184 protein-coding genes, 6 tRNA genes and 3 pseudogenes (2 of these 193 only partly in view) are annotated in these 230,686 nt (G+C 41.3%); 97 read left to right on the top strand and 96 right to left on the bottom strand.

The window, feature by feature from the left end; genetic code table 11:
* A protein-coding gene (locus IEE83_RS12990) for a mannonate dehydratase (RefSeq protein WP_194120989.1) crosses the window boundary here: on the top strand, window positions 1-804 show its 3' portion. It extends 309 nt beyond the left edge of the window; only the last 804 of its 1,113 coding nucleotides appear in the window; the start codon falls outside the window, past its left edge; its stop codon occupies window positions 802-804.
* Window positions 805-852: 48 nt separating this feature from the next.
* Here the strand turns inward: IEE83_RS12990 and IEE83_RS12985 are convergent, their stop codons facing one another.
* A complete protein-coding gene (locus IEE83_RS12985; protein WP_194120988.1) occupies window positions 853-1,242 on the bottom strand; it encodes a DUF1398 domain-containing protein in 390 nt (129 codons plus the stop codon).
* Window positions 1,243-1,553: 311 nt separating this feature from the next.
* Here IEE83_RS12985 and IEE83_RS12980 point away from each other — a divergent pair, with 311 nt between their 5' ends.
* Complete coding sequence (locus IEE83_RS12980; protein ID WP_194120987.1) at window positions 1,554-2,360, top strand: SDR family oxidoreductase; 807 nt, start codon at window positions 1,554-1,556, stop codon at window positions 2,358-2,360.
* A gap of 81 nt (window positions 2,361-2,441) precedes the next feature.
* Window positions 2,442-3,245, top strand: coding sequence for a helix-turn-helix domain-containing protein (locus IEE83_RS12975; RefSeq protein ID WP_194120986.1), 804 nt, complete (start codon window positions 2,442-2,444; stop codon window positions 3,243-3,245).
* 9 nt (window positions 3,246-3,254) lie between these two features.
* Here IEE83_RS12975 and IEE83_RS12970 read toward each other — a convergent pair whose 3' ends face one another.
* From IEE83_RS12970 to IEE83_RS12825, 30 genes are all read right to left on the bottom strand, one after another.
* On the bottom strand, window positions 3,255-4,766 hold the full coding sequence (locus IEE83_RS12970; RefSeq protein WP_194120985.1) for a sulfatase family protein: 1,512 nt from the start codon (window positions 4,764-4,766) through the stop codon (window positions 3,255-3,257).
* A gap of 49 nt (window positions 4,767-4,815) precedes the next feature.
* A complete protein-coding gene (locus IEE83_RS12965) occupies window positions 4,816-6,219 on the bottom strand; it encodes a sulfatase (RefSeq protein ID WP_194120984.1) in 1,404 nt (467 codons plus the stop codon).
* A complete protein-coding gene (locus IEE83_RS12960; protein ID WP_194120983.1) occupies window positions 6,219-7,715 on the bottom strand; it encodes a sulfatase in 1,497 nt (498 codons plus the stop codon). Before IEE83_RS12960 ends, IEE83_RS12965 begins: the two co-directional genes overlap by 1 nt.
* A 6-nt stretch (window positions 7,716-7,721) precedes the next feature.
* Entirely contained in the window at window positions 7,722-8,732 is a 1,011-nt protein-coding gene (locus IEE83_RS12955; RefSeq protein WP_228101794.1) for a hypothetical protein, read from the bottom strand.
* A gap of 41 nt (window positions 8,733-8,773) precedes the next feature.
* The gene (locus tag IEE83_RS12950) at window positions 8,774-10,243 is read right to left on the bottom strand and encodes a sulfatase family protein (RefSeq protein WP_194120982.1); all 1,470 of its coding nucleotides are present in this window, start codon (window positions 10,241-10,243) and stop codon (window positions 8,774-8,776) included.
* A gap of 116 nt (window positions 10,244-10,359) precedes the next feature.
* Window positions 10,360-12,123, bottom strand: coding sequence for an arylsulfatase (locus IEE83_RS12945; protein WP_194120981.1), 1,764 nt, complete (start codon window positions 12,121-12,123; stop codon window positions 10,360-10,362).
* 24 nt (window positions 12,124-12,147) lie between these two features.
* A complete protein-coding gene (locus tag IEE83_RS12940) occupies window positions 12,148-13,527 on the bottom strand; it encodes a sulfatase family protein (protein WP_194120980.1) in 1,380 nt (459 codons plus the stop codon).
* A 102-nt stretch (window positions 13,528-13,629) separates the two neighbouring features.
* Window positions 13,630-15,300, bottom strand: coding sequence for an arylsulfatase (locus IEE83_RS12935; protein ID WP_194120979.1), 1,671 nt, complete (start codon window positions 15,298-15,300; stop codon window positions 13,630-13,632).
* Between the two features lie 129 nt (window positions 15,301-15,429).
* Window positions 15,430-16,365, bottom strand: coding sequence for a type 2 periplasmic-binding domain-containing protein (locus IEE83_RS12930; RefSeq protein ID WP_194120978.1), 936 nt, complete (start codon window positions 16,363-16,365; stop codon window positions 15,430-15,432).
* 449 nt (window positions 16,366-16,814) lie between these two features.
* A complete protein-coding gene (locus IEE83_RS12925; protein ID WP_194120977.1) occupies window positions 16,815-18,629 on the bottom strand; it encodes an arylsulfatase in 1,815 nt (604 codons plus the stop codon).
* Window positions 18,630-18,670: 41 nt separating this feature from the next.
* Window positions 18,671-19,897, bottom strand: coding sequence for a mandelate racemase/muconate lactonizing enzyme family protein (locus IEE83_RS12920; RefSeq protein WP_194120976.1), 1,227 nt, complete (start codon window positions 19,895-19,897; stop codon window positions 18,671-18,673).
* Window positions 19,898-20,000: 103 nt separating this feature from the next.
* The gene (locus tag IEE83_RS12915) at window positions 20,001-20,723 is read right to left on the bottom strand and encodes a thioredoxin domain-containing protein (RefSeq protein WP_194120975.1); all 723 of its coding nucleotides are present in this window, start codon (window positions 20,721-20,723) and stop codon (window positions 20,001-20,003) included.
* Between the two features lie 458 nt (window positions 20,724-21,181).
* Window positions 21,182-22,999: a sulfatase-like hydrolase/transferase gene (locus tag IEE83_RS12910; protein ID WP_194120974.1), complete on the bottom strand. Its 1,818-nt coding sequence runs from the start codon at window positions 22,997-22,999 to the stop codon at window positions 21,182-21,184.
* A gap of 300 nt (window positions 23,000-23,299) precedes the next feature.
* Complete coding sequence (locus tag IEE83_RS12905) at window positions 23,300-24,922, bottom strand: arylsulfatase (protein ID WP_194120973.1); 1,623 nt, start codon at window positions 24,920-24,922, stop codon at window positions 23,300-23,302.
* Between the two features lie 38 nt (window positions 24,923-24,960).
* Entirely contained in the window at window positions 24,961-25,428 is a 468-nt protein-coding gene (locus IEE83_RS12900) for a DUF6841 family protein (RefSeq protein WP_194120972.1), read from the bottom strand.
* Between the two features lie 35 nt (window positions 25,429-25,463).
* Complete coding sequence (locus tag IEE83_RS12895) at window positions 25,464-27,770, bottom strand: arylsulfatase (protein ID WP_194120971.1); 2,307 nt, start codon at window positions 27,768-27,770, stop codon at window positions 25,464-25,466.
* A gap of 45 nt (window positions 27,771-27,815) precedes the next feature.
* The gene (locus tag IEE83_RS12890; protein WP_194120970.1) at window positions 27,816-29,420 is read right to left on the bottom strand and encodes an arylsulfatase; all 1,605 of its coding nucleotides are present in this window, start codon (window positions 29,418-29,420) and stop codon (window positions 27,816-27,818) included.
* A gap of 77 nt (window positions 29,421-29,497) precedes the next feature.
* On the bottom strand, window positions 29,498-31,063 hold the full coding sequence (locus tag IEE83_RS12885) for a RagB/SusD family nutrient uptake outer membrane protein (RefSeq protein WP_194120969.1): 1,566 nt from the start codon (window positions 31,061-31,063) through the stop codon (window positions 29,498-29,500).
* Window positions 31,064-31,090: 27 nt separating this feature from the next.
* Window positions 31,091-34,150, bottom strand: a complete 3,060-nt coding sequence (locus IEE83_RS12880; RefSeq protein WP_194120968.1) for a SusC/RagA family TonB-linked outer membrane protein — start codon at window positions 34,148-34,150, stop codon at window positions 31,091-31,093.
* Between the two features lie 630 nt (window positions 34,151-34,780).
* Window positions 34,781-36,424, bottom strand: a complete 1,644-nt coding sequence (locus IEE83_RS12875) for an arylsulfatase (protein ID WP_194120967.1) — start codon at window positions 36,422-36,424, stop codon at window positions 34,781-34,783.
* Between the two features lie 106 nt (window positions 36,425-36,530).
* Window positions 36,531-37,598, bottom strand: coding sequence for a sterol desaturase family protein (locus tag IEE83_RS12870; RefSeq protein ID WP_194120966.1), 1,068 nt, complete (start codon window positions 37,596-37,598; stop codon window positions 36,531-36,533).
* 703 nt (window positions 37,599-38,301) lie between these two features.
* Window positions 38,302-41,391, bottom strand: a complete 3,090-nt coding sequence (locus tag IEE83_RS12865) for an efflux RND transporter permease subunit (protein ID WP_194120965.1) — start codon at window positions 41,389-41,391, stop codon at window positions 38,302-38,304.
* A 17-nt stretch (window positions 41,392-41,408) separates the two neighbouring features.
* A complete protein-coding gene (locus tag IEE83_RS12860) occupies window positions 41,409-42,452 on the bottom strand; it encodes an efflux RND transporter periplasmic adaptor subunit (RefSeq protein WP_194120964.1) in 1,044 nt (347 codons plus the stop codon).
* Window positions 42,453-42,461: 9 nt separating this feature from the next.
* The gene (locus IEE83_RS12855) at window positions 42,462-43,826 is read right to left on the bottom strand and encodes a TolC family protein (protein ID WP_194120963.1); all 1,365 of its coding nucleotides are present in this window, start codon (window positions 43,824-43,826) and stop codon (window positions 42,462-42,464) included.
* Between the two features lie 233 nt (window positions 43,827-44,059).
* The gene (locus IEE83_RS12850) at window positions 44,060-44,698 is read right to left on the bottom strand and encodes a TetR/AcrR family transcriptional regulator (RefSeq protein WP_194120962.1); all 639 of its coding nucleotides are present in this window, start codon (window positions 44,696-44,698) and stop codon (window positions 44,060-44,062) included.
* Window positions 44,699-45,000: 302 nt separating this feature from the next.
* Window positions 45,001-45,984: an ISAon1 family transposase gene (locus IEE83_RS12845; RefSeq protein ID WP_438821032.1), complete on the bottom strand. Its 984-nt coding sequence runs from the start codon at window positions 45,982-45,984 to the stop codon at window positions 45,001-45,003.
* Entirely contained in the window at window positions 45,980-46,351 is a 372-nt protein-coding gene (locus tag IEE83_RS12840; RefSeq protein WP_194118881.1) for an ISAon1 family transposase N-terminal region protein, read from the bottom strand. The genes IEE83_RS12845 and IEE83_RS12840 overlap by 5 nt, the downstream gene beginning before the upstream one ends.
* Before the next feature lie 92 nt (window positions 46,352-46,443).
* Window positions 46,444-46,516: transfer RNA gene (locus tag IEE83_RS12835), tRNA-Thr, on the bottom strand.
* Between the two features lie 317 nt (window positions 46,517-46,833).
* Window positions 46,834-46,906: transfer RNA gene (locus IEE83_RS12830), tRNA-Thr, on the bottom strand.
* Between the two features lie 112 nt (window positions 46,907-47,018).
* Window positions 47,019-48,923 carry a DUF349 domain-containing protein gene (locus IEE83_RS12825; RefSeq protein ID WP_194120961.1) on the bottom strand — a complete coding sequence of 635 codons (1,905 nt, stop codon included), beginning with the start codon at window positions 48,921-48,923 and terminating at the stop codon, window positions 47,019-47,021.
* A gap of 106 nt (window positions 48,924-49,029) precedes the next feature.
* On the opposite strand from IEE83_RS12825, the gene pdxH reads away from it, so the two are divergent.
* Window positions 49,030-49,668, top strand: coding sequence for a pyridoxamine 5'-phosphate oxidase (gene pdxH / locus IEE83_RS12820; protein WP_194120960.1), 639 nt, complete (start codon window positions 49,030-49,032; stop codon window positions 49,666-49,668).
* A 169-nt stretch (window positions 49,669-49,837) separates the two neighbouring features.
* On the opposite strand, the gene IEE83_RS12815 is transcribed toward pdxH, so the two are convergent.
* The 6 genes from IEE83_RS12815 to IEE83_RS12790 all read right to left on the bottom strand — a co-directional run bounded on the left by IEE83_RS12815 (window position 49,838) and on the right by IEE83_RS12790 (window position 55,546).
* On the bottom strand, window positions 49,838-51,121 hold the full coding sequence (locus IEE83_RS12815) for a citrate synthase (protein ID WP_194120959.1): 1,284 nt from the start codon (window positions 51,119-51,121) through the stop codon (window positions 49,838-49,840).
* 328 nt (window positions 51,122-51,449) lie between these two features.
* Window positions 51,450-51,905: a hypothetical protein gene (locus IEE83_RS12810; RefSeq protein ID WP_194120958.1), complete on the bottom strand. Its 456-nt coding sequence runs from the start codon at window positions 51,903-51,905 to the stop codon at window positions 51,450-51,452.
* A gap of 36 nt (window positions 51,906-51,941) precedes the next feature.
* Window positions 51,942-52,886 carry a tRNA (adenosine(37)-N6)-dimethylallyltransferase MiaA gene (gene miaA, locus IEE83_RS12805; protein WP_194120957.1) on the bottom strand — a complete coding sequence of 315 codons (945 nt, stop codon included), beginning with the start codon at window positions 52,884-52,886 and terminating at the stop codon, window positions 51,942-51,944.
* A 35-nt stretch (window positions 52,887-52,921) separates the two neighbouring features.
* Entirely contained in the window at window positions 52,922-53,746 is an 825-nt protein-coding gene (locus tag IEE83_RS12800; RefSeq protein ID WP_194120956.1) for a hypothetical protein, read from the bottom strand.
* Window positions 53,747-53,893: 147 nt separating this feature from the next.
* Window positions 53,894-54,463, bottom strand: coding sequence for a hypothetical protein (locus IEE83_RS12795; protein ID WP_228101792.1), 570 nt, complete (start codon window positions 54,461-54,463; stop codon window positions 53,894-53,896).
* Window positions 54,464-54,682: 219 nt separating this feature from the next.
* Window positions 54,683-55,546, bottom strand: coding sequence for a methylated-DNA--[protein]-cysteine S-methyltransferase (locus IEE83_RS12790; RefSeq protein WP_194120955.1), 864 nt, complete (start codon window positions 55,544-55,546; stop codon window positions 54,683-54,685).
* A gap of 160 nt (window positions 55,547-55,706) precedes the next feature.
* Between IEE83_RS12790 and IEE83_RS12785 the strand changes: the two genes are divergently transcribed.
* Together IEE83_RS12785 and IEE83_RS12780 are read left to right on the top strand one after the other, a co-directional pair.
* Entirely contained in the window at window positions 55,707-56,351 is a 645-nt protein-coding gene (locus IEE83_RS12785; RefSeq protein WP_194120954.1) for a cysteine hydrolase family protein, read from the top strand.
* Window positions 56,352-56,359: 8 nt separating this feature from the next.
* Window positions 56,360-56,671 (top strand): hypothetical protein, encoded by a 312-nt coding sequence (locus IEE83_RS12780; RefSeq protein ID WP_228101791.1) that lies wholly within the window; start codon window positions 56,360-56,362, stop codon window positions 56,669-56,671.
* A gap of 257 nt (window positions 56,672-56,928) precedes the next feature.
* On the opposite strand, the gene IEE83_RS12775 is transcribed toward IEE83_RS12780, so the two are convergent.
* Complete coding sequence (locus IEE83_RS12775; protein ID WP_194120953.1) at window positions 56,929-57,945, bottom strand: Gfo/Idh/MocA family protein; 1,017 nt, start codon at window positions 57,943-57,945, stop codon at window positions 56,929-56,931.
* Between the two features lie 96 nt (window positions 57,946-58,041).
* Here IEE83_RS12775 and IEE83_RS12770 point away from each other — a divergent pair, with 96 nt between their 5' ends.
* The 4 genes from IEE83_RS12770 to IEE83_RS12755 all read left to right on the top strand — a co-directional run bounded on the left by IEE83_RS12770 (window position 58,042) and on the right by IEE83_RS12755 (window position 61,110).
* Window positions 58,042-58,263: a VF530 family protein gene (locus IEE83_RS12770; RefSeq protein WP_194120952.1), complete on the top strand. Its 222-nt coding sequence runs from the start codon at window positions 58,042-58,044 to the stop codon at window positions 58,261-58,263.
* Window positions 58,264-58,358: 95 nt separating this feature from the next.
* On the top strand, window positions 58,359-59,249 hold the full coding sequence (locus IEE83_RS12765; protein ID WP_194120951.1) for a DnaJ C-terminal domain-containing protein: 891 nt from the start codon (window positions 58,359-58,361) through the stop codon (window positions 59,247-59,249).
* Between the two features lie 12 nt (window positions 59,250-59,261).
* Complete coding sequence (locus tag IEE83_RS12760) at window positions 59,262-59,561, top strand: chaperone modulator CbpM (protein WP_194120950.1); 300 nt, start codon at window positions 59,262-59,264, stop codon at window positions 59,559-59,561.
* A gap of 313 nt (window positions 59,562-59,874) precedes the next feature.
* The gene (locus tag IEE83_RS12755; protein ID WP_194120949.1) at window positions 59,875-61,110 is read left to right on the top strand and encodes a DEAD/DEAH box helicase; all 1,236 of its coding nucleotides are present in this window, start codon (window positions 59,875-59,877) and stop codon (window positions 61,108-61,110) included.
* Between the two features lie 74 nt (window positions 61,111-61,184).
* Here the strand turns inward: IEE83_RS12755 and IEE83_RS12750 are convergent, their stop codons facing one another.
* Both IEE83_RS12750 and IEE83_RS12745 read right to left on the bottom strand, forming a co-directional pair.
* A complete protein-coding gene (locus IEE83_RS12750) occupies window positions 61,185-61,652 on the bottom strand; it encodes a CHRD domain-containing protein (RefSeq protein ID WP_194120948.1) in 468 nt (155 codons plus the stop codon).
* 81 nt (window positions 61,653-61,733) lie between these two features.
* Window positions 61,734-62,468 carry an SH3 domain-containing protein gene (locus IEE83_RS12745; RefSeq protein ID WP_194120947.1) on the bottom strand — a complete coding sequence of 245 codons (735 nt, stop codon included), beginning with the start codon at window positions 62,466-62,468 and terminating at the stop codon, window positions 61,734-61,736.
* Between the two features lie 74 nt (window positions 62,469-62,542).
* On the opposite strand from IEE83_RS12745, the gene IEE83_RS12740 reads away from it, so the two are divergent.
* From IEE83_RS12740 to IEE83_RS12705, 8 genes and pseudogenes are all read left to right on the top strand, one after another.
* Window positions 62,543-62,615: transfer RNA gene (locus IEE83_RS12740), tRNA-Lys, on the top strand.
* Window positions 62,616-62,680: 65 nt separating this feature from the next.
* A tRNA-Leu gene (locus IEE83_RS12735) sits at window positions 62,681-62,764 on the top strand.
* A gap of 50 nt (window positions 62,765-62,814) precedes the next feature.
* A tRNA-Lys gene (locus tag IEE83_RS12730) sits at window positions 62,815-62,887 on the top strand.
* 349 nt (window positions 62,888-63,236) lie between these two features.
* The gene (locus IEE83_RS12725) at window positions 63,237-64,280 is read left to right on the top strand and encodes an SDR family oxidoreductase (RefSeq protein ID WP_194120946.1); all 1,044 of its coding nucleotides are present in this window, start codon (window positions 63,237-63,239) and stop codon (window positions 64,278-64,280) included.
* Window positions 64,281-64,400: 120 nt separating this feature from the next.
* Window positions 64,401-65,424, top strand: a pseudogene (locus IEE83_RS12720) (aldo/keto reductase).
* A gap of 18 nt (window positions 65,425-65,442) precedes the next feature.
* Window positions 65,443-66,099, top strand: coding sequence for an NAD-dependent epimerase/dehydratase family protein (locus IEE83_RS12715; protein WP_194120945.1), 657 nt, complete (start codon window positions 65,443-65,445; stop codon window positions 66,097-66,099).
* Between the two features lie 8 nt (window positions 66,100-66,107).
* Window positions 66,108-66,914 carry a helix-turn-helix domain-containing protein gene (locus IEE83_RS12710; RefSeq protein WP_194120944.1) on the top strand — a complete coding sequence of 269 codons (807 nt, stop codon included), beginning with the start codon at window positions 66,108-66,110 and terminating at the stop codon, window positions 66,912-66,914.
* Window positions 66,915-67,585: 671 nt separating this feature from the next.
* Complete coding sequence (locus IEE83_RS12705) at window positions 67,586-68,911, top strand: Gfo/Idh/MocA family protein (protein ID WP_194120943.1); 1,326 nt, start codon at window positions 67,586-67,588, stop codon at window positions 68,909-68,911.
* Window positions 68,912-69,497: 586 nt separating this feature from the next.
* Here IEE83_RS12705 and IEE83_RS12695 read toward each other — a convergent pair.
* From IEE83_RS12695 to IEE83_RS12675, 5 genes are all read right to left on the bottom strand, one after another.
* The gene (locus IEE83_RS12695) at window positions 69,498-69,824 is read right to left on the bottom strand and encodes a hypothetical protein (RefSeq protein WP_228101790.1); all 327 of its coding nucleotides are present in this window, start codon (window positions 69,822-69,824) and stop codon (window positions 69,498-69,500) included.
* Window positions 69,825-70,031: 207 nt separating this feature from the next.
* On the bottom strand, window positions 70,032-71,420 hold the full coding sequence (locus tag IEE83_RS12690) for a sulfatase-like hydrolase/transferase (protein WP_194120940.1): 1,389 nt from the start codon (window positions 71,418-71,420) through the stop codon (window positions 70,032-70,034).
* Window positions 71,421-71,463: 43 nt separating this feature from the next.
* The gene (locus tag IEE83_RS12685) at window positions 71,464-72,747 is read right to left on the bottom strand and encodes a protease-associated domain-containing protein (RefSeq protein WP_228101789.1); all 1,284 of its coding nucleotides are present in this window, start codon (window positions 72,745-72,747) and stop codon (window positions 71,464-71,466) included.
* A gap of 262 nt (window positions 72,748-73,009) precedes the next feature.
* Window positions 73,010-73,957, bottom strand: coding sequence for a ketopantoate reductase family protein (locus IEE83_RS12680; protein WP_228101788.1), 948 nt, complete (start codon window positions 73,955-73,957; stop codon window positions 73,010-73,012).
* A gap of 26 nt (window positions 73,958-73,983) precedes the next feature.
* Entirely contained in the window at window positions 73,984-74,850 is an 867-nt protein-coding gene (locus tag IEE83_RS12675) for an AraC family transcriptional regulator (protein WP_194120938.1), read from the bottom strand.
* Between the two features lie 407 nt (window positions 74,851-75,257).
* On the opposite strand from IEE83_RS12675, the gene IEE83_RS12670 reads away from it, so the two are divergent.
* Entirely contained in the window at window positions 75,258-76,274 is a 1,017-nt protein-coding gene (locus IEE83_RS12670; protein ID WP_194120937.1) for a zinc-binding alcohol dehydrogenase family protein, read from the top strand.
* A 46-nt stretch (window positions 76,275-76,320) separates the two neighbouring features.
* Window positions 76,321-78,828, top strand: a complete 2,508-nt coding sequence (locus IEE83_RS12665; protein WP_194120936.1) for a glycoside hydrolase family 95 protein — start codon at window positions 76,321-76,323, stop codon at window positions 78,826-78,828.
* A gap of 163 nt (window positions 78,829-78,991) precedes the next feature.
* On the opposite strand, the gene IEE83_RS12660 is transcribed toward IEE83_RS12665, so the two are convergent.
* Window positions 78,992-79,597 carry a hypothetical protein gene (locus IEE83_RS12660; RefSeq protein ID WP_194120935.1) on the bottom strand — a complete coding sequence of 202 codons (606 nt, stop codon included), beginning with the start codon at window positions 79,595-79,597 and terminating at the stop codon, window positions 78,992-78,994.
* Window positions 79,598-79,899: 302 nt separating this feature from the next.
* Between IEE83_RS12660 and IEE83_RS12655 the strand changes: the two genes are divergently transcribed.
* Window positions 79,900-80,340 carry a hypothetical protein gene (locus IEE83_RS12655; RefSeq protein WP_194120934.1) on the top strand — a complete coding sequence of 147 codons (441 nt, stop codon included), beginning with the start codon at window positions 79,900-79,902 and terminating at the stop codon, window positions 80,338-80,340.
* A gap of 83 nt (window positions 80,341-80,423) precedes the next feature.
* Here IEE83_RS12655 and IEE83_RS12650 read toward each other — a convergent pair whose 3' ends face one another.
* Window positions 80,424-80,879, bottom strand: a complete 456-nt coding sequence (locus IEE83_RS12650; protein ID WP_194120933.1) for a hypothetical protein — start codon at window positions 80,877-80,879, stop codon at window positions 80,424-80,426.
* A gap of 225 nt (window positions 80,880-81,104) precedes the next feature.
* Between IEE83_RS12650 and IEE83_RS12645 the strand changes: the two genes are divergently transcribed.
* The 25 genes from IEE83_RS12645 to IEE83_RS12525 all read left to right on the top strand — a co-directional run bounded on the left by IEE83_RS12645 (window position 81,105) and on the right by IEE83_RS12525 (window position 103,970).
* Window positions 81,105-81,395 carry a hypothetical protein gene (locus tag IEE83_RS12645; protein WP_194120932.1) on the top strand — a complete coding sequence of 97 codons (291 nt, stop codon included), beginning with the start codon at window positions 81,105-81,107 and terminating at the stop codon, window positions 81,393-81,395.
* 35 nt (window positions 81,396-81,430) lie between these two features.
* Complete coding sequence (locus tag IEE83_RS12640; protein ID WP_194120931.1) at window positions 81,431-82,129, top strand: ferredoxin reductase domain-containing protein; 699 nt, start codon at window positions 81,431-81,433, stop codon at window positions 82,127-82,129.
* Window positions 82,130-82,139: 10 nt separating this feature from the next.
* Entirely contained in the window at window positions 82,140-83,018 is an 879-nt protein-coding gene (locus IEE83_RS12635) for an AraC family transcriptional regulator (protein WP_194120930.1), read from the top strand.
* A 761-nt stretch (window positions 83,019-83,779) separates the two neighbouring features.
* Window positions 83,780-84,430 (top strand): response regulator transcription factor, encoded by a 651-nt coding sequence (locus tag IEE83_RS12630; protein ID WP_194120929.1) that lies wholly within the window; start codon window positions 83,780-83,782, stop codon window positions 84,428-84,430.
* Window positions 84,431-84,532: 102 nt separating this feature from the next.
* Window positions 84,533-84,763 carry a response regulator transcription factor gene (locus tag IEE83_RS12625; RefSeq protein WP_194120928.1) on the top strand — a complete coding sequence of 77 codons (231 nt, stop codon included), beginning with the start codon at window positions 84,533-84,535 and terminating at the stop codon, window positions 84,761-84,763.
* Window positions 84,764-84,779: 16 nt separating this feature from the next.
* Complete coding sequence (locus IEE83_RS12620) at window positions 84,780-85,943, top strand: hypothetical protein (protein ID WP_194120927.1); 1,164 nt, start codon at window positions 84,780-84,782, stop codon at window positions 85,941-85,943.
* Between the two features lie 90 nt (window positions 85,944-86,033).
* Window positions 86,034-86,981, top strand: coding sequence for a hypothetical protein (locus tag IEE83_RS12615; RefSeq protein WP_194120926.1), 948 nt, complete (start codon window positions 86,034-86,036; stop codon window positions 86,979-86,981).
* 95 nt (window positions 86,982-87,076) lie between these two features.
* On the top strand, window positions 87,077-89,563 hold the full coding sequence (locus IEE83_RS12610; protein ID WP_194120925.1) for an ATP-dependent Clp protease ATP-binding subunit: 2,487 nt from the start codon (window positions 87,077-87,079) through the stop codon (window positions 89,561-89,563).
* A 10-nt stretch (window positions 89,564-89,573) separates the two neighbouring features.
* Window positions 89,574-90,554: an OmpA family protein gene (locus IEE83_RS12605; RefSeq protein ID WP_194120924.1), complete on the top strand. Its 981-nt coding sequence runs from the start codon at window positions 89,574-89,576 to the stop codon at window positions 90,552-90,554.
* Between the two features lie 41 nt (window positions 90,555-90,595).
* Window positions 90,596-91,441: a M10 family metallopeptidase domain-containing protein gene (locus IEE83_RS12600; RefSeq protein ID WP_194120923.1), complete on the top strand. Its 846-nt coding sequence runs from the start codon at window positions 90,596-90,598 to the stop codon at window positions 91,439-91,441.
* A 136-nt stretch (window positions 91,442-91,577) separates the two neighbouring features.
* Complete coding sequence (locus IEE83_RS12595) at window positions 91,578-91,949, top strand: hypothetical protein (RefSeq protein ID WP_194120922.1); 372 nt, start codon at window positions 91,578-91,580, stop codon at window positions 91,947-91,949.
* The gene (locus tag IEE83_RS12590) at window positions 91,916-92,401 is read left to right on the top strand and encodes a M10 family metallopeptidase domain-containing protein (RefSeq protein ID WP_194120921.1); all 486 of its coding nucleotides are present in this window, start codon (window positions 91,916-91,918) and stop codon (window positions 92,399-92,401) included. Before IEE83_RS12595 ends, IEE83_RS12590 begins: the two co-directional genes overlap by 34 nt.
* Window positions 92,398-93,006, top strand: a complete 609-nt coding sequence (locus tag IEE83_RS12585; protein WP_194120920.1) for a hypothetical protein — start codon at window positions 92,398-92,400, stop codon at window positions 93,004-93,006. Before IEE83_RS12590 ends, IEE83_RS12585 begins: the two co-directional genes overlap by 4 nt.
* Before the next feature lie 70 nt (window positions 93,007-93,076).
* Window positions 93,077-94,219 carry a hypothetical protein gene (locus IEE83_RS12580; protein ID WP_194120919.1) on the top strand — a complete coding sequence of 381 codons (1,143 nt, stop codon included), beginning with the start codon at window positions 93,077-93,079 and terminating at the stop codon, window positions 94,217-94,219.
* Between the two features lie 82 nt (window positions 94,220-94,301).
* Window positions 94,302-95,420 carry a hypothetical protein gene (locus IEE83_RS12575; protein ID WP_194120917.1) on the top strand — a complete coding sequence of 373 codons (1,119 nt, stop codon included), beginning with the start codon at window positions 94,302-94,304 and terminating at the stop codon, window positions 95,418-95,420.
* 18 nt (window positions 95,421-95,438) lie between these two features.
* Window positions 95,439-96,725 (top strand): OmpA family protein, encoded by a 1,287-nt coding sequence (locus IEE83_RS32930; protein ID WP_310588496.1) that lies wholly within the window; start codon window positions 95,439-95,441, stop codon window positions 96,723-96,725.
* Window positions 96,649-97,764, top strand: a complete 1,116-nt coding sequence (locus IEE83_RS12565) for a hypothetical protein (RefSeq protein WP_194120916.1) — start codon at window positions 96,649-96,651, stop codon at window positions 97,762-97,764. Before IEE83_RS32930 ends, IEE83_RS12565 begins: the two co-directional genes overlap by 77 nt.
* A 58-nt stretch (window positions 97,765-97,822) precedes the next feature.
* Entirely contained in the window at window positions 97,823-98,125 is a 303-nt protein-coding gene (locus IEE83_RS12560; protein WP_194120915.1) for a PAAR domain-containing protein, read from the top strand.
* A 37-nt stretch (window positions 98,126-98,162) separates the two neighbouring features.
* Window positions 98,163-98,612: a hypothetical protein gene (locus tag IEE83_RS12555; protein ID WP_194120914.1), complete on the top strand. Its 450-nt coding sequence runs from the start codon at window positions 98,163-98,165 to the stop codon at window positions 98,610-98,612.
* A gap of 65 nt (window positions 98,613-98,677) precedes the next feature.
* Window positions 98,678-100,048: a DUF5458 family protein gene (locus IEE83_RS12550; RefSeq protein WP_194120913.1), complete on the top strand. Its 1,371-nt coding sequence runs from the start codon at window positions 98,678-98,680 to the stop codon at window positions 100,046-100,048.
* 32 nt (window positions 100,049-100,080) lie between these two features.
* Window positions 100,081-100,488 carry a type VI secretion system tube protein TssD gene (gene tssD, locus IEE83_RS12545; protein ID WP_194120912.1) on the top strand — a complete coding sequence of 136 codons (408 nt, stop codon included), beginning with the start codon at window positions 100,081-100,083 and terminating at the stop codon, window positions 100,486-100,488.
* 3 nt (window positions 100,489-100,491) lie between these two features.
* On the top strand, window positions 100,492-100,992 hold the full coding sequence (gene tssD / locus IEE83_RS12540; RefSeq protein ID WP_194120911.1) for a type VI secretion system tube protein TssD: 501 nt from the start codon (window positions 100,492-100,494) through the stop codon (window positions 100,990-100,992).
* Window positions 100,993-102,834: a type VI secretion system Vgr family protein gene (locus IEE83_RS12535; RefSeq protein ID WP_194120910.1), complete on the top strand. Its 1,842-nt coding sequence runs from the start codon at window positions 100,993-100,995 to the stop codon at window positions 102,832-102,834.
* A 48-nt stretch (window positions 102,835-102,882) separates the two neighbouring features.
* Window positions 102,883-103,299, top strand: a complete 417-nt coding sequence (gene tssD / locus IEE83_RS12530; protein ID WP_194120909.1) for a type VI secretion system tube protein TssD — start codon at window positions 102,883-102,885, stop codon at window positions 103,297-103,299.
* 143 nt (window positions 103,300-103,442) lie between these two features.
* Window positions 103,443-103,970, top strand: a complete 528-nt coding sequence (locus IEE83_RS12525; protein WP_194120908.1) for a T6SS effector amidase Tae4 family protein — start codon at window positions 103,443-103,445, stop codon at window positions 103,968-103,970.
* A 2-nt stretch (window positions 103,971-103,972) separates the two neighbouring features.
* Here the strand turns inward: IEE83_RS12525 and IEE83_RS12520 are convergent, their stop codons facing one another.
* Window positions 103,973-104,740: a TssN family type VI secretion system protein gene (locus IEE83_RS12520; RefSeq protein WP_194120907.1), complete on the bottom strand. Its 768-nt coding sequence runs from the start codon at window positions 104,738-104,740 to the stop codon at window positions 103,973-103,975.
* A 79-nt stretch (window positions 104,741-104,819) separates the two neighbouring features.
* Here IEE83_RS12520 and IEE83_RS12515 point away from each other — a divergent pair, with 79 nt between their 5' ends.
* From IEE83_RS12515 to IEE83_RS12495, 5 genes are all read left to right on the top strand, one after another.
* Window positions 104,820-105,248: a GPW/gp25 family protein gene (locus IEE83_RS12515; protein ID WP_194120906.1), complete on the top strand. Its 429-nt coding sequence runs from the start codon at window positions 104,820-104,822 to the stop codon at window positions 105,246-105,248.
* A gap of 2 nt (window positions 105,249-105,250) precedes the next feature.
* On the top strand, window positions 105,251-107,038 hold the full coding sequence (locus IEE83_RS12510) for a type VI secretion system baseplate subunit TssF (protein WP_194120905.1): 1,788 nt from the start codon (window positions 105,251-105,253) through the stop codon (window positions 107,036-107,038).
* 2 nt (window positions 107,039-107,040) lie between these two features.
* Window positions 107,041-107,967, top strand: coding sequence for a hypothetical protein (locus tag IEE83_RS12505; RefSeq protein ID WP_194120904.1), 927 nt, complete (start codon window positions 107,041-107,043; stop codon window positions 107,965-107,967).
* Between the two features lie 890 nt (window positions 107,968-108,857).
* Window positions 108,858-108,930: transfer RNA gene (locus IEE83_RS12500), tRNA-Lys, on the top strand.
* Window positions 108,931-109,309: 379 nt separating this feature from the next.
* Window positions 109,310-112,117: a T9SS type A sorting domain-containing protein gene (locus tag IEE83_RS12495; protein WP_194120903.1), complete on the top strand. Its 2,808-nt coding sequence runs from the start codon at window positions 109,310-109,312 to the stop codon at window positions 112,115-112,117.
* 224 nt (window positions 112,118-112,341) lie between these two features.
* Here the strand turns inward: IEE83_RS12495 and IEE83_RS12490 are convergent, their stop codons facing one another.
* The 8 genes from IEE83_RS12490 to IEE83_RS12455 all read right to left on the bottom strand — a co-directional run bounded on the left by IEE83_RS12490 (window position 112,342) and on the right by IEE83_RS12455 (window position 124,803).
* Window positions 112,342-113,031, bottom strand: a complete 690-nt coding sequence (locus IEE83_RS12490) for a DUF3823 domain-containing protein (RefSeq protein ID WP_194120902.1) — start codon at window positions 113,029-113,031, stop codon at window positions 112,342-112,344.
* Between the two features lie 29 nt (window positions 113,032-113,060).
* Window positions 113,061-114,953 carry a RagB/SusD family nutrient uptake outer membrane protein gene (locus tag IEE83_RS12485; protein ID WP_194120901.1) on the bottom strand — a complete coding sequence of 631 codons (1,893 nt, stop codon included), beginning with the start codon at window positions 114,951-114,953 and terminating at the stop codon, window positions 113,061-113,063.
* Between the two features lie 11 nt (window positions 114,954-114,964).
* Complete coding sequence (locus IEE83_RS12480) at window positions 114,965-118,108, bottom strand: SusC/RagA family TonB-linked outer membrane protein (RefSeq protein ID WP_228101787.1); 3,144 nt, start codon at window positions 118,106-118,108, stop codon at window positions 114,965-114,967.
* A gap of 626 nt (window positions 118,109-118,734) precedes the next feature.
* Complete coding sequence (locus IEE83_RS12475) at window positions 118,735-120,828, bottom strand: alpha-L-fucosidase (protein WP_228101786.1); 2,094 nt, start codon at window positions 120,826-120,828, stop codon at window positions 118,735-118,737.
* A gap of 142 nt (window positions 120,829-120,970) precedes the next feature.
* A complete protein-coding gene (locus tag IEE83_RS12470; RefSeq protein WP_194120899.1) occupies window positions 120,971-122,011 on the bottom strand; it encodes an aldo/keto reductase in 1,041 nt (346 codons plus the stop codon).
* A gap of 29 nt (window positions 122,012-122,040) precedes the next feature.
* A complete protein-coding gene (locus IEE83_RS12465; RefSeq protein WP_194120898.1) occupies window positions 122,041-123,057 on the bottom strand; it encodes a zinc-binding alcohol dehydrogenase family protein in 1,017 nt (338 codons plus the stop codon).
* Window positions 123,058-123,174: 117 nt separating this feature from the next.
* Window positions 123,175-124,428 carry an L-fucose:H+ symporter permease gene (gene fucP, locus IEE83_RS12460; protein ID WP_194120897.1) on the bottom strand — a complete coding sequence of 418 codons (1,254 nt, stop codon included), beginning with the start codon at window positions 124,426-124,428 and terminating at the stop codon, window positions 123,175-123,177.
* A gap of 33 nt (window positions 124,429-124,461) precedes the next feature.
* Complete coding sequence (locus IEE83_RS12455) at window positions 124,462-124,803, bottom strand: L-rhamnose mutarotase (protein ID WP_194120896.1); 342 nt, start codon at window positions 124,801-124,803, stop codon at window positions 124,462-124,464.
* A gap of 183 nt (window positions 124,804-124,986) precedes the next feature.
* On the opposite strand from IEE83_RS12455, the gene IEE83_RS12450 reads away from it, so the two are divergent.
* A complete protein-coding gene (locus tag IEE83_RS12450) occupies window positions 124,987-125,862 on the top strand; it encodes a helix-turn-helix domain-containing protein (protein ID WP_194120895.1) in 876 nt (291 codons plus the stop codon).
* A 182-nt stretch (window positions 125,863-126,044) separates the two neighbouring features.
* On the opposite strand, the gene IEE83_RS12445 is transcribed toward IEE83_RS12450, so the two are convergent.
* From IEE83_RS12445 to IEE83_RS12435, 3 genes are all read right to left on the bottom strand, one after another.
* Entirely contained in the window at window positions 126,045-127,358 is a 1,314-nt protein-coding gene (locus tag IEE83_RS12445) for a neutral/alkaline non-lysosomal ceramidase N-terminal domain-containing protein (RefSeq protein ID WP_194120894.1), read from the bottom strand.
* A 174-nt stretch (window positions 127,359-127,532) separates the two neighbouring features.
* Window positions 127,533-128,210, bottom strand: a complete 678-nt coding sequence (locus tag IEE83_RS12440) for a GNAT family N-acetyltransferase (RefSeq protein WP_194120893.1) — start codon at window positions 128,208-128,210, stop codon at window positions 127,533-127,535.
* A gap of 22 nt (window positions 128,211-128,232) precedes the next feature.
* Window positions 128,233-128,646, bottom strand: coding sequence for a winged helix-turn-helix transcriptional regulator (locus IEE83_RS12435; protein WP_194120892.1), 414 nt, complete (start codon window positions 128,644-128,646; stop codon window positions 128,233-128,235).
* 108 nt (window positions 128,647-128,754) lie between these two features.
* Between IEE83_RS12435 and IEE83_RS12430 the strand changes: the two genes are divergently transcribed.
* The 11 genes and pseudogenes from IEE83_RS12430 (at window position 128,755) to IEE83_RS12380 (ending at window position 136,134) form a co-directional block, all read left to right on the top strand.
* On the top strand, window positions 128,755-129,384 hold the full coding sequence (locus tag IEE83_RS12430; protein ID WP_194120891.1) for an NAD(P)H-dependent oxidoreductase: 630 nt from the start codon (window positions 128,755-128,757) through the stop codon (window positions 129,382-129,384).
* 10 nt (window positions 129,385-129,394) lie between these two features.
* Window positions 129,395-129,691: a putative quinol monooxygenase gene (locus IEE83_RS12425; RefSeq protein WP_194120890.1), complete on the top strand. Its 297-nt coding sequence runs from the start codon at window positions 129,395-129,397 to the stop codon at window positions 129,689-129,691.
* Window positions 129,692-129,758: 67 nt separating this feature from the next.
* On the top strand, window positions 129,759-129,974 hold the full coding sequence (locus IEE83_RS12420) for a hypothetical protein (RefSeq protein WP_228101785.1): 216 nt from the start codon (window positions 129,759-129,761) through the stop codon (window positions 129,972-129,974).
* A gap of 10 nt (window positions 129,975-129,984) precedes the next feature.
* A complete protein-coding gene (locus IEE83_RS12415; protein WP_194120888.1) occupies window positions 129,985-130,725 on the top strand; it encodes an SDR family oxidoreductase in 741 nt (246 codons plus the stop codon).
* A 12-nt stretch (window positions 130,726-130,737) separates the two neighbouring features.
* The gene (locus IEE83_RS12410; protein WP_194120887.1) at window positions 130,738-131,481 is read left to right on the top strand and encodes an SDR family oxidoreductase; all 744 of its coding nucleotides are present in this window, start codon (window positions 130,738-130,740) and stop codon (window positions 131,479-131,481) included.
* Window positions 131,482-131,939: 458 nt separating this feature from the next.
* A complete protein-coding gene (locus tag IEE83_RS12405; RefSeq protein ID WP_194120886.1) occupies window positions 131,940-132,671 on the top strand; it encodes a hypothetical protein in 732 nt (243 codons plus the stop codon).
* 57 nt (window positions 132,672-132,728) lie between these two features.
* A pseudogene (locus IEE83_RS12400) lies at window positions 132,729-133,103 on the top strand (DMT family protein).
* On the top strand, window positions 133,100-133,402 hold the full coding sequence (locus tag IEE83_RS12395) for a hypothetical protein (protein ID WP_194120885.1): 303 nt from the start codon (window positions 133,100-133,102) through the stop codon (window positions 133,400-133,402). The pseudogene IEE83_RS12400 and the gene IEE83_RS12395 overlap by 4 nt, the downstream one beginning before the upstream one ends.
* Entirely contained in the window at window positions 133,399-134,094 is a 696-nt protein-coding gene (locus tag IEE83_RS12390) for a hypothetical protein (protein ID WP_194120884.1), read from the top strand. Before IEE83_RS12395 ends, IEE83_RS12390 begins: the two co-directional genes overlap by 4 nt.
* Before the next feature lie 31 nt (window positions 134,095-134,125).
* A complete protein-coding gene (locus IEE83_RS12385) occupies window positions 134,126-134,809 on the top strand; it encodes a response regulator transcription factor (RefSeq protein ID WP_194120883.1) in 684 nt (227 codons plus the stop codon).
* A complete protein-coding gene (locus tag IEE83_RS12380) occupies window positions 134,806-136,134 on the top strand; it encodes a sensor histidine kinase (protein ID WP_194120882.1) in 1,329 nt (442 codons plus the stop codon). The genes IEE83_RS12385 and IEE83_RS12380 overlap by 4 nt, the downstream gene beginning before the upstream one ends.
* A gap of 204 nt (window positions 136,135-136,338) precedes the next feature.
* On the opposite strand, the gene IEE83_RS12375 is transcribed toward IEE83_RS12380, so the two are convergent.
* From IEE83_RS12375 to IEE83_RS12320, 12 genes are all read right to left on the bottom strand, one after another.
* Entirely contained in the window at window positions 136,339-138,468 is a 2,130-nt protein-coding gene (locus IEE83_RS12375; RefSeq protein ID WP_194120881.1) for an alpha-glucuronidase family glycosyl hydrolase, read from the bottom strand.
* Window positions 138,469-138,482: 14 nt separating this feature from the next.
* Window positions 138,483-141,149 carry a sialate O-acetylesterase gene (locus tag IEE83_RS12370; RefSeq protein ID WP_194120880.1) on the bottom strand — a complete coding sequence of 889 codons (2,667 nt, stop codon included), beginning with the start codon at window positions 141,147-141,149 and terminating at the stop codon, window positions 138,483-138,485.
* A 132-nt stretch (window positions 141,150-141,281) separates the two neighbouring features.
* The gene (locus tag IEE83_RS12365; protein WP_194120879.1) at window positions 141,282-142,373 is read right to left on the bottom strand and encodes an endo-1,4-beta-xylanase; all 1,092 of its coding nucleotides are present in this window, start codon (window positions 142,371-142,373) and stop codon (window positions 141,282-141,284) included.
* A 114-nt stretch (window positions 142,374-142,487) separates the two neighbouring features.
* Window positions 142,488-144,413, bottom strand: coding sequence for an alpha/beta hydrolase-fold protein (locus IEE83_RS12360; protein ID WP_194120878.1), 1,926 nt, complete (start codon window positions 144,411-144,413; stop codon window positions 142,488-142,490).
* 50 nt (window positions 144,414-144,463) lie between these two features.
* Window positions 144,464-145,378: a ThuA domain-containing protein gene (locus IEE83_RS12355; protein ID WP_194120877.1), complete on the bottom strand. Its 915-nt coding sequence runs from the start codon at window positions 145,376-145,378 to the stop codon at window positions 144,464-144,466.
* An 11-nt stretch (window positions 145,379-145,389) separates the two neighbouring features.
* On the bottom strand, window positions 145,390-146,964 hold the full coding sequence (locus IEE83_RS12350) for a glycoside hydrolase family 43 protein (RefSeq protein WP_194120876.1): 1,575 nt from the start codon (window positions 146,962-146,964) through the stop codon (window positions 145,390-145,392).
* A gap of 27 nt (window positions 146,965-146,991) precedes the next feature.
* The gene (locus tag IEE83_RS12345) at window positions 146,992-147,513 is read right to left on the bottom strand and encodes a VOC family protein (protein ID WP_194120875.1); all 522 of its coding nucleotides are present in this window, start codon (window positions 147,511-147,513) and stop codon (window positions 146,992-146,994) included.
* Between the two features lie 73 nt (window positions 147,514-147,586).
* The gene (locus IEE83_RS12340; RefSeq protein ID WP_194120874.1) at window positions 147,587-149,278 is read right to left on the bottom strand and encodes a glycoside hydrolase family 43 protein; all 1,692 of its coding nucleotides are present in this window, start codon (window positions 149,276-149,278) and stop codon (window positions 147,587-147,589) included.
* A gap of 64 nt (window positions 149,279-149,342) precedes the next feature.
* Window positions 149,343-150,431: a Gfo/Idh/MocA family protein gene (locus tag IEE83_RS12335; protein WP_194120873.1), complete on the bottom strand. Its 1,089-nt coding sequence runs from the start codon at window positions 150,429-150,431 to the stop codon at window positions 149,343-149,345.
* A 39-nt stretch (window positions 150,432-150,470) separates the two neighbouring features.
* Window positions 150,471-151,445, bottom strand: coding sequence for a glycoside hydrolase family 43 protein (locus IEE83_RS12330; RefSeq protein ID WP_228101784.1), 975 nt, complete (start codon window positions 151,443-151,445; stop codon window positions 150,471-150,473).
* Between the two features lie 227 nt (window positions 151,446-151,672).
* Entirely contained in the window at window positions 151,673-153,487 is a 1,815-nt protein-coding gene (locus tag IEE83_RS12325; protein WP_194120871.1) for a RagB/SusD family nutrient uptake outer membrane protein, read from the bottom strand.
* A gap of 6 nt (window positions 153,488-153,493) precedes the next feature.
* Window positions 153,494-156,736 (bottom strand): SusC/RagA family TonB-linked outer membrane protein, encoded by a 3,243-nt coding sequence (locus IEE83_RS12320; RefSeq protein WP_194120870.1) that lies wholly within the window; start codon window positions 156,734-156,736, stop codon window positions 153,494-153,496.
* 597 nt (window positions 156,737-157,333) lie between these two features.
* On the opposite strand from IEE83_RS12320, the gene IEE83_RS12315 reads away from it, so the two are divergent.
* Window positions 157,334-161,446: a hybrid sensor histidine kinase/response regulator transcription factor gene (locus IEE83_RS12315; RefSeq protein ID WP_194120869.1), complete on the top strand. Its 4,113-nt coding sequence runs from the start codon at window positions 157,334-157,336 to the stop codon at window positions 161,444-161,446.
* A 167-nt stretch (window positions 161,447-161,613) separates the two neighbouring features.
* On the opposite strand, the gene IEE83_RS12310 is transcribed toward IEE83_RS12315, so the two are convergent.
* Window positions 161,614-163,206, bottom strand: a complete 1,593-nt coding sequence (locus IEE83_RS12310; RefSeq protein ID WP_194120868.1) for a carbon-nitrogen hydrolase family protein — start codon at window positions 163,204-163,206, stop codon at window positions 161,614-161,616.
* A gap of 341 nt (window positions 163,207-163,547) precedes the next feature.
* Window positions 163,548-163,748 carry a hypothetical protein gene (locus tag IEE83_RS12305; protein ID WP_194120867.1) on the bottom strand — a complete coding sequence of 67 codons (201 nt, stop codon included), beginning with the start codon at window positions 163,746-163,748 and terminating at the stop codon, window positions 163,548-163,550.
* A gap of 357 nt (window positions 163,749-164,105) precedes the next feature.
* On the opposite strand from IEE83_RS12305, the gene IEE83_RS12300 reads away from it, so the two are divergent.
* From IEE83_RS12300 to IEE83_RS12285, 4 genes are all read left to right on the top strand, one after another.
* The gene (locus IEE83_RS12300; protein WP_194120866.1) at window positions 164,106-168,323 is read left to right on the top strand and encodes a hybrid sensor histidine kinase/response regulator transcription factor; all 4,218 of its coding nucleotides are present in this window, start codon (window positions 164,106-164,108) and stop codon (window positions 168,321-168,323) included.
* A gap of 292 nt (window positions 168,324-168,615) precedes the next feature.
* Window positions 168,616-171,738, top strand: coding sequence for a SusC/RagA family TonB-linked outer membrane protein (locus IEE83_RS12295; protein ID WP_228101783.1), 3,123 nt, complete (start codon window positions 168,616-168,618; stop codon window positions 171,736-171,738).
* Between the two features lie 15 nt (window positions 171,739-171,753).
* Window positions 171,754-173,433: a RagB/SusD family nutrient uptake outer membrane protein gene (locus IEE83_RS12290; protein ID WP_194120865.1), complete on the top strand. Its 1,680-nt coding sequence runs from the start codon at window positions 171,754-171,756 to the stop codon at window positions 173,431-173,433.
* A 55-nt stretch (window positions 173,434-173,488) separates the two neighbouring features.
* Window positions 173,489-175,054, top strand: coding sequence for a glycoside hydrolase family 30 protein (locus tag IEE83_RS12285; RefSeq protein ID WP_194120864.1), 1,566 nt, complete (start codon window positions 173,489-173,491; stop codon window positions 175,052-175,054).
* 224 nt (window positions 175,055-175,278) lie between these two features.
* Here the strand turns inward: IEE83_RS12285 and IEE83_RS12280 are convergent, their stop codons facing one another.
* On the bottom strand, window positions 175,279-176,517 hold the full coding sequence (locus IEE83_RS12280; RefSeq protein WP_228101782.1) for an amine oxidase: 1,239 nt from the start codon (window positions 176,515-176,517) through the stop codon (window positions 175,279-175,281).
* A gap of 404 nt (window positions 176,518-176,921) precedes the next feature.
* Between IEE83_RS12280 and IEE83_RS12275 the strand changes: the two genes are divergently transcribed.
* From IEE83_RS12275 to IEE83_RS12255, 5 genes and pseudogenes are all read left to right on the top strand, one after another.
* Window positions 176,922-177,347 carry a hypothetical protein gene (locus tag IEE83_RS12275; RefSeq protein ID WP_194120863.1) on the top strand — a complete coding sequence of 142 codons (426 nt, stop codon included), beginning with the start codon at window positions 176,922-176,924 and terminating at the stop codon, window positions 177,345-177,347.
* Window positions 177,348-177,386: 39 nt separating this feature from the next.
* A complete protein-coding gene (locus tag IEE83_RS12270) occupies window positions 177,387-178,763 on the top strand; it encodes an exonuclease domain-containing protein (protein WP_194120862.1) in 1,377 nt (458 codons plus the stop codon).
* 463 nt (window positions 178,764-179,226) lie between these two features.
* Entirely contained in the window at window positions 179,227-180,435 is a 1,209-nt protein-coding gene (locus IEE83_RS12265; RefSeq protein ID WP_194120861.1) for a PQQ-dependent sugar dehydrogenase, read from the top strand.
* Between the two features lies 1 nt (window position 180,436).
* The gene (locus IEE83_RS12260) at window positions 180,437-181,414 is read left to right on the top strand and encodes a gluconolaconase (RefSeq protein ID WP_194120860.1); all 978 of its coding nucleotides are present in this window, start codon (window positions 180,437-180,439) and stop codon (window positions 181,412-181,414) included.
* 598 nt (window positions 181,415-182,012) lie between these two features.
* Window positions 182,013-182,381: pseudogene (locus tag IEE83_RS12255) on the top strand (SDR family oxidoreductase).
* Window positions 182,382-182,669: 288 nt separating this feature from the next.
* Here IEE83_RS12255 and IEE83_RS12250 read toward each other — a convergent pair.
* The 4 genes from IEE83_RS12250 to IEE83_RS12235 form a co-directional block, all read right to left on the bottom strand.
* Window positions 182,670-184,124 (bottom strand): RagB/SusD family nutrient uptake outer membrane protein, encoded by a 1,455-nt coding sequence (locus tag IEE83_RS12250; RefSeq protein ID WP_194120859.1) that lies wholly within the window; start codon window positions 184,122-184,124, stop codon window positions 182,670-182,672.
* Between the two features lie 29 nt (window positions 184,125-184,153).
* On the bottom strand, window positions 184,154-187,420 hold the full coding sequence (locus IEE83_RS12245) for a SusC/RagA family TonB-linked outer membrane protein (RefSeq protein WP_194120858.1): 3,267 nt from the start codon (window positions 187,418-187,420) through the stop codon (window positions 184,154-184,156).
* Between the two features lie 590 nt (window positions 187,421-188,010).
* On the bottom strand, window positions 188,011-188,730 hold the full coding sequence (locus tag IEE83_RS12240) for a LytR/AlgR family response regulator transcription factor (protein ID WP_194120857.1): 720 nt from the start codon (window positions 188,728-188,730) through the stop codon (window positions 188,011-188,013).
* Complete coding sequence (locus IEE83_RS12235) at window positions 188,727-189,740, bottom strand: sensor histidine kinase (RefSeq protein WP_228101781.1); 1,014 nt, start codon at window positions 189,738-189,740, stop codon at window positions 188,727-188,729. Before IEE83_RS12235 ends, IEE83_RS12240 begins: the two co-directional genes overlap by 4 nt.
* A 182-nt stretch (window positions 189,741-189,922) precedes the next feature.
* Here IEE83_RS12235 and IEE83_RS12230 point away from each other — a divergent pair, with 182 nt between their 5' ends.
* Window positions 189,923-190,441 carry a DoxX family protein gene (locus IEE83_RS12230; protein WP_194120855.1) on the top strand — a complete coding sequence of 173 codons (519 nt, stop codon included), beginning with the start codon at window positions 189,923-189,925 and terminating at the stop codon, window positions 190,439-190,441.
* Window positions 190,442-190,672: 231 nt separating this feature from the next.
* Here the strand turns inward: IEE83_RS12230 and IEE83_RS12225 are convergent, their stop codons facing one another.
* Window positions 190,673-191,029 (bottom strand): winged helix-turn-helix transcriptional regulator, encoded by a 357-nt coding sequence (locus tag IEE83_RS12225; protein WP_194120854.1) that lies wholly within the window; start codon window positions 191,027-191,029, stop codon window positions 190,673-190,675.
* 104 nt (window positions 191,030-191,133) lie between these two features.
* Here IEE83_RS12225 and IEE83_RS12220 point away from each other — a divergent pair, with 104 nt between their 5' ends.
* The 4 genes from IEE83_RS12220 to IEE83_RS12205 all read left to right on the top strand — a co-directional run bounded on the left by IEE83_RS12220 (window position 191,134) and on the right by IEE83_RS12205 (window position 194,301).
* Window positions 191,134-191,889 carry an SDR family NAD(P)-dependent oxidoreductase gene (locus IEE83_RS12220; protein ID WP_194120853.1) on the top strand — a complete coding sequence of 252 codons (756 nt, stop codon included), beginning with the start codon at window positions 191,134-191,136 and terminating at the stop codon, window positions 191,887-191,889.
* 27 nt (window positions 191,890-191,916) lie between these two features.
* The gene (locus IEE83_RS12215; protein ID WP_194120852.1) at window positions 191,917-192,687 is read left to right on the top strand and encodes an SDR family oxidoreductase; all 771 of its coding nucleotides are present in this window, start codon (window positions 191,917-191,919) and stop codon (window positions 192,685-192,687) included.
* Between the two features lie 124 nt (window positions 192,688-192,811).
* Window positions 192,812-193,807: an SDR family NAD(P)-dependent oxidoreductase gene (locus tag IEE83_RS12210; RefSeq protein WP_194120851.1), complete on the top strand. Its 996-nt coding sequence runs from the start codon at window positions 192,812-192,814 to the stop codon at window positions 193,805-193,807.
* A gap of 314 nt (window positions 193,808-194,121) precedes the next feature.
* Window positions 194,122-194,301 carry a DUF3606 domain-containing protein gene (locus IEE83_RS12205; RefSeq protein WP_194120850.1) on the top strand — a complete coding sequence of 60 codons (180 nt, stop codon included), beginning with the start codon at window positions 194,122-194,124 and terminating at the stop codon, window positions 194,299-194,301.
* A gap of 267 nt (window positions 194,302-194,568) precedes the next feature.
* Here the strand turns inward: IEE83_RS12205 and IEE83_RS12200 are convergent, their stop codons facing one another.
* Together IEE83_RS12200 and IEE83_RS12195 are read right to left on the bottom strand one after the other, a co-directional pair.
* Window positions 194,569-194,802: a hypothetical protein gene (locus tag IEE83_RS12200; RefSeq protein ID WP_194120849.1), complete on the bottom strand. Its 234-nt coding sequence runs from the start codon at window positions 194,800-194,802 to the stop codon at window positions 194,569-194,571.
* A 292-nt stretch (window positions 194,803-195,094) separates the two neighbouring features.
* A complete protein-coding gene (locus IEE83_RS12195) occupies window positions 195,095-195,847 on the bottom strand; it encodes an SDR family NAD(P)-dependent oxidoreductase (protein WP_194120848.1) in 753 nt (250 codons plus the stop codon).
* A gap of 127 nt (window positions 195,848-195,974) precedes the next feature.
* Here IEE83_RS12195 and IEE83_RS12190 point away from each other — a divergent pair, with 127 nt between their 5' ends.
* Together IEE83_RS12190 and IEE83_RS12185 are read left to right on the top strand one after the other, a co-directional pair.
* Window positions 195,975-196,331 (top strand): winged helix-turn-helix transcriptional regulator, encoded by a 357-nt coding sequence (locus IEE83_RS12190; protein ID WP_194120847.1) that lies wholly within the window; start codon window positions 195,975-195,977, stop codon window positions 196,329-196,331.
* 150 nt (window positions 196,332-196,481) lie between these two features.
* The gene (locus IEE83_RS12185) at window positions 196,482-196,949 is read left to right on the top strand and encodes a DinB family protein (protein WP_194120846.1); all 468 of its coding nucleotides are present in this window, start codon (window positions 196,482-196,484) and stop codon (window positions 196,947-196,949) included.
* Between the two features lie 60 nt (window positions 196,950-197,009).
* Here IEE83_RS12185 and IEE83_RS12180 read toward each other — a convergent pair whose 3' ends face one another.
* Both IEE83_RS12180 and IEE83_RS12175 read right to left on the bottom strand, forming a co-directional pair.
* Window positions 197,010-197,549 carry a VOC family protein gene (locus IEE83_RS12180; protein ID WP_194120845.1) on the bottom strand — a complete coding sequence of 180 codons (540 nt, stop codon included), beginning with the start codon at window positions 197,547-197,549 and terminating at the stop codon, window positions 197,010-197,012.
* Window positions 197,550-197,596: 47 nt separating this feature from the next.
* Window positions 197,597-198,478 (bottom strand): oxidoreductase, encoded by an 882-nt coding sequence (locus IEE83_RS12175; RefSeq protein ID WP_194120844.1) that lies wholly within the window; start codon window positions 198,476-198,478, stop codon window positions 197,597-197,599.
* A gap of 607 nt (window positions 198,479-199,085) precedes the next feature.
* Here IEE83_RS12175 and IEE83_RS12170 point away from each other — a divergent pair.
* The 12 genes from IEE83_RS12170 to IEE83_RS12115 all read left to right on the top strand — a co-directional run bounded on the left by IEE83_RS12170 (window position 199,086) and on the right by IEE83_RS12115 (window position 211,295).
* On the top strand, window positions 199,086-200,003 hold the full coding sequence (locus IEE83_RS12170) for an AraC family transcriptional regulator (RefSeq protein ID WP_194120843.1): 918 nt from the start codon (window positions 199,086-199,088) through the stop codon (window positions 200,001-200,003).
* A 179-nt stretch (window positions 200,004-200,182) separates the two neighbouring features.
* The gene (locus IEE83_RS12165; RefSeq protein WP_194120842.1) at window positions 200,183-201,133 is read left to right on the top strand and encodes a helix-turn-helix domain-containing protein; all 951 of its coding nucleotides are present in this window, start codon (window positions 200,183-200,185) and stop codon (window positions 201,131-201,133) included.
* A gap of 80 nt (window positions 201,134-201,213) precedes the next feature.
* Window positions 201,214-201,966, top strand: a complete 753-nt coding sequence (locus IEE83_RS12160; RefSeq protein ID WP_194120841.1) for an SDR family NAD(P)-dependent oxidoreductase — start codon at window positions 201,214-201,216, stop codon at window positions 201,964-201,966.
* A 417-nt stretch (window positions 201,967-202,383) separates the two neighbouring features.
* Window positions 202,384-203,247 carry an SDR family oxidoreductase gene (locus IEE83_RS12155; RefSeq protein WP_194120840.1) on the top strand — a complete coding sequence of 288 codons (864 nt, stop codon included), beginning with the start codon at window positions 202,384-202,386 and terminating at the stop codon, window positions 203,245-203,247.
* 1 nt (window position 203,248) lies between these two features.
* Window positions 203,249-203,845 (top strand): gluconate 2-dehydrogenase subunit 3 family protein, encoded by a 597-nt coding sequence (locus IEE83_RS12150; RefSeq protein ID WP_194120839.1) that lies wholly within the window; start codon window positions 203,249-203,251, stop codon window positions 203,843-203,845.
* On the top strand, window positions 203,842-205,443 hold the full coding sequence (locus IEE83_RS12145) for a GMC family oxidoreductase (protein WP_194120838.1): 1,602 nt from the start codon (window positions 203,842-203,844) through the stop codon (window positions 205,441-205,443). The genes IEE83_RS12150 and IEE83_RS12145 overlap by 4 nt, the downstream gene beginning before the upstream one ends.
* 55 nt (window positions 205,444-205,498) lie before the next feature.
* Window positions 205,499-206,836 (top strand): family 1 glycosylhydrolase, encoded by a 1,338-nt coding sequence (locus IEE83_RS12140; protein WP_194120837.1) that lies wholly within the window; start codon window positions 205,499-205,501, stop codon window positions 206,834-206,836.
* A gap of 13 nt (window positions 206,837-206,849) precedes the next feature.
* The gene (locus IEE83_RS12135; RefSeq protein WP_194120836.1) at window positions 206,850-207,605 is read left to right on the top strand and encodes an alpha/beta fold hydrolase; all 756 of its coding nucleotides are present in this window, start codon (window positions 206,850-206,852) and stop codon (window positions 207,603-207,605) included.
* Window positions 207,606-207,620: 15 nt separating this feature from the next.
* The gene (locus IEE83_RS12130; protein WP_194120835.1) at window positions 207,621-207,935 is read left to right on the top strand and encodes a DoxX family protein; all 315 of its coding nucleotides are present in this window, start codon (window positions 207,621-207,623) and stop codon (window positions 207,933-207,935) included.
* A gap of 132 nt (window positions 207,936-208,067) precedes the next feature.
* Window positions 208,068-208,922, top strand: a complete 855-nt coding sequence (locus IEE83_RS12125; protein WP_194120834.1) for a hypothetical protein — start codon at window positions 208,068-208,070, stop codon at window positions 208,920-208,922.
* 186 nt (window positions 208,923-209,108) lie between these two features.
* Complete coding sequence (locus IEE83_RS12120) at window positions 209,109-209,732, top strand: hypothetical protein (RefSeq protein ID WP_194120833.1); 624 nt, start codon at window positions 209,109-209,111, stop codon at window positions 209,730-209,732.
* 141 nt (window positions 209,733-209,873) lie between these two features.
* Entirely contained in the window at window positions 209,874-211,295 is a 1,422-nt protein-coding gene (locus IEE83_RS12115; protein WP_194120832.1) for a TlpA family protein disulfide reductase, read from the top strand.
* A gap of 4 nt (window positions 211,296-211,299) precedes the next feature.
* On the opposite strand, the gene IEE83_RS12110 is transcribed toward IEE83_RS12115, so the two are convergent.
* Window positions 211,300-211,827 (bottom strand): hypothetical protein, encoded by a 528-nt coding sequence (locus IEE83_RS12110; RefSeq protein ID WP_194120831.1) that lies wholly within the window; start codon window positions 211,825-211,827, stop codon window positions 211,300-211,302.
* A 235-nt stretch (window positions 211,828-212,062) separates the two neighbouring features.
* Between IEE83_RS12110 and IEE83_RS12105 the strand changes: the two genes are divergently transcribed.
* Both IEE83_RS12105 and IEE83_RS12100 read left to right on the top strand, forming a co-directional pair.
* Complete coding sequence (locus IEE83_RS12105) at window positions 212,063-212,593, top strand: DUF2975 domain-containing protein (protein WP_194120830.1); 531 nt, start codon at window positions 212,063-212,065, stop codon at window positions 212,591-212,593.
* Window positions 212,594-212,596: 3 nt separating this feature from the next.
* On the top strand, window positions 212,597-212,830 hold the full coding sequence (locus tag IEE83_RS12100) for a helix-turn-helix domain-containing protein (protein ID WP_194120829.1): 234 nt from the start codon (window positions 212,597-212,599) through the stop codon (window positions 212,828-212,830).
* Window positions 212,831-212,993: 163 nt separating this feature from the next.
* Here IEE83_RS12100 and IEE83_RS12095 read toward each other — a convergent pair whose 3' ends face one another.
* From IEE83_RS12095 to IEE83_RS12060, 8 genes are all read right to left on the bottom strand, one after another.
* A complete protein-coding gene (locus tag IEE83_RS12095) occupies window positions 212,994-214,427 on the bottom strand; it encodes a TolC family protein (protein WP_194123387.1) in 1,434 nt (477 codons plus the stop codon).
* Complete coding sequence (locus tag IEE83_RS12090; protein ID WP_194120828.1) at window positions 214,417-217,623, bottom strand: efflux RND transporter permease subunit; 3,207 nt, start codon at window positions 217,621-217,623, stop codon at window positions 214,417-214,419. The genes IEE83_RS12095 and IEE83_RS12090 overlap by 11 nt, the downstream gene beginning before the upstream one ends.
* Window positions 217,624-217,649: 26 nt before the next feature.
* Window positions 217,650-218,732, bottom strand: a complete 1,083-nt coding sequence (locus IEE83_RS12085) for an efflux RND transporter periplasmic adaptor subunit (protein WP_194120827.1) — start codon at window positions 218,730-218,732, stop codon at window positions 217,650-217,652.
* 156 nt (window positions 218,733-218,888) lie between these two features.
* Window positions 218,889-219,314: a hypothetical protein gene (locus IEE83_RS12080; protein ID WP_194120826.1), complete on the bottom strand. Its 426-nt coding sequence runs from the start codon at window positions 219,312-219,314 to the stop codon at window positions 218,889-218,891.
* Between the two features lie 634 nt (window positions 219,315-219,948).
* Window positions 219,949-220,863: a helix-turn-helix domain-containing protein gene (locus IEE83_RS12075; protein ID WP_194120825.1), complete on the bottom strand. Its 915-nt coding sequence runs from the start codon at window positions 220,861-220,863 to the stop codon at window positions 219,949-219,951.
* Window positions 220,864-220,881: 18 nt separating this feature from the next.
* Window positions 220,882-221,775, bottom strand: a complete 894-nt coding sequence (locus IEE83_RS12070; RefSeq protein WP_194120824.1) for an NmrA family NAD(P)-binding protein — start codon at window positions 221,773-221,775, stop codon at window positions 220,882-220,884.
* Between the two features lie 308 nt (window positions 221,776-222,083).
* Window positions 222,084-222,368 (bottom strand): hypothetical protein, encoded by a 285-nt coding sequence (locus tag IEE83_RS12065; RefSeq protein ID WP_194120823.1) that lies wholly within the window; start codon window positions 222,366-222,368, stop codon window positions 222,084-222,086.
* A 156-nt stretch (window positions 222,369-222,524) separates the two neighbouring features.
* Complete coding sequence (locus tag IEE83_RS12060; RefSeq protein ID WP_194120822.1) at window positions 222,525-222,881, bottom strand: bleomycin resistance protein; 357 nt, start codon at window positions 222,879-222,881, stop codon at window positions 222,525-222,527.
* Window positions 222,882-223,032: 151 nt separating this feature from the next.
* On the opposite strand from IEE83_RS12060, the gene tpx reads away from it, so the two are divergent.
* Window positions 223,033-223,623, top strand: coding sequence for a thiol peroxidase (gene tpx, locus IEE83_RS12055; RefSeq protein ID WP_194120821.1), 591 nt, complete (start codon window positions 223,033-223,035; stop codon window positions 223,621-223,623).
* A gap of 96 nt (window positions 223,624-223,719) precedes the next feature.
* On the opposite strand, the gene IEE83_RS12050 is transcribed toward tpx, so the two are convergent.
* Together IEE83_RS12050 and IEE83_RS12045 are read right to left on the bottom strand one after the other, a co-directional pair.
* Window positions 223,720-224,541 carry an alpha/beta fold hydrolase gene (locus IEE83_RS12050; protein WP_194120820.1) on the bottom strand — a complete coding sequence of 274 codons (822 nt, stop codon included), beginning with the start codon at window positions 224,539-224,541 and terminating at the stop codon, window positions 223,720-223,722.
* Window positions 224,542-224,742: 201 nt separating this feature from the next.
* Complete coding sequence (locus IEE83_RS12045) at window positions 224,743-225,150, bottom strand: DoxX family protein (RefSeq protein ID WP_194120819.1); 408 nt, start codon at window positions 225,148-225,150, stop codon at window positions 224,743-224,745.
* A 121-nt stretch (window positions 225,151-225,271) separates the two neighbouring features.
* On the opposite strand from IEE83_RS12045, the gene IEE83_RS12040 reads away from it, so the two are divergent.
* Complete coding sequence (locus IEE83_RS12040) at window positions 225,272-225,610, top strand: winged helix-turn-helix transcriptional regulator (protein ID WP_194123386.1); 339 nt, start codon at window positions 225,272-225,274, stop codon at window positions 225,608-225,610.
* Between the two features lie 70 nt (window positions 225,611-225,680).
* Here IEE83_RS12040 and IEE83_RS12035 read toward each other — a convergent pair whose 3' ends face one another.
* Window positions 225,681-226,709 carry an alpha/beta fold hydrolase gene (locus IEE83_RS12035; RefSeq protein WP_194120818.1) on the bottom strand — a complete coding sequence of 343 codons (1,029 nt, stop codon included), beginning with the start codon at window positions 226,707-226,709 and terminating at the stop codon, window positions 225,681-225,683.
* A 380-nt stretch (window positions 226,710-227,089) separates the two neighbouring features.
* On the bottom strand, window positions 227,090-227,920 hold the full coding sequence (locus IEE83_RS12030) for a DUF6268 family outer membrane beta-barrel protein (RefSeq protein ID WP_194123385.1): 831 nt from the start codon (window positions 227,918-227,920) through the stop codon (window positions 227,090-227,092).
* Between the two features lie 457 nt (window positions 227,921-228,377).
* Between IEE83_RS12030 and IEE83_RS12025 the strand changes: the two genes are divergently transcribed.
* A protein-coding gene (locus IEE83_RS12025) for a TonB-dependent receptor (protein WP_194120817.1) crosses the window boundary here: on the top strand, window positions 228,378-230,686 show its 5' portion. The gene runs 166 nt beyond the window's last position; the window shows 2,309 of its 2,475 coding nt (coding positions 1-2,309); the start codon lies at window positions 228,378-228,380; its stop codon lies off the right edge, out of view.

Raw genomic sequence — 230,686 nt, 5'->3', positions numbered from 1 at the left:
CTTCGGGTTATCGAAGGCCCGCCGGCACTTTCTGAAAAAACAAAACTGGCACTGGATGGACGTGATGAAGAAATTGAAAACTTTATCACTTTAATGAAGAATTTATCAAAAGCTGGTATTGATACGATCTGTTATAACTGGATGCCGGTTATAAGCTGGGCACGTACTTCGCTGGACAGACCGAGCCGCGGCGGGGCTTTGGTGAGTGCTTTTGATATCGACAAAATTCAGGATGAATCCGTAACCCAGTATGGAAAATTCTCCAAAGAAACGATGTGGAAAAACCTCGAATATTTTCTGAAAGCGGTGGTACCAGAAGCGGAAAAAGTGGGAATGAAACTTGCACTCCATCCTGACGATCCACCTGTTGATGAAATCAGAGGAATTTCCAGAATTATGACTTCGGCGGACGCCTTCAAACGGCTTATAGAAATTGTCCCAAGTCCAAGTAATGGCATTACACTTTGTCAGGGTACTTTTGCTACGATGGGTGAAGATATCCCTTCTGTAATTAATTATTTTGGCAAAAAAGAAAAAATTCATTTTGTACATTTCCGCGATGTCCGAGGTGACAGAAATCACTTTGAAGAAACATTTCACGACGACGGAAAAACCGATATGTACAATGCGATGAAAACTTATTATGAAATAGGATTTCGTGGCCCGATGCGTCCTGATCATGTTCCGACAATGTCGGGAGATAGCAATGAACATCCGGGTTATAGTAATATCGGAGCGCTTTTTGCCATTGGTTATATGAGAGGATTAATTGAATCGATTGCCAAAGAATCCGGCAAAGCATAAATAATGCTTCATCTCCAAAAAGGAAACGAAGCATTATTTTTATTTCCTTTATGACGGAATTACTTCCACAACCATTTCATTTCCGCTTTTATCAAAATATGTACAAGTCATATTTTGATTATCCACAACCCATTTTTCAACACCGGCTTCGGCGGATTGCTTGCAAAAAGTGAGGTAATCTGTTTCTCCGTTCTGATGAATTTTAAGTGCATGTTTTAGTTTCTCAATATCTCCGGATTTTGCAATTTCAAGAGTATCATATTTCGAATCGGAGCTTACTTCAAAGTCATTCGCTCCCAAATACTTTGTTTGTCCATTGGATACATATTGTTCATAAGCCAACACACCCAGCTGCTTTATCTCATTGATGTATCCCGGAAAATCTTTCCCGCTTTTTACTTTTAAGTGCGCTTCTTTAATCTGATTTAGAGTAAACATAATTTTATTGATTGATGTATAGCGTGTTTAAATAATTTTCAGCCTTGTTAGACCGGCATACTAATATTAAGAAAAAACGGACAAAACAGACTTTATAATAAGTTTTAAACAAATCTCTTGTAAACACATAAAGAGCAAAACATTACATTGCTCTTAAATCTACGTCACGACTCTACCAAGTCTAGGAATTGATGGGCCTTATTGTTAACTATATCTTAGTGAACTTTAAAACAATCAAACTTGAACCTTAGAACAATCTGTGACTTTTCAGGCCACCGTAATTTTGTCAACATAAATATAACAAAAAAATTATGAAGACGATATTCATTACGGGCACATCCAGCGGCCTTGGAAGTGCGGCTGTCCGGTTGTTTCACAGCAAAGGTTGGAAAGTGATCGCGACGATGCGTAACATTGAAAAAGGAACCATTTTTAGTGATCTGGAACATGTAGAAGTTCTGGCGCTGGACATTACCGATCCTGAGCAAATAAAAAGCACTGTTGCCAAAGCACTGTCTCTGGGCGATATCGATGTGGTACTAAACAATGCCGCCTATGGTGCAATCGGTCCATTAGAAAGTGTATCAGAAGAACAATTAGTGAAACAGATTGAAACCAATTTGTTGGGCGCGATCCGGGTTACTCAGGCATTTATACCCACTTTCCGGATCAGAAAACAGGGATTATTTATTAATATCACCTCCGTGGCAGGTCTGGTAACATTTCCGTTCGACAGTCTGTATCACGCAGTAAAATGGGGAATTCACGGATGGAGTGAAGGCATGAGTTACGAACTTGCACGTTTTGGAATTGGTATGAAAACGGTTGCTCCGGGATTTATCAGAACTGCCTTTGCTTCCAATGCCGAGATCACATCAACAGAGCCTTATCAGGAATTGGTTGATAAATACATGAGCGTTGTTGCAGGTATGATGGATCCGACAACCAGCGGTTCAACGGCCGAAGAAGTAGCCCAAATTGTATATGAAGCAGCAACGGATGAGAAGGATCAGGTACATTACATTGCCGGAGCCGATTGCCAGGCTATGTACGACCGTCGCCTGGAAGTAGGGCCCGAGGAATTTCGCCGGGAAATGTCTGTAACTTTTCTAGGTTAGATATTACCAAATTAAACATTCAAAAAATGACGGCAGAACTCGTGTAATTTGTACATTAGTTGTGCCGTCATACTAATTCCAATGTCGAAAACCACAAATCCAAACGTACCGCAGATTATATACTCAGCAACGTCGAAGCGTACTATTGAAGGAGAAATCTTCATTAAACAACATGTGTTCGATTATATCATTTCTGGTACTTCCGAAACTTATTTTGATGGAAAATCTCGCACATATCAGGCAGGAGATTTTCGATTAGCGGTAAAAAACAGACTCAGTAAATTTGTTAAAATTCCACCAGTTGGCGGCGAGTACCGGTCGGTATCAATTTGTATCGATCAGGATACGTTGCTTGAATTGAAAGATCAATATCGACCTGATGAAATAATTCACAAGCCATACGACAACGTTTTGCTTATCAAGCCTAACAGACTGTTTAATAATTATATAGATTCTCTTCTGCCTTATTTAGAAAACAGTCGGGACATCAGCGGTAATCTTATAAAACTAAAAGTTAAAGAAGCAGTTTTAATCTTTTTAGAAGCTAATCCGCTATTGAAAAATATACTGTTTGATTTCAGCGAACCAGGAAAAATTGATTTGGAAGCTTACATGCGGGCACATTATAACTTCAATGGAAGCCTCAGTCAATTCGCCTATCTTACCGGTCGCAGTCTGTCCACTTTCAAACGTGATTTTTCCAGGATTTTCAATACTACGCCTAATAAATGGCTATTAAACAAACGTCTGGAAGATGCACGTTATCTGATTCAGGAAAAGAAATGGAAAGCAACGGATGTTTATATTGAAGTTGGTTTTAAAGATTATTCGCATTTTTCGGTTGCATACAAACATTTATTCGGGCAGAGTCCTTCAATGAGATAAATCTGACAATTACTTCGCCGCTCTTTTTAAATAAGAATAGCGCTTTCTAAACTTGTCCAGATCAGTAGAAGTCGATTTGGGATCGATCAGATTTCTTGTTTCATGCGGGTCCTTTTTGGTGTTGTAAAACTCTTCGTAGTTATGCTCAATATATTTCATGTACTTGAATTTCTTCGATACAACACCTTCAACTTTTGGCAAACCCGGACTACCCATAAATGTATGTTCATAGAAAAAATCCTCTCTTTCAGTGGAGCCGCTTTTAAAAGATGCCATCAAATCTTTTCCCTGAATCGTTGTCGGAGTAGCCACTCCTGCGAATGACAGGATCGTCGGGGCAATGTCAATATTCAGCGCAATATTTTCAGCTTTCTTACCAATCAGTTTTCTTGGAATCGGTTCTCCGGAAATAATCATAGGGACCCGGATTGATTCTTCAAAGCCAAACCATTTTCCTTCCAGACCATGTTCTCCCAAAGAAAACCCGTTGTCTCCCATAAAAATAATAATGGTGTTACGGTCAATTTGGAGTTGTTTTAATTGCGCAACCATGTTACCCACAGCCTCATCAACACCGGTAATCAGACGGTAATAATCCTTAACTGTTTCCTGTCTTTTATCCTCCGTTGAGAAAAAAGTTTTCCAGCGCTGTCTGCCGATATTTTTATCAGACCTGAAAAACTCGGGAAAACTGTTCCAGAATTTCGGGTCCGTTGTAACCGGTTTCGGGATGTTTGTATTTTGGTATAAACTTGCAAAACGTTCCTGATATGGAAAAGTCGCAGGATCACTTTCAGATTCGTGCGGTGCTTTGAAACTTACAGAAAGACAAAATGGCTCTGGTTGTCCGGCAAATTGATATAGAAATTGTTTGATATCTTTTCCTACACTATCAGTATTGTGAATTGTTTGTCCGCTTTTATTAACAAGCAAATAAGGTGGCTGCTCAGCTCTTCCGCATGCCCAGTAATCAAATAGAGAATCCGGTTGCCTGTTACTGTCTATCCCGAATTTTCCAATAAACCCGATTTTATATCCCGCTTTTTTTAACAAGGCAGGATATGTTTTATCAAGCGCTTTTTTTGAAAAACAGGTAGAGAAATCGTTAATCTTATGGCGGGACATATACTGGCCGCTTAAAAGACTGGCCCGGCTCACACAACAAATGGATGTTGTGACATAAGCATTTTTAAATAAAATTCCCCTGTTGGCAAGTGCATCCAGATTGGGGGTCTGGATAATTTTATTCCCCATCACGCCAAGGGCATCCCAACGATGATCGTCAGTCAGCACAAAAATAATATTAGGTCTTGAAGGTTTACTTTTTTCCCTGTTATTCTTGTTTTGCTTTTTTTGAGCCCTGCTTGTCAACTCTTCCCAAAGGTGCCTGTTGGCAAGCTGAAATATAATATTGGGGCCTGGCAATGCCCTGATTTCTCCACGCTGGGCAAAACCGGAAAAAGACATTAAAACCAGCAAAACAATGAACACTCCTGTACTGACGAACTTCCTGATTCTCATATTAAACTTACCATAATTACAAATTTCAAACTAAAAATTTGAAAAACAATTATGGTTGTGCAGAAAAAGCTTTTTTCAGTAACATAGCAAGTTCATTTACCGTTTTAGCCTGCGCAACGGACTTGGCAAGATTGTAAAATTCATCCGGATCTTTCTGGTGATCATAGAGCTCAACACCCGCTTTTCCCTCGTCCCATTCCGTGTAGCGATAGCGTTCTGTTCTCACACTTCTTCCCATTATTTTACCACGTAAAACCTGTGTATAGGCAGGCTTGTCCCATTTTGCTGTCGGCGTTTTAAGCAATGGCATTAAACTTTTTCCCTGCAATTTCTGCTTTGGATCCAGTCCGCATAAATCCGCTAATGTTGGATAAATATCAAGCAATTCAACAGTGCGACCGGAAACTTTTCCCTTATTACCACCAGGCACAGAAATGATCAAAGGAACACGTGCAGAATTCTCAAACAAACTTTGTTTCATCCATTGTCCGTGCTGACCCACATTATATCCATGATCTGACCAGAAAACGATAATGGTGTTGTCTGACAATTTTAACCGGTCAAGTGCATCAAGCAGTTTTCCTACCTGCGCGTCCATGAACGAAATCGTGGCATAGTAAGCGCGCTGCGCTTCTCTGCGTTCGGCTTCTTTAAGTCCCCAGTGTGAAGGTTTTGTAAATAAAGCTGCCTCCGGAATATCGTCAAGATCATTGGCAATTTCCTTTGGAAGCGGAACTTTGTCAAGATCATACATATTGAAATATTTCTTAGGCGCTACATAAGGAGAATGCGGTCTGAAAAATCCGACAGCCAGAAAGAATGGCTCGTTTTTCTTTTCTTCCAAAATTTTGATCGCTTCATTTGCAGACAACCCATCCGTTTGCTCCTCATCAGTTCCTTCTGTGGCCAGATATGCAAGCGCACTTCCAAGCGGACGGTTTGGTGTCAGATTTTTGACGTTTCCTTCTTCTGCTTTATCTCTTCCCTTCGGATTTACTTTGTGATCCCAGGAAATCGGATCGTCCAGTCCGTCTGTACCGATTTGGCCAGGAACTCCGTAATGATAAATTTTACCAACTCTTGCGCTGTAATAATCGTTGTTTTTAAAAAGTTGTGGCAGAGTCACAATGTCCGGAAGATTTTTCCGGAAATGAGTCTGCAATTCATAAATTCCCGTTACATCAGGGCGCTGACCCGTTAACAAAGATGAGCGGCTCGGACTGCAAAGCGGGAATTGCGTGTAAGCTTTATCAAATAAAACCCCTCTTTTTGCAAGCCTGTCAATGTTTGGTGATTTCACAAAATTATTTCCATAACAACCCAGATCATTATTCAGATCATCAGCGGCTATAAACAAAACATTATATTTTTTTCTGGCCGGTTCTTTTTGCTGTGCATGAAGCACTTGACCCGAAAAAACTAACAGTGTTAAAAAATATGTTATTGATTTCATCAGTTGAGATTTATGTGTTTAGATTCAGCAGGTTTATTTTCAGATGTTTCAGGAGCGTATTCAGGATTTATTTTTGTAGGGATTTTGGCATTGACTTTCTTTTTCCAGGCTTCAAGTTTTGCTTTCAACAATTTGGTTTGCGTCGGATTTTTCTTCGCCAGATCAACGGATTCGCCAATGTCTTCCCTGATATTATAAAGCTCAATCCGGCCATCCTCGTAAAATTCATGAAGCTTAAAATCCCCGGAACGGATTACGCTGGTTGGTCTTGTGCGGAAAGCATCTTTGTTTCTCTTGTCTCCTTTGTACGCTTCCAGATACCCGGGGAAATGCCAGAAAATATCTCTCGATGGAATCGTTTTTCCCAACAAAAGCGGTGTAAAACTATGTCCGTCAAATTCGGAATTTATTGGCTTGTTAACCTCTGCAACTTCAAGCAATGTGGGATAAAAATCAATTCCTATAACCGGAACATCTGTTTTAGCACCCGCATCAGTTTTTCCCGGCCACTTCACAATTAACGGAACGCGAATTCCGCCTTCATATAACATTCCCTTCGATCCGCGTAAAGGGTGCTGGGCGGTGACCTCTCCCATTCCACCATTATCCGAATAAAAAATAACCAGTGTATTCTTGTCAAGATTAAGCGTTTCCAACGATTTCAATACTTTTCCGATGCCCTGATCCGTACTTTCAATCATAGCGGCATAAACCGGATTGTTGTGAAATTCATCACCCTTTTTGTTTTTATATTTTTGAATAATTTCCTCTTTCGCCTGAATCGGTGTATGGACCGAGAAGTATGATAAATAAAGAAAAAATGGCTTTTCCTTATTCTTGTCCAGAAATTTCACAGCTTCATCCGTTAATCTGTCCGTAAGATATTCTCCTTTTTCACCGGAAGTAATTCCTTCCAGCGGAGAAATTTGTTCGGCTTTTTTGGCTGCGTAAGGATAGAAATATGATGGCGTCCCTTCGGTTCCGCCAATAACGTAATCAAAACCCTGGGCATGCGCATCAGCCCCTTCTTCCTTTTCCCCCAACTGCCATTTTCCGATCAGTCCCGTGTTGTAGCCGGCGGTTTTCAGTTCTTCTGCAATGGTGGTAAAAGATGGATTTAGTACCGTTTCATTTTTAATTGGAATTAATTTCCGTTCTGATGAGTCTCCTCGGTCGGAATTAGCGACCGTAAAAATTCCGTGTCTCGGCGGAAATTTTCCTGTCATTAAAGATGAGCGGCTGGGCGCACAGTTTGGACCGGCGGAATAAGCCTGTGTAAAACTTAGTCCCTCCTTGGCCAGCTTATCAATATTGGGTGTTTCATAATATTTGCTGCCGGCAGAACTCAGATCCGTCCACCCCCAGTCGTCCACTAAAATGAACAGGATGTTTGGTCTTTCATTTTGCTTTCGGGAAGAAACTACCTGTCCGAAAACCTGATTAACCCATACAACTGCAACGAGCAGCAGGATGCATTTGAAATATTTTCGTTTCATACCTGACTATTTAATTTTCAGCTCTCCCATGGCAATACCACTTTCCGCAGCAACAGTGTACAGCAGATATATTTTACCGTTTTCTTCATAAACCGCCGGATCACGAAGTTCTCGAAAACGTTGTTTTGCGGCTCCTTCCGTAGAAACCGTCAGTGGCAAATCGGCTCCTTCGTAATTCTTTTCAGGAAGCGCCACAACGACCGGTTCGGTCGGTTTCCAATTATTCCAATCATTAGTAAGTTCAATTTTTGAAAAATAAATTCTTTCAGGACTGTCACCAATTCTGGAATAGAAAACCCATAAGGTGTTGCCTTTCAGCGTAACAGCTGCATGACGTAAAGTGGAAGCCGGAGACTGAATTTTGTCAAACGGATTCGGACCTTTTTCAAAAGCGGCAATACCATCTTTTGATTTCCACAAAATACCCAGTCGGGAAAATGCATAGAATTCATTTTTCCATTTAAAAACTTTAAAATACGATTCACCCAGCTGAGTAGTTTCAGGCTTAAAATTGATACCGTCGCCAGAAGTTGCCCGGAGTGTTAATTGTTTGTAACTAGCTTTATCTTTTTTATCACCACTGACAAACAGAGGACAGTGGAAATACATGACTATCTGTTTATTAACTTCATCCAGATGTATATCCGGCGAAGCAATGTGGCGGCCGGCTTTTAATTCGTCATCCTCACCTTTGCAGGCACAATCATTCATTTTTAAGGTGCCCGGCTCGTAAACTTTCCACGGACCTTTCACATCATTGGCGTAGGCAAAGCGAATATAGGTTCCGTTATGATCTGCAAAATAGAGATAGTATTTTCCCAATTTTCCGGGCAGCCAATCCGGTACTATGATCAAAGACGGACCATTAATATTCTGACCGTCTTTACCGGGAAGCAACTCGGGCGAAATGATTGGATTCTTGTCAAAACGCTGAAATGTAAAATGTTGGGCCTGAACGAAGTGCGAGGTAGTTGCTGCCAGTCCTAAGACCAGACATATCTTTTGATAAAATTTCATTTTAAATTCTTGTTTTATAATCAAAAACCTTGAAGATTTATTTACGGTATCAGCTCTTTCTGAGGACGTTTGTATTTTCCGTGTTCATCCAACGGTTTCGGATCTGCATATTCCGGATCAACATATCCAACCGCTTTTTCCTGTTTTTCAAGTTCTTTTCCAAGCTGGGCTTTCAGCTTGTTGCCTGCGGCGGTATTGTACAAGTTGTTTGTTTCGTTAGGGTCCTTTGTCAAATCGTATAATTCCGACCAGCCCGTTTCACCGGGATACTGCACCAGTTTCCCGGTCTCCGTTCTCACCGCTTTAATCGTAGGAACATTATATGGGGTTTCGTAAAAATATTCATACAGAAACGATGTCCGCCAGTCTTTCGCCTTGTCTTCAATCAAAGGCACCCAGCTTTTTCCCTGGAATGTGGCAGGCGTTTTGACGCCGGCTAAATCGAGAATCGAAGGAGCATCATCCAGATTTAATACAATTTTATCAATCAGTTTACCTTTCGGGAATCTTGCCGGATATTTTACCAGCAACGGAATTCGAATGGATTCATCATAAGCTGCACGTTTGTCTCCCAATCCGTGCTCACCAAAGAAAAACCCGTTATCACTTGAAAAAATCACTACGGTATTTTGATCCAGATGCAGGGAATCCAGAGTAGCCAACAAACGACCGACATTGTCATCAATACCTGTCAGCGCCCTGAAATAATTCCTGATTTTCTCGTCATTATTTTCTGTCCACGAACCATCTTTTTTCTGTTGCGCCGCCGGAGCTTTTTTCCCGGAATCAATCTGATCCTGAAAAGGAGAATTCAGACTTTCTGAAACTGGTTTTGTCAAAATTGCATCTGAAAACAAATCCTTATGCCTTACGGGTGGCTGAAAAGGTCCGTGTCCGGATTTAAATGCCAGCGTTACAAGAAAAATTTTATCTTTATTTTCTCTGATATAATTTAGCGCATTCGTTGTAGAAACGTCGTCGATCCAGCCTTTGGTAGGCAGTGTTACGCCATTGATTTCGACAGGGCAATCAAAATATTTCCCCTGCCCTACAAAGCTTGCCGAATAGTCAAAACCGGGTCTTTTCCCGGTTTCATTTCCCATATGCCATTTTCCAAAAAATGCGGTCTGGTAACCTGCTTTACGTATTTCTGTGGCGTAGGTTACCGTTGTGTCTTTCAGTCCTGTATGATTATTTGCAATGCCATTCAGGTGATTATACCGGCCATTTAACATGGTTGAACGGCTCGGTGAGCATAAAGAATTGATCACAAATGCATTTCTGAAACGCACACCTTCCGCCGCAATCCGATCCAGATTTGGTGTTTTAAACCAAGGAAACCGTGCCTTTTCACCCTGCTCCTTTTGCACAATACTAAGTGCGTCAAACCGCTGATCATCTGTATAAATGAAGATAATATTAGGGCGACTAACATTTTTCCCGGTTTGTGCTTTTGCTCCGTAAACACCCAAAAGCATCAGCTTCGAAAGAAATATATATTTTAATTTCATGATGATAAAAGTTAAGGAATACCAGTATTTACTTTACCTATCGACCTTATAGAGTTAATTTGAATAATGATTGGGAATTACTAATTCATGTTAGAATCTAAGTTTTTGTAATAGGGCTATTTCTGTTTTAAAACTTCGAGATAATACGGGCTGTTTATCGCAGCAACTGTTTCAAACCACGATTCAATATCATAATCCCCTTTTTTCAAAAAAATATTGGTGAAAGAAACAGTTTTACTTTCGTCATTAACAAATTTGCTTCGCTGAATCTGTCCTAACCTGATTAATGAGCGCGTTCCTTTGGGAATTGGTTTTATGTTTATCGCTTTGAAGTCATAAAAACCATCCTCCAAAACCCTTACAGTCCAGATGCCAAGCGCATTGTCGCCAGTCCAGTTTCTTACACCGGTTCCACCTAAATCCTGACGCGTCAGGATACCTGGATTTTCATGAATAGTTCCTACTTCAATTCTTCTTGGACTCAAATGCGGACTGGCTGAAATATCTTTAAAAGTGCTGTCAAGTATATTTTTCAACTTTAACGCAAGATCTATATCGCTTTTTACCAGATTATTTTCTTCAAACGGATCCATTTTAAGATTGAAAAGTCCGAAGGTGTTAATATCATCCTGAGTAGCTTCGGATGCTACCAATTTGTAATTGCCCTGATATATTGCTGCATTCCGGTAAGGTTCAGGCCAGCCACGATTCCAGGTATTGTAAAAAGTCCGTTGCGGCGCCTCCTGTTTTCCCAATATTTGTTTAAAAACTGATTTTCCATCTCCTTTAATTGTTTTTGGAAAGGGAATATTGACTGCCTCTAAAAGTGTCGGAAGTAAATCAACATGTGCTGTCAAACCATTCAGATCCTTATTTTCAGGAATAAAACCTTTACCGGAAATAAGAAATGGCACATGCGTGCCTCCTTCATATACTGAACCTTTCAAACCACGAAAACCTGTATTAAAGCGTAATTGCTGATTTCCATTATCTGTCAGAAAAATCACAATCGTATTTTCTTCCAGATTTTGTTTTTTTATTTCTGCAAGGATCCGGCCTACGTTATCGTCAATGTTAGTCGCCATTCCATACACTTTCCGTGCATTTTCCTTATCTTTTTCCAACATTTTCGACCAGGATTTTTTTGGATCTTTATCCAGATCAGAATCAAATTTCAGGTCTTTGTAGAGGTCTTCATATTTCTTTGGAAGCTGCAAAGGATCATGCGGCGCATTATAGGAAACGTACAGGAAAAACGGCGCCGACTTATTTTCTTTCACGAAATCAAGAGCCGCATCTGTGAAAATATCAGTACAATAACCTTTTGGGAAAACATGTTTATTGTTCTCGGAAAGTACGGTATTGAAATAACTGCTGTCAGGTCTGGTGAAATTTTCAATTAAATCGCCCGGCTGGCCAATCCCTCCGCCACCGTGTACCAAACTGTACTGAAAACCTTGTTCAGAAGGACGAAAAGGATAATTATCTCCCAAATGCCATTTCCCGACAATACCGGTTTTGTAGCCGTTCTGACCAAGAATTTCTGCAATTGTAATTTCCTCTGTCGCCATGATCGCGCCGTTATTGTAGGTATCATGAACACCTGTGCGCTGCGCATATCGTCCGGTGAGCAGGCTCGCGCGTGTGGGTGCGCAGACGGGAGAATTGTGAAAATTAGTTAACCTGACCGATCTTGCGGCCAGGTTATCTATGTTAGGCGTTTTTACATAAGGATTTCCGGTAAATCCAAAATCGCCATAACCCTGATCATCGGTCATGATCAGGATTATATTGGGCTTTTTGGAAATTGTTTTTTGTGCATGCAGATTGACCGAGCCTGCAAAGAAAATGACGGAAAATATCCTGAAAATTCTTTTCATGAATCTTGAATTCACAACGTTATATTACTTACTGCCTTTCGCCGCTGCTCTTTCTGCACGTTTTTTAATATGACTATTATCAGCAGGCATCTGCTGCACCAAAGCAGGCGGTGTCTGACCTAGTTTTTTCTTAAATAGGTCTAGCGAGACAAGCAATTCTTTTGCTTTTGCCAGATTTGACTTCAGAAGATTATTCTTTTCACCAATATCCGTTTTGAGATTGAACAAAAGTGTATCTGTTGCAGGAACAACCGTTATTCCATTAACTTTTGTATCCGGCTGCGGCAAACGGATCTTCCAATCGCCATTTCTGTAAGCCTCGATTTTGCCATAAGAATAATAAGCAAATTCTTTTCCTTTCCGTTTTCCAGTTCCAAACAATACCGGACTGATATCTTCCCCGTCAAGTGGTTTTTTGGTCTCCGTTTTCTGACTTCCAGTCAGGCTGATGATGGTCGGATACAAATCAAGCTGCAAAGCAAGATCATCATAAACAGTTCCGGGTTTAATTTTTCCAGGCCATGATGCCACCGTCGGCACGCGTTGTCCGCCTTCAAAAGTTGTGCCCTTTCCTTGTCTCAATGGACCGGCAGAACCGCCTTCCACATCAAAAATCAGCCAGGGTCCATTATCACTTGTGAAAACAACGAGCGTATTTTCTTCCAGACGGTTTTTCTTTAAAGCCTTCACAACTTCTCCTACACTCCAGTCAATTTCCTCGATCACATCACCATACAAACCTCGTTTGGACTTCCCTTCAAACGCAGGTGAAGCGTACAACGGAACGTGCGGCATATTGTGCGTTATGTATAGGAAAAACGGTTTGTCTTTATTCTTATCAATAAATTTTACCGCTTTGCTGGTATAAGTTTTTGTGATATAATTCTGGTTGACTTTAATACTATCTACATCATTACCTTTCAGGTAAACAACGCCCATCATATCATTACTATATGGAATTCCATAGTATTCGTCAAAACCATTTTGTAACGGCAAAAACGATTTATGGTGTCCAAGATGCCATTTTCCGAAAATCGCTGTTTTATAACCATTTCCTTTCAAAGCTTCCGCTATCGTAACTTCTTCGGCTGGGATTCCGGTAAAACTTTCAGGAAAAAATACGTGATCGATGCCTAATCGCTTTGGGTAACGCCCTGTAATCAAGGCAGCTCTTGAAGGACTGCAAACCGGGGAGGTAGAATAAAATGAAGTAAATTTGATTCCCTTTGTTGCCAGATTATCAATGTTTGGTGTTCTGATATCTGTTGCTCCAAATGTTCCAATATCACCATAACCTAAATCATCAGCCATAATGACGACGATATTTGGCTTTGTTGTTTTTTGCTGTGCAAAAGTAACTGCCGGCCCGGAAAGTAAAATTACGCTTAATAAAATCTTCTTCATTTTGATAAATTCTCTAATGACTGAAAAACAAATCGTGATAGCCCTACTTCAAACAACCAAAGTAAAACTATCACGCTATGATTTATACGTTAATTATAATTACTACTCAACATTTGCCCGTCTTGCAGCCGGATTTGCAGCAGCGCCGGCGGCAGCAGGCGTTGGAAAACCTATCTGGTTTGCAGGTTTGATCTTGTCATAATCCACAACCCCGGTTTTATCCGCCCACTTGAAATAATCCGCAGACAATTCATTCACAACTTCAATATTGGCAGCAGATACATCATTGTTTTCGCCGCGGTCTTTTTCCAGATCGTAAAGCTCCCATTTGTAAGCCGGGTAAGTTGAAACAATTTTCCATTTTCCTTTTCTTACCGCACGATTACCGGCACGTTCCCAGAATATCGGCTCACCTCTTTCAACCGATTCTGTTTTGCCTGTCAATACCGGTACCAGACTTTTTCCTGCGAGCGGATTTGCTGTTGCGCCGTTTAGTTTTGCAGGATATGCGGCACTTGCAAATTCGTAAAATGTTGGTGCAAGATCAATAAGATGACCTGTTCCTTTTACGATATTTCCGCCTTTGATTTGCTTTGGGAACCAAGCGATAAAAGGAGCGCTGATTCCGCCTTCGTGCATATTATCCTTATACTTGGTATGCGGCGTATTGGAAACATATGCCCAGCTTTGTTCCTGGTATTCATAAGAGCCGGCAGTCCCGATCGGGCCGGTGTTACGCTGTGGTTTTCTGCGTCCTGTTGGAGAATAACCGCCTTGCGCTCCATTGTCCGAAATAAAAACGATGAGTGTATTATCATCTTTTTTCAATTCTTTCAATTTATCTCTCAGACGTCCAATATTCTGGTCAACCCGGTCAACCATGGCTGCGTAAACTTCCATTTTCTTTTCCCAAAGCTGCTTTTCGCTGTAAGTCAGATTGCCCCAAAGCGGAACTTCCGGGTCGCGTTTTGCAATCGCTTGTTTCGGATCTGAAATGCCAATCGCTTTTTGTTTTTTGATGCGTTCAACACGAAGTGAATCCCACCCTATGCTGTAACGGCCCTTGTATTTTGCAATATCTTCCGGCAATGCCTGCAAAGGCCAGTGCGGCGCATTGAAAGCCAGATACAGGAAAAATGGTTTTTCCGTTTTGCTTTGATCATCCAGAAATTCAAGGGCATTGTTGGTGATTTCGTTGGTAAGATATAAACCCGATTTCAACGTAATTCTTTTGTTATCCTTGATCAAGTCAACGGGTGGCGCCTGACCATATTCTCCAATATCAAAATAATTGCTGGCTCCTTTTATAAAACCATAAAAATGATCAAAACCGCGTTGATTTGGCCAGGCAGTACTGTCACTTCCAACGTGCCATTTTCCGCTCATTAAAGTACTGTAACCAGAATTTCTAAGTACCTCGGCGAAAGTTAAAGATTCTTTATTTAAATATCCCTGATAAGCAGGTAAACCCAAATTGATGTCAAAATAACCGATTCCGGCTTTGTGCGGATATTGACCTGTGATCAGAGAAGCGCGCGTAGGTGCACAAATGGAATTGTTGTAAAACTCGCGGAAACGGATTCCCTCTTTGGCAAGATTATCCAGGTTGGGCGTCTGGATTTCGGAACCATAGGAACCTATATCAGAATAACCCATATCATCAACCATAATCAGGACGATGTTGGGCCGGGTATCTGCTTTTTTATTTTTTTGGGCAAACGTAGTGAAAGTACTGCCCGTTAAAAGCAGACCAAAGATAAAATTAAATTTCATGATGCAGGGTTAGTTAAAAATCCCGGAAAGGAACCGGAATAAGAACCGGGAGGAAGTTTTGAGATTAAAAATTTCAGGTGCCAGGAACATAATGCCCGGCACCGAAAACGTAAATTAATTCACCTAAAATTATTTCACTGCTGAAAATCTTTCAAGCTTTTCCTTTTCACCCTGCAAACGTTTTGCTTCAGGTTTAAGATAGCCGAACTGATGAAGATCGCCTTCAGCATGTGATGCTACCCAAAGAAGAAATTTCTTTGCTTCCGGATTGCTGTTATTTTTTGCTATGGAAAAATGAACATATTCAACTGGTACATTTTTCACCTTGTCGGAAGTTTCCAGTTTTTCCAAAACCTGATCAAGATTTTCATTTTGTTTTTCTTCTTTTGACACCCGGCCATTTCCGTCCAGATCAACCGGAATAATGGTTAAACCTTCTGTCGGTTTACGTGTAGTCAGATCGTATGCAAGACCAGGAACGGTATAAGTGATACCGGTATCATCTTTTAATAAAGCCTTGATCAAATGCTCATCAGCACCTGCAATGCTTTTTCCCTTGATCTGCTGCTGCTCGTATCCAAAATATTTGGCAAAAGTAGAAGGTGCGCCAGCTTTTTGAAGACGCGTGTAAACTGTGAAAGGAACTGTGATTGTCGGATCTTTTTCCGCGTAAATGTCGTGGAAGAAAATTTGTTTGTATGTTTTTTCGATCAAACCTTTATCACCATATTCTTTTGCAAAAGCAGAGGTTGAATTGGCAACCGGCAGAAGCGCATAACGGCCGATAGAAATATATTCTCTCGTTTCTTTTACTGCTTTATCCTGATCGTAAGCCTCGATAAGCAAATCATATTTTTCAGGATCAGTGATTGTTCTGGCATCAATTGTGATCTGCGCTTTTGGATTTTCAGCAGTGTATTGTTTAATCCATTTGTCGACCAAAGGATAAGCAAAGCGAACTCCTGTGATAACTACTTTATTTTGAGATGCTTCCTGAGCGAATAAGGTTGGACTGGCAGATACGGCCAGGCCGGCAGCAAATAGGAATGATTTGATCGTTTTCATGATGTTATAAGAAAAATAGAATTAGTTTTTGCATATCACAATCAGCTTTAAAAAGTTGATTGCAACGGATTGAAAGATTTATATAGCGAGTGTCAAGCCTGACAACAACAGCTTATATTCAGAGCATGCAAAATATTTCCCACCATAGGTGCAGCAAAAAGCTGCGAAGAATATGAATTCATCGGTATCATAGTTATACTTTTTGTGTCGTATCCTTTTTACTGGTGGTAATAAAAAGAATAGTACCCTACTATATTGATAGACAAAGTAAGTTTAATAAAAATAGATTACCAAAACATTTTTAATATTTCAGGTTTTATCTATGAAAGACAATATATTATGTTTGAATAATTATTTTATAGTAGTAAAATCGGGACATAGACAAAATCTGATTTATGAAAAAAACAGTTGAATATCTTTCAATTGGTTTGATAATATCATTACCCTGACTACTTTATAAGTATCAATTCAATCGCGCGAATATCTGCAAAACGATTTCCTTTCAATTGTTTTGCTTGAAGTTTGATTTGACCTTTTCCTTTTTCCAGCTCCCAACTTCCTACAAATTTCGTTTTAAACACCTTTTCATAAGATTCACCATTTCTCTTCACACGGTCGGGGCTTGGTAAAAGCGGCGGATCGAAAGGTTCTGTAATGGTGCCGGAGATCGATTTTGAATTGAATATAATATCAAAAGTACTTCCTGCATTGGCTTCCGGAATGGTATATAGAATATTCAGTTTATACTTTCCCGAAGTATGCACATCTACATCCCATAGTGCATAAGAATCTGTGTCGTTCCAGTTCGCTATCCAGGAAGAATTCGGTGCAGATGCGCTGTATGATAATGTTCCTGTTTTTGATCTAAATAATTTCGCGTCCTGAGATGGTAATGTTGTTTTGGGAAATTGTTGGTAACCGACAGGAATCCAGCGGACCGTATCAATTCTCGCCATCGACTCTTTGTACCAGGAATTCAACCGGCTGGAAAGGTCTTTGTAGATATCCGGAAATTCAGCCGCAATATTTTTGCTTTGGGTTGAATCTTTTGCTAAATCATACAAATTACCTTCTGAGACAAGATAGGGCCATTTCCTAACACTGTTAAATTTATTAATAGAAGAAAAAAGATATCTTTCAGGCAACGTGTTTTTCTCGCCTTTTAACAATGACTTCAAACTAACACCATCCAGTGGTTTTGTACCGGAGGTTGATATTCCTGCAAAATCTGTAAGCGTTGGAAGAATATCGATGTAAGCGGCGTTGTCAATTACAATTTTTCCTGCTGGGATAACGCCTGGCCAGCGGATAAAAAACGGTGCACGCACGCCGCCTTCATCAGCTACACCTTTCCTGCCTTTCATATTTCCATTCCAACGCCAGGAATTAGGACCATTATCGGTCATGTAGATTACAATCGTATTTTCTGTCAGTTTAAGGTCATCCAGTTTTTTCAAAATCCGGCCCACATTGTCATCAATATTTTCACACATCGCCAAAGCAGAAATGGTTACTTCCGGATCTTCCTGACTGATATTCTGGCTGAATTGTTTCAAACCTCTGGCTTTAACACGGTCGTAATATTTGTCAGGAACCTGAAAAGGCGAATGCGGCGCATTATAAGGCACATAACATACAAAAGGCTTGTCTTTATTTTTCTCAATAAAACCGATCGCTTTATCGGTCAGATCATCCGTAATGAAACCTTTACTGCGCACCGGTTCACCATTATGATCAAGCATGGTATCAAAATAATTCGCATAATGCCCGCTCAAAAAACCATAAAATTCATCAAAGCCCCGACCGTTTGGATGATATGGATACTGACTTCCGTTATGCCATTTTCCAAAGCAGCCCGTCGCATAACCAGACTTTTTAAAAAGATCAGCCAGCGTAACTTCATCAAGATTCAGGAATTCTTTGGAATTAGAAACGCCATATACACCTGCATTGTAATGATAGCGACCAGTTAAAAGTCCTGCCCGGGTGGGTGCGCAAAGCGGTGCAACATAAAATCTGGAGAAACGGGCGCCATCTCTGGCGAGTTTATCAATATTTGGGGTTTGCACATTTGTATTTCCATTGATACTCAAATCTCCCCAGCCCTGATCATCTGTAAGAATAAAGACAATATTTGGTTTTGTTTGAGCAAATCCGGTAACCGAAGTAATGAAAAATAATAGAACAAAACTGAAAACCCGTTCATAAAAACGGGTCGCAACTTTTGAAGATTTTACGACAACCAAAGATTTCATATTACTCATAAACAATGCATTACGACCAGTTCATTAATTTCTCATTAAAGCTAAACCGCATGTTTTTTCAGCAATTCATAATTAAGCTTGTGACCTAAACCCGGCGTATCCGGCACGCCGATATATCCATCTTCAAAATGCTCTGACGGCGACAACAGATCTGCCCGCCATGGAACTTCTCCATAAGCATATTCGAGAATAGAAAAATTTGGTATTGCAGCACAAACCTGAACGCTGGCGGCGGTAGATACCGGACCGCTCGGATTGTGCGGGGAAACTTTGATATCACCGGCTGTCTCCGCATGCGCGGCAATAAAGCGCAATTCCTGAATTCCACCACAATGTTTCACATCGGGCATAATGATATCAAGCGCTCTTTGTGAAATAATTTTGTTATAACCTTCCCGGCCAATAATGGATTCGCCACCGGCAGAGCCTTGTTTTATTGCCTCGGTTATAGCTTTGGTTTCATCAGTATATTTTTCAGGATCAATGGCTTCTTCATACCAGTATAAATCCGAACTTTCCAGACGTTTTGCCGTCGAAATTGCGAGCTCCTTATTTAAATGACTATGCACATCAATCAGTAAATCAACATCTTTTCCAATAGTTTTCCGAACCGCTTCAATGCAGGAAACAGCATAATCAATATCATCTTCAATTTGTTTTGGATTGGAAGTGGCTAATGGTTTCATGTCATCAAACGGAGCAAGTTTCACAGCTTTAAAACCACTTTTAAGCGCATCCTCAGCATTTTTCTGAAATGCCGGAATCAGCCTTCTGCCATTCGCGTCGCGCTCGTTTGTTGCTCTGTTTATATTGGCATAAACTTTCAGCTTATCCCGAAGTTTTCCTCCCAGTAAGTCATAAACCGGAATTCCCAATGCTTTTCCATTGAGATCCCACAAAGCATGTTCGATGGCACTGAAAGCGGTAACGGCAGTTTTTCCTTTTGCATTGGACTTTTGTAACCCGCGCTGCCTGAATTGTTCCACCTGAAATGGTGATTCACCTCTTACCAGCTCGAACAGGATTTTGATTTCTTCCAGCAGTTTTGCATCACCGTCTTTCAAGGTAAATCCATGTGAAGCTTCACCAAGACCGCTAATTCCTTTATTCGTTTTCAATTCAATAAAATACCAGTTTCCACGTGTGTTAACCTTAACGACATGGACTTGTATATCTGTAATTGTGAGTTTTATTTCTGCTCCGCTAAATTCAGGAATAAGTGCTAATGGAATTAATCCGGTAGTTCTTAAAAAATTTCTTCTTTCCATTTTGAGGTTACACAGAGGTTGACAGAGTTAAAAAGAGGAACACAGAGTTTTTATTTCTCTGTGTTCCTCTTAATTTAAACTCCTTTACTCTGCGTTTAAAAAATTACAGCGTTTGACCAGCTAAGGCTTTTTCGATTTCTTTTTTAGGGGTTACTCCTGTTTTCTTCCAGATAACTTCGTTGTTTTTGTATAAAACCAAAGTCGGAAGTGAAACTACACCAAGCTCTTTAACCAGATCCTTGTTTTCGTAAGCCTCAATTTTTATTACTTTAAGGCTGCTTGCCTGTTCATTTTTAATTGAATCCACTATGGGTGCAAGTTTCTTGCAAGATCCGCAGTAACGTGATCCGAAATCAACCAATACCAGTTTATCGCTTTTTAGTGAAGCTGTGTATTCTTCACGATTTAATCCTTTGCCAACTGTTGAGATAACAGGTTTTCCTAAACCTATCCATTTGCTTAAACCGCCCGGGATTTCTGTTACATCTTTAAACCCGATGCCTCTTAAATCTTTGGCCAAAACACTGCTTCGACCATTTCCGATTGAATAAATAAATACTGGTTTATCCTTATTCAATTTCGCACTTTCCTTATCAAAATCGGCTTTGTTCGCAATATTAAAGCTAACGGCGCCTTCCAAATGATTTTGTTGATATTCTTCCGGCAAACGTGCATCAAGAATCTGGGCATCCTTTCCGGCGGCTTTCAGTTTCGCCTCAAACTGCTCGAAAGTCAGAAGATCTTTTCTTGGTTGGGTTTGGGCGAAGGCAACGGTTTGTAGTAAAAGCGCAAGAAGTGCAAGCGATAATAGTCTAAGTTTTTTCATTTTTAATGATCGTTAAAGTTGCTTTATGATGTTAAGATGATCCAACGCGACGCAATAGAGAAAGCGGTAAATGAAACATGCGAAAACTAAATTTCCGGAACCGAAAACTTAACCTAAGCCTGTTAAAAAATTGAGAATACCACCACCATAATTGCAGAAATTTTTAAAAAATAATCCGCTACACATACTCTTTTGCGTAACTTGTTATAAATACATCTGAGCCGGTGGTTAGCTGAATTCAGATATAGTCTATTAAATATATAGACAAAGGAAGGAAAATATTATAATAAAGCAAACAGAGCAGTGAAATTATGTTTTATGACATAAATCAATTTTAATCTAAAACATTAATAATGAACACATTAAACAGAAAAAATTTATAGAATCGGGCTGACTTATCTTTATTAATCCAACCCGATTCTATAAATTTTATTTAGTATTATGATATTAAGATGTTGTTATTTCTTGCCAAACCTGGTAACAAAATCCTTAGCCGCTCTGGAATCGTAGTCCATCATACCGGGGACTTCCTTAACCAGTGTTTTTGCACTTTCTAGCGCCGGTGCTGCGTCGGGACCGATGTTACTTAAAGCATTGAGCGCCTGAACGCGAGCTTGTATATTTTTTACCGTTAACGCTTCGGTTAAGGTTTTAATCGACAAATCTTTTTCTCCGATGTAATACAAAGCTTCCGCCGCAGCAATCCTTACAGCAGCTTCGGAATCTTTTGTTGACTTGATCAATGCATCCTTTCCAGTTTTTGCTTTTAAAATAATAAGTCCCGTAGCTGCCCAGTATCGCACCGAAGGATCCGGATCAGATAATCTTTTGATCAGGTCATTGGTGTAAACCGGTTTGCGGGAAGAAGCCCAATCGGCCGTTTCCAGAATATGTTTAAGATTATATTTTCCGCTTTTAGCATAATCCCGTAAAGGCGTCGTGGCAGCGATTTCGGACAAAATGGCCTCGGGAATAAAACCTACATCTTCCGTTTTTATCAGCCAGTCCTCATTTGCTTTTCTTAATCGGGCCAAATCTTTTGCATATTTCGGATCGTCAACCAGGTTTTTTATGTTATGCGGGTCTGCTTCTATATCAAATAATTCCTCAGCCGGTTTTTCCTGCCAGAATTTGGACTGGACAGCATTCAGCTTTCCGGCTTTGTATTCATCTTCCCAGGATTTCACAGAAGGTGCGCGCCATAAATATTCGAGATACTGTCCGTAAATCTTGTGCGGCAAGTAATTGCGGATGTATCTGAATTTTTTGTCACGCACCGCCCTTGAAAGATCGATTCGCTCATCCATACGTCCACGAAAACCGTAGGCATACTGATGTTCTGCTTTCTGCTGCGTTCCCAAAAATGCTTCTCCCTGCATGTAATCAGGAATTTTTATTCCAACCAGACTCAAAATCGTTGGAGCAAAATCAAGGAAAGTAACCAGACGATCCGTTTTTGTACCAGGCACAACAGAAGCCAGTTTTTCATATTTTTTGGGCAAATGAATAATCAAAGGCACGTGCAAACCAGATTCATACATAAACCTTTTACTTCTTGCAAGAACTCCGCCATTATCACCATAATAAAAAACGATGGTGTTTTCTGCCAATCCGGCTTCTTTCAATTCACTTAAAAGTTTGCCAAACTGACCATCCATCGTTTCAATTTTGTCATAATACTGCGCCCAGTCATGTTTCATTTCCGGCGTATGCGGATGATATGGCGGAAGCGGCACTTTTTCAGGATCATGTTTAAGTTTTGGAAGCGGCTCGAATAATGAACTTTCATGCGTAGTATTCAAATTGAAAACGGCAAAAAATGGCTGGCCTTCTTTACGGTTTTTATATGTTGCCTTGTCACTGGATTCGTCCCAGGCTTCGAGCTGATCGGTTGTATTGTAATCCTTTTTGGAATTATTGGTCGTGTAATAACCTGCCTCCCGCAAATATCTTGGAAAGAATTTTACATAAGATGGGACCGGATAAGTACTACGCATATGCTCGGTTCCAAGCGACGGCGGATACATACCTGTGATCAATGTATTGCGTGAAGGCGCGCAAACGGGTGCTGTTGAAAAAGCATTTTTATAAAGAATACTTTCTTTTGCAAAAGCATCCAGATTCGGCGTCGTGGAAAACTGGTCACCATAAGCACCGATCATCGGAATATTATCTTCGCTGACAATCCAGAGAATATTCGGCTTATCTTGCTGGGTTTGTGCTTTGGTTGAAAAAACACAAAATATGAGACTGACCGATAAAATTATTTTTTTCATGTTGAGGCTTTTTTGACAGTAAGCATCTGTTGGTGAATATATTGTAAATTTTGCTTTGGCTAAATCCGGAAAGTCTGTTGATATTAAACCCAGGGTTTCAACCCTGGGTTTGTATTTTTGAATTTAGGTTAATTAAGATGGGTTTGGTTGGAAAAGACGTTTGTGAAAAACAGATTTGATTATCCATTCTTGACCTATGCGTTTCCGTCCTCCTCACTTTCTCCGAAATACAGCATGTATACTCATCATTTATTATATCGAGATAAACGCATCATTTTCAAATGCCGATCCAAATAGTAGTTATTTCAAAAAAGCTGCTTCCTTTTTTGCTTTATCATAATCATAAAACCATTTAAAATTCTGGTCATATGGCTCAGCATGGACGCGCTTAAACCAAACGTTATATTTTGCGGTCAAATCTTTTACCACATCAGGATATTTGGCAGCAAGATCAACAAGTTCTGTTCTGTCTTTTTCAATATCATACAATTGCCATTGTTCCGGACGTTCTGCTACCAGTTTCCATTTCCCGTCACGAATGGCGCGGTTGCCCTCATGTTCCCAGAAAATCGGGTTTTTCCGGTTGATTGATTTACCCGATAATAACGGTTTTAAACTTGTACCTTCCAATGGCTGAATGGTATTTCCGTGGTAAGTCACCGGATATTTTGCGTCACCCAAATCTACGAGTGTCGCCATAATATCGGTGATATGAGCAGGTTGTTTTTCAAACTTTCCATTGCGACTTGCAGGAATTCCGGCAGGCCAGGAAATGATTCCGGGAGAAGAAATCCCGCCTTCATGCGTATGATGCTTGTATGCCCAGAAAGGTGTACAAGCTGCTTCCGCCCAACCTTGTCCAATGAATACCGCTGATTCAGCCGAACCTGGTTTTTCACCTTCAAATTTCCCTTCAATACCGGGCTCAGCATTTCCACCATTGTCGGAAACGAACATAATAACCGTATCATCAAAAACACCTCTTTTTTTCAAACCGGCTACAAGATCGCCCACACTTTTATCAAGACGATAAATTACAGCGGCATAAATCGCCATCATATGGTCGTATTTTTCTTTATCAGCCTGGCTCAAAGTTTCCCATTTTGGAATATTCGGATTTGCTGGCGGCAATTTCCATGAAGGATCGATCAGGCCCAATTTGATCTGTTTTTCATATCTTTCCTGGCGCAGCTTTTCATAACCTTTCAGATATTTACCTTTGAATTTATCAATATCCTCCTGTGGTGCCTGTAATGGAAAATGCGGTGCGTTATGGGCCAGATATAACAAAAATGGCTTTTTAGCAGCAATTCCTTCATCGATAAAACGAAGTCCAAAATCTGTCCATAAGTCTGTTGTGTACCATTCTTTCGGAAGTTTTTCTGAATTATTGGCAAGCTCTTCTCCGTCAAGGAAAAGTTTCGCGCCTTTTCCTGCTCCATAGTAAAATCCACCTGCCGGAGCATTTAAAGATCTGTCGAAACCACGTTTCCAGGGCACAGTTCCGTGAGGTTGTCCAACGTGCCATTTGCCGGTCATCGCTGTAAAATATCCGGCATCTTTCATCACCTCAGCAATCGTTACGCTGTTATTATTAATCTGGGCGCGATATGCAGGATGGTCAACTCCTTTGTCTTCCATCATATGCCCAATACCAGCTTGGTGACTGTAAATTCCTGTAAGCAGCGCTGCACGCGTCGGGCAGCAGCGGGCGCCGTTGTAAAAACTGGTCAAGCGTAAACCATTTTGAGCCAGATTGTCCAGATTTGGCGTTGGAATTTCACCGCCATAACAACCCAAATCTGAATAGCCCATATCATCGGCAAGAATGACGATAATATTCGGCTTTTTCTGGGCAAAACTTCTATTTTGAAAGCAAAGAAAAAGGATCAGCGCAAAAACTGATTTGATGTTTTTTTGCATGTCTATGGGTTTATGATTTGAAAAAAATACTAGAAAAGTTATTCAGCAAAGCTCGAACGAAGTTTTACTCCCCAGCGACCTTCTTCTTTTGTCAAAACATACAGTGATTCGTAGGAGGCAATTTTACTTCCGTCTTTTTTGAATCTTGTAAATTTTGTGTCCACATGAACCTTGGTGTCTGAAGCCTGAATGATATTCCGGTGATCCCATTTGCTGTAATCCCAGCCAGCCTTGATCAATGGACCAAAAACAGCGGCGGAATCACGCAAACCTGCTTTTTCAAGGACATTCATTTTACCACTTGCCAACCGGTAATGTGGAAACTGATAGGTTCCCTCCCAGCCTTTCAAATCTTTCGCGCTGAAAGTTTTTATATAATCATCCAGTACTTTATTTATTTCTGCTTTTTCCTTTTCCGGCAATGTATGCGTACCATCTTTTTGAGCAAATGCATTCATCGTCATGAAAGCAAGAAAAACGAAAATGTAATATGTCTTTTTGATCATTTTAAGAATGTTTAAGTCGATAAACCATGGAGATATTATTTCAGATTTGCTGCCTGACCAGGATTATATTCAATCACCACTTTGTTAATTTTACCTGTAAAGGCAAACGGAACTTTATAAGTATCCGCAACTGGTGTCAGGTCATCAATTCCTACGTTGATCCCTTCATGCAGATAAACGGCTCCCGTGGTTTTCTCGATTTTCGACTCTCCTATTTTGTTGTTATTGGCAAATAGACTTACAACTCCGGAGCCAGCCTGATCATATTTGACATCGGCGCGAAGCTGAACTTTCCCTGTCGGCAATGTGGCTTTTTCGGAAGTAATCACATATTTTGTTCCGTCTCCAACGGCGTACACAAGATTCAGTTTCTGGTTTTGCACAAAGAAACTTAAACCGCCTTCAAAGCCCCCGCGAGATAGCAAAACACCTTCGGTTTCTACTCCCGGCAATTCCACGTCGGCAATAATACTGAATGATTTTTTGATGGCAAATGGTCCGCCAACGTCCACAATGGTAGATTGTCCCGGATATAAAATCACGCGGTCGGCATCCTTGTAAGCTGTCGGTAATACGAATGGCTCGGTACCGTCTTTGAGCGGGAAAACATTATATTTTGTAGCTTCTGAATCAAACAAAGCACGAAGTTCTTTTAGTTTGGCCGGATTTTGAGCGGCTACATCGTTGATTTCGTTAAAATCTTCTTTTACGTTATACAGCTCCCAGATATCTTCACTGAATTCTGTTCCTTTTTTATGTAGAGAACCTGCTTTCCAGCCGTCCTTATAAATGGAACGTGAACCGCGGATTTCGTAATACTGAACCAAGTGACGGTCTTTTGCCGATGCGTCATTCAAGCTGTAAGCCAGACTTGTGCCTTCAAAGGGTTCCTGTTTATAGCCGTTAATTGTTTCGGGAACTTTGGCATTGATCAGTTCCAGAGTTGTTGGCAAAATATCACTGACATGACCATATTGATTCCGAATTCCTCCCTTCTCCTTGATTCCTTTTGGGTAAAAAACGATAAGCGGATTGTGCGTTCCTCCTTCTGAATTTGCATCTGATTTCCAGTGACGGAAAGGTACATTGGTAGCAGCTGCCCAGCCAAGCGGATAATTCACTTTCGAAAATTCCGAGCCGATCAGGTCGATGTTTTCAATATTCTTTTTCAGGCGTTCGTCTTCTGTGATGCCGGTTCCATAATTGTTAACGGTCCCCACAAAAGTCCCTTCCTTACTCGCACCATTATCGCCGACAGAAACAAAAACCAATGTATTTTCAAGCTGACCGGATTCTTTTAAATGGTTTATTACACGGCCGATTTCATGATCCGTATATTCAAGAAATCCTGCATAATTTTCCATGAAACGGGCGTAAAGTTTTTTCTCTCCGGCAGATAAGGTATTCCAATCCTTAACGCCCGGGTTTCTTGGGGGAATTTTTGCGTTTTTCGGAACAACACCCAACCGGATCTGATTTGCTAAAACTTTTTCACGGTAAGCGTCCCAGCCATCATCAAATTTACCTTTGTATTTATCAGACCATTCTTTGGCAACCTGGTGTGGTGCATGACCAGCGCCGGTTGCTATATACAAAAAGAACGGTTTTTCAGAACCTCCGGAACCTTGTCCGGAAACATAACTAATCGCCTTATCAGCAATCAATTCGTTAAAATGTTTTCCATCCTGCTGATCTTTTATCCGATGAATTCCTTCCCACATTTCAGGATGCCACTGATCAATACTGCCACGTGACGGAAAACCGTAAAACTGTTCAAAACCTCTTCCGGTTGGCCAGCGGTTAAACGGACCGGCAGGAGTCAGATCAACGAGCGGTGTGATATGCCATTTACCCAAAGCAAAAGTGTTGTAGCCATTTTCTTTCAGGATTTCGGCAACCGTTGCTTTTTCAAAAGGCATTTGAGAATCATAACCCGGCGTTCCGATAGCAGTTTCAGGGAAAAGCCCCATGTGTACCGAATGAGAATTCCGGCCAGTAAGCAAAGAGGCACGGGTTGGCGCACAAATAGCAGTTGTATGGAAATTAGTATAACGTAAACCATTGTTAGCCAGACTATCCAGGTTTGGCATATTGATCAAACCACCGAAAGTACTGATAGCGCCATAACCAACATCGTCCAGCAAAATCCAGACAACATTTGGAGCGCCCTTAGCCGCTTTTTTACGTTCCGGCCAGGACTCTGTTGTTTCTTTTACGGTTTTGCCAATTTTTCCTTTGTATGGTTGCGCAGGTGTATACTGCGCATTAACCAGTTGGCCGGCCCCCATCCAGGCCATGGCCGCAAGTGCCAGCGTTTTAACGGGGAAGGATAAATTTTTCATACAAGATATTATTTAAAGTTTCCGGTAAGCGTTTATTTCAATAAATCATTTGATCGTATTCCAATCGACAACGCCGACTTTCTCAGCCCATTGAAGAAATTCTTTTTCCAGTTCCTTCACTTTTCCCGGTTGTTGTGCGGCAACATTATTTGTTTCAGACCTGTCTGATTTCAAATTGTAAAGTTCCCAGGGCTGGTTAATTTCAGCCACCAGTTTCCAGTCACCTTTTCGGATCGCGCGACTTCCTTCATGCTCCCAGAAAAGCGCCTGATGTTCCGGTGCGGATTGATTTTTAAAAACATTCAAAAGACTTTTTCCTTCCAGGGGCGTCAGGCTTTTGGAGCCGAAATCGTTGGGATATGGAACTCCGGCCAGATCCAGACAAGTCGGCATGACATCAATAACGTGACCGACATGATCACTCACCGTTCCTGCTTTTATCAGGCCGGGATACCATGCAATAAACGGCGTGGCGATTCCTCCTTCATGTGTACTCTTTTTGAATAATTTGAAGGGCGTATTACTGACATTTCCCCAAGGCGGATAATAACTATCAATAGAATTAACTGTACCCTGAGCGCCATTTTTCTGTGTGACATAATTCCAGTCTTTCACCGTATCACCACTTCCGCCGTTATCAGAAACGAAAAGAATTATTGTGTTTTTATCCTTTTTTAGTTCTTTAAGTTTTGTGAGAATATTTCCGATTTCATGATCCATCCGGTCAATCATGGCGGCGTAAATCGCCATGCGCATATCCCAAAAATCCTGTTCGGGAGAAGTTAATTTTTCCCAATCCGGAACCTGGTCATACTTTTCTGAAAGCTGCCAGTCGTTTTTAATAATTCCAAGTTGCTTTTCTTTTCGATAGCGTTCAGTTCTTAATTTTTCCCAACCTTTGAGATATTTTCCTTTATATTTTGCGATATCTTCCGGCAATGCCTGGATTGGCCAGTGCGGTGCGTTATAGGTCAGATACAAGAAAAAAGGATTGGGATCCGATTTAATTTCATCCAGTGATTTGATAGCAAAATCGGTTATCGCCTGGGTCAGATATCTGGAAGTATCCTGTCTTTCAATAGGTTTCCCGTTTAAAAGAAAAGTCACTTTTCTTCCATCGTTGTAAATTGGCTCAGAGTTGAAATAACTGCTTCCGTTATTTTGCATCGTAAAAGATTTATCAAAACCACGGTTGTGCGCCAAAGCAGATGGCACAAGTCCCACATGCCATTTTCCGGATACAATCGTATTATAACCCACCGTTTTCAAAAGCTGGGCAATGGTAACGCTATGTTCGCTTAAAAAACCCTGATAAGCCGGCGATCCTTTATCCTGCACCATATCGCCAACACCAGCCTGATGCGGATAAAGTCCCGTGAGCAGCGCAGCGCGCGAAGGGCAGCACCTTCCGCTGTTATAAAATTGTGTTATTTTCAAACCTTCCTTTGCCAGCTTATCCAGATTAGGTGTATTGATTTCCGAGCCAAAACTACCCAGGTCCGAAAACCCCATATCGTCGGCAAGAATGACGACGATATTCGGCTTTTCATTTTTTTGCTGTGCATGTAGATTTGTTGATACAGCAAGCGCGAAAAAACAGTATTGAAAAATCCTTCTGACGATATTAAATCTAACGGGTGGTTGCAACATCTGATTATTATTATTTTAAGAAAACAAATGCCCAGATCCTGTGAGGGAAAAGGGCATTTATATTCATTACTGATTTTTTATTGCCAAAGCGTATTTTGCTTTAACAGCGGATTATTGTCAAGTTCTGTTTGTGGAATCGGGTATAGATAATGTTTTGGCGCCACATTATTTTTCCCAACTTTCTGCAAACTTTTGATTAAAATTCCATTTCCGCTGGCATCTTTTTCACGGATCAGATCAAACCATCTCTGGTATTCGTAAACGAGTTCCAGTCTGCGTTCAAAGTATACGGAATCACGGAACTGATCTTTTGTTAAACCTTGGGTTAAATTAGCCAAGCCGGCCCTTGTTCTTACACGGTTGATTGATTTGTACGCTTTGGTAGTCGGGCCGTTCACTTCATTTTCTGCTTCCGCGTGGATCAAAAGCAGTTCAGCATACCGAATAATTGGCACGTTTGCTTCTGAGTTCGTGGTTACCGCCTGATTGTTAGGATCCCACCATTTATTCCAGAACGGTGTAGAGTCATTTGGTACTGCTGTATTTACGATCGGCAATGCATATTTTCTTCCGTTGGTCGGACTGGTGAAACTTCTTACGAAAGTGACGTTTCTTCTTTTATCCGTTGGTTTGAAAAGTTTGTAGATACTGAAAAACTTGTCGTTTCCTTCCGTATAAAAACGTACCATGTGCGCGTAATTTCCCGTAAGTCCAGGAATCGCCGAGTAAATTGCACGTGAGGTTTCACTGTTACCCTGGCTGTATGAATTCGCTTTCATCTGGGCAGAGAAAATATGCTCTACGCCATTTTTATAAGCCGGAAGGAAAACGCGGGAATAGTCACTAACCAGGTCATAACCGTAAGTTCCTGTTCCACCATCAGCCGAAGAAAGTGCTTCTTCCGCTTTGGAAATCGCTTTTGCATAATTTTCAGTCAGCTTTAAAGGAAGTGAAGCTTTGATCAAATAAACTTTTGCTAAAAGAGATTTTGCTGCACCAGCCGTAGCTCTTCCCACATCCGGAGAACTGTATGAAGCTGGCAAAACTGCTGCTGCTTCGGTCAGATCTTTTTCAATTTGCGCATAAACATCGGCCGAAGGACTTTTTGCAATCGCATAATCCGCAGCCGAAACATAGTTTGTGTACTCTGTTACCAACGGCACATCACCATACAAACGCACCAGGTTGAAATAAAACAGCGCTCTTAAAAATTTAGCTTCTGCTAAAATTCTGTCTTTGTTTGCCGGGATACTGAAAGTAATATCCGGAATCTTATTCAATACCACATTCGCTTTACGGATGGCCGCATAATGCTGCTGCCAAAGTTCGTAAACACGCAGGTTGCTGGATGAATGTGCTAATACTGCAAGTGAACGTACGTCTGGATTTGTTGCTCCCGGTCCCGGATCCTCGTCATCACCAGCCATGTTCATACCAGTGTTGAAAAGCGTATTGTAAGGCGTCTGGATTTTTCCTGAATTCAGGAAGAAATATACTGCGTTAATCGCTGTAATCGCATCCGATTCTGTTTTGTAATACTGATCCTCTGAAATAATGGATTCAGGTTTTTCGGTCAGAAAGTCGTTGCAGGAAGCAATAAATAAAGAGCTCACTGCCAGCAAAATATATTGATACTTTTTCATTTGAAATGCTCAGTTATAATTTTGATATCAGAATGTCAGCGACAAACCAACCTGATAAGATTTATTGTTTGGATACACACTGTCGTCCACACCTTTGTTGATCAGGCTTTGTCCGTTAGAACTTACCTCCGGATCAAAACCTGTGTACTTGGTCCAGGTAATCGCGTTTTGCGCAGATACATAAATTCTTAACGCCTGAATTTTGATTTTCGAAAGCACAGCTTTTGGAATTGAGTATCCGAAAGAAATGTTTTTCAAACGGTAATAAGTGGCGTCTTCGATAAAGCGGTCAGAGATATAAATGGCAGGATCCTGGTATGCTTCCTTTACGTCGGTGTTTGTGTTGGTTGATGTGTAACGATCCAAAAGTACTCTTGAAGCGTTGGTATAACCCGTTCCCAATTCAAGGTTTGCACGGTTTACGTTATACAATTTTCCACCCACAGAAGTCTGAAAGAAAACAGCCAAATCAAAACCTCTGTAACTAAAAGTGTTGGTCAAACCTGCTGTAAATTTGATCTGGTTATCGATCACCGCTCTGTCGCCAGCCTGCGTGATCAGCCCGTCACCGTCAAGGTCTTTATATTGCTGTCCTCCTGCCCCTTTGTTTGATTGTGGTGTCAATGGCGTCTGTCCTTCCTTGATTACACCATCTGTTTTGTAAACAATGAATGATCCCAGCGGATGACCCACTTTTGCAATCGAAGGCGCTGAACTCGATGGAATATACTGCGTAACACCATCACCCAGATCAAGAATTTTGTTTGTGTTTCTCGCAAAAATAAATGTCGTATTCCATTTGAAGTCACCAGTTAAATTCTGGGAATTTATCGCCAGTTCTATACCCTGATTGGAAACTGCACCCACATTCTGGTAGATTGTTGAGCCTTGGTTACCATAAAAATCAGATAATCCGGAAGTTCCTGGTACTGTTCTTGTTAGAAGAAGATCGGTTGTTTTTTTATAATAATAATCAGCCGTAATGTTCAAACGATCTTTATACAATCCGATATCCAAACCTGCATCCACCTGGAAGGTTTTTTCCCAGCCAAGATTTTTGTTAAACACAGTACTTGGCGCATAACCGGAAACCGTAGATCCTGAAAAGTTGTAAGGATAATAAGTAAGCTGGGCAAGCGATTGATATGGAGGAATGCTCTGGTTACCAGTTGATCCTGCGCTTAATCTTAATTTAAGCAAACTTACATTTCTTACATTTTTGAAGAATTTTTCATTGGCAATATTCCATCCCAAGGCAGCAGACGGGAAATATCCCCATTTGTTACCCGCTCCAAATTTGGAAGAACCATCCGCACGAAGTGTAAATGTAACCAGATAACGGTCATCAAAAACATAATTGATACGTCCCAAATACGAAGCAAGCGAGAATTCTGAGGCAGAAGACCCAGGCGTTCTGTTGGTAATACCCGTTCCTAAATTGTTGTAAGAAAAAGCATCCGAAGAGAACCCAGCGGCTTCTGCAATAGCACCTTTTGTTTGTGACTGCTGCGCAGTAAAACCGATGACAGCATTGATCCTGTTTTTTTCATTAATCTCTTTGTCATAACTCAACGTATTTTCGTTCAGCCAGTTGGTTGTAAAAACAGAACCTACCAGGGCATCACCATTTAAAGCTGTTCCTTCATAAGTCGAGATCGGCAAGTATCTGTTTTGTTTGTTGTCAACGATATCAGCACCAAATAAAACCTTCGCTTTCAAACCTTCGATGATTGTATACTCGGCAGAAAGATTCCCAAGAAAACGGTTGGTAATGGTCTGGTTAAGTTGATTGTAAAGTGAGTTGATCGGGTTGGCATATACCGTTTCAAAAGGACTGTATTTTACAAAAGTGCCGTTGTCCTGATAAATTGGCAAAGCGGAAGGTGTCAAAACAAGAGCAGAAACCACGCCTGCTGGCGCCACGTTTGCTTTTGTATGGCTGCCTGTAACACTTGAAGTTATTCTCAACTTATCACTGTAATCATGATCGATGTTGAAACGTGCGGATAACCTTTCGAAATCAGTATTTCTTAAAACACCATCCTGTTTCAGATAGTTGGCAGAAATTCCAAGTCTGGTTTTATCACCTCCCGACAAAATCGACAAACTGTGACTTTGCTGTGTCGCTTTTCTAAAAGCAGCTGCCTGCCAGTCTGTACCAGCACCGGTTGTATCCAATTTATAACCTGTCACACTTGGCAAAACCGGAGTTTTTCCAGAGTTAATAGCTGCGTCTTTACGAAGCTGCCACCACTCGCCAGCATTCATTAAAGGAAGCGTTCTTATCACTTCCTGTTTTCCAAAATAGGTTTCGTACGTGATAGAAGATTTCTTTTTCGAACCTCCTTTTGTAGTAATAATAACAACTCCATTGGCTCCTCTTGAACCGTAAATTGCAGTGGCCGAAGCATCTTTCAAAACGTCAATCGATTCAATATCAGCAGTATTCAAAAAAGAAAGCGGGTTAATTTTTGATCCTACTGTTACACCGGCGTCATTTACACCATAATCGTTATTGATCGGGAAACCGTCAATAACGTATAAAGGGTCACTACCGGCAGTTATGGAATTGCTACCGCGGATCTGCACACTCACACCACCGCCAGGCTGACCGGAAGTTTGTGTAACCGTTGCACCAGCGATAGAACCTTGTAAAAGTCTTTCCACTGAAACAACGGGCTGTGATTTTATTTCCTGCGGAACCGATGAAATTGAACCGGTGATGTCTTTTCTTTTCTGCTCACCATATCCAATTACAACTACTTCATTAAGAAGATTGGCCGTTTTCAAAATTACTTCAACAGGCTCAGTCGTAAGTTCATACAGTTCAATTTCCTGGGTTTGAAAACCTGTAACGCTGATCTGTAAAGTAAAAGGAAATGTTTTGGCGGCCGGAATACTGAATTTTCCATCAATATCTGAAATCGCGTTTTTTGATGTTCCTTTTTCAACAATTGTTGCGCCGGGAAGGCCTTGTCCGGTATCGTCTTTCACGACGCCTGTTATCACATCCTGCGCTTTTAGAGCAGTTGTGCTGAAAATTAAAACACCTAATAACCATATCAGGTAGAAGTTTTTCTTAATCATTGCTGTGGTAAATAATAGTAAAATAACAAGTAGAGACTGACCTGGCATATGTATAATCCTGCAATAACAGCTGAACCAACAACTGACTTGCAAGTATATACGCATATACAATTTCTTATAACGGAAATTTTTGAAGGTGGATCGTTAGGGGATTTTTGAAGGTCGAATGTTTACAAACAATCCCGGAAAATCAGGATCATAATGAATTATGCACTTCAAAAATAATCAGCTGTCAACAGCATGGCTGACCACAGCATGGCTGACAACAACAGTGCATGGAAGATTGTGAAATGGTTGAAACCACCCGGCATGCAGATCTGTACTGCGGACATAGTAAAGAATTTGTTTTCATAAGTAAACAATTTTTTGTTTTAAACTAACTGGTGGTAATTAGTGTAAAACTATAAGTCTAGTAATTATATAGACAAAGTAAATTTATATTTTTGGCTTTACCAAATGAATGGTTTAATATTCTTCGGAAGTTTAACAAAATTTTTATGTTACCCGGAAATATTATATTATTCATTTGGTAAATAATAAAGCTACTGGCATTAAGGCCTTGGCTTTATAAAAAGATCAGCCAGTCTGAGAAACTTTTTCTTTAATTGGCTGATCTTTTTATTATTTAAATCAAGGATTAAAGCTTGGTTCAAACCCCTTTCCTTTTCCGATCACGTTCCAGTCTTCTACCTTCACGCTTTTCGCCCAGGTGTTGTAAAGACCTTTTAATTCGGCTGCTATATCCGAATGATCCTTTATTACATTATTGGTTTCTCCTCTATCTGCTTCTATATCATACAATTCCCATTGATCGCTTCGTACAGAAACCAGTTTCCATTTTCCTTTTCTTACTGCCTTGTTACCAGCTCTTTCCCAAAATATAGGTTTGGAGCGAACCCAGTCTTTGCCATAAATTGCCGGCAAAATACTTTCTCCCGCTAGCGGATGAATTGTATTTCCTTTATAGGTTTGCGGATATTTGGCGCCTGCAATTTCGTATAATGTCGGAGCAATATCGATCAAATGAGCGGTTCCGTCGATTAAACCTCCTGCTGCAATTTTTGAAGGGAAACGGGCAATAAACGGACTGCTTATTCCACCTTCATATTGAAAACCTTTAAATGATTTTAGTGGCGTATTGGATGCATATGCCCAGGTCCGTGTATAAGAATCATATGAACCGGCAGTACCGACCGGCCCCCAGTTTCTCACAGCTCTGCCACTAAATCCGTGGCCCACATCTTCTCCCGCAGCTCCATTATCAGAAATGAAAAATATAATAGTGTTTTCAAGCTGACCAGATTCTTTCAAATGATCAATCACTTTTCCAATATTCTGATCAAGGTTATCTACCTGAGCAGCATATACTTCCATTTTCCTAGCCCACAATTTCTGCTCATCATAAGTCAGACTATTCCACGCAGGCAGGTCACTATTTTTAACACTGATCTTCTGCCCTTTACCTAAAATATTTAATTCCTGCTGGCGCTTGAACCGAAGGATTCTAAGAGAATCCCAACCAATATCGTACTTACCTTCATACTTTTTAATATCCTTCGGCCATGCCTGTAAAGGCCAGTGCGGCGAGGTAAAAGCAAGGTATAAGAAAAAGGGTTTTTGTTCCTGGCGCTGGTCTTTCAAAAAACCGATTGCATTTTTTGCAATTTCATCGGTGTAGTAAAAATTATCCTCGTCTTCCGGATCAACTATTTTATCGTCTTTTACAAAAAAACTGCGTTGTTTTTTTGGCAAATTCTTTATCACATAGTAATCACTTGCTCCGCCAATATTTCCATAAAAGTGATCAAAACCACGTTTTCGTGGCCATTGACTGGTACTGTCATCTCCCACATGCCATTTGCCGGATAATAAAGTGCTGTAACCGGCATCTTTCAAAACCTCGGCCAAAGAAACAGTTTCTTTACTCAAAAATCCCTGATAGGCCGGAGTTCCTAAATTGATATTGAAATAACCCATTCCGGCGGTATGCTGATACTGGCCCGTGAGCAGCGAGGCTCTTGTAGGCGCGCAAATGGAATTATTATAAAACTGCCTGAATCGGATCCCTTCCGCCGCAAGTCTATCAAGGTTAGGTGTCTGAATTTCAGAACCATAGCTACCAATATCAGAAAACCCAAGATCGTCTGCCATGATCAGCACGATGTTGGGTTTTGTAGTGGTTGCCTGTGCTTTGGGCTTTTTCTTCTGCGAAAATGCCGGGGACGTAATTACAAAAAGAAGAAATAAAATCCTGGTCAATCGGGTGGTCATCATGTAATGGTTAATATAGAAAATTACTTTTAAACTGGTTTTCACTGAAAAACCTGAGTTCGCCCCGGATCAGACCAGGGCGAACTCAGGAATATTAAATAATTGGTTATCAACTCGCTACTCTGGTTTCGAGCGAAAGCGGTTCAACAATTGTTTCATGTTCAAGGTCTCCAACCATTGGTCCGTTGGCAGATAATTCACTGCCTTCTTTTTTGGATTTCAAAATCGGCCAGATAAGCTGGGCGTACCATTCTTCTTCTTTATAATGTTTGATACCAAAAGAAGTTGGATATTTTCTGGTAATAATTCCGGTTCCAAAAATGATATCCCAAAGGAAAAACATGTTGCCAAAATTGCCTTTGTAATAACCTACTCCATCATCGGTAGTATCTGCGTGGTGTGCCTGATGCGTTGCAGGCGTGGAAATAAATCGCTCCAAAACCCAGCCTACCGGATGAAGCCATTTGATTGTATAAAAAGGCTTGTCCCATGGAATACTCGAATGAGCACCTGTGGTAATCAACGACTTGATAACTTTTACAAACAATGCCGCGTATCCAAGTCCGACGTACGTTAATGCAACAGTAAGATAAGTTTGTGAAAAGAAAATGGTGTAAATAATGTTTTGTCTGCCGGCCATTGCCATACCCATGTAAGGCGCGCTGTGATGTGTACGGTGAAAACGCCATAACCATGGAAGCTGGTGGTGCAGTCGGTGGTACCAATACTGTGTCAAATCATCTGCAACGGCGATTATCGCAAATGCCCACCAGAAAGGAACCCAGGAAAAGCTTCCTTTTGCATCAGGTAAAATTCTTGGAAGCAGTTCAAGACTATAATAAGCTACAACCGGAGCGATTACAATTTTTGGCAAAACATAGCATGCAATGTCCAGAAATCGTTCGTTTTTGGTCCATTTATTTTCGTAAAGTCCGGCGACAAATTCAATAACACCGATAACCAAAATAATCACTGGCAATCCCCAGGAACTAAGATTTTTGAAAATTCCTTCAATGAAATGAGGGACTTTGAACGGGAGTTCATTACTTCCCTGCCATGGTTTGTAACCAGTGAAATAAAAAGCGCCAAACATTAATACGATTGGTGCAAGGTATAAGCCTATGCTAATGAGACCGTCACGCGTCAGCTTTTGCGCATCCTCTTTTGCGAGTTTCATATGATAAAAAATATTTTAGTGAATAGTAAAAGCTACCGAATGAGATTATACGCAAACCAGATTCCGCCGGCAATGAGTGCAAAGGGAACAACGGTAAGAAAAATTCCTATCGCGATTTTTTTAATGAGAAGTACGACGTCAGCAACAGTCATGGGATTACCTGATTATGATGAATTCCAAAAATACCCCGGGACAGTATGCTATAAATTCGAAAATTGACAACCACCGAAAATTTACTCCTTTACAGCATTACTGACTGGGATATTTCTGGACGTTAATATAAATGCGGGAAGAAAGCGATCAGCTACAACAACATTGTTCCGGGAAGAACGGCTGAATATATACCACCCTGTTTGTCACCGAAGACAAGTTAAAATCATGCAAAAAAATCGCTTTCATAAACGAATATTTTTTTTGTTTCACTTAGGGCACAGGGTGGTTCAAGCCATAAGTCTATAAAATATATAGACAAAGTAAATTTAATGATTTTGAAATTGCAAGTATTTGGAGAATCTTTTTCAAAAAAAATTCAGACGAATATTTTGTTTCAATTTGATGTATGAAAATTTTATAAAAAAGTAGTTGAAAATCATGCCGATTTAAGAATGGAAATAACTTTATAGCCAAAAGTCCCATCACCGCAGTGTCAATGCAGTGATGGGACTTTTTATCTTTTGCCAAACAATTTTCGGCTATTCGTTTCTTAATGCATAACCAATTCCGGGAGCATTATTTCTTCTTCTTTTTCCAAGAGAACTGCCGGTGGCAAAAGTTTGTACATCACCGGTGTGACCAAACGGGAAAGCAAAGTGGAACTGATCAGCCCTCCGATAAGTACCAGTGCAAGCGGAGAATACAAAGCGCTATATTCGATTACCAGCGGCAGCAAGCCGCCGATCGCCGTTAAAGAAGTTAGTAAAATAGGTACAAAACGCACTTCCCCTGCTTCAATAATAGCCTCTTCAATTCCTTTTCCCTGTGCTCTTAACTGATTGGTAAAATCTACCACGAGCAGGGAGTTTTTTACTTCAATTCCTACCAAGGCAATAAATCCGATTGTCGCCGTGAAAGACAATGTCTCACCTGTCAAAAACAGCATGACCAAACCTCCCATAATACCTAGCGGGATTACTGACAAAACGATCAGGATACTCTTGAAGGTTTTGAATTCCAAAATAAGAACACCTAAAAATCCAAAGATTGTAATAATGATGATCATTCCCAGACCGCCAAAACTTTCATCCTGACTTTCCTTTTCTCCCGAAACCGTAAAGGTCTGCCCCTTTTCAAACTTGAATTTATTGAGCTGCGAAGTAATGTTTTCATTCAGCTGCTGCACATTATATCCCGGCTTCACAAAAGAGGAGACGGTAACATATCTGTCTTTATCATAATGACGAATCTGGTTAGGAGAGCTTTCCAGACCTATTGTTGCCACGTTTTTAAGCGGAATATTAGCACCAGTTGAAGAAGTAATATACAATTTGTCAAACATGCTGTAATCCTGGATTGCAGCATTTCTTGCAATGGAAACATTGACATTATAGTTGTCGGCTTTTCCGGCATCTTCTCTGTAAGTTGCCACATTCAAGCCTGCCGCGCCAAGTCTTACCGTGCGGTCAATGTCTGATGATAATACTCCAAGTGTCCCTGCTTTTTCTTTATTTACCCGGACTTTCAAATCAGTTGGCTGCACCAGCAACGGATTATTTACATAAATGGTACCATCTACTTTCGACAATAATTCAGCAACCCTGAAAGCCGTTTTCCTTAAATCGTCAAGATTGTCGCCATAAATCCGGTAAGCCAATGGCGCTTCCAAAGGCGGTCCCTGCTCAAAGTCTTTCACTTTAATTTCAGCCCCCGGATACCGTTCCAGTTTTTTTCTAAGCCTTTCAATAACTTCTACTTTTTCCGACGTTTCAAGTCCCTCAACCTGCACAAAAATTTCAGCAAAGTTTTCACTTTCATTACGCGGGATTACGTTGTAATAGATCCGCGGATTTCCTTTTCCAACATTGGTCGCAAAAGAAGTGATCAGGGGTTCTTGTTTTAAAACGGATTCAACATAACGTGTTACCTGATTTGTCTTTTTCAAGTTGGTGCCCTGGGGCGTTTCAATATCTACCAAAAACATCGGTTTTTCAGATTTTGGAAATAAACTGTTTCCTATTAAAGGCACCAGAGCGATGGAACCGGCAAAGAGCAAACCTGCAAAAATCAATGTCAGAACAGGCATTTTCAAGGCACGGTCCAATAAACTTCCATAGGTTTTATGGATACCTTTTTTCATTGCTCTTAAAAGGAAATTACCCTCTGCGCTGGTGTGTGGTTTCAAGATAATACTTGACAAAAACGGAACAACTGTAAGCGAAACCAGCATAGAGGCGAAAACCGTTGTGATGACCGACAAAGGCAGACTGCGAATAAAATCTCCGGCTCCCTCGGGAAGAAATGTAAGCGGTAAAAAAGCAAAAATCAACAGGATTGTACAGCCAACCACTGCCATACTGATTTGTGTGGAAGCTTTAATAGAGGCATCAATCCGGCTGTAACCCATCCGCAAATAACGCTCAATATTTTCGACGACTACAATGCTGTCATCTACCAGAATTCCCAGCGCTACAATCATACCGACAATACTTAACTGGTTGATATTATATCCCAGCAAGTTCATAATTGTCAATCCGATAGACAATGACAAAGGAATTGAAATCATAACAACCAGCGATGCACGCGTCCCCAAAGGCAGCAATGTAAGCAACACCAAGAGAATTGCAATACCAAAATCGCGGGCAAAATGAGACAAGCGGATATCAACACTGTTAGCCTGATCAAAAACCTTGTTCAGATCAATGTTCGATGGCAATTCTTTTTTAAATTCTGCTACGGCTGGTTCAACCTGATCCTTAACAGCAATTATATTTTCACCTTCTTTTTGGCTAAAACTCAAAAAGGTGCATCTAAAACCATTCAATCTGGTAATATGTGTTTCATCTTCATAGCCCATTTTAATATCGGCCACGTCTTTAAGATATACAATTTTACCACCAACAGAAGAAACTACCGTATTGGCCACTTCATCAAGCGTACGATAATTTCCACTTGTTTTTATATTGAGTTTCTTGGAAGCCATAGTAATGCTTCCGCCCGGAATATTTATATTTTCACTTTGTAAAGCTGCGATGACCTGATTTTGTGTAAGATTTTGTCTTGCAATCTTTTGAAGATTCAAACTCACCTTGACCTGACGTTCCGGAACTCCTGAAAACTCTACTTTTTTCAAAGTTTTAATTTTCTCCATCCGCTCCTTGAAAGCTTTGGAATAAACTTTCAACTGCGCGTAAGAAGCGTTTTCGCTGATTAGCGCATACTGATAAATGCTGACATCCGACGGCACCATTTTATTGATCCTGATATCATTAATGTCAGCAGGAAGCGAGCTTTTCAGACTATTAACTTCCCTTACCAATTCCTGATATTTAGTATCCGGATCGGTGCTGTATTTATAGATAACCTGCATCACCGCAAGCCCATCCCTGATATCGGTGATGACATGTTTGATGTCATCCATTTCATTGATTTTCTTTTCCATCGGATCTACCACGAGCTGCTCCATATCCTTCGGACTGGTGCCGGGATAAATCACCACAACAGTAAACTGAGGCGAATGCGTGTCTGGGTCTTCACTGCGGGGCATCGTAAAAAGCGAATATACACCCAACGCTAAAACTGCGATGAAAACGACCAGCGTAAACTGGTAATTCTTAACGGCAAATTCTGGTAATTTCATGATTTCCTGTTTAAAATTTATTGGACTATTTTAATTACCGATCCATTTGCCAGATAAGCCGATCCTTCCCGGATGATCTTTTCACCGGCGACTATTCCTGATAGAATAAAAGCCTTACTTCCTTCCAGATATGCAACTTTCACCGCTTTTTTCATCGCTACATTTCCATTCGCAACAAAAACAAAAGCACTGTCATTTTCTCCCTCGATAAGCGCATCAAACGGTATAGAAATCATGTCTGTTTTTTCTTTTGGATAAATACTGACTTTCGCAAAAAGTCCGTTTACCAATTTCGCATTTTGCTTGTCAACCCGGATTTCAGCCTGAAATAAACCCGAAGCTACATCACTTCCCTGAGCCAGTGTTTTCACACTTCCTGTGAAAGTCTGCGGGAAAGCGTCAAAAGAAATTTCAGCTTTTTCATTTCCTTTCAGCCGTGTCCAGTCTTTATCCGTCAGTCCGCATTTTATAACCCAATCATCGTTATGAACACCGCTTATGAATAAAACCGGCGCACCTCCCTCGATTTGCTCACCGGCATTGACCAGTTTTTTAATAACCACACCATCTGTCGGCGCCACAATACGTGCATGAGAAAGATTGAAACGGGAAATCTCCATTTGCTTTTCCGTAATAGCCAGATTGGTCTGACTGTTCTGAAGTTGCTCTTTGGTGTTCACACTATCCCTGTAAAGATTTTGTGTACGTTGGGCATCGCGCTTTGCTTTCAGATAATTTTCTTCCGCTAGGCTCATTTGCGCGGAAATTTCTGTCGTGTTTAAGGTTGCCAACAGCTGGCCTTTGCGCACGTGATCTCCTTCTTTAACAAGAATTTGCCGGATAATTCCTCCCACTTTAAAAGATAATCTCGCTTCATTTTCCGAAGACAATAACCCGGAAGTTTCGACAGCCTGAACCTGATTCAGGGACGCTGAATTTATAATTTTGACAGGAATGGTACTATCCGTTTTCTCAACCTTTTTCTTTTCTTTACATGCAGAAACCAAAAGTGTAGCCGCTAATAATAGAATGGCTGGATTTATTTTAAAGATCTTTTTCATGTTCGTTTTTTAATTAGAAAGTGGATAGCTCGCCCTTGCACGTTCCAGTTCAACAGCACGGGTTTGTACGTTCAAATAAGAAATACTTTGTTGTAACTGATCACTGATCAACCGGTTCTGGGCGTCAAGCAATTCCAGATATAGTAGCTGGCCTTCGCGATACAATTTCCGCTGATCCTGGTAATATTGCTCGGAGAGAACAGTCTGGCTTTTAGATGCTTCGTAAATTTGTTTTGCCGAACTCAGTTTATTCATTGCCGTTTCGGCCTGTAATTGCAGTTGCTGTTCAACCTGATTTATTTGTTCAACCGTTGTTTTAATTTGATATTCAGCCTGTTGGGATTTGTAGAAAGTTCGGTTTGCAGCAAATACCTGCCAGGATAAAGTCACACCAAACAGATAATAACGGGTTGAATTATTAAATTTCAAGAAATCACCCTGAGAACCCAGATCCATGAATGTAGAAAGTTTGGGAAGTCGCGCAGATTTTGCGAGTTGTAAAGAGAGTGAATTAATATCCTGTAAAGTTGCAAGTTTTGTCAGTTCCTCCCGTCTGCCTGTTACATACGTATCAGTTTCATTGATAACCTGTTGGTTTTGAGGCGCTTCAATTTTGGTATCAAAAGGTTGATTAAGTAAAAAATTAAAATATGCTGCGGCATTAACCGATTGATATTTAGCATCTTCCAGCTTTGCTTTCAAACCAATCAATTCATTTTCTGCCCGACTCACAGCAGTTCTTATGGCCTTGTCATTCTTAACCAGTGTTTGATTGTAACGAAGATTTTCCTGTGCAAGAATTGTCGCATTTTCCAATATCCGTATCGATTCAAGGGTTTGTAAATAAGCGTAATAACCCAATTGAATATCTTTTACCAACTCACGTTTATATACGTCTATTTCAGCCTGCTGAAAATTAATCTCTTCCTTTTTGATCCTGCTGTTATAAATAATCTCGGCATCAAAAACTGGAATCGAGGTTCTGAATTTTGCATCGTAATAGTTGTTAGGATTAAAAGTCTGGCTGATATTTTTAACTTCCGGAAAAGCGGAAGAATTCGTGAGCTGATTTAGAGAATTGTAAACCGGATTCAACAGATCACCAATGGGCAGATTTATTTTCCTCCCACCTCTGGAATCCAAATAGTTACCGCTAAAATTAACCTCGGGGAGAAAGAAGGTTTTCGCTTCTTTCAAAGCGAACATGTTCCGTTGCAACAAAAATTTTTGCTGTTTAAGCCCTTGATTATTTTCAAGACCTTGCTTTATATAAGATTGCAGTGCTGTATCCTGAGCCCTGGATAATTCAGGCAAACCCGTAATGAGCAGGATAATGAGGTAGAACCTCCATGAAGTTTGAAGATTGGTTATCATATTACAAATGATTATTTTAAGTACAGTGTTAAGTAGTTATCAAAGATTTTGAACAGATTCTGATGTTGCAGTTGTGCACAATTGCAACATCAGAAATTACGCAAGAAATAGTAATTGTTAGTTATTTTATTTACAGTGTTAACTTATTCTTATAAAAAGAGATGAATACTACATATCCATCTTCAAAACAAATGTACAGTAAATATTTTATTTACACTGTTATTATTGAAAATTTATTTCAGCTTTTCCAAAAAGCTGATAAAGGTGTCATAAATATATTCAGGCCTTGATTTTTCGGGGTCCACTTCATAATCATCCTCAAATTTTACACAGTCCAACCGCATATGCATATGAAGGGTGCAAATGCCATGCAATGTTGACCAAATGATTAAGGAAATATTATGCGGTTTTAAATCTATAAAATAGCCCTGTTTTTGGCACTCGATCACGGTTTCGTATAGCACATTATAAGTACGCGAGCCTTCTTCCCATTCATCGTGATTATGCTTTTGTACATGAATGATCGGTCCCTGACGGACAAACATCAATTCATAAAAATCCGGATTTTCCTCGGCGAATTGTAAGTAAATTCTGCCCATCCTTTTCAGGCGCTCATAGGGCTGCTCAATATTTGAAACAATCCTTAACTGCTGTGCCAGCAACTTGAAACCTTCCTGATGCAAGGCGTAAACAATATCATTTTTGTCCTTATAATACAAATACAAAGTAGTTGGACTAAATTCAACCTTCTCTGCAATATTTCGCATTGAAGTTGCTTCAAAGCCCTTTTCAAGAAAAAGCAGCTTGGCCGCTTCAAGAATTCTCTTTTTTAAGTCTTCCTTCTCCCGCAGTTTCCGGTCTGATATTGCCATATTTATTTTTTGTGCAAATATACTTAACACTGTTAATAAATCAAAGTTGGATCATTTTGTTCTTTGATCAAAGGACATAACGTGTTTAAAATTGAGAATTCGATTTGTCCTGGACTTTGAAACGAACAATTTAACTTAAAGTCATAAATAAGTCATGGATTTTGATTCAGTAAAATCAAAATCCATGACTTATAAAAATATCATTTCTGAGGTTCACAGGAATTTTGAGCATTCGAAATCCCGACAAAAATTTAGTAGTCTCGCCAAATAAAAAAGGGATCAAGCTAAATTCTTGGGGGTAGTTAAGCATATAGTTTAGTAAGCCTGAATAAGAAGAATGGAATATCCCGAACACCTCTGGATGATGCCCTAAATGCCTTGATCTTTGCATTGAAAGATTCAGCAGAAGCATTCGTACTTCTGTTGTTAAAGAAGTTTAGGATGTCCAAATAGTGGGTTTGAATAGATCTTCCGACAGTTTTAAAAGAATCAAGCGCGCAATCTTCGACAATATTATACCAAAGTGCCAACTTCTTGAAGGCTTGTTCTTTGGTTTTACCAGTCCGGAAAATCGTCCCTAACCCTGTTGCTAACTGGTAGGCTTGATTAATAAGTGGATAACGCTCAAACAGCAGTCTGGAACGCTGAATTTGCGAAGCAGTCCACTTGTCGTAATGCTTGAAAAGTAAGTACCGGCTTCTTACCAATAGTTGTTTAAGCGTATCACCATTGCCAAGAATTTCAGGTTGATAAGGCAAATTAGCTTGCTTTGCAGCTTCAATAGCTTGATTTTCCTGATCCAATGCCTCCCATCTGTATTTGATTCTAACTTCCTGAACCGCATCATAAGCCAATTTCTGGACATGAAAACGGTCAATAACCTTTGATGCTTTCGGGAAACATCTACTTACGATCATTCCCATATTGGCGGCCATATCCAAGGTTACTTCACGTACTTTACTGCGAATGCGCCTGGGTATTTTTCGCAAAACCTCAATCACTGATGCCGCTTGCGTACCCTTTACCATTGCTAACAAAGAACCTTTTCTGCCCTTTGCGGCCTTATTAGTTACAATTGTATATAGTTCACCATTGGAAAGTGACGTTTCGTCGATGCTTAAATACGGACCGGCATTTTCAGGGTACAAAAGCCATTCTGCCGCATGTTCGCGTTGATCCCAATCCTTATAATTGCTGATATGATTTTTGTACTGCTCTTGAAGTTGTTTACCATCTAAATGGAAATATTTGCCTAGCTGAGAACAACTTACAGGATGATTATCAATACATTGCTTTTAAAAAATCAGCGAACTCTTTAGTCATCCGAGTCCCCTGCTGCACCAAATTCCAATCTCTGCTGATGATCCCGCCAGTAGCTTTGACCTCCCAGCGACGACGCTTAATACAGAGCGTAACTTTTTGATTACGAATCGGAAAGTCCTGAATGTATACTTCCGGCAAAAAGCCCTTGGACTCTAGTTTTTGATCATTGTATTCGGTAGGAGGTAAGTTTTTTTCTTCTAAATAAATGTTCAGTCCCGTAAGACCTTCCACGATTTTAGAAAGTTCGAAGTAATCCAAGATACCCTCGGGTAACAGGAAGCGAACTAGGGCTTGGTAAGACTCTTGCAATGCGTTCAATATTTTATCCATTGCAAAACAACTACTTTTTTTTCTACCCCTCAAGTTTTAGGACTGATCCTAAAAAAGCACCTATCTGAAAAAGATAAGTGCTTAATTTTAAGAGCCTCCAGTCGGGATCGAACCAACGACCTACTGATTACAAGTCAGTTGCTCTACCAGCTGAGCTATGGAGGCCTCTTTCCTTATGATGCCGTTTGTTATTCCGTTATCATGGTGCAAAAGTAGAAGAATACAGTATATAACGCAAGTTTTGGGGTATTTATTTTTTAATGTTTTCCAAAATAAAAATCGATATATCTGAATTTTAGTCAGTTAGAAATTTAAATTTTTATGTCAAAATAAAAAGAAAACCGAAATATTCCGGAACTTGAAATAATAAACTTCAAATAGATGAATTCTTGAAATTCTTCTGGTAATGTCTAGTAGGAAATAAATACATGTCAATAACAAAAATGACCTGACAATTAATCGTCAGGTCATTTACTTTTAAGAGCCTCCAGTCGGGATCGAACCAACGACCTACTGATTACAAGTCAGTTGCTCTACCAGCTGAGCTATGGAGGCCTCTTTCACAATGCGACACCGTTTGTTATTCCGTTATCGTGGTGCAAAAGTATACTAATTTTTAATACTGTCTACACTTTGAAGCAAATATTTTTAACTTTTTTTTGCCTTTTTATATAGCCTCCTGAATTATAGACAGTTGGTGTTTCAGCTCTTCAAGCTGCGCCTGAGCACTGCTTATCTTTCTTTCAAATTCCGCTTTCAAACGATCAGAAGTTTTTGACTTCGCGAAGAATTCGATATTATTCTGCCATAAAGAAATATCGTTTTCAAGTTGAGAAACCCTGCGTTTGATATCATTTTCTTTGCGGAACAACCCACGACTACTCTCACCGTCACGCACCAGTTCAACTTCGCTTTCCAGCACAGCCTGTTCTTTTTCTTTGCTGCTCAATTTTCCAATTGCGCTTACATACGTGTTTACAGCCGCAATATAACGCTTCTGTGTTGCCTGCATATCCTTTTTTGGTACGAAGCCGATAGAAGCCCATTCGCTCTTAAAAGCACTTAGCAGATCAAGAGATGATTCATCCTTGTTAGCAGCAGCAATTTCAATACGCTCGATCAGATCTGTTTTGCGACGAAGATTTTCTTCAAACTCGGCTTCAACTTCTTTGTTTTTCGAGCGCTTCTGATCGAAATAAGAATCACAAGCTTTCTTGAAACGATCGTAAATCGTGTCTTTATATTTTTCAGGTACCTGCCCTACTGCTTTCCATTTCTTTTGCAGCTCAATAACTTTCTGTGTATTGGCAGCAGTATCTTCACCAGTCGCTAAAATTGCTTCTGCATCAGCGCAAAGCTGATTTTTCAATTCCAGATTCTGTTCACGCTTCGATTCCAGCTGACGGAAAAACTCTCCTTTATTATGAAAGAAAGTTTTCAGCGTAGCCCAGAATTTTTTGCTAAGCTCTTTACCTTCTTCACGAGGCATAATTCCTTTTAAAGCCACCCACTGATCCTGGAACGCCATTACCTCTTTGGTTTTTGCATTCCACTCTTTTATACTTCCTGAATTGTAGGTAGTAAAAGGAACAATAGCTTCATAAATTTTCAGCTTCTGATCATAATTTTCCTGCATGGATTTTTTCTGCTCAGCAAATTGTCCGCGCTGCGCATCGTACAACTGATCCAAAGCCAATTTAAATCGCTGCCAAAGTTTTTCCTGATCTTCTTTTGGTGCAGGCCCAAGGTGTTTGTATTCTTCAAAAATATGGTTTGCCTCGGCCAGGATTTCCTTCGACATTGGACGGGATTCCAAGGATTTGGCCAGATCTTCTACTTTTTTACACAACTCAGCTTTCAGATCTGCATTGCGGCGACGATCCAGTTCTTTTAGCTCGAAATAAATATTCCGGTTACTGAAATAGCGGTCGATCAACGCATTATAGGTTGCCCAAAGGGTACCGTTGTGTGGAGACGCAATATTACCGGCAGATTTCCATTCTTCCTGAATCTTCTTGAATTCCTCCCAGCTGGATTTCATTCCCGAAGGATCTGTTTCCCGCGTTCCTTCTTCTTCCAAAAGTGTGCGCAGACGTTGTAAAAGAGAAGTTTTCACATTGAAATTTTTCTCCTTTTCTTTTTCTACACTTTGGTAATAAGTATTTTTCAATCCTCTTATTTCGCGGCTAAGAGCATCTATTTTCTGCGTTTCTGCATCATATTTAAATTCGAATCCATCTTCGCTGCCCGTGTCTGCTATAAAAACTTTAAGTGCAGTTTCTCTGTCGGTTTGCTTGATATGATCTAAAACAGGACGGATTTCACGAGCCAAAGCTTCAGCCTTTTTAAGAGACGCCGGCTTCACTCCTTCGCTATTAATCAAGGATAACTCGTTTTCCAACAAATTAACAAGTTGTTCCTTAGACAATTGGCTATAATCTACATCTGGCGCTTCTTCTTCCAGTTCTTCCGTCAATTCATTGTTAAGATCAATTTCCAGGGTATCAATCGTTTTTTGTGTCAGGTCTTCCTGCGCATTGCTTTCGACCCCTTCGTGTTGTTCTTGTGCCATCGTGATTAATGTTTCGTAAGTACGTCCTCTTATAGAATACAAATCTAACAATCTTTCCTATGAATTGGCTAATTTTGGGCTCCTAACATTGATATATTACCAAACAATGAACCAGAAAATAGCAAATATACGGTCGGATTACAGCCAGAATGGTTTACACGAATCAGAATTGGATGCCAACCCGTTAAATCAATTTAATAAATGGTTCGATGAAGTCTTAAAATCAGGACTTTCCGAATCAAATGCAATGCTTTTAAGTACAGTTGATAACGGACGGCCAACGGGAAGAATTGTTCTTTTGAAAGGTGTGGATGAAACCGGTTTTTCTTTCTATACCAATTATGAAAGTAAAAAAGGTCATGAAATCGCAGCCAATCCCCAGGTAGCACTTACGTTCTTTTGGAAAGAACTGGAACGCCAGGTCAGGATTGAAGGAAAGATTGAAAAAACATCAGAAAAAGATTCAGACGATTATTTTGCAATCCGCCCAAGAGGCAGTCAGATCGGAGCCTGGGTTTCGCATCAAAGCGAAGTAATTGAAAACCGTGAATTTCTTGAAGAAAAACAGAAATCGTATGAAGAAAAATTTGAAGGAATAACGGTACCACGCCCGCCACATTGGGGAGGCTATCGTGTCATTCCGGATTATATAGAATTCTGGCAGGGAAGACCAAGTCGTTTGCACGATCGTTTGGCTTATGTTTTGAAAGATGGTGTTTGGATAACCGAGCGCCTGTCGCCATAAACTTAGCCGTTAGCGTTTAGGCGTTAGCAATGGAAATTCGAAAATTATAAATGTAAAAAAGACTGACAGAAAAGTTCTAATTGAATAATCTGTCAGTCTTTTTTATTCTATAATTAATATCTAACTGCCACACTAACGCCTAATCGTTAAGAGCCAACAGCTAAAAAATTTATCTTTCGCTTCTTTCTACGTAAGCACGTTTTGGAGCACCAACGTAAACCTGACGCGGACGTCCGATTGGTTCTTTGTTTGCACGCATTTCTTTCCACTGAGCGATCCAGCCTGGCAGACGGCCAATAGCAAACATTACTGTGAACATGTTGGTAGGAATACCAAGTGCACGGTAAATAATTCCTGAGTAGAAATCTACGTTTGGATACAATTTACGTGATACGAAATATTCATCTTCCAAAGCCGCTTTTTCAAGTTTTTGAGCAATTTCCAATACAGGATCACTGATTCCCAATTTGTTTAAAACATCGTCAGCTGCTTTTTTGATGATACGCGCACGAGGATCAAAGTTTTTATAAACACGGTGACCAAATCCAAACAAACGGAATCCGCTTGATTTGTCTTTTGCCATATCCACGTATTTCTGAACGTCTCCACCATCATTTTTGATCGCTTCAAGCATTTCAATAACTTCCTGGTTTGCACCACCGTGAAGCGGTCCCCAAAGAGCACTGATACCAGAAGAGATTGATGAATAAATATTGGCATGAGATGAACCCACCAGTCTTACAGTTGATGTTGAACAGTTCTGTTCGTGATCAGCATGCAGGATAAGAAGTTTGTTCAATGCAGCAGAAACCACAGGATCAACCTTGTATTTTTCAACCGGCAAAGAAAACATCATGTTCAGGAAATTGGAGCAATAATCCAGTTCATTATTTGGATAATTTACCGGATGTCCTTGTGATTTTTTGTATGACCAGGTTGCAATTGTAGGCAATTTTGAAAGCAAACGAATGATATGTAGTTCCGTCGTTTCAGGACTATCCAAATCAACCGTTTCAGGATAAAATGCGCTCATTGCACTTACCAGTGAAGACAAGACACCCATTGGGTGCGCATTTACCGGGAAGCCTTCAAAAATTTTGCGCATATCTTCGTTCACAAGCGTATGCGTTGTTATTTCGTGCTCAAAAGCTGAAAATTGTTCTTCTGTTGGCAACTCGCCGTAAATCAAAAGATAGGCAACTTCTAAAAATGAAGATTTTTCTGCCAGTTCCTCAATCGAATATCCACGGTAGTTTAATATCCCTTCTTCCCCATCCAAAAAAGTAATAGCGCTTTTGGTAGCGCCTGTATTTTTATAACCTGCATCTATGGTGATGTAACCAGTCTGGTCACGCAATTTAGCAATATCAATGGCCTTTTCTTTCTCACTACCTTCTATTACTGGGAACTGGTAATTTTTACCTTCAATGATTAATTCAGCTATTTCGGACATATAAATTAAGAATAAAATTAAAAGGTTAGTTTACTATATATATGTTGATGACGGTTGATAGCCCAAAGAGCTACCGTACCTCTTATTTACTGAGCCCATATGTTAATTTTAGATTAAATTATGAAAACCTGCTAATTAACCGTAAAACACAAGCCGCAATATCTTAAAAAACCTTGTATTTTCTATTATTATCAATGTTTAATTTGTGAAAATTCAAGATCAGGGCTATAATCTTACATAATTTTAAGTATTAATAATAATATTCTATGGATTAATCGGATTGGAAGTCACAACTATCATGCCAAAAGTATTAAAGCGCCTTTAATACTTAGGAAACACCATTTTTTGTTTCTTCAATACCGACCGGATTCGAATTTATTGCTGGTCTCATTTGTGATTTTACTAAGTATCTGCCAAACAAACCCGTCAGTATAACCGGCAGTAAATGTGCACCATAAATGAATGATTTTCCTGTAATCCGGTATGCAAAAGATGAGAACATTGAATAGACATATACAAACCAGAACGCGCTGATCAGCAATAATGCGATATAGCCGATGGCTGCTTTTTTCTTATCAACGAAACGAAATAATCCTTCTGAAATCAATACTGAAAAACCAACAACCAGAAGCACAGTCCCCAGCGCACGTGGAAAAGTTTTGATGTAACTGTGTTTGTAAATTAATACCCCAAGTTTACCGATCAAGTTGGGATGGGCGAGTAAATACGCATCGGTAACACTTAAAACAAATAAAAGCAGAACACTGCTTAGCTTCTTATTCATAACGTCAAACTTATAATTTTCAAATGCTGGTTTTAGTTAAATGTTTTGAATAAACGAATTGTAGGACGTAATAATTCGCTTAATATTTTCTTCCTCCGTATTATTGTAATCAAGCCAGTTGATCAAAATTCCATCCTTCTCCATCTTTCGGAAAAATGTCATCTGGCGTTTGGCAAAACGGTGAATTTCAGTTTCGAGACGTGTGTGCATTTCATTATAGCTTAAAATTCCCGTCAAATACTGGGTTACAAATTTATATTCCAGGCCATAATAAATCAGGTCTTCTGCGTTGATTCCTGATTTCAGAAGTGATTCGACTTCTTCAATAAGTCCGTTTTTCAATCTAAAATCCAGTCTGCGGCTAATACGTTCGCGCCGGATTTCTGCCGGCGGATCAAGTCCGAAAATGATGGGATTATAAATGTCAGCTAAATCGGTTTGCAACAAAATTTCCTTTTCAGGGTTTTGTTGCAAAAAAGTTGAAATCTCTATCGCACGTATCAGCCGTTTCCGGGTGGAAGTATCTGCCAGATTTTGATAGGAGCTTGGAAGATTATTAAACACGACAAGCAAATCCTCGTTAGAATTTTCTTCAAGCTTTTGCCGAAGTTTTTCGTCAACCGGAATGTCGGTATAAGAATGTCCTTTCAACAAAGCATAAAAATAAAATCCCGTTCCCCCACAAGCTACCGGAACCATGCCTCTACTTGAAATATCATGAAACGAAGTTTGAAAATCCTTTTGAAAAAGGTTTACATTATATTTCTCTCCCGCATCCAGAATATCGATCAGATGGTAAGGAATTTTACGACCATCCACTATATATTCATCCAGATCTTTCCCGGTCCCAACATTCATTCCGCGATAAACCTGGCGGGAATCCACACTTAAAATTTCACCATTCATTCGCGCCGCAACCTGATTAGCCCAGTGTGTTTTGCCGGAAGCGGTTGGACCTAAAATGATTAATAAGGGATTCAAAAGACTGGATTTAGTGGAATAATCTGACAATTAACTTACTGAAATGTTTTAACAAATTTACGACTTCCGGCATTATAAATCTCAATTAATCCGTCAATTTCAGGTTTTCTGTTTTCACTATACCTCATGTTGATGAAAGGATCGATCCAGAAACTGACCGGATCTTTGTCTGATATTTCTTCAAATCCCAGTCGCCGGTAACTGGCCCCATCCGACCATTCGAGATCTGCGTAAGTCATTATATCACCCGGTTCGTAATGATCGGTAAACGCACGGATAAGTTTATCAAACCCTCCAACTACGGTCGTATTTCTCAGATTTGCAAACCGGATTAATTCATAAGAACGAAAAGGTTTTCCTTGCTTCTCAAAAGTACGAGGGTGACTAAACGTTGCAACCGCAACTAGTAATTCTTCTATTCCTGTATCAATTTGATAGTCAGGATTCAGCACCCGAAAATAGCGTTTTGGTAAAAATAGACCGTAACGTATCCTGGAAGTTGCAGATCCCTGCAAATGGTTTTTGTCCAAAAAATCATTGGCAGTAGGTTTGTCCAGTTTTCTGACCTGCGTAACCCTGCCGGGAATTCTTTCAGATATTCCTAAAATAGCATTTAATCTGGATTGGACGATTTCATTTTTTTGATACCAAACATCTTCCCACAAAATAACGCAGCTTATTTTTTGGTTGCGTTTTGATGTCAGTCTATTCAACAAACCGATTATCTCCTCCTTCTTATTTTTAATGGTCAACCAAACATCCAGTTCAATCAGGACAAGAATCAGGGTATTCCCGGAATGCTTGATTTCTAGTGATGTAAAAGCGCCCAAACGCTCAGTTACCACAGATTCTGTGGGCAAAGAAATGAGAAAATTTAAAATTTGCCCGGGAAAGTCGGTTAACTGATTCAATTATATTTAGAATAGCTGGAAAAGCGCAAGATAAATATAGATTCTCTATATAAAAAGACGGTGTCAGACCGAAGCCCTGACACCGTCAGAAAAATGTCAATCATTACCTCTTCCAAGTCCAATGATCAATCCTACGTTGAAACCATAAAATCTGGAAGTTGATTTAAAATCAATATTTCCCAGGTCGCCGGTGGTCAGCTGATGATTTTTATTATTGAATATATAATGATAGATGCCTTCCACCTGTATACCTACGGTTTTACCCAGGGCAAACACAATTCCCGCTCTGGGGGCTGCACCGAAATTGCTGGATTTGTCGGAAGTATAAATGTTTTTTCCATTATGATTGACGTCATAATTGGATAAATAAACACCTGCGTCACCACCTATGTATGGCCTGACAACGCCTGTGGCAAAATAATAATCCAAAGTACCGGTCAATGGCATAAGTGCACCGGTTGTTTTATACTGGTTATTTCCGATGCCGTAAGTATTTCCATCTGCATAGAGTTTGGCAGCAACGCCAAGTGCCAGATTGGGGGATGCAAATACCCTGAGATTGATTCCACCACCTCCGATTGTTTTAGCTCCGTCCCGGTTCGATTTACCTGTTCCTCCCTGAAAACCAAAGAGAAAATTGTGCGAATGCTGCTGAATTAAATCCAACCAATAAAGTAAGAATAACCAGTGCGGATTTGAGATTATTTTTCATGATTTCTGTAAAGTTTAGTGTGACATTACAGAGTTTGTTACAAGATTTAATCCAAGATCATTCTAATCGTCTATGGAATACCATATGAAAATTTTGATTATATGACTTAATTTTCACGTTGCGTTCCTTAAAGTTGTACAAATAAATGCACAAATTGTTGCGGTCCGAAAACCTTATGAATCAGCTGGCCGATGCAATAAATCTGATTTTGCAGCCTCCCATCCTATCAATGCTTTTTTCCTTAAACTTCCCCAGCGATATTCTCCCAAAACACCTTCTTTGCGAATAACCCGGTGACAAGGAATCAGATAGGCAATCGGATTATCGCCAACCGCAGTACCCACCGCTCTGACCGCTTTGGGATTTCCGATGCTGTTTGCAATTTGCTGATAAGTAGTCACTGAACCCTGCGGAATTGATAGTAACGCCTCCCAAACTTTCAGCTGGAAATTTGTTCCCTGAACCATAATCGGCAACTTTTCAAGCGTATCGAGATTGGGAGAAAATATCCTGTGAATATAATTTTCAGTTACTTTCCGATTCGGTTCAATGGTTGCAAAGTGCCATTTTTTCCTTAGCAGTATTAATTGATGTGCTCTGGTTTCTTCATCTACAAACGCCATGGCACAAATCCCTCGTTCTGTTACTGCTATGAAACACTCTCCAAAAGGCGTCATATGAAAACCGTAACTTATCTGCAATCCTTTCCCACCCGTTTTAAATTCCTGAGGAGTTACCGCTTCAATTCCAGTAAAGAGATCATATACCCGGCTTTGACTTGAAAGTCCGGCAGATTCCGCAAGCTTAACCAGATTTGTCGATTCCTTGATTTTCTCTTTCAGATAATCGGCGGTGATATACTGTAAAAATTTTTTCGGGCTCACTCCTGCCCATTCCGTGAACATTCTTTGAAAATGAAACTGGCTGATATTCACTTCTTCTGCCACTTCAAACAACGAAGGCTGGTTTTTGACATTTGCTGATATGTACTCAATTGCCCTGGCAATCTTTTCATAATTATAAGTTTCCTGATCCATTTGATTGTTAATTTGTCACACAAAGGTGCCGACAAAAAACCTCCTGCTCAACCCAAAACTTGCGTTTGTTGTCAAAAATACCGGCATGTGAAATACGGAAATATTAATGATTGCAGTTATATTCACAGACTATTAATTATTAATCCAATCCGTAAAGATCATGGAATTAAACCCAAAAGAAACCGCCCTTGTTTTGATTGAATTTCAAAACGATTTCACCTCGGAAGGTGGCATATTTTACGGTGCAGTAAAAGGTGTTATGGAATCCAATAACATGCTGCAAAACACAGTCGATACCGTTGCAGCAGCGCGTGAAGCCGGCGTTCACGTAATGTTTGTACCGATTTCCTTTACAGAAGATTACCATGAAATTACGACTAAACCTTACGGCATCATGAAAGGCGTTATTGATAACGGCGCTTTCAAAAAAAATACCTGGGGAACGGAAATTATCGATATTTTAAAACCTGAAAACGGTGATGTAATTATAGAAGGAAAACGCAGTTTCTGCGGATTTGCGAGTACTAATCTGGATTATATTTTACGAAGCACAGGAATAAAAAATGTCGTTCTGGCTGGTTACCTGACCAATTGTTGTGTAGAATCTACCATGAGAACGGCATATGACAAGGGTTATAACGTGATCACACTAACTGACTGCTGCGCCACTTTGAGCCAGGCGGAACATGATAATGCGTTAAAAAGTGATTTTCCAATGTTCAGTCAGCCCATGACACATAATGAATTTATTGACGTTCTAGAAAATCAGAAAGAACTTGAAATGAAAGGCAAAGGGTACGAATAGAAATGTTTATGAAAATAGTTAAATATCTGTTTGTAAGTTTATTAATGCTATTCCTTCGGATTGAAACGGTCCATGCACAAAATTTCACCAGTCAACAGAGAACTTTGCAGGCAACTATTAAGTCGGCTTATAAAAGCAAAAAACTTACAGCCAAAGAATATGCTAAATTATTGGAAGAACAGGAGATTATTAAAACCACAATCCTGAAAGCGCAGGCGGATGGTGTCATGACCCCGGATGAAAAAAACCGAATTCATTCTAAACTTACAAGGGCGAGGAAAAGACTTGCCAAATATAAAACGAACAGAGAAATTTACTGATTTGGTAGATTTTTATAACAAAGGAGCTTCTTCTCAAATAGCGGAGAAGCTCCTTTGTTATACAGCAAAAAGCGATCTTTAATATTCTTTTTTGCTATCCTTTTTTGCTTTCTTCTCAGCACGTTTTTCTTTCAAATTTTTCTCAGGCTCCTTTTTGGTGCTGCCTTTGTCCAGATTCTTACCCTTTGCCATGACTATTAAGATTTAAATTTAATATGGTAAAATAACAGAAATAACCACATATTTTGTATTGCAAGCTACTTAAAAATTTTCGGAGATGGCAAAACTTGTTTTTGTCCCTTTGTAATCCAATCCATAACTAAATTGGCTCTGCCACCCGTGACACCATTGCTCGGACTTTTTCCCTCACCTCTTAGTTCGGCCACAATCAGCTCAATCAAAGGTTGCTGCACATGCGCCGGATAAGGAATGGTGAAAGTTTCTGTACCTGATTGGGTTTCAACAATGATATCGAATTTTTCAAAAAAGGAAAATTTGATTCTTCCTTTTGATCCAACGATTTGCGCTGAGTCTTCCCGCTGCTCTTTATTAACTGTATAACACCAGGTTCCGGTCCCTAAAATACCAGATTCAAATTCAAAATTTGCTACGGTGATATCATCTGCTTCATACAATCCTGCCTGATTGCGGGCAATTCCGCTAGCCTGTTTGATAGGCCCTAACACATATTCCAGGTAGTCAAACTGGTGAGAAGCAAGATCATGAAAATGTCCACCGCCAGATATTTCCGGCTGCACCCGCCATCTCGGTTTGCGCAGCTCCCCTACTTCTTCATCATAAGGCTGCCATTGCAGACAAATATTGACATATCGAATATCTCCAATTATATTACTGTAAATCAATTCTTTAAGTTTAACAAAATAGGGCAACGACCGTCTGTAATAGGCTACAAAAAGCGGAATTCCGGTTTCTTCACTAACCGCGTTCATGCGGTCACATTCTTCGGCATTCATCGCCATAGGCTTTTCTACATAGACCGGTTTTCCGGCGCGCATCGCCCTTTCTGCGTATTCTTCGTGTACATTTGGCGGTGTCGCGATATAAATAGCGTTCACCTCCGGATCATTAATGAGGTCGTCCACGTTGCTATACCATTTTGGCACATTATGCCTTTTTGCATAGTCCTCTGCCTTTTCGGCATCCCTGCGCATCACTGCAACGAGTTGGGAATTTAGTACTTTATTGAACGCCGGCCCGCTTTTTACTTCGGTGACATTACCGCAGCCAATAATCCCCCATTTTATCTGGTCCATATGAATCTTCATTAAATTGAACTAATAAGTAAGCATAATAATTATTTATTCTAATCAATTTCCTTTTACCTTTAATATCAATACTAAAATTTACGCATGGAAGGCCAGCTGAATAATCCGTTGCACGGAAAAACATTAGAATCAATATTGAATGAACTGGTTGATTATTTTGGGTGGGAACAACTTGGATATCATATCAATATAAATAGTTTTAACCACGAGCCGAGTGTAAAATCCAGTCTAAAATTTTTAAGAAAAACTCCCTGGGCAAGAAAAAAAGTAGAAGATTTATATTTAAAAATGCTGGACAATAAATAAATTTCGTTCGTGACGACGATGTTGAATTTGTCCGTTTGAATGAATAAGAAATGATTTTTAATAACTTGATACCGATTAACTTCATCAGATAAAACATGGCTTTCGTTGATTATTATCAAATACTGGGTATACAAAAAACTGCTTCCGAGAAAGAAATCAAAGCGGCTTACCGGAAGCTGGCCCGAAAATATCATCCTGATGTAAACCCGAACGATCAGGAGGCACAAAAGAAATTTCAGGAACTTAATGAAGCCAATGAGGTTTTGAGCGATCCTGAAAAACGCAAAAAATATGACCAGTACGGAAAAGACTGGGAACATGGGGAAGAATATGAAAGAGCCCGTCAGGCACGTGCATCTTCTGCGAATTATGGCGGAGGATTTTCGTCGGGCGGCGGTGATAATTTCTCTGATTTCTTTGAATCTATGTTTGGTGGCAGTTCCGGATTTGGCGGCGGCCGTTCGGGCAGACAAACAAAATTCAGAGGCCAGGATTATCAGGCAGAAGTTCATCTGACATTAACAGAAGCGTATGAAACACACAAACAAACGCTGACTGTCAATGGCAAGAATATTCGCATAACCGTACCGGCTGGTATAGAAAACGGACAGACAATAAAAATCCCGGGCCATGGTGGCCCTGGCAGTAATGGCGGGCCCAATGGTGATTTGTTTATTACTTTTTCCGTTGCCAATGATGAAAAATTCAAACGTTTAAAAAACGATTTGTATCTCACTGCGGACCTGGATTTGTATACTGCTGTTTTAGGTGGAGAGTTAATTATTGAAACGTTGAGCGGAAAAGTTAAACTTCCAGTCAAAGCGGAGACACAAAACGGAAATGTTGTTCGTTTAAAAGGAAAAGGCTTTCCGGTTTATAAACAGGATGGCCAATTTGGAGATTTGTATGTAACTTTTAATATAAAAATCCCGACAAACCTAACTGAGAAACAAAAGGAGCTTTTTACTGAATTATCAAAATCCTAACCTACTTTCGCTATGGAAACTGATCAGCTAATTTCGATTGATATTTTTTGTCGTCATTATAAAGTTGAGTATTCTTTCGTCCAGTCGCTTCGGGAAGTTGGACTAATTGATACTGTTTTGGTGCAGGAAACACAATATCTTCAAATTCCACAATTGCAAAATCTGGAAAGAATGATACGTTTGCACGATGATCTGGACGTTAACCTGGAAGGAATTGAAGTAGTTCAACATCTGTTGAAACGTGTTGAATATATGCAGGATGAGATCATTTCATTAAAAAACCGGTTGAGACTTTACGAATCCAACGAGTAGAGATAATGCAAAGCAATAAATCTGCTGATTGCCAACGTATAAAAAGCACCGTTTTTATATCGTTGATAATCAGCAGATTTTTATTTTATAATCAACTGCAAAATTTCTCTAACATTATTATTGTCCTCAATTATTCTTAATTCTGTTTTCGTAAGAATAATTAACGTTGTTAGATTTTAAAATTCATGTCTTCTCTCAGTTGTTTTTCGAAGGTATTAAAATCAAAAAATAATGATTGCCAAATAAGGACGTATCTTTGCGTTATGTTAAATGAAGGCAAATAATATTTACTTGCCCGACCATATTATAATTTATGAAATTCGAAGATTACCACATTGTTCCCGAAATAAAACGAAGTCTGGAAAAAGCCGGGTTCAAGCGTCCAACCGATATTCAGTTCAAGGCCATTCAACCCATTATGAAGGGTGAAGATGTACTTGCCATAGCACAAACCGGAACGGGAAAAACAGCTGCTTTTGCGATACCCATTATCGATATTTTACATCGTAGAAAATCAGCAAGCCGGCCAGAGGGAATAAAATGTATCGTGATGGTACCAACCCGGGAACTTGCAATCCAGATCACCGAAGTATTTGAACGAATTGGCCAATATACCAAAGTAAAGGCATTCAGTGTGTTTGGTGGCGTTGAACAGGGACCACAGATTGCACAGTTGGAAAAAGGTATTGACATACTTGTGGCAACTCCGGGAAGAATGTTCGATCTGGTTAGCCAGGGACATATTAAACTGAATCGAATAGAAATACTTGTACTGGATGAAGCGGATCATATGCTTGATCTGGGTTTTATAAAGGATATTCAGGATCTGATTAAATTTCTTCCGAATACGCGTCAGACGTTATTTTTCTCTGCTACAATTAACGAGAAAATTAAAAAACTGGCTTATTCGCTCGTTAGAAATGCCATACGTATACAGATATCGCCCAATGATAAAGTTGCCAAAAATATTACACACTCGGTAGCTTTTATCGGAATGGATGACAAACGTTTCTTTTTGGAAAGAATCGTTGGAGAGAATGCTGAAAGTAAGATTCTTGTTTTTGTGCGCACCAAAGTTCGTGCAGAAAGAGTATATAAGGCTCTCGAAAGAATGGGAATTAAAAGTGTGACCATTCATGGAGATAAGGAGCAGGATGATCGTCTTGAAGCAATGAATTCTTTCCGAAAAGGAGAAGTTAAAATACTGATTGCCACAGATGTAAGCGCCAGAGGAATTGATATTGCCAATGTGGATTTTGTTGTAAATTATGACCTTCCTGATCAGGCAGAAAACTATGTTCACCGTGTTGGCCGCACGGGCCGGGGAACGCATAAGGGATTTGCAGTTTCGTTTTGCAGTCCGGAAGAAAAACCGATGCTGGAAGAAATTCAGGAATTCCTTGGCAAGCCTATTGAAGTCTTAAAAATTACAGGCCAGGAATATTCAGAAACGATCGATTTCAGTGCTGAGCCAAAAGATGATCTGAAAGCATTAATGCAGGAAGTTGATGATTTTGAATCAAAAAGAAAAAAGAAGAAAAAGAAATAAGTTATATCGATAACAAAATAAAAGCGATCGCAGAAATTCTACGATCGCTTTTATTTTGTTAACATATTTTGACCTTAATATTCTACCTGATCAATAATGATCTGTCCTCTAATTTCTCCATACGGATAGGTTTTGCTGGTAATGTTAACATACATTGCTCCCAAAATCAGCTGAGTTTGATCATTGGTTGAAACATTTTTAACCGAACCTGAAACTTGTCCGCCTGTTGGATTCGACGATAACGTGTATGTGACAGCACCAATTTGCCATGAAGGGTTAGCCGTATTAATTGTAACCGCTGTTGGTGTAACATTCTGATAAGAAATGTTGTATTTCAATTCCTTAGTCGCCTTGTTATACTCAAATACGCCTGTTCCCTGAGCAGTAGAGGAAGATTTAGGAATTGCCGGCTGACTATTAATTGTCGCATGAAATTTTACTACATCATCTTCATGCGGTCCTTTTTCTTTACAGGAAGAAACCAGACCTAACATAGCAACACCTGTCATTAATAGTAAAAAACGTTTCATTGGCTTTTTCATAAATCCTGATTTTTTAAAACAAATTATTCGATAAATATATACAAAGTTACTCCACCGCAAAAATGATACCAGACAGATTTGTTAAATATTCCATAAATCGCTTTTCCTGACGTAGACAATCCGGTTGTTCCAGATAACCCGGTCCCAGTGATCTACTGAGCCTACAATCGTCAATTTGTGCCCTTTTCCGACCTTTTCAACCACTTGTGCAGCGGATGAGGGTTCATCTCTCAAAAAGGTGTTAGCGTTAACAATTATACACGTTTTATAGAGCGACGGAATATTTAGCAGTCCCAGCAAGGCTACAAGATAGAAAATAATTGAAATCTTGTGAATTTTTAAGATTGGTTCTTTCCGGCGCACTTTCATGACCATGATCAGAACGATGTATGCCCCCAAAGTTAGGAGCAAAATCGGGATGTAATCACCATAACGGCGGTAAAAAATTATAAAATAATTATAATCGTCAAATTCATAGCCTTTTAGATTCTGCTCAGAGGCCAGTTTATCCATTTTTTCAAAAAGTCTTCTGGACGGGGTTATTAAAGCAAGTTTGCTGAGATAATACAGACAATCGGTATAGTCATTTGTCTTCTCAGCCAAAAAAGCGAGCTTCAAAAGCAGACTTTGATTATTTTTTTCATCATTTCCGAAATTTTTTTTGTACAGCACCGTTGCCTCCGAATACTTCGCCATAGCGAACAGAGAATCAGCTCTTTTTAATTCATTTTTACTGGCCGAAAACACTTCACATTTGGGTAATATTGAGCCCAAAATGATCCAGAAAATTAGGTTTTTATTTATCAGGGCTTGCATTTGACTTTTAAGAATTCTACTTTTGCATCGCAATTACGGAAAACGTCACGGCTATTCCAACTGCAAAAATAATTGATTCCGTAGCTCAGCTGGTAGAGCAATACACTTTTAATGTATGGGTCCTGGGTTCGAATCCCAGCGGGATCACAAGAAAAAGTTCCTTCGTAGTTCAAATCGAATTTCAGCGGAATAAAAATAAATACCTCAGTAATGTCCAGGTGGTGGAATTGGTAGACACGCTACTTTGAGGGGGTAGTGCCCGTTTGGGTATGGGAGTTCGACTCTCCTCTTGGACACAAAATTGCAATAATCGTCAGCAATTTTACCACTGGAAACAGTAAAAAACGATTCCGTAGCTCAGCTGGTAGAGCAATACACTTTTAATGTATGGGTCCTGGGTTCGAATCCCAGCGGGATCACAAGGTCAAATCTTAATCAGGTTTGACCTTTTTTTTATTGCGCAATACACTTTCTTAATTTATGTGTCTTGCACCAGTCTCACGGGGATTAGTCAATACATTTTGAAACAATTTCAATATTATCTCAAATAATGGTCTTTTAAACCAGGTTTTGATATTTGAACCAATATTTTGCCTTTCCAAATACTTCCTCTATAATGTCTGCTATTGTTTCTCAGGAAATAAACCAAATAATCGTTAAACAAACGTGATAGAGTAACGCGCCTTTTAAACAAAGTAATTTCGGACTTTTAAACAAAACGCTCGATTCTAATCACCCCGATCTTTGTTGCATCAAATTATTAATCAGATGACAACAAATTCAAATAGTAAAAAATTAGTGTTGGTAACCGGTGGATCCGGATTCATCGCCGTGCATTGTATTCTGCAATTGTTAGAAGCAGGTTATCAGGTGAGAACTACCGTCAGGTCATTAACGCGCGAACCTGATGTAAGGGCCATGCTAAAAGAAGGCGGTTTTGAAGCCGGTGATCGCTTATCATTTATAGTCGCAGAATTAGGGTCAGATGCAAATTGGATCGAAGCCATCACAGGATGTACTTATGTGCTGCATGTGGCATCCCCAACCCCTTTGAACCAATATGAGCACGAGGATGAAATGATTATACCTGCCCGAGAAGGTGTACTTCGCGTTTTACGGATCGCTCGTAAGTCAGGTGTAAAACGTGTGGTGCTTACCTCCGCAGTCGGCGCAATAGTTTACGGACACAAACCTCAAACAATTCCTTTTACAGAAAAAGACTGGACGATCACAACCGGAGATGTGCCTGCTTACCAAAAATCAAAAACGCTGGCTGAGAGGGCAGCGTGGGATTTTATTGAAAGGGAAGGCGATGGGCTGGAACTTTCAGTAGTTAATCCGGTTGGCGTTTTAGGGCCCGTACTGGGTCCCGATTATTCGCATTCCATTCACTTTCTTAAAAGTATGATGGAAGGAAAAATGCCGGGCTGCCCAAAGGTTAACTCTTCTTATGTAGATGTGCGCGATGTAGCTGATCTGCATTTGCGGGTGATGACTGAACCGGCAGCGAAAGGACAACGCTTTATTGCCACTGCGGGCGAGAGTATCTGGATGGTGGATATCGCTAAAATATTAAAACAAAATATGAGCGCTTTGGCCAACAAGGTAAATGCAAAAGAATTGCCGAACACGCTGGTGCGGATTGCAGCACTGACAAATCCCGTGGCAAAAGCCATTATTCCATTTTTGGGCAAAGTGATGAATACAACCAATAAAAAAGCAGTAAGCATGCTAGGTTGGTCACCCCGTTCTACGGAAGAAGCAATAACAGCCACTGCCGAAAGCCTGATTCGCTTAGGAATTGTTAAATAACTTCATTTTCATTTCACACATTCTAATAATAAGAAATTAACTAATATTAAAATGTATTTAACAGCATATAAAACGATCGGCAGGTCGTGACTTAGAGTGAGTCCGCTTTGCCTGGGCGGAATGACGCTTGGGGACGACTGGAAATGGGGTGCAAACGCTGCGGATTCCAAAAAGATTATTTATCGGTTTATGGAACTTGGCGGTAATTTTATTGACACCGCCAATATATATACCAATGGGGCATTCCGAAAAAATCATTGGAGATGTGGTTGGCAGACAATCTAATATCCGAACAGGTATGGTTATTGGCACTAAATTTGGCGGCAATACCTTTCCCGGCAATCCAAACGGCGGGGGCGGCGGCACCAAAGCGATTTTGGAAAGTGTAAATCAATCACTCAGGCGTTTGCAGACAGATTACATTGATTTTCTTTGGATTCACCAGTGGGACTGGAACACGCCAATGGAAGAAACTATGCGAACGTTAAACAGCCTGGTGATTAGTGGCAAAGTAAGATATATTGGTGTCAGTTATGCTCCTGCATGGAAAATAGCCCAGGCGCAAACTATGGCTGTGCTTAAAGATTGGGCTCCGTTTGTGGGATTGCAAATTGAATATTCACTATTAGAAAGAACCATTGAGGATGAGCTAATCCCTATGGGATTGGAATTAGGGTTAGGAGTAACCGCCTGGGCACCATTAAAAGGCGGTATTTTATCAGGAAAGTATAATAGGGAAAATGGAGGAAACGTACTTGGCAGCAGAATGAATATCAACGAAAGATCTGATATCCTTGGGAAAAAAGAATTCAAAATTTTAGACAAGCTGAAAGAGATTTCAGAAGAACATCGAAGCAGTCAGGCGGATATCGCCTTAGCCTGGGTAATGAGCCGACCCGGCGTTGCCTCCACTTTAATTGGTGTACGCAATCTTGATCAACTGGAAGCTAATTGTCTGGCTGCTGATATCAAACTTAGCAAGGAAGAAACTGATGCATTAGATGTGTTATCTACGCCACCAGCCACTTTTGTATCTGCTTACCGGCCTTACTCAAAAATGTTTCATCACGGAGGTATTGAAGTGAATGGTGTACAGCCGCCTGTTCTGCCGCTCACGGTGGAGATGGTGCCGGGGAAATATTAAGTTGATAAATTCTTCATCATGAAAATCATACTTACAGGAGCGACAGGATTTCTAGGTCAGGAAGTGTTAAAACAACTCTTGGCAGATCCGACCGTTACGGAAGTCGTTTTGCTGGTTCGCAGGTCGACGGGAGTCATCAATCTAAAATTAAAAGAGCTCATTCTAAAAGATTTTCTGGATTACTCCGCGATAACAAAAGATATTGAGGCAAATGCCTGTATATGGTGTTTAGGGGTTCCGCAGTCGGCTGTAACGGCAGAGGAGTATATCAGGATCACTTTTGAATATGCGTTATATGCCGCAAAGCAGATGCTGGAACTAAATTCGCAATTGAGATTCTGCTTTGTAAGCGGCGCTTCTGCAAGCCAGGAGGAAAAAGGAATTTCTTTGCAGGGACGAATTAAAGGACGCCCTGAAAGAGAGCTGGCATTTCTCAGCAATAACATTTTTTTATTCAGACCTGCTTTTATTAAGCCTTCCGATAGTAATTACAAAAGACCGCTCGTTCAAACCATTGTAAGATATGTTACAAATGTCTTAGATCTTTTTTCGGAAGCTTTTAGTATTGATGTAGCTGTATTAGCCAACTGCCTGATTGGTGTAGCAAAAAATGGATCGCCAAACAAATTAATGAACAACCTTGCTATCAAACATTATCAGGAAGATTTTGATTAACTTGGAATATGGAAGCATCAACTGCAAAAAATGTAGCGGAAGTATTTATTTCATGTAAAAAGGAAAAGCACTATAGCCGGGAGTTGATCCTGCCAAATCCCGCATTGGTTCGCGTAATTTCCGGTGAGGTAAGGATTGTTACGGCCGACAAGTTATATCAATTTTTCCCTGGTGATACCGTACTCATTCCCCGGAATCAGCTGGGCCGGATGAGCAAATTACCTCTGGATGGAGAACCATGTGTAGCAATTTCAATTGTATTCAGGCCCGATGTATTGCGGCAGTATTACCTGGCTCATCCCCTTATTAATAAAGCTTCTGATAATTCGCGAGAGATGTTACTGGAAGATCATCCCTTATTGGAAAGTCTTTTCAATTCCTTGACGCCTTACTTCAAACTTGCAGACGCGTTGCCAGCCGATCTGGCTGTTTTTAAAATGGAAGAGGCAATCCGTGTTCTCCGCGCTATTGACACCCGTGTTGATTGTTTGCTTGGCCAGTTTGAAGAACCTGGGAAAATCGATTTGGTAGATTTCATGGAGAGAAATTACATGTTTAACCTTTCGCTGAACAAATTCGGATACTTAACAGGCAGAAGCCTGACCACCTTTAAAAAAGATTTTCAAAAGGCATTTAAAAGTTCGCCTGGGAAATGGTTAACAAAAAAAAGGTTAGAACTGGCGCACTACCAAATATTTGAAAAAAATATAAAGCCTTCGGATGTTTATTTGAATGTTGGATTCGAAAATCTGTCACATTTTTCTTTTGCTTTTAAAAAGCAATTTGGATATAATCCCACCACAGTTCCTGGTTGAAGAATTAGATAACCCTATTTTCCATGAAGACTTGTATGAAAGGATGTTTTGGAAATCAATGTGTCGATCCGGTAAACCGAATAAACTTTTGAGATTGCATGCCTTCTATGGCACCGGTGGACGCCAATATTTATCCACAATAGTCCCGGTTCCCTGATATAATAATCCTGGATAAATACTATTACCTTTTAAAGCAATTGGTGAATGTGCTGCGTTTAATGGTGTAAATACAACCGAAGCGCCCTGTGCCAAATGCGGTATCCATTTTTGCAGCGTAATATCAAAAACTGCCGATAACTATATCTACCAGCTGCTACGGTCTTTTAAAATTTTTGCATCAGGGCAATTAATTAATTGTCCCCTTATCTCCAGGAATTAGACCTTCTTACCCTACAACAACTTTTCCATATAGCAAGTATCCGTCCCTAAGCCTGCGGCAATACTGGTCCTTTGCAAATACAAAGGCAACTTTCAAGCTCCATCTTCAGCCAAAGCCGTTTAAAAAACTTCAAAATTCCTCACCAACATTTCCCTCAACTTTTGGAATTGACCTAAAAACGACTCAATTTTAAGCTTTTCCAGGAATCTGCTGATTTGTGAGACACCAGGGGTTTCTAAACGCATTTCTGTATACTTAATTTCTAGCCCAAAAAAATTTAACCTTTCAATTCATGAACAAAAGAGAGTTCCTTAAAAATGCGGCGGCCTTGTCTTCCCTTGCTATGATCCCAGCTGAATCCTGGGCTTTTTCTGCCGATAAACGTTTAAGAACCGCTCACATCGGTTTAGGCGGGATGGGTCAGGCGGACCTGGCCTCTATCTCGATACATAGCAATGTCGATGTGGTAGCACTTTGCGATGTTGATTCAACCGTTTTGGCGAGTGTGGCTGCCAAGTTTCCAAATGCAAAAACATATAAGGATTACCGTGTGATGCTCAAAGAAATGAGTAAGGACATTGACGCAGTGATTGTGTCCACTCCTGATCATACACACGCGCCGGCGTCGATCATGGCTATGGAAATGAATAAACCTGTTTATTGCCAAAAACCACTTACACATTATGTAAAAGAAGCAAGGGCAATGGACAAAATTGCCAAAGACAAAAAACTGGTAACCCAGATGGGCATCCAGGTGCATTCTTTTTACGACTACAAACTGGCTACTTTGCTCATCCAATCGGGCATTGTAGGAAAAGTACACACTGTTAGAGCCTGGTCACCAAAAAACTGGGGTTATAATGGTCCAGTACCTGAAACCGGCGATCCTGTACCGGCCAACCTGGACTGGAATTTATGGCAGGGAACTTCGGCAGAAAGGCCGTACAAAGATGGTTTTTATCATCCCGGCAACTGGCGGAAACTCGTAGATTATGGCTGTGCTACGTTGGGCGATATGGGTGTCCATATTTTTGATACACCGTACAATGCTTTGCAGCTGGATGTACCTAGAACAATCACAACAAATTGCAGAAAACCGAACGGATTTGGATACCCTGAAAAAAACATGGTTACCTATGAATTTCCGGGAACAAAATATACAGCGGATACGCTGAAATGGGTTTGGTATGATGGTATAGGTGCAGATAAACAACGCGAAGATTTGATGCTTCCAGACGGAGCTGATCTGCACGACCAGGGTGCGATGTTCATCGGAGAAAAAGGTAGATTGTATCTTCCGCATTTCCAGGTAATGCCGAAACTTATTGTTGATGGTGCCTATAAGGACATCGATATTTCGCAATTCAAGTTGAGTGAACCGGTTCGGGAGTACAGTTCAGAGGTGCACAAACATTACCATGAGTTTGTGGATGCATGTTTGGGAAAAGCGACTTGCAGCGCGCCATTTTCTTACGCTTCCCGCCTTACAGAAACCATTTTGCTTGGTGTAATTGCCGGCCGATTCCCTAACAAAACATTGCACTGGGATGCAAAAAAAGCACAATTCGCAGAAGAAGAGGCCAACCAATATCTGGGAGGAACATATCGCAAATTCTAGGCGGAACTAATAATCTAAGGCGTTGATAACGCCAAATCATCAAAGAATTAATTCAAGTTTCGTCCCAACATTATCAAACAAAGCGCCTTTAAGGTGCTTTGTTTGTCACTTACCTTAACAACTTACATCCACTTCAATTAAAAGAACTTCTATATTCAAGAGGTCATAAGTTGGTTTTACTTTTAAATAATCTGCTGAATGATTGCAGGTGTTAAAAACCTAATTGATATGCCATTTCACTGACGGATAAGTTAGTCGTCGATAAAATTCCTTTGGCTTTTTCGATGAGTTGGAGATGAATATGCTGCTGAGTGCTTTGTCCGGTTAGCTTTCGCAGCATATCGGTCAAATCATGTGGTGAAACGTAAAGCTTGTCTGAAAGATAGAGCACTAAGGGAAGGTCGAGCTCCTGTACTTTGTCGGTATTAAAATAATCTGTCAGTAATTCATCAAGTTTGACTAATAAGTCCTTACCCGCTGTTTAACGTGTGAGAAATTGCCAGTTATAAAAACGGTTCGAATAATTGAGCAACCAATCAAGATGAGAGATCATAACATCCTGACTAAACTGATCCATGGAAGAATGTTATTCGTGCTGAATATTTTTCAGGACCCCTTCCACCCTGTTTTCTTCCTTGTCAGATAAGTGCAAAGCTTCATTTACCGCATAAGAAAAGAATCCAAATTCCTTGATGGTTTTACCTAAATGATAATTATGGATAATGTCAAGATGAAAAACTAAAAGCCAGCCTGTTGCATCATTGACGTCGGTACTGTCAACACTGATCATTTGTCCCGGAGCCATAAATGCCATCAAACCTTCATCAAAATCATAATAATTTTGTCCGTCTTTTATTTTAAATATTACGTTCCGTTTGAGCATGATGATGTAGAAATCCGTGGTGAAACGCATTGGACTATCAACAATCCTAGACCGCCTGTCGTCGTATCGGATCAAACTTATTAATGGATGATCAGATGATCAAGCACCCTGAAATTGCAAAACGACTCGAACAAAATTATCAGGTCTTGATAAAAGAGGTATTTGAACAATAAATAATTATCAATCAGCATTTTTCAAATTGATAATTAAAAAACAGTTGCCCAAACCTGTCCCAGATTATTCTGAACCAAGTTTGGGCAGCGATTTCCACCAGGTTATCAATTTATCTTTTAGCTCGCTGGTGAGTTTGGGCTGTGCTGCTTCGAAATTTGAAGTTTCATTTTTATCTTTTACGATATTGTATAGCTGCACATCCGAGCCATCACTGTTCATTAATAGTTTCCAGTTACCAGAACGCACCGCCAGATTCGGACTTTTATCCTCTCCTTTTGGATAGGCATAGGCAATATTATTCCTGCCATATTCCCAGAATATATCCTTTTGCCTGACAGAAGGTTTCCCGAAAAATAAAGTACTTCGGTCAATGCCATCTCCTTTATAATTTTCTGGTAATGATACACCAGCTATTTTTGCCAGCGATGGCAATAAATCAAGTGCATTTAATACGGAGTTATCATCTGTTTTACCTTCGGGGATATGACCAGGCCAGCTAACAATAAACGGCATTCTAGTACCACCCTCATACAGGGAAAGTTTGGATCCTCTTAAACCTGCTGCCCGGCTTCCTTTGAAACTAGGTAACGGACCATTGTCACTTGTAAAAATGATGATGGTATTTTTGTCCTCTCCTATTTCTTTCAAACCATCCAGTAGCCTCCCGATCTGTACGTCGTATTCTTTCAACACCAATTTAAAAGCTTCTTCCTCCTGCGGATTCATCGGAAATTTACCTTTATATTCAGTTTCAGTTCTGGGTACCCAGGGCGTGTGAACATCATCCGGCCAGAGATTGACAAAACATGGCTGTCCCTTGTGTTTCTGCATGAAATCAAGTGTTTTATCAACAAAATACTGCGTCCGGTCCCATCTTTTGATACTGTCTTTATCCGACCATATCCAGTTTGTTGCAGTCAGCGCAGGATCCGGATCAGGACTTTCGTATGTACTCGCATGTGCGTCAAATCCATATTTCTCAAAGCCGGGCGCATTTGTCACATCTCTGCCGCCGCCCATATGCCATTTTCCAAAATGCCCGGTTGCATATCCTGCCTTTTTAAAAAATTTCGCCATTGTGGGTGCTTCCGTATTCAAAAAATCAATTTGTTCCGCATCCTTGTTATGCTTTTTATTATCCAGATAAGTGGTAAAATTCCATTTTCCCGGATACATTCCTGTGAGCAAACCTGTTCTGGATGGAGAGCAGATTGGAGCGGCGCTATAATACTGTGTGAATTTCATTCCTTCTTTCGCGATCCTGTCAATATTGGGTGTTGGAACGAATTTCCCGCCAAAAGTTCCTACATCACTAAATCCCATATCGTCTGTCAGTATGATAATAATGTTGGGCTGCTTTGTTTTTTCAGCTGCTTTTTTCTGAGCATTTGCCGGAAGAAAAGGGATCAATCCAGCGATTAGTATGCCTGAAAATATCTTGAATTTTAACATATAAGTTACTAAATAATTCAGTTTAAATTGTTTACGGTCAGAATCAGATTTTATCTTTTCTCAACTCAATTTCAATAACTTGTCTGATCGCATTCGCCATTTCTTCCAGCAAGGCAGGAGAAGTTGTGGAAGCATCGTCCAGTTTGGTATGGAACAGAGGAAAAGAAGCAGTACCCACAAAGCCTATAAAAGGTGAATATCCTTGCTTCTGGGCAACAACTAATTCTCCATAAGCTTTGTCTTTTACTTTTTGAATTTCGATATTACGGAAAGCCTGGTTAACTGAACTTTCAACATCACCGGCGAAATATACAATCCGTTTATTATCCGCATTGGCCTGACGCACCAAGCCTTTATCTGATTTTGTATAAGCATAGGTTGCGAAACTTGCACCCAAATGAACCCACAAGCGTACATCGGCCGATTTGGGGGCTTTTTCGTGAAGGAATATATGGGTTCCCTGATGCTGGGCCAGCTCATGACCCGAATTACCGGTGAATATAAATTTGTAAGGAAATTTTTGCGAAGCGACCCATTTGGCCAGCGCAGTGAACGTCGCAATTCCTGGTCCGCGTTCTCCTCCGCAAGTAAACCAGCCACTGATAGGCGTTGAAATGATGATTGTTTTATCACCCTCACCGATACTTCCCTGAATATTTCTCGCCGTTACTTTTTTTAATTTACCTGTTACCGTCAGGCTTGCAGTGCCGCCAGCCAACAGATTTTCAACATCCTTGGGAGCAACCTGCACGACTGGTATTGGATACGAAACTCCGGGCAGCGTATTAATCGCAGCGATTTCGCCGGCGGCATTATCGGCCACTAGAATAATCGCTTTTGCTCCACCGTCGATTATTTTCTTTATTTCAGCAGCATTATCCTCATCCATAAAGCTGAACGATCTTTCCTTTGATTGCTGATTGATCCAGACAATCTTGCCAGAAACATCGCCGCCATCCTTTTTTAACTCTATAAGCTGCGCTGTAATCTGAACTTCCGCTTTTAAAACCGGCCAGATGGGAAAAACTTCAATGGACTTTTTACCTATTTTTAATTCGGTTTTTTCAGGAAAAAACTGCTCGACCGGAAAAGTTACGTACTCCGTTTTGAAACCATTGTTATCCAGAATTCCTTTGAGCCACTCAGAAGTTTTATTGTCGCCTTCCGTTCCTGTTCGGTGAATGCCGAAGTTTACATACTGAACCACATCAGCGTATAAATCAGCACCTTGAAACTTTTTCTCAACCGGTTGCTGGGCTAAGCCAGGAAAAGAACTAAATGTAAAGAGAAGAAAAACAGCTATATTTTTAGTCACGAACCGCTTCATGTTATAAATAATTACTTGATAAAATGATCAATACAAAAAAACACCAACCAGAACTGGTTGTCAGAATAAGGTAGAGATCTGCCACGATTGCCGAAGATTTTGAGATAAAACAGGCACACGATAACAGCATATCTTTGCTGGTGGCTAACAAAGTATACATAGTCTACTACTTTAATGGACAAAATTAAGGTATTTAATTTATCCTTTTCAAGAAGGTTTAGGAAATGTTAAAATTCTGGGAGGTAATTTTTGAGAACTAAATTTATGATCTGGATAACTCAGACTTGATTTTGATTAATTCACCCAACAACGTTGTCACCGGGACTTCAACTTTGTTTGTTAGTTCGGCTGCTTTGGCAATGGCAAAATTTAAGGTATCAATTTCTGTTTCCCGCTGGTTCAAAATATCCTGATAAGTCGATATCTTTTGTCCGTCCGACATCTTGCTGATGGAAAGAACATTTTGTAAAACTTCATCTTCGGTCAAATTAATGCCATTTTCTTTCGCCACACTAAGACACTCGTTAATTACTGTTTTGGCGATTTCCAATACAGCTTCGTTTCTTTGAAATACACCGTTATCGGTTTCCAGCAGAGGGCAAATAGAATTAAAAACACAGTTGCTGATTACCTTTTTCCAGATGACCGGTTGAATGTCAGTTTCTGTCCGAAAAGAAAAAATGTCTGTATTTAATGTTTCAACAATATCAGTCAGGATTTGATCCGATCCTTTAATAATCCCGACAGGCGAAGGTGCTACAATTTTAAAACGTACTTTATTTTTGCTCACGGATTGACTGGTTGCCAGCAATACACATCTGTACAACTCGTTAAAATGCTGATCAATAAAACAATTTTCAATGTGAAGACCATTTTGTAAAAAGACAATTGGAGACTGATTTGTCCTGAATTTGAGCTTCTCTGCAAGTGCCTGATTTCCAAAAGATTTATTGGTCAGCAATATGATTCCATCCAGCTTCTCAAAGTGGTTTATTGAACTGATTAACACGTCAGCTTCAAAGGTACTGTCGGCGGTTTCTACCTGAATATTTTCACAATAGGAAGTTTTTTCCTCCACTGTTCCACGAAGGATAGTCACGGATTTTCCATTGATAATCAAGGCAACAGCCAGTGCTTTTGCTATTACTCCGTTACCGATAATGTATAAATGTTTACTTTGATTTTCTTCACTTTGCATTACTGATTTCATCTTGATTTGAAATAGTTTTTCTTACATTAATTTGCCACCGAGACTCTGTAATTGTGTGGACTTTGCCCGGTTATTTCCTTGAATCTTCTATGAAAACAACTGAAATTCATGAATCCGCTTTCGTAACATACTTCCTTAATATTGATCTTGTTGTCCATCAATAATTTACAGGCATGTCCGATACGAATTTCAGTTAGAAATTGCAGGTAAGTTTTACCGGTTCTGGATTTGAAATAACGACAAAAAGAATTTGGAACAAGGCCTGAAAGACTGGCTACTTCTTCAAGATATATCTTCTTATTAAAATTGCTGAATGTAAATTCATAAATGTCATTGATCCGGTCATTTTCAGAATCCAGCAAAATATTCTGATAACCGACAGAAGATAACATAGTAAATTCCTCTGATTGTGATATAGCAGTCAGAATTTTCAAGAGCGTAATGATCCGTTCGGGACCATCCGTATGATTCAAAACACGGATTTCAGAGCTGATCATTTCCTTTAAAATGCCGTGTAAAAGAAGCCCTCTCCCAGCCTTTTCCAGTACCGCTTTAATGGGTTTGTTTTCATTAAGATCCAAAAATTTTTGTCCCCAGAAATCGGGGGTAAAATGCAATACTGTTGAGATAAGATTACCAGATTCTTCTTCCAAATCTTCAGGCGCATCAAATCGCCAGTAATGCGGCAGATTGCTTCCTACAAGCACTATGTCGTCCATGAAAAACCTTTTGATATGATCTCCCACAAACTGTGTTCCGCTGCCTTTGTGAAAATGAATAAGCTCAATCTCCGGATGGTAATGCCAGCGATTATTGATATTCGTCATTTTGTCCTGCCGTATGCTAAACGAGTAAGCCTGTACATTCGGCACCTTAAGAAGCTGTGGTTTCATGTCCGAAATATATACAACAAATTTAGAATGAAGGAGAACAAATATGTTAATATCTCTTATACGTTGGTTAATTTTTAGGACAGTCTTTTATAAAAAATATAATTCCTTTGTATTGTTAAATTTAGTTTAAACAAAGAGTAATCGGGTGAGATGAGTCATTACTCATGTCTATCCATTACGCTGACAGAGATTGATCATAACGCGACGTTTTAATTCAAAACACTGGTTATTAACACGTTTGTAAATTAAAATTTTATTATGGGAAGTAGCTTCATGTACCTCTCTTAATTTCAAAACTTCAACTCTTTTAAGCCGAAATATCGGTTAAGTTGAATTTATTTTAGGATCATGTCAGCATTGAAGATTCATTTCACCCTAATCTTAAATTTCACCGTTAACATTAAACAATGAAAACATTAGTTTGTGAGGCACCTGGAAAGTTCAGTTACCAGGATTTCACCATACCTTCGTTAACAGAAAACCATACGATTTTAAGAATTAAAAATATTGGTATTTGCGGGACGGATTTACATGCGTATCAGGGCAGACAACCTTTTTTTAATTATCCAAGAATACTGGGTCATGAATTGGCCGGAGAAATTATCAGCACACACGGAGCATCGGATTTTTCAGTGGGGGAAGCTGTCACTTTCCTGCCCTATTTCAACTGTGGACATTGCATTGCCTGCCGCAATGGAAAGACCAATTGTTGCAGCCAGATGAAAGTCTTCGGGGTGCATATTGATGGAGGAATGTCAGAATACATTTCGATACCTACAAATAAACTTGTTCATGCAGAAGGACTTAGTTATGAAGAACTGGCTTTGGTAGAACCTCTGGCCATTGGTGCTCACGCTGTCCGCCGTGCAGAAGTTTCTTCGCGGGATACCGTTTTAGTCATTGGTGCTGGTCCGATCGGTTTGGGTATCATGGAATTTGCAAGAATTGAGGGCGCCAGAGTTATTGCACTGGATATCAACGATTCACGTCTGAAATTTTGTGAAGAAAAAATTCAGGTTCCGCATTGTATCAATGGAGCGACGCAAAATGTCGTGGAAGAACTTTTCAGGATAACGGAAGGCGATATGCCTACCATCGTAATTGATGCCACCGGAAATTTACAGGCTATTAATACCGCATTTGATTATATATCTCATGGCGGAAAATACGTTCTGGTGGGTCTGCAAGGCGGGGAAATCAGTTTTAGTCATCCTGAATTTCATAAAAGAGAAGCCACTTTGATGAGCAGCCGAAATGCGGTAAGATCCGATTTTGAGCATGTCATAAGCTGCATGAAAAGAAAACTTATCAATCCATTGAATTACATTACACATCGTGTTGATTTTGAACAGGTCAAAAGTAATTTTGAAAGCTGGCTGGATCCGGCCACCGGTGTCATCAAGGCTATGGTTTCAATGGGTTAATTCAACACTTTTTATTGTAAAGATTGTCATAAATGTAAATGAGCCTATGGATATTTTTTTAAAAAGGTTAACCGCTTCGTCATTCATCACTTTATTATCCTTTACCTCCTTCGCCCAGAAACAGTCGGAGTTAAAACTTTGGTATAAACAACCCGCCAAACGGTGGGTAGAAGCGTTGCCAATTGGTAACGGACACATTGGAGCAATGATTTTCGGAGGTGTCGAGCAAGAGCTTTTGCAGCTTAATGAGAGTTCACTCTGGTCGGGTGGACCGGTGAAAACGAATGTAAATCCGGCATCTGCATCCTACCTTCCGAAAGTCAGAGAAGCGCTGTTAAAAGAAGCGGACTATCAGAAAGCAAACGAACTGCTAAAAAAAATGCAGGGACTTTATACCGAATCGTACATGCCAATGGGCGATTTGAAAATAACCCAGGATCTGAAAGGACAAAAACCAACCACGTATTACCGCGACCTTGATATTGCAAATTCCATTTCGACAACAAGCTTTACAATAGATGGTATTGTCTATAAAAGAGAAGTTTTCACTTCGGCTCCTGACAATATTTTGATGATGCGAATTTCAGCGTCAAAACCAAAACAGCTAAATTTCATTGTCTCAGCCAGCAGCCAATTACACTACAAATTGGAAGCTACGGCCACAAAGGAATTGCTGGTCAACGGAAAAGCACCTGCGCATGTCAATCCCAATTATTACAATCCAGAAGGCCAGCAGCCTATTGTTTATGAAGACCCGAACGGCTGTAACGGCACACGTTTTCAGTTCAGAATAAAAGCGGTGAGCAAAGACGGGACTATTTCCACCGATACTTCCGGAATTCATGTAAAAGATGCATCCGAAGTATTTGTTTTTTTGGCATCCGCAACGAGCTTTGACGGTTTTGACAAATGCCCTGACAAAGATGGTAAAGACGAAAAGTTATTGGCTAAAAACTATCTGGATAAAGCTTTGGCTAAAAGTTATACGGTGTTAATGAAACGCCATCTTGACGATTTTCATACTTACTTCAACCGGGTGACTTTCGAGGTAGCTGACAGTACTGCCAATAATCCAAACGTAAAACTTCCTGCCGATGAGCGACTTATGGCTTATTCAAAAGGAGCTTACGATCCAAAACTTGAAACGCTTTATTATCAGTATGGTCGTTACCTCCTGATTTCGTCATCCCGTGCTGCTTTGCCTGGCGTTCCTGCTGGTCCGCCTGCCAATTTGCAGGGAATTTGGAACAAAGAAATGAGACCGCCATGGAGTTCCAATTATACAATTAATATCAATACCCAGATGAATTACTGGCCGGTGGAAGTTACCAATCTGTCAGAAATGCATACACCTTTGCTTTCCTGGATCAAGGATCTATCCCAAACCGGAAAAGTGACAGCCAAAGAATTTAATGGTGCAAAAGGCTGGGTAGCACATCACAATGCAGATATTTGGGGAATGTCAAATCCTGTGGGAAATGTTGGAGATGGCGATCCTGTCTGGGCAAACTGGTATATGGGCGCCAATTGGTTATGCCAGCATTTATGGGAGCATTACCGGTTTTCGGGTGATAAAACTTTTTTGAAAGAAAAAGGATATCCGGTCATGAAAGACGCCGCTTTATTTACGCTGGACTGGTTGGTTGAAGACAAAGATGGCTATCTGGTAACGGCGCCATCAACCTCGCCGGAAAACAAATTTAAAGACCCGAAAGGCGGAGAAGCTGCCGTTTCTATTGCGACAACAATGGATATTTCTATTGTATACGATCTTTTTTCAAATCTGATTGAAGCCGCGGATGTATTGGGAAATGATGCCGAATTTAAAAAGCTGCTGACCGAAAAACGGGCTAAACTTTATCCGTTAAAAATTGATAAAAGAGGCAGATTGCAGGAATGGTATAAGGATTTTGAAGAGACTGACACTTTGCACCGCCACGTTTCTCATTTGTTTGGACTTCATCCGGGACACCGGATTTCTCAGGACACTCCTGAATTTTTCCAGGCTGCAAAAAAGACACTTCAAGTACGAGGCGACGCCGGAACGGGTTGGAGTAAGGGCTGGAAAATTAATTTCTGGGCAAGATTACTGGATGGCGATCACGCTTACACGCTGATTCGTCAGTTGATGAAATATACCAACGAAGGAAACAATGAATATAAAGGCGGTGGCACTTACCCAAATTTTTTTGATGCCCACCCTCCTTTCCAGATCGATGGAAATTTTGCCGGAACAGCAGGGATGTCTGAGATGCTTATTCAAAGTCATTTGAAAGAAATTTATCTTTTGCCTGCATTGCCGTCAGCATGGAAAGATGGCCATATTAAAGGATTGCGGGCCCGTTCCGGATTTGAAGTTGATATCGACTGGAAAAATGGGAAACTGGTTAATTCCACAATCAAATCTTTAAATGGTGAGGTTTGCATTATCAAAACAAATGCACCGATCAAAGTGACGGGAGCCGTTTCAACTTCACAAAAAACAGACTCTGGTTATATCAATAAATTCCAGACGGAAAAAGGAAAGACGTATAAGTTATTGGCGGGTAATTAATACCTCAGTAAACTCAACTTCCGGAAATTTTCGGTTTTGAATTGGTAAAATCAGAAAGCCCGGTATAAAATGAGACTTCATTTTATACCGGGCTTTCTGATTTATGGCATTCCCGATATCAGCTACTTGTATTCAGTTATTTTACTCAATTGACAAATCCTGTTTAGAAAGCGACATTTTTTTCGGCTTTTAATCTAACTGGAAAAGGATATTTTGTTGAATCGGATAAATTTTTCCGGATATAATTTGAATTGGGATAATAGTAAGCCGGAAACATGCCTGGTGTCTTTGCATCTGCCATTAATCTTGACAGATTGTTAAACAAATCCAGAAACTTACCATTCAAAGCCGACGGAATAAATTTGATATAAGATACACCCTTATTATCTTTTTCCCGAACGGACAGACAGTACAGAAATCCATCATAGCGACCTTTCTGGGGAGGAAGTATTTTTACGGTATCCAGTTTCGAAAAATCGAGCGTATTAATAAGTGAAATTGTTGAATCGGGCAGACTGGTTTCGAAATATTTCTGTTCTTTTTTAAAACCATCTCTCCTTACCATTTCACATTTTCCAAGAGAATCGATTGCCCAGAAAGATTCTATATAAAAATCCCATTTATCAGGTATAGAATCATTTTCCAGATAGGAATACATTGTCAGGGATATATTTCTGTAATTAACCGATTCAGGTTTTTCTGACTTTTCATTACAGGAAATAATGCCCCCCGCCAAAACCAGAAAAATGCATATAGTTTTAAATTTCATGTAAAAGGTATTGTATCAATAATCAACATTTTGTTGTCTATTCAGTTCAAAGATATTTGATTAACATTTACAAAAAACGTATAACCTGCATTTTCATCATTTTTTGAAAATTGATGAGACAAGTATTTTTCCAAACATTTAATATTCAGGCTCACAAACACGGTTTGGCCAAAAAAAATCCTGTGGCCATAAAATCAAAACAAAACAAAAATATATCTGATTTTACGCTTGTTTTTAATTATATGTAACCGTAATTTGCTTAAATATGATTTGAGACTTATACAACAAATCAATTTTTAGCCATGAAAAAATACTTATATCTTCCTCTTATCCTTGTATGTCTCGGATGTAAAACGACCAGTAAAAATGAAACACCCGTTCCGGATGCTGATGTAAGCGGCAAATATCATGGGATTATTTCCATGAGTGACCTGATTGGTGTACCTAACATAAATCACTACAAAACTTCAAAGGACACATTGAACGTTACCGTCGAAAAAATTGGTGACAATTATATCCTGCATGGATTTGACACGGTTGATTTAACGGTACCGGTAAGCCAGCAAAAAGGCTGGAATATTCCAGTTAATATTAATGCATCAAGAGTTCTCAGCAGTACTATTTCATTCGCAGGCGATTCTCTTACGATTCAAGGAAACTGGCGTTATACCTATATTGAAGGACAATATGATAGTACGTCAATTAACAAACGGAATTATATTTTTGTTGGATACAAGAAATAAGAAAACTCTGATTTTCTGCTATAAAAAATTACGTTTTTTAGTGTTTTACTAAAAAACGCAATGAACTCTTTGCCAGTTATTATTTATTCTCGCTTGTCCCGATTCTTCTTGTGTTTTCTTTCAGGTTTTGAAATCGGGACAACCTCTTTCTCTGTCGACGGTTTAAACCAAACATCACTTTCCTCAGCCGCATCAGCTTTTTGAATATTATCCACGGCATTTTTCTGATCAGGTGTTACAACTTGTATCATCGTTCCGTTATTTATACCAATTGAATGTGTGCCATCAGGATTTACAATCGTGGATATGCTGCCATTATTGATCGCGGTTGAATGCGTTCCATTCGGATTTACAATTGTTGAGACATTCGATCCTGAATTAACTACGGTAGAATGTGTCCCGTTCGAATTTACTATAACTCCCGTAGTTCCTGAATTTATCACAACAGAATGTGTCCCATCCGCATTGACCACAATTCCTTGCGCATAGGTTACAATGGAACTTGTAATCAAAAATATAGAGATCCAGTATTTTTTCATGATGAGCAGCAGTTTGATGAATAGTTTAATTTAAAGATAATATTCAATAAAACCAAGTGCTAATAATTTTGAATCTCTGGTCAAACAACATTCTTCCTCATCAAAATACATTCAAAAACATTTCACGCGAATCATCCACCTTTCCCCGTCATTTGTAGCACAAAACACCTGTTTTATAAAATACCTTTGTTCATCTATTAGTCGCAACAAAAGGTTATATCAACAATGAAAAAAGCAGAAGCCATACGTTCCTCACCGACTATAAATCTAAAATCGCGTGAGGACATTATAATAAGTTATCTCACAATTTATGTTTTTAAAACAAATGTAAAGGAATTTGGTGACGCCCAGATTATTGCTAAAATACTTCTCTCACACTTTCCCGGCAGTGAAATCAGCTTCGATCTTGGCGATTGTGACAAAGTTCTTCGCATAAAACATCATGGAAATTTTGCATCTCAGGCAATAGAAATTGTAAAGCAGCACGGATTCAATTGTGAAGAACTGCTCGATTAGAAATTATAGTAAGGCTCAAAAATTCAACAAATTAAATGGCAAACGGACTAAAAAAAGCTGTATTTTCCCTGTTAGATAAGGCATTTACGCAGGAAGGTTTTGTACAGGCGATCAGAAAATGGCAACCGGAAACGATGTACGAAATTGATTTGCATTTACCGGACGTGGATATGGCTAAATGGACAACCATACCACGTCTGAAATGTAAAGTAGCAGAATATGAATACAGAGATTACACACCGGCGACATGGGACGTTAAAAAAAGAACATGCACCATGCTGATCGAAACGGATCACAACGGTTTCGGCAGCGCCTGGACGAAGAATCTAAGTGTTGGAGACATTATTCTTTTTTCCCCCGCACATGCTGCACAATTACCATCTCAATCCGGAAAAATAATATGTTTTGGTGATGGAAGTGCCCTGGGACATTTTCTTGCGCTCAAACAATTGACAAACAGAAAAGAATATCCGTTTGAGGCGGTCGTATTTTTGAATGAAAATTACTGGCTTCCTGATTTTTTCATATATGAAAATCCAGAATTTACGTTTGTGATGAAGCCGGGTACAGACAGTCTTGATAGTTTACATCAATACTCCGGAAATAAAACTCTGTCAGATTACAGCGCCATTTATATCGCGGGTTACATACCAATGGTAACCGGACTACGAAAAATCTTTAAAAAGAATCCATATCTTACCGCGAAAATTTTTGCTCATGGCTTCTGGTCTTAAAATTAAAGGAATGTCTGAAAAAATACCCATTTATCAGTTTGATGAATTAATGGAGAAGGGATCCGACATTTTCATCTGCAATTTTCTGGCAGAAGAGATTTTTCAATATGCCATCCAAGCTTCTGTACCTCATCGCCACGACCATTATTGCTGCTTTTTTGTTGAAAATGGAAATCTGGATTTCATGATCGATTTCCAGCCTGTGCTCATCAAAGAACAATCGATACTGATTTCCTATCCGGGCCAAGTGCATGAAGTGGTAAAACATCAGACTGGCAACGGCTGGGTTTTGGCATTTGACGCCAAACTGGTGAATGAAAACGCGAGGCTGATTATAGAAGAATCACTTACAAAAGTGGCGCTCATCAATTTAAGTGATGAAGAAAATGATTGGTTCAAAAAACTTTTTGAGCTTATACATTCAGTTATCAATACAGAAAAACAAGCTATGTTTCAGCCGCAGCTCATTAGGTCGCTCCTGGATTCCTTTATTTACCAGTTTTCAATTTTATATCAGTTGCAGGAGAACACACGCATTCAGGAACACTCATCCCGAAATATTGACATCACCAAGAAATTTCGCCAGCTCTTACAGAAAAACTTTAAAACCATAAAGAAGCCTTCCGAATACGCGGAAAAAATGAATTTTTCGGTAAGTTATCTGAACGACACGGTAAAAGCGGTGACAGGATTTCCGCTAACTTATTTCATACAGCAGGAAGTTATTAATGAAGCGCAACGGTTATTGTACTATTCAGAAATGAGTATTAAAGAAATTGCTTATACGCTGGGTTACGAAGATGATAAATATTTCATTCGCTTGTTTGGAAAAAGCACGGGGTCGTCGCCAGCCGTTTTCCGGAAAAATAAAACAGCACGGTCTTTGTAAGAAATTCAGCTTTATTTAACCTTTTAAAACTAAAACAGCTTACCGCCTAATAACATCCTCAAACCAAATGGTCTTTTCCCCTACGGGTATTATTCCAAAAAAGTACAGAAATTTTAATCTGTCACACTTAAATCGTGTCCGAATAAAAATTTATCGAAAATTTTCGCTTTGTAGATATTTTAATCGTTTATAAAATAAATTTTATCCAATATGTAATTTTTAAAATTCCCTCTACAAATCTTTTAAGGAAATACACTTTTATTCTTCCTATCAAATCAGGCATTTCAAATCAGTAGCCGTGTCAAAGAAATATACCTTATTCAAGTAAAAAAATGATATAAATATTTCCTGATTTCTTCTTCCTCATATCATGCCGATTAAATCTACGGTTAAATCTGAAAAAACAGAATCTTCGAATTCTTATATCCTTAGATTTTCTTGCGCTTGCCTGATTCCCTTTTTATCTCAATTCGATTAGCAAACTTCCACTCAACGTATATACTATTGAGTAAGTTTATACCATTAAGGGTATTACTTGGTTGTAAAATATCCGAAATAATTTTTCATAAATCTGATAGTGAGATATATAGCATTCTCAACTTCTATTGTATCTGGTACACTACTTATTAATGACTTTTTAATGTGGAAATGCCGGCGCAACATGCGAAATTGGCATACCGGATAATAACAGGTACCATTCTCAGCATTGACACTAAGACTCAGAATGCTACCTTTGAACAGTAAATAATTACTCGACAAGTATGGAACACTTCATCGCACATACGTTTCTAGTACATCCACATCCACTGGAATGTGAAGCCGTAGCAGACTGGCTGCGTAAAATATCCTATGTTGAACTGGTAGGCAAAGGCAGCTCACTCGACCATCTTATCCAGCTTCCATATATCAAAGACATTGACGTAATTGTTGTATTTGCACATCAGACTGAAAACCTGGCTGAAAAGATCCTGAAAATCCGAAAACTGCATCCCAGGCTAAAATTTCTGCTGTTGGCACCAAGTCCGTCGCCTGAATCAGTAAGAGAAGTTGTCCGCTCAGGGGTGAGTGGTTATATTGTTTTTGAATCGGAATTACATGAGTGGGAACTTGCTTTCCGGGCCGTTTCGCAGGGAAGAGTTTATTATGGGCAGGAAGTAATGTTAAGGCTCGCGGAAAGTTCAGTTGAAACATTTTTAGTAGAACCCGAACCTACAACGAAAGATTTTTTAAGTAAGAGAGAAATTGAAATTTTAAGACTGGTTGCTAATGAGTATACCACAACACGCATTGCAAGTGAACTGTGTATCAGCGACAAAACAGTAGAAAGCCACCGCAGAAACCTGTTTCAAAAGCTGGGAGTAAAAAATTCGGTAGGGCTGACCAAAATTGCTGTCAGAATGGGAGTTGTCTGATTTTCTGAAAAAATCGTCGTGGAAAACCCTTAAAACTGCGCAAAAATTAAATGTAAATATCAGGGTATTTGCAGATAAATTTCAGGGTATCTGCCGATTGAAATGGCGCTTGTAAGGTTGCAACTTTGTCTAAGTGTTTTACTTATGGAACTGACAAAGCGCGAACAGGAAATTTTAGACCTCATCATGGAGGAGCTCAGCTCAAAGCAGATTGCTGAAAAGCTTGAAGTAAGTATTTCTACCGTTGAAACATACAGGCGCAGCCTGTTCAGAAAATTTGGAGTACGCACTGTTATCGGGCTTGTGAAAGCAGCCATGAAATTAAATAATTAACCGGCGAATAAAGAGTATGGCGAAATTTCAGCACTTGGCAGTAAATTGGGTCGATGGAATGAAAATATCCAGACAACATTTTGTTGAAACGGATCATTACCATACCGAACAAGTCCGCCAGATGCAGGCTGCGACGTTGACGCCATATAATTACGGACTTTTAGCAGAAAAAGACGGCAGCGAATCCTTACAAATACAAATCCTGGGAGATGCCAGTCAGCAGATAAGAATTAAAATAAGCCATTGTTTTGCGATAACACCCGATGGCAGCCTGATTGAAATTAACCAAAAAAATGAACTGACAACCGATACTTCACTTGGTGAAATATTTGCAAAAAATCATTTACAAGCAAATCAGAATCAGACGTTTTACATCGTCATCAGTGTTGATTTATTTGAAAGAACATTTTTTGGCAGTCCGGTAGAAAATGAAATTCCAATGCGCCATCCCTACACTTTGCCTGGGTATAGCGTAAACGTGGTTCCTGCGGAAACGATCAACAATCAGCAATGGTCCGGACCTAATCTGATCGTTGGAAAAATAGAATATAACAATGCAGAATTGAAAGTTATAAACGAATACATTCCGGCATCAGGAACGATAAAAAGTCATCAGGGATTAAAGGATTGGTATAACCGTTTTGGTGCTTATTTAAATGATATTGAAACATATTCATTTCGTATTGTTCAGAAAATCAAGATAAAAAGCCAAAAAAGCCCTTTGTCTGACAGCATACAGATAATGGTTGAAAGGCTGATCAATGTACTCGTTACAAACAACGCAGTATTTCACAGAATTACACCTTATCAAACGCCGCTGGAAATGATTGTAGTGATGATACAACCGGTACAAAGTATCCGTGCATCACTGGAATCCCTGACCGATCGTGAGAAGGAAGAAGTTCTGGGTTATTTGGGAGAATGGGCAGAAGAGTCGCCCGGCGGACTTGAAAAGTGGATTCTGAACATGATTCAGGTGCCATATGATCACAATGAAATAGCTTCCAGTCTTAAAATAACGGACAACTTTTTTAGTATCTGGACAGCCTTGTTTTTAAAATTAAGCCAGCTGGAATTTATAGGAAAACGGAAGGGACAACAGGTTTTCATAATCGAAAGCCCGGTCCACGAAACACCCGTTCAACCCGAAAAGCAGAAATCCAGGTGGAGCCCTCTTTGATGCAGTGATTTTGAAAGAGTATTGTTTTTGACGATCCGACGGCCACAAAAATCCGTCGACAGGATAACTATGTACTAAACATTAGCAAAAATGGAGCCGGTTAATAAAAACCAGAGAAAATCCGCTATCGGAAAATTCATTGGCATTTACGCACTTTCACTCAGTTTTCCGGTGCTGGCAGTGTACCTGCTTCTGCGCGTACCAGGCTCCGTAACAGAATCTGAATCAAATCTTTACAAGGAAATCGTGCAGGAACAATCTCCATTGCTGGTTGATACGGATACATTAAGCCAGATTTCGCGCAAACTAATTCAGCAGGACGGAATTTACAGCAGCGCAACCGATGAGATGGCCAAAGCAACGGCACGCACCCAGCTTGTAGATATTGAAAGCAGGATCAATTCGATCATGAGCCATTTTAATATACTCGCTGCCTCTGCCAAAAGTGAACAAAACAGGAGACTTTCGAGTGGGGTTGCAAAACTGACGGAAGCACTTGTTACTTACCGCCAAACCATCAGTGAACTCAGACGCACGCTCGATAGCAAAGGAATTGACATGCAGGTAGTTAATGATCTTAGAAATCAGATTAACATGAAAGACCTGGAAATAAAAGGAATGGAACGTCAACTCATGGCCGGTGCGGGCGGAGCCGGAGGTGGCGGCGGAGGTGGCGGAGCTGATCCCGCAAAAGAATTGCAGGCAAAACTGGCGGCCGCACAAAAAGATCTTGACAACTGCCGGTCGTCGAAATCAGGAGGCGGCGGAACGGATGCGGCAGCGATACAAAAACAACTGGATGAATGTCTTTCTGCCAAAGCAGGAACTGGTGTGACCTATCGCGAATGGCTGCGATATTCAGAAGCCGAAGGTTATTATCAATTGCTCACGCAGGGAAATCTCCGTAAAAACGACAGAAAAGTATATTACGACCAGGCCAAGCAGATTTTTGATGGCCTTCAGCTTTCAACCAATAATAAAGAAATGAAATCGAAAGCACTTGAGAGACTGATCGGATTACAGAAAAACCAGCCGTAGTACAAATTTATAAACTCCTCATCTTGAAAAGGTAATGCATTGTGGCCTGGCCAAGGAATGAACAAAAAAACGTTTTCGATTTTAACGATCAATTCATGCAAACCGAAGCACTTAAATACGCCATTACCGTTGCGCAATCGCTTGCCCGCGAATACCGGCAAGAGCGTTTTGGACCCGCTCATCTTTTAATGGGGGTTCTGCATAATGATGCAGGCCTTGCCTCTGAGCTCGTCATGGCACAAAAAGATGTTGCATACCTACGGGATTGGGCAGAAGTAAGATTAGAGGAAAGTCCGAAATCCATAAAAGTACCGGAATCGCCCCAACCGGATTCCCTGGCAACTTCTTGCCTGGAACTTGCAGAGTTAATTTCTTTGCAATTGAACCGGGATACAGATCCGCTTTGTGTGCTCGCGTCACTTTTAAAACCAGGTGTAGGTTTTTCCGCCGAACAGCTCAAATCGCTTCCGCTTACACAAAAAGAAGTTTTGGCCATGAGCCAGCAAACGGCTGGTGATCAGGCTCCGGATAATCAGGATGAAAAAACAATATCCGGAAACGGTCCCGGTAATACAGCGAAACCGGCATCCGGTTTTCTTGAAAAATATACTTCCGACAAAACCAAAAGAGCTGCCGAAGGCAAAATAGATTCTGTAATTGGCCGCGACCGGGAAATCAGACAAATGGCTGAGATTTTGGGAAGAAGGAGTAAACCAAACGTAATTTTGATTGGCGAGCCCGGTGTAGGAAAATCTGCTTTGGTAGAAGGTTTCGCACAACTCATTACTCAGAAAAAAGTGCCCTTGTTGTTGCAAAATGCCCGTTTACTTGAACTTGATACAGGCGCACTTGTGGCGGGAGCCTCTTACAAAGGTGAAATTGAAGAGCGCCTGAAAGGAATTTTGAATGAGTTGAAGAGTCTGGATAAAGCAGTTTTATTTATTGATGAAATACATATCCTTCTTGATCCGAAAGGCTCAGTCGGCGCGGGTGTTGCGCAACTTTTAAAACCTGAACTTGCCCGTGGCGAATTGACACTGATCGGTGCAACGACACCGGAAGAATATCGAAAATACATCGAAAAGGACGAAGCATTCAGCAGAAGATTTGAAATCCTGCACGTTGATGAACCTGACGAAGCCACCGCTATTCGTATGATCCAACACATTATACCGGTGTATGAAGCGCATCACAATTTGAAGCTTGAAGAAGAAACGATCAGCGAAGCCGTTAAACTTTCTAAAAGGTATCTTAAAGAACGACGACTGCCGGATGTTGCACTGGATCTGCTTGACAGAACCATGGCTGCGATGCGGCTTATGGAAGAAGTTTCTGAAAACGAACTGACCGTTCTTCAAACAGAACTTGATGCTTTAATGGCTGTTGATGAAGCAGAAAGAGTTCATGAATTGCGTTGGTTTTTAAGGCAACTACCCAATCGCCTCAGTCCACTTTTGGTTGGTCAGCTCGACCAGCAGGATGAAGAACTTGATACTGCTGAAAGTATTTACACCCATCTTACTACCAAACTTTCGGCATTACAACAACTGGCATCCAGACATTCCCAAAGTGTTGGGAAACAGGAAATTGCTGCGGTGATAGCACATAAAACAGGAATTCCGCTGGGCAAACTTCAAAGCTCTGAAAGAGATAAATTGCTGGGAATAAATGAGGTATTGAAGAAAAGAGTCGTTGGTCAGGATCAGGCTGTCAAGGCTTTGAGCGAAGCTATACTGGAATCAAGATCAGGATTAATTAAGGCCGGACAGCCGATTGGATCTTTCTTTCTTTTAGGTCCGACGGGAACCGGAAAAACAGAAATTGCAAAGGCACTTGCGGATTTTCTTTTCAACGACGAATCATTTTTGATCCGTTTTGATATGTCTGAATTTAAGGAAGAACATTCAGCAGCTTTGCTTTACGGCGCTCCTCCGGGTTATGTCGGTTATGAAGAAGGCGGACTTCTGGTGAATAAAATTCGACAAAAACCTTACTCGGTGGTACTGTTTGATGAAATTGAAAAGGCTCATCCATCAGTTTTTGATTTGTTTTTACAGATTCTGGATGAAGGAAAACTGCACGACAGGCTTGGAAAAGAAGGTGATTTTTCAAACGCGGTAATTCTTTTTACTTCCAATATCGGGCAGGAGAAAATTGTAGAGCAGTTTAATCAGGGAAGTTTGCCAAAATCATCCGATCTGATGGATATCATGGCAAAACATTTCCGCCCTGAATTTCTGGCCCGACTTACCGAAATTGTCCCGTTTGCGCCAATTTCAGAAGAAAACGTTGTGAAAATATTTGACATCCATCTGAAAAGTCTGACCGATCTGATGGAAAAACAGGGAATTACACTGCGAATGACCGACGAAGCAAGAAAACATATTGCCATGCAGGGATTTACGCCGCGTTATGGAGTGCGTCCATTGAAAGGTGTGATCCGGAATATTTTAAGAAGACCTATCAGCCGGATGATAATTTCCGGTGATGTTGGCAAAGGATCCGTGATTATCCTGGATCTGGACAGCAGCGGTGAGGTCATTTGGAAAACAGAAGAAAACGAAGTTACGCAGGAAGCTTAAATTTAAGATCATGGCAAAATGGGATTACAAGTTTGACTACGAAAATATTTTTGAAAATCCGGACACCGAAGATGAAATATATTTTGCCACAAACGGAAGACCCATTTGTGCGTTGCGGCTCTACAATTTTGTGACAGACAGTGATAAGTTAATTGAAAATCACAAGGTTGGAATTTATAAATACATTTTTACGCCTTTGAGATCACAGACGGATTACTGGATTAATCTTGTAGGTTATGCGAGTAAAATTGGTGATCGCGGATACAATTCAGACTTATCTCTGAGAAGATGCGCTGAGGTGCAAAACGAAATTTTGACAGGTAAAAACAAGCTCTATGTAGCTGAATTCCGCAGGAAAGTTGCGCGTGGATCAGATGCAAGTACAGATGCGGCAGACGATGATTATGGATATTGGCGGTCGGTGAAGATTTATGCGCACAAGGGCGCTCCCCCATTTCCAAATCCACAACCCAAACCTGTTCAACCGGCATTTGTTGATCAGAAATTTCAAATACAATTGATGGGTGGACAGTCGGTATCATTATTTAAAATGCTGGGAAGGGATAATTACACTTTTAAAATAAAAAATGTCGAAACGAACGAAACAGCATGTTTTTTATACACCGGCACTTCCATTTCCGTGGGCGGCCCAGGCTCTCCGGTATCGTGGAGCGGCTCGGGTCCATGGGCAGGTTTTACAATATCAACCAGGTTTAAAATGTCCCTGGATGATTTTGATGATCTGATCGTTTCGCTGGCACAGCAACCCGGCGTAACCATGGGACAGGATTCTGTCATGGGCAAGTTTATTCTGGATTTTAAAAGAAATGATAACAAACAGCTGGTCATTCGGGAGGTGATGATAAATCCGTCTTCGGTAACCATTTCATCCGACTCCGGATATGGTATCTCCACTGCTATAAGCGCAAGCAGCGGCCGGCTGAGGAAAATCGAATGTCCAAGAGATCCGTCTGCACCGGACTGGGCTTAGTTCAAAATTGAAAATAGTATGTTCACTTTTAACGAAAACGTATGAACATTCATCTTTTTATAAAAGGCAGAAAATGGGATTCATGCCTATTGCCTATCGACGACAACGCACACGAATTAATCCTTCAGTTCAGGATCCATTTGGTGCGTATCGAACCCGGAAGTCGTTTTTATACATCCGAAACACAAGCTTACGGAGATGGTATTGTTCATGATTTATATGGCACCTATCGCCTCAATGCATGGACAAATCTAGAATGGGAGACATATAAAAGAGATTTTGTAAATGTCGTGAGGAGGCATTGGAGCGACAGGTTTATTCTGGACCCGAATAAACCATGGTACAGACCCAGAGCAGGAAGCGCGCTTACTCCGGCAAATATCGTTTGCAGCCTGTCAATCCAGCTGGTTGATACAGCAGCACAGGCTCATCAGACCTACCGTATCATACACCCGCGTAAAACCGATTTCAGATCTTACGTGGATGAAAACAACCGTTCGGGCATATTCACACATCTGGATCTGGAATCTCACTGGAATGACAGGGATACAAAAATAGGACGCGTAAAACACAGTGTGAGCTTTTTACAAACCACTGTTAACCACGAATTTGGACATACATTAGGTCTTGGTCATGTAAATGGTGCCGGAAACAATGATTCGAATTACGGACTTACATTGGAACAACGCGAAAATCAGATGGGTATGGGTGGATTTTTAACAGCCAGCCACGCAAAACCCTGGATAAACCGCTTGAAATCACATCTGGTCAATCAAAATCATTACGATACAACGGTTCATTTCAAAGGCCGGGTTGCTACAATGCAGCTTATTGAATATTGGGACAACGATTGGCAGCCACCTGCAACAGCAAACAAGACCACCTAAGAAGCACCGATTCAAAATAACAGAAGAAGTATAACAGATTAAGCCATGCACTACCACATCGTCATAAAGGCAGATAATTGGGATTCAGTTTTGTTGCCGCTGGATGATAATACACTGGCACTCTTAATCCAGGTGCGTGTTTTTTTTACAAAAAATAGAACCTTCCGAAGTACATGAATTTGGTTTACTGACTTGTGATGGAAAAGGAACGGTTAAGGAGAAAGATTCCGGACACGTGTATTTCCTGGATCCCTGGAATCTGAATGAATGGCAGAATTTCCCTCAGGAATTTAAAAAGACAGTGACAAATTACTGGGATAACCAGTTTGATTTAATTCCTAACAAGCCCTGGTTTAAAACGGCAAAAGGACTTACGGCAGCAAAGATTAATTGCGGAGTAGCCATTGAAATAATGACAACAATACCGCAGCAGGCACATGTGAAATTTATGGTTTTTAATACGAAAAAAAACCAATGCCAATCAGGAGCCATATTGATAATGGTGTAAAACCAAAAGAAGGGTTTATCAATAAAAGTGATACGAAAATAGAATGGGTAAACTGGGTCCCCCACATATATAGAAAGGAGCATATTGTTACAAAAATCAATGGCCATCCACATGCGGTTGATTATTTACAAAATGGACTTGCTCATGAATTTGGGCATATTTTAGGACTGCACCATGTAAGTGGTGATACCAATGAAGGAGCGTCATACGGCGAAGGTAATGTATATGATGCGGATTCGATAATGGGGATAGGAATGGGAATGAGAGACAAGTTTTCGGATCCGTGGATAAAACGCCTGAATCAACATCTGATCAAACAAAATGTAAGTGATACGAAGGTTACATTTTCAGGAAAAGTCAAAACCCCGCAGCTGTTAGGCTTCTGGGACAATGGGGAATTGAAAAATGTCGGGAGCGATAAGTGGATATTTAAAAGAATGTTTGGCCAATGAAAGCTGACAGATTACTTATTTGTGACATGGACTTTGCCGGGAACAATCAGTTCGACGCGGCGGAAAACATCTATTTTGCTGCCAGTTCCGATAGTACAGAAGGAATTCTGCAAACGGCTGCAAGTATTATTTCACGAAAAAAAATAGTCAATGTGTTTTTGATCGTTCATGGAGTATCTGTGGTCAGTATCGAAAGCTACGAAGGACGTTCACGGGAAGGCGGATATTCCCTCCCTGACAAAGTCGGTGGTTTTGGCTTACATCTTGGTGCTGATATTATTACAGTCACAAACGATTTCCTATTTAGAAAATGGGCTAATCTGGGAGTTAAAAATATTGTCTTTCTATCCTGTTCGGCAGCCAACAGCGATCCTAAAAAAGTAGGCGGATGGGGTGATGGAAAATTGATGCTTCAAAATATTGCCAATGCAGCGGGAGCAACAGTTTATTCCTCTGACGCCACTCAATACATTGACGGAGATTGGGAGGGAGATATGTTCAGGTTTCGGCCGCACTCCACAAGCAGAGGAAGCCGGGTATTGCGACCCTACCCGGCAATATTAAACAGGACTTTTGCCAGTTACACGGAGAGTATTGAAGAATAAATAAAGAATTGGTTAGGATTTAACATTCAAATCCGGGAAAATGAATATTGAAATTTAAAGATAAAATCAAATGCAAAGGCTATACAGTTTTCTTGCAATTTTAACACTGTTTCTGGTAAGCGCCTGCAACCTTTTCTCGCCGGTAGATCCGCTCCCACCTGTCGTATCCGCAGTTAGTGTCATCCAGGTGGTGACTTCCGGCGCTACTGTAAGCGGAACGGTACAGGATCCAGACGGAAAAAACAGTCGGCAGGATAAAAAGAGTGGACAAATTACCGAGTATGGATTTGTTTACGCAACCCAGGACAAACCTGTTCTCGAAGGCGGAACTTCGTTGAAAGTGGGAAATGCTATTACTTCGACGCCTTTCCAGTTTCAGGGACAGATCACCGGCTTGAATGTTGCGACCAATTATTTTGTAAGAACTTATGCCAAAAATGAAGGAGGCGGAGTCTCGTATGGAGAAGTAGCAAGTTTCAAAACGGGAACTTATACACCTCCCTTAATTCAGATTGGAACCATTACTGATGTCACAAAATCATCAGCCAATGTTGGTATATCCTTTTTTGATAGACTGGGGACAGAAACTATCAGTTCATTTGGCGTATGTTATTCTGCTTCAAATAATTTACCTACAACACTAGACAGTAAAATAGAAGTAGGCACCAAAACGACCGGAGGTAGTTATACCGCTACAATGACGGGTTTGTCCGTTGGCCTGACGTATTACGCACGGGCTTATGCAATATACTCTGGTGGAATTACTTATAGCGGAGTTCTTACTTTCACTCTGGGCGAACCAACCGCTTTTTTACCAAAAAAATCTTTTACTATGAATTACTCAAATCCCTACGATCTGGATCTGGGTGAGCTGGTTTCACAAGTTGGAGCGGAAGACCTTACCTGGTATCCTTATAACGATAAGGCTGGAATTTATCCAAAAAATGGGGCCAAGTTCGCGGTTTTGGGACAGCTCAATTTTGATAATGTAAAATACAGTGACGTTACAAAAGCCGTTTTAACCACCGATTTTATAAACGGAAGTTACACAGACGCTAATGCCAACAAATTGCCCAACGGTACCGTAATCGCTTACATTACCAATCAGGGCAGATATGGAAAAATGTACATTGACGCGCATGGTCAGGATCGGGTAAATGCAACCTCGACGGGCGGAGATATGCAGGTGACAATCCTTACTTACAATAAATGATTTCGAACATCGACATTTTCCCGGAGGCTTTTATCCGGAGGAAAAACGATGACAATCTGGTTGTCTTTCAACTTTACACGAAATGAAAAAGCTCAGTTTACATACTATCCTTTTGGTGCTGCTTGCGGGTTCGCTTTATGCTCAGGACCGGATCTGGCTTGACAATGGAAATCCTGTTCAGGCAAAATTGAGCCGTGCGCTGGATGGAAAACTGGAATGGGTGGCGTCAGACGGAGTCTTACGGATATATAACCGTAAACGCTTTCTGGTTGTATTTGCCGAGAATGGGCAGTTCATTGTCATTACTGAATTGAATGAAAATACTTCGAAAGCACAGGCGCAGATCGAGGCTTTTTACAAAACCCCACCAAGAAATGTGAGCCAGGATATTATCATCAAAAGTGTCCCGCTGACTGTCCTGACCGGAACGATTTCCTATGAAAGCGATGAAGTGATCAATTACATTTCTGCGGAGGGAAAAGCAGCCAGTATCAACAAGGAAGAAGTGGCGGCAGTGATTTACAAAGATGGTCGGCATGAAATAGTCAGGGACGTGGTTGACGTAGCGCCTTTACTGGGGCTTGTGCACAGAGAAATTGAAAAAAAAGAATCAGAGCTTAAAAAAGTAAAACCCGATAAACCTGTGGCCGCAGTAAAAGAAAAAGCGCCGGCCGTGGTCAAGGAAAAAGAAAAACCTGTTTTGACAGATTCGGAATATAAAGAATATAGTCAGAAGGGAATTCGGAGGGTGGATGAATTCAATTCCTATCTGAGGATTATCGGTGATAAAAGTCGTAAGTCCGACGAGAAAAACAAGGCCGTTTTGCAGGCTTTAAGCCTTTTTGAACCGCAGGCAACCGTGGCTGTCAGTTCTTCCAGCGGAGTGAGGAAATATCCGGTCAAGGATTATTTGAACAGACTGAAACTTCTTCCTTACAGCAAAATCAATATCACCTGGAACGAAGTAAAATACGTCAGTGAGCTCAAACAGGAAGCAGATGGCAATTATTACGGAATCATTTCCGGACAGCAGGTTTTCGAAGGTTATTCAGCCAATGGAAAAGTAGCCTACGGAGATATTACAAAGAAGAATGTCCGAGTAAAACTGGAATCATACCAGAAAACAGTTGACGGCAGAGATACGCTGCGTTGGGAAGTTTTACTGGGGAATATCGGCGTGGAAACATCATCAAATCAATAAGCTAAGAACTTGCCAGCAGTGAAACTATTCATCTATTTTCTCAGCATCACTTCGCTTTATGCCCAATGCGGGTTTCTGGAAGGCACGGTTACAGATGTAAGCGGCTCAAAACCGCTTGTCGCTACCGTATTTTCCAAAAGCGAACAGGGTAAAACAAGAATGGGAAAAACCAGCGAAAAAGGTATGTTCCGGTTCGAAATTCCTTGTGACCTCTCTGCTCTGGTTATTGAATCAAAAGGTTACCAGTCGCTTACAGTGCCGGTTTATATTGACCAAAAAAATGATGTTACCTTTTTTGTACCACTTAAACTTTTACCCATTGGTAAGCAAACCAAGGACGAGCCATATGCGCAGTCAGAACAAACACATTTGGTATTAAAAGACAGCACGACAAGCGTACCAAAAATCATTCGGCGGATTTTAGTAGAAGATGCAATTTCCAAAGAAATATTACCGGCAAACATTTGTCTTTACTACACGCACAAACAAGCCAGGGAATGTTTCGATCTGACAAAATCCGATCCTGGAATTGAAATAGCATTTCCGGAAAATGATATTGTGGCGATGGAAGTCAAATCTCCAGGCTATCAATCCTACAACGGAAATTTGATACTGGACCAGGCACAGGATAGTACGCGGACATACACGTTAAAGCTCAATCGTCAGCACACCATTTTGTCTGTAAATATTGCCAATCCTCACGCCGGATTACATGCCCGTTTAAGAGAAGGAAATGGTGAAAATATCGAAATGGAAAGGGTAAACAACGGACACTTTTATACAGAAGCCGCAGCTGGCAGAATATATAAACTGGAATTGACTGGTCAAAACCGCAACATAGAACTTGCTACGGCTATGGCTTCTCTGAAAGAAGGAATTACCTTAAAATCTTTCCGTTTGCCAGCCAAAGACAGCCTTAAACCAGAAAAGCGAACAGCGGAAGCTTTTTTTACAGTTGAAAACAGAACGCTTTATTTCCCTCAAAGCGATTATAAACTGCCCCCTGATTCCGAAAATTACCTCGATTCACTGGCCGAATGGATTTCTGCCAATAAAGATAAATCATTGTCTATCAATGGATATACTGACAATGTAGGTAATGCATCGCTCAATCTTACACTTTCAGAATACAGGGTACGGGTTATTACCCGATATCTCGTGAATAAAGGTGTAGACGAAAACCGGATAAAAGCGCAGGGACTGGGAAGCAAATTCCCGGTAGCACCAAATGATACAGAGAAAAACAGACGAAAAAACAGACGGGTTGAAGTTCAAATCATTGATTTACCAGAAAGAACCTATTGAAATTATGGCACGATTTATATCCATTTCGGCAAACCGAAAATCACTCGTCCTTTTGATGCTTGCGTTAGGATTTTTTTATACGAAAACATCTGTGGCGCAAACGTTGAGCCGCAAAGATGCGGATGAAATCCGGGTGTTGGCAAGGGAAAAAATTAAAGCTTTCAACGATCTTCTTAACGCAATTTCCAATGATGATCTGAGCAATTACGAGCGTAAATACATGATCATGAACAGCTATATGCCAAGTAATGACCAGATATTTTTTAACGATGGTGTTGTCGTGGAAGATGATGTGGATCCGAAACATACCAGCAGTTCACCTGAGCTGGATACGCCGATAGAAAAATATCTGAGCAATTTCGATCTGTTTTATACCAAATCAGAAACCAACTCGATTGAGTTTTCCAACATTGTGGTGTCCGATGCCAAAATAAATAAATACGCCTATGTAAAAGTATTTTATACCCAGCAGTTTAAAGGAAAAAACAGCAACACCAAAGATCCTTACCAACCGGTTTCACGGGTTGCCGAACTTCGGGCCGATAAAGGGGCTTCCGGCAGCTGGATTGTATACCTGACCAGCATTTCCTTTAATTCAGCTGCGAATGCCATCGCCACACCTACAACGCCGGTTGCATCTGCAACTTATGAATCAGCCAAGAAAAACGGAACGCAACCCGCAGTAACTGAAAGTAAACCAACCGATATGAAACCACAGGTTTCGTCAGCTCAGCAGGAAAAAAAACCGGTGGAAAAATTTGCAGACCAGCTAAGTAAAACCAATCAGGCGCAGCTGAGTCACGACCGAAAAATTGCCTCTATAAAACTTGGTGTTGGTATCGCTGCTTTTGCATTTGGAGCGGTTACCTATGCGATGCTCAACAAGGATTTCAAGGACTACAAAAGCAAGATTGCCAATCCGGAAGGACTGACAAGTTATGCAAAACCGGGAATCTATATTTCAATCGGTTCGGCAGCGGTTGGTCTTGGCGTGACGGTAACTTCCTTACTTGATTTCAAAAAATTGAAAAAGAAATAGAAGCATGCTTCATCAATAGACAACAATCATTATTTCAACAACTTAACCAAAATAAAAAATGGGACAACCAGCAGCAAGAGTCGGAGACATGCATGTATGTCCGATGGTTACACCAGGCCTTCCTCCTATCCCGCATGTGGGCGGTCCTATCCTTCCGCCGGGTGCGCCCATGGTGTTGATCGGAGGAATGCCAGCGGCGGCATTGGGCGATATGTGCGTTTGTGTAGGTCCTCCTGACGCTATCGTATTGGGATCCACAAGTGTACTTATTTCGGGTAAACCTGCGGCAAGAATGGGTGACATGACCGCGCACGGCGGAAGTATTTTGGCTGGCTGCCCCACTGTTTTAATTGGCGGCTGAAAATAGAATTGGATTTTACATTTAAACAAATAAGACCATGTTCAACTACGGAATTGGCGGCAACGAACGCAAAATTGACCAGGCAAGCGAGGGGATCGCGGATATTCCCCAAAACCGGACACTTTTCGCTACAAAGTTAACCGGGGATCCGGCGGTAAGACCGGAAATGGTTTATGATTTAAAAACAACAGAAGAAGTTTTTGCGCACTACCAGCCGGAGGCCGAAGCAGAGTTTATTACAGCAGAAGGAAGTTTCATCAATGAGCCTCTCCGCTTTCGCAATCTGGGTGATTTTGGCAAGAAAGGCATCGTAGCACAAAGTGCGTTTCTACAAGATCTTGATGCACGCGCCGAAGCATACCAACAAGTTGTCCGCCACTTGAAAGTAAACAAAATTCTGAAAGCTGCTTTGGAAAAGCCGGAAGCAAAGGCTGCACTGTTAGGCGTTTTCCAAACGCTGATCAATGAGTTGGAAGCTGCTGATTGAAAGGGCATTCATCTTATTTTTTTAACTGATAAAAAAGTATTCAAAAGTTCAAATGATCTAGTCATATGCCAACTGAAAAAACATTAAATGAAGAGCAAGGTTCAGCGGGTTTCCGCGAACATGCTGCGATACCTTTGGAAAAAGGACTGCCTCTTTTAGCAAAATACGGAAGCTACGATCTGGTGGAAACCATCATCGAAGGCGCGGGAAATATTAATCCAGAGAAAAAAGCCAGAAAAAAGATTTTCCTTACCGAGGCCGATAAGAAAAAAGAACGGCAGCAACTTAAAAAGCGCCTTGAACTCTGGACCGAACTTCTTGGAAGCTCGGAAAGTATTGCCGAAATGATTGAAAAAGGACAAAATCAAGCGGATGCCGCTTCCGAGCTTTTAAAGGAAAACCTTGGAAAAGCTGTCGAATTGATCCGGCCGTTGGAACAATCCTATCGCTCAGTCGCGACTTTTTTCAAAAATACGGAACAGGAAAAAGTTAAAAATGTAACTTTTTTAAATGCTGATCCTGACCAAATAAAAGATCTGGATGTGACCACATTTGCTGATGCCGTCGGGGAAGAGCTTGCTGCAAAATTTGACCGGCTTGATCTGCGTGAAAACTATTCGATTCTAAATGTTCCCGGTTATCTGGGTTCAGGTAAGGTCGTTGATAAATGGGCAAAAATGGCGCACAAAAACAAGGTAATGCTTGTGACAGATTTTGAACATCTCGACGCACCGGAAGATGTCATGGAGCTTTTCGAAGCAGCAAACCTGACGGGCGGATCAGCGCATTTATCCAATGTGATGATGACCTGCAACTGGCTGGTTGGCAGAGCAAAACATGCTGACCTGGATGAAGAGGATGACCTTTACATTCCGCCTTCCACTGCTCTGGCCGGTAATGTATACAAAACTTTAATGTCGCAGGTAGCTGCCGGAAAAAAACACGGAACGCTAAATGAGGTGGATGGCGTACGTTTTCCGCTTAAAAAATCGGAGATCGCTGATCTTGAAAAAATGGGTTTGATACCGATGGTAAATGAATACAACAAGGTAATGGCGTTTTCCGCCAAGACACTTTTCAACGGAGATAATGTCGGGCTTCAAACCTATTCTGTCGTTCGGGTTTTTGATTATATCACAAAGGTACTGATCGACTTTTTAAATCGCCGGGCGTTCGAAAATTTCGATTATAACACTAAAAACGATCTCAAAAAACAGATTATCAAATTTCTGGACAGCGTAACCGGACCTGGGAAACTGATCGAAAAGTTTAGCGTGATGCGTTTCGAGCAGGACAAAAATCAAAAAGACAAGGTATATCTGGACATTCATATGATCCCCTATTTCCCGGCCAAAAACTTTATGATCGCACTGACCGGACAAAAAGGAGAAGATCTGGACGCAACCGCATGGGCTGCTGAATATGCACAGCAGTAAAATGGTACTCATTTAAAAGAATTCGATTTAAGATGGCTTTCAGTTCCACTTTGACCGTCGACGGCGATCACGAATATACTGTGATGTACATGCGATTTGAACTTCATCAAACCGTAGATGACGCGATGTCGGTCACCTCGCCTATTCAATGGGCTCATTTGTATGTTGAAGTGGAAATGGTGCTGGATGACTTTTTGGTGGAATGGGCAAGCAAGCCGTCTCAAAAATATGATTTGACTATCGAACAGTTTGGCGAACACGGTGCTTTTAAAACGCTGAGTTTCAAAGATGCTGTTTGTATCGAATTTGTTGAAATGTTTGATGACGGGTCCGACGATCTGGACATTGCGCTCACAAAACGTCTGGAGAATTTCATTACCTGCCTGACAATCACTGCATCCAATGTGGAAGTGGACGAAGCCAAACTGGAAAATTTTTAAAGGATGGCAAAACAAGATGCAACCATAGGCGTAGAAGCGCATGTGACAATTGACGGAAAGGAGTTTTCGGCACAAAAGATTTCATACGGCTGTAACCGGAACGCTGACGAACGCGGCAGTCCGACTGATGCGCCCAAGGCACGTTTGATCCGAATGACAGTTGGGCCCAAACAAAACGACGATTTCGCTTTGCTTTATGATTGGGCATTCAAAAACGACCGGAAACTTAGCGGTCATATTGAATTTAAATACCAGGACGATTCGCAGCTGTTACGAAAAATAGAATTTGAAGATGCCTACTGTGTCGGATTCCGTGAATCATTTCTGTCTAAAAGATCAACGATCCGGGATTATAGAATGGCCCACGTGCCCGACACGAAAGGCTATCTGCCTCAACATCGGGGAAAAGATTATTTTCTGAATGACAGCAGTACATCGCCGGCTTATGAGTTGGTTCTGCTGCCGGCAACAGTAAAAATTGGAAACATAGAAATCAAAAGCTAAATGGCACGGCAGGTTAATACTTCCATAGAAATTGAAGGAGGAATCCAGATCAAACGTCATTTGGGACTGACGATTGAACAGGATTTGTTCAACCATCACAGCTTTGAGCTTTTGGTACCTTTTGATCAGCTTGAAAAACAGGGAGAACATTTTTTCAGCCAGTCGCACCGTAATGTGATGGGCAAAAAAATTACCTTTTCTTTCAGTCCAAGGCTCGATCAGGAATCTTTTGATTTCACTTTTCAGGGAATCGTCACAGAAATTCGTTTGCGGAGCCTTAGTGATATGAGCAGCGCATTTGTGCTCAAAGGTTTCAGTCCCACTATCGTTTTGGAAGATACCGTGCAGCGCAGATCGTTTTTGAGAGGAACAGTTCAGGATATTTTTAATAATGTTTTGCAGCCGTACCCTCAAAATTTGCTCAAAAAACAATTAAATCCTGAAAATGGCGGACGTCAGGTACCTTTTATTCAATACAATGAAAGCAATTTCAGGTTTCTAAGCCGGGTTGCGGACCGGTGCTGTGAGTGGTTTTATTATAATGGAAAGGAACTGGTTTTGGGTCATGGAAATGATTCCAGCGAAGTTGATTTCCTGGTTGATGGTTTGCAGAATTTTGACGTCGCGCTGCTTCTGCATCCATCAAAATTTAATTACCAAAGTTATAATTATACCAAAGCAGAAACTTTTACGGGACAATCTTCCCAGCAAAATGTAAGCGGACTGACGTCGCTCAGTGAGTTTGCACTGGAACAATCCGATAATCTTTTTGCCCAAAATGCACTGCTGGAAGTACCTGAAATTGTTTCCGGACAAAGTGAGATTGATGAATTGACGAAAATGGAACGGTCGGCCCGGGTAACTTCGATGGTTGATTTCCGGGGCACAGGAGAACTTCCAACCATGAGCGTTGGAACTGTTCTGGCGGTAAAGGGACAGCGATTGAATGAACGCGGAGAAAAATATGAGGAGAATTTTGGCAAGTATCGTGTCGTACATATCCGCCACGAGGTCAATACCGCAGGAAGTTATCAAAATTCTTTCAAAGCCGTTCCCGAATCGGCCCAGCATCCTCCAAACAATCCAAATGTGCATAATCCTTTGGGAGAGAATGAGCAGGCGGAAGTTATTGCCAATGATGATAAGGAAAATCTAGGCCGCATCCGGGTGAAATTTATGTGGGGGCAGGCTAAACAGCAGGATCAGGAATCGATCTGGATCCGTGTAGGCAGCATGCATAACGCACAGGGAAAAGGGATCAATTTTGTACCGGAAGTCGGGGCGTTAGTGATGATTGGCTACGAGGGTAATCTGGCTGAAAAACCATTTGTCGTCACCACACTTTACCCTAAGCCAGAAGATGATACATATTACACGCACGACAACAATGACTTGAAGGTGATTGGGACAAGGTCAGGAAACGTGATCATTTTTTCAGATAAGGAAGGTGATGCCCAGTTGCAGATTCGAAATATTAACAATGACGGTACAGAAATGACTTTCAGCTTTAAGGATGATGGCAAAATTCATCTGGAAGTAACAGACGGGCTGATCGAAATCAAATCAAAAGACCTGACGATTGAAGCCACTAATAATATTTCCATTAAAGCCGATCAAAAACTGGAATTGCAGGGAAATGAAATTTCCATCAAAGCAACCAAGGAATTGAAAGCAGAAAGTACGGCAGGTGCCGAAATCAAGGCGGGCTCTGAACTCAAACTTGAAGGTACCGTCTCGGCAAAACTCAAAGCTACTCAGGTCAGCGTTGAAGCCGATGCTATGGCCGAAGTCAAAAGTAACGGTCCGGCTATGATTAAGGGAATGCCGGTTATGCTGAATTAAAAATACTTATATCCAAATAAATTTTCCACTTTTAAACACTTTTCAATTATGCCAGCTTCAAGTTTTGACGCGTATTTTACCTGGGATGGCGGTCCATCCGGTGACGGAATCGCAGTTATTTCGTGTAATTATTCACTTTCACAATCCATAGACGACAAAGGCCGTGTATCTTCAAAAGTATATGGAGGAACTGTATTTATCCAGGTCGATTCATCCAGTGCTGATGATAGTAAAGGACTTTGGGAATGGATGGTGGATCCGGACGGAAAAAAGGCTTCTGCCAAAATCACTTTCAAAAATGTAGATGAAGAACAAACCCAGAAAGAGCTCGAACTGACGGATGTTTACTGTGTCCAGTATAGTGAAAGCTTTGCAGAAACAGGGTCTATGCCTATGACAACCAGTTTGACTTTGTCTTCAAAAGAGATCAAACTATTTGGCACACCACACACCAACCGGTGGTAGAAAGTTAAGATTTATTCAGGAAAAAGGGCGCCTCTTTGAGCAATTATCTCGTACCGGAAGTTTTTGCCGATGGTCCGCAAGAGGCGCCCTCTATCTTCCCAGTGATGAAAAGGTTTTAATGAATAACTCAAATCAGAGAAATTATGATTTTTTGTGATTTCCAGACACTTCTTAACAACCATCCTTACCACACAATTCAGTATGAAGGAATGGGCGGGCAAATTGAAAAGTATATTGACACAAAGGTGGAAACCTGCACCATTGAGCTTAGCTACGCCATGAACCGTTCTGGTCTGAATATTCCGGACGATCTGCCTTACTCTCCTATCGTTGCCGGCGGAAGAGTGCGCAGTATGAAGGATGACAAAGGGGATAATTATATTTATAGTGTAGTGGATATGAAAGCATATCTGGATAAAACCTATCCCGTAAGTGAAAATTACCGCGCAGGAAGCCGGGCAGGATTTGTGAAACAACTTGGGTCGAGAAAAGGAATTCTTGCTTTGGGTTATCGGCACATTTCTCTTTGGAACGGAAAGAACTATGTTCATGAATCAGATTTTTTTGATTTATGGAGCGGTGCTCATGCAGATAGCACAGCACTCAGGGGAATTTTCTTTTGGGAAGTTGCTTCATTGACCAGCATATTTGATGATGCACTTGGCAATTAAAATTATTCTCTAACCGCAACAATCGTTTCATTATCAACAATGCCGTTGGCCTGAAAAGTAAGATCCGAATCCATATAAATCCGTTTTTTATACCAGGGTGATTTTTTGTAAAAAAGCCATCCATATGGAAGTCCTTCGGGTGTAAGAAATTCAACGGGACTTGCAGGATTCCGGTCGTTGTAATCATTAAGAAAAATAAAAAACAATTCTCCGAAAAGCATAGCATTAGGAGCTTTGGCCCGGAAGTTTGTAAAGGCCGTTTCGTCTGCCTTTTTAGTAAATTCAAACTGAATCACCAAAACTCTGGAAAGATCCAGAAGATCCATATCCGGCAACGGCTGCCCAACGGGATAATACCATTTTTTATATTCTCTCAAAGGTATAGTCAGATAGGTTTGATAAACCTTTGCGACAAAAACCGGAAACAAAAAACCAATCAGAGCGGTGGCCATGCCAATTCCCATAATAAGTGCGTCACTGATCTTATGATAAAGAAAAGTAATCACCAAAGCAGCCAAAATACTCAACAGCAGCGTAAAACCCAGTGCTTTTACAGAACCGTTCAGGAAAAGTGTATTGAACCATTGGGATAACAAATAAATATGAAGCACGCCCAATATCAGAAAAGCCACCATAGCAGCTGGATAAGCAACGCGGTAATCTGTAATAAAAAAGGCAAATGAACCGACACTTACCAACAGCAGAATTACAATAAAAGCATATAAAAGCTGAAGACGTTGTGAGGAAGTTTTAGGCAAAGGCAATTTCATAAGTAACGCTGGTTGATCTGTTTAACAAAAATAAGAGAGACTTTCATTAAAGCAACCACATTGTTATTAAACGAGGCCCATGGAAGAACAAAATTATGCATTACCACTGGCACTTGACCGGATTGTTATGAAGCAAATGCTGGCAAAATGCCCGGATCGGGAAGCTATTCACCAGCATCTTTATCTTTTGATGGTTACACATTTTGACGAAACACGTTTTGATGAAAATTATGGCTGTGCTTTGTGGGAACATGATTTTTCAATCCTTTCCCAAATTAAGTGGAAGGATTTGATAAGAGAATCGCTTGAAACAGCCATTGCCCGTTTTGAGCGGCGCCTGACACAGATAAAAGTACGTGTGGAAATTGAAGAACTGGAAATGATGTCGAAGCACAATAGCTACATCCGGAAAAGAATCGGCGTTGAAGTTAAGGCGGTTATCAGGCGAACCAATGAACCTTTCATTTTCTTTGAACGCATCTTCATTTCACCCATGTCCATTGATTAGCCATGTATTCAGATTCTTATTATACCAAGGAAAATATATCCCGCAGAATTTTAAAACGATCCGCCGAACTTTGGGGATATGACGAAACCAGTCTCGACCAGTTTGATCCGCTGGTAAAACTCCTTATCGAAGGCTGTGCTGTTGAATTTGAAAAAGTCGGTCAGGAAATAAAAGGAACCGAGCTTAGATTAATGAGCCGGCTCGCAGAAATTCTTTGCCCGCAAATACAACGTAGTCCAAAACCTGCCATTGCCATTGCGCAAGCCAGATCAATTGAAGCCAAAGCCTGGGTAGACCAGGAAAATCAACTGGTTTGCAGGCGAAGCAATGTTAGAAAGGGAGAAGCGGCTGAGGTATTTTTCTCCCCGGTTGGCAGACATTCCATTGTCAATGCGGCAATCGTTTATTATGCCACGCCGGTTGGACTTTATGCCATGGAAAGGGGATCGCGCAATTTGCTTTCATCGTCGTTGGTACAAAAAGGTGGAGATCAGACTGTATGGATTGGTATTGACATGGATCAATCGATCGATTCCTTTGAAGGTTTCAGATTTTATATTGACTGGCCAACAGATATATCACAGAGCCTTTACCGTGAATTTTTGTCCTTTACAAGCTGGGAGTCAGGAAGGAAAAAATTAACATATGAAGTAGGATTAAAAACCGAAAATACTTCCGAAGAAATGACTTTGCTTGGTATGAAAAATCATTTCGTCAATATAACGAATCAAGAAACCTGGGAAAAAGGTGAGATGGCATTACTACCCTATCCGCCGGAATTTGAAGATATATACGACAGATCTTTGCAGACACTAAAAAAGCCTTTGGTCTGGTTAAAAATTAAATGGCCGGCCGCATTTCCCATTGCAGGATTTGAAAATATAAAAATAGCCCTGAACGCTTTTCCGGTGAGCAACAGGCAACTTCATAAATTAACTTATCGTTTGCAATCCGGAATTAACGGTATCGCGCTGCCATCCAATGAGGCATTCCTTGGAATTAATACCATAGTAAATCAAAAAAATCAGTTTTACACGGCCTCTGATAAAGATGGCGGCTTCAATGATGGTATCGCCAACAATACTTATACGCTCAGAGAGCAGGGTGTTGGCAGGTTTGATCAGAGAAACGCAAAGGAATTTCTTTATCAGCTTATGGAACTGCTGAGAGATGAAGTTACTGCGTTTAACGCGCTTGGTGAAGATTTCCTGGCTTCCATACTCAGGGAAATTGCTCAAAATATGGCCAGAATCGAGCAAAAACTTGGCGTAAAAAGAGCAAACGAAACCTACTCCCAACCCTATCTCGTCGTTAAAGGCAACAAGGATCCGGACAATTTATATATTTCTTACTGGACAACTTCGGCGGAACTTGCCAACGGATTACCTGTTGGGTCCCGGCTCCAGTCCTATTCTGCTTCGGCTTTGAATAATGCTGAAATCATGCTTTTGACCTCGTCGTTTGGCGGAAAACCGGCACCGGAAGAAACTCAGTATGTCCGGGAACTTCGAAAAAATATTATCACTTGCGATCGTTTGATCACGGCGGAAGACATCAGGGCGTATTGTGCCGCAGAGCTTGGTGACAAAGTCAGGAAAGTAAATATGCGCCCACATTTCATCAAAGGGAATCTTCCTGGACAAGGTTTTGTAAGATGCCTTCAAATCCAGCTCACCCCTTCCGGGATTATTTCCGATCATGCTGAATGGATTCAAACTTGTGATTTATTAAAAACAAAAATTGAAAAATTGTCAACCGGAATGTATCCAATTGATATAATAACAGCATAAAAATGGAAGCTGGACATAATATACTTTTTGAAGCGGAGAATGATTTAAAGGCAGAGTTTTTTGCAGCATCACTTCTTGAAGCCGGTTTAAGGCCAGAACAGATCACTTTTCGCGCATTAGGACCGTTCAAAAGACGCAGTCATAATGACATCGAATCTGCGGAAGAAAAGGAAATTGGCAATTTTACCGGTCTTGTTATCGAATCAAACCGGAGTGGTATTTATGATTATTTGCCTGAGCAGCTTTTTCATTTATCATCTTCCAAATCAGGGAAAGAATTAAAGAAGAAAATTGAAGACATAAGAATTGAAAGGGAAAAGGAACAAAAAACACGCCTTTTTTTTCTTCCGCTGGAACAGGAGTTTTTCTTCAATAAAGTTCGTACAGAACAAATTGAGCAGCAGTCCAGTGCACTGGATCCGGATTCTTCGTTATTTGAAGAGCTGCGTTACTTCTGGCAAATTCCTTCTTTTGTATCCGATATCACTTTTCGGCAACTTCTGCCCCTCCTGCCGCAGGTATCAGAATTCCGGGCCGATTTTAAAAAATGCGAAATTGTTCTTACCAGAATTCTTAATGTTTCGGTGGAAATCAGTGAAAAATACGGAAAAAATATTTTTCCGACACATGGTTCCGAAATTGGTATTGCGGCGCTCGGGATGGATTTATTTTTAGGCGGAGCACTGGATTCTGGTTTACCTGAATTGCAGATCAATCTTTCATTTAATAATACAGATGAACTGGAAAAGTATTTTTCTGATCCGGATTTTGACAAACTAATAAGCTGGCTTTTAGGCTGGTTGTTACCCGTAGAATACGATAATAAGATAAACATTCTAACACCACTCAGTACATGGTGGCTGACCGAGGAAAGAAACTCTTTAATTTTGCCGAGATTAGGATATACAACAATGCTGGAATTTTCGTAATGACTATTTACCAAATTTAGTTGTCGTGTTTGGCCCCTTAAATCGTCTTGCCAGTTACCATCTTTACGACGACCTCCTTTGTAAGTTTGGTAGAAAATAGCCATCGTATGAAAACAATTTCGACAAGGTCACAAGAAGGAGACTCATTGTAGGTATCCAGACGCTTAACCATAATTCGACCGCCCAACTGGGAACGGCGAATGTTTGTCAGATACTGAAACAGAGGGAGTTATTGTGCAGGAAAAAGAAAGTGAATAGCCGCATTTGAAAATTATGACTCATTTTCGACTCACGATTTTGTTCATTGGTTCTTTGGAAAAACGACAGACAACAGATTGGTTTTCGGGCTTATAAATACGCAGATCATCATATTAGGCAATTCAACAGCTGGTTATTCCAAAAAAGGCTTGCCTGATGCACTTTCAGATTTGCCCATTTCAAAAGCTATCCGACAATTACATTATCGGAATGACAGTTTAAATAAAATGTAATTTCCTCTTAAAATAGTCATTCATAATAGTCGCGGATAATACTTTCTAGCGATTTATAATGTAAACATCAACCATGTTAAAAAAAAATATTTTCTCAATATTCTCAAACAGAGATATTTGAAAGGAATCTCTCGAATAAATCAAAAATAATTCGCTATCAAATTTGGATTGAATGTATAAAATAGTACTTTTGCACCACGATACTAGTGAAAGGCACTACAAAATGCAAAGAAATAGTATTCGGTAGTTTAAAATTACCAATGGATCAAAAGTTTGATTCAAGCCGGTCAGGAGATTTTAGAAATAAAACAATTCCAGCGGAGTAAGAGAAAAAGTGGTTGGCAATTACTTTTTTTAGCAGACAAATTCCAGTTTTGAAATTGTCAATAATAGCCAAACGATTCCGTAGCTCAGCTGGTAGAGCAATACACTTTTAATGTATGGGTCCTGGGTTCGAATCCCAGCGGGATCACTGAAAAGTCAAACCTTAAATGGTTTGACTTTTTTTTTGGGTATAGTATATTTTAATGTATGGGTCCCGGACGATCCGCCCCGCGGTTCGAATTCTCTCGGGATCCTCATTCTATAAGACAAATCTCAAATAACATAAAGACCTTTTCTCAGGCAAGACGTTCAAAACTAATCGTTTCAATTCTGCTTAACCCATATCAGTCTGGTATTTTAAATTTAGATACACTTAATCACGAACAGATTGAAAATAAATTCAATATTTTTTCTTTGTTAAGTTATAATTAAGAAAAAATTATGGTTCCCCGGATAGATTTGACATTACAATACGCCACACACCTGGCCATTGTTAAAATCACTATTCACCTTAATTTTTTCGACGAATGAAAAAACTTTTTTTACTTGGTTTATTATTACTATTCTTTTTAAAAGGATATGCGCAGGTTGTTCTGATCGACGATTGTGAATCGATTGCTGGCTGGGGCGGAGGCGGCAATACCCTCAGCCTGGATACGGATACCCCCGTTCAGGGCCTGGCTTCCATAAAATCCGAGGGTGGTAATACGGAACGTTTCCGCAAGAACTTTGCAACACCGCTTAACACGGGTATCCTCCCCAGTGAGCTAACAATTTCCTATTTACAATTCTCACTTTTTGTTTCTGACATAACAAAATTTTCAACAGCCGGCGGCCAGTTTGAACTTACCAGTTCGGGTGGTCCCGATACGGATGAATTCAATTGGGGGACGGGCAGTGTCAATTTGCGAAACGGGTGGAACAATGTGGTACTCCGGTTAAGCGGAGCCGGAAAGTCCGGCAATCCTGATTTGTCGGCAATCAACTTTTTCAGGTATTATAAACCCATTAACAACGGAGAAAGTGTTGTTATCAAAATTGATAATATGCGTTTTACCAAAGGATATAATGGAAGTGATCTTTCCGGGGCGCATATCTTTAACAGTGCCGATCAGAATACCGGCTGGTCGGGCACTGATGCTGTTCAGATTGACAATGCTAATAAAATCCTCGGTGCTGCCGCGATTACCAAAACAGGTTCAGGAGCGGATTGGTTTGTACAAACACCTTCTTCTGCATTTAATTCGACTATAAGTGAAGCAAATGGCCTGATCAAATTCTGGCTATATGTGTCTGATATTTCTAAATTTACGGGCGCGGGAAGTATTGAATTTTCATCGTCCGGCCAGAATGGAACGGATGAATACAGATGGAATATGTCAGGCCAGAAACTTTTGAATGGCTGGAATCATGTTTTCCTGAGAATTTCCGAAGCTGCAAAACAGGGTACTCCTAATCTGGGCGCCATCAACTATTTCAGGATTAATCAGCCGCTTGCTGCTTCAATTACAGCCAAGATAGATGAAATTGAGTTTTATGAACCTGAATCAATGCTTACAGCCGATCCATCGGTAAACACATTGAACGGCAAAGTTATGTTTGGTTATCAGGGCTGGTTTGGACTTCCAACGGACGGTCAACCGGCGCATGAGTGGTGGCTTCACTGGTTTAGCGGTGCGCCGCAGCATAGTACTGCAACTGTGGATATGTGGCCATACCAGGCAGATTATCCCCCGGGTGAACTGGTTCCAACCACAATGACTTACAGTGATGGAAGTCCTGCAAAACTATTTTCAAGCTATAATTATAGCACAGTTGACGAGCATTTTAAATGGATGCAGGAAAACGAGGTGGATGGCGTTTTCCAACAACGTTTCCTTGGTTATGCCACCACAACGGATACGCGCGTACACCGTCATTTTGATAAGGTAATTGAAAATGTACAGATTGCCAGCAGTAAATACAAACGGGTTTATTCGATCATGTATGATCTGTCAGGAGCCAATGCAACCTCTACCGAGGCCATTATTGCGGACTGGAAAAGATTGGTTGACGATCTTGGTGTGACTTCGGAAGACAGCTATTTGTGGCATAAAGGCAAACCGCTTGTGGCACTATGGGGGCTGGGCCTGGCGTCGGATCCGGAAGCTACCGCCGCGCGTTCGGAAAAACTGGTCAGATGGTTTAAGGAGGGAGATCCGGCCGATCCAACGGATGATCCAAAATACAGAGCTACAATTATGGGTGGATTGAATGACAACTGGCGCTCGCATTCTGCCGAATGGTTGGCGGTTTATGACTTGCTGGATGCAGTAAGTCCCTGGTCGGTTGGGCGTTATGGCGATGAAAGCGGCGCTAATAGCTTTGCGATCAATACGGTCAGGCCCGATATGGCTTACCTGGAACCCAAAGGTATTGATTACATGCCAGTTATATTCCCCGGCTTTTCCTGGTTCAATCTGCAAACGGTTAGAAACAATCCTTCTGCTGCGATTAAAAATTCAATTCCAAGAAACGGCGGTAGCTTTCTTTGGCAGCAGTCTCAAAACGTGATTAATGAAGGAGCGAAAATGATTTATCTTGCCATGTTTGATGAGGTAGATGAGTCTACATCTTTTTTCAAAATGGCGAAGTTTTCCGCTCATACACCCAAGGGTGGGGATACCTGGTATCTTTCTCTGGATGCTGATGGTTATGATCTGACGCCTGATTGGTATCTGGGTATAGCTGGTTATACCAAAAAGGTACTGGCCGGCAGGGCAACCAATAGTTTGTCGGTCCCACTCTTTCCAAATCCGGTCACGACAGCTGCCGGAAATCCGCTTCCTGTAACCTTGACCGCATTTACAGCAAACAAAGAAGGTAATTCAGCGCAGCTACGATGGGAAACGGCCACAGAAGTAAATAGTTCGCATTTTGAAATCCAGCGCAGTTCGGACGCAAAAACATTTACTGGAATTGGAATGGTTGAAGCAGGTAATAATTCATCAACGAAACATCAATATAGCTTCACCGACCAAAACCTTCCGTCCGGGACTTATTATTACCGTTTAAAAATGGTCGATCTGGATGAAACAAGTGCATTGAGCAGGATCGCTACGATCAAAATTGTTTCTGATGATTTGATGAAAGTATATCCAAATCCCGTTTCAAAAAAGCTGACAATCAGTGCTGAACAGAGAATATTAAACCTGGAAATTGTAAATATGAACGGCAGGAAGATATATACTTCAAAGCCTGAAAACTCAACAGTAGAACTAGATGTCAGCAATTGGGCAACGGGCATGTATATTGTAAAGTTTAACGGGACAGAACGAAAGTTTCTGAAGCAATAAATTTTGTTATAAATCATAAAAAGATCCGGCAACAATGGTGTTGCCGGATCTTATTGTTAGCAGAGTTATATCAGGTCTTAGAGTGAAAATTGGAAAATATCTTGCGAGAAATTATCCAGCTCATTGTTTGATACAGACCCCGTCAATATCATGCTCTTTCATCCATTTGATAGGCTTATTAACACAAAAATTGCCGGCCCGAATTTCGGGCCGGCAATCTGATGTTACAAAGTAAGTCTTACCGCTTTGGCATAGTTAAATTTTGATTCAGGTGCATCAATCAAAGCACCGACGCGGAAAAAGTATTGGCTCCCGGCTTTCAGATTACTGCTGTTGGAAGGCAGATCAATTTCCAGGGTATATATTTTATTGGGATCAGTCACCGCATTGATTTCCTGATCAGCCAGTACGGTCCGCATTGGCTCACCCACAGCAGGTTCCGGATGCGCATACAATCCGATTTTTTTCACATTGTTGATCACCGTTTGCTGCAATTTAAAAGTGGCAACAACCTTGGAACCCACTTTTTCAATTTTGGCATCTTTCACGCGGATATAGGGCTGTACCTTGAAATCTAACTGCGTTTCACCTTTTACATCTACTTCCTGCGGCTCTGCGGGAACGAAATTTCCACGGACCGGCGTGATGGTGTAAGTGTTTGAAAAAATCAGGTCGTTGCGGTAAGTTCCGTCATTTTTAACGATCATCACCTGTTTGGTCTGGGAGGCATATCCGTGCTCAATAAATTCAATCGTGCTGCCGCGGATGATATCCTGTTCAACGGGTTCATTGGTATCGATATCCAGGAAAGTTCCATGCAGCTGTGCATCCGGAGCCGGATAATTATCAATCTTACAGGCATTTAATGCTAAAACCAAAAGCAGCGCCGGTATATATATTTTTATCTTTTTCATTATGATTTTGTTAAGATTTATCAACCTTCTTAATACTGTGGATTCTGAACCAAACCGTTAGAACCAATGCCAGGGATAGACCGGTAATATTGTTTATAATCAAAAGTGGCCGGATTCAACCGCTGGATTGTCTGGCGGATAAAGATGTATTTCGCTGGCGAAACCCGTAGGTCCAAAACAGGAATCAAAGCATGACGAACGGAGTTGTTAAACAGCGTATGGTACTCACGACGCCTTATCAAATCCCAAAACCGCTTGTTTTCAAAGGCCAGTTCAACCCGTCTTTCCCGGATCACATTGTCAATGCTTAGAGGAATATCTTTGGTATGACCTGCCCGGCGGCGGATGTCATTTAATGCTTTTGCACCGGCATCTGCTTTTGCAGAACCACTTTCCACAATTGCTTCTGCATAGATCAAAAGGATTTCTGCGTAACGAAAATCTGCCCAGTCCGATACTGTCTGGTTCCAGCCCGGAGCCACGTTGGTGCCCTCATTCAGGAATTTCTTGAAGCTTACACCCGTCCGTGTATTGTTTCCTCCCCAGGTATCAAAACCGGAATATTGTGTCCGGTCGGCTGCACCGTACGGATAATACGTTTTTCCATTGGCAGTGAGGGGCTCTCCACCGAAAAGCTGCGGACTGCCGTCCGGTTTCACAAAACCTGCCTGGATAATGATTTTCTGGCCTTTCCACGTAGTGCCGGGTAAGATAGCAGTGGCCCAAAGCCGCGCATCTTTGTCTTTGTAAATGCCTGCCGGATCATCATAACGTTTGTAATTTTTTGACGCGTTAAATCCGTTGTAGTCATTGATATCATTGGCAGCCTCCGATGTCACAACCGGCGCACTTTTCCCCGGATCCGTGTAGGTTTCATAAGCATCGATCAGATCTAGTGTCGGATTCATACGCCCAGGATGCGGCCAGCCATTTGCTGTTTGATTGGGCTGGTACCAGATACCATAATTATGCCCCGTACCAGATCCGGGCCGTGCAAAACCTTTGATAAATATGGCCTCATTTGGCGCAATGTTTGGGTCCTCAAACAGTTGTCTGTAATTCTCAGCTGCTTCCTGGGGCGATGCCGGCGTTGGTTTATAAAGTGAAAATTTACCAGAGGTGATAAGTGCTTCACTCGCTTCAATGGCTGCTTTGTAATATTCCGCTGCTGCTGAGTTATCCAGCCCTACTAGTTTTTGGTCAACCGCTGTACCCGAAATCGGAGCTCTGTCTGCGTATTTTGCCAACGATGCCGCATGTAACGCGGCTCTTGATTTCAACGCATAAGCAACCCATTTTGTAGCTCTTCTCTCGCCGCCCGGCCATGATTCTGCCAGGTTTTGAATGGCCAGATCGCATTCTTTTAAAACGAAATCCCAGGTTTCTTTCTCCGTACTTCTTGGTACTTTCAGCGCTTCGACATCCCCTTCATACTTTTGCACAGATGTGATCAGTGGAACTCCGCCATATCTTTTCGCCAAAGCAAAATAGGCATAAGCGCGGATAAAGGCACTTTCCCCAACAAGCGCCCTGGTTTCCTCTTCTGTCACACTAAGTGTTGGAATGATGTCAATCAGAATATTGGTGTCACGGATCAATTTATATCCCTGGTCCCACCACTGGAAATCATCATTGCCGATAAAATCACCAAATTCTGTATGCACTGCTTCATCGGTAACCATGGCGGGTGCAAAACCTCCATTGTTTGGGTCACCCGTGTTCCAGTTAAAACCTTGTCTGAAAAATGTAAAATCTTCGATTGGCAGCTGGTAATAAAGGTTTGCCATATAAAGTTTGACACCTTCGGGATTGGAAAATAAGTTTTCTCCCTGCAACTTATCCAAAGGTTGTTTGTCCAAAACATCTCCGCAGCTCAACGAAAACAAAATGGGCAGCAGTATGATATATCTATATAATTTCATTTTTCTCACGCTTAGAATTTAACATTTATACCAAAGTTGTAACTTCTTGTCACCGGGTAAGTAAGTCCGGCCCCAAACAAACCTTCGATTTTTTCAGGATCAAATGGTTTTACGAAAGGATCTGCCCAGGTGAAAATATTGTGTGCATTTCCATACAAACGGACTTCGTCAATACCGATTTTTTTCAGCCATCCCTGTTTGAAAGTATAGCCCAGCTGCGCACTCTTAAATCTGAGATAAGAAGCATCTTTACGCCAGGCAGAACTTTCCGCATACATGGCGCCCACGTTATAGTTGAAGCGGGAAGCAGGCCATTTTCCGGGAGTCCACTGGTTATCGTCCGACAGATGCCATCTGTCATAAAAATATTCAGGCGTATTTCCACGGAATGCAAATACTTCTGCATAAACTTCCCGGAAACGGACACTGTACTTTCCTGATCCCTGAAATAAGGCAGTAAAGTCAAAACCCTTGTAAGAAGCGTTCAGCGTAAGCCCGTAATACATTTTTGGATCTCCTCCAAAAAATAACGGCATGGCATCATTTCCGTCTATCACCCCGTCACCGTTGACATCTTTGTATTTGAAATCACCAGGCAATTCCCGGGTATTGCCCAGGTCTCCATTCTGGATCGGCGCATAAATGACTTCATCTTTATTTTGAAACTGACCTTCCAGCTGATAAGCCCACACGACATCATTCCAGCGGTTTGCGCCGCCATTGCGCCATTTGTCCATACTGCTCAGAAAATCTCCTCTTTCAATATAACGGTTCATGGTCCGGGCAAAATTGAAGTTTCCGGTGATACCATATTTGAAATCGCGTATCTGCCCGCTGTATCCGGCCGTGAATTCGATCCCCTTCACACGGTCGCTGTTCAGATTTTCATCAGGAAGCGTTCCGCCAAAAGTATTGGGTAGTGACACATTTCTTCTTGCCAGCAAACCTTTACGATCTCTTTGGTAAACATCAAGGGTCAGGTCAATTTTATTATCCCAAAGGCCGATATCAATACCTATATCCTGAATTTTTGATTTAAACCAGGTAAGTTTTTCGTTGACAATGGCTGGTGATGCCGCCCCGGTGGTATAGTTTCCATTGTTAAATTCATAACCGCCGCCGCCGCTAAGCGAAAATCCGGGAACATATTGAAAGGGCGCACCCGCATCAGCACCCACCAGACCATATGAGCCTCTTAATTTAAGTGTTGAGACGAACGGGATTTTTTTCATAAAAGATTCTTCTGAAACCCGCCATCCGGCAGATACCACAGGGAATAACCCCCAACGTCTGTCCGGGTGATAGCGGTAAGAACCATCATAACGGGCTGCCACTTCCAGCAGATATTTTTCTTTAAAATCATAATTCAGACGGCCAACATAGGACTGGCTCGCATACTCACTTTCGGTTCCGCTGGTTGTCTGGTTATTTAAACCCGCCTGATCAATCTGGTCATTTGTAAAAAAGGCATATTCTCTTCCCAGACCGGCCGATCTGTTTTTGGATTCCTGCTGCTCATAGACCAGCGTAGCTCCGACATTATGGTTTTTGGCAATGACGGTATTGTAAAACAACTGCCCCTGAAAAGTCACCCGGTTGTTATCCGAAAAATTGTTTCCGATCCGTGAAGGATTACGCTGCTGATGCGCGGTGTATTTATCGGTTGCAGCATCGTAGGTATATAAATTATAGCTTTTGGAAACCGATTTCGCGCGGTAATTATTACTGTCATAAGCGGCAAGACCCTTTACTCTCAGCCCCTTTACAAACGGTACGGTATATGTCAAAGCGAAGGTTGACTGGAAAAATTTATTGGCTTCCTCGTTATAACCTGTCAAATTTCCATCAGCAAGCGCAACCGGATTATAACCACCGCTTAACAACGCCGGATATTTCGGATTATCATTGGCATATGGTCGTTCTGTCGGTAAGGCAATGCGGGTACCTTTATAAATGTTGAAAAAGTTATCCCCAGGCTGATTTCTTTTGTCATAAAGCCCCGACAAAATCAGATCGGCTTTCAGGTTTTTGGTCAGATCAATCCCGACATTGGTACGAAAAGTATATTTCTTGTAACCCATGTCATTGCTTTTCAAAAGCCCGTTTTCATTCTGATAACCGAAACTTGTGAAGTAAGTCGCGGCCCCTTCACCGCCGGAAGCGGAAATAAAATGCTGCGTTTGGGAGGCTGATTTGTTTAAAACCTGCTTGTACCAATCGGTACTTTCATAACCAGGCGCGCCGGTCCTGAATTTTTCTACCTCCTCGGAAGTATAAACCGGATTTTCGCCCAGATTTCTGGCCGCATCGTTACGCATCTGCGCCCACTGATAGGCATTGGTCATGACTGGCACGTCGGTCGGGCTTTGCCTTCCATAAACCGCGTTATAGCTAAACTTTGGTTTGCCCTTTACTCCTTTTTTTGTGGTAACAATCACGACACCATTCCCTGCTCTGATACCAAAAATCGCAGCGGAAGCATCTTTTAGTACCGATATACTTTCAATATCATCAGGATTTATTTTTTGAAATTCATACCCACCATCACGCGCAACACCGTCTACCACATAGAGCGGTTCGCCAAATCCGCGGATATTGATACTTGTGCTGAACGAGCCCGGTTCGCCTGAATTCTGACGGATTTGTACACCGGCAATTTTACCTTGAAGACTTTGCGCCAAACTCGTATGCGTTGTGGTTTTGATTGCGTCCGAAACGATATTGGAGATAGCGCCGGTAAGTGTTTGTCTGCGCTGCGTACCATACCCGACAACGACAACCTCCTGCAGCTCATCGGTACTTGGTTCCAGTTTAATCTGGAAAAAAGTTTTGTTTCCAACCTCAATTTCCTGCCGCTTATAGCCAAGAAAACTGACGACCAGCGTAGCGCCCGACCTTGGAATGTTAAGCGAAAACTTTCCATTTACATCTGTTGTAGTTCCCTGGATGGATCCTTTCAGTACAATACTCGCCCCGGGGATGGGCTGGTTTTTCTCGTCATCGATTTCACCCGAGACTAAAATGTCGCCGCTTGCGGCAGATTGATTTTGTGAGAAGGCTTGTGGAGAAAATAGTACAGCAAATGCCATCATGACCAGTTGTAAAACGTTCATCCAGGCCTTTATTCTTTTTCTTAATAAAGGTTGATTTTCCATAAAAATTGATTGGTGAGTAGTTATTCTAAATTCAAAGTTTTCTTATTTCTCAGCGGAGTTTTGTCATAGGCACATGCGGTTTGGTTACGGTCTTTGGGCATTCCGGCAAGTATCAGTTTTACTTTCTTTCCAGATTGTCAGATTTGAAATTTGTTTTAAAAGGGATCAGTTCGGCCGAACGACAAGGCCAAAGAAAGAGTGGAGCTATTAAGAAATTGTTAATAAATGATTAATAAGTGCACTGAATCAATATAAATTTTCATTATACAAATACTTTTCTTGCACGGAATATTTTCAGGCTGTGTAGCCTTTGGAAAAGAAAGCATCAAAAGACTAGTAATAGCGAATTGGACGTGAGAATCCCGAAGGTATTATTAAAGATTCCCCTAAGAAAAAATGGACAAGAAATATAGCGGCCTAACTTTTTGTGTCAGCTGGAATCCGCAATTGAAGTTATGTCTTTAAGGTTAAGCCAGATTAGGGGGATGTGTGAAGTCTAATCAATTAATTTGCATCAAATCGCAGCTGTACAAATGTTGGCTGATCTAATCAAATAAAAATGCCGGCTGGATCAAGTTAGATAAACTCAATCCAGCCGGCACTTACTCAAATTGAAAATTTCCGGGTCAGTTTGTAATCACATCGATTTCGGCATAGCCTGCCGCATTATTTTCCTGCGTGTTATGCGTAGCGACCAGTTTAATATAGCGCCCTTTTACAGGTGTAAACTTCTTAATCTGCCACAGTGGATTATTTTTAATATTAGAAAATTCTCCTTCATCCGCTACGTTCCATTGCTTGTTATCCGAAGAAACCAAAAACTGGTAACGGGTAATAATTCCGGCGTTTCGGCTCTGACTTGGAAGGTATTTAAAACCTGCCAGATTTTGTTGTTTCCCAAGATCGATTACTATGCTGGCAGGGAGTTTGTTGTTTTGAGGTTGAAACCAATCTGTATTCCTGTTGCCATCAATAATATTATTCACTTTTTCATCTTCTATGCCTACGATCTTCCAATTTTTGTGGGAAATATCAAAATGCTCTTCCCCTACCGGGCTGCTTTTCCCGGAAACCGGATCACAGGCAATAGCACGGACACTCACTTTGTTTTCTGCCGCAATGGTTTGCGTGTATAACTTTGATTTTTTGGTTGGCATGCTCCCATCCAGCGTATAGAAAATCTGTGATTCTTTATCAGTAGCCGTGATGGTAACTTCTCCCGATTTGGCGCGGGTGACAAGGGGAATTTCCAATATTTGCGGCGCATTGTAAACGCTTACGTTCGAAATGACAGGACTTGCCTTGGAATCAGTGATCGTAAAACGCAGCTGTGAAGCTTTCACCGTTGGAAATGCCAGTATGCGCTTATAACCAATCGTCGTTTGGTTGTCAAGCTGTTTCCATTTACCATTTACGAATGCTTCAATTGTAAAGGATTTCACCCGCTGCCCAAGCTGGATATATTCCTGAGCAAGAAACCGGTTAAAGGCTTTCGGAGCACCAAAATCAATAATAAGAGAAGCTGTCTTTACTGCATCGTCTGTTGCCCAATAAGTATTTTTATCTCCATCCAAGGCTTTGTCGGCTCCAAATTCGCTGGACTTCCCCCGAATATTTGACGCGCTAACCTTCATTTCTTTCGCCAGATCCATGGCAAATGCTTCCTTTACTGCACCAGCCAGCTCCAACGCAGCTTTTTCGTCTGTCTTGTGAATCCGGCCGGTTTTATCGATAGGAAAATTAAGAAGCATGGTTCCGTTTCGTCCGAAGGAACTGTAATAAACTTTAAGCAGTTCCGGCAGCGTCTTCACCCGGTTATCTTCATATTCATGGTAAAACCACCCCGGACGTATGGAAGTATTTACTTCGCCCGGCACCCAGGAATCGCCGTTTTCTACCCCATGGGCTAACATATCATGCGGTACGTCGCCCTTGGCGTTTAAAAGACTCCAGTTGGTTTCACCCACATAACCGGATTCGGTTCCTACCCAGCGAAGATCTGCGCGGTCACCGTTGTCGTTCCAGATAACGATTTTTGGCTGAATTTTCCGGATCATCTTATAGGTGTTTGCCCAGTCGTAATACGTAGTCCGGTCTATTTTCCGGCTGGTTCTTGCCCCGCCGTAGTAGCCATCACCGCCGTTGGCACCATCAAACCAAATCTCGAAAACATCACCATATTTGGTGAGGCATTCCTCAATTTGTTTGCGGAAGACATTTTTTACATAAGGTGCACTGCCATCCGGGTCAAGAAGCCCGTAACTCGGATTATTCCTATCCCATGGCGAGATGTAGATACCCAATTTCAGCCCGTATTTTTTGCATGCTTTTGCCAGATCACCAATGATATCGCCTTTGCCATCTTTCCAGGGACTGTTCTTTATGGAATATTCCGTGGTTTCAGTAGGCCACAGGCAAAACCCTGAATGGTGCTTTGCCGTAACAATAATCCCTTTCATCCCTGAATTTTTGCAAACCCTCGCCCACTGATCGCAGTCCAGATTGGTTGGATTGAAAAGTTTTGCATCATTGGCTTCACCATAACCCCATTCCTGATCAGTAAACGTATTGGTAGAAAAATGTATGAAGGCATAATACTCCATTTCCTGCCATCTGACCTGGTTTTCCGTTGGCGTTGGTCCTACGGGTTCGGGCGCCTTCACTTGGCCAAAGCAATTCCCGATCACGCATAAGCAGACCAATATGGTATAGCATTTCATTTTAATCATTGTATGTTGCCGATTGTATTTACACTTAGGTTATCTAAAACGTTTTAAAAATTAATGTTTTCTGTGTCCACCGAACTTCCAGAAATATGTAAAATGCTACTTGCGAAATGGCTGTCGCTGATGACATCAAAACTCACAAAATAGGATTGTCTATTAGTCCCTGTCTTTTCAGCGCATGCCAGAAATCTTCTGGAATATCTGCGGTCACCATGTCGATATTCTGCTTTACTTTGGCTGCGTTCGTAGTACTGACTGCCACACTGCTGACACCGGGAATCGTAAATCCAAAATTCAGGCACGCGTGCGCGGGTGAAATGCCGAACTGCTCACATAACCTCCAAAATTCAGATCTCCACGCATACAGGCTTTTCCCCGATGGGGTATTTTTATCAACCAGCCCATAATTGTAATAGTCACTTCCAACCAGGAATCCACCGTTGAAAACCGCTGAATTAATAACGGTTACGCCTTTGTTGTGCAAACCAGAAATAAATTCCAGTAGCTCACGGGGATGATCGTGAAGCGTTAGACTGTTGGCGATCATCACCCAGTCAAGGGCTACATCCTTTGAAATTCTTTCAATTACGCCCCATTGCTTAGCACCCACGCCTATTCCTGAAATTTCACCCGAAGCTTTCAGTTCAGCCAATGCTCTGTACGCACCCAGAATATCCGCGTACAGATCATTTTCTTCTTCGATGCTCTGGGCTTTGGCCAGGTATTCGTCAGGATCATGTACAGACGCCAACTGAGAAGTATAAGGCCCCAGCAACTCGTTTCCCTGATAAAAACATTCCAGGATTCCTTCGTATGAAATTCGCTGTACGGCATCATGGGTCAGGTCTTTCCAGATTCCTGGTTCGAAGGTAGGCTCCGGTGTAGTAAGAGGAACCTGATACCAGCCCAGCTTGTTGCTGATGACCACATTTTTCGGATCTACATTTAAGGCATCCAGCGATTTACCCAAAGATTTCAAAGCCAGACCTGCCCCATACTTTCCGGCACTGTCAAAAACTGCCCTTGCCGGTGAATTTTTCATACAGGCTTCTACAATTGCTTGTTTCTGTTCGTGACTGGTGGCATGGTAAATATTACCCAGACAGCTCGTACCGAAAACGGTTGGGGGCAGATGAATTTTGCCGGAATTTTGGTTTTGCCACGTATTTGTTTGCATGGGACTTAAAATTGTATTTGATATTTTGTTCATCCAACCGACACCATCGCCTTTATTACGCCATTCGCAGGGTCAAGCCAGCTTTTAAAATCCTGTTTTACGTCACCGAAAACTACACGATGCGTTATATAAGTAGTCGGATCTATCATGCCCGCTTTCATACAGCTGGTTACATGTTCAAAATCTTCTCTGGTAGCATTGCGGCTGCTCATTAAAGTTGCCTCGCGTTTGTGAAATTCAGGATGGGAAAAGCTGATCTCCCCTTTTTGCAGGCCAATCAGTACATACGTTCCGCCGTGCGCCAGATACTGAAATGCGTTGTTGATTGCTTTCAGATTTCCTGTTGCATCTATAATAACCGTTGGCATATCTCCTCCAGTCAGTTCCATTAGTTTTTCTGATACATTTTCGGTTTGTGCATTGACGGTATGCTCCACCCCCAGCCTTTCACGGCAAAAAGCCAGTCTGCCGTCGTTGACATCCATCGCGATAACGGTTGCACCCGCTATTCTTGCGAATTCCATTGTACCCAAACCGATCGGGCCGGCGCCCACAACAAGCACGGTATCCTGCGGTGTTACCCCGGCTCTTCTGATTCCATGTGCGCCAATTGCAAGCGGCTCAACCAGGGCAAGTTCATCAAAACTAAGTCCGTTACCATGAATGAGTGAATAGGACGGAACCGATACATACTCCGCCATGCCGCCATCAATATGCACACCAAAAACCTGGACACGAGTACAGCAATTGGGTTTTCCATTGCGGCAGGCCACACATGTTCCACAATTGAAATAGGGAATAAACGTGACAGACTCTCCCACTGAAAATCCGGGCGCATCGTCCGTTTCAACAATCTCTCCGGCCAGTTCGTGACCCAGAATCCGTGGGTAATTGAAAAAGGGCTGTGTGCCCTCGTATGCATGAAGATCGGTGCCACATATGCCGATCCGCTTGATTTTGATGATTGTGTGTCCCGGCCTTAGCTCGGGCTTTTCAACTTCACTAAACAAAAATTCACCCGGAGTGATGCAAACCAGTGTATTCATACGTTTAAAATTTTAGGGTGAATGTGTTTTAAAATATTATGGTTAATTAAAAAGTTTCCGCCATAAGCGGCGTACAATTGGATGAGGCTTTGAAATAAACCTTTTGATCGTTTTGAATCAGTGTGATGTGCCCAGTGTAACATTTTTGATCGAATTGTTTTTAATTGCAAAATAGAGTACAACCAGAAAACAAACGGCCGGTACAACATAGGCGGTTTGAATGGATGATATATCTGAAACCCGTCCCATGATCACCGGAAATATTGCTCCGCCAACGATGGACATGATCACCAGCGAGGAACCCACTTTGGTTTTTGCACCTAAACCACGGATACTAAGGGCAAATATAGTCGGAAACATAATCGACATAAAGAATTGAACACCAACCAGTGCGTAGACGGAAACCATTCCTGTGGTGGACACAGCTGCGATCAACAAAATGATATTAACAAGACTATACATGGCCAGAAGTCTCGGTGGTGCGATAAACTTCATCAGATAGGTACCTATAAAACGGCCGATCATGAAGCTCAAAAATGCGCCCGACAGTAAATATGCAGCCGTTTTCTCCTCAATGCCGGCTACTTTACCAGCAAAACGAATAAAAAAACTACTGATACAAACCTGAGCGCCAACATAAAAAAACTGGGCAGCAACTCCGAGCATCAGATTTTTCTCTCCCAAAACAGAACCTGTTTCCACGCCTTCAATTTCGTCTTCCTCCATTATTTCCGGCAACCGGGTACGCCATATAAGAACTGCTACGAGCAACACCACTACGCCGATAATGATGAAGGGCATTTGCACAGAAGATGCTTCCAGATCCAGATAAGCATTCAATTCTGCGGGTGTCATGGAGAGTTGCTGTTCTTCTGACAAAGTCTTTCCTGAAAGTATAAAAGTACCTCCCATCAGTGGGGCCAGAAAAGCAGCAAGTCCATTGAATGACTGTGCAAAATTTAGCCTCTGTGTCGCTGAATCGGCATCACCCAAAACGGTGATGTAGGGATTCGCTGCGGTTTCAAGCAATGTCAACCCACTGGCGATGATAAAAAGCGCTACCAGGAAAAAGCCAAAATGGCGCATTTCAGCCGCAGGATAAAACAGAAACGTACCGGATGCGAACAGCAGCAAACCCAGCGTGATACCCGCTTTATAACCAAATTTTTTCATAAAAAGACCAGCCGGCAGGGCAATCAGAAAATAGGCGATGTATGATGCCGAGTCAATCAAAGCCGATTGAAAATCACTAAGCTGACAGGCTTTTTTAAGATGCGGGATTAGTATAGGGTTCAAATTCAGTGCAAATCCCCACAGGAAAAACAGGGAAGTGATCAGAATAACAGCCAGCCTGGTTTTGCGATCAGCCATAAATGAGGATATTTTTGATTATGTTACGAAAAACTAGGGTACAATTTTGTATATCTGATCCATTAAAACCCACTTCTCACCGGGTGCAGCCCATTCCAAGGGCTGCTGAAATTTCCACATGAGCTCTTCCCACTGCTGCACTTTCGGATTTGCTGCATCCGCCATCGCTTTATTGTTAAAGTCAAAGTCATCGGATGTCTCCATGATCATAAATAAACGGTTCCCCGTTCTGTAAATTTCCATATTCGAAATGCCGCCGTCTGTAATGCTTCTGGTAATTTCGGGCCATGCATTTTCAGTTTTATGAAGCTGATCGTACTGTTCAATAAGCTCATGATCGTCTTTCAGATCCAGTGCCAGACAAAACTTTTTCATATTGACTATCGACATTTTTAGAAATTTTACTGCTTAGCCATCGTCCGTAAATGGAATACAACAGGCACAACAAATGTATAGTTTAATAAATTATAGTAATTGTACAAAAGTATTATCCATTTTAACAAATCGGACTATTTTTGTTAATTTTGAGAAATATTTTACCACCCAAGGTGTGCTTCAATGGAGAATACTGACTTTAAATCCACATTTTCATTGTTGAATGCAGATTATGTACAATTGAACAAAAATTGGAATTATCGTAATGTAATCAGTCCATTTTACCGGATTTATCTGATTGATGAAGGTATTGGATCGCTTGGAGATGCCGATCGTGCGCATGTTTTGGAACAAGGATATTTGTATATGGTTCCCAGCTTTACTTTATGCAATCACCACTGCCCTAAGTATCTCAGCCAATTTTATATACATGTCCTGGAAGAAAGCGCCGATGGCACGTCACTGTTTTCTTCTAACAGAAAAATCCACAAAATCGAATCCATACCGGAAGACATTATCCGCTTTAAGAAAATTCTGCATCTTAATCCGGGCAGAGATCTTCGACGGACTGACAATCCCCGGGAATATGAAAAGCAGCCCTCACTTGCGGGCTTTCAAAAGAGAAACAACCTGATTCCTCTGTCAGATTACATTGAAACAAAAGGCCTGATTCTGGAAATGATCGCACGATTTTTAAAGTCCGACTCATTTAAATCTTCGGAAACCAAAAAAATCCCTTCCGTGATTCTTGATTCAGTTAATTACATTCTTACAAATCTGCAAAGCAACATCACGGTTGAACACTTGTCGGAGCGTGCCTGTTACAACGCCAACTACTTTTCCAGGATTTTTACCAATTACACCGGAGAGCGCCCTTTGGCATACATTCAGAAAAAACGAATAGAACGTGCCCAGTATTTAATCATTACCACCCAACTCTCCCTTTCCGAAATAGCCGTAGAAACCGGCTTTGAAAGTCTGTCTTATTTTTCCCGTACATTCAAAGACATTACCGGGCAGACACCCACCCAGTATAAGAAGATTAATAACGTAGTTTAAGCAGTATCGCCAACATACCCGGATTTCCACTTTTCTACATACAATCACCCCCTGACTAAATACGGGCAAAAAATTGAAAGAAAAGTAACTGGGTTTTGAAACAATTTCCTTCGAATCACATACCAGTTAAAAGCATGGAAGTTATCTGCGAATTTTTCCTCCACAAAAACCAACTCAGCAAATTATTTTGGAGGATGCTGCCTCATAAGACCAATCAGGCTGTAAAAGTTTTCAAGTTGTTTGCTCATTATTGATTCCCCACTACCTACCTGAATACCTTTAGGATTCTGGTCCGCGCCGTAGCCGCCAAGTGCCATAGATCGAATGTCCCCGATGTAACCCGGCCACTGCCCACCCGTCCACGAGTACCCGAAAAGAAAACCGTTAGCCCCGGCAACTTTCATTTTCTCTTTCCAGTCCAGTTGAAATTGTATAAAAAATTCACCGGGACAAACAGCTATTGAAATATCATTGTTAATAATAAGGTTGGAAAACTGGACGTTAAATTTTAAACTTTTGTCATATCGCCCAGTAAATGGCAGCGAATCTGTCATCCATTTCACATCAGTACGATCCGGACCCGGTGCGGTTTTCTTTACCAATTTAACAGTTTCCCAAGCTAATAAGTCACCGGTTCTTTGCATGGGCTCATAATTGGTTTTTATTTTATCGTCCGGGCCTGAACGCCTTGGACTGATCAGCAACGACTCCATATTACCCGAAGCACCCTGGATAAAAAGACAATTAACATCTTTACCAAGGGTTTCTTCTACCTTCCGGGTTGCTACACCTGGAAAATCTGCTGAAACCGCGTAATTAAAACAAACAATATCAGCATGCATGGCATAATTCATCAAGACCGCCCGCGTGTCGCCATGATCATTCATTACTTTTATGACACCTAACTCTGCATCCACAGGACCAAAGGGAATTCTTTCCGGATTTTCGGATTTGTAATGTTCGTCTTCAAACCAGGACTCACGTGCATGGCCGTCCTCTCGCACGATTAACCTGTTAAAATTCAATTGAGGGAATGTGCTTTTGCCTGCGGAAATCCTGGCCCTGAATTTGTTGTTGGCCGCTATGCCGATCACTTTAATGATTTGATCCTCGTAAAATTTTTGAAACGGACTGTCTTCTGTAAAAAAAATTTTGTTGGCAACCAGTGGTCCTGAATGATTATGTGACGAAGAGAGAATAACCTGAGAAATTCCATATTTTTCAAAGCATTCCTTTTTTATCCTCGTACTTGTAAAAATAACAAGGTCCACCGCTACAAAAGCAATATTTAGTTGTCCGACTTCTAACACCAAACTACGGGCATATACAGAATCATGAATGGGCTCACTGGTTTTGGGTGTTATATTGATTTTCGCTGTGCCAGCCAGAAGTTGGCCCGTTTCTGAACGTGCTGGTAAAACCATGGCAAGAAGGCAAAGTACCAGAACTGCAAATGTCTGGCATAACAGTGCTGACTTCAGGCAAAAAATTTTCATGATGTGGTTAATGATTTTAATTAAAAAGATAATGGCAACAGGTCACAAAAGAAGCGTTTGGCCTATAACAAAAGGTTAATTTTTAATTAATCATCATGCGCCTGCTGAAATTAAATCACGGTTCTGGTACAAGATCGATTTGCATAGCGAAATAAAATGACCGCAGCGATCTGTCTATTTTTTTAAAATATAAATAATCATTTCAGTGCGGGTAACAAAACCCATGTTCTGATAAATTTGATATGCCCTTACATTATCCGATCTTACATGGAGATAAGGCACATTGCCACTAGCCCGAATCTGAATGATCTGGTTCTGGATCAGCGCCCTGGCGTAACCTCTACCGGTGTAGTCAGGATGTGTGCAAACAGCGCTTATCTCCACGTGGTGGCCGCTATGAAAGCGGTGACCGGCCATGGCAACCAGCTGCTGACCATCAAAAATTCCTTCATAACCGCCAAACCTGATGGTGCCTTCCATAAAAGGACCTGGCGGACTAATGCGTGTTAGTTCAAGCATTGCCGGAACATGCTCTTCGGTTAATTTGCTTATAGATAAACCGGATGGGGATTGTGGGGTCTCTCCTTCAAACATCATCTGGTAACCGTCAATACGGCTTGATATCTCCCAAGGGCTTGGATCAAGGTCTTTATCCGTTGTAAAAACAGCGACAGGCCCCTCACCTGTGGCAACCTGGGTTAAAAGCTGATAATGCTCCCGGCTATTTTGTTCGACGGCGACAAACGGCGAGATGCCCGCATGGAAGGCTTTTGCATGTTGACCACCTGTGGCCAGCGTCCTGTTTCCCGTGATCAGCGCTGACCAGACAGGATTGTTAAGTTCATCTATCATAAACAAAATAGGTTTACATTCATTAGGCAAGCTTACTTCGTAGAGAGTCCTGAATTTTCTGAATAGTACCAGTTCTGTCAACATGCAAGGCATCAATGAGTTCGGCGCCAAGTCCCGGCGGATGAAACTGCGAACCCCACAGACCGATTTCTAAAATCACCGGGACCAGTCCTATTCCTTTCTCTGTTAATCTGTAAACAAACTTCGATTTTTTATCCGGTGCGACCTGTTTGGTCACAAAGCCGTAGGTTTCAAGCATGCTAAGCCTGTCAGCCAGAATATTGGTTGCAATTTTTTCATCTGACCCCAGGAACTCTCCATAAGTTGCTTTACCCCCAATAACCATATCGCGCATGATCAGAAGCGACCATTTATCGCCAAAAAAATCAAGGGTATAACTTAAAGGGCACCCTGAACGCGGTTTAATCTCTTTCATAAAATTATTTTTTAAACTTCACTTGCAAATTGCAAGTAAACTACTTTACCTTTGTTCACTTGCAATTTGCAAGCAAAGTTAAAATGTATTTTAATACAATCAAAATCTATGTCACTGGTTAAAGCAATGGAGTGGCGATATGCCACCAAGAAGTATGATACTTCCAGACAATTAAGTCAGCAGCAGTTTGAAGATCTGCTATCAGCTGTTCAGCTAGCCCCCTCCTCCTACGGGCTGCAGCCCTACCGTTTTATTTCAGTAGAGGATTCTGGCAAGCTCGAACAGATCAGCAGGGCAGCCTTTGGTCAGCCCCAAATCACAACCGCTTCCAAACTGCTGGTCGTTGCCGTTGAAACAAATATCAGCGACCTGACCGTCAAAAATTATATTGACAAAGCCGCCGTAGCCCGCAGTACCGACCGCAAAAATCTGGAACCCCGCGAGCAGTTCGTGAATTCGCGCCTGGCACTTCTTTCACCGGATCAAAAGATAGAATGGGCAGAAAAACAAGCGTTTCTAGCCGTTGGCATTCTTGTAAGTGCCGCAGCAGAAGCTGGAATCGACGCTTCGCCGATGGAGGGCTTTGACCCTGACCAGGTAGATGAAATTCTGGGTCTTAAAAATCAGGACTTAAAATCGGTCTTACTTTTTGCGCTGGGTTACCGCTCGTCGGAAGACGAATTTTCGGTTATTCCAAAGGTGCGCAAAACCAGGGAAGAGCTTTTTCCAGCCTTTTAAATCCTTTATTATGAGTAGTTTGAAATATATTGTAATGGCTCAGGTATCTGTGCAGCCAGAGCATCTGCAGGAAGTCATAGCGCTTTCGGCAAAAACTTTGAAGCTTACGCTCGAAGAACCTGGATGTGAGGCCTTTTACCAGACCTGCAAAACGGATGATCCGCATACATTGGTTTTTTTTGAAGTATTTACTTCCCGGGAAGCTTTCGATCTGCATATGGCTGCTGATTACACCAGAGCATTTTTCGACGGTGTAAAGGACAAGGTTTCTGCAAAACCAGAGAGTGTAACCCTGCAACAGCTATAATTTAAACTTCCATGAAAAACGATCAAATCATACCGCAAATCAAGCGATTGGATTGGCAGACGAAATCATGGTAAAGGAAACAACTCCTGATATACCCGGACCCTTCGTAGAAACTGTTATTATGACCGATCTGAACACCAAAGCCGGAACGTTTGATATAGTCACAGATACCATAGCGCAGCTGACTGGCCGGCCGCCCGCATCACTTAAAGATTTTTTAAAATTAAACGCCAGCCGGTTTATCACTATTGATTACCCGGCAGACAATAATATTCACTTATAAACCAAAAAACATGGACATCAAAAATAAGACAGCGCTGGTCACCGGAGCAGGGTCAGGCATTGGTTATCAGATAGCCAAACTACTTAAAGAGCAGGGAAACAACGTTATCATCGCCGGGCGTAATGCCGAAAAGATAACAAAAGCAGCCGAAGAACTCAGCGTAACGGCGCTTGTCTGCGATCTGACAAAACCAGCCGATATTGAAGCGCTGGTTAGCAGAGTCAAGACAGAATTTCCAGAGCTGAGTATTCTGGTTAACAATGCAGGTGTAGCCCATCTATATAAACTGGGTGAAGGTGCAGACGCATTTACAAAAGCAACTGCCGAATTTCAGGTAAACTATTTCGGGCCGGTGCTGCTGACTGAAAAGCTTTTACCAATCCTGAAACAGCAGCCCGAAGCTGCCGTTATAAATATTACTTCGAATGTAACATTTCATCCGCTTGTGGTTTTACCAACCTATTCAGATACGAAAGCGGCATTGCATTCACACACGGTTGCGCTCAGACATACACTGGCAAAAGATACCGCAGTAAAGGTTTACGAGGTGATGCCTTCACTGGTCAATACCGAAGCCACAAAAGATATGGGAGGTGAAAGCGGCATGCACCCAGGAGAGGTAGCCCAGGCTACCTTAGCCGGAATCAAGGCTGGTCAGTATGAGATTTATGTTGGCGATACCGGCTCGCAGCGAGCAGCTTACCTCGCTAATCCCGAAAACGCAGTTGCTTCGTTTAACAATAGATTCTAACACCAAAATACCATGGACATTACAAACAAAACCATACTTATTACAGGCGGAGGCTCAGGCATTGGTTATGAAATAGCCAGACTCCTTAGCGAGCAAGGCAACAAAATTATTATTGTCGGAAGAACTGCTGACAAACTGAAACAGGCTGCTGCTTCGTTAAAAAATACATTTGCCATTCCGTGTGATATCAACAGCGAACAAGATGTAAACAAGCTGGCAGAGCTGATAACCAGCAGCTATCCCGACCTGAGCGTGCTGATCAATAATGCCGGCAAAGCATTTGTTTATACCCATTCCGAAACAGCCGGGGCCGTGGAAAAAGCCAGACAAGAAATGGAAACCAATTATTTTTCGCTGATCCGCTTGACCGAGAAATTATTGCCTGTCTTGAAAAATCGAGACGAGGCCGCTATTGTGAATGTGACCTCCATTGTGGCCTTCTCACCGGTTGCCATCATTCCAACTTACTCTGATAGCAAGGCTGCGGTTCACTCCTATACTTTAGCGCTTCGCCATACCCTTGCCCAAGACACAAATATAAAAGTGTATGAACTTATGCCACCAACTGTGAACACCGAATTTTCCAAAGAAATCGGCGGTGAGCAACGTGGCATGCCCGCCAGTGAAGTTGCTCAGGGCCTGATTGAGGGCATACAACAGGACCAGTATGAAATTGGCATAGGCCTTACAATTGGGTTCCGAAATCAATTTTTTATTAATGAACAGGACGCTTTTCAGGTGATAAACCAGAGATAAAGCGAACTGCACGCAGTAAACTTTATAAAAGGAAGACGCGATATGAAACAGCCATAGGGCGGCCTCCTTTTATAATGTTCTGCTGCAACATAGTCCACAAAAATTTATAATTGCTGTAACCCAAACTTTCAGGCAGTTTTAAGTCTTAAAAGATCGAACCTTGGTTAAAAATTACTTCGTGATTTAGTTTAAACTATTACGAAGTCAGCTTATGAGCAATCAGCCTTTGATTCGAAAAGTTTTTTAAATGCCTGTGGATACTCACAGTCCAGATAGCCGGCAACCTCAGCGACTATCACCGAGCTTGCCATAAATGCTCCGCCGGCAAAGCCCAATTCCCAGATTTGTGTTTCTCAGCCCAGATAAGTAAAAATTAATTTGCTTCTCATATCAGCCTTATCTGGCAGCTCTACCTTCGATTCGTTAAAAAAACAAGAATCATTTCAACAAATAAAATCATGAAAAAATTAGCACTTGCCGCTTTGTTTATCTCAGTAGTAACAGGCAGCACAAACCATGTATTCGCGCAAATCGCGGGACCGCTTGCGGGTGCTATGATCGCAGGCCCAGGAGTTAATGGCCCAGGCCCCCGTCCACCTTTCGGCCCAGGAGCACCAGGAGAGCAGGGACTTCGTGCTGTAACCACGGTTCAGGGGAAGGTCGTGAAATTATGGGGAAATGATGATTTTGTCTTCGATGGCTTCTATTTACTCAGCGGGACAGACAGTCTGCTGGTAAAATTTCCGGCACACATGGGATCTCAGGTTTCTGGTCTGACCAAACCGGGTTCACAGGTTAGCGTTTCGGGTGTTTTGGAAATGCCTCCATTTGGCTCGAAAGAACTCAGAATGGTTAATCTGAACGCAGGTGGTAAAACCTTGACAGATACACCTCCGACTATGCTGCCCACACCAGCACAGGAAATTGTCGTTTCCGGAAATGGAAAGGTCACTTCTTTACAAACCGACCGGGAAGGCAGAGTTAACGGACTTTTTGTAGACAACAAAACGGTCCTTCGATTTCCTCCGCATATAGCTGCCCAAATCGGAAATTCAGTTGCAAAGGGTACCGCTATTTCTTACTCTGGCAGTCAGAAAAGCAAAGAAGACGGGGAGATTACTTTGCAAGATTACAAAGTAATCCGGTGTAATACGATCACTGTTAACGGCCAGCAGTATCTGGTCCGGTAAATAATTTCCCATGGAGATAAGGCAGTGATTCCCTGCCTTATCTTTTCAAAATCTGCTATGAGCAAAATCATTTCAACAATTGTGCTTTTGATATTTTCAAACGCCTTTATGACACTGGCCTGGTATGGCCATCTTAAATTTTTCAGCAAAGCCGGAAATCATGGCTCTACACCTCTTTGGATAATCATTCTGCTCAGTTGGGGTCTTGCATTTTTTGAATACTGCTTTTAGGTGCCTGCCAACCGGATCGGCTCGTCAGAGATGGGTGGACCATTCTCACTGGTTCAGCTCAAAATTATTCAAGAGGTCATTACACTGATCATTTTTATGATCTTCTCCGTAACAGTTTTTAAGACGACTCAATTTACAATTAATCACCTGATTGGTTTCGCACTTTTGGTCGCTTCGGTCTATTTTATTTTTAAGGCATGATGAAAAACGGTAAATGTGTATCGCTTCGCGGACTCGATCTTATCAATTTTACACTGGCTGATGTCCGTGATGGAATCAGCCCTTTTCTGGGAATCTATCTTTTGTCTTCACAGCACTGGAATTTGAAAGATATCACTGCCTTGGAACTTGGCGCTTCGCTCAGCAATGTTGCCCGGGGGTATATTGCCAGTATGTTTTCTTTCAGGTACGCTTTTTTGTTTCTTAGTCTTATTGCAGCATTGGCATTTGTAATTTGTCTGCTCTTTATGAAAGAAACCTACGAGACGGATCCGAAGTGAAGAATTTAAATCCAAAATATAAAAGGATATTGCTGCTGCTGATTATAGCTGTGGCCGCCTGGCTTGTATACAATCCAAAGCGCAGCAGGCTGTTGGAAACGAAACCTTCTGCTCATACACTAACACCAGAAAAACAGCTTGATATCAGCGGGAAAGTTATTGAATATGGCAGCAATCATGACGGCGATATAGATAAAATTCTTCTCTCCATAGATACTGGTAACGTCTGGCTTCATTTTCCACCGCACACGGCCCGGCAGGTGACATCAGTTGCCCGCATCGAACATTTTATCACTGCATCTGTCCGTAAGGGAGGTCCGCCTGGCCACCATTTCAACAGTGAATATGAGCTAAAATATCTTAGGAGTCAATTTTCAGATACAATCCTGGATTTGAGCCGTCTCCCGGCACCTCTGCCAAGCAGAGGATTTGAAGTTGCATTTAAAGGTAAACCAAATAAAATATCTGGCCTTGGAAATGCAGACAACACCGGTTTTGTGCTGGCTGGAAAACGCATTGTACTGCCTCCTCACATGGCAAAGGAATTGATTCCTCTGATCAGCAGAGCAAAAATTGTTCTTGTCAAAGGACAGATGCGGGATTCCACTCAGGGTTTTATGTCTGCAACAGGTCTAAATGTGGTCAAACCCAGTTCTATCCAGATTGACAGCGTTATCTACAAGGTTCGCTAAAATATTCATCAATAACTAACACACCGCTTAAATGAAAATACTAGTCGTTGAAGATGAGCAGAAACTGGCAGGGTTCATGGTACAGGGTCTTGTGCAGGCAGGCTATCTGGTTCAGCTTTCCAACAATGGCGCTGAGGCACTCACAAAAGCTACTTCTGAAACTTTTGACCTGATCCTTCTGGATCTGATGCTTCCGGGAATGACAGGCATTGATGTGCTGAAAAATCTGCGGACTTATAAGATTTCAATTCCCGTGATCATTATCAGTGCACTGGGAGGAACTTCTCAAATTGTAGAAGGACTTGATCTGGGTGCTGTGGATTACATCAGAAAACCATTTGAATGGGAAGAGCTCCTGGCAAGAATACGAATTTTGCAACGCAAAGTCTTTTCCAGTGAGAGTACAAGAATCGGGGTGAATGATCTTGTCATAGATTTAATGAGCCGTCAAATCACACGAAATGGAAAACAGATTGTACTTACAGGTAAGGAATTTGCGCTGCTTGAATATCTTGTAAGAAACACAAACCGTGTTGTGAGTAAAAACCAGATCCTGGAAAATGTATGGAATATGGATTTTGACCCCGAAAGTAATATCGTTGAAGTATATATGTACCAGCTTCGCGGGAAAATTGACAAAGGGTTTGAGCAGCCACTGATTGAAACGGTGATTGGAATTGGCTACAAACTTAAAGGAACAAAATCGTCCTTATGAAAACGCCTGTCTCCTATCCTTTTTATTCCAGTCTCAGGTTCCGGTTCGGGCTAATTTTCGGATTTGTTTTTCTGTGTTTTTTACTGATCGCAGGCTTTACTCTGTATTCAAATGTTAGGCAGCAGTTTGAAAAAAGTTTCGCAGCCAGGCTGCAAACGCAGGGAAACGCAATTCTTCGTCAGACAGATGTAAGCCCGCTTACCATACCATTACCAACGCAGAATGAATATTTTCTGTTGATTTATCAGGCTAATGACAGACAGGATACACTTTTCAATAATCTGCCCATTCAGCTCAAAAGCTCAGAAAACAATGCAAATTCTTCCTCTTGGCGATATAAGGTAATGATAAGAAATCTAGAGACAGGAGCCAGCATTCGCATCGTATATATGCTTGCCGCCACGGAATTGACGGCTGATATCAACAGATTAAAAATCATATTATTCTTTTATTTTCCGGTTTCATTTCTTGCTGCGCTGGTTGCGGGTTATTTTCTTTCCGGATTCCTGCTTCGCCCGGTTGAAAATATTGTAAAAAAAGCTGATCAGATCAGTCTGCAAAATCAGATTATTCTGCTTGAAGAGCCCGCTGTTAGAGACGAACTGCATAAACTCACGGGATCTCTCAACAACATGCTAAACCGGATACAAAAACAGGCCAAGGAGCAAAATGCTTTTTTTGCCTCAGCCTCTCATGAGCTTAGAACACCACTAAGTGTGATGCTGACCGAGCTTCAAATTATTGATGCAGGCAGCCTTGTTCCTGATATAAAATCTGTCATTGAAAATCAAATTGTGGAAGTAAGGCGCTTAAACAAGCTTGTGAACGATTTTCTGCTCATGAGTCAGCTTAAATCACGGGCATTGATTCTAAATAAAAGCCAGGTTAACCTGCCGGAACTAGCCATAGAGATACTGGAGAGCTTAACTAAAAAAGCGCAGCTGAAAAGCCAGACCTTCAAAGTTGCACTGGTACCCGAAACCGGAACATTCAACGTCTTTACTGACCAGTCACATCTGAAAACAATGCTGTCAAATTTGATTGAAAATGCGATCAGGCATGGTCGCCCCGAATCTGCAATAGACATTGAGGTAATTCAGGTTAATCAGGGCATTGTATTTGAAATAAAGAATGAGTCACTCATGGCAGTAAGTGATATTTCAGTGATTACAAATGAATTCAGTAAACAGGATTTAAACAATGAAGGGTTTGGGCTTGGGCTTTGGATAGTAAGCCGGCTTTGCGAGATAATTGGTGCTGAATTTAGGATTTTCTATATCGCACCCTATTTCAGGGTTGAATTAGGCTTTAAAAATGAACAGTGATAAGAAAGATGGTCAGCTGGTATGAATACTTTCATGGTTTATCAATTTACAAATAGTCTGTAAACACTACTTCTTTGGTGTTTTTAACTTAGTTCAGATGTTTGCCTGCAAAGAAAGGTCTGTTAAAAATGTAATTGTCAAGGTTTGTCTAAATTAAGAGTAAGCTTGTCGATTGAAGAACGGTTCTTCTCACTACACTGAACCTTATTTCATCAGATAAATATTCACTGACTTTTTAACTTCTTCTAAAGTCTGTTTTGGTGGTTCGAAACCTTTGGGAATCGGTTTTTTAGCGAAGGTTTGTAAATACAAAACCCAGGCATCCCGCCACCAGACCGCTTCCCTGCGCTGGATTTTCAGCCGCTCAGCGACATCGGTGTAAACCTGAGAATCCAGAGCCGGTTTAGCCAGATCCCACTGCTGCTGCATCCAGACTACTGAATCGGCACCGGTATAAAAATGGGTACAAAGCTCCTCCCAGAGCGTTCTTCCGCTGCTCAGCTTTTTATTCCAGCCCACGTGATGAAACCATAAAAGATAGGGCAAAGGGGTTTTGTCAGGATCATTCCACTGCTGCCGCACTTCCGGTCGGTACTGTGCCAGGGCATTACTCCCGGAAGCAGTCCTGTCAAATCCTAATCCTGCGGAATCTGCACGATGGTAATACACAGCCGTCCAATCGGGCCGCGAGCCTTTGTTTTGCCAGGGCTCGGGGGCAAAATGAACACCCATCCAGGGCCGCGAAAGGCCAAGTGGCGTATTGTAATCCACATAGATTTCCCGTGATCTCAGCATCAGCCCGACAATATTTTCCTGCGCTTTTTTATTTCGGGTTAAAGTCAGCTCTGTCCATTCTTTTGCAATCTGCTCCGAACTCAGAGTATGGTCCCAGCTCAGTCTGCCGAATGCATACCAGTTGGCCTGAGCAAGCGGATGACCCGTCCAATTTCTGGCATTTCCAATATTGGCTACACCGGCCATCAGCGTGCGCATATAGCCTTGTAAACTTCCGTCAACCACTTTCGCGACAGTCGATCCTTTTCCATTTACATACGTATCAGAATCCAGATTTTCTTTAAAAATAGGTGCTTCATAAACCGCATGTGTGGCAAAACCCAGATATTCCTGCGTCAGCTGAAATTCTACGCCCAAAGGTGTTTTTGGCATATTACCAAACAGAGGTGAAAACGGCTCGCGCGGCTGAAAATCGATTGGTCCGTTTTTTACCTGAACAATTACTTTCGGATCAAATTTTCCATCCAGCGGTACAAATTCTTCATAAGCCGCTTTGAAGCGGTCGGCATTGGGGTCTGCTTTGTAAACAAAAGCCCGCCAAATCACGACTCCTTCGTAAGGCTGAAAAGCTTCGGCCAGCATATTGGCACCATCCGCGTGCGTGCGGCCATAGTCCTGAGGGCCAGGTTCCCCTTCCGAATTGGCTTTGACCAGAAAGCCTCCAAAATCCGGAATTTCTTTATAGATCTGGGCGACCTTTTCTTTCCACCAGGCCCGTACTTTCGGGTCTAGCGGATCGGAAGTTTGTAGTCCGCCCAGGGTTTTCGGCGCAGCAAAGTATACAGACAAATAAGTTTTGATTCCATATCGACGCATCACTTTGGCAACTGCTGCAACCTTGACAATATACTCTTGTGACATAAACCGCGCACTTGCATTTACATTGTTGAGCACAGTGCCATTAATTCCGACAGAAGCATTAGCGCGCGCATAATCCTGATAGCGTGGGTCAACGCGCTCGGGCAATTCATACCATTTCCAAAGCGATGAGCCTGCATAACCGCGCTCGATGGTCCCGTCAGGATTGTCCCAGTGATTGAGCATCCGGTACCGTATTTTAGGGCTGCTCTCCATTTTTAGATTTTTGACCGAAAGCTGCATTTGCATATGTCTTAAAAGCGCAAAGGTTCCGTACAAAATACCGTTTTCCGATTTTGAGCTGACCACAATATTACCCGCTGTCAACTGAATACGGTAACCTTCCTGTTGCTTTGTATCGGCCTTGGGGTCCAATCTTAAAACGATGCCGCCGGATTTATTTTCGACCGCTTTGCTGACAGAAATATTTTTACCCAAAAGGCTTTTCAACCCTGTTTGCAGCTCCTGAACAGCATTGTGCATGATTTCGCCATGATCAGACTCTGAAATAAAAGCCACGTATTTTAAATATTCGGCTTTGATTGACGGTTCTGTGACTGGTTCATATTTAAGCCAGAGCTTGTATCCGTCTTCACCATCAGAAGATAATGTATCAGCAGCAAATGATGCAGAACTGATCAGGATAAAGCTGAAATATAATAGGAGTAATTTTCTGGTCATGTTAATAGGGCATTTCATTTTTTTACATTACTGATATGCTCCGCCATATTGAGCATTGTATCGATGTAGATATCCTTTTCATTTTCTTTCAAATAGTGCAGCAGCTGGCTGTGCGCCTGATTGGAAACATTCAGCGCATGTTCGCCTCCGACACCATGAAAAAGAAAAACCAGCAATTTGCCACTTTGCTGCGCCTCTTTGACGAGCTCGATCATTTTTTCACCGCTTTCACCGGACATGCCGTAGCAATCGATATCCATCAGATTCTGCTCTGAAAGAGAATGCATTTCATGTCTGACAGCTCTTGCCGCGACAAACTCATCAGAAAGTGTCTGGATAAATTCTCCCTCAGCTACTTTTTTATGTCCGCAGGTAAATGCAAAAGTTCGTTTGGTTTTTCCGTCGAGCGACTTTAAAAAAGCATTACACATTTTGATCTCATCCTGTATTCTAGCCAGACTATATTTGCTCAGATCATACTCCGGTTTCACCCAGCCCATACCCGGGCCGGTGGCGTCACAGGGATGATACAAGGTGTGATTACCCAGCTCATGTCCGTTGACCGCGGCAGCGCGCCAGTCTTTGATCCTGTTTCTTGCGGCATCTGATGAAGCGGTCAGATAAAAAGTACCTTTCAGGCTAAGAGAATCCAGCGCCGGAATGACGTTATCCAGATGCACATTCAGCGCGTCATCATAGGTCAGCACTACTGCGCTTTTTTTCCCCTTCCAGGGTTTTGAATCATCCAATAATTCTGTATCTGTCCGGAAAGGAGATGCAGGCAAACCTTCTGAATTATAAAAATTAATTCCCTCAGGATTATCCTGCCAGCCGTAGCGAACATATTTTGGTGTTTTCAACAGTTCGCTTGACAGCTCAATCTGATCTTTTCCAGTGAGGCGGGCTTTCGCCCAGACAAACTTTTTATCATAATCCGCGATGGAAAACCAGCGTATTGGTTCCGAATCTTTGGAAGTAATACCCTTGGCTACATGGTCAAATGTCAGGATGATTTTATCCTTTTCGATAGTTTGGGATTTTAGCGTCGGCCCGCGATAAACGACATCTTTTTCATTATAAGCCAGATTTCTGGCTGACAACGCCAGTCTTTTCCCAATGTCCTTTTTGTTCAATGGATGAATATCATTCCATTCACCCAAATCCAGTGTTACGGTCACAGCCGTATTTTTCAACGCGAGCGCCTGGTTTTGCGCCTCCCTGATCAGGGCCATATTACTTTCTGACGGCGTATAGTTTACATCCTGAAAATTGGGCAGCTGCACGACCAAAAACGGTGCATCCGGATTTTTCCACTGGCCTCTCCAATCATTGATCAAAGCCGGCATCAGCTTCTTATAGGGCTCCGGGTTATCTACATTCGACTCTCCCTGATACCAGATAAAACCTTTGAGTTTCATGGGTAAAATAGGCGCAACCATAGCGTTGAATAGTGCTGTGGGTTGATCTTGTCGCACCAACAGGCTGCCCTTATCATATCCTTTTTTCAAAGGTTGATAAACCTCTCCCACTTTATACTGCCAAGTCCCTTTTAAATCGATCTGCTGATCATCAACCGTCATAAAATAAGGTTTATCTGGTACAAAACCTCCTTTTCCAACTTGATTTGTAACCCTTATGACAAAAGTATTTTTACCCGATTTCAATAAACCGGCGGGAATCTCGTAACGGCGGGGCGGATACTGGTAGGTAGTATTTCCAATTTTTTTGCCATTGACATACATTTCATCCGCATCCACAACGCGTCCCAGGTAAAGTTTAACAGACTTGCCAATCCATTTTTCAGGGACTTCAAATTCCCTGCGAAACCAAACGACACCGTTCAAATCTTTCACACCCTGATCTTCCCAGTAGCCCGGAATGTTAAAATTCCGCCAGCCTTTTGGTTGGTAGGCAGAGGTTTCCCAGTGCTCAACTTGGCCTAAATCCGTAACTTGCGCCTGTGATCTGGTATTTAAAAAACTGCGTTTGAACGAACTGACATAAGCCGTATCCCTATTTTTGTCAATGATCTTCTGTAAATCAGCAAAATCCTTATAACCATTTTCACTGATCCAGGCTTCTATAGGCGTGCCACCTACCGAGCTGTTTATGATTCCAATAGGCACTTTATACTGATCGTACAAATCTCTTGCAAAAAAATAAGTAACGGCTCCCATGTTAAGCACATCCTTGGGATTTGCCGTTTTCCATTCTCCACCCGGAAAATCTTTTTCAGGACCGTTCAGATTGGTAAGGGTTTGAACAAAAAAATTGCGGACGTCAGGATAGTTGGCTGAGGCAATATCATCTGCAAAACGCTCCTTGACTCGTTCCATATTGATGACCATATTACTTTGTCCACTGCAAAGCCAAACGTCTCCAAAGGCTATATTTTTGATCCGGATCTGGTTTTTACCCCTTAGAAACATTTCAAAACCACTGCCAGCAAATTGTGCAGGCAGCAGGATTTTCCATTCGCCATCCGTAGACGCAACAGTCTTATAACTTTTGTTTTTCAACGTCACCGTAACCTTTTCTTTTGGAGCCGCCCAGCCCCAGATCGTAACGGGTTGATCCCGCTGCAATATCATGTTATCACCAATCAGCTTCGGCAAACGGATCTCTGCTGAAAGATTGCAGGAAAGAAAAAGAAGCAGTATTACAAACGTAAAAATTCTCATTACTAAGCCCGATAATTTAATCTCACAATTTAACAACCACCTAATCATCACGATAAATGACCACAACTGACAACCCGATACTACACCTTACAATCCCCTGACCAAACCTGACCAAACCTGACAATCCCTAAATCACTTTTGAAAATCAACAACCCCTTCAAAAGCTTTTTTAGGTTTGTAGTTCTGATCGAAGAGAAGCGGGTAATCTTTCCGGTTGGGCACCGGGAAATTATCCAGCCAGGTATATTTGTCCGACACATTCCAGAAAGTCACGCCCGTAATAGTGCCTTTGTATTTTCTGAAAACATCGAATAACATTTTGTACTGCGCAGCTTGTTTTTCTACCATTTCAGCAGTCAGCTCACCGGTATCAGTTGACTTTTTTGCTCGTCGTTCGTGCTCTTTTGGATGTACCGAAACGTCAAGTTCAGTAATCTGTACGGCCAAACCAAGGTTTGCAAATTGTTGGATGGATTTTTCAAGCTCCTGCGCGGTGGGCTCATAAATCGACCAGTGCCCTTGTAAACCTACACCATCGATGGGCACTTTTTTATCCTTTAACTTTTTAAGAAGCTGATAGATTTTCTCTCTTTTTGCAGTGCTTTCGGTGTTATAATCGTTGTAAAACAATTTTGCATCCGGATCAGCAGCATGGGCATATTCAAATGCCTTTTCAATATAATCCTCTCCTATGATTTCATAAAATTTCGAACGGCGGTAAATGCTTGTGCCCGTGTCAGGCACAGCCTCGTTGACCACATCCCAGGCGTAAATTTTTCCTTTGTAACGGCCAACCACATCAGTGATATGTTGTTTCAAACGCGCCAGAAGCGCTTCAGGACTTACCTGTTTGCCGGTAGAATCTGTAAAAAACCATTTTGGTGTCTGGTTGTGCCAGCACAGCGTATGACCCCTTACTTTCATACCGTTTTTTTGGGCAAAGGCTACGATAGCGTCTGGGTCCTGCCACGCATATTTGTTTGGTTCAGGATGGATCGGCCCCATTTTCATCGCGTTTTCCGGCGTCAGACTGCTGAATTGTGTGCTAATTAATTCCGCATCAGGCCCCGTAAGGCTCCTGGGTCCCACAGCGACACCAATTGGGAAAAAATCTTTATAAGCACTTTTTAGCGTTTTTTGGGCCAAAAGCTCATTTGATGAAAATAACGCCGCCGATACAGCCACACATTGAAACCAAAACTTTAATCCTTGAGATTTTATCATGACATCAGTTGATTGAAAAAATGAGAAATTAGCTTGCTTGCGGCGGTCGGCTATCAAATTTAAGCCAGTAAAGAAACCCCAGTCGATGGCAACTCAGCTGCCGAAAGCCGACAGCTACTTAAATAATAGCTGCGAAAACTCAAATAAATCATGTCTCCAAACCGGCCAGCTATGTCCGCCGGGATATTCGCTGTACTTATACTTCACGCCCAGCTCATCGAATTTCGCCAGCATGATCTTGCAATTTTTAAAAGCAATATCTTCCTCACCGCCCATCGATACCCAGAAGTTTTTCAGGTTACTATTGATCTTTTCAGCATTGGTTTTCATGAAGGCATATTGAGGATCCGAGAGTGCCGTATTATTTGCAAACCAGCCCGAACTGAAAACACCAAGCGAGGAGAACATTTCTGTGTTTTTTATTCCGGCATATAAAGTTTGTAATCCGCCCATCGAAAGTCCTGCAAGTGCCCGGTTTTTAGCGTCCGTTTCTACCCGGAAACTGCTCTCCACGAACGGAATAGCACCTGATTTCAATTCATTATCAAATTGTTTCAGCACATTTTCATTGAAACCGGCAAGGCCGCCCGAGCCTCCCATATTTCCATCCAGCATGACAATTACCATCGGCTTGGCTTTTCCTTCCGCAATCAGATTATCTAAAATCATATCCGTTTTGCCTTGTAAGGCCCAGCCACGCTGATCTTCTCCGCCCCCATGAAGCAGGTACAGAACCGGGTATTTTTCTGTTGATTTATCATAACCAGGTGGCGTGTAAACGTACATTTCACGCCAGGCACCCATCGTTTTCGAAAAGTATTTTTTGATACGGATATCGCCATGAGGCACATCCCGCTGAGCATAATATCCACCGTTGCGGTAGGGAATTTCAATACCACTTGCCATGCGACCCATGCCATAAAAAGTTTCACTTGCAGGATCAGCCAAAGCGACGCCGTCGATCAGAAGTGAATAATAGTGAAAACCTTTGCTGATGGAATCTGTTGTTACCGCCCAGTAGCCGCCGGTATCCTTTTTCATTTCATATTTTTTGCCCAGATCAATCTGTACTTTTTGTGCTTCCGGCGCCTTTACCCTAAACACAACCCGGTTATCCGGGAGAATTTGAGGGTATTGGGCAGTACGGATATTGGTAGCAGCACGCGTCCCCAGAATGGTGTATTTAGACAAAGATGCATTGTCCACCGGCTTGAACAGAAACTGTGAAAACATATACAAACCGTTTTTCCAAACTTTGAAATCATGCACGCCGGGTTCGATGTAATAGATATGCGGAACCTGATTTTCAAACATATAATCATGTGTCCGTTTGCTGAAAGTGATCAGCCTGTCGTTGTCCCCGCACGAAATGAAAAGTAATTTCAGTTTCTTTTTCGCCTGCTCAGGATCAGGCATCAGCTCGGTTGGGACTTTGGTATTGGGCGCAGACGAAAAACCACCTATCCAGGCGAACTGATCCAGATTTCCCAAACCAAAGTTAAGCGACTGCCCGCCTCCCATCGAAAGTCCGGCAATGGCACGATGCTCACGATCTTTCAAAACCGGATACTTGCTTTCTACAAAAGGGATCAGATCTTTAAGCAGATCCTGTTCAAAAGTTGCAAACGCTGCGACTTTATCAGGCGCCATAATATTTCCGGTAGCAGCATCATCCTTCATCGCCCGGCCATTGGGCATCACGACGATCATCGGTTCAATTTTCTTCTCCGCATACAGATTATCCAGGATCAGCTGCGGATTGCCTCCTTTCAGCCATTCCTTTTCGTCCCCGCCAATACCATGTAATAAATACAAAACAGGGTACTTTTTCCTTTTGTTAAAACCCGGCGGTGTATAAATGAGCGCCTTTCGGGCAGCTCCAACCGTCTTCGACTGGTACTTCACCGAATCAATTTTTCCTTTCGGAATTCCGGCCTGCACCACATCATACCCTTTGGGCATTTCTTTCAGGATTTCCTGGGCATTGCTGAACAAAGAAAGCAGCATCAGGCTCGTGACAATTGATATAATTCTTTTCATGGTTTGAAAGGTAATTGCTTTATATTATTTAACTGATTGATGCACTGCATCTAAGGTGTTTGGTATGAATTTTCCGGGCGAAGACTCAGTTTAAGCGCTGTCGGAAAATCAGGAGGAACGGGATAAGTCACCTTGCCTGTCGCCAGCCACTCTGCTGCTCTTATCACCGTTGTCTGATAACCAATGCAGCGATAAGCGGGAGGATAACTTTCACCTTTCCAAAGATGGCCAAGACTTGAATTGTAAACCCGTCCTTTTCCATATTTTACAACCCATTCCACCGGCCAGGTCCTTTTTGTACTCGTACTGTCAAAAGCACATGAAAGCACGCTGATATTTTCTGCCGGACCGCGCGGGAAATAATAAACCTCCGTATTGGCAGTTTGCCATTGATCAGGATATCCTTTATTAATCGGGTGTGGCGTCAGTACTTGAATCAATGCATTGAACCTCTCACCATGCCCTGTTCCCTCTCCTTCATTTGGCGGAATTCTACTTATGTTTTTAGCTCCGTCAACTTCCAGTGCATAACCTTCGGAAGCCCGTCGCCAGCCCAGTCCGATCATCTTGTCGTATTCTTTCCAATGGGGAAATGCGTTGTTGGCCGAATGGAGTATGTACAATCCACCCCCATTACTTACATATTTTTCCAATTGTTTTTCAGCCTGCCTTGGCCAGCGCAGACTGGGTTTTTGAATGTTATTCGTATTTTGTATAATCAATACATATTTGCTAAAATCAGGATTCCACGCACTCCTGTTCAAGCTATCCGCGGGAATCGTGCTCACCTCCACCAGAAACCGTCCGTTTTCTTCCAATATCCATTTGGTTATAGCGGTCGTTTGTTTCCAGTCATGATTACTGAATCCATCCACGATCAAAACCGGTATTGGCTTCTTTTTTTGTGCCAAAACGCTAAGCGTGATGAAAACGGACAGGATGAAGAGAAGACAAATTTTAAGCATAGTTGTATGATTTAATTACTCCCGTTTACAATTTTGTCCTCTAAACTGAAAAAATCAAAGTCCGCATATCCGCCGACATTTTTGGTTGCATAATTGAACAACCCAAAACGATAACCCATAAAATGCGGAATGGTATAAGACATTTTAAGTGGTTTCCCAATGGGCAGCCAGGATTTGCCGTCGAGACTGTAAAAGAAACTGGCTGTATCTTTCTTGTCTTTGAAATCACATTCCGCTTTCAAATAGACTTTATTTTGAGACAATGATATACTTTCAATCTCATCGGCCTTGCCTGTTAGCGAGCGAACCATAACAATCGAAGATCTGTCGCTCCCCATTTTCACACCTGCAAAACCATAGTTTTTTTGCAACAATCCTAATCCTGCCATATCCCCTTCCTTCATTTTTGAAATATCAATCAAAGTGGAAGCAGAGGATTCCGGACCGATGGTACGCTGCGTCAGTGTATTTCTTGCACTTACAAACGAGGTATCAATCCGCCCTGTTTTTAACCGCAGAAATCCCTTACGTTCTGTCACCGACCAAAGGTTATTATCGGGATTGTGATTCCATTGCCAGATCAGGGGCAAGGCAGATTCTCCCTTTTTGCGTGAAAAATCATCGGAAGCGACAATGCCCGGCATCAAACCTTTGCTGGCTGGTAAGGCAAGTATTTCAGGCACTTTTCCGTCATTTCCCAGCACCGGCCATCCATCTTTCCAGGTAACCGGTACGAGATAAGGAATCCGGCCGACGGCACCATAATCCCGGAAAAGATAAGCATACCATTTCCCGTCCGGCGTATCGATCAGCCCGCCTTGCGCAACGCCTAAATCCTGTAATCCAATGCGGCCTTCATAAGGTCCCGTGATTGTATCAGCCCGGTGAATCACAACCGTTCGCATACCTCCTTTCGGCCATGTGATGTTGAAAAGATAATATTTACCGTTCACCTTGAAAAGCTGCGAACCTTCTGCCGGAAGACCTCCGCTGGCACCCGAAGGCAAACTGGCATTTTCAATAATAACCTGCTCAGCGACACCTTTTTTCACCGCCGAGGCATCCGCTTCCAGTTGGACCATTGTGATTTTTCCCGCTCCGTAAATCAGATAAACCTTTCCATCGTCATCAAAAAATAAAGAATGGTCATGATAGGAAGGCGAAAATGACGACATTTTCCACGTTCCTTTTTCAATATTTTTTGTTGTAAAAATATAGATCTTGCCAGTTGTCTGAGCGAAGGTTGTCACATAAAACAACCCATTGTGATAACGAAAACTGCTGGCCCACGAGCCACGGCCATAAGTGCTTTTTCCATTGGTAAGATTGAGCGCATCCATATTTGCCAGCGTGTCGTAGGCATAACTGACCAGCTGCCAGTTCACCAGATCGTTCGATTTCATAATCGGCAGTCCGGGGCTCATATGCATGGTGGTGCTGCTCATATAATAGGAGTTTCCGACGCGTAGCATGGACATATCAGGCACGTCGGCAAAAATGACCGGGTTTCGTGCCGTTTGCGCCTGAGAAAAATGGCTCAAAACCAACACACAAAAAAGCAGGCAAAACAAAGATTTTTCTTTCATTGGAAAATGACGATTATGCCCGTTTTGTTATTCAAGTGGCCCGATGAGTTCTATAAAGGTACCGTCAGGATCTTGCACCAATACAAAGTGCGCGTCTTTGTTGAGCTGTGTAGGTGTTTTTCCCAGAAAGGCTACTTTCTGTCCTTTCAGCCTTTCGATAATTGGTTTTAATGATTTGACATGGATGGTAATGTATTGGGCACCGGTATCATCCTGTATGAATTTCTGTTTTGGATGCGCCACTTTTTTGCCAAAACTCATCAGTTTCCATTCGCTGGCTTCCGGGCTGTTTTCAAGTTTCAGAATGTTGACATTCGTGGCTTCTCCACCGGTCAGGCCGCCTCTTTTTCCAAATTCCTCATTGATTGTGAAATTCCCGGTTTTTACCATGCCAATGCCATTGACATAGAAGTCCAATGAACGCTCCATATCGGCCACCACTACACCAACGCCGATTGACTTATTAGTAAAGTTGGACTGAGCGTGAACCAGACTGCAAAAGAGCACCGCGGAGACTGTCAAAAAGTTTCTAAAAATTGACTTTTTCATATAATCTAATTTAATATTTCTTCAAAAATGAATTTTAATATTTGTGTAAAACGAAGTGTAAACTCACCCAAACCTATTTTGATACTTTTGGAAACATCGGATCATTTCCGCTGTACTTCAAATATTTAAAGGATGCAGAATTGGTAGTCGCTTCTCCCGATGAAGTAGCATACATACCGAACAGACAGCCGATAAAACCTCCCGCAACCTGCGTACTCAGGAATTTAGCGTCAACCTTATCTTTTAAAAGCTGCCAGGAAGTTCCTTTTGAAAAATGAAAACTGTAAGAATCGCCTTCGGCTGTGATGCGTAGTTTGACCGGTTTTGAAACATCAGTTAAAGGCATTTGCGCGAGCAGTTCCATCTCTTTTTTATCCGCAATGCTTTTATAAAGCTGGATCATAGGTTTACCATTTTCCATGGATTTACTCAAAAAATAAAAATGAGATTCATCCTGAAAAATGGTCAGCCCCGCTTTTTCTTTTTCTGATTTGGCAGAAAAGTCAAGTTCCACTTCCGTTGTACAATACAAATGCTGCTGACGTTTTCCGATAAAGGAAGGATTACCCATTTCCATGATCGTTTCCGGTTTTAATTTCATCGTCAGGCCGCTTTTCTGTGATAGTGAAAATGAATTCTTATCAATAGTCCTCATAAAAAGAAGCGCCGGATCCAACGTTTTTTCGAAAGTCAGCGTGTAGGCAAAGTTGCCGGCCTGCGGAGGCGTATCCTTTTGTTTTACTTCCTTATAATTTACGGCATACTCATATTTGATCTCTTTGCTATCGGGATTAATGATCGGCCAGTCGTTTTTCCATTCCACAGGTGCGATGAAAGTTTCGCGACCGGTGTTGTAAAAATTTCCTTCATAAGGTCTAACGGCAAGAAATATGGCATAGGTTTTACCGTCCGGACCATCGACAAACTGCGCGTGACCAGCCGACGTTATCGGATCTTTACGGTCGTCCGGCAATCCTTTTTGCGTAAGAATCGGGTTATTTTCATATGGAACAAAAGGTCCCCAAACGGATTTGCTGCGAAAGACAACTTCTGTATGATTGACCGATGTTCCTCCCTCGGCTGCATACAAATAATACCAGCCATTTCTTTTCATGATATGCGGTGCTTCAATCCAGACCGGCTTTTTGCTTAGGTCTACCCCGCCATTAACAAGCTGTTTTTCTTCACCTATCACCTTCAAAGTCGCAGGATCAATTTCATAAATCCGGATGGTTCTGTGGCCGGGATACAGAGACTTTCTTTCCGGCGGATCGCTGTTGTAGATGATGTATGCTTTGTTTTCTTCATCAAAAAACAGAGACGGATCTATGCCGCGGACCTGGGGAACGCGGACAGGATCACTCCACGGGCCAGCCGGATTTTTGGAAGTGACTATGAAATTCCCGTCGTGATCAATATCCGTACAAGTGACATAGTACGTACCATTATGAAAACTGATCGCCGGTGCGAACAAACCCCTGGTTAGTTTTTCTCCCATGAAATCCATCTGCGACGGGCGGTCGATGACATTTCCAATCTGTTTCCAGTTTTTAAGATCCTTGCTGTGAAAAACTGGAATTCCCGGAAAATAAGAGAAGGTAGAATTAACCAGATAATAATCCGTCCCTACCTGAACCACACTCGGATCGGGGTAAAAGCCGGTTAAAATCGGGTTTATGATGGTGGTTGTCTGAGCACTCGCGCATTCACTAAAAAAAATGCTGCCGGCAAAAAACACCGTATAAAAAAAATGCTTTGTCTTCATTTAGTAATCTTAATCAACGATTTGGTTTTCTAAATAAGCGGTGTCAAACCGCAGATATTTCTGCCTATATTTTTATTACTTTTCCTGCGGCGGCCGATTTGTAAATCGCTTCCACAACCCGGATATCTCTAAGCCCTTCTTCACCAGGAGCGATCAGATCCGTGTTTCGAAGTATGGCATCGCAGTCTTCATCCATTTGTTTAGCCTGCTGATTTTTAATCGGAAATTCAATCAATGTTCCATTCGACAGACTTCCTTTATTTCCATTGTAACCCGACTGCGGTTCCAGCTTTGCCCAGCCTTTTTCATAGTTGACATGCAAGTGATTCATGTTGATGCCAAAACTGGTCTGGCAGGAGGCTTTGGCGCCGCTTGGGAAATCAAGCATAAACATCATCGTTTCTTCCACTTCCTTGTAAATATCCGGACGTGTTGTAGAAGCCTGGGCGAAAACACTGATTGGTTCCTCACCCGTTGCAAGCCGTGCTCCCTGCAAAGCGTACACACCCATATCCCCCATCACACCACCTCCGAGCGACTTTTTCTGTTTCCAGTGATCGGTGCGCGCGTCAAAATATCCGGCGGCACTTGTCACCATCTTTACCTTACCAAATTTTGGTTCTTTAGCTAGTTTCATAATCGCCTGGATATTAGGATCATGCTGACAGCGATAGCCGATCGCCAGTTTAACTTTACTGCTGCTGCAAGCCTTGATCATCGCTTCGCAATCTGCCACTGAGGGCGCCATGGGTTTTTCACAAAATACGTGTTTGCCTGCTTTTGCGGCGCGTACCACATATTCCCTGTGCATGGATGGGGGCAATACCACATAGACAATATCGATATCCGGATTATTGGCGATCTGATCGAAATTCTGATAGTTGTAGATATTTTTATCAGGGATCTTATATTTCGCTTTCCAGGTTTCAGCTTTTGCGGGCGTTCCCGTCACAATACCCGCCAAATAACATTTTTCAGTCATTTGAAGCGCCGGTGCCAGAAGATCTGTGCTATAATATCCAAGGCCCACCAGGGCGATGCCCAATTTTTCTTTTTTCTGGGCGGTAGCAGCTAGCAAGGGATTACCGGAAAACAACGCAGCGGCTCCTGCCAAAGTCAGGGTTGATAAAAAATCGCGTCTTTCGAGTTGCATATTAATTTTTGATAGGAATGAATAATGATATATTAATTATCAAGGAGTTATTGTTTTAATATTTCCATTGCTATCTCTCAGCAACTCTCTGACTTTTACACTGCGAAGATGCGTTTTACCGGAAAGCTCAGCATCATGATAAAACAGATACCATTTTCCGTTCACATCAACGATCGAGTGATGCGTTGTCCACCCTTCGACCGGAGTCATGATCACGCCTTTGTAGGTAAAGGGTCCATAAGGCGAAGTTCCCTCCGCATAACAAAGCAAGTGCGTATCACCTGTGGAATACGAGAAGTAATACTTTCCGTTAAATTTGTGCATCCAGGCTCCTTCAAAAAAACGCCTGCTGGCATCTGAGGCAAGAAGAGGTTTGCCATTTTCATCAAGGATCTGAACATCACGCAAAGGCTCGGCAAATGAAAGCATATCGTCTTTCATCACAGCAATTTTTGCGCTTAATGCAGGTTCATTTTCATGGCCTTTGCCTAGATCAGTCATCAAAGTTTTATTGTAGGTTCCTGTATGCCAGCGCTGAAGCTGACCTCCCCAGATTCCTCCCAGATACATGTATGTCTTACCATCGGTATCCATAAACACAGCCGGATCGATGCTATAACTGCCCTCAATAGGTTTTGCTTCTGGCTTAAAAGGTCCGGCCGGGGTTTTACTTGTAGCCACGCCAATACGGAAAATGCCCTCTTTATCTTTTGCAGGAAAATAAAGAAAATATGTTCCGTTTTTGTAAGCCGCATCCGGTGCCCACATTTGTTTATCTGCCCAGGGTACATCTTTTACATCCAGTGCCACACCATGATCGGTCACTTTTCCACCGATCCTGTCCATGGAGAAAACATGGTAATCGCGCATCTGGAAATGCCCGCCTTCGTCATCCTGCGGCACGTCAGCTTCCACATCATGGGACGGATATATGTAAATTTTTCCATTAAAAACATGTGCTGAGGGATCGGCCGTGTAGAGGCCGTCGATCAGGGGTTTTATCTTTTCAGGCATTTTCTGGCAGATCCCTTGACAGGCAGTGGCAGCAATAATCGAGAAGGTGACTATAAGACTCTTATTGAATTGTATCATCATTTATGTTTTTAATACTGAAAGCAGAGCGTTGGCGTGTTACTACTTATGTGGTTTTATTCAAATCCTGACAAAACTAATCCTGAAACACAGAACTGCGCTTATGGCAGCCCTGCGTCCCAGGCTAATTGTTTTTTGATCAACATGTATTAATATCCCGTGTTTTGAGGAAACTTAGGACCTTCCACGACCCTATCAATCTGAGACTGAGGGATTGGTCGTAACATATGAAAATCTTTGATGTAAGGTGCGGCCTCTTTGTTCCATTCCTGCACACGGCGGACAAGTGAGCGCGTTCTGACCAGATCATGCCAGCGCTGCCATTCTCCGAAAAATTCACGGCTTCGTTCATCCAGAATAAAATCCAGAGTTACATCAGCAGCGGTAATCGTCATAGCCGTCGCCGCAGCTGTATTCTGAGCCGCGGTATTCGTTTTTCTGAATGCTGCACGCTGCCTTAAAACATTGATCAGCGTTGCAGCTTTGGATGCATCGCCTGCTTTGAAACTTGCCTCAGCACCAATCAGGTAAACATCAGAAAAACGGTATAAAACACAAGGACGCGTTGATGGATCGTTGAAATTGGCACCGCGACTTGGATCCATATATTTTTTCAATGCCGGATAAATACCGTTATTCCAAAGACTTGGCGGCACAACAATGCCTTTAAATGGCCTTGATCCTACAAACTGAGGCGCCCCTGGCACTTCATAATCGGGCAGCCAAACGGCTGTATCCGAACCCGGAACGGTGGTGTAACCAATTCCACGGGTATTATTGGCGGTTGTTGGGGTATTCGTTACTGCGGTATTGGAAATATAAACCGTGTAAAATGAATTGGCAAAACGTGAATCGACATCACGGTTTGTGAAAGCCTGATCAAGGAAATAATTTTTCCCGGCACGTGTTCCCGTGGTCTGCTTATCCGAATTCGGACGCATCCGCACATAAGGGCGGCCATAGTACGAATCACGGATCATGCCCGAAGTTCCACTGTTGGTAAAAGCTCCGGCAGCATTTTTGATCGAATTGATTCCACTGTTGTTGGGATAATTCCAGTTGGTAAACCATGGACTCAGGTTTTGGGCCGCACCGCCGCCGGCTGCTCCACCGACGCTGTAATAACCATATTTTGGATCCAGCACGTGGTCGCTGACAAACATCGTTTCTTTTCCATAGTCATTCGCAGGCACAAAGGCATCGCCATAATCCTGCCAAAGATCAAGTCCATAAGCAGATTTGTTGGCAATAATCTCGTCACAAATTTTTGCCGCCTGCGAAAAGTCATTGGCTGTATTGTTCAGCCATCCGCGGGTAAGGTATACTTTGGCCAGCAAAAACTGCGCAACGGGTTTGGTTGCCGCTTTTCCAAGGAATGGAGCGGTCGGCTGGTTGGGCAAATCAGCGGCAGCCTCTGTAAGGTCTTTGATGATCAGCTCATAAACTTCTGCCGCAGGCTGGCGCGAAGCGGCCTGTGAGGCTACGGTAATAAATTCGGTATGAAGCGGAACATCACCCCAGGTCTGGACAAGATAAAAATACCAGAAAGCCCTTAAAAATTTAGCCTGGGCAAGGTATTGCTTCCGCGTTGTTTCATTCAAATCAATGGTCTGACCATACTGAAGTACGCCGTTGAGCGTGTTAATATCCTGAAATGCGACGCCCCAGGCTGAGCCGAAATTACTGCTGTTCAAACCGTTGTAGGTATAGGCATTACCAGTTCCGGCATTGACGCCCTGGATAAACTCGTCGGTTCCAGCCTGCATTTCGACCGTGAACCCTTCGGTGCCCCATTGGCTTCGAATATCGTTGTAAACCCCTGCAATCCCTCCGAGCACACCGGATGGACTATTAAAATAAGAAGGGACGATTTGGGATTGTGGATGCTCTTCAAGCACTTTTTCACAACCTGAGCTAAGTGCAACGATCAGCCCGGCAGTAAGCAGAATTTTTATGGATTTCATGATCGATTAGAATTTAAGGTTAACGCCCACAGTGAATTGTCTTACCGGAGGATTATTAAGATTTACCGAAATCTGACGCTCTGGCGTACCGCGGTCGCTGGAAGCATCCGGGTTTAGCGTCGACTGACCACTTGCATAACTGTTTCCTTCCGGGTCGATAGCAAGATTATCTCTTACCAAAGGCGAATAGATTATAAATGGATTGGTCAGGTTTACGTAGATTCTGGCCGATGTTGCACCAATCTTTTTGAAAACATTACTTTGGAAAGTGTAACCAAAGTTGATACTTCTGCATTTGATAAACGAACCATCGTAATAACCAAGCGTTGAACCAAAGTTTGCCACAGCGCCGCTTGCGTCAGGAGCAGGAAATGCGTTGGTAGGATTTGTTTCTGTCCAATAATCTGTTTTCACCTGATTCACACGGCTTTGGTTATAGAAGGCAAATCCGCCTGATCCTGTAGAGTTACCTGTCAGGTAAGGCACAATTACTTTCATTCCCATCCGGGCATAAGTAACAACGGAAGCATCAAAATTCCTGAAACTGAAACGGGTTGTAAGGCCTCCCTCCCATTTTGGCTGAAAATTACCCAGCAGCTGACGATCGTTGGCATCAATTTTTCCATCACCATTAAGGTCCTGTACTCTGATTTGTCCTGGATATTGTACAGGAGATGTTTGTTTGGCTAATGTGCCATTTTCCTTGTCGGCAGTCTGCCAGATACCCAGCTTTTTGTAATCATAAATAACAGAAAGTGGCTGTCCTACAAACCATCCTGCGCCGATATTGGACTGTTCCTGTGGTGTGGTCAACTGGGTGATTTTCTCCCGGTTGAAAAAATAAGTCGCGTCTACGCTCCAGTTAAACCCTTTTGGTTTTCTGATGATCTCAAAGGTTGTGGTCACTTCCACCCCTTTTCCTTCGGTTTTACCAAGATTTTTTAGGGTTGAACTCGCACCATTGCTGGCAGGCAGCGGGACTGAGAGCAGAATATTTTTGGTTTTTTGATGATACCAGTCCACCGATCCTGTAATGCGATTGTTAAGAATACCAAAATCAAGACCAATATCAAGCTGCGCAGTCGACTGCCAGGTCAAATCATTGGCTGGAAGACTGGTCACTGTATAAGCCAGCTGCTGTCCGGCAGTACCAGTTCCAAAATTGTAATAACCGGCAGATAATGCTCCAAGAGTTGAATAGGCACCCACATTCCGGTTTCCTGAAATACCCCAGCCGCCGCGTAACTTAAGATTGGAGACAAAAGTGGCGGATTTCATAAAGCTTTCTTCAATCACATTCCACCCCAGACCAATAGCCGGATAATTAAAATACTGATTACCAGGAGATAAGGTAGAGGATCCGTCCCTACGAAGCGTCATGGTCAGCAAATACTTATCGGCATAGCTATAATTAAGCCGGCCCATGTAGGATAATAACCCGGTTTCAGAAAAAGAGTTGCCATAATCAGAACTAGCCACAGGCTGCCCTGATGCAAGCGAGAAATTGGATGTTTTAATGTAATCTGCCGGTACCCCTGTCACTGTGAAACGGCTGCCCAGCGAGTGATTTTTGGTATACTCAAAAAGTGCGGTAAAACCCAGTTTATGCTTTCCTGCAAATGTTTTATCGAAATAAAGCAAATGCTGCAAGTTCACGTCCCAATATTCTGTGTTACTGATCTCGGCATTGGATGATGCCTGCGTTGTGGCTGAGTTAAAATAGGTAAGCGGGCCATTATAATTGTTAAAATTCGACTGGCTGAAATTCAATCCCGCATTGAACCGGTATTTAAGTCCTGGTAAAATATTCACCTCTGCGTAAATACTGTTGAATGTCCTCAGAGAGCGTGTACGTGAAAGATAGGAATCTTTTTTCGTCATAATCGTAAGCGGACTTACACCAGCCGCATCAATGGAACCTTCCGAGGGGAATATATTGACTGTACCATCAGCATTATACGGTGAGGCGAGTGGTGTTAAACGCACGAGTCCACCTGGAATGCCACCCCCGCCAGGCGTGTTCTGGTATGTCAGCGTGTTGAGCGTATTAAGACCGATCTTGACGTGTTTTCCAATCCGCTGATCGATGGTCGCACGGATATTGAAACGCTGAAAATTCTGGTTTGGAATAATCCCTGTTTCATTAAAATAACCCAGACCCAACGAATACTGCGTCGTCTCACTGCCACCCTGCACGCCCAATTGGTGGTTAGTCATAAATCCTGGCTTGTATATAAGACCCTGCCAGTCTGTCGATACGCCGTTATCAAGGGCTTGCTGCTCTTTCTGTGTAAGCACATAACCGGACGTTCCCGGGCTTGTACGGTTGTATTTGGCCGCATCAAGTTTGAACTGAGCATATTCAGGGCCATTCATCACATTGAATTTTCCCATTACACGGGTTTCTCCGTGGTATCCGTCATAGCTGAATACAGGTTTACCAACCTTACCTCTTTTAGTCGTTACTAAAATCACACCCCCTGAACCGCGTGAACCGTAAATTGCTGTTGCCGAGGCATCTTTCAAAACCTCAAGGCTCAGGATATCATCCGGGTTTATGTCATTCAAACCACCAAAAGGTATCCCGTCGACCACCACAAGGGGTCCGTCCTGACTGTCGGCAGTACCCGAACTTGTCGTAAGTGTCCGGTTGCCCCTGATTCTGATTTGCCCCTGAGAACCGGGGGTACTTCCATTGCTGATGATTGAAACACCGGCTGCCCGGCCCTTCAACTGATTGATCAGATTAGGAGCAGGTACTTCTTTAAGTGTGCTTTCACTGACAGAAACAACCGAGCCTGTCACATCCCTTTTCCGCTGGGTACCGTAACCTACGACCACCACTTCATCGAGCACCTTATTATCACCTTTCAAAATTACATTCAGGACTTTTTGCGTTCCAACTACCACTTCCTGAGACACATAACCAACAAGCGACACAACCAGAATTGTATTGGCGTTCTCAGCAATGTTGATTTTGAAATTTCCATCGGTATCGGTGATCGTTCCCCGGGTAGTGGATTTAATAAGTATACTTGCCCCGGGAAGTGCGGCACCATCTTCCCCAGTTACTTTTCCTTTGATCTCCACATCTGCAACCGATGTTGATCTTAACGGAATGCGATCGTTAATTAAAAATGTACTACTGGCAAAAGTTTCCGTAGACAACCCGCCCAGCAGTAAAAAGTGTAGGCCAGAGATCCCCATGACCCTTGCCACCATATTAAAGTTTAATAAAGAGTCTTGCATAAGTTTGGAATGATTAAGTGTTTCCGAATAGATTGGGTTGCACCTACTGAATGATTCTCATTCATGTGCGGCATCATAGTAATTTCCGGTAACTGTTTTAATTGGTGCATTAGCATGTCATAAAATTTGGGTTAAAAAAAAGTTTACGAACACTTTCATTTGGTTTTCAGTAATCAATTAGTGTCAATTTGACATTATTTAAATACGGCATAATTTTGATTTGAAAATTCTCCGTTCACGCTTTTCGCCTTGGAAGAAAATTTTTCGATAGTATGGATGAATCAGAATCAGTGCACTAATTCAGTTCATCATTTTTCCCAGATATTATTTGATTAATTATCGACAAATGTAATAGGGCATCGATGTCTATTGTGAGCAGATTTGTTCATTTTACAGCTACTATTGTTCAAATCCACATAAAAAATGCCGTATTCAAGGAGAAACTTGCATTTTTAGGTTTAAAATACCGTTTTTCGTAGGTGGAATGTAATCGAAGCCCTCGTGGTCCTATCCTTGAACTGAAATATCCCTTTACTTTTCCTGGCATACGAAATATGATGGTCTCAACAATGGCGGGCTTTTAATTTTACCGGATCAATGCGCATAACAAATTATTATATATATCACTTTGCATGCTCGCTGGTAATAATCCTTACGGGTTATTACACAGCCTGGGCTCAGCGTGCTGAACCAAGTTTTACGTCGATTACCTCCATGGATGGGCTCTCGTCCAATACAGTAACAGCTATTTTAAAAGATAGCCATGGACTGATGTGGTTTGCAACTGACGATGGCCTTAACAAATTTGATGGTACGGATGTAACGGTATATCGTCACCGTAAACAGGATTCAACCTCATTGAAATCCAATGATATTGCCAGTCTACATCAGGACCGAACCGGTAATATCTGGGTGGGAACCATTGAAGGTGGACTACACTTTTATGATCGAAGAAAGGATTCATTTGTGAGCATTCCATCCCCGCATAGCGTCACAAGTATAGGCAGCGATGCAACAGGAAAACTCTGGATAGGAACGACCAATGGATTAGTTAATGTAGATGCAAAAAATCACCGGATCAGCACATTTTCTTCAATACCCAACGTTCCGGATGAGCTTTCGAAAGGACTTATACTGAGCATTGCAACAGACAGAAAGCAGAGGGTATGGGTTGGCTCGAAAAACGGTTTGTTCAGGATTGACCCTTTCCGTAAGGACAACGAATACATTAATTATCTTCAGGCATTGCCGGAAGAAAGCGGTTCTCGAACTGTTAAGTCTATTATTGAGGACTCTGGTGGAAATTTATGGGTCGGTACTTACAGCGGCGTACTGAAACTTGATTCAAATGGGCAGCTCTTAAAGCATTTCAAGTATGAATCAGGCAATAAAAATTCTCTGAGTTCTAATATGGTTTTTGCAATTTCATTGGCAAATAACCATAATATCTGGATATGCACCGATGCAGGACTGAATATTCTTGATATCAACAGCGGAAACATTCAACGGTATGGCCCGGATGCCAGAACTGAATTTAGTTTAACAAATAAATCGGTACGCAGCATACTGATTGATAATCAAGGTATCTGCTGGCTTGGTACATACAAAGGCGGTGTAAATAAGTACGACAAAAATCTGGCTATTTTCGGATTAAAAAGATCTTATACCAACGATCCGTATGGTCTAAGTGCTCCGTTTGTTACCTCGTTTGCCCAGAGCCCTTCAGGTGCGCTATATGTGGGTACAGACGGCGGAGGGCTCAACTTATATGACCGGGAGAGGAATCTTTTTAAAAAATTTCAGATCAATCCTCAAAACAGGAATGCCGCATCTGGATTGGCTATTCTGACACTCGAATTCACCGCTGAGAATGAACTTTGGATAGGAACGTTTCAGGATGGCTTATTCCAGTTTAATCCAAAAACTGGCCAACATAAGCAATACTTACGTGGCAAAGATTCTTCCAGTCTGAGTAACAACGAAATTTTCTGTTTGCAAAAAGACAGATCCGGCAAGTTGTGGATAGGTACCAATGGTGGTGGCGTGCACTTGTTTGATCCGGAAACAAAACATTTTGAAAGATATTTCAACCTGACAGTTCCTGCTTCACAGCGGATTATTCCCCTCAATGGATATATCAGAGATATTTTACAGGACAGCCAGGGAAGAATCTGGATAGGCTCGCATGGAACCGGCCTGGCAGTCTTTGACCCGGTCAAACGAAAATCGATACTGCTCGATAAACAATCCAGTAATCTTCCCGGCAATATCGTCTCATCTATCCTGGAAGATAAAAAAGGAAACATTTGGGTTGGCACATTCGGAGAAGGACTTGCCCTGTTTGATTCCGTTTCAAAAAAATTCATTTCGTATGGAGAAAAGGAAGGACTGGCAAGCAATGTGATCAATAAGATTCTTGAAGACGCTCAGGGCCGAATCTGGGTGAGTACTAATCAGGGTATCAGTTATTTTGATCTTAAAAATAAAAAATTTACCAATTACAGTTCTTATAACGGGATTCAAAACAAAACGTTTGTCCTTGGCTCAGGAATACGGACGTCTGATAACATTTTGTTTTTTGGTGGCATTGCAGGTTTCAACTACATTGATACGCGAAGTCTACCCTCATGTAAAAACATAGCGCCTATCATCCTGAAAGATCTGCGTATTGGTAACAAAAGCATTACAGCGGCAGATTCCAGTTTTATTGATGCTGATATCGCTGTGGCCAAAAAGATAAATCTGGATTACAAACAGAATTTTTCACTGGGGTATGCCGCCCTGGATTATACCAATCCCAGGCAGATGCATTACCGGCACAGGCTTATAGGCATGCAAGCCGACTGGAATGAAACTGGACTCAATAATTTTGCCAGCTACACCAATTTAAGCCCTGGAAGTTATGTATTTGAGGTACAGTCCAGCAGTGACGGTATCAATTGGGGCCCTGATTCTACCTCGATATCAGTGCACGTAAAACCGCCCTTTTATCTTACCATTTATGCATATATTTTTTATCTGTTGACTCCAATTGCTATTGTATTTGCAATGCGCCGCCGGGGAATCCAAAAACTTCAAAGGGAATTTAGGGAGCAACAAAAACAAGCAGAAGCTGAACAGGCAAAAGAACTGGACAGGCAAAAAATAAAGTTTCTTACCAATCTGAGTCATGAACTCAGAACGCCGATATCTCTGATTCTTGCACCTACTGAAAATTTATTGATCAAAACAAAAGCAACCGAATTAAACGCACCGGTCTTAGCGATTAAAAGAAATGCCAAAAGACTGCTCAACCTTGTTGACCAGCTTCTGGATATTAAAAATATGCAGCAGCAGGAGGTAAAACTCAATTTGGAAACCAGGGATGCCATCCTGTTTATCAAGGATACCTGTGAACAGTTCAGCGACCTTTCATTCAGAAAAGGCATTCAGTTCAACATTGAAAGCGATACTGCCCAGCTGTATATGGATTTTGACGCGGAAAAACTGGAACGGATACTTTTCAATTTGCTGTCTAACGCATTTAAATTCACACCTAAGGGTGGAGAAGTAGAACTGGGCATTTGCCAGCAAAATTCCGCTGATGGCAATTCCTGGCTCACCATTTTGGTAAAAGACACCGGAGTAGGTATTACGGAAGCTAACCATGAAAAAATATTTGAAAGGTTTTTCCAGGATGACACAGATCTGTCGATCCTGAATCAGGGAAGTGGTATCGGGCTTTCAATCGTGCGTGAGTTTGTTCAGCTGCACCAGGGAACGATCACGGTAAAAAGCCAGCCAGGCCTGGGCAGTACCTTTACGGTTCGGCTACCAGTGGTAACCAATTTAATACCGCTTTCACCGGCCGGGCAATCGGGCTCCGATAGGCTCCTTTTGCCTTCTGCCAATGAGGACATGGTTATTAACAAAAAGGAAAAATCAAATCTTGATGATCCGTCCAGTGTATTGATCATTGAAGACAACGAAGAATTCAGGCACTATCTGAAAGAAAGCCTTATGCCTTTTTATCATGTCGTAGAAGCAAATAATGGAAAAGAAGGATGGCAAAAAACGTTGAGTCACCACCCCGAGTTGATCGTCAGTGATATTGCCATGCCGGAAATGGACGGAATTACTTTAAGCCAAAAGATTAAAGCAGACAAAAGAACGAAACACATTCCTATCATATTACTTACTGCATCCAATGGCGAGCAGCAGCAGCTTGAAGGGCTTAATTCAGGAGCTAACGATTATCTGACAAAACCGTTCAATTTCGAAATTTTGAACGCCAAAATAAATAATCTGATATTGTTAAACAGGCTTTTGAAAGGCGTTTATTCCAGGCAAATCAGAGTTTCTGACGAGCCGCTACAAATGGAATCAAGTCAGGAAAAATTGCTCAAAGATATGCTCTCTTACATTGAAGACAATCTGCACACCGCTCAGCTTAGCGTTGAAAATCTGAGCAAACATGTCGGCATGAGCCGAGGGACCCTTTACACCAGGGTTCTTGAAATGAGCGGCCAGACGCCCATTGAATTCATACGTTCTATCAAACTTGAAAAAGCAGCGTTGTTGCTCGAAAACAGCGATCTTAGTATTTCGCAAATATCTTACATGACCGGTTTTACGGCTCCCAATTATTTTGCCAAATCATTTAAAGCCAAGTTCAATATGCTTCCAACCGAATATAAAGTAGTAAAAAGGAAAACGCATCACCCAAAATAACAAAGGATCAGATTTCTATTTTTATTAATAACTCTGAGCAGACACCACGGATCTTAAATAATTAAAACCAACGGTGATATTTAAAAATCAGACAGCCAGGAGTGGGTCAACTCCGGGCTGTCTGATTTATCAATTTAGTACAAGGCCAAAGGGCTTTTTAAACAAATCTAATGATTTAACACTTTATGTACCGGGATATTAGCACCTGATGATTCACTGGTCTGATTGCGAATGATCGAATAGATATCAGTTCTTCTGTCTTTCAAATTCCGGACACTTCCAAATTGATTTAATTCACGCAGACTATCAATGTCAACTTCGGCAATTAAAATCATCTCCGTGTTTGGGGTTGCTTCGGCTTTTATTCCATTTGTAGGAAATGAAAAATCGCAAGGGGTAAAAACCATGGACTGCGCATATTGAATATCCATATTATGAACTTTGGGCAAATTCCCAACACTTCCGGCAATCGCAACATAACATTCATTTTCAATAGCTCTTGCCTGAGCACAATTTCTTACCCTGGAGTAGCCATTTTGGGTATCCGTCAGAAATGGTACAAACAATATATTCATTCCCTCATCGGCCAATATGCGACTTAACTCAGGGAATTCAACATCATAGCAGATTAGAATACCTATTTTGCCACAGTCCGTGTCAAAGGTTTTTATTGTGCTTCCTCCTTGCATACCCCATACCTTTGCCTCATCCGGCGTTACATGCAGCTTTTCGAACCGTTCGATGCCTCCGTCCCTTTTACAAAGGTATCCAACATTGTAGAGACTGTTGTCAACTACCTCCGGCATACTTCCAGTGATAATATTTATATTGTATGAAATGGCAAGCTCCGAAAACCGGCTGACAATCCGATCAGTATATTCTGCTAATTTTCTTATCGCAACCGGTTCAGCCAGATGATTATAATCCGACATCAATGGCGCATTGAAAAACTCAGGAAATAAGGCAAAATCACACCGGTAACCCGATACTGCATCCACGAAATATTCTACCTGCTGCATCAATTCATTAAAGTCATTGTACAGCCTCATCTGCCATTGTATCAAACCCAACCTAATGATTGATTTCTTAAAAGCAGCCTGATCTGAACTTTTCTCATAGTAAACATTATCCCACTCAAGCAGTACGGCATATTCATTAGAGTCTTTATCTCCTTCCAGATATCCTTGAAGTATTCTTGCAGGGTGAAAGTCATTAGACAATTGGAAATTTAACACAGGGTCATGTATGTCTTTATTTTTTACCTTGTCAATGTACTCCTTTGGCGAGATGACATCGGAATATTGATGGTAATTAGGAATCCGGCCGCCAAATACAATCCCTTTAAGATTTAATCTTTCACAGAGCTCTTTTCTATAATCGTATAAACGTCTTCCCAACCTTAAACCTCTAAACTTCGGCCGTATAAAAACATCAATTCCATATAAAATATCTCCTTTGCTGGTGTGAGTTTTAAAGCTATAATTGCCGGTAATTTCTCTATAGGTATGTTTGGAATCTACTTTGTCATAGTCAACGATAATTGACAATGCACACCCTGCCAGCTCATTATCTACTCTTATGCCCACCTGCCCTTCGTGAAAAATGGAGATCAGTGTTTTGATGTGATGTTCTTTCCAATAGGCGTTTGGCATATTCGAATAGGTCTCAATCATCATTTCTTTAATTTCCTGATAATCTTCTGGTTTAAGAAATACCAATTCAATATTCTCAATCGATTTTGTGTCTTTATTAGTTTCCATGTGGTTGCTTAGTTCCCAATGATCTTTTTAGTGGGATGAATGAATGCGATAAATTCCGTTGGCGTGGAGGAGTAATCTTAGGAATTAGTTTGTCAATTTAAAATATAACAGAAAGCCAGCCCTAATTTTAGTGCTTCCTTTAAATGGTGATGGTAAAAAACATTTTCCCACATTGAGAAATCTCAATGTGGGAAAATGATGTAATTCTTGTACTTAACAGTAACGCCCGTTTATTAACTTCGATAAAGATTTGCTGTTATCTGTAATTCCAATATGTAAAGCTTTTGCAGGCGACTGGTGTGATAACAAAAAGTTTTATTAAGTTGTACTATTGTAACGGCTTAATTGCCTGCTGATAATCTGGTGTCTTCTTTTTTGCCAGCATCCTGCTCGGGCGACGTCTTTTTTGCATTTTCTGCCGGATCGTTAGGAAGAGATCCCGTTTCTTCTGATCCAGCTTTTCCTAATGTTGCATTCGGATCTTCTTCGTCAGCTTCATTGCTATTTTCTACTTTTCTTACTTTATCTTCATGATTTTGCATAACATTTTTGATTTAGATAGCGTAATACTATCATGTAAAAAATCTCATGCCAATGTTTATGGCATTCTTTGTATTCGCTGGACGCTATACGAAAAAGGTGCTTTGGGACCTATCAAAAAAAACTGCTTTCTAATACTGCTAATCTCCATTGCGACGATTAAAATTGTTGTTTCTTTATCCAAAAGCGTATTTTTGATTTTTTTCAAAAAAAATCAAACGGCCAGTCCGCATTCTAGAAAATTTCGGTGAAAGTATTTTTACCAAAATAAATTTAAAAATTTGTTAAATATACAAGCATCTTTTCGTTAAAACGGCAACGACTGAAAAACTAAGACTATTTATTGACGATCGGGAAGAATGATAAACAGAAAATGGAACGTGCAGAACAGATTCCCGGGAACGCTAATAGTCATAACTTTTTTCTTACTGACCTTCTCTTCACCTTGTTTGCTTCATGGGCAGGGCGTTGGCCGGGTAACCAGATATTCCATTCAAAACGGGTTGTCGTTTGGTGTAGTTAACAGCATCGCCCAGGATGACAAAGGCTTTTTATGGTTTGCGACCGGGGACGGACTGAATAGGTTTGACGGTTACTCATTCAAAGTTTTCAAGCATAATCCCGAAGATAAATCCAGTATTTCGGGCAATTATGTCAAATCGATATTCAAGGATCGGGACGGTGTAATCTGGGCCAGTTCGCGAAGTGGCTTAAATGAATTTGTCGCCTCAAAAGAAAACTTTGTCCGTCATATTCCTTCCCTGCAAAAACATGGGAGCGCTGACGATGTAACGGATATTTCTCAGGCCAAAAACGGCGATTTATGGCTGTCACTTAATGGCTCCGGATTTGCCTCATTCCATAGGAGCAGTAAAGTTTTTAAATATCACGATCAGAAAACGCTCCCGGGTCTGATGACAAATTCGGTCCTAAGCGTTCTGGAAGATTCAAAAGGTCTTCTTTGGCTGGGAACAAGGGACACGGGTATTGAGGTTTTTGAAATTGATAAAAACAGGACACTCAAAAAATCCGGCATTGACATCAGTGCTCTTCCCAAAGCCCGCATCAATAAGATTTATGAAGATCATGCCCATAATATTTGGATCGCTTCTTCAAAAGGGCTTTTCTTGTTTAAAAGAGATAACAAAAAATTCTATACACTACGCGTCAGCACCTTTCACAACAGCAACATTTATCTATCGCTGGTTGAGAATCAGGAGAACAAATTGCTTGTAGGTGTGCAGGACGGTGGCGTTTATTCCCTGGATCTTGAAGCTGCGAAAAACTTAGACCCTGAAAATTTTTCGTTTGAACAGGTTACAAATACCCGTAACCAGGGCATTACCCAAAGATCTGTGCAGTCCCTGTATATGGATAAGGACCATAATATCTGGCTGGGAACTTATGGAGAGGGTGTGTATCTGATCGGAAGCATTCCTGAAAAATTCCGTCTTTTCGAAAAGAAAATCATTGACAGCCGTGCGGAAACGTACCTTAGATATTACGGCATGTGCCTGGACAATGAAGGAAATCTTTGGCTTGGGACCGACGGTGACGGCATTTATAAAACCAGATCTTCCGGCCAGGTTATTAAACATTATAGTGCTGATGGCAAGCAGGGAAGCATCAAGGATGGGGCAATCATTTCGGCATACAAGGATAGCGGAGGCATCCTGTGGTTCGGGACTTATTCAAAAGGTCTTTTTCAATATGATCCAGCAACTGACTCATTCATACAATTTGCTAATGATCCCAAAAACCCAGAAAGTATTCCTTGTAATGACGTCCGGGTAATTTTCGAAGATTCCAAAAAAACACTTTGGGTGGGTACAAATGGCGGCGGGCTGACACGCTTCGACCGGGAGAAAAGCGTTTTTACGCAATTCATCCCCTCGAACAGCAGCATAAATTCTAACGATATCCGGGCGATTACAGAAGATGAAAAAGGAAACTTATGGATAGGCACTTACGGCGGCGGTCTGAATTATCTGGATACAAAAACAATACGTTTCACCCAGTTTTTTAACAATTCGCGTCAGGGCTTTCACATTTCCAACCGTATCGTATTCTCACTTTATCTGGATGACCGGGGCAGACTGCTGATTGGTTCGGAAGGAAACGGGCTTTTATTATATGACACAAAAAAGAAAACTCTTAGACTATATTCAGAAAAAAATGGGCTGGCAAGCAACGTGATCAATTCCATTCAACCCGAGAGTACCAATAGCATATGGGTCAGTACCAACAGAGGCCTTTCGCGAATTAACCTCTCAAATAATAAAATTGAGAATTTTGACCGAAGTAGTGGCCTTCAGTCGGGCCAGTTCAATCCGGGCTCGGTACTTTACAATCCCAAAGAAGGCTATATATGTTTTGGAGGCACCGAAGGATGGAATTTGTTTTATCCCAAACAAATCCTTACCTCAAAATACAAACCAACAGTACTGATAACGGGCATTCAGTTATTCGGAAAAAAAGTAGAGATCGGAAGCAGGCAAAATGGAAAGGTGATTCTTAGTGAGCCCATTAGCAACAAAACTAAAATTACACTGGAACCGCACCAGTCCGTTTTTTCAATTCAGTATGCGGCTTTGAACTATGCTTATCCGGAAAAAAGCCAGTTTGCATACAAACTGGAAGGGCTGGATAAGGACTGGAATTTTGTTCAAAATGAGCGGACGGCCACTTACAGGTATCTGCCGGCCGGCGATTACGTATTTAAAGTAAAATCGGCAAATCAGGATGGCGTCTGGTTTGAAGATTATAGCAGTATTTACATCAGCATTTTACCGCCCTGGTATCAGACCTGGTGGGCATATTTTCTGTATCTGACAGCAGCCGGCTTGCTGATCTATTATTATCAGAGATACAAAACCAGGCAGGCGCAGTTAAAATACGAAGTTCAGCTCGCACATTTTGAAACCCAGAAGGAAAAAGAACTGAATGAACGTAAAATATCTTATTTTACCAATATCTCACATGAATTCCGTACACCGCTGACGCTGATTATCAATCCGGTCAGAGAGCTGCTTAAAAATGAATCAAATAAGGATTCTGCAAATCTTAATATCATCCACCGTAATGCCAAAAGACTGCTCAGCCTGGTGGACCAGCTGCTGCTTTTTAGAAAAGCTGAGCAGATGCAGGATGAGCTAAACCTGGGTATTCATAACCTGCCAGCGTTAATCAGTGATGTATTTCAATGTTTTTTACATCAGGCTGAACAGAAGAATATCCGGTATGAATTTGTTTGCGAAAACGAAGACATGGTAATTACCGCAGACATTGAAAAGCTGGAAATCGCACTTTTCAACCTGATTTCCAACGCAATAAAATTTACGCCCGAAAACGGTAATGTTAAGGTATCACTCTCTGAGACAGAAGAGCAAATCCAGATCCTGGTGCAGGATTCCGGCATAGGCATTCCGTCTGATGCGGGTGAAAAAATATTCTCGCTCTTCCATCAATATCCTGATAAAAGAGCAATTTCAAAAGGAGGGTTCGGAATTGGGCTTTTTCTGGCAAAAACATTTGTCCAGAATCATTTTGGCGCGCTCACCTATCAGTCCAGTCCCTCAGAAGGCACGGCTTTCAAAATCCAGCTTCCAAAGCAACATCCACAGTTAAAAATAAGTAAGGTGCAGTCAAATCATTTGGCTCATTTATCTGTCTTTCTTGAAGAATTGACTGAACCCGGCAATCTTGTTTCTGATGAGACGGAAAGTGAAACAGAACAGACCAGGCCCGTTCTTGAACATCTGAACGCGAAAAAACCAACCATGGTAATCGTTGACGATGATGAAGAAATGCTTAGATATTTAGCTGGCCTATTTCAGGAGAAATACAAGCTCATCCAGGCAGAAAGCGGAGAGCAGGGATTACAGCTGGTAAAAAAACATGCGCCCGATATTGTGATCAGTGATGTAATGATGGGGGGAATGTCAGGTGTAGAAATGTGCTTAAAAATGAAACAGGACCTAGCAGTAAGCCATATCCCTGTTGTGCTTTTAACCGCAAGTTCATCACCTGAATCCAGATTAAAAGGCATTGAGGGCGGAGCGGACGATTACATCAGCAAGCCCTTTGATAAAGATCTTCTTGTTGCCAAAGTCGCATCGGTTCTAAAAAACAGAAACGATCTTCAAAAGTATTTTTATAATGAAATTACGCTTCAATCCGGTGATTTCAAGATCTCGCCAGAGTATAAGGAATTTTTGCAACGATGCATCGCCATCGTGGAAAGCCACATTACAAACCCGGATTTCAATATCAAAATACTGGCATCAGAAATCGGCATGAGCCACTCGACCTTATACAACCGTATCAAATCCATTTCAGGACAATCGACCAATGGGTTTATCAGGTTTATAAGACTAAGACGGGCGGCGGAAATCCTGATCAGTACAGATACGACTATTATGGAAACAGCCGATCTGGTGGGGATCAATGACATCAAATATTTCAGGCAGCAGTTCACCCATTTATTTGGGATGAAACCTTCTGAATATATAAAAAAATACAGAAAACCCTTTCACCAAAAACATTCGATCAACAAGGATATTTTCAAACCAAAATGACGAATTGTGCCCGTTTTATTGAAATATGTCTAGTTAAAAATGCCTGATTCTAATAAAATCAGGCATTTTTATTGATATACCCCCCTTTTAATGTGAAAATGTCCCCTGTCTGCAACATTTAAATAATCCTACTTTTGGTTGATCAGTTTATAAAACCGGACCAGCTGAAAGCCTGCTATTATTATTCCAAGATTAAGGTGATTTAAGCCTGTCTTGTTAGAAAACAGAAGCCAGCCCGCAAAATTTATTTCTGATCTCCAAGCCAATTATTTACCTATCAATTTATTTATTCATGAAAAAACCTTTTCATAAACATGCTGTCTTTTTTCAGCTGTCTTACGGAAAAATCAGATCGGTTGCGCTGTTGTTGGTGCTGATCCCAATGCTATCTTTTTTCTCCTATGGACAGACATTTACAGTTAAAGGACTTATCACCGCAGAAAATGGCGAGACGCTTCCGGGTGCCAGTGTGATCCTCAAAGGAACCTCCACGGGAACCACCACCGATGTTGACGGAAAGTATTCCATAAACCTGGCTGATGGCAACGGAACACTGGTTTTCACTTATATCGGTTATGTTGCCCAGGAAGTTGCCGTGGCTAACAAAAGTCAGCTTGACATCAAACTGGTCGCCAACGACAAGACACTTAATGAGGTTGTAGTTGTTGGTTACGGGACCCAGAAAAAGGCGACACTGACCGGCTCTGTATCTGAGGTGAAAGGAGCTGACATTGTCAAAAGTCCTCAGCCTAACGTTTCCAACTCGTTGGCAGGACGCTTCTCTGGTTTTGTGGCCAACAACCGGGGCGGTGAGCCTGGTTATGACGGGTCAAGCTATACGATACGCGGTTTTGCCTCAACCGGAAACAATGATGTGCTAATCGTTGTCGATGGAATACCGGGCCAGGTTGGTGGCTTGGACCGTCTTGACCCAAACGACATTGAAAGCATTTCCATTCTGAAAGATGCTTCCGCCGCTGTGTATGGTAGCCGCGCTGCAAATGGCGTAATTCTGGTCACTACAAAACGCGGAACGACAGGAAAACCGGTTATTTCTTACAGTTTCAACCAGGGCTTTTCCTCTCCCACCCGTCTGCCGAAACTGGCGGATGCAGCCACGTATGCAACGATTTTGAACGAAATCGATTATTACAACAATCCGTCTGGCGGAATGAACCAGTATTATTCGGCTGATGAAATCGAAAAATTCAGAAACGGTTCAGATCCGATCAACTATCCTAACACAGATTGGCAAAAAGTTGCCCTCAAAAACTTCGCGCTTCAAAACCAACACAATCTGAGCGTAAATGGTGGTACTGAAAATGTGAAATACTATGTCTCGCTTGGAACAATTTACCAGGACGGTCTCTACCGCAGTGGCGCCACAAAGTACAAACAGTATAATTTCCGATCAAATATTGATGCCAATATCACAAAAGATTTTAAAGTGAGCCTCGGTTTATCAGGACGTCAGGAAAACAGAAATTTCCCGATTTCTTCGGCTGAAAACACATTCCGGTCTATATACCGCGCCTACCCTACGTTGATTGCACAGTTTCCGAACGGCTATTATTCTACGGGTGTGGAAAACAGCAATCCTGCGGTATTGGGAACAGATATAGGCGGCACAAGCAGCAATCCGACTTCCATTTTCAACGGTATTCTGAGAGCAAGCTACAATCTGCCTTTTATTGACGGACTTTCGGTAGACGGATTTTATTCGGTCGATAAATCATTCAATTTCACCAAAACCTTCTCTACGCCCTATACGCTTTATAATTATAACAAAGCAACAGACACTTATTCGCAGGTGGTAACAGGCGGTTCTGCCGGGAAAGCCTCACTGGCTCAGAAACAGATCAATCTGACAAACATCACCCAGAATATCAAACTGACTTATTTGAAACATCTTGGAAAACACAACATCAACACCTTTGTTGCTTATGAGCAGAACAAGAGAAACGAGTTGACTTTTGAAGCCTCACGCATCAATTATCCAACGGTTTCAACACCAGAACTCTCACAGGGCGGCGCAGCGGCAACTGACAAAAACAACTCCGGCAGCAGTTACAACTTTACCAGAAAAAGCTTTATAGGGCGTTTTGCCTATGATTTCGACGAGAAATATCTGGCTGAAATCCAGGCACGTGTAGATGGTTCATCTATTTTTCCAAAAGGAAACCAGTACGGTTTTTTCCCTTCTATTTCTGCGGGTTACCGTATTTCGCAGGAAGACTGGTTTAAAAATAGCGTAACCTTTATCAATGATTTGAAAATCCGCGCTTCCTATGGTTCACTAGGGAATGACAATGTTGGCCAGTTCCAGTTTTACAATAACTACTCTTTCAACAACCAGTATGTGTTGGGAAGCAGCGTCATTACGCCGGGAATTGATTTAACAAAACTTGCCAACCCGAATATCACCTGGGAAACTTCCAAAAAAATGGATATTGGTCTGAATGCGGTTTTTCTGAAAAACTTTAACATAGAAGTGATCTATTTCAGTCAGAAACGCTCCGATATCCTGGCCGCACGTAATGCGTCGATTCCAAATACTTCGGGCATTGTAAATCCTTACGGCTCTGGCGCGCTTGTGCCGGATGAAAACCTTGGTAAGGTCAACAACAGGGGTTTTGAAGCGACTTTGGGCTACAATCACGCGGGCACTTTCAGATATAATATCTCAGGAAATATTACTTATGCAAAAAGCAAAATCATCTTTAAAGATGAAGCGCCGGGCGCTCTGGATTACCAAAGAGAAACCGGCGGTCCGCTTTACACCTACCTGGTCTACAAAACAGCCGGTATTTACCGCACGCAGGCAGACCTTGACCAGTATCCCCATCTTCAGGGCGCTCAGGTCGGTGATTTGATTTTGGAAGATTACAACAAGGATGGCAAGATAACAGCCGATGACAAAGTAAGAACAGACTATGGCAATGTGCCACTGCTTACTTACGGTGTGGTTTTGAACGGCGGTTACAAAGCTTTTGATCTTTCCGTAGTATTCTCCGGCCAAGCTATGGCAAGCCAGTATGTACTTCCGGAATCAGGCCAGGTTGGTAACTTTTACAGCAGCTGGGCAAACAACAGATGGAGCCCGACCAATCCGGAAGGAAGCTACCCACGTGCAGACACGCGCGCTTCCTCCTCAATCAACGGCGGACTGAACCAAAATGATTTCTGGCTGAACAATGCAGCTTTTGTCAGATTGAAAAACGTGGAATTGGGTTATACATTGCCTAAGTCAGCGCTGTCAAAAATTAAAATACAGTCTTTGAGAATTTATGCCAGCGGATTTAACCTTTTCACACTTACGGGCGTGAAGGATTACGATCCGGAAGGAAGCCAGGGAAGCGGACAGTTTTACCCGCAGCAACGTATCCTGAACCTTGGATTAAGCATCAAGTTTTAACCGTAAAGAATCAAAATGAAGTATATAAAAAGAATTACCGTTTTAACAGCTCTTGCCAGCTCGATGTTTATGGTATCCTGCCAGAAAGACTTTCTGGATGTGGTACCCACCGACCGCGTATCAGATGCTTCCATCCTGTCAGACTCTGTTTTGTTTGAGGCTTACGTCATTAACCGCTACATGGGAACAAGGCTTACAGATAAAGAAGCCGAGGGAACTTTGCCCGGATTTGGTCGCGGATTTGAATATGCCATGTGGTCATCACTCACTGATGAATCCATTTACAATAATGATGACAATACCTGGCTGATACAGCGCGGTCAGATCGCTCCGGAAAATACAGGGATTGCAGGCAGCTTCTGGGGAAGAAGCTACCGAAGTATCCGTGAGATCAATTATGCGCTTGCCAATCTGGATAAAGTCCCGGTGAGTGAAGGAAAAAAACGGATGCTTAAAGGCGAGTTACAGTTTATCCGCGCATTCCGCTATCATGACCTTATCCGTAATTACGGCGGCGTGGTATTACTGGGTGATAAGGTAACCGAAATCAGTAATGATCTGACCAGCCAGGATCTTTTCGACCGCTCTGATATTAAAACCAGTCTTGATTATGCCATTGCACAGCTTGACGAGGCGGCAGCTTTACTTCCGGAGTCCAATGACAACAATAGCTGGAAACTGGGAAGAGCAACAAAAGGTGCAGCTTTGGCTTTAAAATCGCGGTTAACACTTTATGCAGCCAGCGCTTTGTATAATGCAGGTACCTGGCAAGCAGCAGCGGCAGCGGCAAAATCTGTAATGGACCTAAACAAATACAGCCTTTACACAGGGGGTTATGGTAACCTTTTTACATCAAATGATAATTCTGAAATTATCTTTGGAAGGCTGTATGCTATCGGGGCGCGTCACGTATGTCTGGAAATTGCAAACGGACCAAACAGCTACAATGCATGGGGTGGAAACGTGCCGCTGCAAAATGTTGTGGATGACTATGAAATGATGGACGGCACCAAAGTGACCGATGCTAAAACTAGCTACGATCCGCAAAATCCTTATAAAAACAGGGATCCAAGATTTTATGCAACAATTCTGTATAATGGCGCGACTTACAGAAACAGCACCATTGAAACCTATACTCCTGGTGGAAAAGACAGCAAGGATGGTCCTTCAAACTGGAACACTTCAAAGACCGGATATTATCTTAGAAAATTCATGAATGATAATCTGCCGATAGATAACCCATGGGATGTTGCCGGTACGCAGACATGGATTTACTTCCGCTATGCAGAGATTCTGCTAAACTTTGCTGAGGCGCAAAACGAAGCATCCGGGCCAGATGCATCTGTTTATGCGGCCATAAACGCGGTGCGTCAGCGTGTGGGTGTGAATATGCCAGTAATTCCTGCCGGACTTACCCAGGCTCAAATGCGCGAGCGGATCCGTAACGAGCGCCGTATTGAACTGGCGTTTGAAGAGCACCGTTTCTATGACGTTCGCCGCTGGAAAATTGCAGCAGAAAAAGAAAATGTACCTGCCTATGGTATAGAGATCGGCAAGAACGGAACGGCTTATACCTATAAGCAAAAAGAAGCATTATCGGGAAAAAGCTTTGCCGAAAAACAATATTGGCTGCCCATACCACGTACCGAAATTCAGGCTTCTAACAATAAGCTGACACAGAATCAAGGATATTAATTTTCAAATCCAGCCCTTTTCCTCTCCGGGAAAAGGGCTTTTTTATACCTAAATCATGCTTTCAAAATTCACCTCCTGCAAAATATTAACCCTGCTTTTTCTCACCTTCACAATTGGCTCATGCCAGGCGGCTGAGAAAAACGACGAAGATCCCAAAACAGCCCAGCCCGTAACAATCACTATAAATCCATCCCAAACCTTTCAATCCATAGATCATTTTGGCGCTTCTGACGCCTGGGCCTGCCAGTTTGTTGGCAACTGGCCCGATGCAAAAAGAAATGCAATTGCAGATCTTCTTTTCAGCCAGCAGCTTTCGTCTGACGGACAGCCGAAGGGAATCGGATTGTCGCTATGGCGATTTAATATCGGTGCAGGCAGCGCGGAGCAAGGCGACCAAAGCGGAATTAATGATGAATGGCGAAGGGCAGAATCTTTCCTGAACGAAAACGGAGCCTATAATTGGGACAAACAGGCTGGGCAGATCTGGTTTCTAAATGCCGCCAAAGCCCGCGGTGTAAATGAGTTTCTGGCGTTTCCAAACAGTCCGCCGGTGCAGTTTACCATCAACAAAAAGGGATATGCAAGTAATGGAAAGACTAATCTTGCGACCGGAAGTTTCCCGCAGTTTGCATCATTTCTTGCCGATGTAATTTCGGGTGTTTCTCTCAAAACAGGCATCACATTCAACCATATCAGCCCTGTGAACGAACCGCAGTGGGATTGGAGTGATGGTGGCCAGGAAGGCACTCCTTTTTACAACAATGAAATTGCTCAAATTACCCGATTTCTCAGCGCTGCTTTAATCAAGAAAAAACTTGACACCAAAATTGATATTGCCGAAGCCGGCCAGATTGACTATCTGTATTCTGAATTTAACAAACAGGACCGCCAGAACCAGATCTATTCTTTTTTCAACAAAGCCTCGGCTAACTACGTTGGTGACCTGCCCAATCTTTCAAAATCCATTTCCGGACACAGCTATTTTACCACATCGCCTTATAAAACAGCGGCAGAAAAAAGGACCAGGCTTTCAGAAGAATTAAAAACCGTTGGCGGTTTAAAGTACTGGATGTCAGAATACTGTATTCTTGGTGATAACGAAGGGGAGATAAAAGGAGAAGGAAAAGATCCTGGTATTGAACCCGGATTATACGTAGCCCGGGTGATTCACAATGACCTGGTAAATGCCAACGCTTCGGCATGGCACTGGTGGCTGGCTATCTCACCTTATAACTATAAAGATGGTTTGATCTCTATCGATAAAAACAAAACAGATGGAAATTTTCAGGCTACAAAAATGCTATGGGCATTAGGACAGTACAGCCGTTTCATCCGTCCGGGGGCAGTAAGAACCGGGATTTCCATTAATAGCGATCAGAGTGATCTTCTGGTCTCTTCCTATTTGAATACCAGCGGAGAACTTGTCATTGTCATTATCAACTCCGGAACACAGGCGAAGGAAATTGTTTTAAAATCAAATCAAGGCAGTCTTTTGGTTCAAAGTGCCTACCAGACTTCTGCCGAAAGCAATCTGGGGTTGGTAGACGTTACAGCCTTTTCAAAAGGTTTCTCTGTTAACCCAAAAAGCATTTTAACAATAATTGCAAAAACAGGGAAATAGATAAATTTTGTGATTTAAAGACATTACAAAGCCTGCCAGCATTACGCCGATCAAAATACAAAATACCGCTAAAAAATTCCTCTTCCGCTCAAACCCCTGTGTTGAAAAAAACATCACAGGGGCTTTGCATTATGCTAAGGGATATGGGATAAATTAGATATATGGATTTATCGGTATTTATTGTCTTAATTCCCGCAAAAATCATACAACACTTAGTGAGAGATTTATTCTGACAACTTCATATGTCCGGCTATTAATTGTTGGCCTTTAAGAAGGGCCGCCGCAGATTGCTGGTGCAAAACCCTACTGCTGCCTGTGGAAGCGTCGTTATCCCAAAGGCCTGAGTGATGCCATACCTCCGGATAGTCCCAGTCGGGCCTGTCAATAATGGGATATAAACAAATACCTACCAGTGGAACGTGGCGGTCGATCACCTTTGCACATTCGTTTGCAACCATAGCAATCCACAGCGGCCGGTCTTCTTTTGGATGGCTTGTTTCTGATAACATGATCGGTTTGCCGTAGCGTTTATAGGCCGACTCAAGGAGATCGGAAAGTGGCAGCCATCTTGAATCGGGCACCGGATCGTTCCAACCAAGAAACTCGTGCCCGCCTATAATCCATTGATTATTGTAATAAAAATTATAACCAATAACATCAACCAGATCGGCGTTTCCTCCAAGTTCTGGACATAATCGCCCACAAAGCATATCAACAAACTGAAATTGCTGCTCATTCTGGGCTGCCGCCTCCGCATAATCTTCGGCGGTCGGTTCCAGGCCAGGCACCATATTGACCAGCGGCTCGGTAGTGACAACTCTAACCATGCTGCTGAGCTCTTTCATTGCCTTCACGCCGGCAATGTAGGCGCTCATCAAGGCATACTTCACTTCCCATCCTTTTTTACGACAATAAGGCACCGTTCCAGCAGCCTCACCGCCGAGCCAGGAAAGAAAACTCACTTCATTAATGGGTGTGACATACAACAGCTCGCCGGGATAATGAAGCATATAAAAGCTGACAAAGGCCTTGCAGAGTGAGACAAACCTTAACCTGAACTCGGGATGAAAAGGTGTCAGATCAGCGGGGAAACCAAAATGACAGATATCCCAGATTTGCTGGATATCTCCATCCTTGCCAGCGCTCATCATTTCAAGAACCACACTGAAATCGTACTGGTATGGCATGTATTCAACAACGCTCCACCTGATTCCTTCCCGAACCGTTTTAATGCCTACCGAGCTAATACGGGAATAATCTTCGCTCAGTAATTTCAGATGCCCGGTCATTTTAAGTAAATCTACACGGTGATTGCTTGCATTCATCAGATCACTGCATTCGAATCCGGCTATCCAAAATGTCCTGAATGAAATATCTGCACAGAAAGGTTTTTCTAAAAAAACTTTGTTATCACGTTGTGCATCTTCTTTCAAAGAAGTATCCGGATTAAAATAGTTCTGCATTGTTGCTGATTTTGAATGTGAGATATTTCGCCTTGGGCGCTGGGTCTTAATTTCTGTGGGGTTAGGAAATAACTTTCAGTAAAAGCCAGCTGGATCAAATCGCTGTACGTGATATAAAAATATTATACCACAACCCATTATCCCTTTCTGGAAACTATGAAAAACTTAATACCAAGCTTCAGACCGCTGCAAACCAGATAAGCCCTTCACAGAGCAGCTTCATGTTTAATAAGTAAAACAAAACATGCAGGATCATCTCTTGAGAATTATAAAAATTTAACTTATTATTGATGCTTATTAGATCAAATTATTGATACTAATGGTATCAATAATTTGATTAACCCTGTAAATCTGTCAATTACAAAAAGAGTAAAATCATCAACGTATTAAAAACTTCACATCTCATGAAAGAATCTATCAAAATAATTCCGGCAAAAAACAAAGTCGTTATTAGAATTTTCCGGCAGCAACCTGCGGCCGGCAGCCGTTTAAGCTGCGACGTCCACTTTGAGCTGCGCTCTTTGTGTGATATCCCTATTTTGATCTTTAAGCTCAGTCATGGTGGTGAGGTGATTGCCGTTCCGGTGCATTTTAAAAAAATCAGCACCTGGCCCGATCTTCAAACACTGCCACTTCACTTGCAATTTTTTGATCTAAATGAAGAAGTCGTTTTTTTCGAAAAACAGATCCTGCTGAGCCGGCAGGAAACTGCATCCATTACGGAGAACCGCTCCGAGCAGCTTAAAATGAAATCAAGACAAATTGATGCGATTGCAGACTTTATTTATTCAGATTATGTAGGTTTTGCCCAGCTGGCTGAATCTTTGTAATGGAGCAGCATTGAAATTCAATCCCAAAACGAGCTGGAAATGAACTATGCAATTGTCGATATAGAAACCACCGGAGGGCATGCGGCCGCAAGCGGAATCACAGAAGTAGCTATCCGGATTCATGATGGCATTTCAGTAATTGATCGCTTTGAAACGCTGCTGAATCCCGGCTGCTCTATTCCCCTGCCGATCCAGGCGCTTACAGGCATCCATCCTGAAATGATCCAGGACAGCCCTACGTTCAGCGAGAAGGCTGAAAAAATTTACCAGATGCTTGATGGATGCGTATTTGTTGCCCATAACGTTAATTTTGATTATTCCTTTCTAAAATATCATCTTCAGCTGGCAGGCTATCAGCTGAATGCTCCCAAGCTTTGCACCGTTCGTTTAAGCAGGAAACTTAAAGCGGGCCTGCCTTCTTACAGTCTTGGCAAGCTATGTGATACACTCGGAATCCGGATCGAAAACCGCCACCGGGCAGGCGGCGATGCGGATGCTACGGTGATACTATTTGAACAACTGCTCGCATCGGATTCTCAGGGGCATATCGCATCCATGCTTAAAAAAACATCAAAAGAGCAGCTGCTTCCTCCCAATCTTGACAAGGAAGAATTTACTGCGCTCCCATCCTGCCCTGGCATTTATTATTTCAAAGACCAAAAAGGCAAGGATATATACATTGGCAAAGCGGCGAATATTAAAAAACGGGTGAGTCAGCACTTTACAGGACATAATCCAAATGCACAGCGCCAAAACTTTCTTCGAAACATTTTTTCGGTCAGCTGCGAACCCTGCGGCAGCGAGCTGATGGCACTAATTTTAGAGGCATCGGAAATCAAACGACTTTGGCCATTGTATAACAGAGCCCTGAAACGTGCAGAACCGCGGTTTGCTTTGTATAGCTACGAAGATGGTGATGGTTTTTTAAGGCTTGTGATCGGAAAACAGAGCAAATTTCATAGCGCTCTGCACGTTTTTGATAAAGAAGCAGACGGTATCCGTCGCCTAAGAAAGCTGGTCATGGATTTTAAGCTCAATCCTGATAAATGCGCCTATGGCCATTATCCTCTGTTTAGCCAGGATGATCCGGAGCTGGTAAAACTGCGCGGCGATTTTAAAGCTATAACGGCCATCCAGTACAATGCATCGGTGATGCAGGCGCTGGACTTCTTTGCCAAGGGACTTGCGGATTTTGTGATTCTGGATACGGGAAGAGATCCTGGTGAACAAAGCTGCATCCTGGTGCAGAAAGGACGTCTGACGGCGGCTGGACATCTTTCTTATGAAGCCCTGAGCGGCGGGCTTGCCCAAGCCATGCAAAGTCTGAAACCAATCTCTGCGAACCATTACATGATGCAGCTCATTTTAAATTTCGCCGCTAAAAATCCTTCAAAGGTCAAATTTCTGAGCTGCTAAGAGGTTACAATGAATTCGTTTTCGCCCTATGATAAGGCTGATAAGTAGCACTTCACAACGGTTAACTACTAGTCATTTTGAAACTTTACATAGCGGTAAGACTAATCAAAATTACCTTAATTAAATATGGATATTAGCCGCCTGAACCTTGCCCGTCTGTACAAAAGCATGCCCAGTTTCGAAAAACCATGCAGCAAAGACACTGATTTCCTTCTAAACATGTAGGGAGCGCATACTTTTAGCAAAAACAGTTCTAACAAAGCTATACGGCGCAAAACAATCTACACAAATCCCGGTTTTAAGGCATTTAAGCTCCATTCAACGAAAAGGGTATCAATTCACCGGCTGGCATAAAACTTTACAGGGCGTGCTGGACATGTCGGGGTGTTCCCATGATACATAATCTGATCCAGACCGTTTTATGCCCGGTCAGAAAAACAGTTCGTCTAACTAAAAATCCTTTATGAAATTTAACACATTTACAATTCTGCTGCTTCTAATCCTGGGAGCAAGTGCAGCCAATGCACAGCGGGGTATGCCACCAAAGGCTAAAACCAGATCGGTTCTGATCACCAAGTATCCCCAGCACCTGGACTTTCTTCCTGCCATGGTCAAGTTAATTAAGGTTCCCGATGGCTGGCAAGTCAGTGTAGCTGCTGCTGGTCTGGGAAAACCCAGAATGTTATACAATGGACCTAATGGAGAATTGTATGTCACACGCAGGGATGCCGGGGATGTGCTGATGTTGAGGGACAATGACAAAAACAATACATTTGAAGAGCTTACCACCGTTGCGTCCGAATTTAAAGGTGTTCACGGTATTACCATCAAAGATGGCTTTATGTACCTCTGTAATAATGAGCAGCTAAGACGTTACCCATTAAACCCGGATGGTACACTTGGTGAAACCCAAATTCTGATCAGTGATTTGCCAAGTGGCGGCCAGCATCCGAACCGCACCATAGAGTTTGGTCCTGACGGGATGTTGTATTTGAGCGTAGGTGCAACTTGTAATGATTGTAAAGAAAGCGATAAAGAGACGGCTACCATGTTACAGGTCGACCCGAAAACCTGGAAACGAACTATTTACGCCAGTGGCCTGAGAAACACAATAGGTTTTGATTTTCAGCCGAAAACCGGAGAAATGTGGGGAGCTGACAATGGAGGTGATGGAAAAGGCAATAAATGGCCTCCTGAAGAAATTAATCAGATCGTCAAAAATGGCAACTATGGTTTTCCCTTCGCCTATGGTAAAAAAGAGGTTGACCAAAGCCGTGAAGACCCCGCCGGGGATACGAAGGAAGAATGGGTTAAAAATACATTGCCTTCTACTCTGGAATTACCTGCACACATGGCGCCGATCGCATTCAAGTTTTTTGGTGATGCTGCAAATATTCCAACGCAATACAGCGGTGATGCACTTGTTGCCTGGCACGGCTCATGGAACCGGAGTAAACCTTCGGGCTACAAAGTACAGCGTATTCACTTTGAAAATGGAAATGCCGTTGGCGCCGAAGATTTTATGACTGGATTTTTAAAACCCGGAATGCTGCTTTTCAAAAGAAAAACCAGATTTGGACGCCCAGCTGGTATTACTGTGACCCCATCAGGTGTGGTGTATGTTTCTGACGATGCAAATGGGGTAATTTATGCAGTTAAAAAAACGAACTAAGATGAAAAAATTAATATTCCCGCTGATCTGTATGGCATTTGTATACAGCTGCATAGCCATCAAGCCATCCGAACGAATAAATTTTAACGCTCCGGATTCCTACCCGGAAGGAATTGCTTTTGACAGTACGCGAAATGTATATTATGTATCTTCTGCCAGAACCGGCACAATTGGTAAAGTGACGCCGGAAGGTGCATACTCAGTTCTGCATGCCGACAGTATGTTAAAATCAACATACGGAATGAAAATACATCCGGATGGTAAAAGACTTTTTGTTTGTGTGGGTGATGCGAATTACAGTAAATTCACTTCTCTTGACACACGACAAAAAATGATCCGTTTGATCAGTATTGATTTGGCCAGCGGTAAACGCCTGTCAGATACCGACCTTTCAGGATTGGTTCCTGGCAAGCATTTTGGTAACGACTTGGTCTTTGACGCAAAGGGAAATATTTATATGACTGACAGCTATGCTAATGTGATTTATAAAATCACTGCTGAGGGCAAGGCGTCGGTATTTTCTAAAAGCAAAAAATATGAGACCAAGGGAATTGGCCTGAATGGCATCGTTTATCACCCCGCCGGATTTCTGCTGGTTGACAACAGTAATACGGGACAGATCTACAAAGTAGATATCGAAGCTCCCGACAATGTACAAAAAGTAGAAGTTGACCAGTATTTCCTGGGTGCAGATGGACTGCTTATGAGCGGTGACGATAAACTCACTGTCGTAGTTAATGGAGGGAATGACAAAATATTTCAGCTTAAAACCGACGATAATTTCAAAAGCGCATGGCTATCTGGCACCACACTCGCCGCCGACCGCTTTACCTACCCTTCCACTGCGGTAAGGAATGGAAAAGATATCTGGGTAATGAATGCAAAGTTTAGTGAGCTGGTTGACAGCAATGCAGTGCCTCCTAAATATTTTGCGATTCAGTTAGCCAAAATAAAACCTTTGCCAAAAATGAAAAAATAAGCGATGCTTACAGATATTTAGAAAATTAGGTCAGAAAACAATCCGGTGAAATGCTATTTCACCGGATTGTTTTTTTTGTATAAGTACTTATAAATCTGGCAATTAACAGAATGTGACTCATATTTTCGATCATTCCAGTAAAGTTCTTCTAAAACGTATAATTCCAATACTTTTTCAGATTTTGAAAAACGGCAATTAATTCATAGGCTGTTTGTCCTAACTGGGTAATTCTCTGATAGAGTATCGCTTCTTGAAACTTCATTTCCCCACAGTTGAAATAAATATACTCAAATGAGTCCTGATAGATTTACGATTAATATTTTGCTTCCAATGGATTTTGCAGACCAAAAGTTTTAATAAAGGGCGTATTAACAATTACGGATTTTAAAGAAGCTGCTGGAAAATCTGGTGAAAATTCCTCCATACGATAATTTTAGTTTCCATTGCTTATTAAAAAATCCACTTTTCCCTACGGTACATATGTGCCTGCCGGCTGGCTCATGAGCTTGCGAAGAAGAATGGGATGACATGATCAATATCAATCTTAAAGGTGCCTGGCTCGCTGCCCGGCATGTGATTCCGGTTATGATCAAGCAAAATCAGGAATATTGTCAACAATTCTTCGGTCGCAGGCTTCCGCGGGATGAACCGTTTAAGTCATTATGCCGCTCCTAACTGGGGATTGGTCGGAATAACAAAATCCTGGGCAATTGAGCTGGCACCTCATAATATCCGTGTAAATTCCGTTCATGCAACGGGTATGAATACGCCTATGAACGATGGCCTGGCCGCATTGGAAGGAAAAACGTCGCAGGAAATTGCTGAGGCATCGGCAGGAAATCTTTTGCCTGTTCCGTAGATTGAGCCTGAAAATGTTGCAAACGCGGTTGTATATCTCGTTTCAGATAAAGCCAGTTATGTTACCGGATCGCAATTTGTCCTGGATGCAGGTTTGTTAACACGTTGAAAATAAATGAAAACGCTGAAATATTATGTCGTTGATATTTTACAAATGAATAACAACGCGGCAATGAGCTGGTAGTCGTTTTAACGGATACTGATCTCGAATTGTCTGGTTATGAGAAGATTTGAGAAAAATTTGGGTGTTTCTAAACTTCATTTATTTATTATTCCAAAACGGATTAACCGTTAAAGATTAGGATGATACGACCATAATTTTGGTAAAGAGAAGCTTTAATGTATAAAAAAAATTCCGGCCCCGTCTGATATCATGACAGACAGGACCGGTTTTTAATTAATCCAGAAGCAGTTTGTTTGAGGTGATCTCTGTATTTGGTAACGGAAAAATGTAATTGCTTTGTGACGGTTCTACGGCTGGTGCAATCAGCGCGCTGCTGGATTTTGCGGGAATGGTAAACAGATTCCTAAGCAAGTCATTTGAACGGAATCCTTCTCCTAAAAGCTCTATCCTTCTTTCTTTCAAAATGGTACTGACAAGAGCAGCCTGGGTACCAATGGCAGCTGATGGAAATGTATAAGTTGCATCAGACCTGTTTCGCACTGCCTGTAACAATGCAGTTGCCGTTGCCAGGTCTCCCGTACGGGCGGCCGCTTCTGCATAGTTTAACAGCACCTCAGAATACCGGATAATTGGCAGATAATCCAGAAACGGTGAAGGCTTGTTGTACTTTGTCAAAAACTGAACACCAGAAGCGGTTCTTGCAAAAGTTCTTCGGGCATCAGTCGCTTTCCATTCTGCGTCTCCCCAGATTCCGGAAGGATTCAGGTTGTATTCTGAATTGGCATTAAAAACATACGGAAAAGAAGATTGTCCGGTAACGTTGTCAAGCTCGGTCATCGGTACAGACAAAATTGATTCAGTACTCGTATAATTCGTTGTAAAAATTTCAATAATATTCTGGAGCTTGTGCGCTACACCGGTTGTGGCAGAATATGGAGCAGTGGTTGAGACAATCTTTTTTGCCTCTTCAACGACCTTGGCATAATTCCCACTGTTTAAGTAAACCCTTGTTTTTAAAGCAATTGCAGTATTCCTGTGCGCTCTTGTCGTATTAAGTAACGCAGTGGAATAGGTAAGCGGAAGGTCAGCTTCTGCTTCATCAAGGTCTTTAATGATCTGGGTATAAATTTCTGCCACCGTACTTCTCTTCAAATCATTATTTGCAGTTGTAGTTTCTGCCAGCAGGCGTAGCGGCAGCCCTTTGGATGCGCCTTTATCCTCGTTTAATGGACGGGCATATAATGTCACCAGATCAAAATAACTCAGGGCCCTCAAAAATTTCGCCTCTGCAACATATTGTTTTCCAACGACATCAGTGACCTTGCCGGGATTATCAGCAATCCCTTTGATAAGAATATTGGAATTATTAATGGTGCTGTAAGCCGCAGCCCAGAAACCGGCAACAAAATTGGATCCGGCATTCAGCGTTTCACTCCAAGCCTCAAAAGCAGTGAATGTATTGCTGGTCCGGTTGATAAATTCTTCTCCCCTGGCCTCAGTATAGGTATAATAATTTCCCCCGTAAAAGTTGGCGTTTTTAGCTGCTTTGTAAATTCCGTTCACCAATGCCAAAATTCTGTCCGGCGTGTCAAAGGCGTTTGCTCCACTGATGGAAGTTTCCGGCGTCGGATTTAAAAGCTCATCTTTGTTGCAGGCAGCAGTTGCCATAAACAAAGCTAAACTCAAATACAATCCGGTGCGACGCGGTGATAAATTTATATTTTTCATAGTAATCTTCTTTTTAAAAACAGCTTTTATTAAAATCCTACGTTAAGACCCACAGTGAACGTTCTGGCTTGGCCAATTGAATTTTTTTCAACTCCCGGCGTAGTATTGGAATTTCCGTTAACAGAAGATTCCGGATCGCTTCCTTTGTATTTTGTCCATAAAAATCCGTTGGACACCTGCGCATAAACCCGTAAGGAACCGATACCTGTTTTGGTCAGAATTGAAGATGGAAACCGGTATCCCAGCGAAGCATTCTGAAGACGAATAAAATCTGCTTTTTCGGCGTTGGTAGATACAGGGAACGAAGAGCCGCTCGAAAGCTGGTCGTTATAAACCAGACGGGGAACGTCGGTAACATCACCCGGTTTTTGCCAGCGGGTCAAAACCTCAGTGGAATTGTTATAGGCGCGCTGATCAAGCAATGTGGCCCGGGTCCCGTTCATGACCAGATTCCCACCTGAGTATGACAAATTTATTCCAAGATCAAAGTTTTTGTATTTGAAATTATTGATAAAACCTCCGTACCATCTTGGCAGCGCGTTTCCGATCAGATAATAGTCAGCACCCGTAATGGCTGCGGCCTTCGTGCCATCCAGATAAGACCATTGATTATCACCGGCACCTACCACCTGGCTATATTGTACTTTTTCTCCTTTGGCATTAATAAAAATCCTGCGGCCATTATCCGGATTTACACCCGCCGTTTTTGCGCCGTACAAGCTGCCGACAGAATATCCAACCCGGGTCACATTGGTAGTTTCATAGGAAACGTGTGTAGTTCCTACGATGTCTGTGTTACCCTCTGCAAGTGCCGTTACTTTATTATTCAGGTTGGTATAATTTAATGAAGCGTTCCAGGAAAAACTTCCCTTCCGAATCAAGTTGGCATTGATACCGATCTCTATACCACGGTTATACATGGATCCCACATTACCCAATATTGAATTGTTAGGAATTCCTTTTGAAATTGCCTGAGGTGCACTCAGGATCAAACCGTTAACATTGTTATTAAAGTAAGTCAGCTCTAACTGGATACGGTCATTTAGCAGGCCCAAGTCAGCACCGATGTTGGTTTGCTCGCTGGTTTCCCAGCCCAGAGAAGCGTTTCCGGCCTGTGATATAGCGGAGGTTGGTACACTTCCGTAAAGTGACCCGCTGTATAATTCCAGCGAACTGTATGAATTACTCAAATTACCATTTCCAACCCTTCCCCAGCTTGCCCTTAACTTAATGTTATTCAAGACAGAAGCAACGCTTGAATTTTTGTAAAATTCTTCTTCTGAAAGCGCCCAGCCACCGGAAACTCCGCCGAAATTACCATACTTCTTACCTGCTCCCAGCGCAGAATTTCCATCACGTCTGAAATTAAGCGTAAGGAAATATTTTTTGCTTAAATCATACGTAATCCTCGAAAAGTAAGACAGGTATGCGCGCTCATTAATATCGTTGTCGGAAGCTGTGATCGAGCCCCAGTTTCCCTGATAGTTCTGATAAAAGGGATCAGACGTTTGTGTTCTCGTTGCACCCCAGGACGAATTAGTAAATTTCTGAACATCGTAACCTGCAAGTACAGTCACCGCATGTTTGCCGCCGAAAGTTTCTGAATAATTCAGCGTATTGGTCCAGTTCCAGCTATCGCGGATGGCAGAAACGTTGGCAACAGATCCCTTGCTGGAATAACCATTACCCTGAACGGGACTATCAAAACTTACATTATCCGTACGCAAACGGTCCACTGCATACGAAGTATTAAAATCCAGGTTTTTAAGAAGTTTTGCCGTAGCTCCAAAGCTGGCAATCACCCGGTCATTTTGTGATGTATAACGGTTCAATTCCAGAAGCGCGACCGGATTTCCAAAGTTACTCACCACTTTATTGTTTCCCATTCCAATCGTGTTCGGACTCGCAGTGCTGATGTTGTAACTTCCGTCTTCATTGAAAGCAGGAACGTTTGGCGGTAAGGAAATTGCCAGACGGGCTGCACCTACCAGAAAGAAGTTTGATCCCGGCAAAGATCCGTTATAGGGCGACTCGTTATAGCTGGTGTTGTACGAAACACTTCCTTTTAATTTCAACCAACTGTTTACGGTCTGGTCGATATTGAAGCGCACAGCCTTTCTATTAAATTCATTTTCTTTCAGGAATCCATTTTGTTTGGTATAGTTGGCAGAGAAATAATATTTGGTGGTTTCCGTACCGCCAGAAACATTTACGTTATGATTTTGAGAGACACCTTTCCGGTAAATGTAGTCATACCAACGTGTGTCAATCGGTGAGCCGTCAGAGCGGGTATTTGGAAAAAACAGTGCAGATGCTACGTTGTCATTATTTGCATTTCCACCCAAAATTTTGGCATTTAAAACTGCCTCATTTTTAATCGCAATGTATTGTTCTGCGTTCAAAAGTTTAGGCAAGCGGACAACATCGGAAACACCCGCCCAGGTTTCATATGAAATTTTTGGCTTGCCCGTCTTGCCACGTTTGGTGGTAATCAGCAATACGCCAGCTGCTGCCCGTGACCCGTATATAGAAGTTGATGCCGCATCCTTTAAAACGTCAATTGATTCAATATCAGCGGGATTAATATCTCCAAGCGGGTTATTTGGCACGGCTGTACTGGCAGAAACGTTACCGGTATTAATCGGAATTCCATCAACAACAACCAACGGATACGAACTCAACGAAATTGAATTTACCCCACGAATCCTGATCACCGGCGGGTTATTTAAAACTCCGTTAGGCTGCCCAATGCTTACCCCGGCTGCTCTGCCCGCAAGCGCCTGATCAAAACTCTGGACAGGCTGTTCCTTGATCGCTTCTCCGGCAACACGCACCGCCGAACCGGTAAATTCGGCTTTGGTTTGCGTACCATATCCCACAACCATTACCTCACTTAACTGCTTGCTATCCGAAAGCAGCTCAATATCAAAACCGGCCTTATCGTTGACTGCCCGTTCTATGGGACTGTATCCGATAAAAGAGAAAACCAGCGTCGCATTTTCATTGACTGATAAAGTGAATTTCCCGTTCGAATCGGTGATAGTACCATTGGAAGTTCCTTTTTCGAGTACAGCTACACCGGGTAAAAAGTCGCCGGATTCTTTGTCTTTAATAGAACCTGAAATTACCCGATCCGCTGTTTTTGATTGCGTTATATGGCCTGTTGATACTTTGTTTATTTTATTGTTTTCGGCCAATGCCGGATTAGCGGCCAGTAAAACGGCCAGGGGAAAGAGTGCGCGGGCAGACCTGATTTTCCATGAGTCCCGCAGTAAAGCTGGGTATTTTTTTTGCATTCTAAAATAGGATATAATTAATAGATCATAAGATGAGTTCAAACAAAATTCCGGATCAAACAAACCGGAAGAGACTTGCATGTGACATAGGAATTCTTTCTCCCTGAAAGAATCGGGAGGTGTAGATACGGTTACAATAACCAGACAAAAAGCATCAATGATCAGAAAAGATCAATGAACTTAATATCTCGGCAACTGGCTGCAACAACGGGAATACGAAAGAATCAGGATGATTATCCTTCCTGACGTAACGGGAACTGGCGAGAGTAAATGTTTTATGCTCATAAGAATTATGATTAAAAAATTGACTCCTTACCCACAGGTGGTTTACAAGTAAAGATTATAGTCTACTAAGTTTATAGACAAACTAAATTAAAAAAATTTATAAATGCAAATTAATTGTATCTTTTTAAGAAGACACTTTTAACATTAAAGTAAACTCGAAGTTGTACAAAGCTGTATTTTAATGCAGTAATAATATCTCTTATGATTTAAATCGAGATATTTCAAGCGTAATTTTTTAGTGTATCGTGAAGCTGGCGCGCTGCTGTCAATCCTTCCGGACAACGTTTGCAAAACCAGATGTCTGTTTATCGTTTTATCATTTTGTCTTTTACAATTTCTGAAATAACTTTTTCCCGCAGACTTTGGCTGATCGTAATCTTTTCTTTTCCAATGTTCAAAATAACGCCTTCAATACTTTTAATCTTAGTTTTGTTCACAATAAAAGATTTGTGGACTTTAATAAAAATATCTGATGGCAATTGTTCTTCCAGATTCTTGATCGTAACATATACCATCATTTTTTTTGAATTTGTGTAGAGCATCACATAATTCAGCATCGCTTCGGCATACAGCAAATCCTCGTACAAAACTTTCTCGATCTGGTTATTACATTTTATAAAAAAATGGTCGTCAGGATTCGGCTTCTGTGTTTGAACATTTTTTCTCAAAGCATTCATTTCCTTTGCTTTATTACAAGCTTTCAAAAATCTGTCAAAGGATATGGGCTTTACCAAATAATCCAGAACATCCAGTCCATAACCTTCAATGGCATATTCTGCATAAGCCGTTGTCATTATCACATTTGCGGATGTTTTTGAATTTTTGAGAAAATCGATACCATTTAGCTTAGGCATATTGATATCCAGAAAAATCAAGTCAACGCCATTTTCATCCAACAATGTCATGGCTTTCAATGGATTTTCAGCCTGGCCGACCAGTTCCAGAAAACTTATTTCTTCAATAAATTCCTGCAATATTTTTCTTGCTATCGGCTCATCGTCTACTATGATACATTTCAGCTTCATCGTGAATTTATCGATAAATTTGTTTCGTAAAAATCCTGTTCATTATTTACGTCAAGTGTATGTTTGTCAGCGTACAACAAATCCAACCGCCTTTTTAAATTTACTAATCCGATACCGCCTGAATTTACATCGATGGCACTTTGATGTATTTCTTTTGTATTGATAATGGAGCAAAACAACCTGTTTTCTTTTACAAAAATCTGAATATCAATCTTGTTCTCTTTATCAGAAAAACTGCTGACAAATTTGAAAGCATTTTCGATCAACACAACAATCAGGAGCGGAGCAATTTCTAATCCTGATCCGATATTTTCCGTGTCAATATTTACAACCAGCCTGTCATCTTTTCGCAACTTCTGAAAAGCAACATAATTTTTGATGTACGCCACCTCTTTATCCAAACTCACTTTTTCTGCGCCGCACTCATAGAGCTGGTACTTAAATAAATCGGAAAACTGTAACAGTATCGCTCTGGCCGTACGATTGCTTCTATCAATATGACCGTATATGGTATTCAGTGAGTTCAAAAGTGCGTGAGGATTGATCTGCGCTTTTAAATAATCCAGTTCATTTTTTATTCTTTCTTTTTCCAGTAATTCCAGCTGCTTCTGGGTTTGTTTCCTGTCGATCAACATCTTAATGATTGTAACCAACAATACCCAAAGAGAAATATTGACTAATGAATTTAAATATATTGTATTGAAATCAATTACCGGTCCATGAAAAAAATGCCGGTTCATCTGCAAAGCTACCAATGTCCTGAACCATGCCGAAAGAGCAATGATTGTCAGCGTGGCAATTGCAAACAGAAAGTTTTTTTTCCTGAACAATAATTTTGGAACACTGAAATTATTGATAGCGTAAAAGTCGGCTGTGATAAAAATCAAATAGCAAAATTCCACAGTCATTGTTTTGGTGATAGAAACCGAATAACTGCGAAAAACAAGCACCCATAAAAGATAGATACCTGCCCAAAAAAGTATGTGATAGCGTAGTGTCCTGCTTTTCAATTTCTTTTGGTTTTCCAAAGTTATCAACCTTAAAATCAGCGGTAAACTTTATTACACCATGCAGGTAAAATTCTTGATAAAACAGGGGTTAATCAAGAAAAAGGAATGGTTGCTGTAAAAAGTTTTTAATACGCTGTGGGAATGGTGAGGTTAGCGGCATCAATTATCTAAAACGAAAAACAATGAAAAAAATCGTCGATTGGTTTTTTAATCCGCCTGCTACCGGGCAATCTGCCATTTTATTCTTACGCTTAATGGCAGGAGGTGTCTTTTTCTGGGAAGGCATTTTAAAATTTGTCTACCCAAATCAAGGCGTAGGCAGGTTCACAAAATTAGGCTTTGCATTCCCCGAAACTACCGCACACATAATAGCCGCCGGTGAAATTATCGGTGGCTTACTTCTCATCTTCGGGCTTTTTACAAGGGTCGCCGCATTTTATTTTGTCATACAAATGATCGTTGCGATACTTAGTACCAAGGTTGATCTCTATTTTGGCACAAGCCCGTTACCTCTGCCGCCTTCTCCGCCAAAAACCGGTATTTGGGCAGTGCTCCACGAAATCCGTTCTGAATATGCGCAAATACTCACATGCCTTTTTCTTTTGATCGAAGGCGCAGGAAGAAGATCCGTTGATTTTATAATTTCAACGTCAAAAAAAGTATATACTATAACGGAAAAGCAAGTGCCTGTGAAAAGTTAAGACTGGAAGTGATACAGACTTTACTCCAATTTAAAAGAAGCAATCAGATTGACGATCAAATGCAATGCTGATTGCTTCTCACATAACTTTCTTTCCGTAAAGTTGTTATATCAAAGGATGAACAGAAAATTTCTCATCTCGCTCATTCCGTTAATGAACACGTTTTTAGCGTTGCCAGATATATTCTAATATGAAAATATCTTCTGGATAACCTCCGTTTTTTAAAAGAAGTCAGTTATCCCCAATTATTTCCTTCCGGTGCTGTATACCCCACGCTGTCAGATTATTAATGATCGTTTGCAAGGTTTTGCCATGTTTGGTAAGTTCATATTGAACCGTTATAGGATGTGTGTCTAAAACCGTTCGCTCGACCAGTTTATTTATTTCCAGTTCCTTTAATTCTTTGCTCAACATTTTGTTCGATATACCCACTACATCGTTTAGAATGTCAGAAAACCTTCTTTTGTTATAATGGCAGATCGATGAAATGATATAGATTTTCCATTTTCCACTCAGCACGTCCATAGCGTCGTGGACTGCCATCATCTCCTTTTTCCGATCTATTTGAAATTCCGGTTTGCACTCCATAGGTTACTTTGTTACTTCAAGGTTACTGTTACTTTTCGTTACAAAGTTACTAAAATAAACATTCACAATCTACCTTTGTAGCTTCAAATTGTAATGATAGAAAAATGAATAAGTTAAAAAACAAAGTAGCCATAGTTACAGGCGCATCAAAAGGTATAGGTGCATCGATTGCCAAATATTTTGCGGAGGAAGGAGCAAAAGTTGTCGTGAATTACGCATCAAGTAAAGAAGGTGCTGACAAAGTCGTGAAGGCCATAACTGATAACGGCGGTATTGCCATTTCAGTACAGGGCGATGTGTCAAAAGAAGCTGACGTCATCAGGCTTTTTGAAGAAACAAAAACCGCTTTCGATTCACTGGATATTCTGGTAAATAATGCTGGAATTTATCAATACGCCCCTATTGAACTGGTATCCGCGGAATCCATCCATCAGCATTTTAACGTCAACGTGTTGGGATCAATACTGGCAATTCGTGAAGCAGTTAAACTATTCGGGGATAAAGGCGGAAATATCATCAACATCAGTTCAGGGGCAAGTAATACGCCTTTGGCAACGGGCTCGGTATATTCTGCAACCAAAGCAGCGCTTGACGCCGTCACGATTTCTTTGTCCAAAGAATTCAGCGGTAAAAACATCCGTATCAACTCCATTTTACCCGGCGTAGTGGAGACGGAAGGGTCTCACAGTGCTGGTTTCATCGGCAGCGATTTCGAAACCAAACTGGTTGCCAATACGCCACTTGGCCGTACAGGTCAGCCGGAAGATATCGCAAAAGTGGCTGTATTCCTTGCCTCGGATGACGCGGCATGGATTACAGGTGAGAAGATATCCGTTTCGGGTGGTATCTACGGTATATAAAATTTAAAACAAATTAAAAACAAACAAATGAGTAAGTTAAAAAATAAAGTATCCGTCATTACCGGTGGCAATAGCGGAATCGGATTTGGCATTGCAGAAGCATTCAGAAATGAAGGAGCAGTTGGTGCTATCACAGGAAGAAATCAGGAAACAATTGACCAGTCCGTTAAACAACTTGGAACAGACTTCATAGGTATCGCGGGTGATGTGACCAGGATGGAAGATCTTGAAAGGATTTTCAAAGAAACTTTTGACAAATTCGGAAAGATTGATACGGTGGTTGTAAACGCAGGTGGTGCTGTGGAGGGCAGTCCCATGGCAGCCATTACCGATGTTACGGAAAACAACTACGACCAGTATATGGACCTGAATTTGAAGAGTTCTTATTTTACTGTTCAAAAAGCGCTTCCTTATCTGAACGACGGAGCATCAATCATCCTGATCGGTTCCAGCGCAGCACATCGGGCAGCACCTGGAATGGCGATATATGCAGCAGCCAAAGCGGCAATTATATCGCTGGCAAAAGGCTTATCACTTGATTTACTGGAAAGAAAAATCAGAGTAAATGCGTTGTCGCCAGGTTCTATTGACACACCTGTATTTGGTAAAATAGTACCGGAGGAACACGTAGAGCAGGTTAAACAAATTTGGACAAACCTGATTCCGGTTGGTAGAATGGGTTTACCTTCTGATATAGGCAAAGCTGCCGTTTTCCTTGCCTCTGATGATTCTACTTTTATTGTGGGAACTGAAATTCTTTCTGATGGCGGGATGACAAATATCAGCCTTATGAAATAATTATTGATTGACAGCATTGTGCAGGCGTTTAAACACTCGCACAATGCTGTCAAATTCAAAAACCTCCGGAACATTAAGAGGAGTTTGCCGGGTCAGTTTTTTATTTAAATGAACAATTATCAAAATGATATCAAATAATTATGAAGGGGCGTTTCAGAAACCGATTGGTTCTGGTTTTAGCGCTACATCGACTGCACATGATGTAATCCAGGGAATTGATCTTACCGGTAGGATCGCCATCGTTACCGGTGGCAGCACAGGCATCGGTTTGGAAACGGTGAAGACCCTCGCAAAAGCTGGTGCAACGGTCATTGTACCTGCAAGAGATATTGAAAAAGCGAAGGAAAATCTGAAAGGAATTGATCATGTTGAACTTGAAGAAATGGATCTGTTCGACTCAGGCTCTGTCGATTCTTTTATTAAAAAGTTTCTTGCATCTCAAAGACCGCTGCATTTGCTGATTAACAATGCGGGAATTATGTTCGTGCCTTTACGACGTGATGCACGCGGATATGAATCGCAACTCACCACCAATTATCTTTCCGTTTTTCAGCTGACAGCCGGATTGTGGGAAGCGCTGAAAAAAGCAAATGGTGCAAGAGTAATCAATCTTTCTTCTTTGGGACATCAATTTGCACCTTTCAATCTTGAGGACCCGAATTTTGAACAACATGACTATGAAACCTTACAGGCTTATGGGCAGTCAAAAACTGCTGTCAACTTGTTTTCGCTTGAACTGGATAACCGGGCCAAATCATTTGGCGTAAGAGCCTATTCAGTACACCCGGGCAATATATGGGGAACGGAATTAACTCGGGAAGCTCCAAAGGAAATATTACAGCAATTTGGCTTCCTTGATGCGCAGGGAAATATTGTACAGGAAGTTATAGATTCCCTTAAAACGATTCCACAAGGCGCCGCTACCGCCATCTGGGCAGCTACCAGTCCGTCACTGAAAGATATTGGCGGTGTCTATCTCGAAGATGTTGACATCGCTGAGTTGGCAATCGATCCATCTATACCAAACGGTGTAAAACCATATTCGTTGGAGGAAGGAAGTGCCAAACAATTGTGGAAATTGACTGAGAAACTAACCGGCACTACATTTAATGTTGATTAATTTTTTTGATATTAGATCGGTATATGGCGTACATCAAATAAATATTTGATCAAATATTCACATCATACCTATTAAAATTTTAAAACAACAAATCCTGTAAACTGTTGATTTGCAGGATTTATTGTTTTTAATCGAATGTAGAACTCTGAGTTGATTGGTTGATTTATAGTACCTTATCCAATACTGATTCAGATAAAATGATTTATATGATTGGTCCGAGTAGATTGACCGGAAATTTATCCAGTCCAATATATCTTTTCTGGAAACGCGGTATGACTTTTGTAATGACCGGCTTAAACCAAAACATCAAAATCATGGCAGACGATAAAACCAAAATTGGTCCGGCCGATAGCAGCCGAATCAATATTAACGAAAATTATGAAGTAGCTTACTGGACAGAGGCTCTTGGAATATCAAAGGGAAAATTAAATGAAGCCGTTGAAGCGGTAGGTACTTCTGCCCAGGCCGTCAGGGAATATTTAGAGAAAGAATAATCTCATAAATACTCGCATTCATTATAAAAACTCAGTCTCCACAAAATAAATATGGAGGCTGAGTTTTTTAAGCGTGTCCGACAATACGTACTTCTGTAATATTGGAACTCAAATAAACATGTTAACAATCCTGACCCTTTGAAGATGAATACTATCTAAAAAGCGACTTTGAGTTCTCAAAAAAGAAAATTAGCAAAAAACAAATATCAGCAAGACTTATCTATTTTTGAACGCGATAACAGAGGAATACCATATTAATTTTCTTTCTTAAATTTTGAGATAAACCCGCGAAATACTCTGAGGACTTCCTGACAAGGCTACCGAAGAAATGGTCAAAGTCTTGTTGGTAATGGAAAAAGAAGTAGTCGGCCTGAACGTGAGACCATAAATAAATATCTGTACCTGCCGAATATATAATCTATTTCTACCAGCATTAAACTGAGCATTGGTATTAAATGAGTACAATAAAACGAGCTGGCAAAAAAGTAGATAACGTTTCATTTGCTCTCTGTTTTTAAAATTATTTTACAATTTATTTTAAAATCGCTAAGAAATAATTATAAATAAATCTATAAATATTTTAACTTATTTAATAATAGATATGCTTTAAGTTATTATTTGGTTGATATTTACTCCGATAAGAATTTGTTTAATTTTTATATTTTTAATTTTTATATTTTCAATTTTTTTAGTTCGATTTTTTTCTCGACCAATAAAATTATTTCTATGCATATTTACCATAAACAAAAACTGCCACCCTTACAGGCGGCAGTCTTTAACAAATACGAAAAAATTATAACAAACCACCGGCAACGGTAATTCTTTCGCCAGTCACCCAGCCTGCCTCCTCAGAGGCAAGAAAAACGGCAACTTTTGCAATATCTTCTGGCTGACCGGTACGGCCCAAAGGAGTGTTAGCCACCATTTGTTTTTCCAGTTCTCTGCCAATTATACCGGCGGTGTGATTTCCTTCTGTATCTGTGACACCCGGCGCGATCGTATTTATCCGGATATTTTTTCCTCCCAATTCTTTTGCTAATACTTTTGTAAAAGTATCAATGGCCGCTTTTGCACCGCAATATACCAGCAGGCCAGGCATCGGATTTGTGCTTACGGTTGAGCTAATATTTATAATGCTTCCGCCCTGATCGCCAAACATTTCAACAGCATTTTGCGAGCACAACAAATTGCCCAGAACATGGGTATTAAATTGTCTGTGAAAACTATCTTCGCTAATACCTTCTAACGGTTCAAATTTGAAAACACCGGCATTATTTACCAAAATATCCAGCTGCCCAAAGGCAGTTTTGGTTTCTTCAAACATTCTCCGGACGTCAGCCCCGTTTGTAACATCGCAATGCACAGCAATGGCAATGCCGCCGGTTTTTGAAATCTCATTTACAACTTTTTCTGCCCCTTCCTTATCGGTAGCATAATTGACCACAACTTTTGCGCCCGCATTTGCAAACGCTTTTGCTATTCCTGCACCAATTCCTTTTGATGCACCGGTTACCACAGCCACTTTATCTTTTAATTTCAAGTCCATTTTTTCTATTCTTAATGAACTGCAATGTTAGATTGTTTGTATACTTTTGGCAAGTATGTACTTTTTTGTATGTTACATACCAAAAAGTAGGTATTGCTGAATATGAATGAATTATCAAAAAATAAAAATGAAAAATAAATCAAACATTTCCGGGAAAGTGCAGCCATGCGGAGTTGATTATGCTTTCAGACGGATCGGTGGAAAATACAAAGCGCGGATTTTGTGGCATCTGAACTCAAAAAAGATACTGCGTTATGGCGAGTTGAGCAGGACATTGCCCGACATTACTACGAAAATGCTCACCCAAACTTTACGCGAATTGGAAGATGATCAATTAATCATCCGTGAAATGTTTCATGAAGTACCACCAAAAGTAGAATATTCACTAAGCAGCACAGGACGGGAATTGATTCCTTTTATCGAACATTTACATAACTGGGGCAAAAAACAATTGGAAAATGAAGTCTTTGCAAACCAAAATTAACCATGAAATAATCTCACTCGGGATGATATAACCTCTTTTCCACTTTTACTGATTGTATCCTGAGAGATTTCCTACAAGTCCGTAGAAACTTTACTAATCGCCAGGATTATGGTAAAATTATCATTTTCCCTATAACAACTCATCATATAAATGAACGACTACTTTTACCGGCTTTTTGACTTTAACAACTGGGCTAACAATTTCATTTGTAATCATTTATCCGAAAACGAGATCCGGGATGAAGATTGCATAAAGCTAATGAGCCATCTTTTTCTGGCGCAATCAAACTGGTATTACCGGATTATCAATCAACAGAATGACCAGCCCGTATGGCAGATTCTGGAATTGGCCAAGCTGCCAGAACTCTTAAATGATAACGGAACAGCGTGGCTGGACTACATTCAGGGGCTGGATAAACAAAAGTTCATTGAGCAAATCGATTATAATAATCTTGCTGGACAGCCATTTAGTAATACAATTCAAGACACGCTTGCTCATGTCGTAAATCATGCCACTTACCACCGCGGCCAGATTGTCCGCCGGATCAGAGAATTGGGTCATATCCCACCATCCACCGATTATATTCAGTATGCAAGGATTTTTCCATCTACGACTTAACGAACAGAATAATTCGGAAAAGTCCGTAGTATTCTGTTCGTTAACGATATTATTTATACGTTATTTTTTAACAACTTCCGATAGTTCGATCATATTGCCCCAGGGATCCTGGATAAACGCAAGATTTCTTGTAATGGCATCCAGATAAAAAGGCTGGCCGACAACAGTAACACCGCGTTTTTTCAATTCAGCCAGTACTTTATTAAGGTTGGTGACGTGGACACACAAGTGATGATAGCCGCCACTTTCCAGACTTTTTCCCAGGTCGTTAAATTTGGTATTCGGTATTAGTTTTCCACCAGCAAGAATCTCGATCCAAAAATCATTCGTATTGGCCGGAGCAAGATAAGCGAGTTTTTCGTCTGCATAATCCCATTCGTGAATTACCCTGAAATCGAGTTTTTCAGTGTACCATTTTATAGCAGCTGCATAATCAGGGACACGGATTCCAACGTGATTCCCACTGATTTCGGAAAGTGCACTGCCAGGATTAAGTGCCGGCATTTTAAAACCGGTGGCTTCACTATGCTGTGCCTGGGCAATAATGTTTGTCATTAAAAATAATATACTATACAAAGCAGTTTTGATGTATGTTTTCATGATTGCAGATGTGAAAATTTGGTAAATACATTAAGATTATTTCGTGTTTATTCCGGTTTGTTGGTTTTGACATCATCGTGATCTGTTCCTGTGATTGTATCAAACCAGTCGGCAACATCTTTTTCAAAAGCCGCAGTTTTGCTTCTGAATCTTTCAAGAGAATCTTTCCCCAAAGGCAAATGCACCGGAGGATTTTCTGAATTTCCAAGTGCAACGAAGGCTTTTGCCAGCTTTTCAGGATCTCCTGGCTGCTGATAGTTTACTTTGGCAGCAAATTTCCGCATGGCTCCTACTGTTTCCGCATAGTCTGGAATAATTTGAGCACTGCTGATAAGTGAGCTTTCATCCAGAAAGTTGGTCCGGAAAAATCCTGGTGCGACTACCGTTGCAAAAATACCCAGCGGGGCAACTTCCATAGCCAGCGCTTCCGTGATTCCTTCAATCGCAAATTTTGTAGAGCCGTAAAGTCCCCAGCCTATGTATGCGCCGAGGCCGCCTACGGATGAAATATTGATCACATGCCCACTTTTCTTTTCCCTCATAAACGGAAGCACAGCTCTGATCACATTAAGCGTCCCGAAAACATTCACTTCATAATTTTGCTTCACTTCTTCATTGGTAGCCTCTTCAACACCCGAAAGTAATCCATAGCCGGCATTGTTAATCAGGATATCAATTTGTGCAAACTGATCGACTTGTGCAAACTGATCGACGGCTTGTTGAACGGCAGCCTTAATTTGCTGCTCATTTGTAACATCCATTGTTATAACCAACAGATCAGGGTCATTATTAAAATGTGCACTCAATTCTGCGGCTTTGCTGCGAACAGTACCAACAACCCGGTCACCTGATGCGAGTACAGCTTTTGTAATTTCTAATCCAAATCCTCGTGAGGCCCCGGTAATGAACCATGTTTTTTGCGTTTTCATTTTTGCCAATCGTTTAAATTATTTGATGAGACAAAATTGATCACAATCAGAGGCCTGGGCTGTATCCATAACAAAGCTTCTATTACGAATTTCAAAGATTTGCTAAAAAGGAGATAGTTTTATGAAGAACGAAAGGGCTAATAATACCGAACGGATTTTTAAATAACCCTGTATTTTCATTTTTTTGAAGCAAACACAACTTCATTTTGAGCTGTTATATCAGGTTGCTAAACTTGCAAACTATTAAAAACTGTTGCTTAATCCATTTCTGCTTAACCAATGCCACGAACGCTATACTTTTCCATTCAATCTTTGAAATTCATAACAGAAGCTTTGCATTTCGTAACAAGGCATCCCCTGTTTCAGCTTAATCTTGTATTGTCAAAATATAAAAGACGTTAATTCCTTTGAAACTAAATAAAGCAGGTTTTTCAGGTGTTAACACCGGCAATTTCCGCCGGTTCTGGGAAATATATTGAAAGATTACCAGTTGAAAGTGAGAGAGAATAATTAAATGTGGCTATCTTAAACCTGAAATTCGCCAGTTTCACTTTCTTCATACATCATTGATTTTGAGTAAATTTGTATAAACCTCTGACAAACCGTTATGCTCAAAACAACCCTAGACAGCAAAGTGATCGACACACTGCGCGACTTGCCAGATATGATTCCCGTTTTTCGTGAATATTTTGAAGACTGGAACATTCGTGTTTTTAACCGCGAGCAGCATGAATGCCGGAATTATCTTTCACCAAACAGACGGGAGTTTTACAAGATTTTATTCATTACAAAAGGTACCGGCGTTTTCACCATGGGCCTCAATACTTATTACATTGAGGAGCCGACGCTATTGTTCATTCATCCCAACGACATTATTTCCTGGAAAAATTTGTCCGATGAATCTGGTGGATTTTATGTTTTGTTTAAAAAATCGTTTGTTAACCATCACTTACAACTTAAAGCGGTGATTGATAAATTCGGATTGTTCTCTGATAAATCAAAAAGTGTAATCCGGTTGACCGATCCTGAGGTGCTGCGGATAGGCCAGTATTTTGAAAAAATGCAGGAAGAGGAATTAGGCAACAGTGATTTCAAGGAAGACGCCATGCAGGCCTTTCTACAACTTTTAATGGTTGAAAGTATGAAAGTTGCACGTCATCCCAAACCCGATGAGGTTACCGAGGATTTTACGCATATCCATCACTTTTTTGATCTGCTTGAAAAAGAAACTTCGGCTATTAATTACAGCGCACCGATTCGTATCAAAACGGCCAAGGAATTTGCCGGCAGCCTTCAGATGCATCCCAATTACCTAAATCAATTACTTAAAAAACATACAGGACAAAATGCCAGTACGCACATCCGCAACCGGTTACTGGACGAAGCAAAAGCATTGTTAGTCCAAACCGACTGGAGCCTTCAAGATATTAGTTATAGCATCGGTTTTGCTGAGCAGCCCAGTTTTAATCTATTCTTCAAAAAGAATACTGGGTATACACCGGCCGAATTCAGGAGAAATTTTTAAGGCTTAATACCTTCTTAGTTTTTAGGAGCCTCTGCAATCACGCAAAGAAAATAAGTTGTAATGAAAGTACGCAAAGAGAGGTCTTATCCATTTTACTTTTTAAGCTTTGCGTGAAACATAATCCTATCTTCAAAGATGTAATCTGTTTTTCATTATCTTTGTTTTTTACAAATTAAAACATGCTTACAACATCGTTTGAAGAATTGTGCTCCCGCTTTTCAAGCGGCTCATCTACGGATTTAAGTGCACTGCTGCCGGAAGGTATCCAACAGGAAGTGGGTCATTTCAATGTTTTCAATTTAACTGAGATTACGCAGGGGCCTCATGAGAAATCGGCAGTATCCTGCGCTTCCCGTGCATTTTACAAAATAAGTTTTCTGACGGGTCGCTCGGTGGCTGAATTTCATGACCGAAAGGTTGAAATATTACGACCAACCCTCGTATTTTCAACGCCCAAAAGTCCGTTTTATTGGCTGCCGATAGGGCACCAGACCGGACAGTTCTGTGTATTCACTGCTGAATTCCTTCACCCAAGCAGAAGTGGTGTGGTATTGGACGAACTGCCCATTTTCAAATCGCCTGAACATCCGGTTTATTCCCTTTCAGATGCCGATATTACGCGTGTACAAGGGATTTTTGAAAATATGGAAGCCGAAATTGCATCTAATTACGCTTACAAATATGACCTGCTTCGGGCTTACGCGCTCGAACTGATCCATATTGGGCAGAAGTTACAGTCCAGCACCATACTTCATCCGAATCACAGCGCTTCCGCTCGAACAACGTCTCTTTTTTTAGAACTTCTCGAAAGACAGTTTCCCCTGGAAAGTCCACAACAAAAGCTTACCATTCGCACCGCAAAACAATATGCCGATCAACTGGCGGTGCATATCAATCATTTAAATAAAGTACTAAAAGAGACGACTGGTCTTACGACAACTGAACTTATTGCCGGGAGAATTCTTCAGGAAGCAAAAGCATTACTTCGCCACACCGGCTGGAGTATCGCCGAAATTGCGGATAGTCTGGGATTTTCGGACTTTGCCCATTTTGCCAAATTCTTTAAAAACGAAACTTCCTTTTCTCCGGGTGTATTTCGAAGACAAACAAAAAGTTTGAATTATACATAAAATTGATTGGTTGAAACAAACCTGACCTCTCCCCTTTGACGGACTTTTGTATTGTTTTTAATCAGTACAAAAAAAGTCTTATGGCAACTCAAAAAATCGCATTAGTAACCGGTGGAAGCCGTGGAATTGGAAAAGATATTGCAATTAGTCTGGCTAAAAAAGGCACAGACGTCCTGCTCACTTATCGCAGCAATCAAACCGAAGCCGACGCAACCGTAGCGGCCATAACCGCTCTTGGGCGAAAAGCCGTTGCTTTGCCTCTAAACACGGCCGACATTAGCGGCTTTGACAACTTTTTTCAGCAAACCGCGCTGGCATTAAAGTCAACTTTTGGTGCAGAACGTTTCGATTTCCTGGTCAACAATGCAGGAACCAGCCTGTCCGCGCCTTTTACAAAAACTACTGAGGCTCAGTTTGATGAAATGTTGAATATTCATGTGAAAGGTGTTTATTTCCTGACTCAAAAAGCATTGGATTATATGCACGATGGCGGACGAATTGTCAACATTTCTTCGGCAGTTTCCCGTGTCAGCTTTGCCGGTGTATCGGCATACGGCATGATGAAGGGAGCAGTCGATGTGTATACCAGATTTCTTGCGCTTGAACTGGGTGCACGTGGCATTTCGGCTAACGTAGTAGCTCCCGGCGCAATTTTCGGAGGAGCAGCCATGGAAGACACGCCGGAAATGCGTGCCTATGTGGCAGGTGTTACCGCGCTTGGACGCGTTGGTTTACCTGACGATATCGGCGGCGTAGTGGCATTCCTTTGCAGCGAAGATGCCAAATGGGTAAATGGCCAGCGAATTGAATTGACCGGTGGTATGAATTTGTAAAATCAAAGATTGCTGCTTATTGTAAGCGCTCAAAAGGGCGCTTACTTTTTTCGTTTAAAAATAAATCAGAGCGTGCTCAGACTCTTTTTTCATCAAATCTTTCGGTGTGTGACCAAACAATTTTTTAAAGGCAAATGAAAAATGAGACAAATCTTCAAACATTTAATCACACCTTTTCCACAAAAACAAATAAAAGATCCAGTCTATTAAATACCAATTGCGGTTAACTCGTTTTTATAAACAAATTGCTGATCACCGTCCGAAAAGACTTCAATTTCAGAAATGTTTACTCCCTGAAGGAATATTAGGCTGCTGTGACTTCTCAAAGGCATGAGATTTGTAGATAGAAGAAATTTAAGGAAAAGATTGTCTGAGATGAGAATTTCGCACCTTTTCCGATCACTTCATCAACAAATTATGAAAACATATCCTAAGGCAACAGATTTTAAGGGCCAGAAACAGCCTTATCCTGCCGAGCAATCCAAAATGGATCCGCTTCCGGAAACTGAATTTTCACACTACAAACCTGCCGGAAAATTAAAGGGTAAAGTCGCCCTGATCACTGGTGCAGATTCTGGAATTGGAAGAGCAGTTGCCATTGGTTTTTGCCTGGAAGGTGCCAAAGTCGCCATTTTATATAATGAAAACGACGACGACGCAACGGAAACAAAAACCCTTTGTGAAAAAGCAGGAGGAACATGCCTGATCATCAAATCAGATGTCCGGGATTCCCAGGCTTGTAAAGATGCTGTGCAGAGGACAGTGGACCAATATGGAGTTCTGAATATCCTGGTCAACAATGCAGCATATCAAATGGCACAGAAAAAATTCGAGGACATTACGGAAGAGCAACTGCGACGTACTTTTGAAACCAACATTCTTGGTTATTTTTTTATGGCCCAGGCTGCGTTGCCGTTTTTGAAAGAAGGCGATTCGATTATTAATACAGGAAGTATCGTGGGAAAGACCGGAATTCCGATTTTAATTGATTATTCGTCAACCAAAGGCGCCATTCATTCTTTCACAAAATCATTGGCGCTCAATCTTGGAGACAGAGGTATCCGGGTCAACTGCGTAGTGCCAGGCCCCGTCTGGACACCAAATATTCCAGGCACCATGCCCATTGAAGAAGTCGAAAATTTTGGTCACGAGGTGATACTGAAACGCCCGGGTCAACCCGAAGAACTTGCCCCTGCCTATATACTTCTGGCTTCGGACGACGGAAGTTTTATGACCGGAAGTTTTATCCATGTTACGGGCGGCAAACTTTCCAGTGATTAAGATGGAAAATACCAATTATCCCGACGGCTGGGTAAAGGAAATTTTGGAAACTGAATTTGTAAAGCCATCCACGCGTGCCCTTCTGTTAGATCGTCTTGACACAAATACAAAGTCAACTCCTGATTTTTTTGACGATGAATCTTTTTCCATACTTCAATGCGTTTGTATGAGATTGATTCCGCAAGACAGGAATGAACCGATTGACCTGGCTGGTTTGCTAGATGAACAGCTGAGCAAAAGCCCTGGAAATGGTTGGCGCTACGATGAATTACCAGAAGATAAAGTGCTTTTCAAAAAGGGAATAAAAGGTATGGAAAAACTGGCTCAGATGGCCTTTGCCAAAACTTTTTGTGATCTTGACGACGCCGAAACGGACCAGATTCTCTTAACGATTCAAGCTGGTAATGCCAAGGGTTACGAGTGGGACCAGATTCCTTCCAACCTGTTTTTTGAAGAATTACTGGCAAGTTTGGTTGAACTTTATTATAGTCATCCTTTGGCCAAAGAAGAAATTGGAGACATATCTTTTGCCGACGCAAAAGGATGGAAAAATATAGGCCTCGACCAGATTGAAAAGCCAAATCCTAATAACCGATGACTGACGAAAACCGGACCGGATCCTTTTATGATATTTATGGTAATCGTTTGCCTTCCAGACAATTTTCAAATGATGAGATTGTCGATGCTGTTGTCATAGGAACTGGCGCAGGCGGAGCGCCTCTGCTGTCGAGGCTGGCCGGGGCAGGATTAAAAGTCGTGGCTCTGGAGGCGGGAAGTCACTGGTCTGCAAACAAAGATTTTGTAACCGATGAACCCGGACAAGCTAAACTTTTCTGGAACGACGAACGCCTGAGTGCGGGAAAAAATGCCTTGGCTTTTGGCAATAATAATTCAGGAACCGGTGTTGGAGGTTCCACTTTACATTATACCGCCTATGTTCCCCGGCCGCAAACAGATGATTTTAATTTGCATACCGATTTCGGCGTTGGGGTAGACTGGCCCATTGGATACGAAGATCTTGAAAGTTACTTTGATGAAATCGAAGAATTTCTAGGCGTTTCCGGTCCGGCAGATTATCCATGGGGAAAGAAACGTGTAAAAAGTTATCCCCTGGCACCATTACCCATCAACGGTGCTGGTCAACTGATGAAAATGGGATGCGATGCACTCGGAATCAAAACGTCAGCAGCTGCTAATGCCGCTCTCTCAGCCCGATATTTTCAGCAAGGTATTGGCTGGCGCGAGGCGTGTGCGAATCGTGGCTTTTGTCAGGCTGGTTGTGACATTGGCGCCAAAGGAAGTATGGATGTGACCTATCTCCCGCTTGCCGTTCAATATGGAGCTGAAATCCGTGCCAACAGTTTTGTTACAGGGTTTGAAAGAAACCAGTCAGGAAAAATCTCGGCCGTTATTTATGAGAAAGATGGCCAGGAAATCCGGCAGAAATGCAGTAATGTTTTTTTGTGCGCCGGCGCTATCGAAACACCAAGATTATTATTAATCAACAGCCTGGCAAATTCCAGCGGACAAGTTGGTAAAAATTTCATGGCACATACAGGAATGCAGGTTTGGGGTCAGTTTAATCATAATATTCAGCCGTTTAAAGGAATTCCAGGCGCATTAATCTCAGAGGATACTCACCGGCCAAAAGAGGCTGATTTTGTTGGAGGATATCTGTTACAATCCATTGGTGTGATGCCCGTTACCTACGCATCGCAGGTGGCGCGTGGTGCGGGACTTTGGGGAAAAGCTTTGATTGAACATATGCGGTGTTATAACAACACAGCCGGGATCAACATTCTGGGTGAATGTTTGCCTTACGATTTTAACTATGTAGAACTTTCTGACGAAACAGATCAGCGCGGTTTACCAAAACCACGTATCCATTTTACTTTCGGGGAGAATGAAAAAAGGTTAACAGCGCATGCGGAAAATGTGATGCGGAATATTTGGAGCGAAGCCGGTGCGGAAAATGTCTGGTCCTTCAATAGAGGTGCCCATATTATCGGAACATGCAGGATGGGTAAAAAAGCAGATCAGGCAGTTGTGAACAGTGAGGGACAAAGCTTTGACATTCCAAATCTTTTCATTTGTGACAATTCGGTTTTTCCAAGTGCACTCAGCGCAAATCCCGCACTGACGATCATGGCATTATCACTCCGGACAGCGGATCTGTTTTTATCAAAAACGAAATAAAAAGACTACACATAACTAACAAATCCTGTAAAACAGATTTGAGAAAATCAACATTATGAAAAGCAGCTTTCTTGACATCATAAAGAAACAACGGGGCGACAGTAACTATGCAGGCGATGAACATGGCGGCGCATCAGGTGAATCCGGAAGTGGTTTGCCAAACGGCTCTGCACAAAATTTTATGTTCGCAACCGGAATTGAATGCTCCGCTCCTACCATTAATCATGGTAAAACAAGACGTGACCAGCTGGAAGAATGCGGTCATTATAAACACTGGAAAAAAGATTTTGAGCTGGTAAATGAGCTTGGGTTAAAAGTTTTACGATACGGACTTCCCTATCACAAAATTCATTTGGGTCCGGGGAAATATGACTGGACATTTGCAGATGAAGTGATGAATGCCATGAAAAAAATGCACGTCACTCCTATTCTGGATCTGATGCATTTCGGTTTGCCTGATTGGCTGGGTAATTTTCAAAATCCCGAATTACCGCTTCATTTCTCCGATTATGCAAAGGAAGTTGCCAGGCGTTATCCATGGGTGAGGTATTACACTCCCGTCAATGAGATATATGTAACAGCCAAAAACAGCGCAAAGGATGGTTTATGGAATGAGCAGCTAAAATCGGATAAGGCTTTTGTTACGGCGATGAAAAACATTGTCGCAGCCAGTATCATGGCCACGCATAGTATTGTGGAATGCCGGCCTGATGCTATTATTATCCAGAGCGAAAGCGCAGAATATATGCATGAGGCAAAGGCGGAACAATCGCCGGAAGTAAAACTGCTGAACAAACAACGACTGATTTCGCTTGATCTTTTGTATGCCTACCCGCCTGATTCTGAAATTTTTACGTACTTAATGGATAACGGAATGACCAGAGCGGAATTCGATTGGTTTATGGTCAGTGAACCTCCGGGATATCAGATTATGGGCAATGATTATTACGGCCGGAATGAAAAAATAATGAAGCCCGACAACACCATTTGTACCGCGGAGGATGTGCTTGGCTGGTACCAGATCACCAAAGGCTATTACGACCGATACAAAAAGCCGGTAATGCATACAGAAACCAATACCTTTGATCCTGAACAAGCGCCTACCTGGCTCTGGAAACAATGGATTAACGTTCTAAGAATGCGCTCTGACGGTGTCCCCGTTCTGGGTTTTACCTGGTACAGTTTAATTGACCAGATAGATTGGGATAGTGGATTGACCGAATTAAATAACAATGTAATCGCTTGCGGATTATACGATCTTGACCGGAAACCAAGACCCGTTTCTGACGCTTACAAGATGCTTTTAAAAGAATATGGACAAATCACCATCATTCCTCACGGGGAAATGTTTGAGATAACCAATCGCGACGCTCGTCTTAAAGTTGTCGTTTAAAACTATTTAAAAAATGCACAATATTGATTTGAACTATGCGCGAAAAGGCGGTGGGAATACTACAACACTCGTCTTTTTGCATTATTTCGGAGGATCGGCGCAAACCTGGTCGATGGTTACAGACCAGCTTGCGGATGATTTTCATTGTGTGGCAATTGATTTGTGCGGATTCGGGAATTCCCCTACGACAGTCTGGGAAGTTTCGGTTCATGAACATGCAGAATATGTAGCCAATCTGTTAAAAGAGCTCGAAATAGAGAATTATATTTTGATCGGACATTCCATGGGAGGAAAAATTGCTGCCTATCTGGCATCGAAACAGACTAACATAAATGCGCTTATCCTTGTTGCGCCATCGCCTCCGACACCAGAGCCTATGGACGATGACAAGAGACAAGAAATGCTTGATACTTTTGACAACCGGCCGGCTATTGAGGAACTGGTACATAAAATTACTGCCGGTGATTTATCTGAACCTCTTTTTGAAAAAACAGTCCGCGAACATTTGCAGATATCAGAAATGGGCTGGACATCCTGGATTGAAAAAGGAAGTCGGGAAGATATTTCTTCAAGGATGAGTTATATAAATATTCCGGTAACGGTGATCAGTGGCTCACAAGATCCGAACTTCTCGACGAGCGTTTTAAAAGCGGAATTTTCGAAATATTTCCCGGAAGCAGTATTTATAGAAATTGAAGGTGCAGGACACCTAATTCCCGTTGAAACTTCGGAAAAACTCGCTGATTTAATTAATGAAATTTGTCAGTAATAACGAGAGAGGTAAATGAACTGGCATTTTAATTTTTCACAATGTCATTATACGTTCTTTGTGCTGCTTTTCACAGGCGGCCATTTCGTCTATAACTGGTCTGAGGGAAAAGGTGCCTATGTTCATATGAGATTCTCCAGTACTTACCGTGTTGAACTTTTCATAGCCAAATCGCTGGGAGCTTTGGCATTAGGTATTCCAATGAATCCCGCAAGAATCAAGGGATGGGCATATGCCGGATTTTTCATATTTTTTTCCTGCGCCACTTTCTGGTATTGCTCATTCTACTTTTATTATTACTGGTCTCTTGTGTCACATACCCTAAACTAGCAGACAAAATTATCAACCTGATTTAAATAAAGGCAAATAAGAACTTTACAAAATATCTTGTAACTTATTGCCAATTTGTGGAATTCAATTCATATTTAATACTTTCAAGTATCACAAACGAAATCTGAAATAATGGACAATAAGTTACTTCTGGTTAGATTAAGTAGGATTTACCTTTTGTCCATCCCATTTTTAGGGGCTATTCTGGCCTTCGCAGTTGGCCACGTGAGTTATAAGATTTATTTACCTGTATGGTTAATTAATGCCTTTATGATGGTCATATCAACACGTATACTTGTCGGGCAAAATTTTGATTCACAGAATAATGACCATAAAAGGCAGATTGTCAGCATATGGTTTCTCATTATACCCTGGATTTTTATATCAATTTTCGCGGGCTTCGGTCCCCCACCTGCGACCATTGAGAAATGGGTGGAAACTGCGATGGAACAGCAAATCCGATATCTAATTCTGATCATAGCAGGAATTTTTGTCAATATCGGTTTGATATTGCTGGGGGAACACTTAAAACACCGTGGTGAATATCTTTATTCTACACTTGGACGTATCATGATGAGTATCGCCATTCCACTTTTTATTTTGAATATGACTTTTTGGGGCACTTTCCTGACGGAGTCATTTAAAATTTTTGCTGCTCTACCATTACAAAAAAGACCAGAATGGTATCTCGTAATTAAAGAACAGTTTATGATTATCGGGATGACAGAAGTGACATTGACCTACCTTGCGACTTTTGCTTTTGTTATGTCTTTAAAAGCCTCCGGATTGTTCGGGTCTCGTACAAGAAACGCCTACGCCGTGGTTAGTTTGTTAGCGGCCACGTTAAACCTCTTGCCACCCTCATGTCCAGACCCCCTGGCAACCATTAGTTACCTCGTATCTATTCCAGCTTTCCCTTTTATTATGCCCTACTTAATAGGTGTAAATCTGTTAGTGTCGAAAAAGGAAGAAGTGCAATTATTATAATTGGACAACGGTTTTTCTATATGAAAGACATAACGATGGTCCTAATCCTTTTAACGCAGTATCTTTTAAATCTAAATTTTACAGTCCAGACTTTTATTTTTTATCACCACGTTATATCCAGGAAAGACGTTACTTAGTATAACTATTGAATTAGTTAAGAAGCAAATAAATTTAAAACCTCCGGATATGAAATGGATTTTCTTTGTCGGTGCTATACTTTTTTCTTGTGCAAAACAGCCTCGCTTACCATTGGATAGCAAATATAATGTGACCAGTCTGAAAAATGATTCAACCTGGTTTGCTACGGGAAAAGCGCTTCGTATTATTCCAAAAGGCAAAAAGGCAGCCACGATTAAAACATTCAATATTCAAATAATGACCGATATTGAATATCCAGGTCATTTTGGATCCGGTATTAGCAAATCGCCATACGTCACTGGCTGCCTGGACGGACTGGACTGTATCCCGACACAAAGGCTTCATATTTATAACATTCCATTAAAAAAACGAAAATTCAAGATTTCGAAACTGGATAAAGGTCGTAAAATAAATTCTGAAAAGACGGCTTTTTGGTTATTAGCTAATGGAAGCGGCGTTAACAAACAATATGAATATGAGGGCCGGAAACCAGGCTGGATCCGTGTTACCAATTATGATAAAAAACTTCAAACAATAGAAGGTACTTTTTCAATAAGTCTGGACAACAAGAAAATGAGTTATAATACCACCTTACCAAACGTCCCTGAAGTGACAAATTTCAGAGAGGGGCTGTTCCGTGTTAAGCTAATTGATATTTTATTGAAAGAATAAGTTTTGGAAATAGAGCCATATTCAATTTATAAATTGGTTCAGGAAAATAATAAAGGAATGAAAAAGTGTTTCATTTTATCGGCAATTGTCATCCTCTTCTTAGTGACTTCCATTGTTTGGTTTGTATACAAAAAACAAACAATGGCAAACGATGTATTTTCCAGCAATACTAAAAGATATTCGGCTTATATAACCATTATTGCAAATTCTATAAATTCTGAATTCCCCACTATCATTTGTGATGTCAGCTCAAAAAACACTTTTCAAAGAGATACTTTGGTTGCCGTTAATGGCCATTACAAAAAAGATTTTAACTTACTTCACCCCATTTATGTGACTTTATATTCACCCGGAAATAAAACGCAAATATATCTGGCACCGGGCTACAAATCCGTTGTTAAACTTGACTTGGATCGGTCAGTTTATACTTTTGAAGGAGACGGCTATTTGGGGAATAGCTATTTACGTGATGTTTTTTTAGCAGTGAGCGGCAAGGTTCCAAAAGTTAAGGAAAATAATGTTGTTGCCGCTCCGGAGGATTTTATTGTTAAAGCCACCCGTTTGGCAAATAAAAGAGATTCTGTTTATCAGCAGTATATTAATATTTACAGCTCTGTAATAAAAAGTGATTCGGTAATTGCTAAATTATTCCAAATCGAAAAAGAGGAAAATCGTTTTTTTCTGCCAAGAGTATTAATGAATTATGCATCATCGAGAGAACTTCCATTTACAGATAGACAATCCTTCTTTGAAAAATATATTAATACCCTTCCCCAAATTCAGGAACCAGCCGATTCTTTGTCGAGTGAAAACAAGCGATACTTTTTTCCAAATCTTGTAGGTTACTATGCTGACGCAGCGTATGCAGCTGGTGACAGTTCCAAAATCGCGAAAATTGGTATTTATGCCTACATGCTGGAAATTTCGAAAAAACAATTTATCGGTAGTACGCAATCCTATCTTATCGATTATTATCTGTCTATGCTTACTAATTTTACCAAAATTTACAATCCTGAATATCCATCTATAATTTCATTAATTAATGCTTACAAAACATATCTAGGAGAATCCAGGACACATTTCCTTTTGAAAAAAGTATCTGATTTACAAGCTATTGATATCACTGGCGAAGTTGTAAAAAAATACAAATTGATCACAGAATCCGGAAAGGAAATTGAGTTGGGTCAAAAACTAGCGCCGGTAACAATAGTAGACGTTTGGGCAACCTGGTGCGGGCCTTGCCTGAAATCCTTCCCGGCGATGACTAAATTGAAAGACACATATCGTAATGATAGCTCAGTCAAATTTATATGGATTTCTGTTGATCGAAAGAAAGAAAAATGGAATGCTACTATCAAAAAATTGAAATTAGATACTAATAATTCATTTTGGATACCGGGAGGGAACACCTCAAAATTCGCTGAGGATCTGGATATAAAAATGCTTCCCAGATATGTGATTATTAATAAAGATGGAAAAATATTGGCACTTAATGCACCAGGAATATCCCCCAATGAAAAAAAGCTAACGAGTTTAATTGACCATTATCGCACAATTCGTTAATATTTTATTTTTCGTCCAATTTGGCAAATCTATTTGGAGATAGAATTACTCTGCCCATCGAATCACGTGTATCAGCAGTTTCGGAATAAATGTGATATAGAATATACATCTGCTGGTAGGACGTTTTATTAGTATTTTGGCAAGGCCTATAATTTCCAAACAAAAAATAAGGATATACAAACCAGCATTTATCACCTGGCTTTGAATGATCCGGAATTTTCCATTTTCCTTCCGTTTTGTATATATTTTTTATGATCTGAGCGGATACTTCCTTGCTCAAATTTCCTTCTGTGCGGATGCTGTCAATTTTGCCCTCACTATTCACCCTGAAATGAAAAACAGAGAATTCCACTTCACAACTTCCTGGTCGGTGCCAGGGTAAATTCCTTTCTAAATAACTGCTCAAATTTTGAATATTGATATTTGAAAGTAGTTCTGAACCCAAGGGAAGACTAAATTCCGGATGCCAGTTTTGCGCCCGAATCTCGCGACTACCGAAATAAATCATCATAAATACCAAGAGACTTTTCATCTTTTCAAAAGTAGTTGGGTCTAGAAAAACTGGTCATTCAAAAGCTTAAAAATTGCTTATTAAATATACAGTCAGAATTGTAACCGACAACAATTAATCGAAAAACTAATAATGTGGTAATAAGAAAAATCAGAGTTTACCAAAGATGAGCTAATCTTGTTTATCGAAAAAGAATTTTTATTTATTGATAAACAATAAATATCTACCTATATTTGTTTCTTCAAACAACAATATTATGAGAAACGATACAAGAACAAAGCAGATTTTAGATGTAATGTATGTCCTGACATGGATAGCATTTGTTGGTTTAATGATAGAAACAGGCGCAATTCTGGTGTCTTACGTGGTAAGCTGTATTAATCCGGAGGCAGCGAAAAATTTGTATAAAAATCTGAATTTAGAGGAGCTCCGGGAATTCAGTATTTGGCAATATACTTACGTAGTTTCCTTTATTCTTGCAGTATCGGCTATGAAGGCGTATGTTTTGTATTTGCTGATAACCGCACTTTCAAAGGTAAATCTGGTGAATCCGTTTAAAATTGAAGTGGTTCATATCCTTGAAAGGATCAGTTATATTTTACTCGGAATCTGGATTGTTGCGTTGCTCAACAACGAAAACGTTGGCAGGTTGCTTAAAACAGCTGGAATAAATAGTGAGAAATTGGCAGCTGATGAATTTATTTTCATTGCAGGACTGGTATTTATTATTTCTCAGGTATTCAAGCGTGGTGTAGAAATTCAATCGGAAAATGACCTTACTGTATAAAACATGGCCGTTATTGTAAATTTGGATGTGATGATGGCTAAACGGAAAATGTCATTAAATGAACTTTCTGATAAAGTGGGATTGACCCTTGCAAATTTGTCAATCCTTAAAACCGGAAAAGCAAAAGCAATTCGATTTAGTACTCTGGATGCTATCTGCAAAGTATTGAATTGTCAGCCGGGTGATATTTTGGAATATGTGGAAAGTGATGTGGAGGTGGAAATTTCGGAGGATTAGGATTTTGCTAATTTTGTAGTCAGGAATTGTCAAGGGTGGTCACTTATGGTCAGGAGTTGTCATTAGGATTGGTTCAAAAAAAGAAATGGTTGCCAGACTTCCGGCAACCATTTCTTTTGATTTATACTGGAAATTAATCTGCTAAGATGACCTTTGCATTTTATTATCTCCATCCACCTCCTAATGCACGGTAGATACTTACCGTTGCATTCATCTGGTTCATTCTTGTTTCAATAAGATCGAATCTTGATTCAAGTGCGTCACGTTGGGTCAAAAGTACTTCCATGTAATCTGCTCTCGCCGAAGCAAAAAGACGATTTGAAATATTGATTGACTCTGTAAGTGCATCCACTTCGCTCTTTTTCAGTTCATAACTTCTTTCAAGGTTACCAATTCTTGAAATCTGGTTTGCCACCTCAATATAAGCGTTCAAAACAGTACGTTCATAATTGTAAACGGCCTGAATCTGCTTGGCATTTGCACTGTAATAAGTGGCTTTAATTAAATTCTTGTTAACCAACGGTCCTGCCATATCCGCTGCAAAAGAAGTAATGATCGACTTAGGCATTTTTGCAAGATAAACCGGATTGAACGATTGGAAACCAAGTACCGCTGAAAGACCAAGGCGAGGATAAAAATTCGCTTTTGCAACCTGAACATCAAGTTTTGCAGCTGCAAGATCATTCTCTGCCTGTTTAACATCCGGACGATTTTCCAATAACTGAGTAGGAATACCAGTCTGGATAATCGTTGGCATCAGTGTTTCAAAATTCTGATGTGTTCTCACAACCGGCTGTGGATACCGGCCAAGAAGAAAATTAATACGGTTTTCCGCTTCAACAATCTTTTGTCTGATATCGTATTGCAGATTTTGAGTATTCAGCACCTGCGCCTGAAACCGCTTTACAGCCAGTTCCGTTACACGGGTTGCTTCTTTCTCCATTTTGACAATTTTCAGGGCGTTATTCTGAATATCAATGTTTCTCTGCAAAATTTCCAGCTGTGCATCCAAGGCCAATAATTCGTAATAGTTACTGGCAATTTCTGAAACAACATTCGTCACTGTGAAATTTTTACCATCTACTGATGACAGATAGCGGTAAGCAGCAGCCTTCTTTGCATTTCTTAATTTATGCCAGATATCGATTTCCCAGGAGGCCGTAGCGCCAAAACGAAAATCAGATAAAGGATCCGGCGTTTTCTTTCCAGGCTTTATTTCAGTGACCTCCTCCGTAGCACCCGGAAGTGTATAACGCGATGCCTTTTCAACACCAGCAGCTCCACCCAGATTCACGAAAGGCATGTACTCCCCTTTTCTTGCCATAATCTCATTATTGGCAATCTGGATTTCCTGCAATGTGATATTCAATTCCTGGTTGCCTTGCAGTCCCTGATCGATCAGAGCTACCAGTGCACTATCCGTAAAGTAAGTTTTCCAGGAAAGTTTTCCTACGTTCGTTGAGTCCTGTGAGCCGGTATAGCTCACAGGTACTGCTTTATTTTCGGTTTTCGTAACCAGAGTTGGCGCCTTACAGGCGGTGTAAGCGAGGGATATAAATGCTATCCCGACCCAACTTAATATTCTTTTATTGCGCATCATTATGAGGTTCATTTGTTTGAGGGAATGCGTCGATTGCGTGAACAAACTGCTCAGACAACGAGCCGTCCTCTTCATCTTTGATCATTTTTCTACCATCGGCCAAATTGCCAAATATAAAGTACAATCCAGGAATGATGATTACCCCGAAAATCGTTCCGAATAACATACCACCCATGGCCGAAGCACCGATTGTACGGTTACCAATAGCACCTGCACCTGACGCACTGATCAAAGGTATCAAACCGGCAACGAATGCGAATGATGTCATCAGGATAGGACGGAAACGAACTTTTGCTCCTTCAATGGCTGCGTTCAGGATTGTATCACCCTGCTGACGTTTCTGGACAGCAAACTCTACAATCAATACGGCATTTTTACCTAATAAACCAACCAGCATGATCAGACCGATCTGAGCATAAATGTTATTTTCAAGACCCATCAGTTTCAGAAGCAGGAATGAACCAAATACCCCAACCGGCAGCGATAATACTACCGCGAAAGGAATAATGAAACTTTCATACTGCGCCGCCAAGACAAAGTATACGAACGCTAATACGATCATGAACACGACAAGAGACTCATTTCCACGAATCGATTCATCATAAGAAAGACCTTCAAATGCGATATCGTATCCTTTTGGTAATGTCTTGGCTGAAACTTCACGAATGGCTGCAATTGCATCAGCAGTTGTGTAACCTTTGGCCGGAAGACCCTGGATCGCTGCTGAATTGTACAAGTTGAAACGTGTAATCTCGTTAGGACCCTGACCTTTTTTCAAAGTCATGAATGACGAATAAGGTACCATTTCTCCCGAATCATTTTTAACAAAAAGCTTTAACAAATCCGATGGAAGTCGTCTGAAACTTGGATCAGACTGCACATATACTTTAAAGAACTGGTTAAATCTTGTAAAACCTTGTTCGTATGTACTACCAATCATGATGTTCAGGTTGTCCATCGCTTTTCCGATCGAAACTCCTTTTTGCATGGCAAGCTGGTTGTCAATCTGCAATTCGTACTGAGGGTAATTCGCAGCGAAGAATGTAAATAAACCTGTAAGTTCAGGACGTTTTGCAAGATCTGCCATGAATTGCTTGTTGATCTTATCAAACTCGGCGTAATTTGTCTCCGAATTTTTATCCAGCAAACGCATCGAGAAACCACCCGAAGTACCAAAACCAGGAATCGCTGGTGGTTCGAAGAATTCAACCACGGCTCCAAGACCTCTTGTTTTTGATTCAAGCTCTTCCATGATTTCCTTCACGTTCTTGTCACGATCTCCCCAAGGTTTCAAGTTGATCAAACAAGTACCGGCGTTAGAACCCCGTCCCTCTGTCATGATCTCGTAACCCGCAAGAGAAGATACCGATTCAATTCCCCCCACTTCTTCGCAAATCTTTTGAAGACGTCTTGAAACTTCGTTCGTTTTTTCAAGTGTAGAACCCGGAGGTGTCTGGATAATCGCGTAAATCGTACTCTGATCCTCATTGGGAATAAACCCTGCCGGCAGAATTTTATTCACAAAAATGATTCCGGCGCAGAATGCTAATAATACTGCCCAGGTAACAAATCTGCGGCTAACAATTCCTTTCAACAAGCTTACATATCTTCCTGTAAGTTTATCAAATACACGGTTGAAACTGTCAAGCGCTTTTGTAAGTATGTTTTTCTTTTTCTCATGTCCATGGTGATTTTGAAGCAGCATGGCGCACAATACCGGAGTAAGTGTCAAGGCGATCAAGGCCGAAATTACAATCGAACTAGCCATCGTGATCGAGAATTGTCGGTAGAAAGTACCAACCGGACCAGACATGAACGAAATCGGAAGGAATACCGACACCATTACGGCTGTGATAGCGATAATCGCACCACTGATTTCGGAAAGTACCTTTTTCACCGCATTATACGGCGAGATACCGGGCTCTTCTTCAAACTTCGCATGGACGGCCTCGACGACGACAATCGCATCATCCACAACAATACCAATCGCAAGTACAAGGGCAAAAAGTGTGATCAGGTTGATGGAAAGCCCAAATGCCTGTATCACAAAGAACGCCCCGACCAAAGACACCGGAACCGCAAGGATCGGAATCAAAGTTGAACGCCAGTCGCCAAGGAATACAAAAACTACCAGGGCAACCAGGATAAACGCATCACGTAAAGTGTCAATAACCTGCTCGATGGACGCATCAAGGAAATTCGAAACGTCATAACTGATTTTGTAATCCACTCCCGGAGGAAAAGATTCCTTCATCACTTCAAGCTTCTTTTTTACTTCTTCAATTACGTCGCTGGCATTACTACCATAGTTTTGTCTTAACACGATGGCCGCCGAAGGATGACCATCAAGGTTGGAATAAATATCAAAGAATTCACTACCTAACTCAACTTTTGCAATATCCCGAAGGTGGATACTCTCACCATTTGAATTTGCACGTATGATAATTCCCTCATATTCTTCTGGCTTATCATACCGACCTTTGTAGGTTAGTACATATTCCAGAGATTGTGCAGCGATACCAGAACTTTGACCAATCCGACCCGGACGACCAACAATACTTTGCTCGCCTACTGCTTTCATTACTTCTTCTGTCGAGATATTATAAGCACGCATACGTTCCGGATTTAACCAAAGACGCATCGCATATCTTCTACTACCCAATATCTGCGCTCTTGCTATACCTTTGGTCCGCTGAATTTCAGGGATCATTTTAACAGTGGCGTAGTTGAAAAGGAATTTTTCGTCAATGCTTTTCTCTTTCGAGTAAAGGTTAACGTACATCAACATACTAGGCTGTACGGGCGAAATAATAACCCCCTCGCGCTGAACAAGTTCCGGCAAAAGTGGCATAACCTGATCCACCCTTGTTTTAACCCGGATTACAGCAACGTTGGGGTCGGTCCCGGGCTCGAAGATAATCCTGAGCGTAGCCTCACCAGCACTGGTTGCATCGGTTGCGATATAACGCATGTCCTGAACCCCGTTGATCGCCTGTTCAAGGGTGATAAGCGTGGACTTAACGAGTACATCAGCACTCGCACCAGGATAAGCTATAAAAATGTTTACTGTCGTTGGGGCAATGTCCGGGAACTGGGAAATAGGTAATTTCTCAATTGCCAGGATGCCTATAAATACTATCATGATCGAAATCACAATAGCGAATACAGGTCTTCGTATGAATTGATTGAACATGTCTTTTGGCTATTTTAAATACCTAACTATTCGGCATACAGACTTAAATGAGAGATAACAGAATCAGGCTTAACGAATTTTGTATGAATTTTTTCATTTTCGTGCACCTGACGTAAACCTTCAAGAAGGATTTTGTCACTCTTATTCAAACCTGATTTAACGACAAAAATGTGCGGCAACTCAGCTGCTATCGTTATTTCTCTTGATTTAACCACATTGTCTTTATCAAGCACATAGACATATTTCTTTTCAAGAACCTCGAAAGTAGCTTTCTGAGGGATGATAAGCGCATCTTTGTACGGAAGCTTCACCTGGATGTTACCAGTTTCACCATGTCTCAACAATCCTTTTGGATTAGGGAAGGTTGCTCTGAAAGCGATGTTACCTGTTTCGTTGTTAAAGTCGGCCTCAATCGTTTCAACATATCCAGGGTAATCAAACAATTTATTGTTTGCCATCAGCAATTCCACTTTTAACGGACCTTCTTTGCTGATCTTGGTTTTGTAATCAAGATATTCAGCTTCCGGTACGTTATAGTAAACCCACATTTTGCTGTTGTCTGATAATGTTGTAAGCAAATCGCCTTCATCTACAAGACTTCCCAACCGTCCCTGGAAATGATCCATGATACCATTGAAAGGAGCTCTGATTTCAGTAAAACCTAAATGGGCCTTCGCCAATCCAAGTTCTGCTTTTGCCTTATCAAATTTGGCTTTACCCAGTGCAAGTTCATTTTTAGAAACAACATTGCTATCGGCAAGCGACTTTGTGTTTTTGTATTCGATTTCTGCGAAATTAGCTTCTGCCTGCGCTTTTTGTGCTTCGGCCTGATAGATCATTGGCATGATCTGGAACATAAGCTGACCTTTCTTTACCGATTGCCCCTCATCCACATAGATTTTTTGAAGATAACCCTTTTCCAATGCTCTTAGCTCAATATGGCTTATGGCATGGATTTGTGCAACATACTCCTTTGTGACCAAAGTGTCCCTCTGCAACGGACTAGTAACCTGGTAATCGGTTTCTTCTTCCTTTTCTTCCTTTTTTGATTCACAGCTTGTATGTAGCAACAACGCACACAAACTAATGACCATGAGAATTCTCTTCATGATGATTTTGTTATTTAATACTATATGAGTTTTGGTAATTCTTTTTTAATGTATGTTCTTCTGAACACTTCCGGATACCTTTTCTGCTGACTGTTAATGTAAATTTCACTTAACAAATGGCAGAACCGGCAATTCGTAATTCCCATCAAATTCTTATCAAATCCTGAATACTTTTAACAAAAGATACAGTGCTTTATATGATGGAAAATAACAAAAACTCTTAGAGAAAAATATCCGGTGTGTGATAAAGTGGCGAAAACGTGCCGCTACATTTGTAGACAAATCAGTGAAGAATTCGTTGCCGAATTCCAGATGTTTTCTGAAGGCAACCAATTCCTCATCTTTCTCTTCAATAGCCGTGGCATGATTCTTAATATTTCCGTTTTCAGAATCTGTTGGTAAGGACTGAACAGAGAAACCTTGGTTGACGGGTAGACTAACGCAGCTTGAAAATACCGATCCTTCAAAATCTTTTATTGCAGAAAGAAAAAAAGATTCGTTATATCCACGACTGCCATGTTGAATATATCCACTCAACAAGACAATAATCAGTGGTAATATGAATCTAAGTTTCTTTATCATCGGCCGCAAAACTTTAATCTTATGTGAGGTGGTTGTTCAATCGTGGTTGAGTTCTGGTTACAAATAGCGTCAACATTGATTAGCATGGTATTAAAGCTAAATTAAAATGAAATTAAAATATTCACATATATTAGCGATCGTATTAATGAAGCAAGATTAAGTATGACAAAGCAAGTATTAATAATATTTAAAATTTAAAGCCACTATTAATGTCTTGTGAACATGAGTTTACAAAAAGTTACTTTTTTACTTCTACAAAAAATCATATTCTTCTGAGGCAGGAACATCGCTGGCTTAATTCAGCCTATGACAAGTTAAAGACAAATCCTGTTTATTTCCATTTTTGATTAAGAAAATCAGTCGTCCGAATGGAAAATTTCGATTAATAAATGTTACTAAATGGTACACCACAGATCTAACGGTGTAAACTTACGCTTACTAATGTACTGCTTTTTGAGTTTAAATTTCGTTTCAGAATCGTCTTTCTGAAAGTGCAGATTATACTTAAACTATAGCGGATTCCAAAACAAAATAAGCCTTCAAAATCTAAGATTTCGAAGGCTTATTGATTAAAATAACTAGTTATTAGCCCTTATCAGTTCGATCAGGTTTTTTCATACTAAATCAGCAATAATCAGTTGAAAGATTGCCTGAATTCCAATGGGGACAAATTGGTTTTATTTCTGAATAATTTACTGAAAGATTGAGAATGCTCAAACCCGAGTGCAAAGGCAATTTCACTAACGGACATGTCTGTGGTAGACAATTTTTCCTTTGCTTTTTCAATCAGTTTATCATGAATATGATGCTGGGTGCTTTGCCCGGTCAGTGATTTAAGCAGTCCGCTTAAATAATTTGGTGAGGCATTTAAAGCTTCCGCTACATACTGAACAGAAGGTAATCCATTTTTTTCCAAAGAATCGCTGTTGAAATAAGCTGTCAGAATTTCTTCCAGTTTTTCCAGGATTTTATGGTTAGTAATCTTTCTGGTTATGAACTGTCGGTTATAAAACCGGTCGGCATATGTTAACAGTAATTCCAATTGCGCAATAATAACATCCTGACTAAAATTATCAATATTGGAATGATATTCTTGCTCGATATTCTTCATAATAGCCGCGATCATGGCCTCTTCTTTTTCCGAAAGATGCAGGGCTTCGTGAACGGCGTAGCTGAAATACTCGTATTTTTTTATTTTCTGAGCCAGGGAAGTATTCCAGAGGAAGTCGGGATGGACCAGCAAAGACCATCCCGAATGTTCTATCTGCCTATCTATTTCAATTGAAAAAACCTGGCCCGGTGAAATAAAAAACATTACTCCCTCATCAAAATCATATTCCTGCTGACCGTATCTCATCTTCGCATTAAAACTTCGTTTCAGCGCAATTGTATAAAAATTGGTTATGATGCTTTTCGGCTCCACCTGGCGCAGCTCTTTCACATGCTCAAATTTAATTACACTGATCAATGGATGTTCAGGTTTTGGTAAATACCTCAACTGATGCCAGTCAGCAATTGTTTTAATCTTGTAAGGTTCCAGGTTTGCCATAGTGCAATGTACTTACATTTATTTAAAGGCAAGAGCGAATTCCTTTGCGAAATCCACCAGTTTTACTTTTCCCATAACGGCCGGCTTGTTGCGGTTATAATCGGCAGCTAGTACCCCGTTATGCAAACTTCCGAACATTTCAACCATACCCGACGCAATTTCCGGATTCATTCCGATTCCTTCAAGAGCACTTTGTACCTGCTCCTCAGGAATGATTATCCATTTCAGGTCAGGTTTTCCGATGGCTGATCCTAAAATGGCGGCGGTTTCATTTCCCGTTAACTCCTCACTTGCGATGTAACGCGCTTTTCTTCCATTAAAAGGAGTCAGCAATTCTTCACCCACAACCACGGCAATATCGAATGGCGCAACCCAGGGAATGACATCGTCGGCACCATAATTGGCGCCTATGAAACCTGCTTGTTTTATCATGTCTGTATAAGCGTACAAATTGTAGAAGAAAGAAGTTGGTCGAACGTGCGTAATCGCTACGTCCTCAGGCAATTTGTTCAGAATTTCTTCCACATCATGCGCACCGAGCAATAGCCCATTATCCTTTTCCAGATCTGCGCCAAATGTACTGAGATTCACAACTTTCTTTACGCCGGATTGACTAATTGCTTGCGCATAGTTATTACCAAGATTGTGATAGTAAGCAATTAAATCAAGGTTATGATCAAAATAATTCGCTGGCGGCACCATACTGTATACAGCATCGGCACCTGAAAAAGTTTTAGTCAGAAAATCTACGTCTTCCAATGAACCAATGGCAGCGATTGCACCAAGGTTTTCAATTTCTTTTTGTTTTTCAGACTTACTGCTGATGACCGTTACAGCATGTCCTTTTTGTACTAATTCTTCCGTCAGTGGTTTGCTGATGTGTCCTGTCGATCCTGTTACTACAATTTTCATTTTTTCTCTGTTTGTTTGATAAAACAAAGTTCGGCAACAGCAAACTGGCGGATGTAGCTGAATCTACTTTTGTTGTAGCCGGAATTGAAGGAGGTTGAAATTAATGTCAGTCAGGATTATCTAATAAGATTTATTTCACCACTTCGTGGTTTTAATATGGCCGTGAGGCTTTGAATGTTCTATAATAATGTCAGTCCTTCGGACTTGTGAAACAGCAAAGATCAAGTGCCGATATGCGTAGTTTTAAAAACTTCTTAATATTAAAAATTTACCATTTATAAATGTATTAATCAAGTGAATTAGGAAAATTACAAGTTTGACTCATTACCAGTCTTGTATTGATTCTTATTCATAAAAATCCAACGTACCATAATCGCAATGTTTATTGTCAGAAAAATAACTGCATACCACAATATCATTATTATTCTATTCAATAAATCTCTTTCATCCGCAACAAATTCATTTAGATTAGGAGACATATCGAAAGGCTCAATTTCATATTTTAGGGAAACGCTACAATCTAATATACCAAGTCCAGATATTATTATTAGAAAAACAGATATTACAATCCAAACAATGGGTACAATTTTCATATTTTTGGGAATCAAGAGCCGTAAATTTTAATTATGCTTTTTTAGACGATTTAAGTTCCAAATCAATTTTTAGTCTTTCTCATAATTTACATTACTGCTGACTCCCCAAGTATAAAATGATATGACAGGCAAAATAGATTATAATAAAATCCCCCATCACAAACTTTCCCCAAAAGTCAACAAATTATTATCAGGATCAAGTATCGCAAATTCCTTCTGCCTCCACGGTTTTATTTGCAGATGCCCCGCTGTTGGTATGCTAATTTTTTGGTCAAGAGCCAGTTGATACCATTTTTCAATATCATTAGTCCGGATATAAGCCATCCCGTAATTTTCTTTTGGGTCAATTTCTTTAAACTCGAAAAAGTGAATCTGGATACTGTCTTTTTGTACCATTAAATAATCCTCGTGTTCATCGCTGCCAAATTGTTCGAAACCTAATTTATTCAAATAAAAGTCTTTCGTGATCGCCTTATCACGCATGGGTAATTTTGGATTTATATCGGTGAGCATAGTGAAATACGATTTAGAATGGTGAATGTGTAGCGATACAAAAATGTCAAATTTTTCTTGCTAAATCAACTTATTAGGAAAGCTGGAAATTATAAGTTGTACATCTGTTTTATTTGTACATTCGGAGATTCATTCATAACAATCAATCTACATGACCAGCGTAAAAAAATCTTCATCTACCGTTAAAATTCTTTTCCTTGCACTTCTTGGAATTTTCATAACGGCCAGTTCTTTTGCCCAAACCGGTACCGCCATTACAATGGGCGGAAATACAATCCATACTGTTGGTAAACTTCCCGCTGTCGGGACAGAAGTTAAAAATCTGAATCTGACAGGTGTCGATCTTAAAGACAAATCTTTATCAGAATACAAAGGGAAATATATTATCATGAATATCTTCCCAAGTGTGAATACCGGCGTTTGTTCAAAATCTGTAAGAAAATTTAATGAAGACGCTGCCAGCCTTAAAAATACCACTGTACTTTGTATTTCGAAGGATTTGCCTTTCGCGCAAAAAGCATTTTGTGGTGCAGAAGGAATCAACAATGTTGTAATGCTTTCTGATTTCAGAACCGATTTCGGAACTGCTTATGGAGTTCAAATTGCAGACGGACCGATGAAAGGTTTACTAAGCCGTGCTGTGATTGTGATTAATCCGGAAGGAAAAATCGTATACGAACAACAAGTTCCGGAAATTGGACAGGAGCCTGATTATACTGCTGCTATCGCTGCAATCAAATAAAAGGACTCTTATTTTATTTATAAAAAGCAATGCGCTGCCAGGCCGGCAGCGCATTGCTTTTTTTGATATACTTGTTTTTTTAAATTCTGTTTCGGATCAGGATTTAAAAAAATCCAAAAGGTCTTTGTTAATTGTAGCAGCTTCCGTGGCAGGCATTCCGTGAGGAAAACCTGGGTAAGAAATTAGCTTTCCGTTTTTCAAAAGTTTTACCGCTTTTGCACCGGAAATTGGGAATGGAACAATCTGGTCATCTTCTCCATGTAAAACCAACACAGGAAAATCAACACTTTTAAGATCATCCGTAAAGTCAGTTTCAGAAAAGGCTTTGATTCCATCATAATGTGCCTTTATTCCTCCCATCATCGCTTGTCTCCACCAGTTATCGCGAATACCCTGAGATATTGTCGCTCCTTCACGGTTGTATCCATAAAATGGAATTGTAAAATCCTGGAAATACTGTGCTCTTTTTGTAGCCGTTCCTTCACGGATTTCATCAAAAACAGACATGGGAATCCCATCCGGGTTATCCGCGGTTTGCACCATTAAAGGCGTAACAGCACTCACCAGTACAACTTTTGCCACCCGGCCCTCTCCAAATTTTGCAGCATAGTGAATCGCTTCACCCCCACCCGTTGAATGACCAACATGGATCGCGTCTTTCAGATCAAGCGCTTTGGTAAGTTCAGCAACATCAGAAGCATAAGTGTCCATATTGTGCCCCTCAGAAGTTTGAGAAGATCTTCCATGTCCTCTGCGGTCATGAGCGATAACCCTGTAACCAAGGTTCAGAAAAAACATCATTTGTCCATCCCAGTCGTCGCCCGATAAAGGCCAGCCGTGATGAAAAACGATCGGCTGCCCCGTTCCCCAATCTTTGTAATAAATCTCGGTACCATCTTTTACAGTGATCTTAGCCATGTTTTTTGGGTTTAAAATTGTGGTTGATACTAAACTGTTTCAAGATAGGTTTTTGTGCAATGGAGAAAAAATTATCTGTATTAAATCTATTTCAATCCTGCTTAATTGCCAGTAATCCTGAAAAATGAAGTAATGAATCAGGAAAATGAAAGATGAAATTTAACAGAATCAGATTTCATCCGGGTTGAAATAGTTTTTACGTTATTTGGTATTAACTAGTGGCGATGCGCCCCTTCCCCAAACCACAAATCCCGCCAAAACCATTGCAAAAATATTTACCCCGATCACCTCTCCTTCTCCTCTCGACACATGAAAAATAATCGCACAAATCATCATCAATATAATACCGACAGCTGCCCAACCTGTCAATTTTGGTTTAATTTGAAGTAATCCCGGAAGTATCAAACCTGCTGCTCCTGATAAATCAATCATGCCGAGAAGTCTTACAGCGATCGCTGGAACTTGCCCCGTCCACGGCATCATGACGGATATTTTTTCAATGGGCATAAATTTCATCACAGCCCCCATGATGAAAAAGGCTGAAAGTAATATTTGCGCTATCCAGAGGATAATGTTTGTTGTTTTTGAAGATTTTAGCTGTTCGGTCATCTTATGTATAAGTTTTGTTTAGTGACAAACCTACTTATATTTGCTATCCGTTTGATAGCGCTTCCACTCTGGATAGCGATATCCAAAAGGATAGTATCGTGCAACTTAAAACCTGAAAATGATGCTGACCACAGGTGGATGTCCTAAAACTGCCCTTTCTATACGTGATGCTTTGGAAGCGCTGGAGGGCAGATGGAAACTCTTGATTTTATTTGCCTTATCGACGGGGCCACGCCGATTCAAGCAAATTTCCAGGGAAGTTCCCGGAATAACGGACAAAACGTTGTCCAAGGAATTGAAAAATCTGGAAGCCAATAAATTGCTGAGAAGGGATGTCTATGATACCTTTCCACCAACAGTTGAATACACCATTACAGAACATGGAAAGTCACTTGAAAAGGTAATGGAGGAACTGCATTTTTGGGGATTGGCCCATCGCAGGAAAATCATTGAGAGCTGATTTATCCCAAGTTCAATACACATTTCAAGGTCTTCAAATCAGAAATTTAAAGACCTTGAAATAGGAAATATTAAAAACGATCCACTTCAATAATGGCGTCTGCAAATGCGTTCGGGGCTTCCTGGGGCAAATTGTGGCCGACACCTTTTATAATTTTGTGTATCCGTTTGCCAGAAAATTTATTAGCATAAGCCGTTCCGTCGGTTGCCGGTGCAACGCCGTCTGAATCACCATCCAGCGTGATTGTTGGCACTTTTATTACCGGACCCTCTGCCAGTTGTTTTTCCAAATCTTCATATTGCTTTTCACCCTTTTCAATACTCAAACGCCATCGATAATTGTGGATTACAATACTGATGTAATCCGGATTATCAAATGATGCCGCTGAACGGTTAAACGTGGCATCATCAAAATTCCACCTTGGCGACACATTTTTCCAGATCAGTTTTGCAAAATCCTGACGGTTTGCTTCATATCCTGCTTTTCCCCGTTCCGTTGAAAAATAAAACTGGTACCACCATCCCCATTCGGCCTTTGGCGATAACGGAAGTTTGTTACGTTCAAGGTTGTTGATCAGATATCCGTTAACCGAAACAAGAGCCTTGCAACGATCCGGCCAAAGTGCAGCAATAATACAAGCTGTCCGCGCTCCCCAGTCATAACCAGCAAGGATTGCGTTTTTAATATGCAGGGCATCCATTAAAGCAATAATATCCAGCGCCACGGCAGATTGCTGACCATTTCTGAATGTTTTATCGGATAAAAAACGAGTAGTTCCGTGTCCCCGCAAGTGCGGCACTATAACGCGGTAACCTTTAGATGCAAGCAATGGAGCGACCTCAACAAAACTGTGAATATTATAAGGCCATCCATGTAGTAAAATTACTACCGGTCCGTCAGCCGGACCAGCTTCCGCATAACCAATATTTAGAACGCCGGCTTCGATCTGTTTTATAGTTTCAAAAGATGAATTTACTTTTTGTTCGTTTATGCCGTTTTGTGCTTTTGCATATGTGGTTGTAATGATTTCTCCTGCGGCAATGGCAGCAGCCGCAGCGCCAAAAAACCTGCGACGATCGTATTTTATTATTTCTGACATAATCTAAGAACGTTTATCTCTTTTGCTAAAAAAAAGAAAGTCTGAAAATGACTTCCCTTTGTGTTCTCAAAAGTATAATCGCTTCTGATGAGGCTCAATGTCAAAAACCTTGATCCGGACATATTTTATCCTGAATTGGGCATTTAGAAATCCGAATTTTTTCGGTCTTGTATTTTTTTACGCTAAGCAAAAAAATTAAGCGCAAATTTCGCCAAGTTTATCTTTGCGTTTTTTCTTATTGCTTGGCGTGATTCCTTTATCAGAATTCGCCAGAAATTAGAACGTGATGTATTAAACGTTTCAGAAGACAAAAAAAGATTCAAAAACAAGACTTAGCATGTCTCGTTTTTGAATCTCGTATAAAATCGGCAAATCAGTTTTTATTTCTTTTTATGAAATTTTGGTGGCTGAATGTAAAAATCAGCCGTTATTGCGAGACCTGATGTTTTAATAGGAATTCCTCCTTCAACCATTCTGGTACTTAAATTTTTTCTATAACCTGCCATAATATCAACGCCTCCGAAATTTCCCAGTTTCTTATTATAACTTATACCCATATCAACATCCACGCGGCGGTAAACACTTGGCAAATCACTGTTTGGGCCATTGACATAATAGGTTCGGCTGACCGTTTCTGCTTTTAAATATATAATGTCGTTGGGCGACAAATTCCTTCTCCAGGCTATTCTTTTTGGAAGCATCATTTCAATTCCCGACTTCTCCGAATAGTTGTAGTTAAATACAAAAACGGGCAGCACAGTCAGTTTATAGCTTTTATTCAACATTGCTCCAAAACCTATCTCCTTGTTAGCAGATTTTTTTCGAAGAAAAGTTGCTGAAACTGTATAATTAATCGGAATTTGTTTCAAACTTAAATCCGCCAGATTACCACTTTTATTGATATTTGTTGTTGTAATAAGCCAGGAAGTACTGTCAAGTTTTATGAGTGAATTGATGTCCATCGCGTAAGAGCGAAGGTTCCAGCCTGCCATTTTTTGTATCGGATTATCACCCGGAGTTTTCAATTCAAATTGCTCCGTCCGATAATTTGGCCCCATAAGAATGGTCACTTTTTTACTATGAACAACGGGAAGCCAGGCTCTGAAATAATATTCTTCATGTGTAAACTTTTTTGCTCCAACATTTGGAAAATCATAGACCTTACCCGGCGAGTGAGTATATCTCATCGTCAGCCATTTGGATGGAGCCATACCAGTTAAGCCTGGTTTTAGGGTCTGAGAAAACGCATTTGCACCGATAGTACACAGAAAAACAAGCAGAGCTTTCCGGTTGCCTGACAGCATAGATTTATTAATGAAAATAGTACAAAAAGAAATATTGTAAAAATAACGCTCTGAAATACTCAGACTTAAATCTATATCTTGTCAATTCAAACTGATTTTGCGGCAACTTCGGTTTGTCAATTTCTGATATGATTTGCTAACACCGACTGCAAATAAATAAGTTCCGGATTGTAAAGAACTATCATTTAGAAAGTTGGCACATAGAAGATATCTATTTAAGATTCAGATTCATTTTTTGAATAAAAAGACATCTGCCCAAATTAAAATATCATTAATTTCCCGACATATTTCCTTTCCGCAAGTTTTCTCCAAAAAAATTCAGAATTGGTCTCTAGGTTTGCTGCATAAACTTTTCAAATCAGCTATGAGGCCAATATTTTTGAGCATACTCTTTTTCATTTTTATTATATCAAGTGCTCATCCCCAAAGTAAGCAAAACTTTAAAATTACGGGTAAAATAAAAGACGCTTCCACAAACCAACCGGTAGAATATGCCTCAGTCGGAATTACAAATCAGCAAACAAATTCTATTGTGAACGGAGCCGTAACTGATACTGCCGGGTACTTTGAAGTTTCCGGACTTCCTGCCGGTACTTTTACGGTAAGTGTTGATTTTATCGGCTATCAAAAAAAATCTATAAAAGATGTTACTATCTCAGGTTCTTCAAAAACCGTTTCACTGAATACAATTATTTTATCGCCCACCGTGAATGTGCTTGCAGAAGTTACTGTAACCGGTAACAAAACAATTGTTGAAAACCAGATTGATAAAATTGTTTACAACGCTGCAAATGATATTACTTCTCAGGCGGGAGTAGCGCTTGATGTACTGAAAAAAGTACCGCAGGTTTCGGTGGATATCGATGGAAATGTAGAGCTGCAAGGAAATCCGAATGTCCGTTTTTTAATTAATGGAAAACCATCCAGTGTTTTTGGAAACAGCCTTACTGATGCGCTAGCCTCAATTCCAGCCAGTCAGATAAAAAGTATCGAAGCAATCACAAGTCCGGGTGCTAAATATGATGCGCAGGGAACGGGAGGTATTATCAATATAATTTTGAAAGACAACAAGCTTCAGGGCGTTAACGGGAATATTAGTCTGACAGGAGGAACCAGACTTCAAAATGGTTCTGCAAATTTGAATTTCCGAAAGAACAACTTTGGCATAAATGCCTTTTTCAGCGGAAATAAACAGCTCAGTTCCAGGACACCAAGCACCCAGGACCGTCTTTCTACAAACAGCGCTGATACTACTACAACGCGTCTTTTGCAAAATGGATATCAGGATTTTAAAAGAAGCGGTTATCGCTCCGGCATTGGTTTTGATTGGAGTATCAGCAAAAAGGATAATCTGATAGGCTCCTTTGGCTACAACAGTTTTAGCAGCAGCGGCAGTGGACTTACAAACATAAACCAGACAACGTATAGCCTAGAAGGTACTCCTCTGTTAGCTCAGGAAATTCTTCGAAATTCCTCCAGTAAAAATAGTATCGGTGCTTTTGATTGGAGTCTGAATTATATTAAAAAGCTGAAAAAAGATGGACAGGAGCTGAATGTGCTTTATAGTTCAAGTTTTGGAAAACCGAGGAATAATTACAGTCAGGTTCAAAGCTATAATGGCGAATCGTTTGCCAATTCCGGAACCATGGGAAATACGCCTGGAAATGATAAACAAACCAATATCTCAATTGATTATGCCCACCCGATAAAAAAAGGTGTTATGATTGAAACAGGCGTAAAAACAGTTTTGCAGGATATCAAAAGCATTGCGGATATCAGCGTTTTCACACCTGCCCAAAACCGGTTTGTCCATGATCCGACACAGTCGTATCAGCTGAGCTACAATATGAAGATTTATGCAGGATATTTATCCACGGCTTTTTCCATGTTTAACTGGCTGAATATTAAAGCAGGCGCACGTTTTGAGCATACCGATGTAAAAATTGATTATCCCAATACCTCGATTCCATCTTATAATAATCTGGTCCCATCCCTTATCTTCTCACATAATTTCAAGGATGATCAGTCCGTTAAACTGGCTTTTACACGCCGGATTGAAAGGGCGGAATACAGAGAAATTAACCCGTTTATGAATCTGAGCGATCCTTATAATATCACAGCCGGAAATCCGCTTTTGAAGCCTGAAATCGGCAATAATTTTGAGCTTGGCTATAATAAACCTTTCAAAAACGGAGGAAGTATTTACGTCGCTTTAATTGAACGGATCAATACCAGTGACATAAAACCGTATACTACTTTTTACCCAACCTATATGATCGGCGACTCAACATATCTGAACGTTTCGGTTACCAATCGCCAAAACATTGGTGTGGAATATAATTCCGGAGTAAGTTTGTCGGGCTCTGTGCCGGTCACTGATCGCTTGAATTTGAGAGGAAATTTTGTTGTAACACAGAAGCGGGTTGTAAACAATCTGCTTGGTGGAAATGTAACCAACGGGACCAACTGGCGCTTTAATCTGAATGCAACCTATCTGCTTCCGAAGGATTTAAGTCTGGAAGGTTTTGGAAATTATTCTTCTTCAATCAATACAATCCAGGGAAAAAGACCGCAGCAGCTTACCTATAATTTCGCTTTCAGAAAGCAGTTTTACCATAAAAATGCAAGTATTGGTTTTACTGCTACAAATCCGTTTACCAAATATATCAGTCA

Source organism: Dyadobacter subterraneus, assembly GCF_015221875.1.
Classification (GTDB): domain Bacteria; phylum Bacteroidota; class Bacteroidia; order Cytophagales; family Spirosomataceae; genus Dyadobacter; species Dyadobacter subterraneus.
This window is presented reverse-complemented; position numbering and strand designations above follow the sequence as displayed.

Bases quoted from the DNA above. Each gene is read 5' to 3' on its own strand.
- IEE83_RS12985 (WP_194120988.1), bottom strand. From the start codon at position 1,242: ATGTTTACTCTAAATCAGATTAAAGAAGCGCACTTAAAAGTAAAAAGC.
- IEE83_RS12980 (WP_194120987.1), top strand. From the start codon at position 1,554: ATGAAGACGATATTCATTACGGGCACATCCAGCGGCCTTGGAAGTGCG.
- IEE83_RS12975 (WP_194120986.1), top strand. From the start codon at position 2,442: ATGTCGAAAACCACAAATCCAAACGTACCGCAGATTATATACTCAGCA.
- IEE83_RS12970 (WP_194120985.1), bottom strand. From the start codon at position 4,766: ATGAGAATCAGGAAGTTCGTCAGTACAGGAGTGTTCATTGTTTTGCTG.
- IEE83_RS12965 (WP_194120984.1), bottom strand. From the start codon at position 6,219: ATGAAATCAATAACATATTTTTTAACACTGTTAGTTTTTTCGGGTCAA.
- IEE83_RS12960 (WP_194120983.1), bottom strand. From the start codon at position 7,715: ATGAAACGAAAATATTTCAAATGCATCCTGCTGCTCGTTGCAGTTGTA.
- IEE83_RS12955 (WP_228101794.1), bottom strand. From the start codon at position 8,732: ATGAAATTTTATCAAAAGATATGTCTGGTCTTAGGACTGGCAGCAACT.
- IEE83_RS12950 (WP_194120982.1), bottom strand. From the start codon at position 10,243: ATGAAATTAAAATATATATTTCTTTCGAAGCTGATGCTTTTGGGTGTT.
- IEE83_RS12945 (WP_194120981.1), bottom strand. From the start codon at position 12,123: ATGAAAAGAATTTTCAGGATATTTTCCGTCATTTTCTTTGCAGGCTCG.
- IEE83_RS12940 (WP_194120980.1), bottom strand. From the start codon at position 13,527: ATGAAGAAGATTTTATTAAGCGTAATTTTACTTTCCGGGCCGGCAGTT.
- IEE83_RS12935 (WP_194120979.1), bottom strand. From the start codon at position 15,300: ATGAAATTTAATTTTATCTTTGGTCTGCTTTTAACGGGCAGTACTTTC.
- IEE83_RS12930 (WP_194120978.1), bottom strand. From the start codon at position 16,365: ATGAAAACGATCAAATCATTCCTATTTGCTGCCGGCCTGGCCGTATCT.
- IEE83_RS12925 (WP_194120977.1), bottom strand. From the start codon at position 18,629: ATGAGTAATATGAAATCTTTGGTTGTCGTAAAATCTTCAAAAGTTGCG.
- IEE83_RS12920 (WP_194120976.1), bottom strand. From the start codon at position 19,897: ATGGAAAGAAGAAATTTTTTAAGAACTACCGGATTAATTCCATTAGCA.
- IEE83_RS12915 (WP_194120975.1), bottom strand. From the start codon at position 20,723: ATGAAAAAACTTAGACTATTATCGCTTGCACTTCTTGCGCTTTTACTA.
- IEE83_RS12910 (WP_194120974.1), bottom strand. From the start codon at position 22,999: ATGAAAAAAATAATTTTATCGGTCAGTCTCATATTTTGTGTTTTTTCA.
- IEE83_RS12905 (WP_194120973.1), bottom strand. From the start codon at position 24,922: ATGCAAAAAAACATCAAATCAGTTTTTGCGCTGATCCTTTTTCTTTGC.
- IEE83_RS12900 (WP_194120972.1), bottom strand. From the start codon at position 25,428: ATGATCAAAAAGACATATTACATTTTCGTTTTTCTTGCTTTCATGACG.
- IEE83_RS12895 (WP_194120971.1), bottom strand. From the start codon at position 27,770: ATGAAAAATTTATCCTTCCCCGTTAAAACGCTGGCACTTGCGGCCATG.
- IEE83_RS12890 (WP_194120970.1), bottom strand. From the start codon at position 29,420: ATGTTGCAACCACCCGTTAGATTTAATATCGTCAGAAGGATTTTTCAA.
- IEE83_RS12885 (WP_194120969.1), bottom strand. From the start codon at position 31,063: ATGAAAAAGTATCAATATATTTTGCTGGCAGTGAGCTCTTTATTTATT.
- IEE83_RS12880 (WP_194120968.1), bottom strand. From the start codon at position 34,150: ATGATTAAGAAAAACTTCTACCTGATATGGTTATTAGGTGTTTTAATT.
- IEE83_RS12875 (WP_194120967.1), bottom strand. From the start codon at position 36,424: ATGATGACCACCCGATTGACCAGGATTTTATTTCTTCTTTTTGTAATT.
- IEE83_RS12870 (WP_194120966.1), bottom strand. From the start codon at position 37,598: ATGAAACTCGCAAAAGAGGATGCGCAAAAGCTGACGCGTGACGGTCTC.
- IEE83_RS12865 (WP_194120965.1), bottom strand. From the start codon at position 41,391: ATGAAATTACCAGAATTTGCCGTTAAGAATTACCAGTTTACGCTGGTC.
- IEE83_RS12860 (WP_194120964.1), bottom strand. From the start codon at position 42,452: ATGAAAAAGATCTTTAAAATAAATCCAGCCATTCTATTATTAGCGGCT.
- IEE83_RS12855 (WP_194120963.1), bottom strand. From the start codon at position 43,826: ATGATAACCAATCTTCAAACTTCATGGAGGTTCTACCTCATTATCCTG.
- IEE83_RS12850 (WP_194120962.1), bottom strand. From the start codon at position 44,698: ATGGCAATATCAGACCGGAAACTGCGGGAGAAGGAAGACTTAAAAAAG.
- IEE83_RS12840 (WP_194118881.1), bottom strand. From the start codon at position 46,351: ATGGATAAAATATTGAACGCATTGCAAGAGTCTTACCAAGCCCTAGTT.
- IEE83_RS12825 (WP_194120961.1), bottom strand. From the start codon at position 48,923: ATGGCACAAGAACAACACGAAGGGGTCGAAAGCAATGCGCAGGAAGAC.
- pdxH (WP_194120960.1), top strand. From the start codon at position 49,030: ATGAACCAGAAAATAGCAAATATACGGTCGGATTACAGCCAGAATGGT.
- IEE83_RS12815 (WP_194120959.1), bottom strand. From the start codon at position 51,121: ATGTCCGAAATAGCTGAATTAATCATTGAAGGTAAAAATTACCAGTTC.
- IEE83_RS12810 (WP_194120958.1), bottom strand. From the start codon at position 51,905: ATGAATAAGAAGCTAAGCAGTGTTCTGCTTTTATTTGTTTTAAGTGTT.
- IEE83_RS12790 (WP_194120955.1), bottom strand. From the start codon at position 55,546: ATGGATCAGGAAACTTATAATTATGAAAAGATTGCCAGGGCAATTGAG.
- IEE83_RS12785 (WP_194120954.1), top strand. From the start codon at position 55,707: ATGGAATTAAACCCAAAAGAAACCGCCCTTGTTTTGATTGAATTTCAA.
- IEE83_RS12780 (WP_228101791.1), top strand. From the start codon at position 56,360: ATGAAAATAGTTAAATATCTGTTTGTAAGTTTATTAATGCTATTCCTT.
- IEE83_RS12775 (WP_194120953.1), bottom strand. From the start codon at position 57,945: ATGGACCAGATAAAATGGGGGATTATTGGCTGCGGTAATGTCACCGAA.
- IEE83_RS12770 (WP_194120952.1), top strand. From the start codon at position 58,042: ATGGAAGGCCAGCTGAATAATCCGTTGCACGGAAAAACATTAGAATCA.
- IEE83_RS12765 (WP_194120951.1), top strand. From the start codon at position 58,359: ATGGCTTTCGTTGATTATTATCAAATACTGGGTATACAAAAAACTGCT.
- IEE83_RS12760 (WP_194120950.1), top strand. From the start codon at position 59,262: ATGGAAACTGATCAGCTAATTTCGATTGATATTTTTTGTCGTCATTAT.
- IEE83_RS12755 (WP_194120949.1), top strand. From the start codon at position 59,875: ATGAAATTCGAAGATTACCACATTGTTCCCGAAATAAAACGAAGTCTG.
- IEE83_RS12750 (WP_194120948.1), bottom strand. From the start codon at position 61,652: ATGAAAAAGCCAATGAAACGTTTTTTACTATTAATGACAGGTGTTGCT.
- IEE83_RS12745 (WP_194120947.1), bottom strand. From the start codon at position 62,468: ATGCAAGCCCTGATAAATAAAAACCTAATTTTCTGGATCATTTTGGGC.
- IEE83_RS12725 (WP_194120946.1), top strand. From the start codon at position 63,237: ATGACAACAAATTCAAATAGTAAAAAATTAGTGTTGGTAACCGGTGGA.
- IEE83_RS12715 (WP_194120945.1), top strand. From the start codon at position 65,443: ATGAAAATCATACTTACAGGAGCGACAGGATTTCTAGGTCAGGAAGTG.
- IEE83_RS12710 (WP_194120944.1), top strand. From the start codon at position 66,108: ATGGAAGCATCAACTGCAAAAAATGTAGCGGAAGTATTTATTTCATGT.
- IEE83_RS12705 (WP_194120943.1), top strand. From the start codon at position 67,586: ATGAACAAAAGAGAGTTCCTTAAAAATGCGGCGGCCTTGTCTTCCCTT.
- IEE83_RS12695 (WP_228101790.1), bottom strand. From the start codon at position 69,824: ATGCGTTTCACCACGGATTTCTACATCATCATGCTCAAACGGAACGTA.
- IEE83_RS12690 (WP_194120940.1), bottom strand. From the start codon at position 71,420: ATGTTAAAATTCAAGATATTTTCAGGCATACTAATCGCTGGATTGATC.
- IEE83_RS12685 (WP_228101789.1), bottom strand. From the start codon at position 72,747: ATGAAGCGGTTCGTGACTAAAAATATAGCTGTTTTTCTTCTCTTTACA.
- IEE83_RS12680 (WP_228101788.1), bottom strand. From the start codon at position 73,957: ATGAAATCAGTAATGCAAAGTGAAGAAAATCAAAGTAAACATTTATAC.
- IEE83_RS12675 (WP_194120938.1), bottom strand. From the start codon at position 74,850: ATGAAACCACAGCTTCTTAAGGTGCCGAATGTACAGGCTTACTCGTTT.
- IEE83_RS12670 (WP_194120937.1), top strand. From the start codon at position 75,258: ATGAAAACATTAGTTTGTGAGGCACCTGGAAAGTTCAGTTACCAGGAT.
- IEE83_RS12665 (WP_194120936.1), top strand. From the start codon at position 76,321: ATGGATATTTTTTTAAAAAGGTTAACCGCTTCGTCATTCATCACTTTA.
- IEE83_RS12660 (WP_194120935.1), bottom strand. From the start codon at position 79,597: ATGAAATTTAAAACTATATGCATTTTTCTGGTTTTGGCGGGGGGCATT.
- IEE83_RS12655 (WP_194120934.1), top strand. From the start codon at position 79,900: ATGAAAAAATACTTATATCTTCCTCTTATCCTTGTATGTCTCGGATGT.
- IEE83_RS12650 (WP_194120933.1), bottom strand. From the start codon at position 80,879: ATGAAAAAATACTGGATCTCTATATTTTTGATTACAAGTTCCATTGTA.
- IEE83_RS12645 (WP_194120932.1), top strand. From the start codon at position 81,105: ATGAAAAAAGCAGAAGCCATACGTTCCTCACCGACTATAAATCTAAAA.
- IEE83_RS12640 (WP_194120931.1), top strand. From the start codon at position 81,431: ATGGCAAACGGACTAAAAAAAGCTGTATTTTCCCTGTTAGATAAGGCA.
- IEE83_RS12635 (WP_194120930.1), top strand. From the start codon at position 82,140: ATGTCTGAAAAAATACCCATTTATCAGTTTGATGAATTAATGGAGAAG.
- IEE83_RS12630 (WP_194120929.1), top strand. From the start codon at position 83,780: ATGGAACACTTCATCGCACATACGTTTCTAGTACATCCACATCCACTG.
- IEE83_RS12625 (WP_194120928.1), top strand. From the start codon at position 84,533: ATGGCGCTTGTAAGGTTGCAACTTTGTCTAAGTGTTTTACTTATGGAA.
- IEE83_RS12620 (WP_194120927.1), top strand. From the start codon at position 84,780: ATGGCGAAATTTCAGCACTTGGCAGTAAATTGGGTCGATGGAATGAAA.
- IEE83_RS12615 (WP_194120926.1), top strand. From the start codon at position 86,034: ATGGAGCCGGTTAATAAAAACCAGAGAAAATCCGCTATCGGAAAATTC.
- IEE83_RS12610 (WP_194120925.1), top strand. From the start codon at position 87,077: ATGCAAACCGAAGCACTTAAATACGCCATTACCGTTGCGCAATCGCTT.
- IEE83_RS12605 (WP_194120924.1), top strand. From the start codon at position 89,574: ATGGCAAAATGGGATTACAAGTTTGACTACGAAAATATTTTTGAAAAT.
- IEE83_RS12600 (WP_194120923.1), top strand. From the start codon at position 90,596: ATGAACATTCATCTTTTTATAAAAGGCAGAAAATGGGATTCATGCCTA.
- IEE83_RS12590 (WP_194120921.1), top strand. From the start codon at position 91,916: ATGCCAATCAGGAGCCATATTGATAATGGTGTAAAACCAAAAGAAGGG.
- IEE83_RS12585 (WP_194120920.1), top strand. From the start codon at position 92,398: ATGAAAGCTGACAGATTACTTATTTGTGACATGGACTTTGCCGGGAAC.
- IEE83_RS12580 (WP_194120919.1), top strand. From the start codon at position 93,077: ATGCAAAGGCTATACAGTTTTCTTGCAATTTTAACACTGTTTCTGGTA.
- IEE83_RS12575 (WP_194120917.1), top strand. From the start codon at position 94,302: ATGAAAAAGCTCAGTTTACATACTATCCTTTTGGTGCTGCTTGCGGGT.
- IEE83_RS12565 (WP_194120916.1), top strand. From the start codon at position 96,649: ATGATACAGAGAAAAACAGACGAAAAAACAGACGGGTTGAAGTTCAAA.
- IEE83_RS12560 (WP_194120915.1), top strand. From the start codon at position 97,823: ATGGGACAACCAGCAGCAAGAGTCGGAGACATGCATGTATGTCCGATG.
- IEE83_RS12555 (WP_194120914.1), top strand. From the start codon at position 98,163: ATGTTCAACTACGGAATTGGCGGCAACGAACGCAAAATTGACCAGGCA.
- IEE83_RS12550 (WP_194120913.1), top strand. From the start codon at position 98,678: ATGCCAACTGAAAAAACATTAAATGAAGAGCAAGGTTCAGCGGGTTTC.
- tssD (WP_194120912.1), top strand. From the start codon at position 100,081: ATGGCTTTCAGTTCCACTTTGACCGTCGACGGCGATCACGAATATACT.
- tssD (WP_194120911.1), top strand. From the start codon at position 100,492: ATGGCAAAACAAGATGCAACCATAGGCGTAGAAGCGCATGTGACAATT.
- IEE83_RS12535 (WP_194120910.1), top strand. From the start codon at position 100,993: ATGGCACGGCAGGTTAATACTTCCATAGAAATTGAAGGAGGAATCCAG.
- tssD (WP_194120909.1), top strand. From the start codon at position 102,883: ATGCCAGCTTCAAGTTTTGACGCGTATTTTACCTGGGATGGCGGTCCA.
- IEE83_RS12525 (WP_194120908.1), top strand. From the start codon at position 103,443: ATGATTTTTTGTGATTTCCAGACACTTCTTAACAACCATCCTTACCAC.
- IEE83_RS12520 (WP_194120907.1), bottom strand. From the start codon at position 104,740: ATGAAATTGCCTTTGCCTAAAACTTCCTCACAACGTCTTCAGCTTTTA.
- IEE83_RS12515 (WP_194120906.1), top strand. From the start codon at position 104,820: ATGGAAGAACAAAATTATGCATTACCACTGGCACTTGACCGGATTGTT.
- IEE83_RS12510 (WP_194120905.1), top strand. From the start codon at position 105,251: ATGTATTCAGATTCTTATTATACCAAGGAAAATATATCCCGCAGAATT.
- IEE83_RS12505 (WP_194120904.1), top strand. From the start codon at position 107,041: ATGGAAGCTGGACATAATATACTTTTTGAAGCGGAGAATGATTTAAAG.
- IEE83_RS12495 (WP_194120903.1), top strand. From the start codon at position 109,310: ATGAAAAAACTTTTTTTACTTGGTTTATTATTACTATTCTTTTTAAAA.
- IEE83_RS12490 (WP_194120902.1), bottom strand. From the start codon at position 113,031: ATGAAAAAGATAAAAATATATATACCGGCGCTGCTTTTGGTTTTAGCA.
- IEE83_RS12485 (WP_194120901.1), bottom strand. From the start codon at position 114,953: ATGAAATTATATAGATATATCATACTGCTGCCCATTTTGTTTTCGTTG.
- IEE83_RS12480 (WP_228101787.1), bottom strand. From the start codon at position 118,108: ATGGAAAATCAACCTTTATTAAGAAAAAGAATAAAGGCCTGGATGAAC.
- IEE83_RS12475 (WP_228101786.1), bottom strand. From the start codon at position 120,828: ATGAAATGCTATACCATATTGGTCTGCTTATGCGTGATCGGGAATTGC.
- IEE83_RS12470 (WP_194120899.1), bottom strand. From the start codon at position 122,011: ATGCAAACAAATACGTGGCAAAACCAAAATTCCGGCAAAATTCATCTG.
- IEE83_RS12465 (WP_194120898.1), bottom strand. From the start codon at position 123,057: ATGAATACACTGGTTTGCATCACTCCGGGTGAATTTTTGTTTAGTGAA.
- fucP (WP_194120897.1), bottom strand. From the start codon at position 124,428: ATGGCTGATCGCAAAACCAGGCTGGCTGTTATTCTGATCACTTCCCTG.
- IEE83_RS12455 (WP_194120896.1), bottom strand. From the start codon at position 124,803: ATGAAAAAGTTTTGTCTGGCACTGGATCTGAAAGACGATCATGAGCTT.
- IEE83_RS12450 (WP_194120895.1), top strand. From the start codon at position 124,987: ATGGAGAATACTGACTTTAAATCCACATTTTCATTGTTGAATGCAGAT.
- IEE83_RS12445 (WP_194120894.1), bottom strand. From the start codon at position 127,358: ATGAAAATTTTTTGCCTGAAGTCAGCACTGTTATGCCAGACATTTGCA.
- IEE83_RS12440 (WP_194120893.1), bottom strand. From the start codon at position 128,210: ATGATAGATGAACTTAACAATCCTGTCTGGTCAGCGCTGATCACGGGA.
- IEE83_RS12435 (WP_194120892.1), bottom strand. From the start codon at position 128,646: ATGAAAGAGATTAAACCGCGTTCAGGGTGCCCTTTAAGTTATACCCTT.
- IEE83_RS12430 (WP_194120891.1), top strand. From the start codon at position 128,755: ATGTCACTGGTTAAAGCAATGGAGTGGCGATATGCCACCAAGAAGTAT.
- IEE83_RS12425 (WP_194120890.1), top strand. From the start codon at position 129,395: ATGAGTAGTTTGAAATATATTGTAATGGCTCAGGTATCTGTGCAGCCA.
- IEE83_RS12420 (WP_228101785.1), top strand. From the start codon at position 129,759: ATGGTAAAGGAAACAACTCCTGATATACCCGGACCCTTCGTAGAAACT.
- IEE83_RS12415 (WP_194120888.1), top strand. From the start codon at position 129,985: ATGGACATCAAAAATAAGACAGCGCTGGTCACCGGAGCAGGGTCAGGC.
- IEE83_RS12410 (WP_194120887.1), top strand. From the start codon at position 130,738: ATGGACATTACAAACAAAACCATACTTATTACAGGCGGAGGCTCAGGC.
- IEE83_RS12405 (WP_194120886.1), top strand. From the start codon at position 131,940: ATGAAAAAATTAGCACTTGCCGCTTTGTTTATCTCAGTAGTAACAGGC.
- IEE83_RS12395 (WP_194120885.1), top strand. From the start codon at position 133,100: ATGATGAAAAACGGTAAATGTGTATCGCTTCGCGGACTCGATCTTATC.
- IEE83_RS12385 (WP_194120883.1), top strand. From the start codon at position 134,126: ATGAAAATACTAGTCGTTGAAGATGAGCAGAAACTGGCAGGGTTCATG.
- IEE83_RS12380 (WP_194120882.1), top strand. From the start codon at position 134,806: ATGAAAACGCCTGTCTCCTATCCTTTTTATTCCAGTCTCAGGTTCCGG.
- IEE83_RS12375 (WP_194120881.1), bottom strand. From the start codon at position 138,468: ATGACCAGAAAATTACTCCTATTATATTTCAGCTTTATCCTGATCAGT.
- IEE83_RS12370 (WP_194120880.1), bottom strand. From the start codon at position 141,149: ATGAGAATTTTTACGTTTGTAATACTGCTTCTTTTTCTTTCCTGCAAT.
- IEE83_RS12365 (WP_194120879.1), bottom strand. From the start codon at position 142,373: ATGATAAAATCTCAAGGATTAAAGTTTTGGTTTCAATGTGTGGCTGTA.
- IEE83_RS12360 (WP_194120878.1), bottom strand. From the start codon at position 144,413: ATGAAAAGAATTATATCAATTGTCACGAGCCTGATGCTGCTTTCTTTG.
- IEE83_RS12355 (WP_194120877.1), bottom strand. From the start codon at position 145,378: ATGCTTAAAATTTGTCTTCTCTTCATCCTGTCCGTTTTCATCACGCTT.
- IEE83_RS12350 (WP_194120876.1), bottom strand. From the start codon at position 146,964: ATGAAAGAAAAATCTTTGTTTTGCCTGCTTTTTTGTGTGTTGGTTTTG.
- IEE83_RS12345 (WP_194120875.1), bottom strand. From the start codon at position 147,513: ATGAAAAAGTCAATTTTTAGAAACTTTTTGACAGTCTCCGCGGTGCTC.
- IEE83_RS12340 (WP_194120874.1), bottom strand. From the start codon at position 149,278: ATGAAGACAAAGCATTTTTTTTATACGGTGTTTTTTGCCGGCAGCATT.
- IEE83_RS12335 (WP_194120873.1), bottom strand. From the start codon at position 150,431: ATGCAACTCGAAAGACGCGATTTTTTATCAACCCTGACTTTGGCAGGA.
- IEE83_RS12330 (WP_228101784.1), bottom strand. From the start codon at position 151,445: ATGCCTGAAAAGATAAAACCCCTGATCGACGGCCTCTACACGGCCGAT.
- IEE83_RS12325 (WP_194120871.1), bottom strand. From the start codon at position 153,487: ATGAAATCCATAAAAATTCTGCTTACTGCCGGGCTGATCGTTGCACTT.
- IEE83_RS12320 (WP_194120870.1), bottom strand. From the start codon at position 156,736: ATGCAAGACTCTTTATTAAACTTTAATATGGTGGCAAGGGTCATGGGG.
- IEE83_RS12315 (WP_194120869.1), top strand. From the start codon at position 157,334: ATGCGCATAACAAATTATTATATATATCACTTTGCATGCTCGCTGGTA.
- IEE83_RS12310 (WP_194120868.1), bottom strand. From the start codon at position 163,206: ATGGAAACTAATAAAGACACAAAATCGATTGAGAATATTGAATTGGTA.
- IEE83_RS12305 (WP_194120867.1), bottom strand. From the start codon at position 163,748: ATGCAAAATCATGAAGATAAAGTAAGAAAAGTAGAAAATAGCAATGAA.
- IEE83_RS12300 (WP_194120866.1), top strand. From the start codon at position 164,106: ATGATAAACAGAAAATGGAACGTGCAGAACAGATTCCCGGGAACGCTA.
- IEE83_RS12295 (WP_228101783.1), top strand. From the start codon at position 168,616: ATGAAAAAACCTTTTCATAAACATGCTGTCTTTTTTCAGCTGTCTTAC.
- IEE83_RS12290 (WP_194120865.1), top strand. From the start codon at position 171,754: ATGAAGTATATAAAAAGAATTACCGTTTTAACAGCTCTTGCCAGCTCG.
- IEE83_RS12285 (WP_194120864.1), top strand. From the start codon at position 173,489: ATGCTTTCAAAATTCACCTCCTGCAAAATATTAACCCTGCTTTTTCTC.
- IEE83_RS12280 (WP_228101782.1), bottom strand. From the start codon at position 176,517: ATGCAGAACTATTTTAATCCGGATACTTCTTTGAAAGAAGATGCACAA.
- IEE83_RS12275 (WP_194120863.1), top strand. From the start codon at position 176,922: ATGAAAGAATCTATCAAAATAATTCCGGCAAAAAACAAAGTCGTTATT.
- IEE83_RS12270 (WP_194120862.1), top strand. From the start codon at position 177,387: ATGAACTATGCAATTGTCGATATAGAAACCACCGGAGGGCATGCGGCC.
- IEE83_RS12265 (WP_194120861.1), top strand. From the start codon at position 179,227: ATGAAATTTAACACATTTACAATTCTGCTGCTTCTAATCCTGGGAGCA.
- IEE83_RS12260 (WP_194120860.1), top strand. From the start codon at position 180,437: ATGAAAAAATTAATATTCCCGCTGATCTGTATGGCATTTGTATACAGC.
- IEE83_RS12250 (WP_194120859.1), bottom strand. From the start codon at position 184,124: ATGAAAAATATAAATTTATCACCGCGTCGCACCGGATTGTATTTGAGT.
- IEE83_RS12245 (WP_194120858.1), bottom strand. From the start codon at position 187,420: ATGCAAAAAAAATACCCAGCTTTACTGCGGGACTCATGGAAAATCAGG.
- IEE83_RS12240 (WP_194120857.1), bottom strand. From the start codon at position 188,730: ATGAAGCTGAAATGTATCATAGTAGACGATGAGCCGATAGCAAGAAAA.
- IEE83_RS12230 (WP_194120855.1), top strand. From the start codon at position 189,923: ATGAAAAAAATCGTCGATTGGTTTTTTAATCCGCCTGCTACCGGGCAA.
- IEE83_RS12225 (WP_194120854.1), bottom strand. From the start codon at position 191,029: ATGGAGTGCAAACCGGAATTTCAAATAGATCGGAAAAAGGAGATGATG.
- IEE83_RS12220 (WP_194120853.1), top strand. From the start codon at position 191,134: ATGAATAAGTTAAAAAACAAAGTAGCCATAGTTACAGGCGCATCAAAA.
- IEE83_RS12215 (WP_194120852.1), top strand. From the start codon at position 191,917: ATGAGTAAGTTAAAAAATAAAGTATCCGTCATTACCGGTGGCAATAGC.
- IEE83_RS12210 (WP_194120851.1), top strand. From the start codon at position 192,812: ATGATATCAAATAATTATGAAGGGGCGTTTCAGAAACCGATTGGTTCT.
- IEE83_RS12205 (WP_194120850.1), top strand. From the start codon at position 194,122: ATGGCAGACGATAAAACCAAAATTGGTCCGGCCGATAGCAGCCGAATC.
- IEE83_RS12200 (WP_194120849.1), bottom strand. From the start codon at position 194,802: ATGAAACGTTATCTACTTTTTTGCCAGCTCGTTTTATTGTACTCATTT.
- IEE83_RS12195 (WP_194120848.1), bottom strand. From the start codon at position 195,847: ATGGACTTGAAATTAAAAGATAAAGTGGCTGTGGTAACCGGTGCATCA.
- IEE83_RS12190 (WP_194120847.1), top strand. From the start codon at position 195,975: ATGAAAAATAAATCAAACATTTCCGGGAAAGTGCAGCCATGCGGAGTT.
- IEE83_RS12185 (WP_194120846.1), top strand. From the start codon at position 196,482: ATGAACGACTACTTTTACCGGCTTTTTGACTTTAACAACTGGGCTAAC.
- IEE83_RS12180 (WP_194120845.1), bottom strand. From the start codon at position 197,549: ATGAAAACATACATCAAAACTGCTTTGTATAGTATATTATTTTTAATG.
- IEE83_RS12175 (WP_194120844.1), bottom strand. From the start codon at position 198,478: ATGAAAACGCAAAAAACATGGTTCATTACCGGGGCCTCACGAGGATTT.
- IEE83_RS12170 (WP_194120843.1), top strand. From the start codon at position 199,086: ATGCTCAAAACAACCCTAGACAGCAAAGTGATCGACACACTGCGCGAC.
- IEE83_RS12165 (WP_194120842.1), top strand. From the start codon at position 200,183: ATGCTTACAACATCGTTTGAAGAATTGTGCTCCCGCTTTTCAAGCGGC.
- IEE83_RS12160 (WP_194120841.1), top strand. From the start codon at position 201,214: ATGGCAACTCAAAAAATCGCATTAGTAACCGGTGGAAGCCGTGGAATT.
- IEE83_RS12155 (WP_194120840.1), top strand. From the start codon at position 202,384: ATGAAAACATATCCTAAGGCAACAGATTTTAAGGGCCAGAAACAGCCT.
- IEE83_RS12150 (WP_194120839.1), top strand. From the start codon at position 203,249: ATGGAAAATACCAATTATCCCGACGGCTGGGTAAAGGAAATTTTGGAA.
- IEE83_RS12145 (WP_194120838.1), top strand. From the start codon at position 203,842: ATGACTGACGAAAACCGGACCGGATCCTTTTATGATATTTATGGTAAT.
- IEE83_RS12140 (WP_194120837.1), top strand. From the start codon at position 205,499: ATGAAAAGCAGCTTTCTTGACATCATAAAGAAACAACGGGGCGACAGT.
- IEE83_RS12135 (WP_194120836.1), top strand. From the start codon at position 206,850: ATGCACAATATTGATTTGAACTATGCGCGAAAAGGCGGTGGGAATACT.
- IEE83_RS12130 (WP_194120835.1), top strand. From the start codon at position 207,621: ATGAACTGGCATTTTAATTTTTCACAATGTCATTATACGTTCTTTGTG.
- IEE83_RS12125 (WP_194120834.1), top strand. From the start codon at position 208,068: ATGGACAATAAGTTACTTCTGGTTAGATTAAGTAGGATTTACCTTTTG.
- IEE83_RS12120 (WP_194120833.1), top strand. From the start codon at position 209,109: ATGAAATGGATTTTCTTTGTCGGTGCTATACTTTTTTCTTGTGCAAAA.
- IEE83_RS12115 (WP_194120832.1), top strand. From the start codon at position 209,874: ATGGCAAACGATGTATTTTCCAGCAATACTAAAAGATATTCGGCTTAT.
- IEE83_RS12110 (WP_194120831.1), bottom strand. From the start codon at position 211,827: ATGAAAAGTCTCTTGGTATTTATGATGATTTATTTCGGTAGTCGCGAG.
- IEE83_RS12105 (WP_194120830.1), top strand. From the start codon at position 212,063: ATGAGAAACGATACAAGAACAAAGCAGATTTTAGATGTAATGTATGTC.
- IEE83_RS12100 (WP_194120829.1), top strand. From the start codon at position 212,597: ATGGCCGTTATTGTAAATTTGGATGTGATGATGGCTAAACGGAAAATG.
- IEE83_RS12095 (WP_194123387.1), bottom strand. From the start codon at position 214,427: ATGCGCAATAAAAGAATATTAAGTTGGGTCGGGATAGCATTTATATCC.
- IEE83_RS12090 (WP_194120828.1), bottom strand. From the start codon at position 217,623: ATGTTCAATCAATTCATACGAAGACCTGTATTCGCTATTGTGATTTCG.
- IEE83_RS12085 (WP_194120827.1), bottom strand. From the start codon at position 218,732: ATGAAGAGAATTCTCATGGTCATTAGTTTGTGTGCGTTGTTGCTACAT.
- IEE83_RS12080 (WP_194120826.1), bottom strand. From the start codon at position 219,314: ATGATAAAGAAACTTAGATTCATATTACCACTGATTATTGTCTTGTTG.
- IEE83_RS12075 (WP_194120825.1), bottom strand. From the start codon at position 220,863: ATGGCAAACCTGGAACCTTACAAGATTAAAACAATTGCTGACTGGCAT.
- IEE83_RS12070 (WP_194120824.1), bottom strand. From the start codon at position 221,775: ATGAAAATTGTAGTAACAGGATCGACAGGACACATCAGCAAACCACTG.
- IEE83_RS12065 (WP_194120823.1), bottom strand. From the start codon at position 222,368: ATGAAAATTGTACCCATTGTTTGGATTGTAATATCTGTTTTTCTAATA.
- IEE83_RS12060 (WP_194120822.1), bottom strand. From the start codon at position 222,881: ATGCTCACCGATATAAATCCAAAATTACCCATGCGTGATAAGGCGATC.
- tpx (WP_194120821.1), top strand. From the start codon at position 223,033: ATGACCAGCGTAAAAAAATCTTCATCTACCGTTAAAATTCTTTTCCTT.
- IEE83_RS12050 (WP_194120820.1), bottom strand. From the start codon at position 224,541: ATGGCTAAGATCACTGTAAAAGATGGTACCGAGATTTATTACAAAGAT.
- IEE83_RS12045 (WP_194120819.1), bottom strand. From the start codon at position 225,150: ATGACCGAACAGCTAAAATCTTCAAAAACAACAAACATTATCCTCTGG.
- IEE83_RS12040 (WP_194123386.1), top strand. From the start codon at position 225,272: ATGCTGACCACAGGTGGATGTCCTAAAACTGCCCTTTCTATACGTGAT.
- IEE83_RS12035 (WP_194120818.1), bottom strand. From the start codon at position 226,709: ATGTCAGAAATAATAAAATACGATCGTCGCAGGTTTTTTGGCGCTGCG.
- IEE83_RS12030 (WP_194123385.1), bottom strand. From the start codon at position 227,920: ATGGCTCCATCCAAATGGCTGACGATGAGATATACTCACTCGCCGGGT.